This window comes from Actinomadura madurae (assembly GCF_047130825.1).
GTDB lineage: Bacteria > Actinomycetota > Actinomycetes > Streptosporangiales > Streptosporangiaceae > Spirillospora > Spirillospora madurae.
The window spans coordinates 2,549,634-2,776,284 of the sequence record NZ_CP083237.1 but is presented as its reverse complement, the minus strand read 5'-3'; the positions used below and the strand labels follow the sequence as shown (position 1 = coordinate 2,776,284).

Sequence of the window (226,651 nt, the reverse complement as noted above, 5' to 3'; positions counted from 1 at the left end):
GGCTCTCCGCCCCGGGTACCCGCACGGTCATCAGGTTCTCCGTGGCGGTCATGGTCATCACGGCGCCGTCCTGGTGCCGATCTCCCGGCACGAAGGCCGCGCCGCGGCGGACGGCCTCCCGCAGGTCGCCGGGGTCCAGGGGGTGATCGGCCAGCTCGACCGTGCCGGCGCTGCGCCGCCGGCCGCCGAAGATCGTGGCGCAGACCTCGTCCCGCCCGGACCCGAGGATGCCCGCCACGCCGACGATCTCGCCGGCGTGCACGGTGACGTCGAGGTCGACGATCGATCGGCCCGCAAGGCCGCGTACACGCAGCACCGGCTTCCCGTGTCCGGTGTCCCGGCGCCCCAGGGCGTCGAGGGATCCGCCCGCGACCAGCTCCACCAGTCCCGCATAGTCGACCTCTGCGCGGGGCAGGTTGCCGACGATCCGCCCGTTCCGCAGTGCCAGGACGGTGTCCGCGACGCCCAGCACCTCGTCCAGCCGATGCGAGATGAAGAGCACACCGGCCCCGCGCTCGGCCACCCGGCGGACGACCGCCATCAGCCGGTCGACCTCCGCGCCGTGCAGCGCGGCCGTGGGCTCGTCGAGCACCAGCAGCATGTTCTGGTCCTGGTGCCAGCCGCGCAGGGCGCGGGCGATGGCGACGATCGTCCGTTCCGCCGGTGAAAGCTCCCGGACTTCGGCGTCGACGTCGATGTCGATGCCGAACCGTGCGGTGAGTTCGCGGGCCACCCGTCGCTCGGCCGCCCTGCGCAACGGCAGCCACGGTGCCCGGTCGCGTCCGCCGCCGAGCCCCAGGTTCTCCAGGGTCGACATCGTCTCGACCAGGCCGAGGTCCTGGTGGATGAACCGCAGCTCGGTGGGCGGCCCCGGCTCGCCGTGGGGGTCGATCGTGCCGCTGTCCGCGGTGTGGAAACCGGCCATGATCTTGACCAGCGTGGACTTGCCGGACCCGTTGTGCCCGACCACCGCCAGCACCTCGCCGGCGTGGATCGTCAGGCCCACGCCGTCCAGCGCGCGGGTGGCACCGAAGGACTTGGTCAGCCCCTCGATTCGCAGGAGCACCCGGCTCTGCCCGGCCGTCATGCGAACGACCGGACGACTCGGGCGACCACCGGGTGATCGACCGGCGCGACGCGGGAGTGGGCGGCGGTCAGGCAGGCCGGGCAGAACAGGCGGAAGAAGACGGTCTCGGCGTCGGTGCCGGCCGGCGGATCCATCCATACCGGAGTGCCCGCCTTCTCGACGGGCGCATCCCGGCGGGACTGCGACCAGGTTCCGTCCGCGAACGGCCCGACCATCGCGCCGCAGTGACCGCCGCCGACCGAGGCGCCGGTTGCTGTGCCACTTACATCGGTCACTGGTGTATATGCCATTGGTTCTTCTCCTGTTGCCCTCAGAGCGCCGCTCGCTTTCGGGAGGCGGGAAGCGAGGCGCCGGCCGATCAGGGCGCCTGGGGGCGGGGCCGAGGACGGCACCGGGCGGGTGCCGCCGGCTCCCGGCCAGGCGATGTGCTGGTCGAGACGGACGAGAGTGAGGTCGGCCGGAAGCGTTCCGGCCACTGTCACGGCAGGTCGAGCACGGCGAGGGGTGCGCCGAGCCCGGTCACGGCCCGCCATGGGTTCTTCTGTATGTAGCGTTCGCTACATTACCCGGCGGAGTGACCGCTGTCACTAGTGGATCCGTCGCGGATTTGGCCACGATGAAGCTCACAGGCCTGACCGTCGGCTTTGGGCTCAGCCGGGGAAGATGAGCGGACCGCCGCTTGAGGCCGGGTTCCGGCACCTGCGGAACGCTGCGGGGCGCCGCCGCGCTTGCCCTGCCGTCACCACCATGACAACGGCATCCGCCCCCGCTCGCAGGCCGGATGGACCTTGGCCGACAACCCGCCGCGGGAGCCTGCCGGCGCGGGAGCGTCCCGCCGGGCGGTTCGCGCCGCTGGCCGCCATGCTTGCGTGCTCCAGCGGCGTGCTGGTGGGGCCCGCATGATCGTGGAGTCGCTTCAGCCGAGTTTTGGGGTGGTGCGGGCGATGATCGGGGCGAGGTCCAGGCCTGGGGGGAGGGTGCCGAAGGCGGTGCCCCAGTCGCCTGCGAGGCGGGTGGCGCAGAAGGCGTCCGCGACGGCCGGGTGGCCGTGTCGCACCAGCAGGGACCCTTGCAGTGTCAGTGCCAGGCGTTCGACGACGCGGCGGGCGCGGAGTTCGATGGTCGCCAGGTCGCCGAGGGAGGTCTTGACCTCGCGGACGGCGGCGTCCAGCCGTCGGTCGGCGCCCGCGGCGCGCTCGATCTCGTCGAAGAGCGCCTCAACGGTCTGCGGCTCCTTGGCCATCGCCCGCAACACGTCCAGCGCCGCGACGTTGCCGGAGCCCTCCCAGATGGAGTTGAGGGGGCTCTCGCGGAACAGGCGCGGCATGCCGGACTCCTCGACATAGCCGTTGCCGCCCAGACACTCCAAGGCCTCCGCGGCGTGGGCGGGCCAGCGCTTGGTGATCCAGTACTTGCTGATGGCCAGGCCGAGGCGCTTGAGGGCGGTCTCGGCCGCGTCCCCGCGCACTGAGCGGTCAGTGGCGCCCGCGAGGCGCAGCATCGTGATGGTGGCGGCCTCGGACTCGATCGCGAGGTCGGCGAGGACGTTGCGCATCAGCGGCTGGTCGATCAGGTAGCCGCCGAACGCCTTGCGGTGCGCGGCGTGGTGCGCCGCGGACGTGACGCCGTGCCGCATTCCGGACGCCGCGCCGATCACGCAGTCGAGCCGGGTCATGTTGACCATCTCGATGATGGTGCGGACCCCGCGACCCTCGTCGCCGACCCGCCAGGCGACCGCGTTCTCGTACTCCACCTCCGAGGACGCGTTCGACCTGTTGCCGAGCTTGTCCTTCAGGCGCATCAGCCGGAGGGGGTTCAGCGTGCCGTCCGGCAGGACGCGGGGGACGAGGAAGCACGTCAGGCCGCCGGGCGCCTGCGCGAGCGTGAGGAACACGTCGCACATCGGGGCGCTGGTGAACCATTTGTGGCCGACGAGCCGATAGGTTCCGTCCGGCTGCGGGGCGGCATGCGTGGTGTTGGCGCGGACGTCGGAGCCGCCCTGCTTCTCGGTCATGGACATGCCGGCCAGCAGCGCGTTCTTGGTGAGCGGGGCGCGGAGCCCGAAGTCGTACTCCGGCTTGACCAGGAGCGGTTCGTACTGCGCGGCGAGCTCGGGGGACTGCCGCAGGGCGGGGACGGCCGCGTACGTCATCGAGATGGGGCAGCCGTGCCCGGCGTCCACCCGCCAGGTGTAGAACTTCGCGGCGCGGGCGACGTGCGCGCCCTCGCGGGAGTCGGCCCAGGCGGAGCCGTGCAGGCCGTGCGTCACCGCCACGGCCATCAGCTCGTGCCACGCCGGGTGGAACTCGACCTCGTCGATCCGGTGCCCGTAGCGGTCATGGGTGCGCAGGACGGGCGGGTGCTCGTTCGCGAGCCGCCCCCGTTCCTGCGCCCGCTCGGTGCCCGCCAGCCGGCCGAGCGCCCGCACCTCGGCCTCGGCCCAGCCGCCGCCCTCGCGCGCCAGGCCGTCCAGCAGGACCGCGTCGTCGGCCACGTCGTGCCCGGCGAGCGGCGGAACCTGGTTGAAGACCTCGTGCGTCACCCTGCCGCTCCCTGTCACCCGACGTTCAACCGCAGGATACAGAACCGTGTTCGGGCAAGAAACGATCATGCCTCCGGGGAGGTCGGGAGGTCCATCCTCCTCAAGGGGTGGGGCGATCTCGTTCCCGCGGCGGATTGTCCGGCGGCGCCAGGGGCATACCTTCGGAACCATGAGTCAGTCCAGTCCGCACCCCGAGCGGCCCTGCCCGAGCCGCCCGCTGGACCGGCGGCAGGACGCTCCCGAGCCCTCCGAGCACCTGGACGCCACCGGCGCGCCCGGTGCCGCGCCCGACGCGATCCGCGCGTCCGACGCCGAGCGGGAGGCCGTCGTGGAGCGGCTGCGGATCGCCTCCGTCGAGGGACGGCTCACCTTCGAGGAACTGACCGAGCGCAGCGAGGCCGCCTACGCGGCCGTCACCCGCGGCGAGCTGGAGCACATCACCGCCGACCTGCCCGGCCTGGGGGCGCCCGGCGCCTGCCCCGCGCCCGTCCAGGTCAAGCGCCGCTTCAGCGCCGTCATGGGCGACTGCAAGGAGCGCATCGTCGGCCGCATCGACGGCCCGCTGGAGGCGGTGTCGGTGATGGGCGACGTCGAGCTCGACCTGCGCGGCGCCCAGGTCCCGAGCGGCGAGGTGCACATCTCCGCGACCGCCGTGATGGGCGACGTGAAGATCATCGTCCCGGACGGCGTCAGCGTCGAGCTCAGCGGCCACAACTTCCTGGGCGACCGCAAGGTGGCCGTCCGGGAGCCGCACCCCGGCGCCCGCGTCCCGGTCGTCAAGGTCACCGCGCACGCCGTGATGGGCGATGTCAAGATCGTCGACGACGAGCACCACGCCCCGCTGCGGCGCGCCATCACCACCTGGTGGAAGGACCGCCACTAGCCCGGCGATCGGCGGGAGTCGTCGTGTCGCTCGGCCTTGCGCACGCCCTCCTCGTCCGGCGGGAGGGTGTCGGGGTGCTCGGTCTCCACGCCCGGCGTACCGGTGCCGCTGGTCTCCTCCCCGTCCGGGACGGTGCGGCCGCGGGCGTCGGAGCGCCGGTTCACGGGGGCGAACTCGCGGTCGTGCGTCTCGCCGGGCTCGTGGCCGGGATCATCGCGTTCCATGGCACCCCGCATACCCGGGCATGCGGGGCCCGAACGTCTCAGACGGCCATGGCGGCGCGGACGGCCCGCAATGCCTCGGCGTAGCGGTGCACGACGAGATCGGCGACCTCGGGGGCCGCGCCGAGCACGGGGGAGACCACGTCCGCGCCGGCGGTCAGGGTCTCCTCGCGGACCTTGTCGGCGAAGAAGCCCGGCGCCAGGAAGTAGGACGCCACGGCCACCCGCGGCGCGCCCGCGTCGCGCAGCGCCGCGACCGCCTCGCCCGGCTTCGGGCCGGCCGCCGACGCGTACGCGGGCACCACGTCGCGCCACCCGCGCGCCCGCCAGCCGCGGGCCAGGCCCGCGATCGTGGCGTTGGCGGACGCGTCGCTGGAGCCCGCCGAGACGAGCACGACGGCCGTGTCCGGATCGCCGGGCTCGACGCCGGCGTCGCGCAGGCGGCGCTCCAGGGCGTCCATCAGCAGCGGGTGGGGGCCGAGGGTGCCGGCCGTCCGCAGGCGCAGCCTCGGATGCAGGCCGCGCACCCGGTTCAGCACGCCCGGGATGTCGGTCTTGCTGTGGTAGGCGGCGGTGAGGAGCAGCGGCAGCACGACCGCGCCGGGCGCGCCGTCCCGGGCCAGGCCGTCCAGCACCCGGTCGGGCGCGGGCGGCGCGTGGTCCAGGAACGAGGCGTGCACGGGCACGTCCGGGCGGCGCGCCCGGACGGCGCCGAGCAGCTCGGTGACGGTGGCGGCGGCGCGGGGATCCCTGCTCCCGTGCGCCACCGCGACCATGGGGACGCTCACAGGTGGATGCCGCACTCGGTCTTGCCCAGCCCGGCCCAGCGGCCGCTGCGCGGGTCCTCGCCGGGCGCCACCGGCAGGGTGCACGGCTCGCAGCCGATCGAGGGGTACCCGTCGTAGTGCAGCGGGTTGATGATGACCCCGTTGTCCTCGATGTAGTTGTCCATGTCCTCCTGGGACCAGTCCAGGATCGGGTTCACCTTCACCATGCCGCGCTTGCGGTCCCACTCGACCACCCTGCGGTCGCGGCGGCTCGCGGTCTCGTCCCGGCGGATGCCGCTGAACCAGGCCATGTAGCCCTCCAGCGCGCGGCCGAGCGGCTCCACCTTCCGCAGGTGGCAGCACAGGTCCGGGTTGCGGCCGAACAGCCGGGGGCCGAGCGCGGCCTCCTGCTCCTCGACCGTGCGGGACGGGGCGACGTTGATGACGTTCACCGGGTACACGGCCTCGACCGCGTCCCGGGTCCCGATCGTCTCGGCGAAGTGGTAGCCGGTGTCGACGAACAGCACGTCGATGCCGGGCTTGACCTTCGACACCAGGTGGATCAGCGCCGCGTCCGACATGGACGAGGTGAGGCAGATACGGTCGCCGAACGTGGCGGCGGCCCAGCGGATGACCTCCAGCGTGGGCGCGCCCTCCAGCGCGGCGGCGGCCGACTCGACGATGTCTTCGAGGTCAAGGGTAGGTCTGTCGGTCTCCAGCAGGGTCACCGAGGGATCTCCTTGCTCGCGGTGCGGGGAGCCCCGACACCGAGGAATTTCAGCGTGAAAGAGCGGAGGCAGTCGGGGCAGAACCAGGAGCCGTGCTCCTCGCGGGGCTCCAGGTTCTCCTCGCCGCAGTAAGGGCAGTAGAACGGCGCCATGCGCTCGCTCATCGGTCTCCGCCCGCCCTTACTTGAGGTCGGCGTCGTCGGCGCGGTGCACCCATTCGGCGAACGTCTCGCCGTCGGTGCGCTGCGCGTCGAACTTGCGGACGACCCGTTCGACGTAGTCGGTGAGCCCGGCCGAGGTGGTCTTCAGCCCGCGGACCTTCTTGCCGAACGACGCGCCGAGCTGCCCGCCGAGATGGATCTGGAAGCCCTCGACCTGGTCGCCGTTCTCGTCCACGACCAGCTGGCCCTTCAGCCCGATGTCGGCGACCTGGATGCGGGCGCAGGCGTTCGGGCAGCCGTTGACGTTGATCGTCAGCGGCTGGTCGAAGTCGGGGAGCCGCTTCTCCAGCTCGTCGATCAGGTCCATCGCGCGCTGCTTGGTGTCGACGATCGCGAGCTTGCAGTACTCGATGCCCGTGCACGCCATCGTCTGGCGGCGGAACGTGGACGGCCGCACCTGCAGGTCGTGCTTCGCCAGCTCGTCGGCGAGCGCCTCGGTGTTCTCCTCCGGGACGTCCAGGATGACCATCTTCTGCTCGATGGTCGTCCGGACCCGGCCCGAGCCGTAGCGCTCGGCGAGGTCGCCGATGACGCCGAGCAGCTCGCCGTTCACCCGGCCCACGCGCGGGGCGAACCCGACGTAGAAGTTCCCGTCCTTCTGCGGGCGGATGCCGACGTGGTCGCGGCGGGCGAGCGGCGCGGCCGGCTCGGGGCCGTCCGGCAGCGCGAACCCGAGGTACTCCTTCTCCAGCACCTCGCGGAACTTCTCCGCGCCCCAGTCCTTCATCAGGAACTTCAGCCGCGCGCGACTGCGCAGCCGCCGGTAGCCGTAGTCGCGGAAGATCGACGTGACGCCGTGCCACACCACGCTGGTCTGCTCCGGCTTCACGAACACGCCGAGGCTCTGCGCGAACATCGGGTTGGTCGACAGCCCCCCGCCGACGTACAGCGCGTAGCCGGTCTCGCCCGCCTCGTTCACCACGCCCACGAACGCGATGTCGTTGATCTCGTGGACGGTGCAGTGCGCGGTGCATCCCGACAGCGCCGTCTTGTACTTGCGCGGCAGGTTGGAGAACTCGGGCGAGCCGATGTACTTGTCGTGGATCTCGCGCAGGTCGGTGGTCGCGTCGATCACCTCGTCGGCGGCGATCCCCGCGAGCGGGCAGCCGATGATGGTGCGCGGGACGTCGCCGCACGCCTCCATCGTGTGCAGCCCGACCGTCTCCAGGGCCTCCCAGATCGCCGGGACGTCCTCGATCCGCACCCAGTGCAGCTGGACGTTCTGCCGGTCGGTGATGTCGGCGCTGCCGCGGGCGTACCGCGTGGAGATGTCGGCGATCGTGCGAAGCTGCGGGCCGCTCAGCTGGCCGCCGTCGATCCGCACCCGCATCATGAAGTAGCGGTCCTCGAGGTCCTCGTCCTCCAGCGCGCCGGTCTTGCCGCCGTCGATGCCGGGCTTGCGCTGGGTGTACAGGCCCATCCAGCGGAAACGGCCGCGCAGGTCGGCCGGGTCGATCGAGTCGAAGCCGGTCTTGGAGTAGATGTCGATGATGCGGCGGCGGACGTTCAGGCCGTCGTCGTTCTTCTTGTTCTCTTCGTTCTTGTTGAGCGGTTCCCGGTAACCGAGGGCCCACTGGCCCTCGGCCTTCTTGCGCTTGATCGCGGGTGGCACGGCGCGCGTCCTCGTCTGTGATCGTGAGGGACGCGTAGCGCACCGGCGCTCTGAGGCAGCCGGCTCGACGCTGAGCAGGATGAAGTCAAAGGTGACGCCGATGCGCCACGCGCCCGGCTGAGCTGGGGCGTGGTCGGGGCGTCAGCGACAGATCGCGCTGCGGACGCGGAGGAAGTCGACGTGCCGGCGCTTGGCCAGCAGCGGGTCCGCGGCAGTCATACTCGAACTCTGACATGACGTCTCGCGGGCTGTCCAGCCGCGTCCGGCATGCGGACGGGTGAGATTCGTCATCCCTGCCGCCTCCAGTTCACCGGAGGCTCGCCGTCCCGGCCGGTCGCGGGCCCGTCGTCGCGGCGCTCGTCGCCGGGCGTCGCGGGCTCCGGGCGATGCTGGCAGTCGCACCAGGACCCGCCACGGCACTCCTCGTGGCGGTGCTCTCGGCACGACGGGCAGATCATGTCTCCCATTGTCACCCATAGAGGCAAATGCCCGGATCATCCGGTGGCCGGACGAGGACGATCATGATCCGGATGACGTTCCGCGGCGTCAAAGCGGGTATGGGCAGGGAGACGTGCAGAGGCCGGGCGGCGGGACTGCGGATCGGCGGGACGGGGGAGGCGATCGGCGCGCCACGCGCGAAGCGGACCAGTGAAATGGGCGAGGCGGCATGTTCCGGGCGCGTAACGCTCTACGGTGGGGTGGTGTGACCACCGTCTCCGACGCCGCCGGCGTCCCACCCGCCGGGGACTCGGGCGCCGAGGAGGGCCGCGACGGCCCCGATCCGGGCGTGCGCGCGGAGCCCGGCGTGCGCGAAGAGCCGGACGTGCGCGCAGAGCCGGACGTGGACGCACGCGAAAAGCCGGACACGCGGGAAGAGCCGGACGCACCCGAAGAGCCGAGCCTGGGCGAACGGGCGCTCGCGCGTTCCCGCGCGGCCGCGCGGGCGGCACCCGGGGTCGCGTGGACCCTGACCAAGGGCACCGCCGTCGGCGCGTTCCGCTACCGGGTGACCGGCCTGGCCGCCGAGGCGGCGTTCTTCGCGCTGCTGTCCCTGCCGCCCCTCGTCATCGGGCTTATCGGCACGATGGGCCACCTGCGCGGCCTGTTCGACAGGGAGACCGTGGCGGACATCCGCAACTGGGTGATCGAGCAGGCGCAGACCGTGCTGACCGGGCCGGCCGTCGACTCGGTCGTCGAACCGCTGATCGACGACGTGATCAAGGGCGGGAGTCCCGACATCGTGTCGGTCAGCTTCCTGATCTCGCTGTGGGCGGGGTCGCGGGCGACGAACGTCTACGTCGACACGATCACGATCGCCTACGGGCTGTCCGGCGTGCGCGGGGTGATCCGCACCCGGCTGCGCGCGTTCTTCCTCTACCTGGTCGGCCTGCTCGTCATGCTGATCGTCATCCCGCTGCTGGTGGCCGGCCCCACGCTGGTGCGGCAGGTGCTCCCGGAGAGCGCCGCCGCGGTCCAGTTGCTGTACTGGCCGGTGGTGGTGAGCCTGTCGATCATCTTCCTCTCGCTGCTGTACCACGTGAGCATCCCGGTGCGGACGTCCTGGTGGCGCCAGGTGCCCGGCGGCGTGCTGGCGCTGCTGATCTGGATCGTCGGCAGCTTCAGCCTGCGGCTCTACCTGGCCGGGTCGCTGAGCGGGGTGTCGGTGTACGGCCCGCTGGCCGCCTCGATCGCGGTCCTCGCCTGGCTGTACGTCGCCGCGCTCGCGGTGCTGATCGGGGCCGCGCTGAACGCCGAGATCGACCGGCTGTGGCCGAGCGGCGACACCGCCCGGGTGCGCGCCCTCCGTGACGCGGAGGACGCGCCGGAATCCCCTGACCAGGGGCCCGCGGGTAAAAACAGCCTCGATTGAGGTCCTGAAAAGGGCAAACATGTCGTACCCTCGCGTGGCATGACCCCCCGTGAGGACACCGGCCGGCTCCGGACCGTGACCGGCACGATCGCGACGTCCGACATCACCGGGCCGGTGCTCTCGCACGAGCACCTGCAGATGGACCTGCGCTGGCCGGCGCGCCCGCAACTCGCGGCGTCCGACCCGGGCCGGTGGCTGGACGAGGAGAAGGCCGTCCAGCGGGAGCTGTCCGGGCTGCGCAAGGAGCACGGCCTCGGCCTCGTCGTCGACCTGACGTGCTCGGGCATGGGACGCAACGCCGCCGCGCTCGCCCGGATCAGCGCGGGCGCCAGGGTCGCCGTGGTCGCCGGGACGGGCGTGTTCACCGAGCCGTTCCACCCCGAGTTCGTCCGCGAGACCCTCGCCGCCGCCACGGCGGTTCATTCTGGGGGGACGACCCCCCAGAATGAGCATTGGGGCCCTTCCGCCGTCGACCGCCTCGCCGAGCGGCTGCTCGCCGAGGTCGGCTTCGGCATGGACGGCACCAACTCGCTGCCGGGCGTCATCGGCGAGATCGGCACCTGGGGCGAGGCGCCCACCGAGACCGAGGAGCTGTGCCTGCGCGCCGCCGCGCAGGCCGCCCGCTACTCGGGCCTGTCCGTCGCGACGTACGGGCGGGCGGGCCTCGCCCAGCTGGAGATCCTCACCGGCGCCGGGCTCGCCCCGGAGCGCGTCGCGGTCGGCCAGCAGGACCGGGTGGACGACCCCGGCCAGCACCGCAAGATCGCCGAGACGGGCGGCTACGTCTCGTTCGGGACGCTCGGCCTCGCCGGCGACGGCAGCGCCTCCGTCGGCGCCCGCGTCCGCTGCGTGCTGGACCTGCTGGAGGCGGGGCACGCCGACCGGGTGCTGCTCAGTACCGGCGTCTCGCGCATGGCGCAGGTCACCCGCTACGGCGGCTCCGGGTACGGGTACCTCTTCGACACGTTCCTGCCCGCCCTGCGGGCGGCCGGCGCCGACGACGCCACACTGCGCACGATCCTGCGAGACAACCCGCTGCGGTGGCTCACCGCTTCCTGAGTGGGTAGGGATCACCCCGGAAGGGGGTGAGCCGATGTCCTGGGACAAGACAGCACCCGGAGACTTCCAGCAGGCGCAGACCGTCCGGCTCCCCTACGCCGACCGCGCCGAGGCGGGCCGCGTGCTCGCCGAGCGCCTCGCCCCGATGGGGCTGGACGGCGCCGCGGTCCTCGCGCTGCCGCGCGGGGGCGTGCCCGTCGGTTACGAGATCGCCCGGCGCCTCGGGTCCCCGCTGGAGGTGCTGGTGACCCGCAAGATCGGGTATCCGCCGCAGCCGGAGCTCGGGGTCGGCGCGATCGCCGAGGGCGGCGCCCCGGTGTTCGACGCCGAGCTGCTGGCCCGGCTCGGGCTCCGCGAGGAGGACCTGGCCCGCACGGTGGAGGCCGAGCGCGCCGAGCTGGCGCGCCGCGTGGCCGCCTACCGGCACGGCCGCCCGCTGCCGGAGACCGCCGGACGCCCGGTGGTCGTCGTGGACGACGGGCTGGCCACCGGCGGCACCGCCCGCGCTGCCGTGCGGGCGATGCGCGAGCGCGGCCCGTCGCGGCTGGTCCTCGCGGTGCCGGTGGGGGCCGCCGAGACGGTCCGGAGCCTGCAGCCGGAGGTGGACGACCTGGTGGTGCCCGCGGCGCCGTGGGAGTTCCGGGCGGTGGGCCAGTGGTACCGCGACTTCGACCAGCTCACCGACGACGACGTGATCGCGTGGCTGGACCGCGGCCGGCGGCCGGCCGGAGGGGCGCCGGGGACGGCCTGAACCGCGGGCGCGAGAGGGCGTCCCGAGGCCGTCCCGAGGGCCTGCCGGGGGGTCCCGGGGGCGGGCCGTCCCGGCGGCGGACGCCGGGTCCGGGCCGAATGGTGTCCGCGCGAATTCCCGAAAATTGGCCACGGCGCGATGCCCGATGCGGTAAAAGGCGGCCGCGCGGTATGTCGTGGCACGATGTGTCAAGCCGTAACGCACATGTGACGAACGGGCCGGGCCCGGCCGGGAGGGACCGGGCCCGGGCAACGCAAACGGCCCCGCGGGGCGGGGCCGTGACGTTTCAGGTGGCGTGCCGGGGATCGCGATGGGAGCGTTCTGGCGGCCTGCGTTCTCGGTTAGGCGGCGTTGGCGCGGCGCATCCGGCGACGGCGCTCGGACGCGCGCTCGTCCTCGTTCAGGCCGCCCCAGGTGCCGTACTTCTCGGGCCTGGACACCGCGTAGTCCAGGCACTCCGTGCGAACGGGGCAGCCCATGCAGATCTGCTTGGCCTTGCGCTCGCGGATCTCGCGCTCGGGCTGGCGTTCGCCATCGGGACCGAAGAAGAGGACGAGGTCTTCCCCCCGGCACGCCGCGGCGTCCTGCCAGCCCCAGCTGGGACGAGGGAGGTTTGCCTGCCGACGTACCTGAGCCATGGAACACCCACCTTGATTGGTTTCGAACAAATTCGGGACATGGACGCTCGACGTACTTCAGATGACATGAGTCAGAAGCGCCGAAAGTTCCAACGTCTGGAGTTGCCGCTCTGTTCCCCGCCCGGTTACTCCGGAAACGTGGGGACGTGCGACAGGGAGACCCTCGAATGGGGCCTCCAGGAGATTACACGAGGGCGGCCTCGTTGAGAAGGGTGAGTTCCCTAACAACGTAGGTTCTCTGGTTCTCCCCGCAGCCCGTGCCGCACGGGTCCGGCTGCTGGACGGCCTCCATGATCACCCGGTAACGGCTCTGCCGGGCGACAACGACCGCTTCGTACGGAGATGTCCCAATGACGGATTCCACCGCCACCTCGTCCAGGCCGAGGCACCCGGTGTGCTCCCGGACGAAGTGCTCGGCCGCCTGCGCCGGCTCGGGCGTCCCGGCCCGTCCGCGCAGCCTTTCGAGGACCACCTCGCCCCGCAGGTAGGCGTCCACCGCCGTGGTCGCCTCCGCTTCGCCGAGGTCGCCGTACGAGAGGCCGTGGGGAAGACATACCAAATTCGCCGCAAATCGGTCACCGCCGACGTGGGTGGTTTCCCAGATGAGGCGATCGAAACGTGTGGCCAGCGCGCGGGCCAGCGGCGCCCCGGTGCGGGCGCAGCACGCGTTGTGGCGCCCGTGCGTGCAGACCAGCAGGACCGGCTCCGCCACCCGGTCGCCGAGGCCCGGTGACCGGCCCGCGGCGAGCGCGCGCAGGTCGAGCAGCGCGAGTTCGCCCGGGTCGGCGAGCTCGCGTCCCTCGATCCAGGCCTCGCCCCCGCGCGCGCTCCCCGCGTAGACCTGCAGTGGCGGGGTGGGGCGGCGGCGGCCGGGCCGGCGGATCAGCTGCGGCCGGACGCCCGCCTTCTTCGCGGCCCGGACGACCTCGGCGACCGGGGCCGGGCCGGAGAGGTCCTCGACGTGCTCGGGCCAGGGGCCGGGGTGCTCGACGAGCAGCCAGGCGCCGGCCTTCACGGTGGCGGTCGCCAGGCACGGCCGCTCGCCCGTGTGGCTCCCCGGGCAGTGCCCGCAGCCCTTGGTGCCCGTCACCCCTGGTCCCCCCCGTTGATCTTGGATGCGATTAGGTAAGGTTAACCTAATAAACCGCGTCCAAACCATGAAAGGTGAGACCCGAGGGGTGACGGAGGTCTCAGTGATGTGCCGCCCGGGACACGAGCGCCTCCGCCGCCGGCAGCGCGGCCTCCCGGTCTGAGGCGACGAGACCGATCCTCGTGCGCCGGTCAAGCAGGTCGTCCGCGTCGAGGGCGCCCTCGTGCAGGACGGCCCACGCGAGCTCCGCCCCCGTCACCGGCAGTCCCGGCACGACCGGCTCCGGGAGCGCCGGGTCCTCCGCGGCGAGCGCGGTCAGCAGCGGCGCCTCGGTCCCGTACCGCTGGACCAGGCGGGAGGGCGCGTCCAGCGCGTCCAGCCGGGCGCGGGGGGCGGCGCCGACGAGGGGGAGGCGCGCGGTCCGGCTCGGCCCGGCGGGCAGCCCGCGGGCGCGCACGACCGCGTCGACGGCGTCCTGCGCCATGCGCCGGTAGGTGGTCAGCTTGCCCCCGACGATCGTGACGACGCCGTCCGGTGAGGTCAGGACCGCGTGCCGGCGGGAGATGTCGGCGGTGTCGCCGCCGTCCCCCTTGTCCAGGAGGGGGCGCAGGCCGGCGAACGCGCCGATCACGTCGGAGCGGCGCACCGGGACGTCCACCGCCGAGTCCAGGACGTCCAGCAGGAAGCCGATCTCGGCCTCCGTCGGCTCCGGGACGTCCGGGATGGCCCCGTCCGCGGGCTCGTCGGTGAGGCCCACGTAGACGCGGCCGTCGCCCTGCGGGATCACCAGCAGGTACCGGCTGCTCGCGCCGGGGACCGGGACGTGCATCGCGGCGGTGAGCCCGCGCAGCGTCTCGGCCCGGATCACCAGGTGGGTGCCGCGCGACGGGCGCAGCCGCACCCCGTCCACCAGGCCGCCCGCCCACACGCCCGCCGCGTTCACCACCGAGCGGGCCCGCACCGCGAACTCCCGGCCGGTCAGCTCGTCCCGGACGAGCGCGCCGTCCCCGGCCAGCCCGATCGCGCGGCACCGGGTCAGCACCCGGGCGCCGTGCCCGGCGGCGGTCCGCGCGATCGCCGTGACGAGCCGGGCGTCGTCGGCGAGCTGCCCGTCCCACGACAGCAGCCCGCCGCGCAGCCCGTGGGGGCGCAGCGCGGGCGCGAGCCGGAGCGTCTCGACCGCCGACAGCCGGCGCGGGCCCGGCAGCACCGAGCGCGGGGTGCGGGCGGCGAACCGCAGCAGGTCCCCGGCCCGCATCCCGCCGCCCGCGAGCAGCGCCTGGGAGCGCGGCACGAGCGGGGTCAGCGGCAGCACGAACGGCAGCGCGCGCACCAGGTGCGGGGCCGTGTGCCGCATCAGCGCGCCGCGCTCGACGGCGCTCTCGTGCGCGACGTCCACCTGCCCCTGCGCGAGGTACCGCAGGCCGCCGTGGATCAGCTTGGAGCTCCACCGGGACGTGCCGAACGCCAGGTCGCGGGCGTCGATCGCGGCGACCGACAGCCCCCGCGAGGCGGCGTCCAGCGCGGCGCCCGCCCCCGTCGCGCCGAGGCCGACGACCAGCACGTCCACCACCTCGCCGGGGAGGGCGGCGAGGTCGCGCTCCCGGCGCGCCGCGTTGAGCGAGGTCCGCGGGTCGGGTCCGGTGGTGTTCATGGCGCGAGCGTCCTCTCCAGGATGTGGCGCAGTTCGGCGTCGAGCGCGTCGGCGTCCAAGGCGGGGTCGTCCGCGTCGATCATGATCGGCGCGGACAGCGCGAAGGACTGGACGACGAGCAGCAGCGCGCGGGCCTGCCGGCCGGGGTGGCCGGGGCGGATCGTCCCGTCCCGGTGGCCGGCGGCGATGGCCTCCTCGAACCACGCCAGGAAGGCCTCCTGGCTGGCGCCGCGGCGGTCCAGCAGGTAGGGCAGCAGCAGCTCCGGGTCCACCTCGATGATCTTGCGGAGCAGCGGGTGCTCCCGGAGCGTCCGGACGCCGGTGACCAGGCCGTCCACCATCCTCGGCCGGACCGGGCGGCCGTCGTCGGGCGGCTGCAGTGCCGCGCCGATGCCGGTCCACTCGCGGGTCATGAGGTCGGCGACGATCGTGCGGACGTCCGGCCACCGGCGGTACAGGGTCATCCGGGACACCCCGGCCCGGCGCGCGATGTCGGTCAGCGTCGTGCGGCGCATCCCGACGGCCAGCACGCAGTCGCGCGCCGCGTCGAGCACGGCGTCGTCGTCGGTCCGCCCGCCGTTCCTGTTGTGACGATTCGACGTCATGTGTCACAGTGTAAGCACACGGACGGGAGGCCCGGTGACCGGAGACAGGGTGCAGGCGCGGGACATGCTGTGGAGCGGCTGGGGCGACCCCTCCAGGGCGGCGCCGCTGCCCGAGCCGATGGTCGGGCTGCTGCGCGACCTGCTCGGCGTGCGGCCCGCCGAGGCGCCGCCGGTCGCGCTGGCGGACGTCGCGGTCGCCGAGCCCCGGCTGTCCGGGGACGACCTGACCGCGCTCGCCGGCATCGTCGGGGACGGCGGCGTCCGGGCCGACGCCGAGACGCGCGTCCGGCACACGCGCGGCAAGTCGACGCCCGACCTGCTGCGCATCCGCGCCGGGGACACCTCCGACACCCCGGACGCGATCGTGCTGCCGGGCTCCCACGAGGAGGTCCTCGCCGTGCTGAAGGCGTGCGCCGAGCGCCGTGTCGCGGTCGTCCCCTTCGGCGGCGGCACCTCGGTCGTCGGCGGCCTCGCGCCCCGGCTCACCGGACGCGGCGCGCGCGCCTTCATCGCCCTCGACCTGCGGCGCATGGACCGGCTGGTCTCGCTCGACGAGGTCTCGCGCACGGCCGTGCTCCAGCCGGGGCTGCGCGGCCCGGCCGCGGAGGCGCTGCTCAACGAGCGCGGCTACACCCTCGGCCACTTCCCGCAGTCGTACGAGTGGGCGACGGTCGGCGGCTTCGCGGCGGCCCGGTCGAGCGGGCAGGCGTCCGCCGGATACGGCCGGTTCGACGACATGGTGGCCGGCCTCACCGTCGCCACCCCCGAGGGGTCCCTGGACCTCGGCCGGGCGCCCAGGTCGGCCGCCGGGCCGGATCTGCGGCAGCTCGTCCTCGGCTCCGAGGGCGCCCTCGGAGTGATCACCTCCGTGCGGGTCAGGGTCCATCCGGTCCCGGAGGCCCGGGAGTACGAGGGCTGGCGGTTCGCCTCGTTCGCCGAGGGCGCCGCCGCGCTCCGGCGGCTCGCGCAGGACGGCCCGGTGCCCGCCGTGCTCCGGCTGTCCGACGAGGCCGAGACGATGGTCGGGCTGGCCGACCCGGCGGCGATCGGCGGCGGGTCGTCGGCCGCCGGGTGCCTGGCCGTGCTCGGGTTCGAGGGCACTCCGGCGCAGGTCGCCGCGCGCGGGTCGGCGGCCGCCGACGCCCTCCGCGACGCGGGCGGCGAACCCCTCGGCACCGGGCCGTGGGAGAAGTGGCGGCACGGCCGCTTCGACGCCCCCTACCTGCGCGACTCCCTCCTCGACGTGGGCGCGTTCGTCGAGACGCTGGAGACCGCGGCGTTCTGGTCGGGCGTCCCCGCGCTGTACGAGGCGGTCCGCAACGCCCTGATCGGGACGCTGTCCGGGGCGGGTACGCCACCGCTCGTGATGTGCCATATCTCGCACGTGTACCCGTCCGGGGCGTCCCTCTACTTCACCGTCGTGTCCGCGCAGGGCAAGGATCCCGTCGAGCACTGGGACCGGGCCAAGCGCGCGGCCAACGACGCGATCGCCGGGGCGGGCGGGACGATCAGCCACCACCACGGGGTGGGCACCGACCACCGCGACTGGTACGCCCGGGAGATCGGGCCGCTGGGCGCCGCGGTGCTCCGCGCCGTCAAGGACCGGGTCGATCCGGCCGGGATCCTCAACCCGGGCGTCCTCGTCCCGCCGGCCCCGGAGGAGTAGCCGCCATGCGCGCCTTCACGGCGATCGTCAACCCGGCGGCGGGCGGCTCCGCGGCCGCCTCCCGCGTGATCCCGCTGGGCCGGCTGCTGCGCGACGCGGGCGCCGAGGTCGACGTCGAGTACAGCCGCGGCATGGAGCACGCCGCGTCCGCCGCGCGGGCCGCGGCGGAGGCCGGGCGGGTGGTCCTCGGCGTCGGCGGGGACGGCATGGTCGGCTGCGTCGGCGGGGCCCTGGCCGAGATGGACGCGGGCGCGGACGCACTGTTCGGCATCGTGCCCGCCGGCCGGGGCAACGACTTCGCCCGTCAGCTCGGCGTCCCGTCCGGCCCGGACGAGCTCGCGCGGCTGCTGCTGGAGGGCGAGCCGCGGGCCGTGGACGCCATCGACGCCAACGGGACGGCCGTCCTCGGCAGCGTCTACGCGGGCGTGGACGCCGTGGCCAACGACAACGCCAACCGGACGCGTCTGCTGCGCGGGTCCGCCGCCTACTACGTGGGGGCGCTGCGCGCGATCGTCTCGTGGCGGCACGCCGACTACCTGATCACCGTGGACGGCGAGGAGCACCGCCGCGAGGGCTACACCGTCGTCGCCGCCAACTCCGGCTACTACGGCTTCGGCCGGCACATCGCCCCCGACGCCCGCGTCGACGACGGGCTGCTCGACGTGGTGCTCATCCGGAAGGCGCCGAAGACCTTGTTCTTCTCCGTCATGCGCGAGCTGGAGAGCGGCGCGCACGTCCGGCGGCCCGAGGTGGAGGTCATGCGCGGCCGGGAGGTCCGGATCGAGCTGGCCGGCCCCGCCGGCCGGACGCTCCCGTACGGCGCGGACGGGGAGCTGCCGGGCGTGCTGCCGGTCACGGCGCGGGTCCTCCCGGGGGCCCTGCGGGTCCTGGCCCCCTGATCCCCGGATCCCGCCGAGGTTTTGGTCCCGCGTTTGGGCCGGTTTACGCCCCCATTACGGCCACCCGGATAGCGTCGTTTACGTCCCGCTTTCGGGACCAAGGGGCCGTCTGTGGAGTCATCATGGGAAGGCGACCACGAGCTCGCCGTTCTGGGGGGACTCATGATGACCGCGGGCGCCCGGATCGTGGTGGCGCCGGCGTCTCTGGGGGTGGCGCCGGTGGCCACCACGTGTAGCTGAATCCCGCTCCATCACCCGGTATCGGGCCGTGCGCCGCGCGGCCCGATCGTCCTGTCCGCCGGCCTTCCGCCCGCTTTCCGCCCGCCGCCGTGTTCGCTTGACGTCGCGGGCGCCTCCGTACAGGCTGTGCGCATCCCCTCACCCCCTGGCCGGAGGCGTTCTGTGTGTGCCGAGGTTTCCCCCGAACCCGACAACTCGCGGACCTCGGAGGCGGGCGCCGGATGGGTCTGCCAGAAGCCCGGCACCTTCAACGACCTGCTGCCCGAGCGCGTCCCCGACTTCTCCTGGCGCCGGCCGTCGGTGCTGTGGCGGTCCCGCAACGACGTGGTCGCGCGCCTGTTCGGCGACCCGTCGAACACGATCCGCCGCCGCTGCGTGGCCGCGCTGCGCGAGCGGGGCACGCCGGCCGCCTTCACCGTCCACCGCTCGGCGCCGGAGTTCTCGTTCGCGCTGCTCGGCGACACCGGCGAGGGCGACCGGTCGCAGTACGCGGTGGTGCCGCCGCTGCTGCACGCCGCCGCCGGCACCGACTTCATGATCATCGCCAGTGATGTGATCTACCCCGCCGGGGACGCGGGGGAGTACCCGGAGAAGCTCTTCCGCCCCTACAAGGACTACCCGGCCCCCATCTTCGCCGTGCCCGGCAACCACGACTGGTACGACGGCCTGCGCGGCTTCCTGCACGTCTTCTGCGACCTGGACGCGGACTGCTCGCCCCCGCCCTGGCGCGGTCCCCTCTCGTTCATCCCGCGCCTGCTGTGGCGGCACTCCGGGGCGGTCGACCCCGACGCGCTGGCCGAGGCCCGCCGGACGTACCGGGGCGCGGCGGGCCAGCAGGGCGTCCAGCCGGGACCGTACTGGGCGATCGACACGCCCTCGCTGCGCGTCGTCGGCATCGACACCGGGATCACCGGCGCCCTGGACCGCGAGCAGGCCCGCTGGCTGCGGGAGGTGTCCGGTGGGCCGAAACCCAAGCTGCTCGTGACCGGAAAACCGCTGTACGTGGACGACGAACGCCGTCCGGGGCGGATCGAGGGCGGCGGGACGGTCGACGAGATCGTCCGGGACCCGGCGCACAACTACGTGGCCGCGATCGGCGGGGACATCCACAACTACCAGCGCTACCCGGTGCGGACCGCCGACGGCCGGACGATCCAGTACATCGTCGCGGGCGGCGGCGGCGCCTTCATGCACGCGACCCACACGATCCCGCGCACGCGCGTGGTGGAGGAGAACGAGTTCCGCTGCTACCCGCTGCGCGGCGACTCCCTCTCGCGCTACAGCAAGCTGTACGGCCGGTGGCTGCGGCTCCCGAAGCTCTTCGATCTCACCCCCGAGGAGGCCACGGCCGCCGTCCGGCACCGGCTCGGCATCCGGCCCGGCCGCGGGTACAAGGGGCCCGACCCGTCCCGCCGCGCGCGCTTCGTCGCGGCCGTGCTCGGCGTTCCGCGCGACGGCCGCCGCCGTCCCCGGTTCCTGCGGCTGCCCGTGCACAAGCTGCCGCAGCGGTTCCGCTCGGAACTGGCCGACTGGGACGCGCCGCCCTTCTTCAAGAGCTTCCTGCGCCTGGACGTCACCGAGTCGCATCTCCGCATCCGCTGCTACGCGGCGACCGGTTGCGGCGACCAGGAGACGGCGCCGCCGTGCGAGGACGAGGTGACGATCGCGCTGCGATAGCGGGTGGTTTGGAGGATCGGCCAGGAATGCCGGGAAAGTCGGTGATCTTGGCTCGCGACGTGCTCGAATACCGTTACAGTCGTGGCTCACCACACGGGTGAACGGTAACGGACGGTCGGCCGGAAAACGACCGCGTCCTTCAGGAGCTTCTCAATGAGTTACCCCCAGCAGGGTCAGGGCCAGCAGCACCCTCAGCAGCAACAGCAGGCCTACCAGGGCGGCTACGCGCCCGCCCCCGCGCAGCAGCAGGCGCCCACCGCCCGCGGCGCCGGCCAGAACATGAAGCGCCGCAACCCGATCGGCGCCTGGCTCGGCCTGCCGATCATCACCTTCGGCATCTACGGCCTCGTCTGGTTCTTCAAGGTCCACAACGAGCTGCACGAGTACGACCGCCGCATCGACAACGCCGCCGTCAACGCGCTGCTGTCCCTGCTGTTCGGCAGCATCACCCTCGGCATCTGGCCCCTGATCATGTGGGTCAAGCTCGCCGGGCGCATCGCCCAGGCCCAGCGCGCCGCCGGCCTCCAGCCCAGCTGCAGCGGCGGCATGGGCTTCCTGCTCGGCATCCTCGGCTTCGGCGTCCTGTACTACCAGCTCCAGCTCAACAAGGTCACCGACCGCTACGGCGACACCCCCGCGGGCCAGCAGGTCTCCCTGGTCGCGTAGTTTGTTTGCGTTCCTCTCCTCCTTCGGCCCTGGCGGGCCTCCATCGTCGAGAAACGCGCGCGATCGCTGGCATCGCTCCGGCTCGCCTTGCGGCTCGCTGCGCGATCAGGTTCTCGCTTCGCTTGAACCTGCCTTCGGACGCGATCGCAGCGGCTGAGGTCGTCGGTGGTCGAGGTTCAGACGCTCTGAGCAGCGGGCCGCGGCCCTGGCCTGCTGAACCGGTTCGTGGAAGGCCCCTTCGGTTACCCCCGGAGGGGCCTTCTGCGTGCCCGGTTCTGTCGGTGGTCGGGAGGACAATGGGTTCGTGAGGATGGCGGTGGCCGCTGGGCCCGGGGGCGGTGGCGCGCTGCGGGCACTCAGTGAGGACGGGGCGCCCGCCGGTGCTGTTCAGCGCGTCCCGGATCTGGTCGCCGCGATCGCGGAGCGGGAGCGGGGGGAGGCGCCGCGGTGGGTGTGGGGGGCCACGGCGCGGCTCTACCCGCGGCTGCTGGACGCCGGGGTGCGGGTGGGGCGCTGCCACGACCTCGAACTGGTCGAGAGCCTGCTGCTCGGGCACGCCGGGCGGTACGGGGAGCCGCGCTCCGTCCGGGCGGCCTGGGCGCGGCTGCGCGGCGAGCCGGTGCCGGCCGACCGCCCGCCGCGCGAGGAGCCCGCGCAGGCGTCGCTGTTCGACGACGCCGCACGCGACGAGCCCGCCGACGACCTGGAGCAGATCGTCGCGGTGCACGCCGAGCAGCAGCGCGCCATCGCCGGGCTCGGCGGGTTCGCGCTGCTCGCGGCGGCGGAGTCGGCCGGGTCGCTGGTCGCGGCGGAGATGGCGCGCGATGGGCTGCCCTGGTCGGCCGAGGAGCACGACGCGCTGCTCACCGAACTGCTCGGGCCGCGCCCCTCGGGCGGCCTGCGCCCCCGCAGGCTGCAGGACCTCGCCGACAGGATCAACGCCGCGTTCGGCCCTCGGGCGCACGTCAACCCCGACTCCCCGGCGCAGATCCTCAAGGCGTTCGCGTCGGCGGGCCTGCCGATCCCGTCCACCCGCGCGCACGTCCTCAAGCGGCTCGACCATCCGGCCGTCCCGCTGCTGCTGGAGTACAAGGAGCTCTCCCGCCTGCACACCGCGCACGGGTGGGCGTGGCTCGACACGTGGGTGAGCGGTGGCCGGTTCCGGCCCGAGTACGTGGTCGGCGGCGTGGTGTCCGGGCGCTGGGCGACGAGCGGCGGCGGCGCCCTGCAGATCCCGCGCGTCCTGCGCAGGGCCGTGGTCGCCGATCCCGGCTGGTCGCTGGTCGTGGCGGACGCCGCGCAGCTCGAACCGCGGGTGCTGGCGGCGCTGGCCGGCGACCGGGCCTTCGCCGACGCCGCCGCGCACGGCGACCTCTACGCGGCGCTCTCCGACGCCTTCCACGACGACGGCGACGGCGGCCTGAGCGCCCGCGCCAAGGCCAAGCTCGCCCTGCTGTCCGCCATGTACGGGGGCGGGACGGGGGAGGCGGTGCAGCTCCTCGCCGTCCTGAAGAACAGGTTCCCCGACGCCTTCGAGTACGTGGAGGCCGCCGCGCGGGCGGGGGAGCGGGGTCGGCTCGTCCGGTCCCGGCTCGGCCGCACGTGCCCGCCGCCGTCCGCCGGATGGCGCGAGCTGACCGCGGCGGGCGACGACGACGCGGCCGGCCCCCGCCAGGGGCAGGCGGCGCAGGCGCTGCGCGGCCGGGGCCGCTTCACCCGCAACTTCGTCGTGCAGGCGACGGCCGCCGACTGGGCGCTGGCCCTGCTCGGCTCGCTGCGCCGCCGCCTCACCGCGCTCGGCCGCCCCCGGCTGGTGTTCTTCCAGCACGACGAGGTCATCGTGCACACCCCCGTCGAGCTGGCCGCCGACGTCACCGCCGCGGTGCGCGCCTCGGCGGACGAGGCCCGCCGCCTCCTGTTCGGCGACACCCCGGTCGTGTTCCCCATGGACATCGCCGTGGTGGACCGCTACGGCGACGCCAAGTGAGCCGCCAGGGCGCGGATCGTGTTGGCGGCGGCGAACGCGTGCCCGCGGGCGTTGAGATGCAGCTGGTCGCCGCTGTAGATGCCCGGGTCGGCCGCGACGGGATGCCCGTGCGGGTTGTCGACGTGGCAGGCGCCGTGCTCCGCGGCGACCTCGGCGGTCAGGGCGGCCAGCCGCTTCGTCCGCGCCGACATCACCTCCCGGTAACGGGACATGCCGAGGCCGGCGGCCGTGATGTCCAGCAGGCCGATCGTGACCACGTCGGCCCCGGCCGCGCGGAACGCCGCGACCATCGAGGACAGCTCCCGCCGCACCCCGGCGGCGTCGAAGCGCGGGCGGAGCATGTCGTTGCCGCCGGCCACCACGAACGCCAGGTCGGGGCCGAACTCCAGCGCCGGCCGGAGCTGCCCGGCCGCCACCTCGGCGGCGACGAGGTCGCGGCGGCCGAGGTTCAGCGCCGTGAACCCGGGCGCCACCGCGCCGAGCGCCTCTTCGACGCGGTCGGTCCACGACAGGTCGCGGTACCCCGGGACCGGCTCCCGGATCCCCTCGGCGACGCTGTCGCCGATCGTCACCATCCTCGTCCAGGGCGCGTCGGCGAGCAGTGCCGCGGCCTCCGCGGCGGGGAGCACGGACGGGTCCGTCCACTCCGACAGGGTCGTCTCGATCATCGTCTCTCCTCTCAGGACCTCGCGGGACGGACGGCGAGGAGCATCCCCGCGGCGGCCGTGCCCGCGGCGGCGAGCGTGCAGAACAGATAGACGGCGGTGTAGTCGCCGTGCGCCGCGCGGCCCGGCAGGAGCGCGGCGAGGACGGCGATGCCGAGGGCGCCGCCGAGCTGGCGGGCCGTCGTGTTGAGCCCGGTCGCGCCGGCGAACCGCAGCGGGCCGGCCGACAGCGCGGCGGCCGAGGCGGTGCCCGTGGTCACCATCCCCATCCCCGTCCCGACCAGCAGGCCCACCGGCAGCCAGAACGTGAGGAAGTGCGGCTCCGCGGGCAGCGAGACGACCGCCCACACCCCCGACACGATCATGATCAGCGCGCCGCCCGCCACCGCGGGACGGACGCCGGTGCGGGCGGTGAGGCGGCCCATCACGATCGCCGCCGCGGTGGCGGTGAACGCCCCGGGCGTCGAGGCGAGGCCCGCCTTGAGGATCGAGTAGTGCCACTCCCCGGTCAGGTAGAGCACGCCGAGCAGCAGCCACGCGTACAGGGCCGTCCCGTAGAGGAACGACGCGGCGTTGGCGACGGCGAACTGCCGGTCGCGCCAGAGCGAGATCTCCAGCGCGGGCACCGGATGCCGCACCGACCGCCACAGCGCCAGGGCGACCAGGACGATGCCGCCGAGCAGGAGCGCCAGTGTCCGGGCGTCCGTCCACGCCCAGTCCTGGGACCGGGTCACGCCCAGCGCGACGCCGCCGACGCCGGCGCCGAGCAGGACGGTCCCGGCGAGGTCGGGCAGCCGCCCCGCGGCGCCCTCGGCGCGCGGCAGGCGCAGCCCGCCGAGCAGCATCGCCAGGCCGAACGGCAGGTTGATGACGAACAGCGACCGCCAGCCCAGCTGGTCCACCAGCACCCCGCCCAGGCCGGGGCCGATCGCGGCGGCGAACGCGCCCGCCGCGCTCCACAGCCCGATGCTGCGGGCGCGCCTCTCGGGCGGCGTGTCCTTCAGCAGTAGCGCGAGGGACGCGGGGATCAGCGCGGCCGCGGCGGCGCCCTGCACGCCGCGCGTCACCAGCAGGACCGGCACGTTCGGCGCGACCGCGCAGGCCAGCGAGGCCAGCGTGAACAGCCCGGTGCCCCACAGGTAGAGCGAGCGCCGCCCGACGAGGTCGGCGAGCCGGCCGGCGGGGGCGAGCAGGGCCGCGAACAGCACCGCGTACAGCGTGATCACCCAGGTGAGCCCGGACAGCGAGGTGCCCGGGAAGTCGGCGTGCAGGTCGGCGACGGCCAGGTTGGCGACGGTGGCGTCGAGCATGGCCAGGAACGTCGCCCCGGCCGCCAGCCAGGGCACGTCCCGCCGTGCTCCGGCCGCGCGGGGCGGCGCCGCGGTGGTCTCGGCGGTCATGGGTCTGGGCCTCCAGAAAAATAAACGAACGGTCGTACAATCTTCTATCCGGAGGCCCCGCGTCAAGGGGAGGGGAGGATTGACTTAGAACGAACGGTCGTGCAGATTAAGACCCGTGAGCACTGACGGACGTCTCCTCAAGGGAGCGCAGACGCGCAGGGTGATCCTCTGCCGGGCCGCCGACATCGCCTCTGCGGAGGGCCTGGAGGGGCTCTCGATCGGCCGGCTCGCCACCGAGCTGGGGATCAGCAAGAGCGGCGTGTTCACGCACTTCGGCTCCAAGGAGGAGCTGCAGCTCGCCACCGTCGGCAAGGCGGTCGAGGTGTTCCGCGAGCACGTGGTCGAACCCGCCCTCGCCGCCCCGGCGGGGCTCGGGCGCGTCCGCGCGCTGCTGGACGCCTGGCAGCGCTACCAGCGCGAGCCCGTCTTCCCCGGCGGCTGCTTCTTCCACTCCACGATGGCCGAGTTCGACGCCCGTCCCGGCCGCGTCCGTGACGCGATCGCCGCGTCCCAGCGCGACTGGGGCGCCTTCCTGGAGCGCTGCCTGCGCGAGGCGCGGGACCTCGGGGAGATCGACGCGTCCACCGACGTCCCGCAGCTCGCCTTCGAGCTGGAGGCGGCCTGCCGCACGGGCGCCGCGCACGCGCTCCTGTACGACGACCCGTCCCTGTTCGACCGGGCCACGCGGGCGATGACCACCCGGCTGGAAGCGGTCGTCACCGGCTAGGCCCAGCGCGGCTGGAAGATGGCCGGGGCGGACGGGCGTGGTGCCCCGTCCGCCTCGGTCTCTGTCCGCTGCTCTACTTGTCGCGCGAGGATCCCGACGCGGCGGGCGCCGCGCCCGCCACCGTGGCGCCGCCCCGGACGAGCCGCCCCACCTCGGCCCTGAGCTGGACGAACTCCGGCAGCCCCCGGGTCTCGATCTGGTCGCGAGTGGCCGGCAGCCCGACCGGCAGGTCGGCGTGCACCCGGGCGGGCGAGCGGTTCAGCACGACCACCCGGTCACCGACGTAGACGCTCTCGTCGATGTCGTGGGTGACCAGCAGGATCGTAATCTTCTGGGTCCGGTGCACCTGCAGGACGAGGTCCTCCAGGTCCTCCCGGGTCTGCGCGTCGACGGACCCGAACGGCTCGTCCATCAGCATCAGCGAGGGCCGGTACGCCAGCGCCCGCGCGATCGACACGCGCTGCTGCATGCCGCCCGACAGCTGCCACGGGTACTTGCGGCCCGCGTCCGGCAGGCCCACGGACTCCAGCGCCTCCTGCGCCGCGGCGCGCCGCTCCTGGCGGGACTTGCCGCGCCGGCGCAGCGGCAGCGCCACGTTGTCGCGGACGGTCAGCCAGGGGAACAGCGAGCGGCTGTAGTCCTGGAAGACCACCGCGAGGTCGTCCGGCACGCCGTTGATCGCCGTCCCGTCGAGGGAGAGCTTCCCGCCGGTGGGGGTGATCAGCCCGGCGATGCAGCGCAGCAGCGTGGACTTGCCGCAGCCGGACGGCCCCACGATGCTGACCAGCTGACCGTCCGGGACGGTGAGGTCGAGGCCGTCGAGGGCCAGGTGGCCGTCCGCGTAGGAATGCGTGAGGCCGGATATCTGAAGCATGTCGGCCGCCTTATCTGTGTGTGTGCGTACAAAATCGTTGGTAAGGGGGGTTTCGGTCAACCGGCGAGCCTCCGCGCGCCGGCGTGCCAGGCGAGCAGCCGCCGCTCCAAGAGCAGGAACGCGGCGTTGAACAGGAATCCGAGGATCCCGAGCATCACGATCCCCGCCCACATCCGCGGCAGCTCGAAGGAGCGCTGCGCGCCGATCAGCTCGGAGCCGATGCCCGCGGTGCTGCCGAACAGCTCCGACAGCACCATCAGGATCAGCGCGAACGACAGCGCCACCCGCAGCCCCGCGAAGATCTTGGGCGCCGCCGCCGGGAGCACGATCGTCAGCAGCCGGCGCGCCGGGCCGATGCCGAACACGCGCGCCGTGTCGAGCTGGAGCGGCTCCACCGTGCGGACGCCGTCGGCGGTGTTCAGCAGGACCGGCCACACCACGCCGAACGCGATCGTGACGACCTGCATGGTCGCGCCGAGCTGGAAGACCATGATGAAGAACGGCAGCAGCGTCGGCGGCGGCACCGCCCGCAGGAACTCCAGCACCGGGCTGAACAAATCGTCCAGCACCCGGGACCGGCCGATCGCCGCGCCGATCGCGATGCCGGCGGCGCCCGCCGCGGCCCACCCGATGAACAGGTGGGTCAGGCTCGTGGAGAAGTCGTCCACCGCCTTGTCCGAGAGGAACAGCTGGGACGCGGGGCCGGAGAACCACAGCTCGTGCAGGGCCTTGAGGATCGTCGTGGGCGGCGGGAAGTAGGTCTCGTCCAGCGCCCGGGTGAGCAGCTCCCACAGGACGGCGGCGAGCGCCACGAGCCAGCCGCGCTCGGCGATCGCGCGGGTCGCTCTGAGGCCCCTCATGAGGCCCCCTCCACCTGGGCGCCGTGCCAGCGGAACGCGATCCGCTCCAGCCCGAGCAGGCCCATGTTGGCCAGCAGGCCGAGGACGCCGGCCCAGCACGCTCCGGCCAGCAGCAGGTCGGGGCGCCCGCCGCCGGACTGGGTGTCGCTGAGATAGATCCCGACCCCGTCGACGCCGCCGGCGAACAGCTCCGTGCTGATCACGACGATGAGCGCGACGGAGGCGGCGATCCGGACGCCGGTGGCGATGAACGGCGCGGCGCTCGGCAGCGAGACGCGCCACAGCACCGACAGCGTCCCGAACCCGAAGGCGCGCAGGCTGTCCTTGGCCAGCGGGTCGACGTCGCGGAGCGCGTAGAGGGTGTTGATGAGGATCGGCCACAGGCACGCGTAGAAGATCAGCGACATCTTCATCCGCGTCGGGTCCGCGAACAGGATGATGGCGAGCGGGATGAGCGCGACCGACGGGATGGGGCGCAGCAGCTCGACGAGGGCGCGCGCGGCGGTCCCGAGCAGCGGCACCGAGCCGAGCAGGACGCCGAGCGGGACCGCCACGAGCACCGCGAGCGCGAGCCCGCCGAACCAGGCCCGCAGGGTGGCCCCGACGTCGACGAGGAACTCCTGGTCGGCGGCCAGCCTCCCGGCCTCCCGCAGGATCGTCGACGCCGGGGGGAGCGCGGTCTCGTCGACGAGGCCCGTGCGGCTCAGGACCTCGATGACGGCGGCCACGCCGATCACCCCGGCGGCGCCGAGACCGATGCGGCGAGGGCTCATGAAGTCGACGCGAGGAACGTCTTGACGTCGATCGCCTTGTCCACGTAGCCGAACTCCTTCATGAGGTCGGCGACGCGCTGCAGCTTGGCGGCGTCGATCGAGGTCGGGTACGTCCCGTAGCTCATCGAGCCCGCGACCTTCGCGTCGATCCCCTTGGCGTAGCTGGGCAGGATGGTCTGGACGGCCTTCTGGTCGGCGGCGGCCATCCCCTGCGCCTTCTGGAGCGCGCGCTGGAACGCGGCGACCGTCTTCGGGTTCTCCTCGGCGAACTTCTCGGTGACGGCGTAGCCGGCGATCGGCAGGTCGGCCGCCTGGCCGGTGGACAGGTCGGCGACCATGCGGGCGCCCATCGACGTGCCCATCTGGGTGCCGAACGGCTCGATCGCCTGGACGGCGTCGACGCTCTTGGACTTCAGCGCCTGCTCCATGGCGGGCGGGGCGACCTCCACGAAGTTCTTGTCCTCGTCGAAGGTGACGCCCTGCGGCTGGGCGGCGGCGCGGACCAGCATCGTGCTGACGTTGCGCTTGGTGTTGACGGCGATCTTCTTGCCCGCCAGGTCCTTGATCGTCCGGTACGGGGAGTCGCCCCGCACCATCAGGGTGTGCGTCTTGGACGCGGCCCGGAATCCCTCCGCGACGATCTTCGGCTTGAAGCCGGGGTCCTTGGTCCCGGCGGTGAGCAGCGAGACGTAATTGCCGAAGCTGAAATCGAGCCGGCCGCTCTTGAGCAGCGGGATTCCGGCGGCACCGCCCTGGATGACCTGAGTTCTCACGGTCAGGCCCTCGGCTTTGAACAGCCCCTTGGACAATGCGATCTGGACGGGTGCGGTGTCGGCGACCGTCATGGTGCCGAGCGTGATCTGCGATTCTTCCAGGCCGTTGGCCGACGTCTTCTCGTCGGAACCGCCGCAGGCCGTGGAGAGCGCAACCGTGAGCGCGAGCACGCCGGCGAAGGCGGCTCGGGAGTGGGAAGCAAACATGAGCGACGCTCCATGGACGGGGGAAATCGCTGGGGGTCAACCCTGAACGCGCGGGGAGCGTAGCGCACGAAGGCCACGCTCCGGGAGAGGCGGGAGCTCAGTGCTCACTTACGTGAAGAGGTGTGAACAAATTGTGATATTTCCTCACCGTTTCGAGGGCGGCCGCTTTCGCCGCCAGAAACGGCCCTCGCCTCTCCCCGCGTCCGGTCGGTGCGGTCAGTCCGCCTCCGGCTGGTAGGCGGCGGCGTCGTCCGGAGTGACGCGGACGTCGATGATGAACGGCCCGTCGTGGCCGAGGCCCTCGGCCATCGCGGCGTCCAGCTCCGCGGCCGTCGTGACGGTCCGGCCGGGGCAGCCGAGCCCTCCGGCGACCGCCACGAAGTCGATGCCCGGAAGGTCGGTGCCCGGAACGGTCTCCAGGTCGATCCGGCGGCCGAGGGCCTTGACCGCCCCGTAGCCCTGGTTGTTCAGGACGATCACGGTCATCGGGACCCGGTGCTGCGCGGCGGTCCACAGGCCCTGCACCGAGTACATGATCGAGCCGTCGCCGATGACGCAGACGACGCGCTCGCCCGATCCGGTGAGCGCCCGCCCGACCGCGACCGGCAGCCCCCAGCCGAGCGCCCCGCTCCCGGTGGTCAGGAACCCCCCGGACCGCGTGATCGGCAGCCGAGCGTGGAGCATCTCCCGGTAGCTCGGGACCTCCTCCACGATGACGGCGTCCTCCGGCAGCCGCTCCTTCAGCGTCTCGACGACGAAGGCCGGGTCGATCGGGTCGGCGGCCTGCGGCTTGGCGAGCGCGGCCCGCGGCTCGGGGAGCGGGCGGTCGGCCTTCTCCACGAGGTCGAGCAGCCCGGACACGCCGGCGTCGATCGTGGTGAGGACGCTGGTGCCGACCGGCGCCCACGCGGCCTGCGCGGGGTCGCAGTCCAGGTGGAACAGCCGCGAGCCGTCCGGGATGAAGCGGCCCTCGGAGTGCACGTGGTAGGTGAAGATCGGCGTGCCCAGGGCGAGGATGACGTCGTGGCCCTCCAGCCGCCGCCAGAGCTGCTCCCGGACGGGCGGCAGGAACCCGCGGAACAGCGCGTGGTCCTCGGGGAAGCCGGAGCGCCCCGACAGCGGGCTGATCCACACCGGCGCGCCGATCCGCTCGGCCAGGCTGACCACGCCGGGCAGCGCCCCCTCGTCGTCCACGCCCGCGCCCACGATGACGACCGGGTTCGCGGCCTCGTTGAGCGCGTCGGCCACCTCCCGGAGCACGGCCGGGGACGCGGCGAACGCTGTCCGCAGCTCGCGGTGCGGGACGGGCTCGGCCGGCCGGTCCCAGTCGTCCTCGGGAACGGACAGGAAGACCGGCCCGCGCGGCGGCGTCATCGCCACCCGGTACGCCTCGGCGAGCGCGGCGGGCACGTCCTCGGCGCGCTCTGGCTGCCGGCTCCACTTGACGTACGGGCGGGGGAACTGCGCCGGCTCGTCGGCGCCGAGGAACGGGTGGTGCGGCAGCATGGCGCGGGACTGCTGGCCCGCGATCACGACGACCGGCACCCGGTCGCGGTAGGCGTTGAAGACCGCGCCGAGGGAGTGCCCGACGCCGCCGGCGGAGTGCAGGCTGACCAGGGTCGCGTTGCCGGTGCCGAGCGAGTGGCCCGCGGCCGCCGCGACCGCGACCGTCTCCTGCAGTGCCAGGACGTACTCGAAGTCCGCGGGGAAGTCGCGGAACATCCGCAGCTCGGTCGAGCCCGGGTTGCCGAAGAGGGTGGTCATCCCCACGCTCCGGCAGAAGTCGAAGAAGGCTTCCCGGACGGTGAGCTCGGAGGTCATGCATCCGCCTTTCGTGCACCGCGGTGGCGGGCGAGGACCCGGCGCTCCACGGCGAGGAGAATCGAGTTGAACAGGTAGCCGAGGATCCCGAGCAGCACGATGACCGCCCAGATGGTCGGCAGGTCGGACTGGCTCTGCGCGTTGGTCAGCTCGAAGCCGAGGCCGTCGGAGGTGCCGGGGAGCAGCTCGGAGAAGACCATCAGGATGAGCGACAGGGACAGCGCCAGCCGCACCCCCGCGAAGATCTTCGGCAGCGCGGACGGGAAGATGACGAACCGCATCCGGTCGAACGCGGAGAACCGGAACGACTCGGCCGTCTCCATCTGCATCCGGTCGACGCTGCGCGCCCCGTCCGCGGTGTTCAGCAGGACGGGCCAGATGGCGCTGAAGATGATCGAGGCCACCTGCATCTGGGTGCCGAGCTCGAACAGGACGATGAACACCGGCACCAGGGTGGGCGGCGGGATCACCCGGGCGAACTGGAGCAGCGGCTGCAGGTAGGCCAGCGCCTTCTGCGAGCGGCCGAGCGCCATGCCGACGACCACGCCGACCACGACCGACAGCGCCAGCGCCAGGAACATCCGGCTGAGGCTGGGCACGATGGAGTCGCCCGCCTTCGCGCTGAAGTACAGGTGGTCGGCCGGGCCGGACAGCCACATGTCCCGCATCCGCTGGACGATCTCCGAGGGCGGGGGGAAGAACGGGCTCTGCGAGATCCGCGTCGCCGCCTCCCAGCCGGCGATGAGGAGCGCCAGCGGGAGCAGCCGGTGCAGCGCGCCCCCGGCCAGCCGGCCGGCCAGGCCGGCGCGCCGCCGGGCGGAGCCCGCGGTCAAGGTCGCCGCCGTCACCAGACACCACTTCCTTGGGCCCGGTGCCAGCGGAACAGGCGGTTCTCGCCCTGTCCGAGCACCGTGTCGATGATCAGGCCGAGGCACCCGGCCCACACCGTACCGGCGAGGACGTCGATGTTGCCGTCGGGCACGTTGCCGGCCTGCGCGATGAACATGCCGAGCCCGTCGCCGAAGCCGGACAGGATCTCGGTGCCGACGGCCAGGATCAGCGCGATCGAGGCGGCCAGCCGCACGCCGGTCGCGATGAACGGGGCGGCGCTCGGCAGCGAGACGCGCAGCAGCACCTGCAGCCGGCCGAAGCCGAAGCTGCGCAGCGTCTCCTTCGCCGTCGGGTCGACGTCGTCCAGCCCGTAGATGGTGTTGAACAGGATGGGCCAGCTGGAGGCGTAGACGATGAGCGGCACCTCCATCTTGAGCCCGGAGCCGAGCAGCAGGGCGGCCAGCGGGATCAGCGCGACCGAGGGGATCGGGCGCAGGAACTCCACGATCGCCCGGACCGCGGTGTTGACCGCGGGGACGCTGCCGAACAGCAGCCCGAGCGGGACCGCGATCGCGACGGCGATCAGCAGCCCGAGGGCCCAGGCGGTGATGGTGACGCGGACGTTGAACAGGAAGTCCGGATCTCCGGCGAGTTCGAAGGCGCGCGCGGTGATGATGGACGCGGGGGGCAGATAGGAACGGTCCACGATCCCGGACCTGCCGAGAAGCTCGCTCGCCAGGAAAAGGACCGCCACCCCGGCGGCCCCCCGCACCCAGATGCCTGGGCGCGAGAGGCCGCGGGGCGGCGTCGACTCGTGTGCCATGAGGTGATCAGTGTCCCGCCGTCACGACGTCGGCTGGAAGAGGATGGCGTTCAGGTCCGGCTTCTCCTTGAGCAGGCCGGAGGTCGACATCAGCTCCGAGACCCGCTGCATGCGGGTCTTGCTCAGCGAGGTGGGGAAGCCCGGCAGCGTGATGACCGAGGCGACCTGCGGGTCGATCTTGGCGTAGCTCGGCAGGACCTCCTCGACCTTCTTGCGGTCCTGGGTGGCCATCTTCTGCGCCTTGATGATGGCGCGCTGGAACGCGGCGGCCGTCTTCGGGTTCTTCTTGGACCACTCCTGCGTGGTGACGAAACCGCTGATCGGCAGGTCGGTCACCGGCTCGCTGCCGCCGTCGACGGCGACGCGGGCGCCGAGCTTCTTCTCGGTGTCGGAGAGGAACGGCTCGACCGTGTGGATGGAGTCGACCTGCCCCTTCTGCAACGCGGTGGCCATCTGCGGGAAGGGCACCTGGACGTACTTGACCTTCTTGGGGTCGACGTTGTTCGCCTTGAGGATCGCGTCCAGCGTGAGCGACTGGATGTTGTTCAGGATGTTGACCGCGACCTTCTTGCCCTCCAGGTCCTTGGCCGTCTTGATCTTGGAATCCGGCATGACCAGGACGTTCATCATGTTGGAGGTGAGCGTCGCCGCCTCGGCCAGGATGCTGAGCTTCAGCGTCCCCTTCTCGTTCGCCTGCAGGAACGAGACGTAGTTGGCGCCGGCGATGACGTTCACGTCGCCCTTGGTGAGGGCGGGCAGCGCCTGGATGCTCTGCTGGACCGGCACGATCTTGACGTCCAGGCCCTCGGCCTCGAAGAGCTTGGCCTTCTGGGCCACGTAGAGGGCCGCGCCGTCCACCAGGGGAAGTGACGCCACCTTGATCGTGTCGGTTTCGAGACCCTTGCCGCCGCCGGAGGAATCGGAGTCTCCACAGCCCGCGATGACTGAGGCGACCAGGGCGAACGCGCTGACCAGCGCGGATAGACGTAGGGATTGCCGCATTCGGCACTCCTTAACTCGATGGGGAAGCTGCTTCGGCAGGGCTTGGGGGCCCAAGGCATCCGAGCCAGGGGGTACGACTGTAGCCACGACACCCGCCGCGCCTGAAGATCAGTTGCGTCGGGAGCGTATCGCGGGCTGCCTGGCTTGGACGGTTTCCAACCGAATTGTGTGACTCTCTTGTGTCCTATGCGTCCCGTGCGGCGGATGGCACGCATGGTGACGACGGGGCGTTCTCCCCGGTGGCGGGCCCGCCGCGGGCGCCGCCGGCCCTGCGGGATAAGCGATATCGCGCCGTACAAGACCTTCCGTCCAATGGGATTTCGCCGTTGTTGCAATGGTGTTAAGCCCATTGGTGACGGTCGATCGCCGGACCAATTCGCAGCGTGAGGGTCCGCGGGCCGCCGGGCGCCGCCGCGGGGCGACGTGTTCGTCGGGCGGCGAGGGCAAGCTGGATCTGTTACCCGACGTGTTCGGATGATGACGTTATGCATCGGCACGGAGTGTGACCGTCCGTACTCGTTGAATCGGACATATGGGCATAAAGTCGTGATCCCGGCATTGGCTGATATCGACTCGCCTATGGTCCTTTGCGGCCTATCCGTGGATGTGCTGCAATGTCGTGCGCCGGAGGTGGAGACGATGTTGTATTGACCCTTCGCGGCAGCGAGGTCACGGAGAGTGCGGCATCGTGAGGGAGAGGGTGTAAACGGCGGATGCAACCAAGCGACGAAGGTCGCGACCATCCTCGGCCTGGTGACGTCGAGGTGGGGTCGGACCATTCGACACGGTCGGGCGGCAGACTGAGCCTGCGGAACTGGCGTGTGCCTCAGCGGCTCATCGTGTTGATCCTGGTTCCGACGGTCGCCGCGGTCGTGCTCTCAGGACTGCGCATCTCCGGCTCCGTCAGCGAGGCGGAGTCGTACGGGCGCGTCGAGCGGATGGCGGAGCTCGGGCAGGGGATCACCGGGTTCGTCCAGGAGTTCACCGCCGAACGGGACCGGGCCGTGGAGTACATCGCGGCCGGCCGGCCCGAGGCCCTGCGCCCCGAGCTCGAGGCGCAGCAGCGGCAGACCGACTCCGTGGTCAGGCAGGTGCAGGCGGCGGCCTCCCGCATCAACGGTTCCTACGGGACCGAGGCCGTCCGCGACGCCGCGACGGTCACGAGCCGCATCAGCGGGCTCAGGGCGCTGCGCTCCCTGGTGGTCGGCACCAAGGTCCCGGCCTTCATCGTCCTCGAGAAGTACACCGAGTCGGCCCAGGAGCTCGTCGCCGTCCTCGACGGAATCTCGCAGAACGTGGCCGACGAAACTCTGGCGGAGTCCAGCCGTGCGCTCGGCGCGCTCGCCCGTGCCAAGGAGGCGGTCTCCAGGCAGCGGGCCGTGCTCCTCATCGGCGCGCGGGTGCGGCAGCTGACCCCGCAGGAGCTGAACGAGCTGAGCGCCGCCCGCGCCCAGGAGGACGGCGAGCTCGCGGCCTTCCGCGGCTCGGCGTCCCTGGACCAGGCGCAGCGGTTCGAGGACACCGTCGTCGGCACCAAGGTCGACCAGGGCAAGGACCTGCGGCAGCGGGTGCTCCAGGCGGCGAGCACGAGCGGCGGCCTGCTGCCCCGCTCGCTCGGCACCGCCCGGTCGGCCAACGGGATCCGCGCGGCGATGACCGACATGATCGACAAGATGCGCGCGGTCGAGAAGCAGCTGGCCGACGCGATCAAGGAGCAGAGCGACGACAACGTCTCCGCGGCGCGCACCGACGCGATGATCGACGGCGCCATCGTGACGGCGCTGCTGCTGATCGTCCTGCTGATCACGATCGTGATGGCCCGCTCGCTGGTGCGGCCGCTGCGCCGGCTGCAGTCCGGCGCGCTGGACGTGGCGAGCACCCGGCTGCCGGGCCTGGTGGACCGGCTGCGCGATCCCGAGGCCGCCGCGGGCGGCATCGAGGTCAAGCCGATCGAGATCGACTCCACCGACGAGATCGGCCAGGTCGCGCGCGCCTTCGACGAGGTCCACCGCGAGGCGGTCCGGCTCGCGGCCGACGAGGCGGTCCTGCGCGGCAACATCAACGCGATGTTCGTCAACCTCTCCCGCCGCAGCCAGTCGCTGATCGAGCGCCAGCTCCGCCTGATCGAGGAGCTGGAGCAGAGCGAGCGCGACGAGGAGCAGCTCGGAAACCTCTTCCGGCTGGACCACCTCGCCACCCGCATGCGTCGCAACTGCGAGAACCTCCTCGTCCTCGGCGGCCAGGAGCAGGTGCGCAGGTGGAACCAGGCGGTCCCCCTGATCGACGTCGTCCGCGCCTCGCTGTCCGAGGTTGAGCAGTACGAGCGGGTGGCCCTGCGGGTTCAAGGCGAGATGACCGTCGCCGGCCCCGTCGTCAACGACCTCGTCCACCTGCTCGCCGAGCTGGTGGAGAACGCGACGGTGTTCTCCTCCGAGCACACCAAGGTGACGGTCTCGGGGCAGATGCTCAGCGGCGGCGGCGCCATGCTGCAGATCACCGACAACGGCGTGGGCATGTCGGCCGAGGATCTGGAGCAGGCCAACTGGCGGCTCGCGAACCCGCCCGTCATCGACTTCTCCGCGGCCCGCCGCATGGGCCTGTTCGTGGTCGGCCGCCTGGCGGTCCGGCACGGCATCCGCGTCGAGCTGCGGGCCGCCCAGGGCGGCGGGCTCACCGCGTTCGTGGTGCTGCCCGACGCGGTCATCACGCCGGGCGAGTCCGGCGGCATCGGCACCCGTCCCGGCCTCGCCCCGCGCGAGGCGGGGTCGCACGGCCAGCTCGCCGCGCTGACCACCGCCGCCGAGCCCCCCGCGGGCGGGTTCCGGCAGGACGACTACGGCCCCGCCGCCCCCCTGCCGGGCGGCAGCGGCGGCCACCCGATGGTCGGCGGCACCGGCCCGCTCCGGCCGGTCCGCGGCGGCACCGGGCCGCAGCCCGGCCTCGGCGGCACCGGCCCGCAGCCCGGCCTCGGCGAGACCGGGCCGATCCCGGCCGGCGCCCCGGGCGGGCACGACCCCTACGGCACCGGTTCCCACCCGGTGGTGCCGCCGCCCATCGAGCGGCGCCCGCCCCGGGACCGGCGGCAGCCGGTGGACGACCCGTACGAGACGGGGGAGCGGCAGCAGCCGCGCCGGCCGGGCGAGCTGCCCGTGCGCGAGCCGGGCACGCACCTGCAGGGCCGCCCGTCCGACGGCGGCTCCTCCAACGGCCTCTTCCAGCCGCGCAACGAGCGCCGGCAGGACACCGAGGGCGGCAACGGCACCTACCGGCCCGGCGGGCGGACCGGGCCGCAGCCGGTCGTCCCCGAGGCGCAGCCGATGGTGCCCGACCCCGGCGCCCGGCAGATCCCCTGGGAGACGGGGCCGCTGGAGCAGGTCGGCGACCCGTCGCCGCCCGCCATGTCCGCTCCCCACCCGCCGGAGGGCCTCATTCAGGAACCACCACCCGTCCCCGAACCGGCCGTGCGGGCCGCGGCGCCGGCCGCGCAGGCGGAGCCGGCGGCGCCGCCGAGGCTGCCCGAGCGCTCGCCCATCTTCGACGCGATGCAGTCGGAGTGGTTCCAGCGCAGATCAGGAGGCTCCTCCGGGGAGGACCCGGTGAAGGGCTGGGAGTCCCCGGCGGACGCGGGCTTCCGCGCCGCGGAGGCCGCCCGCGAGCCGGTGGCGACGTCGCGCACCAGCGTCGGGCTGCCGAAGCGGGTGCCCGGCAAGAACCGCATCCCCGGTGCGGTCGGCCGGGCGGCGCAGGACGCGCCGCAGGCCCCGGCGGGACCGCCGCCGGGACCGCCGCCGGGCGGAGGCGCCCCGGGGCAGGCCGCGCCGCCGCGGCCGCCGCAGGACCAGCAGGTGCAGGGCCAGCAGGGTCAGGGTTTCGGCCAGTCGGCCGACGTCGTACGCAACCGCTTCGCGAGCCTGCAGCGCGGTGTCCACCGTGGACGCAACGAGGCACGCGGCGCAGGCACGTCAGGTGAGGCGCCGTCACAGGGTGACGGCGAGACAGGAGGCACCCGGTGAGCGGGCAGGATCTCAACTGGTTGGTGACGAACTTCGCGGACCGTGTCGCGAAGGTCGCACACGCCGTCGTGGTCTCCTCGGACGGACTGCCGATGGCGTACTCGTCGGGCTTCCCGCCCGAGCGGGCGGACCAGCTCTCGGCGATCGCCTCGGGACTGATGAGCCTCACCCAGGGGGCGGCGAAGATCTTCGACGCCGGCGGGGTGAACCAGACCGTCGTGGAGATGGACCGCGGGCTGCTGTTCGTCATGTCGATCACGAACGGATCGGTGTTCGCGGTGCTGGCGGCGCCCGACTGCGACCTCGGGCTGGTCGCCTACGAGATGACGCTGCTGGTGGAGCGGGTGGGTCGGGTGCTGACCCCCGCGCTGCGCGCCCAGGAGCAGCAGCAGCCCCCGTACTCGGGGCCTCCCGTGACCGAGATGGGCGCCGGGCCCGCCCGTTATTGACCGTGACTGACTCTGACGGAGGTCGGCGACATGGATCGAGGCAGTCCCTTCGGAGGCGGTCCCGGAGGACCCGGCGTCCCGGGGGGGCCCGGGCGCTGGCCGGGTGACCAGGGCCGGGTCCCCCCGCCGGGACGCCCCGCACGCGAGGAGAGCGACACCAGCTCGCTGGTGCGCCCCTACGCGGTGACCGGCGGGCGGACCAAGCCGCGCTACGACCTGGCCATCGAGGCCCTGGTCACCGCGGCGCCGTATCCGCCGCGGGACGTCGCCGTGCTGACGCCGGAGTATCGGGCGATCATGGACCTGTGCCGGTCCGCCCGCTCGGTGGCCGAGGTCTCCGCGCTGCTGCGCCTGCCGCTCGGGGTGGCGCGCGTGCTGGTCGCCGACATGGCCGTCGAGGGCCTGCTGCGGCTCCACCAGTCGCAGCCCGCAACCACCGCCGGCGGACAGCCGGACCTCCGCTTGCTAGAAAGGGTGCTCAGTGGCCTTCGGAAGCTCTGACCAGGTCCCGGGGCCGCACGGCGGGGAGGCCGAGCTGACCTCGGTCAAGATCGTCGTCGGCGGTGGCTTCGGTGTCGGCAAGACCACGTTCGTCGGCTCGGTCTCGGAGATCATGCCGCTCACCACCGAGGCGGTGATGACCGCGGCCAGCGCCGACGTGGACGACCTGTCGGCCGTGCCGGACAAGACGACCACCACGGTCGCGATGGACTTCGGGCGCGTGTCGCTCGACAGCGAGCTGATCCTCTACCTGTTCGGCACGCCCGGGCAGCACCGCTTCTGGTTCATGTGGGACGACCTGGTCCGCGGCGCGATCGGCGCCGTCGTGCTGGTCGACACCCGCCGGCTGGAGGACTGCTTCGCCGCGGTGGACTACTTCGAGGAGCTCGGCCTGCCGTTCGTGGTGGGCGTCAACGGGTTCCACGGCGAGTTCCAGTACGCCGTCGAGGACATCCGCGACGCGCTGTCGATCAGCTCGCACGTGCCCATCGTGCAGTGCGACGCGCGCAGCCGCGAGTCGACCAAGCAGGTGCTGATCATGCTCGTCAAGCACGCGATGACGGTGCACTCGGGCGGGCAGCACGCCGCCGCGCCCGCGCAGCCGCCCGGTGCCCCCGGCGGCCAGCTCGGCACCACGTCGCCGAGCTGGACGTAGCCGGGGCGGAGGCCGCCCCGCCCGCGGCCCGCCGGGCTACGGTCGCGTAGCTTGTGTGCACGATGCATGATTGATTCGCTTTTCGACCATGAATCGTGCAAGGGGTAGCGATGCGGGAAATGGAGCAGATCCGGACGTACGTGGCCATCGGCGACAGCTTCACCGAGGGCCTCAACGATCCCTACCCCGGTGAGGACGACGTCTTCCGCGGCTGGGCGGACCGGCTCGCCGAGCACATCGCCGAGGTGAACCCGGGCCTGCGCTACGCCAACCTCGCCGTCCGGGGCAAGCTCGTCCGGCAGATCGTGGACGACCAGGTGCCGCCGGCCCTGGAACTCGACCCCGACCTGGTCACGCTCTGCGCGGGCGGCAACGACATGATCCGTCCGGGCGCCGACCCCGACGCCGCCGCGGTGGTGTTCGACGACGCGGTCCGCCGGCTGCGCGGCACCGGCGCCCGCGTCGTGGTCTTCACCGGGTTCGACCCGCGCGGGCTGCGCAGCGGCGCCCGCATCCGGGGCCGCGCCGCGACCTACAACATGCACCTGCGCGCGATCGCCGACCGGCGCGGCTGCACCGTGGTGGACCTGTGGTCGCTGCGGATCTTCGACGACCCGCGCGCCTGGTTCGAGGACCGCCTGCACCTGTCGCCCGAGGGGCACCGGCGCATGGCGCTGTTCGTGGCCGAGGCCCTCGGCGTCCCCGTCGAGGGCGACTGGCGCGAGCCCTGGCCGCCGACGGACCGCACCGACTGGATCACCCTGCGGCGCGAGGACGTCCACTGGGCGAGGACGTACCTGCTCCCGTGGATCGGCCGCCGGGCCACCGGCCGCTCGTCGGGCGACGGCCGGGGCCCCAAGCGGCCCACCGCGCTGCCGCTCTAGGCGGGGTCCGGCTGGGCCAGGGCGTCCTCCAGGGTCTCGGTGACGGGGATGCGGCGGTGCAGGCCGGTGATCTCCAGGGCGCGGCGGACGATGGGCCGCGGCGCCGCGAGGACGAGGCTGCCGCCCGCCGCGGTCACCGCCTTGTAGCAGGCCACGATCACCGAGAGCCCGCCGGAGTCCATGAACTCCAGGGCGGCCAGGTCCAGGACGAGGTGCTCGCCGTGCTCGCGGCGGGCCTCGTTCAGGTACCCGCGCAGGTCGTCCGCGCAGGCGATATCGAGTTCTCCGCACACCCGGACGACGGCGCGCCCGCCGTCCGGCCGCGTGGTGACTTCCAAAGGCGACACGGGGGGTTCCCCTCTTGTGGGTGAAGGCACCGGCGAACGGCCGTCCGCCGGACACTTTCCGTCCGACAACTATCGCTGACGGCGGGCCACCTGCCAACCCGAGGCGCAACAAGGGTGTGCCTGATCGTGCCGGGTCGTAGGGTGCTTGTCGGATGTGATTGCCTCGATCCGCTGTGTAGGAGACGACCCCAGGTGAGTTCCCCCCGGCTGCCGGACCATCTCGAAGTGCTGCTCACCGAGGAGCCCGTGCTCGACGTGTACGCGTACGGCCCCTGGCGCGTGCCCGACGGTCTGTACGAGGAGATGCGCGAACGGGCGGTGGCCTACAACACCGACCAGCGCGCCGTCGTGCTGACGAGGCAGCTCAGCGACTTCTACGGGAGCGACACCAGCGCCGCCGGGGCGGAGCAGTGGTCGCTGCTGACCTTCCTGCTGGGCGCCTCCGCGGTCCGGGGGGGCTCGCGGGGCGATGTGGACTACGAACTGCTGTCGGACTTCCTGGCGACGCCCGAGTCCGCGGTCCGGGACCCGGCGGCGTGGTTCACCCAGGGCGGGCGGTGGCGCCCGCCGGGCCTGTGGCTCCCCGAGCCCGCCGGAGACGACCGCGAGCGGCGCGCCGTGATGTTCGAGCTGGCACGGGACGGCCTGGACGTCTTCGAGGGGCTGGAGCCGATCGAGCGCCGCCGCCGCGCGCTGATGGACCTGTTCGACCGGCGCGCCGCCGACCCGGAGCTGCGCGAGATCGACATGACCGTCCCCAACCGCCGGCTGGAGGACGCCTGGGTCTCCGGCCTGACCGACGAGGAGCTGGCCGTCCTGCCCGAGCTCTCCGGCCCGGTGGGCTACCTGGGGTGGGCGGTCGGCGGCCTGGACACCGCGCACGAGCGCCTGGCCGGGACGGTCGCCGACGGCGACGAGCCGGACACGGCGCTCGCCCGGCTGCTGCTCGCCGCCGAGGCGCCGGTCGTCCCGGCCGAGCTCGCGGTGGTGCTCGGGACGGCGCGCTACGAGAACGTGGAGGAGCGGTTCCGCGCGGCGCGCGAGGGCTTCTCGGCCGAGGCGTGGCAGTACGAGGTGCGCGCCTGGCTCGCCCGGGGCCTGGTCGCGGGGGAGGCGGACGCCGCCCGCGCCTGGCTGGACATGGCGGTGCGCGTCACCGGCGCGGTGCAGGGCCTGCCGGACGCGCCGGTCAGCCCGCGCTGCCGCGTTCCGGTGCGCCCGTTCCAGGCCGACCTGCGGCGCCTGTTCACGGTCCGCCGGGTCTTCAACACGCTGGCGTTCGGGTCCGGCGGGGCCGCCGGCGGTGACGCGAAGGAGAGCCCGGCGCGGCCCGAGGCGGACGGGAGGCCGCTCGTCGGGCAGCCGGAGCTGTCCCGCCTGCTGCTGGACGCGGTGTCCGCCCGGCTCGACGGCGTCCGGGCCGTCCGGCTGCTGGTCGCCGGCCCGGAGGGCACCGGGAAGGGTACCGCCGCCGAGATCGCCGAGAGCCTGCTGGCCAAGGGCGGCGCCGTCCGCGAGTCGCTGTGGATCTCCGACCAGGTCTTCGCGTCGCTGGGCGTGAGCGACGCCGTGCTCTGGCTGCAGGCCCGCGTCCGCGACTGCCTGGAGGGGCGGATGCTCCTGGTCGTGGACGACCTGGAGAAGCTCGCCGCCCACGAGCGCTGCGGCGCCGCCGCCGCCGAGGAGCTGCGGCGGCTCATGGCGCGGTCGCCGTCCCTGAACGTCATCGCGCTGTGCCGTCCCGGCGGCGACCGGCGGCTGTTCGAGGCCAACCCGGCGCTCGTCCGGGCGTTCGACGTCGCCCGCACCCGCGACTTCGCCGAGGACGACCTCGCCGAGCTGTTCACGCTGGCCGTCGACCGGCGCGGCGGGAAGGCCGCGCCCGAGGTCGCGGCGACCGCCGCGGGCATCCTGCGCCGCACCCCGCCGCTGCTGAACCTGCGCGGGGCGAGGCTCGTGGAGCAGATGGCGGGCCAGGCCCTCGCCGCGGCCGAACGCCGGGCGGCGGCCCCGGGGGACGAGGCCCCCGAATCCGGCGAGGTTCTCGAATCCGGCGAGGCCCCCGGCGAGGAGACCGAGGCGCAGCGACCCCGCGGCCCGGTGGAGGTCACCGCCGCCGACCTCCCGCAGCGGCTCATCGCGGGCCGGCCCGCCGAGGCCGACCCGCTCGCCGAGCTGGCCGCCTGCGTCGGCATCGAGCCCGTCAAGCGCGAGGTCGAGGCGCTGGTCGCCGAGGCCAAGGCGGTGCGGCTGCGCCGCGAGGCGGGCATGCCGGCCACCTGGCGGCCCCGCCACCTGGTGTTCGCCGGCAATCCCGGGACGGGCAAGAGCACCGTCGCCGGCATCATCGGGCGGATCTACGCCGACCTCGGCGTGCTGGCGACCGGGCACCTGGTCGAGGTGGAGCGCGCGGACCTGCTCGGCGACTACGCCGGCGAGAGCGTCCAGCGGGTCCGCCGGACGGTGGAGCAGGCGCACGGCGGGGTCCTCGTCGTCCGGGACGCGCACACGCTGGTCTCGGCGGCGCCCGACCTGGTGCGCGGGCGCGAGGCGCTCGACGTGCTGCTCAGCACCGTCCAGGCGCACCCCGAGGACCTCGTGGTGGTGCTGACCGGCCCGGAGGCGGAGCTCAACGGGCTGCTGAAGTCGCATCCCGACCTGGCCGCGTACTTCCCGCGCACCGTACGGTTCCCCGACCTCACGCCCGACGAGATGGCGGAGGTGTTCGCGGGCAAGGCCGAGGACGCCGGGTTCGCGCTCGCCCCGGGCGTGCTGGACAAGGTCCGCTCGCTCGCCCAGTCGGCGCCGCGCGAGCACGGCGCCGGCAACGCCCGCGCGATGGTCGCCCTGCTCGACCGCGCGGTGGCGCTGCAGGGCCGCCGCGTCCTCGCCGACGGGATCGTCGACGAGACCGAGTCGCTGGACGAGATCCTGCTGGCGGACGTCCCGGACACGCTCACCCGCGGCGCCGGCGACGTGCCGGGCGACCCGCTCGCCGAGATCGAGCGGCTGGTCGGCCTCGCGGAGATCAAGCAGGAGGTGGCGCGGCTGGCCGCCGAGGCCCGCGCCGACCGGCTGCGCCGCGACGCCGACATCGTGCCCGCCGCCCCGGCGCGGCACATGGTGTTCATGGGCAACCCCGGCACGGCCAAGACGACGATCGCCCGGCTGATCGCCGCCGTGTACGCGCGGCTGGGGCTGCTGTCGTCCGGGCATCTGGTCGAGGTCACCCGCGCCGACCTCGTGGCCGAGTTCGTCGGCCAGACCGCGCCCCGGGTCAGGGCGGTGGTGGAGCGGGCGCTCGGCGGCGTGCTGTTCCTGGACGAGGCGTACGCGCTGACGACAGCGGGCGGGGATCGCCGCGACTTCGGCCACGAGGCGATCTCCGAACTCCTGCGGCTGATGGAGGAGCACCGCGGCGACCTGGTCGTCATCGTCGCCGGCTACGACGCCGAGATGGAGGACTTCCTCAAGGCGAACCCGGGCCTGCGGGGCCGCTTCCCGAAGGTGCTGCGCTTCCCGGACTACTCCGACGACGAGCTCGTCACCATCTTCGAGGTGATGGCCGCGGACGCCGGGTTCACCCTGGCCGAGGGCGTCGTGGAGGCGCTCCGCGGGCTGGTCGCCTCGCACCGGCGGGACGCCTCGTTCGGCAACGCCCGGCTCGTCCGCAACCTGCTGGAGGCGGCGATCTCCCGGCAGGCGCTGCGCATCACCTCCGGAGGGGAGGTCGACGTCGCCGAGGTGCGGCTGCTGCGCCCCGCCGACCTGCCGGACGCCCCGCCCCGCGAGCCCTCGATCGGCTTCGGCGCCTACATCTAGCCGGCGTCTAGCCGGAGGTGCCCGCCCCGTACGCCGCCGCCTGGAGCGAGTACAGGTCGGCGTAGAGGCCGCCGCGCGCCATCAGCGAGGCGTGGTCGCCCTCCTCGGTCACCTCGCCGTGCTCCAGCACGTAGATCCGGTCGGCATGGCGGACGCTGGCGAGCCGGTGCGTGATCAGCAGGACGGTCCGGCCGTCGGCGTGCGTGCGGATCCGCTCGAACAGCTGGTGCTCGGCGCGCGCGTCGAGCGCGGCGGTGGGCTCGTCGCAGATGAGCAGCGGCGCGTCCCGGTAGAAGCCGCGGGCGACGGCGAGCCGCTGCCACTGCCCGCCCGACAGCTCGGCGCCGCCCTTGAAGCGGCGGTCCAGCAGCGTGCCGTACCGGTGGGCGAGCTCCCCGACGACCTCGTCGGCCCCGGCGGCGCGGGCGGCGGCGAGCATTCCGGGGTCCTCGGCGTCGCCGTCGACGTGCTCGCGCCCGCGGCCCATGGTGATGTTCTGCCGCGCGGTCATCGGCCAGTGCGTGTACTCCTGCGCGATGACGGCGATGTTCTCCCACACCTCCTGCGGCGGCACCGCCGACAGCGGCACCGCGTCCCACCGGACCTCGCCGCGGTCCGGGTCGTAGAGGCCCGCCATGATCTTGGCGAGGGTCGTCTTGCCGGACCCGTTCTCGCCGACGAGCGCGACCACCTCGCCCTTGCGCAGGTCCAGGGAGACGCCTCTGAGGGACGGCGCGTCCGAGCCGGGGTAGGTGAAGGTCACGTCCCGGACGCGGATGCACGCGAAGTCGTCCGGGAGCCGCTCGCGCTTCTCCAGGGGCGCGGGCGGCAGGGCACGGCGCGGGACCCGCTTCTCGGCCGCGGCGCAGAACTCGATGTAGTCGTTGAAGTAGAGGCCCTCCTCGTAGCACCGGTTGACGGCGTAGACGAGGTTGACGAGGGAGGTCTGCCCCGACCGGATCGCCAGCACCGCCGTGCCCGCGACCGCCAGCGGCACGGTGCCCTTCCACAGCATGAACCCGAGCGCGATGTAGACGAGCGCGGTCGCGACGCCCTTCATCGCGTCACCGGTGATCTTCACGAGGGTCTGCCGGCGGGCCACGTCCAGCTCGACCCTCCGCTGGTAGGAGGCGGACCGGTCGTACTGGTCCAGCAGGAACCGCCGCATGGTGAACGACCGCACCTCGGCGGCGTGCCGCCGGTCGACCATCAGGTCGGAGAGGATCCACTTGCGCCGGGTCACCCCGACCAGTGACAGCACCATGCGGTACCGCATCCGCGCGGCGCGGACGGACGCCCACCCCTCGGGCACGGCGGTGAGGAGGAGCAGCGGCAGCAGGATCGGGTGCAGCACGCCGAGGGTCCCGGCGGCGGCGATCATGCCGATGGCGCCGGTGAGGACGTCCACGGCGTGCTGGACGACCATGGGCGCCGCCATCATGCCCCGTCCCTGGGCGCGCTTCAGGTCGTCCAGGAAGTCGGAGTCGTCGAGCGCGGTCAGGTCCACCGCGGTCGTCGTCTCGTAGAGCCGCAGCTCGACCAGCCGCTCGACCTGCGGGTCCAGCCGCGCCTGCGCCCAGCCCGCGGCCGCCTGCAGCCCGGCCCGCAGGGTGACCGCCGCCGCGACGAGCGCCAGCGCCGGCAGCGCCTCGCGGACCCGGGCGGGCGTCGGCGCGGAGCTGAACAGCGCGGTCAGCACGCTGGTCGTCGCCAGCAGCCAGAACGCGGTGAAGAACCCGGCGGCGAGGTTGAGGGAGATGGTCGCGACCGTGTCGGCCCGGCTCGCCCGCCAGGCCAGCCCCGCCGCCTGCGCGATCGTGGCCGGCAGCCGCCGCGCCATGGTGACCATGCCCGTCTCGGTCAGCTCCTCGTTCCTGGCGTGCCAGGAGAGAATCACCTCGGGCAACCCGGGGTCGGGCGGTGCCTGCTCCCTGCCGCCGCGGCGGCGGTCCGTCCTGCGTTGTGCGAGTCGCCTGGCGAAACGCCGTCCTGCTCCCATGCGCCGCCCTCCGCGCGTCCTGTCCGGCCAGGGGCAGTGTGCGCCTTGAGAGGGAGAGTGTCCGCTTCATGTGTCACATAGCGCGGTGATTTGTGGCTGTGGACAATCATGCGCCGGTCGGACGCGGCGGACCCCGTGACTTGTCTAAGGTCTACGCATGACCGACGGCTGGCCGGAGGGCTGGACACGCAAGGAGGGCGACCGCGTGGGGCGCAGCAGGGACCACTCCGTACGGGCGGAGCACCACCAGGCCGCCTACGGGCGGGACACGCACGGGGATCCCTACGACCCCTACGACGATCCGTACGCCGGCGACCAGCTCGCCGGGGGCGGGATGGACCGGGGCGGCCCCGGCGACCGGGCCCCCTACCGGAGGCGCCGCCGGCGGCGCTGGCCGCGGGTGCTCGCCGTCGTCGTGGTCGTGCTCCTGATCGTCCCGATCGCGGGCTACTTCTACCTCGACTCGCGGCTGAAGCGGGAGTCGGTCCTGGTGGACTACCCCGGCCGGGTCGCCGACACCCCGGGGACGAACTGGCTGATCGTCGGGTCCGACAGCCGCGAGGGCCTGTCGAAGTCCGACCAGAAGCGGCTCGCCACCGGGTTCGCCGGGGGCCGCCGGACCGACTCGATGATGCTGCTGCACTACGGCTCGGGCGGGACGTCCCTGATCAGCCTGCCGCGCGACTCCTACCTCCCGATCCCGGGGAAGGGGTCGAACAAGCTGAACGCGGCGTTCGCCTTCGGCGGGCCCAAGCTGCTCGTCCAGACCGTGGAGAAGGCCACCGGCCTGCGCATCGACCACTACGCCGAGATCGGGTTCGGCGGCTTCGTGGGCGTGGTGGACGCGGTCGGCGGCGTCGACATCTGCGTCAAGGACGACATCAAGGACCCCAAGGCGGGCCTCGACCTGAAGGCGGGCTGCCAGACGCTCACCGGCGGCGAGGCGCTCGGCTACGTCCGGACCCGCAAGTTCGCCCGCGCCGACCTCGAACGCGTCGAGCACCAGCGGCAGTTCTTCGGCGCGCTGATGAAGAAGGCGACGAGCCCGGGGACGATGTTCAACCCGTTCCGCAGCGTTCCGCTGGCGATGAACGCGACCAGCAACTTCCTCGTGGACGACGACGACCACCTGTACGACCTCGTCCGCATGATGTGGGCGATGAAGGGCGTGAGCGGCGGCAGCGGCGTGACGACCACCGTCCCGATCGGCGGCAGCGGGAGCTCGGCGTCCGCGGGCGCGTACATCACGTGGGACAGGTCGAAGTCGGCCAAGCTCTTCGGCGCGCTGAAGAGCGACCAGCCGATCCCGCAGGACGTCGTCACGAAGTGACCAACGGCTGCGTCACGAAGTGACCAACGGCTTCGACATGAAGTGACCGGTGACTCCGTCGCGAAGTGACCGGTCACGTCGTCAGGACGTGACCGGCCGGGGGCTCGATTACAGTCGGACCATGTCCGATGTGACGCCCGAGGGCGCGGAGCTGGACGAGCTGTCGTCCAAGGAACTGCACGACCGCGCGATGAGCCTCGCCAGGGAGCGGCGTGACGTCGGCTTCCTGTGGGACCTGCTGCGCGCGATCCCGGCCGCCGCCGCTGCCAGGGGGGAGGTCGACCGCGCGCAGTTCGATCTCCTCCACGGTCTGTCGCTGCTGGAGGAGTTCACGCACGCGGGGGAGGGCGACCTCGCCGACGCTCTGCGGCCCTTCTACATCGAGTACCTCTCCGAGCACGCCAAGGGGACCTGACCCGCTCTTTGCCTCCCCTTGCTCTCCCTTCCACCGCCCAGGGGAACTACACTGCGTAGGCAACTGACTTCAGAGGGTGGTGGAAGTGAACAAGAAGCATATGAAGATCGCAGGCATCGCCTTCGTGGCGTGGTACGTCATCAGCAGGCCCCAGGGGGCGGCGACCCTCGTCAACAACGCGCTGAGCGGGCTCGGCAACGCCGCCGAGTCGTTGTCGCAGTTCATGAGCGCGATCCCGAACTGACGGTCGGCTCCCTGGCCCCGTACCCCCGCCGGTACGGGGCTTCCTGGCGTCCGCGGCGTGATCGGGGCCACCAAGCGGTTGCCGCCGCGTCACAGTAAAATCGCGCTTTGCGGACAGACGCGGCTGGGCACAATTGGATCGGGTCATTTGTGTCGCGCGCTACAACCGAGGGACGGGCGCAGGATGAACAAGAAGAACCTCCGCTATGTGGCGATCGCCTTCGTCATCTTCTACTTGCTGAGCTCTCCGACGGCCGCGGCGGGCGTGGTCAACAACGCCATCAGCGAGCTGGGCAACGCCGGCAACCAGCTCGCCGCCTTCGTGGACGCCCTGGGCACGTGAACCGCCGCCGGCGGCGGGGCCTCCCGTCCGGCGCCGGCCGAGCAGGAGCGAGGGCAGGGACGAGGACCCGGCCGGTCATCGGGAGTGATCTCCTAGGATCGGCCTCATGTCTGTCTTCGACGTAGAGATCGACGGTCTGCGGGGCGGATCCGCGGACCTCGGGCAGTATCAGGGCAAGGCCGTGCTCATCGTCAACGTCGCCTCCAAGTGCGGCCTCACCCCCCAGTACTCCGGCCTGGAGCGGCTGCAGGAGAGGTACGGCGGGCGCGGCTTCACCGTCCTCGGCGTCCCCTGCAACCAGTTCATGGGCCAGGAGCCCGGCACCGCGGACGAGATCGCCGAGTTCTGCTCGGCGACGTACGGCGTCACGTTCCCGATGACCGAGAAGATCGAGGTCAACGGGGACGGCCGGCACCCGCTGTACCGGGGGCTCGTCGGCACCCCGGACGCCGAGGGCCACACCGGCGACATCCGGTGGAACTTCGAGAAGTTCCTGGTCGCGCGGGACGGCACGGTCGCGGCCCGGTTCGCGCCGCAGACCGAGCCGGAGGCGGCCGAGGTCGTCGCCGCCATCGAGAAGCACCTCCCCGCCTGAGCGGAGCGGCGCGCCCGCTCCGCCGAGGCGGGCGCGCCCCCGCTGTGAATCGCGCCACATCGCGGATCCGTTGCCGCTATTCGAGCACCCGTCTAACTTGTGAGACTCGCGATATGACGTGGAGGTGCCCCATGGGCGGATGGACGGCCGGCGACATCCCCGATCTGCGCGGCCGGCGGGCGATCGTCACCGGCGCCAACAGCGGCATCGGCTACCACACGGCCCTCCAGCTGGCGAAGCACGGCGCCTCCGTGGTGCTGGCGTGCCGGAGCGCCGAGCGCGGCCAGGCCGCCTTCGACCGGGTGAAGGTCGCCGTCCCGGGCGCCGACGTCGCCCTCGGCTCCCTGGACCTCGCCGACCTGTCGTCGGTCCGGACGTTCGCGGCCCGGCACGGCGACGCGCCCCTGGACATCCTGGTCAACAACGCGGGCGTGATGGCCATCCCGCGCCGCTCCACCGCCGACGGGTTCGAGATGCAGTTCGGCACCAACCACCTCGGCCACTTCGCGCTCACCGGCCTGCTGCTGTCCGCGCTGCGCGCCGCGCCGTCCGCCCGCGTCGTCACGGTGACCTCGGCGTTCGCCTGGTCGGGGCGGCTCCGCTTCGACGACCTGCAGGGCGAGCGCGGCTACCGCAAATGGTCCGCCTACAGCCAGGCCAAGCTCGCCAACCTCGTCTTCGCCAAGGAGCTGGACCGCCGGGTCCCGGAGGTGACCAGCGTCGCGGCCCACCCCGGCTACGCCGCGACCAACCTGCAGCAGACCGGGCCGAGGATGCAGGGCAACTCCCTGATGGAGAAGGTCACCGGCGTGGGCAACGCGCTGATGGCGCAGTCCGCGGCCGCCGGCGCCCTCCCGTCGCTGTACGCCGCGACGGCGCCGGACGCCAAGGGCGGCGGCTGCTACGGCCCGCGCCTGCTCCAGTACCGCGGCTCCCCGACCGAGGTGGTCACGCCCCCGCAGGCGGACCGGCCGGGCCTGGGCGACCGCCTCTGGGAGGTCTCCGAGACCCTCACCGGCGTCACCTACGCGCAGGAGCCCGCCTGACCCAGGCCCCCGGTCGCCTGGGCGAGCGCCGCGGCGACGACGGTCCCGGCGGCGGCCGGGTCGCGCTGCGCGACGCGGGCGGCGGCGTCGACGAGCCCCTGGATCAGCTCGGCGCGCAGGGCCGGCTCGGGCACGCCGCCGGCGTCCAGGGCGGCGGCGAGCGGGCGCAGTAGCTGCGCGTGCCCGACCCGGATGCGTTCGAGCGCCGGCTCGGCGAGGGCGTGCTCGACGAGCGCGACGGCGGCGGCGTGCCGCCCGTCGGTCATGACCTCCAGCTGTGCCCTGATGTAGGCCTCGACCTTGCCGTCCAGGGTCTGCGCCCCGGCCAGCGCCCGCTCGACGTGCTCCGCCCAGCGCGGCAGCTCCTGCTCCAGGACGGCCGCGACCAGGTCGTCCTTCGACCGGAAGTACTCGTACAGGCTCGGCCGCGACAGCCCCACCCGGCGGGCCAGCGCCGCGAGCGAGAGCGCCTCGATGCCCTCCTCGGCCACCAGCGCCCGCGCGGCGTCCAGCAGGGTGCGCAGCTGCCGCGCCCGATGCTCCGCGACGGTCGCCTCACTGATCTTCGGCACCCGCCCATTCTAGGTTTTCCGACTTCCCGTCGGTAAACGTCACGGTGCGCGGGTGATGTCCCAGTCGAGGGTGGCGGGGAGGGCGCCCTCCAGGGTGAGGAGCCAGCGCTTGACCTCGACGCCGGAGCCGCCGCTGTAGCCGCCGAGGCCGTTCGAGGCGACGACCCGGTGGCAGGGGACGATCAGCGGGATCGGGTTGCTCCCCATCACCTGGCCGATGACCTGCGCGTGCACGCCGGTGCCGCTGCGGTCGCCCAGCTCCCCGTAGGTGACGACCTTCCCGTACGGGACGGACGCGTAGAGCGTCGAGAGCACCTGCCGCTGGACGTCCGACGTGAGCCGCCAGTCGACCGGGGTCTCGAAGTGCTTCAGATCGCCGGCGAAGTAGTCGCGCAGTGCGGACAGGACGGGTTCCGTCCGGCCGGGGGCCTCCACCACCGGCAGCCCGGCGGCCTTGGCGACGCGGGCGCGGTGGGCGGGGGTGTCGCGGAAGTGCAGCGAGATCACCCCCGTCTCCGTCTCGCCGACGAGCAGGCGGCCGAGCACGGTGTCGACCGTGCCGAACGCGAGTGTCTCGGTCATCGTCCAGCGCTCCTTCCGGCGGATCTCAGCGTCCCATACGGGACCGACACTCCTGGCAACACCGGGACGCCCGCTCAGGTTGCGAGGGCCCGGTCGAGCCGCTCGGCCTCCTTCACGAGCCGGCTGGAGCCGCCGCGGTCCGCCACCGCCCGGACCTCGGGGATCGGGCCCCTCGCCCCGGTGCTCTCGGCCATGCGGGTGCCGAGGGCGATGAGGTCGGGCACCCCGGTGGCGGCGCGCTCGCCCGGGGCCGGGAGCGCGTCCGGGAGGGCGGCCCTGATGATCGTCCAGACGTCGGCGTGGGCGCCCGCGTCGGCGGCGGCCGTGAGCGCCTTCACGGCGCGCGAGGGGGTGACGCGCTTCAGCGCGGCCAGCCTCCCGAGGGCCGCGCCGGTCTCGGCCGCCGGGAGGGCGCCCTGCGCGCTGAAGGCGAGGACCGCCTCGACGACGCTCGTCCGCTCGTCCGGGCGCGGGTTGCCGAGCGCGAAGGCCAGCAGCGTCCCGGTGGCCGCGCCGGTGGGCCCGTCCGCCTCGGCCAGGTCGAGCAGGAGGGCGCCCTGGCCCCATCCCTCGTCGCCCAGGTAGGGGACGAGATGCGCGGCGGCCACCTCGCGGTGGGACGGCAGGACGGACGGCCAGAAGGCCGTGGACAGGCCGTAGGCGTCCGTCCCGACGCCCGTCCAGCCCTCCTCGGGGAAGGCGCACAGGTGGGCGATGTCGGAGTCGCCGGGCACGTCCACCGTGGACAGGACCCGGGACGGCAGGCGCCGCACCCGGCCGCCGACCGTCGCGACCGGCTCGTCGAGCAGCTCGCACGTGACGGCGGGGTCGGCGAGGCCGCCCTGGGCGAGCCATGCCGCGACGGCCTGCCCGGCCTCGGACGCCAGCCCCTTCGCGCGCGCCGCGGCGGCCGGGTCGATCTCGCGGGGGACGCGGAGCATCGCCTGCGCGAGCTCGGCACGGCCGGGCTCGATGCCCGCCTCCTCCAGCCGTTCGAGCCGTCCGACCAGGACGTCGGGGTCGACGTGGCCGCCGCCCTCCGTCGGCGTCGCGAGCAGGACGGGCACCGTCCCGACCGCCGACGCGATCTCGTGCCTCCGCAGGGTGAGGAAACGCTCCAGTTGCGGGGCGGAGTCCGCCGCACGGGTCCGGCCCTTGATGAGGGCGGCGAGGGTGCGGTACATGCGGGGCGGCGTCGCCGGGCGGAGCAGGGTCTGCACGGGGAACTGGGCCCACCTCTCCCGGGTGGCCCCGTGCATGTACGTGTAGGCGTCGGGGTTGGTGATCCATGGCGCGTTCTCGTCGGCCGGCGTCCTCAGCGCCTCGCGCGTCCCCTCCGGGTCGCGGTGGGCGAAGCCGATGAGGGCGGCCAGGAACCGTTCGGCCGCGCGCCAGTCCTCCTCCATGCCGCGCAGAAGGCCGGCGAACTCCTCCGCCAGTTCCGTGAGGGACCCGATCGGCGCGGGCGCCTCGCGCGGGACGAACGGCGGCGGCGCCATGGGCGGCTCGGGCTCGGCCCCCGCGTCGACCTCGCCGAACGCCTGCGCGATCTGGTCGCGCGGGACGGGCGGGAGGTCGCCCGCGGCGCCGCGGACCTCCTCGCGGACGGCCTCGCCCGCGTGGCCGGCGTGCCGGACCGCGATCTTGACGGCGCGCTCCCGGAGGTCGAGCGCGTCGGAGGTGAAGACGGCGGCGACGGCCCGGAGCGTCACATCGACCCGGCCGCGCTTGCGCGCCGACCTGTCGAGCCAGCCCAGCGTGTTCCGGACGAGCTTCTTCTCCGTCCGGAACAGCGCGGCGTCCGCCGCCTCCTCGAACAGGGCGCCGTCGAGGCGTCCGAGCTCGTCGGCCCGCCGCACCTGGCGCAGGGCGAGGTCGGCGACGGTCGAGGGTGCGGCGGGCAGCAGCCGGACGTAGTCGCGCACGCGCTCGACCACTTCGTCCTCGGTGGGTTCCAGGGCGTCGTGCAGCCGGACGAACCAGCGCAGGTTATGGGGAGTGCCGCCGCGCAGGAAACGCCTCACGCAGCCGTCGAGGAGGAGCGCGCGGTCGAGCCGCCCGGTGTGCGCGAGAGCGGCGATGGCCGCGGCCCAGGTGCTCATCCGGGTCTTGTCCCACTTCAGTCTGGCCTCGTCGTCGGCGAGAGCGGCTCCCACGCCCTCCGCCTCGAACAGCCTCGGGACGAGCGCGTCCAGGAACGGGTCGTCGGCGAGCCGCTGCGGGACGGTCTCGGTCACCCACCCGACGACGAACCCGTCCGACTCCGGGGGAGCGGCACCCGCCGACCGGGTGAACGCCGCCGCGATGTACCAGAACGCCCACTCGCCGTCCGAGGCGCGGATGCGGTCGGCGACGCGCCGGGCGACCTCCGCGCGCCACTCGGCGGGACGGTGCGACGTGACGGCGTCGAGGGCCGCGCAGAGCCGCGCGTAGCGGTCCGCGCTCCACCACAGCCGCATCTCCCTACGGCACAGCCACGTGGCCACACCCGCCGGGCCGCCGATCGTTCCCGCGCCCGCGACCATCAGCGGCTCCAGGACCCCGCGGTCGAGGAACCCGTACTCCGACGCCGCGCGCATCGCCTTCAGCCGTCCGGGCAGATCCTTGGCGATCTCGCGGCGCCCGTCCTCGCCGAGCCCGGCGACCAGGCGCGCGGTCCGGTCGACATCATGGTCGTCGATGGCCTTCTGGACGTCGTCCCAGGTGCTCATCGCGCCGCCTCCACGGCCGTCTCGCGGCGGACCGTCCGGGCGGCGAGGACGTGCTTGCACGGTCCGCGCTCGCCCCGATGGTCGAACCACCACGGACAGGTGCACGTGACGCGGTCGCCCTCGAAACGGACCTGACGCTCTCCGCCGTTGCTCACCACGACGGCGGCGTCCTCGCCCGTGAACCGGACCGCACCGTCCTGAACGAGCTTGCGCGCGGACCGCAGCCGGGGGTTGAGGTCGGCCACCCGCGCCGGGTCGTAGGGCAGCTCCCGGTGGAAGAACGCGGCCTCGGCCGCGTCGAACCCGACGCGTCCGGACGTCCCGAGCTGGACCAGCGCCGCCTTCGTCCGCTCCAGCGTGAGGCCAGATCGCTCCGCCAGAAGGTCCGGCTCCACCCGCGGCTCGAACGACAGCAGGGCGCCCACCAGATCGGCGTCCCCTGCTGCCTCGTCGGTCGAGAGGGCGTCCAGCACCGCCCCCTCGCCGGAGAAGCCGCGCGAATGCTGAGGGGACAGCGTCAGCACGTACCGCATGCCGGGCATCTCCAGCTCCCACACGCTCGACACGGGCCCGCCGCCATCGGCGGCGGACGGTCCGTAAACGCGCAGGGCCCGCGCGAAGCGGAGCAGCGGCAGCATCGTCCGCAGCCGGTCCGGCCCGGCCAGGCACACCGCCCCGGCGGCCGGACGGGACGCGACCCGGAGCGTCCGCCCGGCGGGCACCGCCCACAGCGGCCCGCGCGAGCCGCGCGGCAGGGACCGCAGGAAGCGCACCGCGTCGGGCCCTTTCAGCTCGCCCCGCAGATCGAACCCCGCCGTGATGACCTGGACCTCGGCGAACCCCCGGAGCCACCGGTCGGGCAGCGGCACCTTCTTCTCCACCACGGCGCCGTCCATCGTGGTCACCGCCAGCTCGTCGGCGCCGACCGCCAGATGCAGCGGGTCCGACCCGCCCACGCGGGCGAGCGCCTCCCGCAGGGGCCCGTTGACGTCCACGTTCGTCGTGCCGCGCTCGTGCACCTCGCCGTCCAGGGCGGGCTCCAGGACGTCCAGCCGCGCGTAGACGCCGCCGCACGCCGAGAACGACTCCATCCGGATCCGGTCGCCGTTGCACGTGACGACCGGATCCCGGAACGACGTCGGCCGCGGCTGGAAGTACCGCGTCTGGGCGACGTCGGCCAGGGCCAGCAGGGACGCCGCGGCCGGCGCCGCCTGCGTCAGCACGCCGCTGAAGAAGTACGGGTGCGCCTGCGGCCCGCTGCCGGTCGTCCCACCGGACGTGGAAAGGTCCAGCAGGCCCTCGCCCAGCCCGGACGGCCGTGTGTACGTGTACGCCTGTGCGGTCCCTGCCGCCACGCTGCTCGCCATGCCCGGCAACGTAAGGGCAACCCGTGACAGTTTCGGGTGATCTAGTGGAGTTGGTCTGGGAAGAGGAGGGTGCGCGGCCGCCGCGACGGGCGGGGTCGCGGTCGCGGTACGGTGGACCGCGGGTAGGCTCGGGGACGTGCGACGGTTCCTCACCCCAGGCTGGCTCGGGCTGCACGCGCTCGCGATCGTGCTGTGCGGCGCGTTCCTCGGTTTCGGCTGGTGGCAGTTCGACCGCGCCCAGTCCGGCAACGACCGCAGCTGGGCGTACACGTTCGAGTGGCCGATCTTCGCGATCTTCGTCGTGGTGATGTGGGTCAAGATGATCCGCGACGAGCGGGCCGGCGTGCAGCCGGCCCCGAAGGTGATCGAGGAGCCCGCGGAGGCCGAGGTGAAGAAGGAGATCATCCGGCAGCAGGAGGAAGAGGACCCCGCACTCGCGGCCTACAACCGCTACCTCGCGCGGCTCAACGCGCAGAGCCGCGGGCGCGGCTGACCCCGCCCTCGCCGCTTCGTCCGGACGAAAGGTGTGACTCCTGTGGAAGGCGCGGTGACCAGGTACCGCATCCTGGCGCTCGTGGTCGGCACGCTGCTGGTGCTGCTGACGATCGGCATGGTCCTCAAGTACGGCCCCACCGACATGCCGGCGCTCGCGGGCATCGTCGCGCCCGTCCACGGGTTCCTCTACATGGTGTACCTGGTGGCCGCCTACGACCTGTGGCGGCGGACGGGCTGGCCGCTCGGCCGGATGGTGATGATCGTGCTCGGCGGCATCGTCCCGCTGATGACCTTCTTCGTCGAGCGCAGGATCGTGCACGACGCGCGGGCGCTGCCGCCCGCCAAAGCGGAGGCGAAGGCCTGATCCCTCCCGGGACTGGTGTCCCGCCGTGTTGATCCCCTAATGTTTGACCGAGTCAAACGTTGGGAGGCGGTCATGGCGGTGACCCCGGAGGACGTCGGCACGGTCCGCGCGTTCAACCGCTTCTACACCGGCGTCATCGGCGTGCTCGGCGAGGGCCTCGTCCGGTCGCCGTACTCGCTCACCGAGGCGCGGGTGATCTTCGAGCTGGCGCAGCGGGAGGACTCCGAGGTCCTCGCCCTGCGCCGCGCGCTCGGCCTTGACGCGGGCTACCTCAGCCGGATGCTGGCCCGCTTCGAGGCCGACGGCCTGGTCGTCCGCGAGCGCGCGGCGGGTGACGCGCGTCGCCAGGTCGTCCGGCTGACCCCGCGGGGCCGCGAGGTCTTCGCCATGCTGGACGAGCGCTCCGTCGCCGAGATCCGCGATTTACTGGACGGGCTGGACCCCGCCGGCCGCCGCCGTCTCGTCTCGGCGATGCGCTCCATCCAGGAGATCCTCGGGGACCGCACGCGCGGCGACGGGTTCACGTTGCGCGCGCTGCGTCCCGGCGACCTCGGCTGGGTGGTGGAGCGCAACGGCGCCCTCTACGACGAGGAATGCGGCTGGGACCGCACCTACGAGGCCCTCGTCGCCTCCGTCGTCGCCGACTACGTGCGCGGCCACGACCCGGAGCGGGAGGACGCGTGGATCGCCGAGTCCGGCGGCGTCCGGCTGGGCGCGGTGTTCTGCGTGCGGCGCGAGGACGACGTGGCGCAGCTCCGGCTGCTGCACGTGGAGCCCGACGCCCGCGGGACGGGGGTCGGGGCCGCGCTGGTCGCCGAGTGCGTCCGGTTCGCGACCGAGGCGGGCTACGCCGAGATGATGCTGTGGACCACGGCGCTCCAGCGTCCCGCGCACCGCCTCTACGAGCGGGCCGGGTTCGTCCTCACCGAGGAGGAGCCGCCGGTGGAGCGGTTCGGGGACGTCGTGCACGGGCAGGTCTGGCGCCTGAAGCTGTGAACCGGGGCCCGTGGAGGGTGTCGCTCCTCCACGGGCCGGTTCCGCAGCGATCCCTTACTGCGTCGGCGGCCGGGACGGGGGTCGGACGAAGTGCCGGCCGCCTGTGTTCACCGGCGCGGCGCCGGTTCTTCTCGGGGCTGGCTCCCACCTCCCTCCCGTCGTGTGCCGGGCGCGGGCGATCGCCCGGCGATCTGGAGAGGGCGCCACGACGGCGCCCGGATGCCCGGGGCCGGACCGGCGGCAGGGTCCGGTGCCGCCGGCCGCCGGTCCGGCCGTGGGGACGCCGGTGCCGCGGGGGCGGGCGGCACCGGGCCCTGGGGAGGACGTCGGCGCGGCACCGGTCCGGTACGGCCGAGGACCCGAGGTGTGTCGCCGCGCGCCGGGCCCGCGGCACCCGCTGGGGGGCGGGTCCGGCCGCGGTGCGGCGCGCGGTGAACGCCCTCGGCCGTACGGACCGGCCCACGCGGGGGAGGGGACGGGGAGGCGGACCGCATCTCACTCTCCGTGCGGATCATCCGCCGCCTCCCGTCTCTCGACCTGGGGCTTTTGCCACCCCGAGGATCATTCGTTCACTGTGTGTCACTATCTCGTTGCGTTAAGTACCCGCACGTCATGCGCGTGTAAACCGGCCCCGGCGCAAAGAATCAAGATCGCGAAGCGTCCTTTACCCCGGCATTGCCGGAACGGAGGGCCGGGGCCTCCCGGGGCCGTCCGGGCAGCGCGGCGGTGCCGGCCAGGATCACCGCCGCGGCGGCGGCGCCGAACCAGGCCACGCCGTGGTATCCGGCCGCGGGCGGGCCGCCGGCGGCGTGCTGGACGATCAGCGCGACGACCGCGATGCCGGCCGAGGCGCCGAGCTGGTTCAGCATGTAGAGCACCGAGCTGCCCTGCGGGACGAGCGCGGGCGGCAGCGTCCGGTACAGCGCGCCCATCGTCGGCGCCCCGACGCAGCCGAGCCCGAGGCCGACGGCGAACGCGGCGAGGGATGTCCAGACCTCGCCGGCGTCGGCCGTCACCCGCGTGAAGGCCAGCATGCCGAGCAGTGCCAGCGCCGCGCCGCCCTGGGCGAGGGCCCGGGACCCGGCGCGGTCGGACAGCCGTCCCGCCACCGGCATGGCGAGGGCGCCGCCGAGCCCGACGGGCGTGACCAGCAGGCCGGCCGCGAGCGCGCCGTGCCCGTGGGCCTGCTGGTAGTACAGCGGCAGCATGAAGAGGGCGGCGAAGGTGCCGAGCCCGGTCAGCGTCATGACGGCGACGGAGGCGGTGAAGGACGCGCGGGCGAACAGCCGGACGTCGATGAGCGGCGGCGTCCGGCGGACCCGCAGCGCGTGCACGGCGTAGGCGGCGAGGAGGACGGCGGCGGCCGCCAAAGGGACGAGCGGCTGCCAGGCGGGCTGCCCCACCGCCCTGGACAGGGCGAGGACACCGGCGGCGAACCCGGGCCCCAGAAGCGCGAGCCCGGTGACGTCGAGCGGGGTGCGCGGCGCGTCCGGATCCCGGGGGCCGGCCGCCAGGACGCGCCGCGCCAGCAGCAGGGCCGCCGCGCCGACCGGCAGGTTGATGAGGAACATCCACCGCCAGCCGAGCGCGTCGAGCACGATCCCGCCCACGATGGGACCGGCGACCGGGCCGAGGGACAGGATGAGGCCCATCAGCCCCATGACGCGTCCCGCGCGGGCGGGTCCGGCGGCGCGGGCGAGCAGGACCAGCACCAGCGGGTCGATGATCCCGGCACCGAGCCCCTGCAGGACGCGGAAGGCGATCAGGCTTCCCACGTCCCACGCCAGCGCCGAGGCGAGCGAGCCGGCGAGGAAGACCGTCAGCCCGCCGAGCCACAGCCGCCGCGCGCCGACCCGGTCCACCGCCCAGGAGGTGACCGGGATCGCGATGGTCAGGGCCAGCAGGTAGGCGGTGGAGACCCAGCCGACCGCGCCCAGCGAGGTGCCGAACCCGGCGACGAGGGTGTCCGCCGCGACGGCGACCATCGTCCCGTCCAGGATGCCCATGATCCCGCCGAGCAGGACCGCCGCGATCAGCCACCGCAGCGCGGGGTCGAACCGGCCGGTGTCGGTTCCATTCATGCGTCGCCTCCAAATTAGACTCATCAGTCTGGAAAAGAAGACTAGACATACTTGTCTTTGTCAGTCCACTGGACCAGACTCATGAGTCCAATCCGGGCTAGACTCGTGAGCATGAGCGCAGCGGGAGCAACGGATCTCACCGGGTCGCGGGGGCGCATCGACAAGAGGCAGGCCATCCTCGACGCGGCGTTCGCCGTCTTCGCCCGGGAGGGGTACGTCCAGGCCGGGGTGGACGCGATCGCCGCCGAGGCGGGCGTCGCCAAGGCCACCGTGTACAACCACTTCGGCGACAAGGAGACCGTGCTCCGCCAGACGGTCGCGCTCCTGGCCGAGCAGGCGCTCGCGCAGAACCTGGCCGCCGTCGAGCGCCTGACCGACACCGGCGGCGACCTGCGCGAGCTCCTGGAGGACGTCGGCCTCAGCCTCGCCCACTGCTACTGCGACGAGCGCTCCTGGACGCTGCGCCGCCTGCTGCTCGCCGAGTTCGGCCGCTTCCCCGACCTGATCGGCGTCGTCTACGGGCAGGTGAACGACCGGGTGATCGAGGCCTTGGCCGACCGCCTGGCGCGGCTGGCCCTCGCCGGCCGCCTGCGCGTCACCGACCCGGTCGCCGCCGCCGAGCAGTTCGCGGCCCTGCTGGGGGCGCCGCTCGACAAGCGCACCCAGCTGGGCACCAGGGACATCGCCGACGAGGAGGTCCGCGCCGTCGCCCTGGGGGCCGTCGACACGTTCCTCAAGGCCTTCGCGGCGCCCTGAGCGGCCGGTCGCGGGCCGGGTCGGCCTGCCCGCCGGCCCGCACCGCCACGGCGGTGCGGCGGTGGAGGACGTGGCGGGCCAGGGCCAGGCCGGCCAGGACGGCGACCAGCGCGCAGAGGCCCGTCCACCCGGACCGGGTGTAGGCGGTGGCGCCGAGCCACGAGCCGGTGCTGCCGCCCAGGAACGCGCAGGTCATGTAGGCGGTGTTGACGCGGCTGCGGGCGTCCGGGCGCAGCGCGAGGATCCGGGCCTGGTTGGCGACCATGCCGGACTGCATCGCCACGTCCAGCAGCAGCGTCCCGGCGCCGAGCGCGACGAGCCCGGCCGCGCCGCCCAGCGCGCCGAGCGCGAGCACCGCGGCGGCGGCGATGGTCCCGAGGATCGCGGCGAGGTTCACCGGGTCGGACCCCGCGCGGTCGACCAGCCGTCCCGCGACGGGCATCGCGACCATGGTGCCCGCGCTGACCAGCGCGAGGACGCCGACCGCCTGCGCGCCGAGGCCGTACGCCGGGCCGGTGAGGAACAGCGCGACGCCCGTCCACACGGCCTGGAAGCCGCCGAAGATCGTCGCCTGGTAGAAGCACGAGCGGCGCAGTTCCGGCTCCCGGCGCAGCAGCCGGAGCGGCGCGGCCAGCAGCGCCGGGTACCGCTGCCGCGACGGCGGGGCGGTCGCCGGCAGGGCGAACGCCAGGGCCGCGGCGATCGCCAGCGCGACGACGGCGGCGATCAGGTACGGCGCCCGCCAGCCGAGCCGCTCGCCGGCCAGGCCGCCGAACGTCCGGGCGAGCAGGATGCCGCCGATCGACCCGGCCAGCAGGGTCCCCATCACCGCGCCGCGCCGGTCGTCCGGCACCAGCCCGGCCGCCATCGGCGCGATCACCTGCGCGACCACGGTCGTGACCCCGACGAGCGCGCTCGCCCCGACGAGCCCCGGCAGCCCGGGCGCGCCGGCGGCACCGAGCAGGCCCGCGCCGGTCACGCCGAGCATGACGACGATCAGCGTGCGATGGGGGAAGCGGTCCCCGAGCGGCACGAGCAGGAAGTTCCCGGCCGCGTACCCGAACTGCGCGGCGGTCACCACCAGCGCGGCCGAGTCCGGCGAGACGCCCAGGCCGTCCGCCACCAGCGGGCTGACCGCCTGCGGAAAGTAGATGTTCCCCACGGCGACGCCGCAGGTCAACGCCAGAATGAAGATCACCCAGCGGCCGGGGAAGGCCGCCGGCTGTACAGAAGACGACACGGATGCTCCATGTGGTTCGACACCGGCGCACGCTTCGCGCAGGCAGGTCCGGCGGGACGATCCCCGCGTGGGACTCGCCTCGGCGTCGTGGAGCGTGGTGCCGGCTAGGCCGCCGCGCGCTCCACCGCCGAGCAGCCGGTTGTCGTGGCGGTGACGGTGTACACGGGCAGCCTCCTGAACCGCATCCGGAACATCGCGCCGACTCTCACACAGGGCCCCGCCCCGCGCAAGGGGATTCCCGGCCACCGCTAAGTCAAGAAAACTAGACATCATGTCTGCCCTGCTTTACATTGCGAGATGTCAGGTTTGCTTTACCAGGAGGTGCGATGGCGCTGAAGGAGAAGCGCGCGTGGATCATGCTGACGGTCTCGGTCTGCGCGTACGCCGCCTATCTGATCGCCGTCCTCGGGCGGACCGGGTTCGGCTCGCTCGCCGACGAGCCGTACGCGGCGACGCTGCTCTGGAGCGTCGGCGCGGCGGTCGCGGTGTCGATCGCGCTGAACATCGCCGTCGCGATCCCCGCCGCCGACCGGGCGAAGGACCAGCGCGACCGGGAGATCAACCGGGTCGGCGAGCACATCGGCCAGTCGTTCCTCGTGATCGGCGCGCTCGCCGCGCTCGTCCTGGCCCTCGCCGAGGCGGACCACTTCTGGATCGCCAACGTGATCTACCTGGCGTTCGCGCTCTCCGCGGTGCTCGGCTCGGTGGCCAAGATCTTCGCCTACCGCCGGGGCTTCCAGTCATGGTGAAGCCCACCCGGGTCACCAACACGATCCGCGCCCTGCGGTTCGCGAACGGCCAGATGACGCAGGCGGAACTGGCCGAACGCATCGGCATGACCAGGCAGACGGTCATCGCCATCGAGCAGGGCCGCTACTCGCCCTCCCTGGAGACCGCGTTCCAGATAGCGCAGGTGTTCGGCGTGCGGCTGGACGAGGTCTTCCAATACCCCGGCGACCCCTCGGACAGCTGAAGCACAAGGAGACCCGATGCGAGCCATCGTCCACGACAAGTACGGCCCACCCGACACCCTGGAACTCAGAGACATCGGCAAGGCGGCGCCCTTAGACGGCGAGGTCCTCGTCCGGGTCCACGCGGCCGGCCTGCACGTGGGCGACAGCTTCGCCCTCCGAGGTAAACCGCTTCCGATCCGGCTGACGACCGGCCTGCTCAAGCCGAAGCACGGTGTCCCGGGCTTCGACGTGGCCGGCCGCGTCGAAGCGGTCGGCCGCGCCGTGACGCGCTTCCGGCCGGGAGACGAGGTCTTCGGCACCTGCAAGGGCGCCTGCGCCGAATACGTCGCCACCGCGGCGGACCACCTCGTTCCCAAGCCCGCCCGGCTCACCTTCGACGAGGCCGCGGCCGTGCCGACCTCCGCCCTCGCCGCCCTCCACGCCCTCCGCGACACCGCGCGGCTGGAGCCGGGACGGCGAGTACTGATCAACGGCGCCTCGGGCGGCCTCGGCACCTTCGCCGTCCAGCTCGCCGTCTCCTTCGGAGCCGAGGTGACCGGCGTGTGCGGCACCGCGAACGTGGACACCGTCCGTTCGATCGGCGCCCACCACGTGATCGACTACACCCGGCAGGACTTCGCCTCCGGGGACCACCGTTACGACGTCATCCTCGACAACATCGAGAACCGTTCGCCCGCCGAGTGCAGGCGCGCCCTGACCCCCGACGGCACGCTCATCCTCAACAGCGGCACCAGAGCAGGCGGGCTCGGCGGAATGGTCCGGCTCGTCCGGCCGCTCCTCCTGTCACCGTTCATCCGCCAGAACCTGCGCCGCTATGTCTCCACCCCCAAGAGCCGAGACCTCGCCTACCTGGCCGACCTCCTCGAATCCGGCGAGCTGTCCCCGGTGGTCGGCAAGACCTACCCACTCTCCGAAACCGCGTCCGCACTCCACCACGTAGAAACAGGTCACGCCCGAGGCAAGACCGTCATCACCCTCGACGTCCCCGACCCCGGTGGGGCGGAGGAGTGATCGCTGAGAGCGAACGTTGCTGCGGAAACAAAATGTTGCTCCGTTTTCTTGAGTGTGTATGACTCAACTTGAGGTTGGGTCGACCTACGGACTTGGAGCTGAGCATGAGCGAGACCCTGACGCTGCCGGTGCTGCCCCTGGAGGACGGGGTCGTTCTGCCCGGCATGGTGGTGCCGCTGGACCTGTCCGAGAGCGGTGAGGTCCGGGCCGCCATCGAGGCCGCGCGGGCGGTGGCGCAGTCCAAGGGGCCGGGCATCCGGTCGGCGGCCAAGCCGCGGGTGCTGCTGGTGCCCCGGCTGAACGGCCAGTACGCGGCCGTCGGCACGCTCGGCGTGATCGAGCAGGAGGGGCGGCTGCCCGGCGGTGAGCCGGGCGCGGTCGTCCGCGGCGTGCAGCGGGTGCGGATCGGCACCGGGACGACCGGGCCGGGCGCGGCGCTGTGGGTCGAGGGGACCCTGATCGAGACGCCGCCGGCGTCCGGGCGCGCCCAGGAGCTGGCGAAGGAGTACAAGGGCCTGGTCAGCGCGATCCTGCAGAAGCGGGGCGCCTGGCAGGTCGTGGACGTGGTCCAGCAGATCGACGACCCGTCGACGCTGGCCGACAACGCCGGGTACGCGCCGTACCTGAGCGACGAGCAGAAGATCGAGGTCCTGGAGACCGTCGATCTGGTGGAGCGGCTCACCCTGGTCATCGGGTGGACCCGCGACCACCTCGCCGAGCTGGACGTGGCGGAGACGATCCGCAAGGACGTCCAGGAGGGCATGGAGAAGACGCAGCGGGAGTTCCTGCTCCGGCAGCAGCAGGAGGCCATCCGCAAGGAGCTGGCCGAGCTGAACGGCGACCCCGCCGACGAGGAGGACGACTACCGGGCCCGGATCGAGGCCGCGAACCTCCCGGAGAAGGTGCGCGAGGCGGCGCTGAAGGAGGTCGACAAGCTGGAGCGGTCGTCCGACGCCTCGCCGGAGGGCGGCTGGATCCGCACCTGGCTGGACACCGTCCTCGACATCCCGTGGAACGAGCGGACCGAGGACGCCTACGACATCGCGGGCGCCCGGGAGATCCTGGACGCCGACCACGCCGGCCTCGACGACGTCAAGGAGCGCATCGTCGAGTACCTCGCCGTGCGCAAGCGGCGTGAGGAACGCGGCCTTGGAGTCGTGGGCGGACGCAGGAGCGGTGCCGTCCTGGCGCTGACCGGTCCTCCCGGTGTCGGCAAGACCTCGCTCGGCGAGTCGGTGGCGCGGGCCATGGGGCGCAAGTTCGTGCGTGTCGCCTTGGGGGGCGTCCGGGACGAGGCAGAGATCCGCGGCCACCGCCGTACGTACGTGGGCGCCCTTCCCGGACGGATCGTCCGGGCGATCCGCGAGGCCGGCTCGATGAACCCGGTCGTCCTGCTGGACGAGGTCGACAAGGTCGGCGCCGACTACCGGGGCGACCCGACGGCGGCGCTGCTGGAGGTCCTCGACCCCGAGCAGAACCACACCTTCCGGGACCACTATCTGGAGGTGGAGCTCGACCTGAGCGACGTGCTGTTCCTCGCCACCGCGAACGTGGTCGAGGCCATCCCCGGGCCGCTGCTCGACCGGATGGAGCTGGTGGAGCTGGACGGCTACACCGAGCACGAGAAGGTCACGATCGCCCGCGACCACCTGCTGCCGCGCCAGCTCGACAAGGCGGGGCTGGAGGCGTCCGAGGTGGAGTTCGGCGACGACGCGCTGCGGCTGCTCGCCGCCGAGTACACCCGCGAGGCCGGAGTCCGCTCCCTGGACCGCTCGATCGCGCGGGTGCTGCGGAAGGTCGCCGCGAACGTCGCGCTGGAGAAGGCGACGCTGCCGACCCGGATCGGCGCGGACGACCTGAAGGCCTACCTGGGCCGGCCGAGGTTCACCCCCGAGGTGGAGCTGAGCAGGAACGAGCGCCGCACCGGCGTGCCGGGCGTGGCGACGGGCCTGGCGGTGACCGGCGCGGGCGGCGACGTGCTCTACATCGAGGCGTCGCTGGCCGACCGGGAGACCGGCGACACCGGCGTGACGCTCACCGGGCAGCTCGGCGACGTCATGAAGGAGTCCGCCCGGATCGCGCTGAGCTACCTGCGCTCGCGCGGCGCGGAGCTGGAGCTGCCGGTCGGCGACCTGAAGGACCGCGGCGTGCACGTCCACGTGCCCGCGGGCGCGATCCCGAAGGACGGCCCGAGCGCCGGCATCACGATGACGACGGCCCTGGCGTCGCTGCTGTCGGGGCGGCCGGTCCGCGCGGACGTGGCGATGACCGGCGAGGTGTCGCTGACCGGGCGGGTGCTGCCGATCGGCGGCCTGAAGCAGAAGCTGCTGGCGGCCTCCCGGCTCGGCATCACCACCGCGATCGTGCCGAAGCGGAACGAGCCGGACCTGGAGGACGTGCCGGCCGAGGTGCTGGAGAACATGACGGTGTTCACCGTCAGCGACGTCCGCGAGGTGCTGGACCTGGCGCTGGAGCCGGCCACCACCGTGGTCGCCGCCTGACCCGCGCGAACGCCCGCACCGGATTCATTCCGGTGCGGGCGTTTTGCCGTCAACCGGGGATTCGGTCGTTCCGAATCGCGTCCTCCCGCATGGGGCGGGCAGGGCGGGGGACACCGCGCCGGGTGTTGGTGGCAATGTGGCAGCCTGCGGCATCGGGCGAACGGGTTCCTTGGTACATCATCCTTCTGCGCGCCGTGGTCGTGGTCGTCGCGCTGGGCTTTCTGGGGGTCTTCTTCTACTTCGCCTTCAGGCTCACCCTGACGCCCGTCCACGACAACGGGCAGGCGGGCGGCAACACCGACCCCGGCCGCTCGCTCCGCTTCTACATGGACCGTCCCACGAAGGAGGCGCTCCTCCAGGTCGGCGGCAACCTGGCGCTGCTCGCCCCGCTGGGCGTCCTGCTGCCCCTCGTCTGGACGTCCCTGCGCGGTCCGGTGAGGCTGGCCCTGCTGACCGGCCTGCTCTCCCTGGCCATCGAGGGGGTCCAGGGAACCGTCGTGGTGGGGCGGGCCTTCGACATCGACGACGTCATCCTCAACGTCGCCGGCGTGGTCGTCGCGTACCTGCTCCTCGGCCGCCGCCTGTCGAGAACCCTGCGCGGGACTAGCGGGGCGTGAGGCGGAAGACCCGCAGCTGGCGGTCCGTCCGCTCCACGTACCGGTCGTAGACGGGCCAGACGGCGGTGAGGCGGGGCCAGATCTCCTTGCGTTCCGCGTCGTCCAGGAGATGGGCGGTGACGGGGACGGACCGTCCCTGGAAGCCGACCACGGCGTCGGGGTTCTTGAGGAGGTTGCCCGTCCAGGCGGGGTGCTTCTCGCGTCCGAAATTCGAGCCGACCACGTACCAGCCGCCGTCGGGCGCCGGCAGGCAGGCGAGCGGGGTCTTCCGGGGGAGGCCGCTGACGGCTCCGGTGGTCGTCAGGACGAGGCTCGGGACGAGGAGCTGCCCGAGCATGAGCCGGCCTCCGCTGAGGCCGTGCAGCGTCCGGTCGACGGGCGGGACGACCTTCGGCCCCACCTTGGAGAACCACTCCGAGCCCGAGACCCGGTGGAACACCGGGCCGAGCGTGCGCTGCACGAGGGTCGGCGCCTCCCCGGCGGCGGTCCTCTCGGGGGCGAGCCGCCCGGCCCGCCGCGGGCTGAGATGGCCGGTCTCGGCCAGCCAGCGCAGGCTGTCGGCGAGCGTCTCCTCCACCGGGCGCAGGGTGAGGTCAAGCGCCTCCAGGATGGGGCGGTCGTCGGTCGGCACGAGCGTGACCATGAACTCGGCGGCGTCGCGGGTGAGCGGGTAGTCGAAGGGGTGGACGCGCTTGGCCGCGTCCAGCAGGGAGCCCAGCCCGAGCATGAGGCGGCTGGGGACGCGGACGCGGCGGCACTTCACGCCGGTCAGGCGGTCGCAGAGGTCGGCGCACTCCGGCCAGGTCAGGTAGTGGCCGCCGAGCACCCAGCGGCTCGGCCCCTGCCGCGCCTCGACCGACCGGGCCAGCGCCTCGCCCAGGTCGCGGACGTCGATCACCGAGACGCCGCCGCCCGGGAGCGGCCACACCTTGCCGAGCGCGGCGGTGAGCCCCTCCAGCAGGGCGTCCAGCGACGGCTGGTCCGGGCCGCACACCCCGCCCGGGTAGACGATCGTGACCGGCGCGCCGTCGGCCTGGAGGCTCCGCGCGTAGCGCTCGGCGGCCAGCTTGGACCTGCCGTAGTCGGTGCGGGGGCTCGCGAGGGCGTCCCCGGCGGTGATGACCTGGCCGGCGGGCGGGACGAACACGCCGACCGTCGACACGTGGACCACCGGGGCGAGGCCCTGCTCGACCGCGCCGCCGACCACGTTGCGCGTGCCCCGCACGTTGACATCGACCAGGTCGCCCGCGGCGCCGGTCACCCCGATCGCGGCGGCGGCGTGGATCGCGGCGTCGCAGCCGGCGAGCGCCTCGGACACCGCGTCCGCGTCCAGCATGTCGCCGCGGACGAGCTCCACGTCCTCGGGGTCGACGCCGATCGCGCGCAGGACCTTCGCCGCCTTGCCCGGGTCGCGCACGAGCGCCCGCGGGCGGTGCCCGGCGGCGAGGAGCGCGCGGACGGTGAAGGACCCGACGAACCCCGAGGCGCCGGTGACGAAGATCCGCATGGTGACAAACTAGCGCTTGGTAAGACTCCGGTGGCGGCCGCGGCCCAGAGTAACCGCCGCGATTTCGGACACCTCCATTACCGGGTAGGCGGACAGCCTGTCGTTGACGGTACTGGAACGCTCCATCACACTCGTGAGTCACCTGACCGCCGACCGGGAGGGGATCGATGAGGATCGGACTGGCCGGCGCGGGGCGCATCGGTGCGCGCCACGCCGCCGCCCTGTGTGAACTGCCCGACGTGGACGCGCTGGTCATCGCCGACGCGGACCCCGGCCGCGCGCGCGACCTCGCCGGCCGGCTGCCGCCGGGACGCGGCGCCACCGCCCTGGACGGCGTCGAGGCGCTCTTCTCCGCCGGCCTGGACGGGCTGGTCGTCGCCGCCGCCACGGACGCGCACGCCGGCCTGGTGGAGCGGGCCCTGGCCGCCGGAAATCCCGTGTTCTGCGAGAAGCCGCTCGCGTCGGATCTTGATGGAACGTTCCAAATCGTGCGAGCCGCGGCCGCCGCGGGCGTGCCGGTGCAGGTCGGCTTCCAGCGCCGGTTCGACGTCGGGAACGCGGCGGCGCGCGAGGCGCTCGCGTCCGGGCGGCTCGGCTGGCTGCACACCGTCCGGTCCTGCAGCTTCGACCCGGCGCCGCCGCCTCCGGGGTACGTCCCGTCGTCCGGCGGGCTGTTCCGGGACTGCGTCATCCACGACCTGGACCTCATCCGGTTCGTGACGGGACGCGAGGTCGTCCGCGTGATGGCGGCGGGCGCCAACCGCGGGGACGACTTCTTCCGCGAGTACGGCGACGTCGACACCGGTTCCGCCCTGCTCGTCCTGGACGACGGGACGCTCGGCCAGGTCTCGGCCACCCGCTTCAACGCCGCCGGGTACGACGCCCGGCTCGAACTGTTCGGGTCCAAGGACAGCATCGTCACCGGGTTGGACGGCCGCACGCCCGTGACCGCCCTGCCCGAGCGGGGAGAGGAACCGGAGCCCGCCTACAGCGGGTTCATGGACCGGTTCTCCGACGCCTACGACGCCGAGCTGCGGGCCTTCGTGGACGTCGTGGCCGGCCGCCGCGCCAACCCGTGCCCGCCGGAGGACGCGCTGGAGGCGTTCTACCTGGCCGAGGCGTGCGAGCTGTCCATGCGCCAAGGGCGGATCGTCGGCACCGAGGAGGTGCGGCGATGAAGGTCGCGGGCGCGCCGATCTCGTGGGGCGTGTGCGAGGTGCCGGGCTGGGGCCACCAGATGAAGCCCGCACGGGTGCTCGCCGAGATGCGCGACGCCGGCCTCGCCGCGACCGAGCTGGGCCCCGAGGGGTTCCTTCCGGGTGACGCGCAGGAGCGGGACGATCTGCTGGCGTCCCACGGGCTGGGTCTCGTCGGGGCGTTCGTGCCGCTCGTCCTGCACGATCCCTCGCACGACCCCCTGCCGGCGATAGACCGGGCCCTGGCCGGCGTCGACGGCGTGCTCGTGCTGGCCGCCGCCACCGGGCTGGACGGGTACGACGAGCGTCCCGTCCTGGACACCAAGGCGTGGTCGACCCTGCTGGCCAACCTGGACGCGATCACCGCGCGGGCCGCCGCCCGCGGCCGGCTCGCCACGCTTCATCCGCACGTCGGGACGGTCGTGGAGCAGCGTGCGGAGGTGGAGCGCGTGCTCGGCGGATGCAGCGTCCCGCTGTGCCTCGACACGGGACATCTGCTGGTCGGCGGCACCGATCCGGTGTGGCTGGCGCGGTTCGCGGCGGCGCGCATAGCGCACGTCCACCTGAAGGACGTGGACGTGGCGCTCGCCCAGCGGGTGCTCGACGGCGACGTCACGTACACGAACGCGGTCCGGGACGGTCTGTACCGGCCGCTCGGGGACGGCGACATTGACATTCCCGCCATCATCCGCACTCTGGAGGGCGCCGGTTACGAAGGCTGGTGGGTGATGGAACAGGACACCGTTCTGGCCGAGGAGCCCGCGGAGGGCGGCGGCCCGTTCGACGACGTACGCCGGAGCCTGGACTTCCTCGCCGGGGTGGCCCGATGACGTTCGACCTCATCACGATGGGACGGGTCAGCGTCGACGTCTACCCGGACCAGGTGGGCGTTCCGCTGGAGGACGTCGAGTCGTTCGGGAAGTACCTCGGAGGCAGCCCGACCAACGTCGCCGTGGCCGCGGCCAAGTACGGGCGCCGCGCCGCGGTCATCACCCGTACCGGAGACGACCCGTTCGGACGGTTCGTCCACAAGACGCTCCAGGGTTACGGCGTGGACGACCGGTTCGTCACGGCCGTGCCGGGCCTTCCGACGCCACTGGCGTTCTGCGAGATCTTCCCGCCGGACGACTTCCCGCTGTACTTCTACCGCTATCCCAAGGCGCCCGATCTGGAGATCCGTCCGGACGAGCTGGATCTGGACGCGATCCGTGCGGCGCGCATCGTCTGGGCGACGGTCACGGGTCTCTCCCAGGAGCCCAGCCGCGAGGCGACCCTGACCGCGCTGGCCGAGCATCCTGGCCGGACCGTCATCGATCTGGACTACAGGCCGATGCTCTGGCACGACCCGAGCGAGGCGCCGCACTGGGCCGGTCTCGCGCTGGAACGGGCCTCGGTGGCGGTGGGCAACCTGGACGAGTGCGAGGTCGCCGTGGGGGAGCGGGAGCCGCGTGCCGCCGCCCGCGCGATCCTCGCCCGCGGCCCGGAGCTCGCCATCGTGAAGAGGGGGCCGGAGGGGGTCCTCGCCGCGACGGCGGACGAGGTGGTCGAGGTGCCGCCGGTCAAGGTCGACGTCGTCAACGGGCTCGGTGCCGGCGACGCGTTCGGCGGCGCGCTCTGCCACGGCCTGCTCGCCGGATGGGGGCTGCGGCGGCTCGTCGACTTCGCGGGCGCCGCCGGGGCGATCGTCGCGTCCCGCATCGCCTGCTCCGACGCGATGCCCGGCGAGGACGAGGTCGACCGGCTTCTGGAGGAGGGCCGATGAAGTACCACCTGCCCGCCGGAACGGCCGCCGGGGAGCCGTACGGCCTGGTCGTCACGCCGGAGTCGGCCGGATGGACGTACTCGTCGCTGCGCGTCCTCGACCTGCCGGACGGCGGTGCGCACGAGTTCGCCACGGGCGCCTTCGAGACGATCGTCCTGCCGCTGGCCGGGTCGTGCGCGGTCGACTGCGAGGGCGAGCGGTTCGAGCTGCGGGGGCGGGACGACGTCTTCAGCCGGGTCACCGACTTCGCGTACGTGCCGCGCGACGCGCGGGTGACGCTCCAGGGCCGCGGGCGGTTCGCGCTGGCGGGCGCCCGCTGCGAGAGCCGGCGCGGGCCCCGCTACGGGCCCGCCGAGGACGTTCCGGTGGAACTGCGGGGCGCGGGCGCGGCGAGCCGCCAGGTCAACAACTTCGGGACGCCGGAGGGGTTCCCGTTCGCCGAGAAGCTGATCGCGTGCGAGGTGCTGACGCCGGGCGGCTGCTGGTCGTCGTTCCCCCCGCACAAGCACGACGAGGAGACGCCGGACGAGGCCGTGCTGGAGGAGATCTACTACTTCGAGGTCGCCCGGGACGGCATGGCCTACCAGCGGGTCTACGGTTCTCCGGGACGCCCGATCGACGTGCTGGCGGAGGTTCGCGGCGGTGACGCCGTCCTGATCCCGCACGGCTGGCACGGCCCGTCGATGGCCCCGCCGGGGCACGACCTGTACTACCTGAACGTGATGGCCGGGCCCTCGCCGGAGCGGGCTTGGCGGATCTGCGACGACCCGGCGCACGCGTGGGTCCGAGACACCTGGGCGGACCAGCCGGTCGATCCCCGGCTCCCGCTGACATCGGCGGAGGGACGGTCATGAGGCTCACCGTGGGACAGGCGGTCATCCGCTTCCTGGCGGCGCAGTACAGCGAGCGGGACGGGGAGCGGCGGCGCTTCTTCGCAGGCTGTTTCGGCATCTTCGGTCATGGCAACGTCGCCGGTCTCGGGCAGGCCCTCCTGGAACAGAGCCTCTTGGAGGGCGCCGACGACCTCCCCTACTACATGGCGCGCAACGAGCAGGCGATGGTGCATACGGCGTCCGGCTACGCCCGGATGAACGACCGGCTGTCCACGTTCGCCTGCACGACGTCCATCGGGCCTGGCGCGACGAACATGGTGACCGGGGCGGCGCTCGCGACCGTCAACCGGTTGCCCGTTCTGCTGCTGCCCGGCGACATCTTCGCGTCCCGTACCGCCAACCCGGTTCTGCAGGAGCTCGAAGACGCTCGCTCCTACGACGTCTCCGTCAACGACTGCTTCAAGCCGGTGTCGAAGTACTGGGACCGCGTCAACCGTCCGGAGCAGCTTCCCAGCGCGCTGCTGGCGGCGATGCGGGTGCTCACCGATCCGGCGGAGACGGGCGCGGTCACCCTGGCGCTCCCGCAGGACGTCCAGGCCGAGGCGTACGACTGGCCGGACGAACTGTTCGACCGCCGGGTGTGGCGCATAGGCCGTCCGGTGCCGGAGCCCGCCGCGCTCGACGAGGCGTCCGCCCTCCTGAACGCCGCGGAACGCCCGCTCATCGTTGCGGGCGGCGGCGCCATCTACTCGGGCGCGACCGGCGACCTCCGCGCGTGCGCCGAACGCACCGGCATCCCCGTGGCGGAGACGCAGGCGGGCAAGGGCACGCTGCCCTGGGATCACGAATGCTCGGTCGGCGCCATCGGCGCGACGGGCACCACCGCCGCCAACGCCCTCGCGCGCCGCGCGGACGTGGTGCTCGGGATCGGCACCCGCTACAGCGACTTCACCACCGCGTCCCACAGTCTGTTCGCCAACCCGGACGTCCGCTTCGTCAACGTCAACGTGGCCCGGTCCGACGCGGTGAAGCTCGCAGGCACGGCCGTGGTTGCCGACGCCAGGGAAGCCGTCCGCGGCCTCGATGCCGCCCTCGCGGGCTACCGCGTCTCCGAGGCCTACCGTGACGAGGCCAGAACGCTGACGGCCGAATGGAACGCCACGGTCGACCGCGCATTTGAACCGCAGAACCGTGAGCTGCTCACTCAGGCGGAGGTCATCGGCGCGGTCAACGATGCCAGTGAGCCGCAGGACGTCGTGGTCTGCGCGGCCGGTTCGATGCCAGGGGACCTGCACAAGCTCTGGCGGACGCGCGACCCGAAGGGCTACCACGTCGAGTACGGGTACTCCTGCATGGGCTACGAGATCGCGGGCGGCCTCGGCGTGAAGATGGCCGCCCCCGACCGAGAGGTGTTCGTCCTCGTCGGGGACGGCTCGTACCTGATGATGGCCCAGGAACTGACGACGGCCGTCGCCGAGGGCGTCAAGCTCGTCGTCGTCCTCGTCCAGAACCACGGGTTCGCCTCGATCGGCGGCCTGTCGGAGTCGGTCGGCGTGCAGCGGTTCGGCACCGGCCACCGCGCCCGCACCCCGACCGGCCTGGACGGCGCCACGCTTCCCGTCGACCTCGCCGCCAACGCCGCCAGCCTCGGCGCGGACGTGATCCGCGCGGCCGCCGTCGGCGATCTGCGGGACGCGCTCGCCGCCGCCCGCAAGTCCGCCCGGACCACGCTCGTCCACGTCGAGACGGACCCCTTGGCGGCCGCCCCCGGCAGCGCGGCATGGTGGGACGTCCCGGTCGCGGAGGTGTCGGCGCTGGACTCCACCCGGAAGGCTCGTGCCCGCTATGAGCAGGATCGGCGCATACGCCGCTACCATCTGTGATCCACTTCTCTGATCGGCCACTCGGGGAGAAACGGAGAGCATCCGATGAGAGGCGTTTTCGCGCGGGGATCGTCCAAGGGCCTCGCGGTGCTGGCCGCCGCGGGACTGCTGGCGCTGAGCGCCTGCAGCAGCGAGGGCGGCAAGAAGTCCGAGGAGACGCCCGAGGGCGCCGGTCCGCGGCTGAAGATCGCCATGGTCACGCACTCGGGCGCCGGCGACACCTTCTGGGACATCGTGCAGAAGGGCGCCAAGGCCGCCGCCGCCAAGGACAACGTCGAGTTCCTGTACTCGGCCGACCCGGACGGCGGCAAGCAGGCCCAGCTCGTCCAGGCCGCCATCGACCAGAAGGTCGACGGCATCATCGTCACGCTCGCCAAGCCGGAGGCGATGAAGGACGTGCTCGCCCGCGCCACCGCCGCGAAGATCCCGGTCGTGTCGATCAACTCCGGCGCGGCGGAGTCGGCGAAGCTCGGCGCGATCGCGCACTTCGGGCAGGACGAGTCGATCGCCGGTGAGGCGGCCGGCACCGAGCTGGCGGAGATCGGCGCGAAGAAGGCGCTCTGCGTCATCCACGAGCAGGGCAACGTCGGCCTGGAGGACCGCTGCGCCGGCGCGAAGAAGACGTTCGGCGGCGACCTGCAGAACCTCTTCGTGCAGGGCACCAACATGCCGGAGGTGAAGTCGTCCATCACCGCCAAGCTGCAGGCCGACAAGAGCATCGACGGGATCCTGACGCTCGGCGCGCCGTTCGCCGCGACCGCCGTCGACTCGGTGAAGGAGACCGGCAGCAAGGCCAAGATCGGCACGTTCGACCTGAACAAGGACCTGATCTCCTCGATCACCTCCGGCGCCATCCAGTTCGCCGTCGACCAGCAGCCCTACCTGCAGGGCTACGAGGCCGTCGACGAGCTGTGGCTGCTGAAGAACAACGGCAACGTGCTCGGCGGCGGGCGCCCGGTGCTGACCGGTCCCGCGATCGTCACCAAGGAGAACGCCGCGCAGCTGGAGGCGTTCGCCAACCGGGGGACGCGATGACCCAGGCCGTGGCCGGGCCGCCGGTGGCCGGCCCGGACGAGCGCCTGGCCCGGCGGTCGCCGCTGCGGCGGCTGCTGGGCCGCCCGGAGCTCGGGGCGCTGCTCGGCGCGGTCGCGCTCTTCGTCTTCTTCTCGGTCGTCGCGGACGCGTTCCTGCAGACCAGCTCGTTCTCCACCGTCCTGTACGCCAGCTCGACGTTCGGGATCATGGCGGTGGGGGTGTCGCTGCTGATGATCGGCGGCGAGTTCGACCTGTCCGCCGGGGTGATGGTGACGTCCGCGGCGCTGATCGCGGCGCTGACCGCCTACCAGCTCACGCTCAACGTGTGGGCGGGCGTGGTCATCTCGCTCGTCCTCACGCTGGCGCTCGGCATGGTGAACGGGGTCCTGTACGTCCGGACGAAGCTGCCGAGCTTCATCATCACGCTCGCCACGTTCTTCATGCTCGCGGGCCTGAACCTCGGCGTGACGAAGGCGCTCACCGGCAACGTCGCCAGCGACTCAGTCCGCGACATGGACGGGTTCGACAGCGCCCGCGCGGTCTTCGCGTCCGACATCGACATCCTCGGCGTCAACGTGAAGATCACGGTGTTCTGGTGGCTGCTGTTCGTCGCCATCGCGACCTGGATCCTGCTGCGCACCCGCACCGGCAACTGGATCTTCGCGGCGGGCGGCGCCGCCGGCAGCGCCCGCGCGGTCGGCGTCCCGGTCGCCCGCGTGAAGATCGGCCTGTTCATGGCCGTCGCGTTCTGCGCCTGGTTCTCCGGGATGCACCTGGTGTTCGCGTTCGCGGCCGTCCAGTCGGGGGAGGGCGTCGGCAACGAGTTCCTGTACATCATCTGCGCGGTCATCGGCGGCTGCCTGCTGACCGGCGGCTACGGGTCGGCGATCGGCGCGGCGATCGGCGCGTTCATCTTCGGCATGACGAACAAGGGCATCGTGTACGCCGAGTGGAACCCCGACTGGTTCCGGTTCTTCCTCGGCGCGATGCTGCTGATCGCGACCGTGGTCAACCTGATCGTGCGGCGCAGAGTGGAGCGGTCGTCATGACGGACGCGAAGAAGCCCGCGAAGCCCGCGGACGACCCCGAAAAGCCCGCGAGCGAGCCCGTGCCGGGGACGCCGCTGATCAGGCTGGCCCGCGTCGGCAAGAGCTACGGCAACGTCATCGCGCTGCGGGACGTGACCCTGGAGGCGTCCGCCGGCGAGGTCACCTGCGTGCTCGGCGACAACGGGGCGGGCAAGTCCACGCTCATCAAGGTCGTCGCCGGGCTGCACCGCCACGACGCCGGCACCTACGAGGTCGAGGGCCGGGCGGTGGCGTTCGGCTCGCCCCGGGACGCCCTCGACCTCGGCATCGCGACCGTCTACCAGGACCTCGCGGTCGTCCCGCTGATGCCGGTCTGGCGCAACTTCTTCCTCGGCTCGGAGAAGCGCAAGGGCCTCGGCCGCCTGGACGTGGAGTTCATGCGGTCCACCACCCACGCCGAGATGGCCGCGATGGGCATCGACCTGCGCGACGTCAACCAGCCCATCGGCACCCTGTCGGGCGGCGAGCGGCAGTGCGTGGCGATCGCCCGCGCCGTCTACTTCGGCGCCAGGGCCCTCGTCCTGGACGAGCCCACCGCCGCCCTCGGCGTCAAGCAGGCCGGGGTGGTGCTGCGCTACATCGTCCAGGCGCGGGAACGGGGCCTCGCCGTCGTGTTCATCACCCACAACCCGCACCACGCCTACCCGGTCGGCGACCGCTTCCTGATCCTCAACCGGGGCCGGAGCATCGGCTACCACACCAAGGACGAGATCACCCGCGAGGAGCTGACCGGCCTGATGGCGGGCGGCGGCGAGCTGGAGGAACTGGCCCACGAACTGGACGCGGCGGGCTCCCGGGCCGCCGCCGGCCGCCTCGCCGAGGAGGCCGAGCACCTGGGGCTGACCGACGGTTGATCACTCCCGGCGGCGGTGCGCGGGCCGGGGCCCATGTCCTCTTACAGGAAAGGGATCTAGGGTTGGATCCTCGCAACCAGGGAGTACGCCCATGAGCCTCGCGGGCCGCCGATGAGCACGACCGAGTCGGCGCGGGCGGGCGAGGCGGCGGCCCGCCCCCGCGTCGGCGACCTCACCGGGTACGCGGCCGGGTCGCTCGGGATGGGGGTGTGGGTCACCGTCCCGGGGCTGCTGCTCCTCTACTTCATGACGCACACGCTCGGCGTTTCCCCGGCGCTCGCCGGTCTCACCCTGCTGCTGCCGAAGATCCTCGACGCCGTCGTCCACCCGCTCTTCGGGACGCTGTCCGACCGGCGGGCGCGCCGTGCCGGGCACCGCCGCGGCATGCTGCGCTGGGGGCTGCTCCTCCCGCTCGCCTGGATCGGGCTGTTCGCCGTCCCGTCCGGCGTGTCGGGCTGGTCGGCGGCGCTGTGGATCGGCGCCTTCTACATCGCGGGGAACATGCTGTACGCGTGCTTCCAGGTGCCGTACCTGACGACGCCGTCCGACCTGCGGATCGGCTACCACGAGCGCACCCGGGTGTTCATGTACCGGATGCTGCTGCTGACGGTGGGCCTGCTCGGCGCGGGTGTCGCGGCGCCCGCGCTGGTGTCCGAGGGCGGGCGCGACGACTACGCCCGGATGGCCGTCCTGCTGGCCGGCGTGCTGGTCGCCACCGGGCTGGTCGCCCTGGTGTACGTCCGGCGGCTGACCGAGCGATGCGGATTCCGGATCCCGGACGGGCACGCCCACTCCGTCCTCGACGACCTCCGGATCGCCTGGCGGGACCGCGAATTCCGGACGCTGGTCCTGTCGTACCTGTTCACGAGCATCACCGCGCACCTGTTCCTCGCGGCGGTGCCCTTCTACACCGAGCACGTCATGGACGACGAGGGGCTGACGGCGGTGTTCATGGGCGCGTTCCTGGTGCCCGCGGCGATCGCCGGCCCGGTCTGGGCGAAGGTGTCGCGGCGGACCGGCAAGCAGCGCGCCCTCCTGCTGTGCCAGCTCACGTTCGTGGTGGGGCCGCTCGCCCTGTGGCCCGGCCAGGCGATGGGAGTGCTCCCGACCGTCGCGGTGATCGCCGTGCTGGGCACCGCCTTCGGCGGCCTCCAGCTCTTCGCCTTCTCGCTGATCCCCGACGTGGTCGCCGCCGCCGAGGAGCGCGGGACGGCCCGCGCGGGCGCCTACACCGGCGTGTGGACCGCGACGGACGCGACCGGCACGGCCATCGGCCCGTACGTGTACTCCGCCGCCCTCGCCGTAGGCGGTTTCGTGTCCACCACCGAGGGCCGCAGCATCGCCCAGTCGGACTCCGCGCTGCTGGCGCTGCTCATCGGCGTCACGCTCATCCCCGCCGCCCTGATGGCCGTCGCCATCGCGTTCCAGAGCCGGTTCACCCTCGACCGGCGGGCCCTCGACGCGCGGATCCCGGCCTGACGGTCACTCGCCCGCGGTGAGCATCCCGCGGGCCGTGAACACGACGTCCTGGTCGGCGTGGGCGCGGAGGGCGCGCAGCAGGGCGCGCCACTCCTCGGGCCACCCCGCCCGCGGGGCGTGCGCGGCGGTGAGGGCGCAGGCGAACAGGCCGCCGGCGAGGTCGCCGCGCGCCGCGAGCCGGGCGGCGTGCGGGCGCACGTCCGCCGGGTCGGGGGCCGTCCACAGCGCGGCCGGGGACGGGCCGGCGGCGAGCGCCTCCGCGACGAGCCGCGCCCTCAGGACGCCGCCGCCCCGGCACCGGTCGGCCAGGGCGTCGACGGCGTCCGCCGCTCCGGGATCGTCCCAGCGGAGGGTCGCCGCCGCGAGTTCGCTCGCCAGCGGCTCGGGCAGCCGGTCCTCCACCGCCCGGACGGCGCGTTCACCGAGCGCCCGGTTGCGGGCGGTGAACTCCCGGACGGTCCCGAGCAGCGCGGTCAGCCGCTGGGACGCGGGGAGGTCGCGTTCCGGGCCGGCGTCGGGCTCGTCCGGCCCGGCGGCCAGGGCGGCGACGGCGGCGCCGAGTTCGGCGGCGCCGGTCCCCATGGTGACGCAGCGGACGAGGGCGTACAGCGCCGGCCGCCACGCGCTCGTCTCGCCGAGATCGCCGGCGAGGCGCGCCAGGAGCGCGGGCGCGTCCGGTGCCCAGCGCGCCCAGAGGGGCACGCTGGACAGCGCCGCGTCGCGGGCCTCCGGATCGGGGGAGCGCACCACGCGCATCACCAGCGCGGCGTAGTCGCCCCGGAACCGCTCCTCCACGAGCGCGGGCGGCGTGCCGAGCACCTGCCGGGCCAGGTCGCGCGGACCCTCCGCCGCCTCGGCCAGGATGCGGCGGGCGACCGGGTCGTCCAGCCGGGCGCGGACGGCCGAGGCGATCGCGGCGCGCACGTCACGGTGCTGGCCCGGGTCGTCCCAGGCCGCCGCGATGATCGCCAGGGCGTCCGGGACCCGGTTGTCCAGCAGGATCCGCACGGCCTCCTTCCTGGCGGTGATCTTGCCGTCGCGCAGGACGGGGCCGAGCGCCGCGGCCAGTGCCGACGGCGGGACGAACCGCGCCGCGCGGGCCGCCGCGTAGACGGCGACGTGCGCGTCGTCGGAGCCCGCGTGGGCGAGCAGGTCCGGCAGGACGTCCTGCGGGGAGGCGGTCCACGGGAGCGCGGTGAGCGCCCTCCTGCGCAGGTGGGGATCGCCGGAGGCGAGATGGGGGCGGAGCCGGGCCGCGTCGATGCCGGGGACCTCCGCCATGGTGGACACGGCACCGCCCCGCTGGGTGCTCGGCGCCTCCTCGTCCGCCGCGGCCCGTTCCAGGAGGTCCAGGTAGGCGTCGCGCTGCCGGGCCGTCCAGCGGCGCATCCAGGACCGGCGCATCCGCGGCACGTACACGACGTCGGCGCGGTGGAACCGTCCGGGCGGGGTGTCGCGGGTCAGGACGAGGTGGAGCAGGTCGGTGCGCTCGCGGGCGACGGCGGCGAGGACCGCGGGGACGGCGACCGCCGACGGATCCCGGGCCACGACCCGGCCGACCCGCTCGGCGCGGGTCCCGGGCGGGGCGAGCCACAGCCTGATCGCCTCGCGGATCACGGCGTCCTCGCGGGCGTCCAGGGCCGCCTCCAGGCCGTCCTGCAGGATCGGGACGCGGTGGGCGCGGCGGCCGAGGGCCCGGACGAGCATCAGCGCGAGCCGGTGGTCGTCGCGGCGCGCCGCCGCCGCCAGGCGGGGCGCCAGCAGCTCGGCCAGCCGGTGCTCCCGCCCGCGCCGCAGCGCGCGGTCGAGCCGGCCGAGGTGGACCGTCCCGGTGCCGCCGGCCAGCCGCTCGATCAACTCCAGCCCCGACTCCAGCAGGGCGGCGTCGTCGCGGACGGCGCCCTGGCGGCAGAGGGCGGAGGCGAGCCGGGCCAGCTCGTAGCGGGTCATGGTGGAGGAGTCGCGGGCGCCGAGCGCGTCCTCGGCGAGCCGTGCGATCGCCGCGCCGTGCTCGGCGCGCAGCAGGCCCTCCGGGACGGACGCCAGCGCGTCCAGCGCGCTCAGGCGGACGGGGTCCTGCTCGTTGCGGAGCCGCCCGGACGACTCCAGCGCCGCGGCCAGCGCGGCGGGCGTGCGCTCGCGCCCGGCGCACCGGATCAGGAGCGCGTACCCGGTGGCGCGCTCGTCGGCGTCCGGCCTGCGGGTCAGCTCCTCCAGGACGGGCCGCGCCTCCTCGAAGGGCAGGAACGCCGTCACGCTCCGCACGCGTTCGGGGGAGGCGGCGACCCTGCGCAGCCCGAGCATCCGGCGGGCCTCGCGCGTCCGGACCTCGCGCGGCAGGACGTCCAGCAGCGGCTCCCCGAGCTCGGCGGTGCCCAGGTCGACGCCGCGCATCGCCGCGTCGAACACCGCCGCGCGGCGGCCCGGCGGGAACGCCTTCAGCAGCAGGCACAGCGCGTGGTCGTCCTCGCGGACGGCGCGCGCGACGGCGGTCAGGTCGCCGTCGCCGAACCTCGCCAGCCGGTCGCGGAAGGACCTGCGGTTCAGCAGGGCGCGCAGGTCGGCCCGGTGCGCCTCGGCGAGCAGGAGGCGGAGCATGCGCTCAGGCTCGGCGTCCATCAGCGCCCCGGCGGCGGGGTACAGCCCGTGCGGGAGGGAGGCGGCCGCGCAGTGGCGCTCCAGCAGCCCGACGACCCGGCCGGGATCGTGGCGCACCGCCGCCGCGACACCGGGCTCGTGCCGGAACCACCAGGTGCTCCACATGCCGTCGGGCAGCGCGGCCAGGGCGCGCTCCGCGTGGTCGAGGACGGCCCGCGGGTGGGCGTGCCCGAGCGACGCCCAGTTCCCGACGGCGTGGGCGAGCGCGTCGATCCTCCCGGCGACGGTCTCCGGTGCGCAGGCGGACAGCAGTGCCGCCGCCTCCTGGTCGCCCCACCGCTCCGCGACCCTGCCGATGAGCGCGTCGGCGAGCCCGGCGGGCCGCCACCTGCGGACGGCGTCGTACAGCGCCCTGCGGACCCCTTCGGGGGCGTCGTCCAGCCCGTCGAGGAACGGCCGCGGAGCCGCGCCGTACCGGACGGCGAGCGTGATCGCCCGGCAGGCCAGCTCGGTGTCCGGATCGCCGATGGCGCCCGCGAGGTGCGCCACCGACGCCTCGTCGCGGACGGCGGAGGCGACGAACAGCGCCACCGACCGCTCGTAGTGGCCGCGCCCGCCCAGCTCGTCCAGCAGGGCGGCCAGGGCCGGGTCGCCGGCGTGGCGCCGCAGGTCCGCCAGCCGTCGGCAGCGGTCCCTGAACGCCAGCGGCTCGATCTCGGTCAGCAGATCATCCGCGCGCATGGCGGGCATCCTGCCGGAATCAGGATCCGCTTTCATCCGGTTTGCCGGGGGCGGGCTCCGGGCGCGCGGCCGTGACCTGCTCGGCGAGCTTGCGGACGCGGGCCTCGTGCTCGTCGTAGCCGACCACGACCGGCGGCTCGTTGTACGGCATCGTGTCGGACGAGCGGCGCAGCTTCACGTACTGGCCGCACGCGTCGATCGCGTACGGCTCCATGTCGTCCTGCAGGGCGCCGATGACGGTGATGCCGTGCGTCTCGCCGATCTTGCGGAACAGCGCGACGGCCTCCTTGCGGTGCTCCTTGCCGAGGTTGCGGCCCAGCTCGTCCAGGACGAGGCAGAGCCGCCCCCCGCCGGAGCTGGCGAGCGCCGCCGCGCACACCAGCTTGACCGCCTTCTCGTCCATGAGCGCCGTGTTCGCGCGCCGGTTGTACGGGACGTAGCGCTGTCCGTCCGAGCGCCGCCACTTCGGCGTGACGCGCCAGCGCCACTCCTGCTCCGGATCGCCCGGCTGCTCCGGTGTGGGGAACTCCAGCGTCGCGCCGTAGCCGCCGTACGTCACGTCCAGCTTCTCGAACTCCTCCGACACGCGCTGCAGCCGGCTGCGGATCGCGGCCGTCAGCGCCGTCCGGTGCGCCTCCGCGGCGCCCGCCGCCTCCGTCGCGCCCTTCTGCGCCTTCTCCAGGTCCGCGCGGCGGGCCGACAGCTGCACCTCGATCTGCCGCCGCTGGTGCCTCTCGTAGTCCTCCTGCTGCCGCAGGTAGCCCTCCATCGCCTTGACCAGCCGGGGGAACGTCGCCTGCTCCCGGTCGGTGCGGCGTCCCTCGCCCTCGGCGCGCTGCCGCAGCAGAAAGCGCACCTCCTCGGGCATGTCCTCGTCGGCTGTGCCGTCCGGGAAGACGCGGCGCAGCGCCTCCGACAGGTGCTTCTCGGCGGTGTGCCACCACTCGGCGGGCGTCCACGTGGCCTCGTCGTCGTCCAGGCCGGACAGCCATTCGGCGGCGCCCTCGCGGGACCCGCCCCACTCCTGCTCCAGCTCGCCGATCCCGAGCGCGGCACGCTTGTCCGCCAGCTCCGACGAGGTGCGGCGGATCGCGTCCCGCTCGCGCTCGTGCGCCTCCCGCCTCCCGCGCAGCCGGTCGGTCTCCAGCGCCCGCGTGTCGGCCTTCGCCTGCAGGCGCCGCAGCGCCTGCTCCGCCGACCCGAGGCGCGGGCCGAGCCGGGACTCGCTGCCCGCCAGCTCCTCCAGGCCCTCGCGCAGCTCCGTCATCGCCGCGCGGACCTCGTCCAGCTCGGCGGCGGCCTGCGCGCCCGCGAGCCGCCGCGCGGCGAGCGCCACCTCGGCGGCGGTGTCGGACGTGGCCCGCCGGGCGTTCTCCAGCGCCTCCCGGGCGGCCTCCACCGCGGCCCTCGCCGCCTGGACGCGGGCCACCCGCCCGGTGACGGGCTCCCTGAAGCCGCCGACGATGACGACGCCCGCGCCGTCGCCGCCGAGGGCGCCGAAGAACCGGCCGAGCGGCCGCTCGCACCCGACGCCCTCGGGAAGGCCGCCGTCGCCGTCCGCCGGGACGATCATCGATCCGGGCAGGTCCTTGAGCGCGGCGACCGCGGCGTCGAGATCGTCCGTCCCGACGACGACGGCCTCCCGGTACGGCCAGAGCGCGGCCTCCCAGCGCTCCCGGACGTCCTCGGTGAGCTCCACGGCGTCCAGCAGGCCGACCGCGGCGATCCCCTCGGCCGCCAGGGCGCGGATCTGCGCGGGGGCGCTGCTCTCGCCCGCCTCCGCCTCGGCCAGGGACCGCTCCGCCCGCGCGACGGCGCCCCTGGCCATCCCGTACTCCTGCTGCGCCTCGTCCCGGCGGGCCTCGGCCTCGGCCAGCTCGGCGCGCGCTTTCCCGGCGTCCCGTCCGTCCGCCTCCCGCCGGCGGTCCTCCAGCGCCGACACCCGCCGGCGCAGCTCGTCCAGGCGGTCGCGGGCGACGGCCTTGTCCGCGCCGAGCTGGGCCGCCTGCCCCTTCAGCTCGGCGAGCACCGCGCCCGCCTCCTGCAGCTGCTCGTCCAGGGCACCGCCGGTCAGCTGGTCGATCTCGCGCTCGGCGGCCTTCGCGGCCGCGGCGAGCTCCTCGCCCTCCCGGTGCAGCCGCTCCTGCTCGGCGGCGTGCGCGGCGTCCGCCTCGGCCGCGTCCACCAGCAGGCGGGCCTGCCGCGTCCGCCAGTGCCGCAGGGCCGCCGCCACCTCGTCGCGGGCCCGGTCGCGCCGGTCGAACGTCTTGAGCAGCACCGCCGCCTCGCGCTCCCACTCGGCGAGCCGCTCGGCGGCCTCCGCCGCCTTGGCGCGCTCCCGGTGCTCCTCGGCGCGGGACGTGCGCTCGGCCTCCAGCTCCCGGTCCAGCCCGGTCAGCGCCGCGATCGCGCTGAAGATCCGCTCGGGGCTGATCTCGTTCAGCGGCTGGGACAGCAGGTTCGTCGCGACCTTCGACCGCACCGACGTGGACAGGAACGACACGCACCTGACCTGCCCGCCGTACAGGACGCGGGACAGATCCTTCGCGACGAGGTCGCGGCGCCCCGCACTGCGGGGGAGGCTCGCCCAGAGCCGGTCGGCGAGCGACACCCGATCGGCCTCGGACGGCGCCGACGCCAGGTAGACGCCCTGCCGCCACCGGATCTCCAGATGCGGCGCGTCCGCGTTCACCCGGAGCCAGACGGTGACGGCCGTCTCGCCGTCCTCCTCCACCGGCTCGGCGTAGTCGAAGACGCCCACGATGTAGCCGTGGTCGGCGCTCGCCCACTGGCTGTCGCCCTGCGCGGCCAGCTCCGCGTTGAACAGCAGCTCCGCCACGGCCCGCGCACCCGACGCGAACCGCCACTGCTCGTCGCCCAGCAGCGCGGTGATGGCCGCGATGAACGACGACTTGCCCGCGCCGTTGGAGTCCTTCGGACCCTGCCCGGCCACCACGATGAGCGTGCCGGGGACGGTCGGCACCGGATGCGTCGACAGCCGCGAGATGTTCACCGCCTGCACGGCCACCAGCGTCCGGTCGCCGACGACGTTCTCGGTGTCGCGCGCGGTCACCATCGGTTCGAGGACGGCCGTCACGTGTTCTCCCCCTGCTCGCGCTCCCGGCCCCTGCGCCGTGCCCGGATCGCCGCGGCGAGCGGCGAGTCCGGCCCGGCGGCCAGGATCAGCTCCTCTTGCAGCCGCCTCCGGGCGGCATCGGTCAGCCGGTGGAACTGCGGCCCGGGGACGAAGCCCCCGGCGTCGTCCGCGCCCGCCTTGACCTGCGACACGAGCCCGGCCAGCCGCAGCCGCCGCAGCGACGCCTCCAGCTCCCCGACGGGCAGCTGGGTGCGGCGGCGCAGCTCGTCCACCGGTGTCGGGTGCGGCGACAGCCACGAGTCGTCCGCGAGCAGCCCCGCCGCCCTCGGGATCGCCACCGAGTGGATCAGCACCAGCGTCAGCACGGCCCGCTCCCGCGCCGGCGGCACGCACCCGGGTTCCTTCGCCAGCTCCGCCGCGACGTCGTCCCGGTATCCGGAGATCCAGTGCTTCCGCTCCGACCGGACGAGGGTCCGCCCGTTGAGCGCGAGCATCGCCTCGACCGTCCTGCGCAGCGCCGGCTCCCGCAGGGCCGCGAACCGCACCTCCGAGACCGGCTCGGCCGCGTGCTCCACCGCCATGTAGGCCGCGACGAGCTCCGCCCGCCGCCGCTCGTCATAGGACCGCAGCAGCGGCTCGAACAGCTCACTCACCGGGCCCCTCCCGAGACGGGTCGGGTGAGTTATCCACAGGTTCGGAATCGGCGGCGGGGTCCCCGGCCGCCTCGGCAGAGTTGCTCTCGACGTCGGAGCCGGGATCTGCGGGAGGCAGCGATGACGGGACAGGTTCGCTCGGTTCGGCCGGTGCGGGGTCCGGGCGCGGGGGCTCGGGGAGGCGGTGGAGAAGGTCCCGCAGGGACGCCAGCGATCCTTCCGGCCAGAGGGCGACGCGGGGGCCGGGGCGGACCGTGCCTTCGGCCTCGTCCAGGAGCAGCCAGCCGGTGTCGGACAGGCGGCGGAGTTCCCCGGTGGCCCAGCGGCGCGCCAGGTCCGAATCGCCGCGCGACATGTTCGCGTAGACCTCCAGGACGTCCGCGACGGTGGACGCAGATCCCGGCCAGGGGGCGTCGTCCAGACGCGTCCAGCAGCAGCGCAGGGCGGCGGCGAGGACGCGGCGGGCCTGGCCCGCACGGTCCAGGGGCATGGGCGCGGTCTCGTACTCCTCCAGCAGCGCGGGCGTCGCACCGTCCGGCCATTCGGGCAGCAGCCAGACGCGGGTGCCGTCCGTGGCCGCCGCCAGGCCCGGCGGGACGGGATCGGACGCGGAGACGGACGGCCCGCCCAACACGCGTGCGCGTGCGCGGGCCAGCACGTGCGGGTCGACGGTCACGCGCCCGTCCTCTCGAACCAGCCCGGCGACACCCACGTCGGGGTGCCCTCGGGGCGCACGGTCAGGCCGTCCGACCACGTGAGGCGATAGGGGAGCTCCGGGTGCAGATGCACAGACGACAGGTCGGCCAGCACGCGGCGGGCGGTCGTCCAGTCCTGGGCGAGAACGTCCTCGACCGCGACCCGGTCCGCGCCGCGGAGGATCTGCTCGGCGATGCCGCGGAGCCGTTCGACCGCCGCCGTGTCCGAGCCGGTGTCGCCCGACAGGCCGGGGTCGGGCACGGACGGGCGCGGCGGGGCCGGGCGGGGCGGCGTGGCGCGCGGGCCGTCCTCCACGGCGGTGACCACCGCGGACGGCTCGTGCCAGGGCGCCGCCGCGTCGAAGACGAACCCGTCCAGCACGGCGGCGAGGTCCTCGCGGGACGCGGTCCGGGTGAAGGTCCGCCAGGTCTCCGGCGGCAGGAGGGTCAGGTTCCGGGTGGTGCCCGCCGAGTCCGACAGCCGCGCCGCGGCCCGCCTGGACGCGTCGCCGTAGGCGTAGATCGCGGCGCGCAGGTCGGTGCAGGTGCGGTCGAGCTGCGGCCAGCGGCGCAGGATCGCGCCGTGCAGCCGTTCGGCGCGCAGCAGGATCTCCTCGGTGCCCCACAGCTTCGGCGCCTGCTCGCGGAGTTCCTCGATGGTCCCGTTCGTCAGCGTGACCAGCTCGACGCTCCACAGCCGGAACGCGCGGGCGAGACCGTCCGCGCCGTCCCGGGCCTGCTCGGGCGTCATGCGCGGGTCGGCCACGTTGAGCTGCTCCAGCGCGAGCAGCCGGTGCATCTCGCTCTGGCCGCCGTCCAGCATCATCCGGCGGACGAACATCAACCCGACCACGCTGGTGAACGACGCCCGGTAGCGCAGCTGGTTCGGCTTGGGGAACACCTCGCGGACGGCGCCGAGCCCCTTCAGCACCCGCAGCCGGTTCTCGAACACCTCGGCCGGGTAGCGGCGGCACACGTACCGCATCTGCTCACGGCTCAGCCCGTCCTCGCCCGCGTCGGCGAAGGCGGCGAGCAGCGTCTCGGCGACGTCCACCAGCTCCGGGTCGTCGACCACGGCACCGCTGTCGCGGGCCAGCGCGGCGAACATCTGCCGGTACACGCCCAGCACGGCCTCGCCGACCAGGACGTCGTCGAGACTGGCGGGTGCGTTCTCGGAGGTGGGGGACACGGCGCACTACGGTACGGCCCCCGCGCCCCCAACGTGGAATCGACCACGACCCCTCACCCCGCCACCGCGGCACCACACACCACCCCAAGCGAGGCCGGGTACCGCCACGCCGTCCCAGGGACCAGGGCCATCGCCGCTGGGCCGTCTCAGTGGAGGGCTCGGTGAGGATGAGGGCTGTCGCCGGTGAGTCGTTCCTGGCAAGGGCTGGGAGACGTGCCGCTGAGGGTGAGGTCGGTATTGGGCGTGCCGTCCCATCTAGGAGGTGGGACGGCACGACGACGGTACTCAGGTCGGCTGGCGCCGGGTCGCCGGAGCCGCCGACATCACCGCGCCGCGCAGCGGCGGCTAAACGGCACAACCAAGTAGCCGCGCCAGCTCACCGCCTTCTCCGACGGCATCCAGCACGCCGCGGCGACCAAGCATCCGAGTGGCCGCAGGGGAGCTGGAGGCCCGGGTGCGCGCAGCCGCCACGCCCATGGCCGCCCGCCAGATCCGCGACGTCGTGCTGGTGCCGCCGGACTGGCGCGTGGGGCGGGCGCGTGCCGTTTATGGGTAGGCCGACCGGGTCAGTTGGTGGGGGCCGGGTGGGGGATGGACTTGTGCTCCAGGTAGGCGTGGAGGCCCTCGGGGCCGAGTTCGCGGCCCAGACCGCTGTTCTTGTAGCCGCCGAACGGGGTGTTCGGGTCGAGGGTGTACATGTTGACGCCGCAGCTTCCGGTGCGGATCCGCCGGGCGACGTCGACGCCGTGGTCGACGTCGGACGTCCAGACCGAGCCGCCGAGGCCGTAGTCGCTGTCGTTGGCGATCCTGACGGCGTCGTCCTCGTCCTCGTAGGGGATGAGGACCAGCACCGGGCCGAAGATCTCCTCGCGGGCGATGCGCATGTCGTTGCCGACGCCGCCGAACACGGTCGGGGCCACGTACCAGCCGCGGTCACGCGGCCGGTCCAGGCCGCCGGTGATCAGCTTGGCGCCCTCGTCCTGGCCGATCCGGATGTAGTTCTCCACGCGTTCCTGCTGGCGCTGGGCGACCAGCGGGCCGATCTCGGTGCCGTAGTCGGCGGGGTCGCCGACGTTCAGGCCGCCGACCATGGTCGCGAGCGCGTCGGCGACCTCGTCGTAGCGGCGCCGGGAGGCGAGGATGCGGGTCTGCGCGGCGCACGCCTCGCCGTTGTTCATCAGCGACGCCAGCTTGAACCCCTCGACGGCCGAGCCCAGGTCGGCGTCGTCCAGGATGATTGCGGCCGACTTGCCGCCGAGCTCCAGCGTCACCCGCTTGAGCTGCTCGCCGCAGACCGCGCCGATCTTGCGGCCGGCCGCGGTGGAGCCGGTGAACGACACCTTGTCGACGTCGGGGTGCGCGACCAGGTAGGCGCCGACCTCCCGCCCGGCCGGGACGATGTTGACGACGCCCTCCGGGAGCCCGGCCTCGCGGATCCACTCGGCGAGCAGGTAGGAGTCGAGCGGCGTCTCCGGAGACGGCTTGGCGACCACCGTGCACCCGGCGATGAGGGCGGGCGCGAGCTTGAGCATCAGCGTGAACTGGGGCACGTTCCACGGGACGATCGCCGCGACGACGCCGACGGGCTCCTGCGTGACCGTGACGGGCCCCAGCATGCCCTGCCGCTCGTCCTCCCACGCGTAGGTGCCGGCGAGGTCGACGTAGTACTGCAGCACCATCTGCGGGATCGCGGCCTGCCCGAACACCGAGAACATGATCGGCGAGCCCATCTCGGCGGTGACGAGGTCGGCCATCTCCTGCTGCCGCTCGGCGTAGATCGCCGACAGCCGCCCGACGATCTCGGCGCGCTCCGCGGGCGACATCCGCGGCCAGGGCCCCTCGTCGAACGCGCGCCGCGCCGCCGCGACCGCGGCGTCGATGTCGCCCTCGGTCCCCTCGGGCACCCGTCCGATGACCTCCTCGGTGTGCGGGGAGATGACGTCGATGGTGCCGGTGCCGGCCGGAGCGGTCCACTCGCCGCCGATGAACAGCCGATCGTGCTCGCGCATGCTGCCGTGCCTCCCGCTGACCGAATGCTTGCTTGGGCACAGCATCGCATGCCGTCCCGGGGCGTTGGCAAGAGCAATGAGACTCGCGTCTCATCCAATTCCGATATAACCCGGAACATGGCCCAGATCGCCGATTTCTGGTTCGACCCGTCCTGCCCGTACACCTGGATCACGTCCCGATGGCTCCTGGAGGCGGCGAAGGTCCGGCCGATCGAACCGCGCTGGCACCTGCTGAGCCTGGCCGCCCTCAACGAGGACCGGGACGACGACCCGGAGGACGACCCCGGCGGCTACCTCTGGCTGCCGGCCCGCGTCTGCGCCGCCGTGGCCGCGACGGCGGGGCAGGAGGCGCTAGGGCGCTTCTACACGGCCTTCGGAACCCGCGTCCACGAGCGGGGCGAGATGGGACCGCGGACGTTCCAGGACGCGCTCGCCGAGGCCGGCCTGCCCGAGAGCCTCGCCGCGGCAGCCGACACGCCGAACCACGACGACGCGATCCGCGCGTCAACGACCGAGGGCGTCGACAAGGTGGGCCCGCACATCGGCACCCCCGTGATCGAGGTCGGCGACCGAGCATTCTTCGGCCCGGTCATCTCGCAAATCCCACACGGCGAAGAGGCAGGACGCCTATGGGACGGAACCCTCCTCGTCACAAAAACCCCCGGCTTCCACGAACTCAAGGGCCCACCACACACAACTCCCAACGTCACCTAACGCCAGCTCAAGGAGCTGCGCGTTCAAGCGGCTATGTGGCGGCCTACTCCTCGTTGTGAGCCACCCGGCTTCCATGAACTCAAGGGCCGCCGCCACCGCGCCCCCCAACTGCTGCTGACGCCAGCTCAAGGAGTTGCGCGTTCAAGCAGCTTGGTGACGGCCCACTCCTCGTTGTGAGCCACCCGGCTTCCACGAGCTCAAGGGCCGCCGCCACCGCGCCCCCCAACTGCTGCTGACGCCAGCTCAAGGAGTTGCGCGTTCAAGCGGCTATGTGGCGGCCTGCTCCTCGTTGTGAGCCACCCGGCTTCCACGAGCTCAATGGCCACCTCCACGCGGCGCCCGCCTTCGGTCTGGTGCTCTCGCGGGTTTCGCGCGGGGAGGAGGCGGGATGGCTGTGTGGAACGGGACGCTTCCTGTTGTGGGGACGTTCGGCTTCCAGGAATTGGAGGGGCGACCGCACGCGGTGCCCGGTTTCGGTCCGGTGTTCTTGTGGATTCCGCCTGGCGAGGAGGCGGGAGGCTTTGAGACGGACTCTTCTCGTTGCGGGAGGTTCCCGGCTTTTACGAGTTAAGGGGTTGTTGCGTGCGGGGGTTAGAGGAGGTGGGTGTTTGGGTGGCGGGCGCGGTTGGCCAGGTCGGGGAGTTCGACCAGCTCTATGCCCGCCGCCGCTAGGATTTCGGCGCCGGCGCCCTCGGCGAACAGGACCGGCTCGCGCCAGGCGAAGACGACGCGGCGGGCGCCCGAGGCCACGATCAGCTCGGCGCAGGTGCGCGGGCGGGACGCGCGGTGGCCGCACGGTTCGAGTGAGCTGTAGACGGTGGCGCCTTCGAGGCGGACGGGGGCCTTGGCCAGGGCGGCCTCCTCGGCGTGGTCGTGCGGGTCCTTCTCCCGCGAGAAGCCGCGCGCGATCTCCCGCCCGCCCTCGCCGACGATGACCGCCCCGACGGAGAACGCCGTGCTGGACGGCGGGCACAGTTCCGCCAGGTCGCACGCCAGCGCCAGCCAGCCGAGGTCATCCACGCGCGGCCCCGATCAGGTAGCGGAGCAGCGCGAGGTCGCCGATGCGGGTCACCTCGTCCAGGCGCATCGGCCGCTCCGGCGACTGCGGGAACACCCCGGACCGGACGAACCGGGGCGCGGAGGGGTCGCCGATGAAGAACGGGGCCACGACGAGCTGGATCTCGTCCACCACGTCGGCCGTGAGGAACAGCGTGTGCACGCCGCCGCCGCCCTCGACCATCAGCCGACGGACGCCGCGTGCCGCGAGGTCGCCGAGCACCGTGGGCAGGTCGAGCGGGTCGCCCGCGTCGATGACCTCGGCGACGCCGGTCAGCCGAGGGGCGAGCTCGACGGCCGTGGTGGACGGCGCGTACACGAGCTTCGGCGCCTCGCCGGTGGTGAAGAACCGGGCGCCCGGGTCCAGGTCGCCGCTCCAGGTCAGCGTCACCTTGGTCAGGTCGGCGGGCAGGCCCCGCGCCGCCCGCCGTTCCCGCCGCACCGCCGACCGGATCAGCAGCCGGGGGTCGTCGGCGCGCAGCGTCCCGGCGCCGGCGAGGATCGCGTCGCAGCTCGCCCGCACCGCGTCGACCCGGTCCCAGTCCGCCGCGCTGGACAGCCGGAGCCGCTCCGGGGTCGCGTCGTCGATATAGCCGTCGGCGGACATCGCGCAGCTCAGCAGCACGTAGGGACGCTCGCTCACGTCGCAACCCTACGGGAGCGCGCGAGCCGGCGATCTCCCGATCCCGGAAGATCGTCTGGGGCGCCCCGGCGTTTCTGCGCGGGATGTGTCGGAGGGGGTGCCTATGGTTGCTGCGACATGCGACTCCTGCACACCTCCGACTGGCATCTCGGCAGATCCTTCCACCGCGAGGACCTGCTGGCCGCGCAGGCGGCGTTCGTCGACCACCTGGTCGAGACGGTCGCGGCGGAGCGGGTCGAGTGCGTGCTCGTCTCCGGGGACGTCTACGACCGGGCGCTGCCCGCGGTGGACGCCGTCCGGCTGTGCGACGAGGCGCTGCGGCGGCTGGCCGAACGCACCCGGGTGGTGCTCATCGCCGGCAACCACGACTCGACGCGCCGCCTCGGGTTCGGGTCGGCGCTGATGGACGCCGCCGGCGTGCACGTCCGCACCGACTTCGCGAGTGTGGGGGAGCCCGTCGTCATCGGGGACGCCGCGTTCTACGGCATCCCGTACCTGGAGCCCGAACTCGTCCGGCACCCGTGGAACCTGGACGAGCGCAGCCACGCCGCCGCACTCACCGAGGCGATGCGGCGCGTCCGGGAGGACGCGGCCACCCGGCCGGAGCACTCGGTCGTGCTGGCACACGCGTTCGTCACGGGCGGCGAGTCGAGCGAGAGCGAACGCGACATCTCGGTCGGCGGGTCGTCGCAGGTGTCGGCATCGGTCTTCGAGGGCGTCGACTACGCCGCGCTCGGCCACCTGCACGGCGCCTGGCCCGTCACCGACCGGGTCCGCTACTCGGGCTCGCCGCTGGCGTACTCGTTCTCGGAGGAGCGGCACGTCAAGGGGTCCTGGCTCATCGACCTGCACGCGGACGGCGTGTCGGCGGAGTTCGTGGAGGCCCCCGTCCCGCGCCGCCTCGCCCGTGTCCGCGGCCGCCTCGACGACCTGCTCACCGGCGCGGCCTACGAGAAGTACGAGGACCGCTGGCTCCAGATCACGCTGACCGACGAACGCCGCCCGTCCGCCGCGATGGAACGACTGCGCCGCCGGTTCCCGCACACGCTCGTCCTCGGCTACGACCCCGAAGGCGGCGGGACCGACAACACCCGCACCTGGACCGACCGCGTCCGCGAGCGCAGCGCCCTCGACATCGCGGGCGACTTCGTGGCCGAGGTCACCGACGCCCCCGCCACCGACGCCGAGCGCGCCCTCCTCCACGAGGCGTTCGAGGCCTGCCGCCAGAAGGAGGCCCTGGCGTGAGGTTGCATCGGTTGGAGGTTGCGGCGTTCGGGCCGTTCTCCGGGGTGGAGGTCGTCGACTTCGACGCGTTGTCGGAGGCGGGGCTGTTCCTCATCCAGGGGCGGACGGGCGCGGGTAAGACGAGCATCCTCGATGCGGTGTGCTTCGCGCTCTACGGCCAGGTGCCCGGTGCCCGGAACGCGGTGAAGGGGCTGCGCAGTGACCATGCGCCGCCCGGGGCCGGGCCGCGTGTGGTGTTGGAGACGACGATCCGGGGCCGCCGGTTCCGCATCACGCGGTCGCCGGCCTGGGAGCGGCCGAAGCTGCGCGGGTCCGGGACGACGACCGAGCATGCGAAGGTCGTCCTGGAGGAGTGCGAGCACGGGGAGTGGGTCGGTCTCACCACGCGGCTGGACGAGGCCGGCGATCTGGTGTCGCGGATGCTCGGGATGAACGCGGTCCAGTTCTGCCAGGTGGCGATGCTGCCGCAGGGCGAGTTCGCCGGGTTCCTGCGCGCCGGGGCGGACGAGCGCCGCAAGGTGCTGGAGCGGCTCTTCGCGGCCGAGGTGTTCACGCAGGTCGAGAAGTGGCTCGCCGACCGGCGCGCGGCGACCGGGCGGGAGGCCGCCGAGCTGGGCGCCCGGACGTTCTCGATCGCGGACCGGATCGCCGAGACGACCGGTGCCGCGACGCCGCGCGAGGCGCCCTCACTGGTTCCCGCGCCGCGCCGCGGGGAGCCGGTCGTGGAGCCGTTCGGCGACGTGGCGGTGCTGCCCGCGTGGGCCGCCGAGCTGGCGGGCGGGCACGAGGACGTCCGTGCGGTCGTGGAGGAGCTGGCGGCGGATGTCGGCGAGACGCTGCGCGGGGTGCGCGCGGCGCTGGAAGAGGCGAAGGGGCTCGCCGAGCGGCGGCGCCGCCACGCCGCCGCCGTCGCCAGGCGGGACGCGCTGGCGGAGCGGGCCGAGGAGAAGTCGCGGCTCGCGTCCCGGCTCGACGCCGCCGCCCGCGCCGACCGGGTCGCCCCGCTGGTGCGGGACGTCGAGGTCAGGCACGGGGAGGCGGTGCGGGCGCGCCGCTGGGCCGAGGAGACCCGGTCCCGGGTGGCGGCGCTGCTGCCGCCGAAGGCGCCGGAGGACGTGATCGCCAAGGCCGAGCGCGACCGCCGGAACGAGGCCGCGGCGCTGGAGGGCAGGCGCGGCACCGCCGCCAGGCTCCGGCAGATCGGGCGCGACCGGGAGAGGCTGGCGGACGACCTGCGGCGGCTGGAGCCGGAGGAGGCGCGGCTCGCGGCGGCGCTCGCGGACCTGCCGGGAGTGGTGGACGCCCGCCGCGCCGAGCTGGAGGAGGCCAACCTCGCGGCGGCGGCGCGGTCGGGGGCGGAGGCCGCGGTCAACGAGGCCGGGCGCCGGCTCGACGCGGCACTGCGCCGCGACCAGGTGGTGGAGCGGCTCGCCGGCGCGGAGGCGGAGTACCGCGCGGCGGTCGATGCGGCCCAGGACGCGCGGCAGCGCGTCCTCGACCTCCGGCAGGCGCGCCTGGACGGGATGGCGGCCGTGCTCGCCGAGGAGCTGGAGGACGGCGAGCCGTGCCGGGTGTGCGGCTCCACCGAGCATCCGGCGCCGGTCACGTCGCTCGCCCTGATCCCGACCGAGGAGCAGGTGGACGGGGCGCAGCACGAGGCCGACGCGGCCCAGGACGTCCGCGAGCGGGCCGGGACGCTCGTCGGGGAGCTGCGCACCGAGCGCGACAAGCTCCTGGAGATCGCCGGGGAGACGGCCGCCGGTGTCCTCGCGGCGGAACTCGCCGACGCCGAGCGCGAGTGGGAGGCGGCGAAGGCCCGCGCCGCGGAGGCCGAACGCCTGGAGGCGGCCCTTCACCGGCACGAGCGGGAACTCGACCAGGTCCGCTCCGAGCACGAGCGGGTGTCGCGCGACCTCACCGCGAACCGCGTCCAGGACGGGGAGCTGGCCGCCGAGCAGAACCGGCTGGCCGCGGAGCTGGACGAGGCGCGCGGCGACGACCCGACGCTCGAAGCGCGCATCGCCCGGCTGGGCGGGGAGGCCGACGCGCTCGCCGAGGCCGTCGAGGCGCTGCGCGTGTACGCGCGGGCCGACGGGGAGCTGGCCGCCGCGCGGGCGAAGGCAAGGCAAGGGGGCGAGGAGCAGGGGTTCCGCACCCCCGAGGAGGTCCTCGCCGCCGTGCTCCCGGACGAGGACCAGGGCGACCTGCGCGACAGGATCCGGCGGCTCGACGACGAGGAGGCCGAGGTCCGCGCCCTGCTGGGCGACCCGGCGCTGAAGGCGGCCGCCGCCGAGCCCGCCCCCGACCTGCCGGGCCTGGAGGCGACGGTGGCGGCGGCGGAGGCCGCGCGCACCGAGGCCGCGAACGCCGCCGCCCGTGCCCGGCGCCGCTGCGACCGGCTCGCCGAGCTGCGCGCCGAGCTGGACGGGGCCGTCCGCGCGTGGCGTCCGGCCGCGCGGCGGTACGAGGTGGCGGAGCGGCTGGCCGGACTGGCGTCGGGCAAGCACGCGGCGAACCGGCGCGCGATGGCGCTGTCGGCGTACGTGCTGGCGGCCCGCCTCGAACAGGTGGTCGCCGCCGCGAACGAGCGGCTGCGCCGGATGTCGGGGGGCCGGTACGCGCTCGTCCACACGACCGAGAAGGCGGCGGGCGACCGCACCAAGGGCGCCGGCGGGCTCGGCCTGCGGGTCGCCGACGCCTGGACGGGCCTGGAACGCGACCCGGTGACGCTGTCGGGCGGCGAGTCGTTCATCACCTCGCTGTCCCTCGCCCTCGGCCTCGCCGACGTGGTCACCGCCGAGGCGGGCGGGACCGAGATCGGCACCCTGTTCGTCGACGAGGGCTTCGGCACGCTCGACGAGGAGACGCTCGACGAGGTCATGGACGTCCTGGACGGCCTGCGCGACGGCGGCCGGACGGTCGGCATCGTCAGCCACGTCGCGGAACTGCGCGCCCGCGTCCCCGCGCAGCTCCGCGTCACCAAGGACCGCGCCGGCTCCACCACCACGGTCGTCGCCTGACCCGCGGCGGGGTCAGCCCGAGATGTACTGCAGGATCACGTTGTGCACGTGGTGGCTCTTGTCGGCGCCGCGGAACTCGACCTCGTAGGTGTGCGTGCCGACGTTGATCGCGATCGACCCGGTGGAGAAGTAGGACCCGGCCCATGACTTGTTGCTGACCACGCTGACCGAGGTGATCTTGGAGTAGGGCACGCTGGTGATGGCGTACCGCTTGCCGGCGAAGCTCTTGTCCTGGACGATCACGCGGCGGTCGGTGAGGCCGATGAACCCGGTGCCGGCGCCGATGGCGTCGTAGACGGCGATGATCTGCTCGCCGGGCAGCAGCCCGCTCTCGATCTGCTTGAGCTGGCCCGACCTGTCGTGTTCGATCCGGTCGCCCATGGTTCCTCCCGATTGTCGGTTCCCCGGGGAGTGTCTCAGCCTCCGGGGGCGGACCGCGCGGCTTCCAGGAAGCCGACGCACCGGCCCAGCAGCTCGATCAGCGTCTCCCGCTCGGCGTCGGTGAACTCGGCGGCGAGCCCCCGCTCGACCCGGACCGCCCGGTCGTCGGCGGCCCGCAGCACCGCCTCGCCCTCGGCGGTGAGCCGGGTCTCCAGGATGTTGCGGTGCCACTCGTGCGGGGTGCGCTCGATCAGCCCGCGCTCCTGGAGGTTCTTGAGGACGGTGTTCATCGTCGGTGGGGTGACCGCGCACGCCCGCGCCAGGGCGGCGGCCGACATGCCCGGGTGGTCGGACAGGTGCAGCAGCGCCGCGTACTGCGGCACGGTCAGCCCGCTCGGCTTCAGCGCGGCGTGCTTGGCCCCGTTGAGCGCCTGCTCCGCGCGCTTGAGGTGGGAGCCGATCCGCTCCGGGACGGGCATCGAGGTCATTCCCGCATGGTATCGAGCCGTCGAGAAGGAAGGACATTGACGAGCATTAGAGTTCTAACTATCGTGTGGACGCGTTCTAAGAAGAGACCTCGAACGGAGACGTCCATGTCGCGCATCCAGCGCTCCACCGCGGCGGTGGCCGCCGCCATCGCCGCGTCCGTGTCCCTGGCTTCGCCGGCGGCCGCGCACGGGCACCGGCCGTCGATCTCCACGGCGTACGTGCTGCCGGGCGACCGCGTGTACCCCGAGGGCATCGCCGCCGATCCCCGCGGCGGCGCCATGTACGCCGGGTCGTTCCAGGACGGCACCGTCTACCGGATGCGTCCCGGCCGCCGCGTGGCCGAGGTGTTCCTCCCGCCGGGCGCGGACGGCCGCCACACCGCCAACGGGATGAAGGTCGACCGGGCGGGACGGCTGTGGGTGACCGACTCCACGTCCGGCGTCGCGGTCTACGACACGCGGAGCCGCCGCCTGCTGGCGCGGTTCACCGTCCCCGGTGACGGGGCCCGGTTCGTCAACGACCTCGCCATCGCCCCGGACGGCACCGCCTACCTGACCGACACGTCCCGCGCGGTGGTCTACCAGGTCACGCCCCAGGACCTGGCGGACGCCCGGGGAGGACACGCCACGTTGACCACCCGGTTCGACCTGGACGGCGTCCTCGAACCGCACGAGCCCGGCGATTTCACGCTGAACGGCATCGTCGCCGACCCCACGGGCCGGTTCCTGCTCACCGACGACATGCGCGGCGGCGACCTCTACCGGCTGGACATCGGGACCGGGGCCGTCCGCAAGGTCGCCCTGTACGGCGGCGACATGCACAACACCGATGGGCTCGAACTCCAGCACGGGCGGCTCTGGACGGCCGACAACCTCGACAACGAGGTCACCCGCTGGCGTGTCGCCGCCGACGGAACCCGGGCCCGCCTGGAGCGCACGCTGGCGGGCCCGTCCCTCCAGGTCCCGACGACGCTCGTCCGCCGCGGCGGAACCCTCTACGTCGTCCGCTCGCAGTTCGACAGGGGCGGCCCGCTGGGCGAGGGCACCCCCGAGATCCCCTTCACCATCGCCGCCGTCCGGGGGCTCTGAAAGGCGGGAGCGACCCGGGCGTCCCCCGCGGGCGGCTCTGGCCGGTCAGGACGGAGGGTGGTAGGCGGGGAGCACCGAGCGCGGTATCGGCCCCTTGTTGCGCTGCCCGCTCTGGGTCTCCTCCCAGGCGTGCGCGAGGATCCCGATGCTGCGGCTCAGCACGAAGAGGCCGCGGGCCAGGGGAGCCGGGAAGCCGAGTTCGGCGTAGATGATGGCGGTGGCGCCGTCGATGTTCATCGGCACCGGCCTCTCGCGGCCCTTCGCCAGGTGGGCTTCCACCGCCAGGCCGGCGCGCAGGTGGCCGCCCGGGACGACCCCGTCCCGGACGGCCGCCTCCACCAGCGACAGCAGCGGGTCGCGGCGGGGGTCCACCGGGTGGAACCGGTGGCCGAACCCCGGCAGGTAGCGGGGCCAGGCCGCGATGACCTCCGCCGCCGCGACGTCCAGGTCCACCCCCTCCGCCTCCCGGACGAGGATCTCCTCCAGCAGCCGGACGCACTGCTCCCCGGCCCCGCCGTGGACGTCGCCGAGGGTGTTCACCGCGCTCGCGACGGCGCCGTTGAGGCCGACGCCGCAGGTCGCCGCCATCCGGGCGATGGCGATCGACGGTGCCTGCGGGCCGTGGTCCACGGCCGCGACGAGGGCCGCTTCGAGCAGCGCGGCCTGCCGCGGGCCGGGCAGGTCGCCGCGCAGCATCAGCCAGATCATCGACGTGAGGCCGGTGGTGCCGATGAGCTCCTGGACGGGGCGCCCGCGCAGTTCGATGACGCCGGGCTCCATGCGGGTGATGCCGGTGGCCCACCACTCGCCGACGGCACCCGTCGGGTCGGTGCCGCTCATGTCGGTGCCGCTCACGGGGCCTCCCGCCGGGTGCTGTTCATGACGGTGTCGTCGTCATGGCCGTTCCAGCGGGCCATGAGGCTCGCGCGTTCGTCGTTCTGCTGGCCGAGCGTCGGGGGAGGGGCGGTCGGCGTCAGCGCCTCGCCGTCGTGCAGGATCCCGCTGCCGGCGACGCGTAGGACGCGCCCGGAGCCGTCCGGGAACGGGAGGTCGGTGAAGAAGCCGCGGTGGTCGAGCTGGTCGAGCCGGACGGCCTGCGGGACGTCGGTGACCCGGGCGGCGGGCACGCCGGCGGCGCAGAGGAGCTCCTCCCATTCGGCCGCGGTCCGGTTCCGCAGCGCGAGGTTCAGCTCGTCCGTCAGCTCGTCGCGGTGCAGCTTGCGCGCCTCGCGGTCGGCGAACCGGGGGTCGTCGAGGAGGTCGGGACGGTCGAGCAGGTCGCAGAGCGTCTCGAACTGCCGCTGCCGGTTGGCGGCGATGTTCAGCGGCCCGTCGGCGGCCTCGAACGTGCCGGACGGCGCGGCGGTGGCGTTCTGGGTGCCCATCGGCTCGGGCGCGACCCCGCTGACCAGGTAGTTGGAGACCGCCCAGCCCATCGCCGAGACGGCCGCCTCCAGCATGGACACGTCCAGGAACGTCCCCCGGCCGGTGCGGGACCGGCCGGCGAGGGCCGCGGCGATGTGCAGGGCGGCGGCGAGGCCGCCGATGGTGTCGCAGACGGGGAAGCCGACCCGCAGCGGCGCGGTCTCCTTCGTCCCGGTGATGCTCATCATCCCGGACAGCCCCTGGATGATCTGGTCGTAGGCGGGCGCCTGGCTCATCGGGCCGGTCTGCCCGAACCCGGAGATGGCGCAGTAGACGAGCCGCGGGTTCAGCTCCCGCAGCCGGGGCCACCCGAAGCCGAGCCGGTCGAGCACGCCGGCCCGGAAGTTCTCCAGCAGGACGTCCGCGCCGCGGACCATGGACGCGAAGTCGGCGCGGTCGGCGGGGTCCTTCAGGTCGAGCTCGACGGACTTCTTCCCCGCGTTCTGGGCGAGGAACGAGGCGCCGAGGCCGCCGCGGTTCAGCTCGGGGTCCGGGCCGAGGTGCCGGGCGAGGTCGCCCTGGCCGGGGACCTCGATCTTGACGACCTCGGCCCCCAGCAGCATCAGCTGGTAGCTGCAGTACGGCCCGGCCAGAACGTTGGTCAGGTCGAGGACCCGGATGCCGCTGAGCGGTCGCTCCTGCATGCGCGTGCTCCTTCTGCCCCGCCGCGCGGACGGCCGGGCGCGTGGTCAGTGCGTGGGGCTGAGCGGGTGGTCGAAGCCGCGTTCGGACATCTCCCGGGCCACCTGCCGCAGGTCGTCGGCGTACTCCCGGACGGTGTCGTCGGGGAACCGGACGGTGGGGCCGCTGAGCGACAGCGCCGCGACGACCGTGCCCGACCGGCCGAGGACGGGCACGGCGACGGCGGACAGGCCGTCCTCACGTTCCCCGTGGCTGACCGCCCAGCCCTGATGGGCGGCCTCGTCGATCCACTCCTTGAGCCTCTTGACGTGGCCTTCTCCGTAGGGGGAGCTGAGGGCGACGCGCCGCAGCAGCGCGTCGGGGGCGTCCCGCAGCAGGGCCTTGGACGACGCGCCGGCCCAGAGGGGAAGCTCGTCCCCGACGTGCACGACGTGGCGGAGCGGCTGCGGGCTCTCCTGCTGGGCGACGCAGACGCGGTAGATGTCGCGGAGCATGTAGAGGTTCACCGTCTCCCGGCGCCGCGCGCCGAGGTCGCGCATGGCCTTGCGGGTCTCGGGCGGCAGCTCCCAGCTGCTGCGCGCCAGGTGCGCCCAGCGCCACAGGCCGGGGCCCGGCAGGTAGCCGTTGGGCGCGGCCCACAGCAGGCCGTTCTGCTCCAGGGTCTGGACGAGCCGGATGACGGTCGTCTTCGCCAGGCCGGTCGCCTCGACGATGTCCCGGATGGAGACGACGGGACGTTCCTCGCTCAGCAGTGACATGATCTCGATGGCGCGCTGAACACTGCGAACGCCCTGGCCGTCGCCGGACGGCGGGGTGCCGGGGGTCTCGGTCTCCGGTCGCTTCGCTGGACTCACTGGTTCTCGCTCTCGTGCTCGGGCGGCTGCGGTCCGTACGTTACACGCAGTCCACACAGTGGTCTAGTTGGACCGTCAGTCGGTCTGTCGCCCTCATCGGCCGGAAAATCGCCCGTCTGCCCTTCCCCTGGTGAGCGAGGTCACCTATAACTAACTCACTGGTTCGAACATTAGGAGCGGAGGCGGATCGGTGGAGGTGACGGGCGTCCGCGGCGGGCGCGCCGCCGGATCGATCGAAACTTTTCCGGCCGCGGCCCCTTGTCAGCGTCCCGGACCGCCCCGTACGTTGACTCGCAGTCCACATGACGGAACATAAAGACCGCTGAGTGGTCCTGGAGGAGCTTGATGCTGGACGCCTTGCTCGCATCCGCAGCCGAGGTCAGACCGGTTGATGCGGCGGCGCTCATCGGTGGCCGATGGGTTACGGATGGTCCGCAGAGTGAACGGATCGGACCATATTTGGGTCGTCCGGTGAGCCGGGCGCCGGCCGCGTCCCCGGACGACATCGCCGCCGTCAGGGCCTATGCGCGCACGTCGGCGCGGGTGGTCGGGCGGCTGGCCCCGGCGGTCCGGGCGGACGTGCTGGAGCGCGCCTCGGCCGCCGCGTCCGAGAACCGCGAGGACCTGGCCCGCCTGCTCGCTTTGGAACTGGGCAAGCCCGTCAAGGACGGGCGCGGGGAGATCGACCGGGTCGCCGACACCTTCGCCATCTGCGCGGCCGAGGCACGGCAGATCGGCGGCGAGACGCTACCCGTCGCCGGATGGGCCCGGGGCGCCGGCGACACCGCCTTCACCTACCGCGCCCCGGCGGGCGTCGCGCTGGCCATCACGCCCTTCAACGCGCCGGCCAACCTGCTCGCCCACAAGCTGGGCGCCTCGTTCGCGGCCGGCAACACCACGATCGTCAAGGCGCCGCCGCAGGCACCCGCCGTCTCCACCGCCGTCGTGGCACTGCTGGTCGACGCCGGGATGCCGGTCGAGGCCGTCCAGCTGCTGCACGGGGACGGCTCCGTCGGCGCGGCCCTGTGCGCGGCCGAGGAGGTCGCGGTCATCAGCTTCACCGGCGGCGCCGCCACCGGGGCCGCGGTGGCCCGCGCCGCCGGCGCGAAGCGGCTGGTCCTGGAGCTCGGCGGCAACGCCGCCACGATCGTGTGCGAGGACGCCGACATCGCCGAGGCGGCCCGCGTCTGCGCCCGCACCGGGTACAGCAACTCCGGCCAGAGCTGCATCTCCGTCCAGCGCGTCTACGTCCAGCGCTCCAGGTACTCCGAGTTCCTGGACCTGTTCGCCGGGCAGGTCGCGGCGCTCACCGTCGGCGACCCGCTCGACCCGGCGACGGACGTCGGCTCGATGGTCGACGAGGAGGCCGCCGAGCGGGTCGTGCGCTGGAGCGCGGAGGCCGCGGCGGGGGGCGGGCGCGTCCTGCTCGGCGGGAAGCGGGACGGCGCCACGGCCGCGCCGACCATCGTGGCCGACGCGCCCCGGGACGCCTCGGTCGTCATAGAGGAGATCTTCGGGGCGCTGGTCGCGGTGCTGCCGTTCGACGACCTCTCCGAGGTGATCGAGCACTGCAACGAGGGCCGGTACGGCCTGCAGGCCGGTCTGTTCACCCGCGACCTCGACCGGATCATCACCGCCTGGCGGGACCTGGACGTCGGCGGGCTCATCGTCAACGGCTCCTCCAACTACCGTCTCGACCACGTCCCGTTCGGCGGGATGAAGGACTCCGGCTTCGGCCGGGAGTCGCCGCGCTGCATGATCGACGACTTCACGGTCGTGAAGACGATGCTGCTGCGCGGCACCCCGCTCTGGGGAGCGCGCGGATGAGGGCCGTCACGCTCGTCTCGCCGGACACCGTGGCGGTCGTGGACGACTGGCCCGAGCCGTCGTGCGGGCCGGGCGACGTCATCGTCGAGGTGCACGGGGTCGGGCTGTGCGGCTCCGACCTCGCGGTGGTCTCCGGCCGCCGCAAGGTCCCGGCGCTGCCCTGGGTGCTCGGGCACGAGGCGTTCGGCATCGTCCTCGCCGTCGGCGCCGGCGTCACCGACCGCACGCCCGGCCAGCGGGTCGTCGTCGAGCCGAACTACGCGTGCCTGGCCTGCGGCCCCTGCCGCACCGGCGCCACGGCGGGCTGCCGCAACCGTCGGGTCGTCGGGATCTCCGAGCCCGGCCTGCTGACGGAGCGGGCCGCGGTGCCGGCCCGCTTCACCTGGCCCGTCCCCGAACTGTGGGAGGACGCCGACGTCGTCTGCGTCGAGCCGTTCACCGTCGCGCTCAACGCGGTCCGCATGAGCGGGCTGGCCCCCGGGGACCACTGCCTCGTCGTGGGCGCGGGCTCGCAGGGCCTCCTTGTTTCCCTGGCCGTTCTGCACGCCGGCGGGGTGCCGTTCGTGACCGAGCCGCAGGCCGGCCGCAGGACGCTCGCCCTCCGGATGGGGGCGCAGGACGCCTCGGCGCTCCCGGACGGGACCACCTTCCCGGTCGTGATCGAGACCTCGGGCGTGCCCGAGGCGTTCGAGCGCGCCGTGGAACGCACCGCCGACGGCGGCACCCTGATCGCCGTCGGCCAGAACACCCGCCCCGCCCGCCTGCCCACCTTCGCGCTCGTGCAGCGGCGGCTGACCCTGCGCGGATGCCTCATCTACGACCACCCCGCGGGCTTCGCCCACACGATCGCGACGCTCCGCGAGCACGACCTGCGGCCCGGCCGGGTGCTGCGCGAGCGCTTCGAGCTCGACCAGGCGCCGAGCGCGTTCGCCCGCGCCGCCGACATCGCCGGGAAGACCTGGATCAGCCTGCCCCGAGCAGAGGAGATGGCCTCATGACCGTGGACGCCCAGCCCCGCACCGACCAGGCGCCGGACGGGGCCGCGCCGGTGCCGGCCGCCGAGGCGCTCGTCCGCCGGCTGGAGTCCTTCGGCGTCGAGTACGTGTTCGGCACCTGCGGGCACACCAACATCGCGCTGCTGGACGCGCTCGGCCGCAGCCCCATCGAGTTCGTCATCGCCCGGCACGAGCAGGCCGCAGCGCACGCCGCCGACGGCTACGCCCGCGCGTCCGGCAGGCCCGGCGTCCTGCTGCTGCACGTCGGGCCCGGGATGATGAACGCCGTGACCGGCGTGGCCACGGCCGCGATGGACTCGGTCCCGCTCGTCGCGATCTCCGGCGACGTGCCGTCCTACTACCACGGCCGCCACCCGCACCAGGAGGTCAACCTCCACGCGGACGCGGACCAGACCGCCATCTACCGACCGTTCGTCAAGCGCGCCTGGCACGTGCACCGCGCCGAGGACCTGTCCCGGTTCACCGAACGGGCCTTCTGGACCGCCACGTCGGGACGTCCCGGAGCGGTCCTCCTCAACGTCCCGATGGACCTGTTCTCCCGCACGGTCGCGCCGGACGACCATCCGCTGCCGGCGAGCACGGCGCCGCCCGATCTCCCGGCGCCGGTCGCCGGTCGCATCGCCCGCATGCTCGCCGAGGCCGAGCGGCCGCTGATCTACCTCGGCGGCGGGCTCCGCGAGGGGCCGGGACGCGACGCGCTGCTCTCCCTGGCGGAGCACCTGGACATCCCGATCGTGCACTCGCTGATGGGCAAGGGCGCCGTCCCCGACGACCATCCGCTGCTGCTCGGGATGCCGGGTTTCTGGGGGCTGGAAGCCACCAACGACTACGCCCGCCACGCCGACGTCGTCCTCGCGCTGGCGACCCGGTTCGCCGAGACCGACGCCAGCTCGTGGGACGAGCGGTACACCTGGAACCTCGGCGGCGGCCCCTCGTCCGGCCGGCTGATCCAGATCGACATCGACGCGGCCGAGATCGGGCGAAACTACCCGGTGGAGATCGGCGCAGTCGCCGACGTGACGCTCGCCGTGCGGGCCATCGCCACGCAGGTGCGGGCCGCTCCGCCGGCCGACCGTCCCGCCCTCCGCGAGCGCATCCGCGCCGCCCGCACCGGCCTGTTCGCCGAGAGCCGCGAACGGGGCCGCGGCGACGACTTCCCGCTCCGGCCGGAGCGCATCCTCGCCGACCTGCGCGACGCCCTCCCGGCCGACGCGGTGCTGGTCACCGACGTCGGCTGGAACAAGAACGGCGTCGCCCGGTGCTACGAGCTGCCCGCCGAGGGCCGCTTCATCACCCCCGGCGGAGCCTCGACGATGGGCTTCGGGCCGGCCGCCGCGGTCGGCGTCCAGATCGCGCAGCCGGACCGCGTCGTCGTCGCGCTCGTCGGCGACGGCGGTATGAGCGCCCAGCTCCCGGCCGTCCCGATGGCCGTCGAGCGCGGCCTGCCGGTGATCTTCGTGGTGATGAACAACCGGGCCCACGGCACGATCGCCGACCTGCAGGCGGCCAACTTCGGCGCGAGCTACGGATGCGAGTTCCGGGACCCCGCCGGACGCCCCTACAGCCCGGACTTCGCCGCCCTCGCCAGGGCGTGCGGAGCCGACGGATACGACGTCCCGGCGCCGGCGGACCTGCTGCCGGCGCTGCGGTCGGCGGCGGCCAGGCGGCGACCCGCCGTGCTGGACGTGCCCATGGTCAATGAGCCGGTGCCGACACCCGGGCACTGGAACATCAACGACATCTACCAGGGTGTCTTCCCGGAACAGGGGACGCGATGACCCGCGCGCCCCGCCCTCTCCGACACCGCCCACCCCGTTGTTCCACCCCCCGAGGTGACATCATGCGAAACCGTTCCAGACTCCGCCTGTCCGCGCTCGCCGCCGGCGCGCTCGCCGCCGGCCTCGCCGCGGGCTGCGCCGCCCCCGGCGAGTCGGAGGACTCCGGCTCCGGCGGCACCGGCCCGATCAAGATCGCCCTGGTCGACGCGCAGAGCGGCCAGCTCAGCTCGCTCGGCAAGTGGGAGCACAAGGGCGCCAAGCTCGCCGTGGATGAGTGGAACAAGGCCGGCGGGATCGGCGGCCGGACGGTCCAGCTCGACGTGTTCGACGATCAGGGCGACCCGACGGTCGGGACCAACATCGCGCGCAAGATCGACAGCCAGAACTACATCGCGATGCTGGGCACGGCGGAGAGCGCCGTCACGATCGCGATGGCGCCCACGCTCCGCACGGCCGAGATCCCCAACATCGCCTCCGGGCAGTCGCCGGGGATGGTGGCGCTGAAGAGCCCGTTCCTGTTCCTCAACGGGCCGACCAGCACCACCTACGACGAGACGCTCGCCAAGTACGTGGTGGACGACGAGAAGCTGACCAAGGTCGCGATGATCACCAACAACGGCGCGTACGGGAAGGGCGAGCACGACGCCTTCCTCAAGGCGCTGTCGGACCGGGGCGTCAAGCCGGTCGCCGACCAGGTCGTCACCACCGACCAGAAGGACTTCAGCGCCCAGCTGACCAAGATCCGGCAGAAGTCGCCGCAGGTGGTCTTCCTCGGCGCCGAGGAGGTCGAGTCCGGGCTGATCGTCAAGCAGGCCCGCGACCTCGGCATCGACGCGCCGTTCGCCGGCGCCGCGCCCCAGGGCACCCCGGTCTACCTGGACACCGCCGGGGCGCAGAACGCCGAGGGCACCATCGTCAGCTCGCCCTACCTCGGCAACGACATCAGCGAGGCGTCCAAGAAGTTCGCCGCCGCGTACAAGGCCGCCTACGGCGAGGAGGCCGAGATGCACGGCGCCAAGGCCTACGACGGCGCGCAGATCCTGCTCACCGCGCTGAAGAACAGCAATGTCGCGAAGGGGAGGAAGCTGGCCGACGCGATCCGGGCGGTGCGGTACCAGGGGCTGCTCGGGAACTTCGCCTACGACGAGACGGGGGTCGGCATCAAGACCACCTCCATCGGCATCATCAAGAACGGGAAGCTCGTCAAGGCCGGCGGCTGACCGGGGAAGCGGAACGATGCAGGTCTTCCTTCAGACGCTGATAGGCGGGCTGAGCCTCGGTGCCATCTACGCGCTGGTCGCGATGGGGTTCAGCCTGGTCTACCGCACCATGGGGCTGGTCAACTTCGCGCACGCCGACGTGCTCATGATCGGCGCCTATGCCGCGTCCACCTTCTACATGTCCACCAAGCTGCCGTTCGCCCTGGCGATGGCGCTGGCCATCGCGGTGACCGGGCTCATCGGCCTGTTCATCGAGCGGGTGCTGCGCCCGCTGGAGAACAAGGACTTCACGCTGATGCTGATCGGCACGATCGGCTTCGGGATGGTCCTGCAGGCGGTCGCCGTGCTGATCTGGGGCGCGACCGGACGCGCCGTGTCGTCCCCGGTGGGCGGCGCGCCGCTGGAGTTCGCCGGGCTGCGGGTCCGCACCTACGACCTGGTCGTGCTCCTGATCGCGGCCGTCGCGGTCGTGCTGCTGGTCGGGTTCCTGCAGCGCACCAAGATGGGCGCCGCGATGCAGGCGGTCGCGATGGACCACGAGGCGGCCACCGCCGTTGGCATCCACGTCGGCCGCAGCAACGCCATCGCGTTCGCCATCGGCGCGGGTCTCGCCGCGCTGGCGGGCGGGCTGGTCGGCCCGCTGCTGTACGTGAACCCGACGATGGGCGGGACGATCGGGATCAAGGGGTTCGCGGCCGCCATGCTCGGCGGCTGCGGCAACATCCCCGGCGCCATCGCCGGCGGCTTCGCCATCGGGGTCCTGGACTCCTTCGCCGCCGGGCACTTCCAGGGCTACTCCGAGCTGGTCGTGTTCCTGGTGTTCACGGTGGCGATCATGATCCGGCCCACCGGGCTGTTCGGCGAGATGACGGTGAGCCGCGCATGACGGACCTGCTCAAACATCCCCGTACCCCGCGGCTCGGCGGGATCGCGGTGCTCGTGGTCGCGGCCTGGATCCTGCCGTACCAGGTCGGGAGCTACGCGATCCACGTCGTCAACATCGCGCTGGTGTTCGCGCTGCTGGCGATCGGGATGGGCCTGGCCATGGGCATCGCGGGCCAGATCAACCTCGCGCAGGTCGCCTTCTTCGGGGTGAGCGCCTACGCGACCGCGATCCTCACCACGCACAACGGGCTCGGGTTCTGGCCGGCCGCCGCGCTGGCGATGCTGGCGTCCGCGGTGATCGGGCTGCTGGTCGGCATCCCGGCACTGCGGATGCAGTCGCACTACCTCGGCATCGTCACGCTCGGGCTCGCGCTCGGGTTCATCAACTGGACGACCAACGCCGAGATCGCCGGCGGCGCGGAGGGCATCTCGGCCATCCCCGTCCCGCCGATGTTCGGCATCGACCTGTCCAGCGAGTACCTGTACTACTACCTCGAAGTGGTGGTGTTCGCGCTCGCGCTGCTGTTCGGGCAGTTCGTCGTCCGGACCGGCCTCGGCCGCCGGATGATGGCGATGCGGGACGACCCGCTGGCCGCGGGCGCGGTCGGCGCGGAGATCCCGCTGCTGCGGATGACGGCGTTCATGCTGTCCAGCGTGTTCGGCGGCCTCGCCGGCGTGCTGTACGTGGGGCTGATCCGCTACATCGCGCCGGACACCTTCAACATCGCCAACATGTTCCTGCTGCTGGCGATGGTCGTGATCGGCGGCCGGCAGAGCCTGACCGGCTGCGTCGTCGGCGCGGTCGGCCTCACGCTGATCCGCGAGCAGCTGGTGGACTACCCCACCTACGCGCAGCTCGGGTTCGGCGTGGTCGTGGTGCTCATGGTGGTCTTCGCGCCGACCGGCCTCGCGGGCGTCCCCGCCAGGGTGAAGGCCGTCGTCGACCGGCGCCGCGGCAGGTCCGTGGACCGCGCCGTGCTGCGGCCGTTCCAGCCGTACGAGCCCGGCGGGGACGCGGGGACGAAGGCGGACGGGCGGCCGATGCTGGAGATCGAGAGCGTCTCCAAGCAGTTCCGCGGCCTGAAGGCCCTGAAGGAGGTCTCCCTCACCGTGGAGCGCGGTGAGATCCGGGGCATCGTCGGGCCGAACGGCTCGGGCAAGACGACGCTGTTCAACGTCATCAGCGGCTTCTACAAGGCGTCCGGCGGGCGGGTGCTGATGGACGGCCGGGTCGTCTCGGGCGGACGGCCCTACCGGCTGTCCATGCTCGGCCTGGCCCGCACGTTCCAGAACCTGCGCCTGTTCGGGGAGCTGTCGGTCCGGGACAACCTGCTCGTCGCGCTCGACCGGTCGCGCACGTACGCCATCTGGCGGTACGTGCTGTGGCCGGTCGGGATCTGGCGGCAGGAGCGCCGGCTGCACGTCCGGGCGGACGAGCTGCTCGACCGGTTCGGGCTCGGCGAGTTCGCCGGGGCGCCGCCGGGCTCGCTGCCCTACGGCATCCAGCGCCGCATCGAGATCGCCCGCGCCATGGCGGGCTCGCCGCGGGTGCTGCTGCTGGACGAGCCCGCGGCGGGGCTGAACGGCGAGGAGGTCCGGCAGCTGTCGGAGATCGTCCGGTCCATCCGCGACAGCGGGGTCACCGTGGTGCTCATCGAGCACAACATGGGCCTCGTGATGTCGCTGTGCGAGCGGGTGACGGTCCTGGCGGGCGGCGAGGTGATCGCGGAGGGCACGCCCGCCGAGGTGGCCGGCGACCACGCGGTGATCGAGGCCTACCTCGGCGACTCGGCCATGGCGGACATGCCGCTGCCGGACACCACGGAGGTGAGCTGATGAAGGCGGAAACCCTCACGGTGGAGGACCTCTCCGTCCACTACGGGGGCGTCTGCGCGGTCCGGTCGATCGGGTTCACGGTGGCGCCGGGGCAGTCGGTGGGCATCATCGGCGCCAACGGGGCCGGCAAGACGTCCACGCTCAAGGCGCTGATGGGCCTCGTGCCCCGCAGCGGCGGCCGGGTCCGGTTCGGCGACACCGACCTCACCAGGGTCAAGGCGCGCGACGTGGTGCGGCACGGGATCGGCTACGTCCCCGAGGGGCGGCACGTCTTCCCCGGCCTCACCGTCGAGAAGAACCTGATGCTCGGCGCCTACGCCCGGTCGTGGCGCGGCGCCGAGACGGGGGAGGCGCTCGCCGAGGTGTACGAGCTGTTCCCGGTGCTGAAGGAGATGCGGTCCCGGCTCGCCGGGGCGCTGTCCGGCGGGCAGCAGCAGATGCTGGCCGTCGGCCGCGCGCTGATGTCGCGGCCCCGCCTGATCCTGCTGGACGAGCCGTCCATGGGGCTCTCGCCCAAGCTCGTCGAGGACATCCTCGCGGTGCTGGTGCGGCTGCGCGAGGAGGGGCTGAGCCTGCTCCTCGTGGAGCAGAACGCCAAGCTGACGTTCGAGGCCACGAGCGACTGCGTGGTCATGGAGAACGGCGAGGTCGCGATGACCGGCACCTCCCGGGCGCTGCGCGAGGACGTCCAGGTCCGGCGCATCTACCTGGGGCTGTAGCGGGCGTGGCCCGCGATCGGAACCACCGTCACCGGCAGAAGGGCTTCTTGCCCATGGCCGACTCGATGCCGTTCAGCAGCAGGCTCCGGAACCGCGGGGCGCCGGCGAAGTTCGTCCCGTCGTCGGTGAAGGCCTTGGCGTCATGACCGAGCGTGGTGAGCCAGGCCCGTCCCCCGTCGTAGTACTGGCACCAGGCGACGGGATGGAAGGACCCGTGGCCCGGGTGCCCCTGCCCGCCCTCGGCGCCCTCCGCCAGGGACTTCTCGTCCACGGTCGCGAGGAAGCGCACCTTGGACGGGAACGGGACGAGGTTGTACCACTCGTCGCTGAACGTCCAGCGGTTCGGCAGGCCGGCGGTGGAGACGTCCTTGTGGTCCACGGTCTGGACGGTCCCGGTCTGCGCGTGCCCGTGGTCGTAGTAGTTCGCGCCGCCGAGGAGCCCCTCGTACCACGGCCAGTTGTACTCGGTGCCGAACGCGTTGTGCACGCCCACGAACCCGCCGCCGCCCCGGACGTACTGGCGCAGCGACGTCTGGGCCGCGTCGTCCAGGGTGTCGCGCGTGCTGCTCATGAAGATCACGGCGTTGTACCGGAACAGCTTCCCGGGGCTGGACAACTGGGTGACGTCCTCGGTCCAGTCGACCCCGAACCCGTTGTCCTCGCCCATCTTGACCAGGGCCTTCTGGGCGACGTTCGCGTCGGCGAGCGGCGGGTTCAGCCCGGCGGCGAGGGCGGGACCGAGGTTGGCGTGCCGCGGCCCCGCGGTCCGGCTGTAGACCAGCACCCGGTAGCCCTGGGCGGGGTCGAAGTTGCCCCAGTCGTGGTAGCAGCGCGGGTCGGTACCCCGGCAGACGCCGTACTCCGGGTCGCCGAGCTGCTGCGCGCCGCGGTTCGCCGGCTTGGCGTGGGTGCCGCCGGCCGAGGCGGGCAGGCCGGTGAGCAGCGTGGCGGCGACCAGCGCGGCGGCGGTCCCGGTCGCCGCCGTCACCGCGGTCACCAGGTGGGACGAGGGTCTTCTCATGGGGGTTCCTCCCTGACATGCTCGCGCTGTGGTCCATCTAGCGGTCCAGATGTACCGCGCAGAGGTTTTAGGACGATCTCACGAGGACGACGAAGCGGCAATACCCTTGTCAATTCCGCTGCCGCGGCTTACCGTGTCGTCCGTTACTCGGACCAACGCGTCCATCTAGCGGACCACGAGTTGGGAGCAGCATGAAACGTCGGAACTTCCTGACCGGTGCCGCCGTCATCAGCGGAACGGCCGCCTTCACCCCGCTCCGCGCGCCGGAGGCCGAGGCGGCGGCCCGCCCCCGGCTCGCCCTCCCGGTGCCCGAGCAGCCGCGCCGCCTCGGCCGGGCAGCCCGGAACTTCCCCAAGGTCGGCGGGGACTACGGCAACCAGAACCACTCGGCGCTGCACACGATCACGCGCGGCAACGTCCGGCACCTCGGCGGCGCGTGGCACGTCAACCTGGAGGGCGGCAGCACCCAAGGGCGTTCCCAGCAGAGCACGATCGTCGCCCAGGACGGCGTGCTGTACGTCCAGACGGTCCAGCAGAACGTCTTCGCCGTGGACGGGCGAACCGGCGAGGTCAAGTGGAAGACCAACGTCGGCTCCGAGCAGACCAACATGCGCGGCGTCGGGCTCGGTGAGGGGCTCGTCTTCACCACGTCCGGCGCGAACATCGTCTACGCGCTCGACCAGCGGACGGGCGCCGTCGTCTGGCAGCGGGAACTGCTCATCGCGGGTGAGGGCGACCCCGACTGCGACCCGCAGACCGGGCAGTGCGGAGGCAACCGCGGCGGGCTCGCCGGCGCCGTCGTCTACTGGGACGGCCTGATCTACGTCGGCACCGAGGGCAGCACCGCGGGGGCGCGCGGCCGGGGGTACGCGCTCAACGCGCGGACCGGCGAGGTCGCCTGGACCTTCTGGGGCCCGCCCGGCCCCGGCGAGTTCGGCAACGACACCTGGGAGGGCGACACCTGGAAGACGGGCGGCGCCGTCTGCTGGATCCACCCCGCGATCGACCCCGAGCTCGGCCTCGTCTACTGGACGTTCGGCAACCCCTACCCGCGCACCAACGGCTCCACCCGCGGCGGGACCAACCTGTTCTCCAACTGCCTGGTCGCCATCGACGCCAAGACCGGGAAGCGGCGCTGGCACTTCCAGTCGGTGCACCACGACATCTGGGACTTCGACAACGTGATGGCGCCCGTCCTGTGCGACCTGCGGATCGGGCACCGCAGGCGCAAGGTCGTCGTGTACGGCAGCAAGACCGGGATGTACTACATCCTCGACCGGGAGAACGGGAAGCCCGTCCACGGCATGACCGAGCGGCCCGTCCCGCAGGAGCCGCGGCAGAAGACGTGGCCCACCCAGCCGTTCCCGGGCGGCGAGCCGTTCGTCCACCAGTCGCCGAGCTACCGCGACACCACCAGGCCCGTCCCGTACTACCCGACCGGCGAGATCTACACGCCGTTCTGGGACGACGCGACGATCCTCTTCCCCGGCGCGGGCGGCGGCGCGGACTGGTCGTACCTGTCCTTCAGCCCGCACACCGGGTTCGTCTACGTCGGGTACGGGCTCGTCAACTCGGCCTACTCCAACACCAACGGCGGACGGGTCAACACCGCGCGCCCTCTCGGCGAGTACTTCTCCGGCGGCATCGTCGCCGTGGACCCGCGCACCAACAAGCCCGCGTGGCGCAGGGAGGGCGAATGGTCCCTGGCGCACGGCAACGGGATCCTGACCACGGCCGGGCGGGTCATGTTCCAGGGACGCCCGGACGGCGTGCTCGTCGCGATGGACGACACCGACGGCCGCGAGCTGTGGACGTGGCAGTGCGGCGCCGGCGTGCACACCAGCCCGATCACCTACGAGATCGACGGCGAGCAGTACGTCGCGGTCCTCGCCGGCGGCAGCTGGCTGCCCTACCCCGACATCCCCAAGGGCGACCACCTGTGGGCGTTCAAGCTGCACGGCAAGGTCGGGCCCGCGCCCGCGCCCAAGCCGCCGTCCAAGCGCAACCAGATCCGCGCGGCGGCGGTCACGGGCGCCACCGCGGACAACACCGTCACCCTCGGCCGGATCTGGGACGCCTCGAAGAACGCCCCGGGAGAGGAGGAGAACTTCGTCTCCCAGAACGCCATGTCGCCGCAGAACATGACGATTCCGGCCGGCACCGAGGTGACGTTCGTCAACCCGTCCGGAAACGAGCACTCGCACGGCGCCGCGTCGTTCTTCGAGCACGAGTTCAACACCGGGCGGCTGAAGCCCGGCGAGTCGTTCCGGCACACCTTCACCACGAAGGGCGAGTTCTTCTACAACGACCCGGTCTTCCCGCAGAGCACCGGAAAGATCGTCGTTCAGTGAGTTTCCGGTGAGCAAGCGGCACCGGATCGTTCCGCAACAAGGGAAAGGAGCACGCATGGCCGCGTCGCAGGAGCAGGCGACCCACTGGGTGAAGCCCGACTACGAGATCATCGAGACCTCCCTGGAGGTCACCGCCTATTACCGCGCCGAGGACTGAGAAGGGCGCGCATGCGGTTGCGGATTCTCGGCACCGCGGCGGGCGGCGGCGTTCCCCAGTGGAACTGCGATTGCACCGGGTGCGCCGCCGCCCGTGCCCGCCCGGGGCTGCGCCGCCGGCACGCCTCGATCGCCGTCGAGGCCGGTGGCCGGTGGCTCGTCGTGAACGCGACACCGGACATCGCCGAGCAGATCGAGGCGAGCCCGGAGCTGCGCGCGGGGCCGGGCGCGCGGCGGAGCCCGCCGGCCGGCGTGGTCCTCACCGACGCGGAACTCGACCACGTCCTCGGGCTGCCGCGGCTGCGGGAGGCGCCGAGCCTGCACGTCCTCGCGACCGCCACGGTGCGGCGGGCGCTCGCCGACGGCCTGCGCCTCGACGCCGTCCTCGCCCCCTACGCGGCCCTGACCTGGACGGAACTGCCGGAGAAGGAGCCCGCGGTGTTCGGTGAGCTGGAGGTCCGCACCGTCCGGGTCTCGGGGAAGCGCCCCCGCTACGCCGCCGGCCTCGGCGGCCACGGTGACGCCTGGTCCGTGGCGCTGCGCGTCACCGACCGCCGCGACGGCAGGACGGCCGTCTACGCTCCCTGCCTGGCCGGATGGCCCGCCGAGCTGGACGACGCGCTCGGCGGCGCCGCCTGCGTGTTCCTCGACGGCACGTTCTGGGACGACGAGGAACCCCGCCGCTCCGGCTGCTCCGAGCGGACGGCGACGCAGATGGGCCACCTGCCGATCACCGGCGCGAACGGCACGTCCGAGAGGTTCGCCGCGCTGCCCGCCGCGCGGCGCCTGTACACCCACCTGAACAACACTAACCCCCTGGTCGACCCCGACGCGGACGGGCACCGCGCGCTGGCCGCCCTGGGGATCGAGGTCGCCCCGGAGGGCGCGGTGATCGAACTGTGAACCTGGAAGACCGGCTCCGCGTGCTCGCGGCCGACCGCTACCACCACCGCCACCCGTTCAACGCGCGCATGCACGAGGGGCTGCTGTCCCCGGAGGAGCTGCGCCGCTGGGTGCTCAACCGGTTCCACTACCAGCGGCACATCCCGGTCAAGGACGCCTACATCCTCGCCAAGCTCGGCAGCCGCGAACTGCGGCAGAGCTGGATCCGGCGCATCCACGACCATGACGGCCGGCCCGGAGAGGACGGCGGCATCGAGCGGTGGCTCCGCCTGGGCGAGGCCGTCGGCCTGGACCGGACGCTTCTCCTGTCCGGTGAGGGCGTCCTCCCCGGGGTGCGGTTCGCCGTGGACGGCTACGTGAACTTCTGCCGGGACGGCTCGCGCCTTGAGGCCGTGGCGTCCTCGCTCACCGAACTGTTCGCCCCCGACCTGATGGTCACCCGGATCGGCTCCTGGGAGCGTCACTACCCGTGGATAGAGCCGGAAGGGCTGCGCTACTTCCAGGTCCGGGTGTCGCAGGGACGCCGGGACGCCGCCGAGGCGCTGGCCCTCGTCCGTGAATGGGCGCGCACCCCGGAGGACGAGGACCGGGCGCTGGCCGCCTTCACCTTCAAGTGCGACGTCCTCTGGTCGCTGCTGGACGCGGTCGAGCACGCGTCCCGTACCGAGGAGGCCGTCCATGCCCGCTGACCGGCCGGAAGGGGAGTGGCGCCCGGCCCTCGCGCGCTCCATCGTGCTGCGGCACGACACGGTACGCGGCGCCGACCTGCTGCTCATGCCCGAGCGTGCGGTGCGGCTCAGCGAGACCGGAGGCGGCATCCTGCGCCTCTGCGACGGCAGCCGGACGGTCGGCGACATCATCGCCGAGCTGGGCGCGGCCTACCCGGGCGCGCCGCTGGCCGACGACGTGCCAGGGTTCCTCGACCGGATCCGGGCGGAAGGATGGCTGCGATGACGGACGTGCCCGCGCCGTGGGCCCTGCTCGCGGAGGTCACCCACGCCTGCCCGCTGCACTGCCCCTACTGCTCCAACCCACTCGAACTCATCCGGCGGGACGCCGAGCTGGACACCGCCGCGTGGGCACGCGTGTTCGCCGAGGCGGCCGGTCTCGGGGTCGTCCAGGCGCACGTGTCCGGCGGCGAGCCGCTGCTGCGCCGCGACATCGTGCGGATCGTCGAGTCCGCGCACGAGGCCGGCGTCTACACCCAGCTCGTCACGAGCGGGCTCGGGCTGACCGCGCGCCGCCTGGACGATCTGGTCGAGGCGGGGCTGGAGAGCGTGCAGCTCTCGGTTCAGGACGCCCGCCCGGAGTCCTCGGACCTCATCGCCGGCCGGACGTCCTTCCGGGCGAAGGAACGCGCCGCCGGGGTCATCACCGCGGCCGGGCTCCCGTTCGGGCTGAACGTCGTGCTGCACCGGCACAACCTCGGCCACCTGGACGAGATCCTCGACCTCGGCGCCCGCTGGGGCGCCGACCGGATCGAGCTGGCGAACACCCAGTTCCACGGGTGGGCACTGCGCAACCGCGCCGCCCTGCTGCCCGCGCGGGAGCACCTCGACCGAGCGAGGGAGACCGTGGCCGCGTGGCGGGAGCGGCCGGGACCGAAGCCCGAGATCGTGTGGGTGATGCCCGACTACCACGAGGGCGTGCCGAAGCCCTGCATGGGCGGATGGGGGGCCCGCTCCATCACGGTCGGCCCGGACGGCACCGCGCTTCCGTGCCCCGCCGCGTACGCGATGCCGGACCTGTCGCCCCCGAACGTCCGCGACCACTCCCTCGCCTGGATCTGGGCGGAGTCGCCCGCCTTCAACGCCTACCGGGGAACCGGCTGGATGACCGGCCCGTGCCGGGAGTGCCCCCGGCGGGAGACGGACTTCGGCGGCTGCCGCTGCCAGGCGTACGCCCTCACCGGGGACGCCGCGCGCACCGATCCCGCCTGCGGCCTCTCACCCGACCACCACCTGGTGCGTGAGCCCGCGATCGCCGCCGGCCGCGAGGCCGGGGCCGCGTTCGACTACCGGCGCCCGCCGCCGGTCAGGTAGGCGACGACCATCTCGCCGATCATCTCGCGGTGCCTGGCCCGGTGCTCGGGCGCGATCATGTTCCGGCCGAACAGCGCGCCGAACGTGTGCTGGTTGGCGATGCGGAAGAAGCAGAACGCGCTGATCATCATGTGCATGTCGATGGCGTCGACGTCCACGACGAAGTCGCCGTTGGCGCGGCCGGCGGCGAGGATCTGGGAGATCAGGTCCGACACCGGCCCGCCGAGGTTCACCAGCAGCTCCGACTTGCGCAGGTGCTCGGCCTGGTGGATGTTCTCGATGCTGACGAGCTTGATGAAGTCCTGGTGCGCCTCGTGGTGGTCGAAGGTCAGCTCGGCCAGCGTCCGGATGGCCTCGACCGGTGCCAGATGGTGCACGTCGATGGTCGACTCCAGCGCCCTGACCTCGCCGTAGGCCTTTTCCAGAACGGCGATGTACAGCTTTTCCTTGCCGCCGAAGTAGTAATAGATCATTCGTTTGGTGGTGCGCATGAGCGCGGCCATCTCGTCCACCCTGGCGCCGGCGAATCCGTGCCGCGCGAACTCGCGCTGCGCGACGTCCAGGATCTCCGCCCGGGTCCTGTCGGCGTCACGCTGACGTTCTCCGGCGGCGGGTGTGGCGGGCTGCGACGACATGTGACTCCACGGAGGCGATCAGCGAAGGGGAACTCATCTTATGGCGACGGCGCGCGATGGGCGCGCGCGTGCTGGGCGGCGAGCCGGACCGGCGCGTTGACGGCGCCGTATCCGCGGTAATCGCCGATCCGCTGCACGATTTCGACGAACATCCGCCCGGTGGTGGCGGTATAGAAATGGAGGAATTCGCCGTTCTCGTCCCGGTCGTAGAGGAGGTCGAGCTCGCGCAGCAGCCGGTGCCGTTCCGCGCCCAGGTCGTGCCAGGCCTCCAGATCGTCGTAGTAGTTCGCCGGAATGGCCAGCGGGGTGAGCCCGGCGGCGCGCAGCCGGCGGGCGCTGGCCACGATGTCGCGGCTCGCGAGCGCCACGTGCTGCCACGCCACGCCGGGGACGCCGTCGTGCGCTCCGACATAGGCGACGTTCAGGGCGACCCGGACGGCGCCGTCCTCCGTGGACACGGCCCGGCTGCGCATCAGGCCGTACGGGTCGGGCAGCTCAAGGCTCTCGTGCGGGCGCAGCCCGAGGACGCTGCGGTAGAACAGGGACGCCTCGTCGAAGTGATGCCACGGCTGGGTGAGCGCCACGTGGTCGATGTGGGTGATCTCGCCGGTGCCCGCGGGCGCCCGCCGCCCGATGGAGAAGTCGTCCGTCCAGCTCGTGTGGTCGGGATGTCCCGTCCGGCAGAAGAACAGCTCGGTCCCGTCGGGGGCGGCCACGGCGTCCAGCGGCGCGTCGTGCGGGCCCCGCAGCCGCGGCAGGACGGGGGACCGCAGCGCCTCGGCCCGCTTCACGGACGCGGAGGGGTCCGGGGACTCCAGCCCGATCGCGCCGAGGGCGGGGCCGTCCTGGCTCTCCGCGCTCCCGCGGTTCAGCAGGATCCGCGCCCGCCCCTGCTCCCAGAGTTCGACCGGCTTGCCGGAATGCGTCCCGGTGCGGGTGAAGCCGAGGCCCTCCAGCAGCCGTCCCAGCGGGCCGGTGTCGGGGGTGGCGAGCTCGGCGAAGGCGAACCCGCTCGGCACCACCGGCCGCGGCGGGAGGGTGAGCGCCGCCGCCCGGCCGGAGCCGCCGAGCCGCGCGCCGGCCTGCTCCTCCAGGGCGATGAGGGAGCGCATGGCGTCCTGCGCGGTGCGCATGGCCGCGGCCTGCCGGAAGATGTCGTTGAACACCTCCAGCGAGAGCGGCCCGTCGTAACCGGTCCGCAGGACGCTCGCGACCAGCCCCGCCACGTCGAGGTCGCCCTGCCCCGGGAAGCACCGGTAGTGCCGGCTCCAGTACAGGACGTCCATCGGCAGCGCCGGGGCGTCGGCGAGCTGCAGGAAGAAGATCTTCTCGCCGGGGATGGTCTCGATGGCGTAGGGGTCGGTGTCGCGCGCGAGGATGTGGAAGCTGTCCAGGCACAGCCCGAGGTTCGGGTGGCCGGCCTCACGCACGATGCGCCACGCGTGGTGGTAGTCGCTGACGTGCGTGCCCCACGCGAGCGCCTCGTAGGCGATCCGGATCCCGTGCTCGGCCGCGCGCTCGGCCAGGAGGCGGAGCTGCTCGGCGGCGAGGGCGTCGTCGTCGACGGCGGCCGGGGAGACGTTCGAGCAGACGAGCAGCAGCGTGACGCCGAGCCGTTCCATGAGGGCGAACTTGTGCTCCGCGCGGCGCAGGCTCCCGGCGAGGACGGCGGGCGGCACCGCCTCGAAGTCGCGGAACGGCTGGTAGAGGTCGATGGCGAGGCCGAGGTCGGCGGCGCGGCGGCGCACGTCCTCGGGGGTGAGGTCGGCGGCGACCAGATCGTTCTCGAAGATCTCGACCCCGTCGAACCCGGCGCCGCCGGCGGCGGTCAGCTTGTCGCCCAGCGAGCCGCTGAGCGACACCGTGGCGATCGACCTGCGCATGTCGCGGCACGCCCTTCCTCGGTATGGACGAACTAGTACGTTAGCCTAGCGGCCGCGACGGGGCCTCGTCCACGGTGAGGGGGTCGGCGGCCGGCGGGGCCGCGGGTCCGGCACCGCCGGGGGCGACCGGGAACCACAGGACGAAGGTGGCGCCGGCGTCCGGTGCGGAGAACAGCCGGACGTGCCCGTTGTGCGCCTCGACGATGCTCCGCACGATCGCCAGCCCGAGGCCCGTGCGGCGGTCCCGGGAGCGGCGCGACTCCGTCCCGCGCCAGAACCGGTCGAACACGCGGTCCTGCTCCTCGGCGCGGATGCCGGGGCCGGCGTCCCGGACGGCGATCCACTGCCACCCGCCGGACCGGTCGGCGGCGACCGTGATCGCGGTGCCGGCGGGCGCCAGCCGCACCGCGTTGGACAGCAGGTTGCCCACCGCGCGGCGCAGCGCGTCGTGGTCGCCGATCATCGGCAGCCCGTCCCGCAGCCGACGCTCGATCGTCAGCCCGCGCGCCGCGGCGAGCGGGTCGAACTCCTCGGCCGCCTCGCGCGCCGCGAGCCCGAGGTCGACGTCGGCGTCGTCGAGGGCGGGCGCCGAGCGGCGCGCGGTGGCCAGCAGGTCCTCCACCAGCCGCGTCATCCGGGTGGTGGCGCGGTCGACCACCTGCACGGCGCGGCGGCGGTCCTCGGCGCCGGCGTCGGGCTCGCTGAGCACGGTGTCCACGTTCGCCCGGATGATCGCCAGCGGGCTGCGCAGCTCGTGCGAGGCGTCGTCGATCAGCCGGCGCTGGGCGCGGAACGCCGAGTCGAGCCGGTCCAGCATGGAGTCGATGGTGTCGGCGAGGTAGCGCAGCTCGTCCCGCGGGCCCGCCAGCCGGATCCGGCGGGACAGGTCGGTCGCCTGGATCTCCTCGGCGGCGCGGGCGATCGCGCCGACCGGTTTCAGCGCCCGCCCCGACAGCACCCAGCCGATGCCGAGGCTCGCCACGAACAGCCCGCCCAGCATGATGAGCGAGTAGTGCTTGATGGTCTGCCGCGTCTCGTAGTTGACGGCCTGCTCGACGTGCTGCACCTTGACGACCTCGACCTGGCCGAGGCTCTGCTGGGTGCCGTCCGGCATCTGGACGATCTTCTCGGCGTTGAACGTCTTTGTGATCGGCTGGGCGCCGGTGCTGCGCGCCACGGCCAGGTAGACGCCGCCCAGCATGACGGCCGCGAGGACGAACAGCAGCGTCGAGTACATGACCGTCAGCCGGAACCGGATCGAGTGGACGCTCACGCCGGCCCCCGGTCCCCGGCCGCCGCCGCGACCGCGCCGTTCTCGCGGAGGCGGTAGCCGTGGCGGACGACCGTCTCGATGACCTGCTCCTCGTCCGGCGCGGCGAGCTTGCGGCGCAGCGTCCCCACGGTGACCCGGACGGTGTTGGTGAACGGATCGGCGTTCTCGTCCCAGACGTGCTCCAGCAGCTCCTCCGCGGACACGACCTGGCCTGGGCGGCTCATCAGGTAGCGCAGCACGGCGTACTCCTTGGGCGTGAGCCGCAGCAGCCGGTCCCCGCGGAAGGCCTCCCGCCGCCCGGTGTCGAGCCGCAGGTCGCCGACCGTCCACACCGCCGAGCCGCCGCCGCTGTCGCGCCGCAGCAGCGCCCGGACGCGGGCCAGCAGCTCGGGGAACGCGAACGGCTTGACCAGGTAGTCGTCGGCGCCCTCGTCCAGGCCGCGGACCCGGTCGGCGAGGCGGTCCCGCGCGGTCAGCATCAGGATGCGCAGGTCCGGGCCGCTCTCGCCGGCCAGGCGACCGCGGCGGACGGCGCGGCACAGGTCGAAGCCGTCGCCGTCGGGGAGGCTGAGGTCGAGGATCATCAGGTCGTAGGCGGAGGCGTAGAGCTTCTGCGTGGCCTCCTCCAGGTCGCCCGCGGAGTCGACCGCGTAGTCGGCGCGGGCGAGCCCGTACCGCAGCGCCTCGACAAGGTCCTCCTCGTCCTCGACCACCAGCACCCGCATCCGGACCGCCCCCTTTCCTGGCAGTGCGGGCCCGAAGGCCCTCGCTACGACCGTACGCGGGCCGGCGGCCTCAGCGGGCGAGCCGCTGGGCCCCCTGCCGCGCCCTGTCCGCGGGGATCGCGAACCCGATGCCGATGGAGCCGCCGCCCCCGCCGCGCATCAGCGTCGCGATCGCCGTGTTCACGCCGACGACCTCGCCGCGCGCGTTGACCAGCGGCCCGCCGGAGTTGCCGGGGTTGATCGACGCGTCGGTCTGCAGCGCCGTGCTCGCCCCGCCGTCGCCGATGCGCACCTCGCGGTTCAGCGCGCTGACGATGCCGCCGGTGACCGTCCCCTGCAGGCCGAGCGGGGAGCCGAGCGCGAGGACCGGGTCGCCGACCCGGACGTCGGAGAACCGGCCGAACGTCAGCGGCGCCGGGCTCTGCCCGGCCGGGATCGACAGCACCGCCAGGTCGAGGGCGGGGTCGGAGCCCGTCACCTGCGCCGGGATGCGGCGCCGGTCCGCCAGCGTCACGGTGACCTGGCCGCCGTCCTCGACGACGTGCGCGTTGGTCAGCACGTGCCCCTGCCGGTCGATGACGAACCCCGAGCCGGTGCCGCGCCCGTTCCCCGACCGCACCTCGATCGACACCACGCTCGCCTGGACCCGCGCCGCCACCTCGCTGAGGTCGCCGGTCCCGCCGTTCACCGGGCCGGCGCCGGACTGCGAGAGCGCGGTGGACGCCGGGTCGCCGGCGGTCACGCGCCCGGCGACGCCGCCGGCCAGGCCCCCGGCCAGCAGCGCGGCGATCACGGCCGCGACCACCGCGCGGCCGGAGCGGCCGCCGCGGTCGCGGCGGTCCTCGCCGTAGTCGGGGGTCGCCCACGGGTCGCGCGGCGCCGGGCGCGTGAACGCCTCGTCCGGCGGCCACGTACGAGGGGGCGGGGGAGACCGGAAGTCGGGGCCGCGCGGCTCGCCCAGCCCGAACCGGGCGTCGTCGGCGAGGTCGTACCGAAGGGTGTCGTGCCTGCCGCCGTACCGGGGGTCGGCTTGCGGTGGATAACTCATGGGGCTCTCCTCCACGCTCTCTCTCACCGTTCAGTACTCCGCCGCCCTGTGGTTCGTTCACGGGAGCCGCGAAAACCACAGCAGCGATCCCGCGGCGACCGCGCACGAGAGGAGCAGACCCGCGGCGACGAACCAGGTCCAGATCTCCCGCTGCTCGACGCGGTAGCCGATACTGCTGCCGATGTCCTCGTAGACGCCGCGCAGCTCGTCGCCGGACGCGGCCTGGTAGTGGCGCCCGCCGGCGTCCCGCGCCAGCCGCTCCAGCGCCGGTCCGTCGACCGGCACCGGGATCGCCTGCCCGTTCTGGTGCATGACGCCCTCCGGGGTGCCGTAGGCGATCGTCGACACCGGCACGCGGGCCTGCGTGGCGCGCTGGACGGCCTCTTCGGGACTCCGCCCGGCGGTGTTCGTCCCGTCCGAGAGCAGGACGACGTGCGCCGGCGGCGCCTCCTCGCCGAACTGCGCCCCGAACCCGGCGATCGAGTCCAGGGAGGCGAGCACGCCCTCGCCGATCGCGGTGCGCGGCCCGAGGCGCAGCCCGTCGATGCCGGTGCGCATGGCCTGGCGGTCGGTGGTCGGCGCGACGATGACCGACGCCGACCCCGAGAACGACACGAGGCCGACGTTGAAGCGGTCCGGCACCTGGTCCAGGAACGTGCGGGCGGCCTGCTTGGCCCCCTCCAGCCTGGTCGGCTCGACGTCCGTGGCCTGCATGGAGTGGGAGACGTCGAGGGCCAGCACGATCGTCGCCTGCTCGCGCGGCACCCGCACGTCCGCGGTGGGACGCGCGAAGCCGGTGACGAACAGGCCCAGCATCAGCAGGAACGCCGCCGCCGGGACGTGGCGGCGCCACCCGGGCCGGGTGGGCGCGACCTTGTCGAGCAGCGCCAGGTTGGTGAACCGCGCCGCGTACCTGCCGCGCCGCACCTGCATCACCACGTACGCGGCGATGAGGACGGGCAGCGCCAGCAGCAGCAACAGGCGGACCGGATCGAGGAAGCTCATGCCGCGCCTCCGGCGGGGGGAGGCGGGGGAGCGGGCGCGGCCAGGGCGACCCGCCGCTGCGCCAGGACGTGCCGCACCAGGTCGCGCACCCAGTCGCCGTCGGTCCGCAGCCGCAGGTGCGCCGCGCCCGCCCGGCGCAGCCCGGCCGCGATCTCCTCGCGCTGCCGCGCCGCGGCGCCGGCGTACCGCTCGCGCAGGCGGCGGCTCGCCGTCGGCACCTCGCGCCGGCGCCCGGTCTCGGGGTCGACGAGGGTGAGCATGCCGACGTCCGGGAGCGTCAGCTCCCGCGGGTCGACGACCTCGACGGCGAGGAGCTGGTGGCGCGCGCCGAGCAACCGCAGCGGGCGCTCCCACTCGCGCACCCCCTCCAGGAAGTCGGAGACGACGACGATCAGCCCGCGCCGCCGGGGCCCGGTGCGCCGCAGCAGGTCGGCGCCCGCGCCGAGGGACGGCGCGGCGCGGCCGGTCGCGCCGCGCGGCTCCGCCAGCAGCGTGCCGAGCAGGGCGAGCAGGTGCGCCCGCCCGGTCCGCGCCGGGACGTGGCGGGTGCCGCCGTCGCGGACGATCCGGGCGCCCAGGCGGTTGCCCGTCCGCTCGGTCAGGAACCCGGCGGCGGCGACGGCGAACACCGCGAGGTCGCGCTTCTCCAGCTGCCCGGTCCCGAAGTCCATGCTCGCCGTGGCGTCCACCAGCACCCAGGTCTCCAGCTCCCGGTCGGCGACCCGGTCGCGGACGTGCGGCGTGGTCATGCGGGCGGTGAGGTTCCAGTCCATGGCGCGCACGTCGTCGCCGGCGACGTACTCGCGCCCTTCCGCGGGCTCCCAGCCCGGCCCGGGGAGCAGGCCCAGGTGGTCGCCCTGCAGCAGGCCGTCCAGGCGCCTCGTGACGGTCAGTTCCAGGCGGCGCAGCGCCTGTTCCGGCGCCAGGTCGCGCAGGCCGGGGCCGTTCACGCGGCCCTGCCCTCGCCGCCGTCGGGGCGCGCCGGGACGTCCCCGCCGTCGAGGTCCCCGCCGCCGTCCCCGTCGAGGGCCTCGGCGGGCGCGATCCGCGGCGCGGGCACCGCGGCGACGATCGCGTCGACCATCGGCCGCACGCCGACGCCGTCGGCGAGCGCGTCGAACGACGGCACCAGGCGATGGGCGATCACGTCACCGGCCAGGTCCCGCACGTCGCCCGGCAGCACGTACTCCCGCCCGCGCAGCAGCGCCAGCGCGCGCCCGGCCGCGACCAGCCCGAGCGTCGCGCGCGGCCCCGCGCCGTAGGCCAGCATGCCGGCGAGCTTCGGAACGCCGTGGCCGGCGGGGTCGCGGGTGGCCGCCACGAGGCGGACCGCGTACCGCGCCACCTCGTCGTGCACGAACACGTCCGCCGCCGCCTCCCGCAGCGCCTCCACCTCGGCGGTGCCGAGGATCGGGCTCGCGGTCGGCGGGCGCGTCCCCATGCGGTAGACGATCGCCAGCTCCTGCGCCTCGGTCGGGTACCCCACGTCGATCTTCAGCAGGAACCGGTCGCGCTGCGCCTCGGGCAGCTGGTACACCCCCTCGGACTCGATCGGGTTCTGGGTGGCCAGCACCAGGAACGGCGAGGGCACCGGGAACGTCCGCCCGGCGATGCTGACCTGCCGCTCGCCCATCACCTCCAGCAGCGCCGACTGGACCTTGGCCGGCGCGCGGTTGATCTCGTCCACCAGCACCACGTTGGCCATCACCGGGCCGGGCTCGATGTCGAAGCTCTCGGTGGACGGGCGGTAGATGCGGGTGCCGACGATGTCGGCGGGCACCAGGTCCGGGGTGAACTGGAGCCGGGCGAACGAGCCGCCCGCGACCGTGGCGAGCGTCTGCGCGGCGAGCGTCTTGGCGACGCCCGGCACCCCTTCCAGCAGGCAGTGGCCCCCGGCCAGGACCGCCACGAGCATCCGCTCCAGCATGTGGTCCTGGCCGACGATGACCCGCTTGACCTCGAACAGGGCCCGCTCGGCCAGGGTGCTCGCCGCGGGCCGGACGTGGGCGGCGTCGAGGCCGCCGCTCACCGCGTCCCCTCGGCCGCGCTCCGGGCCGTCTTGTCCGGGCAGTCGGTGCCGGGGGCGCCGGCGGTCCCGTGCGCCTGGTGCTCGACGATCTGGAACTGGGTGCGGACCGGCTCCGGCCCGGGATCGGCCATCGCGGCGCCGCCGGCGGCCACCGTGCCGGCCCCGGCGAGTCCCACCGCCATGGTGAGCAGCTTCGTGCGTCGGCGGAGCGCCATGCTCCCTCCCCCTTCGTCGTCCGGCCGCCCGCCATGGGGACGGCACGCGACGATCACAACAGGCGAGGGCGAAAGCGGACTTAAAGGTGACCCGCGACGGTCTTCGCCAGGCCCGGGAACTCCCCGGGCATCAGCCGGCCAGGCGCGTGCCGCCGGCCGTGAGGGCGACGGGGGCGCCGGATTCCGCGGACAGGCCGGCGGAGATGCCGATCATCACGCTCGCGACGCCCGCGCGGTGACCCGCCTGGCGGGCGAGCGGGTCGTCCGCCGGGCCGCGGAACACGTCGTCGAGCAGCAGGGCGTCGCCGCCGCCGTGCGCGCCCGCGCCGCCCTCGATGGGGATCTCCTCCGGCTCCCGCCAGTGCCGGTGCAGGACCAGCCGCTCGGACGCGCCGGCGGCGTGCTCCTTGCCGGCCGCGGTCGGGTCGATCGCGGCGTGCGGCGGCGTCCACGCCCGCTCGACGACCTCCAGCTCCAGCCGCCCGGCGGTGCCGTTGAAGACCGCGTGGTAGCCCTCCGCGGGCGCGTGGGCGTTGAGGGAGTAGGTGAGCAGCGCGCCCCGCTCGTAGCGGACGAGGACCGCCATGTTGTCGTCGATGGTCACGCCCTCGCCGAACACGTCCTGGTCGCGGAAATAGCCGTCCTCGTGCTCGGCGTCGAGGTAGAGGCGCTTCAGCCGGGGGTCGGCGGACAGGTCCAGCAGGAACGGGTCCGTGCCGAGGTCCGGCGCGTGCCGCGCGCGGGCGGGACGGTCGGTGAGCCCGCGGGCGCGGGCGTTGGCGGCGCCGTAGAAGCGCAGGGAGGTCTGGGCGTAGACCGAGGCGGCGGCGTCGTCGATCCACCAGTTGACCAGGTCGAAGTGGTGGGCGGCCTTGTGCACCAGCAGCCCGCCCGAGTTCGCCCTGTCCCGGTGCCAGCGGCGGAAGTAGTCGGCGCCGTGGATGGTGTCGAGCGCCCACGAGAAGTGCACCGAGGTGACGTCGCCGATCGCGCCGTCCGCGATCAGCCGGCGGACGGCGCTGTTGCGCGGCGAGTAGCGGTAGTTGAACGTGACGACGAGCCGGCCGGCGCCGCGCTCCGCCGCCGCGAGGATCGCCGCGCAGTCCTCGGCCGTGGTGCACAGCGGCTTCTCCACGACGACGTCCTTGCCCGCGTCGAGGGCGGCGAGGACGTAGCCGGCGTGGGCGGCGTCGACGGTGGTGACGACGACGGCGTCGGCGAGGTCGAGCGCCTTGCCGAACTCCTCGGGCGCGAAGCAGGGCACGGCGCGGCCGATCCGGTCGAGGTGGTAGCCGAGGCGCGTCCGGTTGGGGTCGCAGAGCGCGACGATCTCACCGGTGTCGCGCCACGCTCCGAGCAGCGCGTCGACGTACATCTGCGCCCGGTGGCCGAGCCCGACGAAGGCGTATCGCATGGTGCGGGACTCCAGGGTGGTGGGGGTGCCGTGCGGCCCGGCCGCCTAGGGGGCCGCACGGCACGTCACGAACTCACTGGGACAGGGTGTTGTTGGCCTCGGTGATGAAGGCCTTGGCCGCCGCGTCGGGCGTGGCCTTCTTGAACAGCACCGAGTCGGTGGCGCGCTTGAGGATGTCCTCCATCTCCGTCGCGCCCTTCGGCGGGACGACCACCGGGCTGAGATCGTTCTTGATCGATTCCATGAAGGCCAGCACCTTCTGGTCGGCCGGGGTCAGCTTGTCCTTGATCGCGGCGATGACCGTGCCGTTGGTCGGCAGGCCGCGGTCGCTGAGCAGGATGGCGCCCGCGTCCGGGTCGTTGACCAGGAAGTCGACGAACTTCTGGGCGGCGGCGGTCTTCTCGGTCCGGGCCGAGATCGTGTAGTACATCGCCGGCTGCAGGAACATGCCGGAGGTGGCGGCGCCCGGGATCCTCGGCATGCGCAGCAGGTCGAGCTCCTCGCCGGAGCCCTTGGTCAGCGCGTCGAGCTGGTTGCTCCACCAGCTCCCGAAAGCGCTTTCCTTGGTGACGAGCAGCGCCTGGTCGGGCTTGGTGCCGGTCTCCAGCATCTTGGCGGCGCCCGGGCCCGCCTTGGTGTCGATGATCTTCTGCAGCAGCGCCCACCAGTCCTTGACGGTCTGCTCCGAGACGCCGAGCTTGCCGTCCTTGTAGAACGGCTCGCCCCGCTGGGCGGCGTAGATCTGGAGGAAGGCCGGGTTCTCGTTGTACTCGGTGCCCCAGGGCTTGCCGCCGTTCCTCTCGGTGATCTTCTGGGAGAGGGCGATGTAGTCGTCCCAGGTCCAGGTCTTGTCGTCGGGGACCTTCTGGCCGGCCTTCGCGACGGCCTTCTTGTTGACGATCATCGGGAAGGCGTTGACACCGGTGGGGATCGCGTACTGCTTGCCGTCGACCTGGCCCGCCTTGAGGACGCTCTGGTCGAGGTCGGTGGTGTTGATCTTGCCGGTCAGGTCGGTGATGGTGCCCCGGCCGGAGTACTCCGCCAGCGCGCGGATCTCGATGGAGATGACGTCCGGCGCGTCCCCGGCCGCGGTCTTGGTGGCGAGCTTCTCGTAGTAGCTGTCGAAGTCGGAGAAGTCGCCCTCGACCTTGATCGACGGGTTCTTCTCCTCGAACTTGGCGATGGCGGCCTCGGTCAGCTTCTGCCGGGAGTCGCTGCCCCAGTAGGAGAAGACGATCTGGTTCTCGTCGCCGGAATCGCCGTCGCCGCTTCCGCAGGCGGTGGCCGACACCGCGAGCAGGGTGACGGCCGCGGCCGCCAGGATGCGTTTCATGTGCTGTACCTCCGGGGGACGGGGGTGGAGAGGCGCTATTTGAGGCCGGTCGTCGACATGCCTCGGACGAGGTATTTCTGGCCGGCCAGGAAGAAACCGAAGATCGGCCCCAGCGAGACGATCGACATCGCGAACATCGGCCCCCAGGACGACTCGCCGCTCGAATCGAGGAAATGGCGCAGCGCGACCGGGGCCGTGAGCCGGTCGGAATTGGTCAGGTAGAGGTTCTGGGTGAAGAAGTCGTTCCACGTCCAGATGAACGTGAAGATCGCCGTGGTGGCCAGCGCGGGGACGCACAGCGGCATCACGACCTGCAGGAACGTGCGCCAGTGGCCCGCGCCGTCGATCGCCGCCGCCTCGTCCAGCTCGCGGGGGAGGGTGCGGATGAACTGCACCATCAGGAAGATGAAGAACGCGTCGGTGGCCAGGAACTTCGGCACCACGATCGGCCAGATCGTGTTGATCCAGTCGACCTTGTTGAACATGATGTACTGCGGCACGACCGTCACATGGTGCGGCAGCATGATCGAGCCCAGCATGATGGCGAACCAGAGCTTCTTGAACGGGAACTCCAGCCGCGCGAACGCGTACGCCGCCAGCGAGCAGGCGACCAGGTTGCCGACCACCGCCAGGCCGGTGATGACCGCGGAGTTCCACAGGTAGTAGCCGAAGGAGTGCTTGAGCGCGTCCCAGCCGCCGGTGTAGTTCTCGCCGGTCACCTCCGAGGGGACCAGGCCGGGCTCCCGGAAGATCAGTTCCTCGGGCTTGACCGAGCTGGAGACCATCCACAGCAGCGGGTAGAGCATGAACAGCCCGAACGCGATCAGCAGGACGTGCCTGGTCAGCCGCGAGGCGGGCCGGAACAGGACCGGCACGCGCTTACTTGTCGTCGCCATAGAAGACCCAGAATCGAGACATGAGGAAGTTGACGGCGGTCAGAGCCCCGATGATGAGCAGGAGCACCCACGCCATGGCGGCCGCGTATCCCATCTCGTAGTTCTTGAAGCCCTTGATGTAGAGGTAGAGCGTGTAGAAGAGGGTCGAGTCGACCGGTCCGCCGTTGCCGCCGCTGACGACGAACGCCTGCGTGAACGACTGGAAGGACTTGATCACCTCCAGCACGGCGTTGAAGAAGATGATCGGCGTGAGCAGCGGCAGCGTGATCGAGCGGAACTGCCGGATCCGTCCGGCCCCGTCGACCCGGGCCGCCTCGTACAGGGTCTGCGGGATCTGCCGGAGCCCCGCCAGGAAGATGACCATCGGGGCGCCGAACGTCCAGACATGCAGAATGATCAGCGTCCACAGCGCGGTGTCGGGGCTGGTGACCCACCCCTGCCCCTCGTAGCCGAACCAGCCGAGGAACGTGTTGACGATCCCGTCGACCCCGAAGATCTTCCGCCACAGGATCGAGATCGCCACGCTGCCGCCGAGCAGTGAGGGCAGGTAGAAGACCGACCGGTAGAACGACAGCCCGCGCAGCCCCTTGTCCAGCGCGATGGCCAGCCCGAGGGCGAAGGCGAGCTGCAGCGGGACCGAGACGACGACGTAGGTGGTCGTCACCGTGAGCGAGTTCATGTACCGGTCGTCGGCCGTGAACATCTCGTCGTAGTTGTCCAGGCCCACCCAGTGGGCCTCGGACAGCAGGCTGTAGTCGGTGAAGGACAGGTACAGCGAGGCGATCATCGGGCCGAGCGTGACGGCGAACAGGCCGATGAACCAGGGGGCCAGGAACAGGTAGGCGGCCCACGCCTGCGAGCGGGCGCGGGAGCTCTTGCGGCGGCGGGGGCGGCGCCCGCCCCTCCGCCCGGACGACGTGACCGGGGTCCCGGCCGCCTCCGTCTCCGGGACGGCCGCCGCGGGCCTCAGCGTCATCACTGGCCCTTCGGTGAGTGGGGTGAGTGAGATAGCGCTTTCTTATAGCGGCCGCGGCGATGACGTCAACCCTTTGCAGTGAGATTCCTCACGATCACCCTCGCAGCGCCATCATATAAGCCCAGCTAGATACCGATCCTGCTCTGCGGTTCCGTGGTCAGACGCGTCCGGCCGTACGTCCATTACTACAACCGATTGCATTATTCGGCATGCGGAGGCGGTCGGTGGCGACCGACGGCTCGTGCGCTCTCATGGGGATCCTGCCGGGGGAGCGGTGGACTCGCGGACCACCAGGTGGGTCTCCAGGACGGTGGCCGCGCTCATCGGCTTGATGAGCAGGTCGACGGCCAGCCGCCCGGCGTCGGCCGTGGGCATCGCGACCGTGGTGAGCTTGGGCCGGTGCATGCGCCCGGTGATGCTGTCGTCGATGCCGATCACGCTGACGTCGCCGGGCACCGCGACGCCCCGCTCCTCCAGGCCGGCGACGAGGCCGATCGCGACGAGGTCGTTGTAGGCCAGAACGCCGGTCACCCCCGCCTCGGCCACCTGCGCCGCGACGGCGAGCCCGCCCTCCTCGGTCGGCGCGTTCGGGCCGATGACGAGCGTCTCCAGGCCGGGCGCGCCGGTGACGGCCCGGCGCAGCTCGCCGCTGGTCCAGGAGCCGGCGGGCCCGGCCGCGAGTGCCACCCGGCGGTGGCCGAGCCCGGCGAGGTGCCCCATCGCGGCGCGGGCGCCGCTGGCGACGTCCATGACGACCGTCGGCACCCCGCGCATCCGCCGGTTGACCAGGACGAACGGGATCGTCTCGGCGAGCTTGCCGAGCGCCTTGTTCGACAGCCGGGGGCTGCACAGCACGATGCCGTCGACCTGCTTGGAGAAGGCCATGACGAGGTCCTGCTCCTCGGCCGGGTCCTCGTCGGTGTCGGCGACGAACAGGTGGTAGTCCTGGCCGCGGGCGGTGGCCTGGGCGGCCTTGATCAGCGGGGGGAAGAACGGGTTCGCGAGGTCGGCCACGATCAGCCCGAGGTTGCCGGTCCGGCCCGTGGTGAGCGACCGGGCCGCCCGGTTGGGCCGGTAGCCGAGCCGCTCCGCCACGCCGAGGACCCGCGTCCGCGTCTCGGCGTTCACCATGTGCGGCGCGGAGAAGGTCCGCGAGACCGTCGAGACGTGGACGCCGGACGCGGACGCGACGTCCCGGATAGTCACTGCCATGGCAGGCATGCTAACGCAACCGTTTGCAAGACATAGAGCACTGCAAGTGGTGTTTTAGCTGGTCGAGCAAGTTTGCTTGACGAACACCACCGGCGGGCCGATTGTTTTACTGCAACTGATTGCAGCAAGCTGAGGAGTTCGCGCGTGAGCAGAGTGCTCGTCACCGGAAGCGCGGGGCGGCTCGGCCGCAGCGTCGTCGCCATGCTGGCCGCCGCCGGGCACGAGGTGATCGGCGTCGACCCCGCTCCCGGCACCCCCCGGGACGCCGCCGACACCCTACCGGCCGACCTCACCGATCCCGGCGAGGCCTACTCGGTGGTCGCCCGCTTCCGGCCCGGCGCGGTCGTGCACCTCGCCGCCATCGCCGTCCCGTTCGGCCGGACGGACGCCACGACGTTCCGGGTGAACACCCAGCTCGCCTTCAACGTCTGCGCGGCGGCGGTGGCGTTCGACGTGCCGAAGCTGGTCGTCGCCAGCAGCCCGACCGTGCTGGGCTACGGCGCGCCCGGCTGGACCCCGTCCTACCTGCCGCTGGACGAGGAGCACCCGACCCTGCCCTGGAACGCCTACGGCCTCTCGAAGGTCGTCGCCGAGGAGACCGTGCGGACGTTCGCCCGCGCGGGCGGCGGCACGAGGACGGCCGCGTTCCGGCCGTGCTTCGTCGTCGCACCCGAGGAGTGGGAGGGCGCGCCGACCCAGTCGGGGCACACGCTCCGCGAGCGGCTCGACCGGCCCGAGATCGGCGCCACCTCGCTGTTCAACTACATCGACGCCCGGGACGCCGGCGAGTTCGTCGGCGCGCTCCTCGCCCGGCTGCCGGAGCTGGAGCGCGACGGCGAGGTGTTCCTCGCCGGGGCCGGTGACGCGCTGGCGCGCGAACCGCTGGCGGAGCTGCTGCCCCGCTTCGTCCCGCAGGCCCGGGAACTCGCCGCCTCGCTCACCGGCACCGCCCCCGCCTTCTCCTCCGCCAAGGCCGGGCGGCTGCTCGGCTGGACCGCCAAGCGCAGCTGGCGCACCGAACTCGCCTGAAGGGCCTCCCCATGATCAAAGACGTGTCGGTCGAGGCGCGGTCGGTGCCCCTGGCCCGGCCGTGGGGCCCGGACGTGCCCTGCAACCACGTCCTGTTCGTCGCGCTCACGCTGGACGACGGGCGGACGGGAACCGGGATCTGCTGGACGCCCCAGATCGGGGCGCACGCGGTCAGGGCGCTGCTGGAGCACGACGTCCGCGACGCCGTGATCGGGCTTCCGGCGCACCCCGGCGTCGTGTGGGACAGGCTGTCGGCCCATCTCGCGGAGGCGGGCCGGTCCGGCATCGTCCCGATCGCGATGGCCGGGGTGGATCTCGCGCTGTGGGACCTGGAGTGCGGCGGGCGCTCCCTGGTGGAGGTCCTCGGGGCGAGGCGCGAGAGCGTCCCGGTGTACGGCAGCGGCGTGAACCTCCACTACACGCTCGACGAGCTGACCGCCCAGGCCGCGCGGTGGGCGGACGCCGGGCACCCCGCCGTCAAGATCAAGGTCGGCCGGCCCGCGCTCGCCGAGGACGTCGAGCGCGTCGCCGCCGTCCGCGAGGTCATCGGTCCCGAGGTGGCGCTGATGGTCGACGCGAACCAGCGGTGGGACCTGCACCGGGCCCGGACCGCGCTGCGGGCGCTGGAGCCGTTCGACCTGTTCTGGATCGAGGAGCCGCTGCCGGCCGACGACCTCGCCGCCCACGCGGAGCTGCGCCGGAGCGTCGGCACGCCGGTCGCGGTCGGCGAGAACGTCGCCACCGCGCACGGCTTCCGCGACCTGCTGGCGTCCGGTGCCTGCGACGTGGTCCAGCCGAACCTCGTGCGGGTCGGCGGCGTCACCCCGTTCCTGCGCATCGCCGAGATCGCCCGCGTCTTCGACGTGCCGGTCTACCCGCACCTGCTCACCGAGCTCTCGGGGCAGCTGGCCCTCGCCCTGCACCATCCGGCGATGGTGGAGCTGGTGGAGGACGCCTCGCTCACCGGCCTCGGGCTGCTCGCCGAGCCGTCCCCGGTGGAGATCGCCGGCGCCGAGCTTCGGGCGACGGGCGCGCCGACGCGATGGGCGCGGGGGCCGCGGTGAGGCCGGTGCGGGTGGTCGTCGCCGGGGTCAACGGCTACGGGCGCCACCATCTGGAGAACGTCCGGCGCCTGGCCGCGGCGGGCCGGGCCGAGCCGGCGGGGGTGTGCGACCTCCGGCCGCCGGCGGGGCTCGGCGTGCCGGTCTCGGCGGACCTCCCCGCGCTGATCCGGGAGACCGGCGCCGAGATCGCGGTGATCGCCACGCCGATCCACACCCATGCCCCGCTGGCGGTGGCCGCGCTCCGGGCCGGCGCGCACGTGCTGCTGGAGAAGCCGCCCGCGCCGTCGGCCGCGGAGTTCGAGGAGATCTCCGCCGCGGTGGCCGAGACGGGGCTCGCCTGCCAGGTCGGCTTCCAGTCGCTCGGCTCGGAGGCGGTCCGGGCCGCCCGGGACGTGCTCGGCGAGCCGCTCCGCGGCATCGGGGTGGCCGGGGCGTGGACGCGGCCGTTCGGCTACTACACCCGCTCGGCCTGGGCGGGCCGCCGGAGGCTGGACGGCGTCGACGTCATGGACGGCGCCCTCACGAACCCCTTCGCCCACGCGGTCGCCTCCGCGCTGGCCGTCGCCGGGGCGGACACGATGGACTCGGTCGCCGGCATCGAGCTGGAGCTCCACCGCGCCAACGCGATCGAGTCCGACGACACCTCCAGCGCCCGGATCCGGCTGGCCGGCGGCGTGGTCGTCGCCGTCACCGTCTCGCTGTGCGCGGACCGGCGCACCGAGCCCTACCTCCACCTCCACGGCGCGACCCGGTCGGCCCGGCTGTTCTACACCGTCGACGAGATCGAGATGGACGGGGTCAGGACCGGCTTCGGCCGGGCCGACCTGCTCGAAAACCTCGTCACGCACGTCCGGGAGGGCACCGGCCTCCTGGTGCCGCTCGCGCGCACGGGCGGCTTCACCCGGCTGCTCGACGCGATCCGGCTCGCCCCCGACCCGCGGCCGGTCGAGGGGCGGTTCGTCCGGACCGAGCCCGCGCGGCTGGTCCTGCCCGGCATCGAGGACCTGGCGGTCCGCGCGGCGCGGGAGCTGGCGACCCTCGGCGAACTGGGCTTCCCCGGCAGCCTCGGGTCGCTGTCCGAGCCGTGGCCCGAGACGGTGCTGAGGGTCGGCGGGCAGGAGGTCGCCACGTACGTCCAGCGCGGGGACCTGCAGGCCACCGACGCGCCGCGGCCCCACCTGCACCCGGTCCGCACCCTCGGCGGGACGGTCGTCACCGAGGTCCAGCCGGACGACCACGTGCACCACTTCGGCGCCGGCATCGCGATCGCCGACGTCGACGGGGTGAACTTCTGGGGCGGCTCCACCTACGTCCGCGGCGAGGGGCCGGCGATGCTCCGCGACCACGGGCGGCAGCGGCGGCGCACGCTCCGGCCGGCCGGCGGCGGCTACGAGGAGACCCTCGACTGGGTCGGCCCTGACGGCACCGTTCTCGCCGCCGAGCAGCGGACCCTCTCCGCGCGGCCCGTGACCGGCGCGTGGGCGCTCGACGTCGCGTTCACGCTGACCGGCCGGACCGGGCGGCCGCTCGTCCTGCAGAGCTCGGCGTGCAAGGGCCGGACCGGGGCGGGCTACGGCGGCTTCTTCTGGCGGGCGCCCAAGGACTCGGCCGGCCTGGAGGCCTTCACCGGCGAGGCGTCCGGCGAAGAGGCCGTGCACGGCAGCGTCACCCGGTGGCTGGCGCTGGCCTCGGACGCCTGGACCCTGGTGTTCGTCCAGACCGCCGGGCTCGACCCGTGGTTCGTGCGGGTCGCGCAGTACCCCGGCGTCGGCCCCGCCCTGGCGTGGGAGGAGCCGCTGACCGTCCCCGGGCGCCTGGACCGGGCGATCACCGTCGTCGTCGCCGACGGGCGGCTCACCCCGGACCGGGCCCGCGGCCTCGCCGGAGAGGCCGCCCCGTGACGTGCCGCGCCGGTCAGCCCCTCTCGTCCGGGCCGACGGCCGGGCCGTGGTCGCCGCGGCGGCGGGGACCCGGCAGGCCGCTGCGGACGAACGGGGCCGGGCTCTCGGTGGTGAGCACCGCGCCGAGCGCGGCGCCGACCTCGTTGCGCAGCCGGGGCAGCTCGGCGTAGAGGGCGTCGCCGGGGCACTGGGTGGCGACGTAGTCGCGGTGCCCCACGATGGCGGCATGGGGGTCGAGGCCGTAGACGTCGCACAGCCAGGCGAGCGTCTGGACGAGCGACGTCCACAGGGCCGCCGTGGGAAGCGCCGTGATGTAGGTGCCCTCGTTCTCGATGCCGAGGGTGTGGCCGTTGTGGTTCGCGGTCTGCGCGCCCATCACGTTGGCGCCCTGGCCGACGGCTTCGAGCGAGCGGTTGCGGCCTTCCATGACGTGGCCGCCGCGGCTGATGGTGAGCTGCTGGCCCGTGTCGGCCCACCCGTTGGTGTCCATGTGGAGGTCCTGGCAGTCGCGGGACAGCTGGAAGGCGTGGGCGAGGGAGTAGTCGGTGGAGTTCGGGAAGGCCATGTGGTGGACGACGAGGTGGTCGGGCGCGGCGATGATCTGCGCGGTGGACGACGGCGGCCTGGCGCTCCACTCCGCCCGCGTGTAGACGCGCGGCGCGGCGAGGCCGCGGGCGGCGCGCGGGCGGGCGAGATCGGCCGTCCCGAGCAGGACGGCGCCGCCCGCGACGGCGCCCGCTCTGGTCAGGAAGGCGCGGCGGGCGAGGGGCGAGAGCTCGGACATGGCGGGGGGCTCCTCGGGTCGAACCGTGTTCTGCCGACCATGCCTAGTTGAGGAGCACCCGGGGGAACAGGTGAAAAGTGAGCAACCCGGGCGGCGTCCCGTTGGCACCTCGCAGGATCCGCGCTGCTCATCCGGGGGGCGCCGGGGCCGGAGCCCCGGCCGCGGTCAGAGGTACAGGCCGGTGCCGTGCTCGGGACGTTCGCTGGCGATCGCGTGCAGGTCGCGCTCGCGCATGATGAGGTAATTCTCGCCCTGGATCTCCACCTCGTACTGGTCGCCGGGGTGGAACAGCACGCGGTCGCCGGGCTTGACGATCCGGACGTGGTGGCCGACCCCGCACACCTCGCCCCACACGAGGCGGTTCTCCTGCTCGACCGTCGCGGGGATGACGATCCCGCCCGTGCTGCGGCGCTCGCCGCTGTCCTTCTCTGTCTTGATCATGACCCGGTCGTGCAGCATCTGGACTTCGAACTTCGGCTCGGACACGCGGGCGAGTTTATCCGCCTGCGCGGACCAGGGCGTTCCACGCACCGGCGATGATCTCCGGCAGGGCGGAGCGGTCCGGCCGCCAGCCGAGGCCGGCCCGGATCGCGGTGGCGTCGCAGACCAGCACCGGCGCCTCGGGCCGGGCGGGCCGGCGGCGGGTGGGCACCGGCCGCCCGGTGACCTCCTCGACGGCGGCGACGACCTCGCGCACGGCCGCCCCGGCGCCGCTGCCGACGTTGTAGACGCGGTCCTCGCCCGGCGCGACGGCCTCCACCGCCCGCACGTAGGCGGCGGCGAGATCGTCGACGTGCAGGTACTCGCGGACCGCCAGCCCGTCGCCGTTGACATCCAGGTGCGGGGCGCGGCCGGCGGCCACCGCGAGCGCCTTCGGGATCAGCCGGGTCTCGTCGGGGTCGACGCGCCCGTCCACCGAGCCGGCGACGTTGAAGGTGCGCAGCACGACCGCGCCGATCGCGCCGGTCCGGGCGTGGAACCGGACGGCCTGCTCGGCGGCCAGCTTCGAGGCCCCGTACGGGCTGGCCGGAGCCGCGGGCTCGCTCTCGGGGATCGGCTGCCGCTCCGGGGTCCCGTACACGGCGGCGGTCGAGCCGAGCACGACCCGGTCCGTGTCCACGGCCTCCAGCAGGTTCACGGTCCCCTGGACGTTAGCGGTGAAATACCGCAGGGGCGCGTCGAACGACTCGCGGACGCGGGTGAGCGCCGCGAGGTGGCAGATCCCGTCATAGGGGCCGCGCGGCAGCCCGTCCGGGACGAGGAGATCGCCGTGGACGGGCCGGACCCCGTCCGGCACGCCGGCGGCCCGGCGCACCAGCCCGTCCACGTCGTGCCCGGCCGCGACCAGCCGCCGCCCCACCGCGTACCCGATGTATCCCGCCGCCCCCGTCACCAGCACCCGCATGGGGCCAGCATCCGGCCCCGGGCGCGGCGGGGCAAGGGCCGGTCAGGGCAGGGAGCCGAGCCGCGCGTAGACGCCGGGGTAGCCGGGCTCGCCGCAGCCGTAGCCCCAGGAGACCAGCCCGACGACGCGTCCGCGCGCGACCAGCGGGCCGCCGCTGTCGAACTGGCAGGAGTCGGCGGTGTCCGATCCGGCGCACAGCATGTCGGACGGGTCGAACGCGTCGCCGTAGGCGCGCTCGCACGCCCGGTCGCCGGGGAGCGGCACGCGGGCCTCGCGCAGACGGGTGTTGAACAGGTCGTTCTCGGAGGTGAAGCCCCAGCCGGCGATCCGTCCCGTCCGGGCGTTCCCGGGCGCGCCGAGGGCGGCGACCGGACGGTCCACGCGCCGCGCCAGCGTGAGGACGGCGAGATCGTGGTGGCCCACGGTCTCGCCCTTGAACGAGGTCTCCCGGTACTCGGGGTGCACGCGGACGGACGTCACCCCGACCGTCTCCCCGTCGGCGCCGACCAGGTCGTCCCGTCCGAAGGTGGCCGTCAGGACCCCCGGCACGGAGCGGAACATCGACACGCAGTGCCCCGCGGTGAGCAGCTTGTCGGGCTCGATCAGCACGCCGCCGCAGAACTGCCCGGACGGCCGGACGAGGAAGATCGGCGACCCGACCGCGGCCAGCCACGGGTACGCGGCGGTGCGCGCCGGGGTGCCGCCGACGACGGCGTGCGCGGAAGGCGCGGCGAGCATCGGGAGCAGCAGCGCGGCGGCGAGCAGGGCCGCACCGACGAGCCGGCGGGGGGTGACGGTCATTGCGGCAATCTAAACGATCAGCGGAGGGCCCGCACGCCCTTCCCCGGGGGAGGCGGCACGGCCGCCGGGTGCGGCTCCTCGTACCGGGGGAACAGCACCAGGGCGGCCAGCGCGAGCACGAAGCCGCCCGTCCGCAGCGCGAACGGCTCGGTCTCCTGCGGCCACCGCTCGCCGAACAGCACGGTGCTGCTGACGATCAGGTACGTCCGTCCGATGACGGTCAGCACCACCGCGACGATCGCGACGCGGCAGCGCTGCAGCGCGATCTGCAGCTGCCCCAGCGCGATGGCGGCGAGGCCGAGCGTCAGGTACGGGTAGGGGGACTCCAAGACCGTCCGGACGCTCCCGGTCTCCTGGTAGACGATCGAGATGCCGCGGATGCCGGCCTCGGCGAGCCCGGCGCAGGCCCCAGCGCCGATCCCGTAGGCGACGCCGGCGAGCTTGCGGGCGTGCCGGCCGCCCGCGCGGCGGTCGCCGACCAGCCACACCAGCGCCGCGACGACCACCGCGGGGGCGCAGACGGCGATCATCGTCCACGGCCGGGCCAGCGTCCCGGCGAGGGTCGCGTCCGCGTGCGGCTCGCCCTCCTCGGTGGCCGACAGCCCGATCAGCACCGTCGCGAGGACGAACAGCGCGACGCTCGCCCACTCCCGGGCGCTGAGCCGCTCGCCGAGGAAGCGCACGGCGAACGCGACGAGGAACACCAGGCTCACGGCGAAGATCGGCTGCGCGACGGCGAGGGGCACCGCGGAGAAGGCCACGACCTCGTGGCCGAGGCCGAGGAACAGCAGCAGGCCGCCGCCCAGCCAGACCGGGTTCGTCAGCATGAGGCGGGCGACGCGGAACGGGCGGCTGCCGCGCAGCGGCTCCATGCGGCGCGCGGAGATCCGGAAGACGAGGAAGGCGATGTAGTAGACGGTGGTGGCGAGCAGGGCGAGGGCGGCGTGACCCAGGTCGTGACCCATCGGGAAAGACCTCTCGGCGGACGGGGGCTGGGGTGGAGGCCGTTCGGCGCGCCATCGAACCGGCCCTGCCACCCTGCCCTGTCATCCCGCCCGTGACAAGACCGTGACCCTTGACCGAGTGATCAGTCGTATTTACGGCCGGTAGTGGACGACAGCCGCGTCACCAGGCCGCGGGGCAGGAGGCGGCCGACGCCGACGATGGCCTTGTACTGCGGGCTCGGGACGCTGACCTGGACGCCGCGGCGCAGGTCGCGCAGCGCGGCGTTCACGACGTCGTCCTTGTCCAGCCACATGAACTTCGGGACGTCCGACATGTCCATCTGGGCGCGGTCGTGGAACTCGGTGCGCACGAAACCGGGGCACAGCGCCATCACCCGGACCCCGCCCCGCGACCGCGCGCCGATGTCGGCCGCGACGCCCTGGCTGAAGCTCACCACCCAGGCCTTGGACGCCCCGTAGGTGCCCCGCGTCGCGAACGCCGCGGCGGAGGAGACGTTGATGACGCCGCCGCGGCCCCGCTCCAGCATCCCCGGCAGGACGGCGTGCGTGAGCCGCAGCACGGCCTCGCAGTGCACCTTGAGCATGGTCAGCTCGTCCGACACGGGGACGTCGAGGAACACGCCCTTGTTGCCGAAGCCGGCGTTGTTGACGAGGAGGTCGACGCCGTCGCGGACGCGTTTCTCCGCCGCCGCGAGGCCGTCCTCGGCGGACAGGTCGGCGGGCAATGCCTCGGTGCGGACGGCGTACTTCTCGCGCAGGTCCGCGGCGGTGCGCTCCAGGCGCTCCGCGTCGCGGGCCAGCAGGACCAGGTCGAACCCGTCGGAGGCGAGGCGGCGGGCGAAGGCGGCACCGATCCCCGCGGTCGCGCCGGTGATGAAGGCGGTCGGCATGGCACAGAGCCTAGGCCGCCGCTCTACCGGGAGGAGGCCCGGCGCGCGCGGAAGTGCCGCGGGTCGGGCCGCCGGGTCGCGTTGCGGTAGGCGAAGGTGTGGCCGGGCCAGTTGTTCACGACCTTGCCGTCGGCGGTCATGTACCAGCTCCGGCAGCCTTCCTGCCACACGGTCGAGCGCATCCGCTCCTGCATCTCGCGGGTGAACGCGTCCTGCACGTCCGGCCTGACGTCGATCCAGTCGAGGCGGGCGCGGCGCAGCGCGTCCACGCAGCCGAGGACGTAGCGGATCTGCGACTCCAGCATGTAGATGATCGAGTTGTGGCCGAGGTTGGTGTACGGGCCGTAGAGCAGGAACAGGTTCGGGAAGCCGCTGACCGTGATGCCGAGGTGGGCCTGCGCGCCGTCCCGCCACGCCTCGTTCAGCTCCCGCCCGTCCCGCCCGACGATCTTCATGGGGGAGAGGAACTCGGTGGAGCGGAACCCGGTCGCGTACACGATGGCGTCCACCTCGTACGCGCGGTCCGCCGTCTCGATCCCGGACGGCGTGACGCGCTCGATCGGGGCCGTGACGAGGTCGACGTGCGGCATGGACAGCGCCGGGTAGTAGTCGCCGGACAGCAGGATCCGCTTGCAGCCCATCCGGTAGCCGGGGACGAGCTCGGCGCGCAGCCCGGGGTCGCCGACCTGCTCCTCCAGATGCCGGCGGAAGGCGCGCTCCATGAGCCCCATCAGCTGCGGGTACCGGATGAAGCCGAGGGCCCGCGCCTCCAGCAGCGCGTAGATCCGGGCGCGGCTCAGCTCGTACAGCCCCGGCACCGTCCGCAGGACGGCGCGCTCCCAGGCCCGGTACGGCTTGTCCGGCTTGTCGATCACGTACGGCGCGGAGCGCTGGAACAGCCGCAGTTCCGCCGCCTCCGCCGCGATCTCCGGGACGATCTGGATCGCGCTCGCCCCCGTCCCGACCACCGCGACCCGCTTGCCGCGCAGGTCGACGCCGTGGTCCCAGCGCGAGGAGTGGAAGGCGGGGCCGGTGAACGAGTCGCGCCCCTCGATCGGCGGCAGCTCGGGCCGGTTGAGCTGCCCGCACGCCGAGACCAGGACCCGGGCGTCCAGGGTGCCGGACGTCGTGGAGATCCGCCACAGCGCCGCGTCCTCGTCGAACCGCGCCTCGGTGACCTCGGTGCGGAACCGGATCTTGTCCAGCACGCGGTACTTGCGGGCGCAGTGCCAGAGGTACTCCAGGATCTCCGGCTGCGGCGGGAACCGGCGCGACCAGTCGGTCTTGCGCTCGAACGAGAACGAGTACAGGTGGGAGGGGACGTCGCAGGCCGCGCCCGGGTAGGTGTTGTCCCGCCAGGTGCCGCCGAGCCCGCCGGCCTTCTCCAGGATCACCACGTCGTGGACGCCGGCCTCCCGCAGCCGGATCGCCATCCCGATGCCGCCGAAACCGCTTCCGATGATCACCACGCTGTGCGTCATGGCCCGTCCCGAATGTGATTCTGTAACGGTTCTCCCCGAGCGTAGGTGACCATGAGGTCACTGAACAGATGCCGGAATCGCAGGTTTTTGTCGGTCGCTCCTGCCAGCATCCCGGCCATGTCCTACGACACGCTCGCCGCCGAGGCACGCGAGAACGACGGCCTGGACGGCGTCCGCCTGGCCGCCCTCGGCCGCGCCCGCCCGCTGCTCGACCTCCTCGACGGCCGGCCGCGGACCGCCACGGAGATCCGCCGGTGGCTCGAAGGGCGTCCGGAGGACGACGCCAGGGCCGCGGTCCTCGCCCTCATGCTGGCCGGCGGCCCCGAGTACGTGGGCTCCTGGCCCCATCGGCCGGTGCTGCTGGACCTCATAGCGGGGACGGGCGGCTGGACGCCGGGCGAGGCGGGCGTGATGCTCCGGCGGGCCTGCCGTTTCGCGGAAGACGGCTACATGTTCGCCGATGCGCTCGGCGTCGCGCTCGCCGTTGTGGAGAGGCTCGACGCCGACGGCGTCCGCGCGCTCGCCGCCCGGCTGAAACGCGTCAACGCCGGGTTCGCGAGGGCCGACGTGGCGATCGGGTACCGCGCTCCGATCGTCAGGCGCCTGCAGAAACTGCTGGGAACCGCGGACGAGGCGCACGTCCCGGTCGGCCTGCTGCCCGCGCGCGACGCGTGGGCCGCACCGCTGCGCGACCTCGTGACGACGGCCCCGACCGTCGCGCGGGCCCGGTTCGTCCGGCACCTGGCGAGCCTGTCCGCGCCGCGCCCGTCCCAGAAGTGGCGGCGCGCGTGCGCCGCCCTCGCGGACGAGGCGGCCGCCCGTGACGCCGTGGCCGGATGCCTGCGCGCGCTCGTCGGGGGCGAACCGCTGAACTCGGCGGAGCACGGCCCGCACGCCGACTGGGTCCCCGACACCTACCACTACCGGTACCTCGTCCACCAGGACCACGGCGACGTCGCGCGCGGCATCGTCTGGGCGGCGGCGCTGACCGGCGGTCCCGGGGCGACCCGGCCGCTCGCCGCGCTCGCCCTGCGCGCCGGAGCGCCCGGCCACGACCTCGCCGAGGACCTCAAGCTCGCGGGCGCGGCGATCAACGCCCTCGGCGCGATCGACGACCCCGGCGGGCTGGAGGCGCTGCGGGACCTGCACGCGAGGATCAGGAACCGGGCGCTGCGCAAGCAGATCGACACCGCGCTGCGGTCCGCCGCCGAGCGGCAGGGCATCACGCCGGAGCAACTGGTCGAACGCACCGTCCCGGCCCACGGCCTGCGCCCGGACGGCTCGGTCGAGCGGACGCTCGGCGAGCACACGGCCCGCGTCTCGATCGTGGACGCCGCGACCGTCCGGCTCACCTTCACCGGAGCGGACGGCCGCGCCTCCAAGACGGCCCCGGCGGCGGTCAAGGACGGCTTCCCCGACGAGCTGAAAGAGCTGAAGGCGCTCGCCAAGGAGGTCCGGGGGACGCTGTCGAGCGAGCGGGCGCGCATCGAGGGGCTGATGTCGGAAGACCGCGTCTGGCCCTATGACGAATGGTGCGAGTACTACCGCGACCATCCGGTCACCGGGGCGATCGTCCGCGTCCTAGTCTGGGAGTTCCAGGATGAGGACGGCGCGTGGCACGCGTCCATGACGGGCACCGGCGGCCCCGCGCGCGTGCGGCTCTGGCACCCCATCCGCGCGGCGGCGGACGACGTCCGGGCCTGGCGGGAGCGCGTGATGGACGAGCAGATCCGGCAGCCGTTCAAGCAGGCGTTCCGCGAGATCTACCTCCTCACGCCCGCGGAGGAGGAGACGAGCGCCTACTCCAACCGGTTCGCCGCGCACATCGTCCGCTACCGGCGGCTGTACGCGCTGTTCAAGGAGCGCGGCTGGCAGGCGAACTTCCTCGGCCGGTACGACGGCGGCTACAACGGCGAGGCGCGCCGCGAACTCGGCGGCGAGTGGCGCGCGTGCTTCTACCACGAACCGGTGGACGTCGCCGACTGGGGACCCGAGCACGCCACGACCGATCAGGTCCGGTTCGAGCGCAAGGACGGCCGGCGCTGGCGGGAGACGCCCGTCGCCGACGTCCCGCCGGTCGTGTTCAGCGAGGCCATGCGGGACGTGGACCTGTTCGTCGCCGTCACCTCCATCGCCGCCGACCCCGAGTGGGCCGACCGCGGCGAGGACCGGTACACCGCCTACTGGAGGGAGACGACGTTCGGCGCCCTGACGGCGAGCGCGGAGGTCCGCCGGGCGGCGCTGGAGCGCGTCCTGCCCCGCACGAAGATCGCGGACCGCTGCTCCCTCGACGGCCGCTACCTGGTCGTCCGCGGCCGGCTGCGCACCTACCGGATCCATCTCGGCTCGGCCAACGTCCTGATGGACAACGACGGCTCCTACCTGTGCATCGTGCAGGCCCGGGGCCGGAAGGGCCCGGGGAGGCTGTACCTCCCGTTCGAGGACGAGCGGCTCTCCCTCATCCTCAGCAAGGCGTTCCTCCTCGCCGCCGACCACACGATCACCGACGCGACGATCCTGACCCAGATCAAGCGCTGATCAGCCGAACCGTCCCGGCGCCGACGGTGCCTTCTGGAAAGATCACCTCATGTCCGACGACCTCCGGGCGCATCAGGACGCGCCCAACGCACCGTGCCGCGGCAGCACGCCGGCGCAGCCGGCCGAGGACCCGCCGGCGCAGCCGGCCGAGGGCGGCGTACCCGCGCACGGCCTCGGCCGGGACGGCACGCTCGTCCGCGACGTCGGCGGCTACCAGGCGGTCATCGCCATCACCGACCCGCTGACCGTCCGGCTCGCCTTCATCGGCGCCGACGGGCACCCGCTGCCGACCGTGCCGGGCGCGCTCAAGGTGCCGTTCGCCGCGCAGGTCAAGGAGCTGAAGACGCTGGCGCGGCAGATCCGGGCGACGCTCGCCGCCGAGCGCGGCCGGGTCGAGGCGCTGATGGCGGTCGAGCGCACCTGGCCGTACGCGCGGTGGTGCCGGCACCACCGCGACCATCCGGTCACCGGCATGGTCGCGCGCGGCCTGGTCTGGGAGTTCGAGACGCCGGACGGGCTCTGGCGGGCCGCCACCCCCGGCGAGGACGTGCTGGTGACCGTGGACGGCCGCGCGCTGCCCGTCCCGGCCGCCGGGGCGCGGGTCCGGCTGTGGCATCCGGTGCGCGCGTTCCGCGGCGCGGTCCGGGCCTGGCGCGACTTCGTGACCGGCAACCGGATGACGCAGTCGTTTCCGCAGGCCTTCCGCGAGACCTACCGGACCGGCGCCCCGGGAGCCGGCGCGGAGCCGCGCGGCGCCGGCCCCCTCGACGGCGAGATCCGCCGCGTCCTCGCCGAGGGCGGGTGGCGGGTCGGCCGCCACCCCGGGCACGGCGGCGTGCGGTTCGAGCGGCGGGCCGCCGGCCGCTGGACGGAGACGGCGCCGGCGGACGTGCCGCCGCTGGTGTTCAGCGAGGGGATGCGGGAGGCCGACCTGTTCCTGCGCGTGGCTCCGGACACCGGGCACGAGCCGTTCGGCGGGCTTCCGGCGAGCGCCGAGATCCGCGCCGACGTACTGCGCCGGGTCCTGCCCGGCACGCGGATCGCCGGCCGCTGCGCGGTCGACGGCCGGTTCCTCGTGGTCCGCGGCGGGCTGCGCACCTACCGGATCCACCTCGCGTCCGGGAGCGTGCTGATGGAGCCCGGCAACGACCGGCTGCGCGTCGAACCGGTCCGCCGGCCGCGGCGGAAGGGCCTGTTCCTGCCGGTCGACGACGAACTGCTGACGCGGATCCTCGGCACCGCGTTCCTGCTGGCCGCCGACCACAAGATCACTGACGAGGCCGTCCTGCGGCAGATCAAGATGGGGGCCTGATGGACCTGACCGCTCGGCTCCTGCGCGCCATGACCGACCCGGCGCCGGAGGACGAGGAGTTCCGCGCCTGGTTCCCGGGCCTGGACCGGCTCTCCGACGAGGACCTCGGCACGCTGATGCCGGCCGCCTACGCGGTCGGCCGCGGGAAGCCGTTCGTGTCGACCTCGGTCCGGTTCCGGGTCGAGGACGAGGGCAAGCAGCGCCAGCCGCGCTACACGCCGGAGGCGTGCGAGCGGATGTTCGCCGCCCTCGTCGCGGGACTGGAAACGCGCAAGTGGGCCGACCTGACCCTGGGCGCGGGCTCCCTGCTGCGCTGCACCGGCCCGTGGCCGGACGTCTCGGCCCCGGCCCGCACGCTGGTCGGGTTCCGCCTGGACACCGACCGCACCGACCAGCCGTTCGCGCTCCTGGCGGTCGCCGGGCTCGCGGGCGAGGACGTCCTGCGCACGACGGCCGGACGGCTCCGCGACCGCAGATCGGGCCCGATCGCCCTGGACGAACTCGACGTCGTCGTCGGGCTCGGCGCGCGGGAGCGGGTGCTCCTCACCGAACTCGACCGCGCCAACTCCTACACCTCCCCGCCGCCGCTCCCGGACGTGTGGGAGCGCGTCGCGCCGATCTCCGCCTACGACGCGTTCGCCCGCCGCGCCCTGGAGGCCGCCGCGGACCGGGCCCGCGCGATCCAGGCCGGCGAGGTGCCCTTCCGCGCGGACAAGGCGTTCACGCCCGACGAGGTGGCGACCCTCGGCCGGGCCGCGCGCCTGATGCTGCTGCGGGACGAGCCGTGGCTGCCCGCCTTCTTCGACCGTCTCCTTCCCGGCGTCTCCGTCGCGCCGACCGAGGCGAAGTCGCTGCCGTCGCAGGGCCTGCTGTACGAGATCGCGCGGGCGGCGCAGGACTTCCCGACGCCGGAGCTGGTCACCGCGTTCCGGACCGTCCGCGGGTCCGTGCGGCACAAGGGCGTGCCCAAGCAGCTCGACAAGATGCTGAAGAGGATCGAGGCGGCGCTCGCGGAGCGCACCGAGGTCGCGCTGCGGCTCCCCGGCCTCGGCTTCGACGCCGACGGCGTGCTGCGCCGCGAGCTGTCCGGCTACACGGCCGTCGTCACCGCGGCCGGCAAGGCGGGGCTGAGCTTCGAGAAGGACGGCAGGACGCTGAAGAGCGTCCCCGCGGCCGTCCGCCGCGACCACAAGGACGAGGTCAAGGAGCTCCGCGACCTGGTCAAACGCGTCGACGCCCAGCTCGCCACGCTCGCGCGGGCGCTGGAGGGCGGCTTCACCGTCGACGCGGCCCACCCGTTCGGCGAGTGGCGCGACACGCTGGTCCGGCACCCGATCGCCGGACCCGTGGTGCGCGCCCTGATCTGGCGGATCGAGGTCGCCCCCGGCGACCTGCGGGACGTTCTCCCGGCCGCCGGCGACCTGCCGGACGCCGCCGACGACGCCCCCGTCCGGCTGTGGCACCCGATCGGGGCCTCGCCGGACGAGGTGCGGGCCTGGCGCGACCTCCTCGTCGAGCGGCGGATCCGGCAGCCGTTCAAGCAGGCGTTCCGCGAGATCTACCTGCTCACCCCGGCGGAGGAGGAGACCCGGACCTACTCCAACCGCTTCGCCGCGCACCTCGTCCACTACCGGCGGATGTTCGCGCTGTTCCGGGCCCGCGGCTGGACCAGCCGCCTGCTCGGCCCGTGGGACGGCGGCGGCTCGGACGAGGCGACGCGGACGCTCGCGGCGGGGGAGTGGCGGGTGCGCTTCTCGCACGTTCTCGCCGACTGGGCCGGCGAGCAGGAGATCGCCGGGACGAACCGGGTCATGTTCGACCGCCGCGCCGGCGGCGCCTGGCGGGAGGCGCCGCTCGCGGACGTCCCCCCGCGGGTCCTGAGCGAGGCGATGCGCGACGTCGACCTGTTCGTCGGCGTCACCTCGATCGCGGCCGACCCCATGTGGGAGGACGGCGAGGCGCACGACTACTGGGTGCGCGAGTGGCACGCGGACCTCACCGAGTCCACGCGGACGCGCAGGGACGCCCTGGAGCGCATCCTGCCCAAGACCAAGATCGCCGACCGCTGCGTCATCGACGGGCGCCACCTGGTCGTCAAGGGCGAGCTGCGCACCTACAAGATCCACCTCGGCTCGGCGAACATCGTGATGGAGCCGGACGACGCGTTCCTGTGCATCGTCCCCGAGCGCCGCACGCCCGCCGCCAAGGTGTTCCTGCCGTTCGAGGACGAGCGGCTCTCCCTGATCCTGAGCAAGGCGTTCCTGCTCGCCGCCGACGACAGGATCGGCGACGAGTCCATCCTGTCGCAGATCAAGCGAGGTGCGTGATGGCCGAGGTGACGTTCCGGGACGAGACGGCGACCGGCGCGCCCGTCGCCGAGTTCCAAGTGGCGGGGCTGCCGGCGCGGATGACGGCCCGGGAGCTGATCCGGCTCCGGGTCCGCGAGGAGGTCGCCCGGCACAACGCGCGGCCGTCCGACCGGTTCCACGGCCTCGTCCGCCCCGACGACGCCGAGGCGGAGCTGAACGGCTACCGGCTGCGCGAGCCCCGCCGCATCGACTGGGAGCGGCAGGCCGACATCGCCGAGCGCGCGTTCCTGCGCAACGGGTTCTTCATGCTCGCCGGCGACCGCCAGGTGGAGGACCTCGACGAGGAGATCGACCTCGGCGCGGACCCCGACCTGGTCTTCGTCAAGCTGGTCCCGCTGGCCGGCGGCTGACTCCCGGCTGTTCGGGCCGCCAGCGGATCGGGCCGTCAGCCGATCAGGCCGTACTCCTTGGCGCGCAGGCCCGCCTGGAAGCGGGAGCCGGCGTCCAGCAGGGTGAGGATCTCCGCGACGCGGCGCCGGTAGGTGCGCAGTGACATGCCGAGCCGCCGCGCCGCGGCCTCGTCCTTCAGCCCGCCGCCGAGCAGCCGCAGGATCGCCCGGCTCTCCTCGCTCAGCGCGGGCGGCCGGTCGCGCCGGTGGTCGGCGAGGTCGGCCGCCTTCTCCCACGTCGCCCAGAACAGCGACACGACGCCCCTCACGACGCTCGGCGACCGGACGACCGTGTACTCGCGGACGCCGCCCTCGGGCGGTCCCGCGAGGATCGCCACCCGCCGGTCCACGATGATCGTCTCGTGCGGGAGCGGCGCCGTGCAGATCCGCACCCGGACCCCGCCGCGCGCCAGCTCCAGCAGGTGCCGCTCGGACTCCTCGTCCGCGAGCGCCGCCGGGTTGTAGAGCTTGTAGGCGTCCGGTCCGGGCCGGAGCCTGCGCCGCTCGGCGACGATCCGCTCCCGGAACCCCGGCAGGGCCCAGGTGTTCAGGTCCGTCGCGGCGCAGGCGAACTCCTCGCTCGCGAAGAACAGCCGACCGGCGCGCTCGGCCAGCTCCGCCTCGCCGCGCAGCACGACATTCCGGTCCAGATCGACGCTCATCACCCTTCAGTCTGCCACGCGCCCGCAGGGGCGCCGCGCTGGCATCAACCTGCCAGCCGCTCGTCCCGAACCGGGCGCCGCAGCACAGTGGGGCACATGACACAGCATTTCGATCTCGGCGGCGACCTGCGGATCAACCGGATGGGCTTCGGCGCGATGCGGCTGCCCGTGAGCGGTCTGGACGTGCCGCCGAACGACCGCGAGACGGGCCTGAAGATCCTGCACAGGGCGGTCGAGCTGGGCGTGGACCACATCGACACCGCCGCGTTCTACTACCACCCGGACGGCCCGGCGGCGAACGAGATGATCCGCGCGGCGCTCGCCCCCTACCCGCGCGGCCTCGTCATCGCCACGAAGGTGGGCCCGTACCGGGGGCCGGGCGACCCGTACCCGTCGGGGCAGCTCGAGAAGTCCCGGCTGCGCTCGGAGGTGGAGCGGAACCTGACCGAGCTGGGACTCGACCGGCTCGACCTCGTCTACCTGCGTCCGGGCGGCCTGGAGCCGCCGGCGGACGAGCCGATCGGCGAGCGCTTCGAGGTCCTCGCCGGGCTGCGGGAGGAGGGGCTCATCCGGCACCTCGGGCTGAGCCACGTGACCGGGACGCAACTCGACGAGGCCCGGAGGATCGCCCCCGTCGCCGCCGTCCAGAACCGGTTCGACGTGACGCAGCCCCAGGACACCGCGCTCCTCGCGGTGTGCGAGCGCGAGCACATCGCCTACGCGCCCTACTTCCCGCTCGGCGGCTTCGGCATTCCCGACGACGCGCGCGTCCGCGCGATCGCCGACCGGCACGGCGCGACCGTCCCGCAGGTCCTCCTCGCGGGCCTGCTCGCCCTCTCGCCGGTGATGCTGGCGATCCCCGGCACCGGCTCCCCGGACCACCTGGAGGAGAACACCGCCGCCGCGGGACTGGCCCTCACCTCCGAGGATCTCGCGAGCCTGAAACGCTGAGGACCGCGCCGCGCGCGGGCCGGACCCTCTACCCTGAACAGGTTTGCGATCAGGGGGCGAGGATGTCGACGACGCGGCTGCTGGTGCTCGGCGGAGTGCGGCGGTTCGGGCGGGCCCACGGGTACGAGGTCCGCAGGGAGCTCATCTCGTGGGGCTCGGACGAGTGGGCCCACGTGAACCCGGGCTCGATCTACCACGCGCTCAGGCAGCTGGCCAAGGAGGGCCTGCTGCGGGCGCACGACGTGGAGGAGAGCGAGGCCGGGCCGCCGCACACCGACTACGAGATCACCGACGCCGGCCGGGCCGAGTTCTTCCGGCTGCTGCGCTGCGCGATCTCCGCGGTCGACGTCCGGCACCCGGAGATGCTCACGGCCGGGCTCGGGTTCCTCACCGAGCTGCCGCGCGCCGAGGCGGTCGCGCTGCTGCGCGAGCGGCTGGACGGCCTCGCCCGCTGGCGCGCGTCCATCGCCCCGCTCCAGGACGAGCAGGACCCGGCGGACCACCTGCGCGAGCTGCTCGGCTGGTGGGTGCACTCCGCCGACTCCGCCGCGGTCTGGACGCGCGGCCTGATCGAGCGGCTGGAGGCGGGCGCCTACGTGATGGCGGACGAGGCCCCGCCGCGGCCCTGAGCCCGGTCAGGTGTCGGTGAACGTGCGCGGGACGATCACCCGCAGCGCGTTGCCGCGCAGCTTGATCGAGACCGGGGTGCGGCCGCGGATCTCGCCGTCCACGTCCACCCGCAGCGGCGGGTCGGTCTCGATCTCGACCTCCCCGGTGGTGAGGAACGCGTCCTCGGCGAGGCTCCGCCACTGCCCGGTGAGGACGTGCCGGGCCGTCGCCGACGCCAGCCGCAGCCGCCGCTCGTCGCCCAGCCGGTAGACGGCCAGCAGCCGGTCGTCGGGGCTGGCGTCGCGGGCGATCCGCTGCCCGCTGTGGTGCGCGCCGTTGGCGATGTTCAGCTGGTGCGTGGCGAGCTCGCGGACCTCGCCGCCGATCCGGATGCGGGCGGTGAACGCCTCGTGCCGGGGCAGCAGCCGCGCCGCCGTCAGCGCGTACGCCGGCCGGCCGAGGAACCGCTTGAGCGTGTGCGGGACGTGCCCGGCGACCTCGACCGACAGGCCGAGGCTCACCATGTTCGCGAAGATGTGCTCGCGCTCGGCGCCGGGCCCCTCGCCCAGCGGGTCGCCGGTGGACTCGAACCAGCCGACGTCCACGTCCGCGACCTTACCGCCGTCCGCGCGGCCGAGAGCGAGCGTCGCGACCGCGCCGGGCAGGTCCAGCGGCAGCTCCAGGCTGCGGGCGAAGTTGTTGGTGGTGCCGAGCGGCAGCACGCCGAGCGCGATGTCGCGATGCGCCAGGTGCCCGACCGCCTCGGCGATCGTGCCGTCCCCGCCGCCGACCACGACCAGGTCGGGCTCCAGCGCCAGGATGTCGGCGAACAGCTCGCGCAGCCGGCTCGGGTCGGTCACCGGGAAGACGTGCGGGAACTCCAGCCCCGCCTCGCGCAGCAGGCGGCGGGCCGTGCCGTAGCGCCGGCGGCCCCGGCGCGAGCGGGAGTTGATCACCAGGACGGCGCGGCCGCCGCCCGCGATCGCGGACTCCAGCTCCGCCTTGCTCCGCATCCCGACGCTCCGCATCCGACTGGTCGCCTCCTCCACGGCATGACGGTCCATGGTGGACCGGAAACCCCGGCCCGGCACTTTATAAACCGATTACACAGCGTTGAAACATGGCCGCCGGCGGGAACCCTTACACCAGGAGAACATCTGAACGACCGGGGCGTGGACATGCGGCTGCGGGGCTGGGCGGGAGCGGGACTCATCGTGGCGGTCGCCGGGCTGACGGCGTCCATCGCCGCGGGCGGGACGGCCCCGCCCGGTGCCCCCGCCGACGACGGCGCGGCCGTGGTCGGCGAGCGCCGCCCCCGCCGCCGCGTGCTCGACCTGGCGATCCGCTCGCCCGTCCTGGAGGGCGTCGTGCACGTCCGCCTCCTGCTGCCCCCCGGCTGGTCGCGGGACGCCTCCCGCACCTGGCCGGTGCTCTGGCTCCTGCACGGCGCCGGCGCCGGGCGGGACGGCCACACCGTGTGGACCGACCACAGCGACATCGAGGAGCTCACCGAGGACGCCGACGTGATCGTCGTCATGCCGGAGGGCGGCCCGTGCGGCAACTACACCGACTGGTGGAACCGCGGCGACGGCGGCGCGCCCAAGTGGGAGACCTTCCACCTCGCCGAGCTCCGGCAGATCCTCGAACGGGGATACCGCGCCGGGCCGGACCGCGCCGTCGCCGGGAACGCGATGGGCGGCCTCGGCGCCCTGGCGTACGCGGCGCGGCACCGCGGCTTCTTCCGGGCGGCGGCGTCGTTCAGCGGGCCGGTCCATACGCTGCACCGCGACCCGTCCGGGCTCGACGTCGCCGACCTCGTCGAGCTGGGCGTCGCGATCGGCGCGCCGTCCCTCGACTGGACCGACGTCTGGGGCGACCCCGACCGGCAGCGCGTCGTGTGGCGGCAGCACAACCCGTTCGACCTCGCGGGCCGGCTCGCCGGCGTCCGGGTGCACGTGAGCGCCGGCGACGGCACGCCCGGCCCCTACGACCCGCGCCCCGCGACGGGCACCGACATCCTGGAGGTGCTCGCCCACACCGTCTCCCTGGAGTTCGCCGGCAAGCTGAAGAAGCTCGGCATCCCGGTCACCACGCACTTCTACCGCGGCACGCACAGCTGGCCCTACTGGCGGCGCGAGCTGCGCGCGACTCTGCCCGCCCTGCTCGCCGAGATCACCTGAGCTCCGGCTAGGGTCGAGGCGTGACCGAACCCCGTTCTGATTCCGACGTCCCCGCGTTCTGGTGGGCGCTCGGGCTGCCCGGCATCATCGACGTCCACGTCCACTTCATGCCGCCGCGGCTGATGAGCGCCGTCTGGGGGTACTTCGACGAGGCGGGCCCGCTGATCGGCACCGAGTGGCCGATCCGCTACCGGGACTCGGAGGAGGAGCGGCTGGCGTTCCTGCGCGGCCTCGGCGTCCGCGCCTTCACCTCGCTGACCTACCCGCACCGGCCGGGGATGGCCGAGTCGCTGAACGACTGGACCGCCCAGTTCGCCGCCCGCGTCCCCGAATGCATCCAGACCGCGACCTTCTACCCCGAGCCGGGCGTCGAGGACTACGTGCGCCGCGCCCTGGAGTCGGGTGCCCGCGTCGTCAAGGTCCACCTCCAGGTCGGCGGGTTCGACCCGCGCCTCAAGGAGCTGGACGCGGTGTGGGGGATGCTCGCCGAGGCCGGCGTACCGGCCCTGGTCCACGCCGGATCGGGCCCGGTCGCCAACGGCTACACCGGCCCCGGCCCGTTCGGCGAGGTGCTGGCCCGCCACCCGCGGCTGACCGCGATCGTCGCCCACCTGGGCGCGCCGGAGTTCGAGGGCTTCCTCGCCCTCGCCGACGGGTACGAGGGCGTCCACCTCGACACGACGATGGTCTTCACCCGGTTCGCGGCGCTCGCCGAGTTCCCGGCCGCGCTCCTTCCCCGGCTGCGCGAGCTGGGGCTGGACGGGCGCGTCCTGCTCGGCACCGACTTCCCCAACATCCCCTACGAGTACGCGCACCAGCTGGAGTCGCTGGCGGCCCTGGACCTCGGCGACGACTGGCTGCGCTCGGTCTGCTGGCACGGCCCCGCCCGGCTCTTCGGCCTGTCGTAGGGACAGGGCGGGCCGTTTCACGGGTTTTCACGCGGGTTGCCTGGTCGCCGCGGGGCCGGGGCCGCCCTCCTTGACACACGGCGTCGGCGCCGCGACTTTGGGAGCGCTCCCACCAGAGAAGAGGACCCCGCATGAGAACCGTCACGGTCCGTCCCGGAAGAGGAGAGCGCGCATGACCGCGACACTGCGGCGCGGCCGCATCCTTCTGTTCGTCCTGGCCGCCCTGCTGGCGCTGGTGTCCGTCCCGGCGGCGCCGGAGACGGCGCGCGCCGCCGCGGGCACCGGATACTGGCACACCAGCGGCCGGCAGCTGCTCGACGCGGAGGGCCGGCCGGTGCGGATGACGGGCATCAACTGGTTCGGCGCCGAGACGTCCAACTACACCCCGCACGGCCTCTGGTCGCGCGGCTACACGGACATGCTCGACCAGATCAAGGGCCTGGGCTACAACACGCTCCGGCTGCCGTACAGCAGCCAGCTGTTCGATCCGGGCAGCACGCCGAACAGCATCGACTACACCAAGAACCCGGACCTGCGAGGGCTGGACGGGCTGGCGATCCTCGACAAGATCGTCGACTACGCGGGGCGGATCGGGCTGAAGGTCGTCCTCGACCGGCACCGCCCGGACTCCGGCGGGCAGTCCGCGCTCTGGTACACCGCCGCCTACCCCGAGTCGCGCTGGATCTCCGACTGGACGATGCTCGCCCGGCACTACGCGGGCGACACCACGGTCATCGGCGCCGACCTGCACAACGAGCCGCACTCCCCGGCCTGCTGGGGCTGCGGCGACCAGGCCCGGGACTGGCGGCTCGCCGCCGAGCGGGCCGGCAACGCCATCCTGGCCGCCAACCCGAACTGGCTGATCATCGTCGAGGGCGTCAACGACCACGAGGGCGACAACTACTGGTGGGGCGGCAACCTCCAGGGCGCCGCCCGGGACCCGGTGCGGCTGGACGTCCCGAACCGGCTCGTCTACTCCGCGCACGACTACGCCACGTCGGTCTATCCGCAGCCGTGGTTCGACGACCCGTCCTTCCCGTCCAACATGGCCGGTATCTGGGACAAGAACTGGGGCCACCTCTACAAGAACGACGTCGCGCCCGTCCTGCTGGGCGAGTTCGGGACGACGCTGAGGGACCCGCGCGACCAGACCTGGCTGCGCACCCTGATGGCCTATCTCGGCGAGGGAACGGGCGGGATCTCGTTCACCTACTGGTCGTGGAACCCGAACTCCGGTGACACCGGCGGCATCCTCAACGACGACTGGACGACGGTCAACACGGCGAAACAGGCCTACCTCGCCCCGTACCTGCTCGGCGCCGGCGACCCCGAGGGCGTCCCGGCCGCGGCCGGGAACCGCCTCGCCGGCCGCGCCGCGGCGGCGTGACGGCGCCCCCTAGTGATCGCAGGGCGCGCTGCCCGCGTGCTCGTGCGGCTCCCCGCCCTCCGCCACGTGGCGGGGGCCGTGCGGGTCGTCGCAGTGCCCGTGCGGGCCGCCGTCGGGCACGTCCACGTGGTCGACCTCCAGCGTCGTGTGCGTGATCCCGTACGAGGCGCGCAGCAGCTCCTGCAGGTCGCGGCGGACGGCGTGGCAGTCGCCCTGGACGTCGACCAGCACGTGCGCGGACAGCGCCGGGTAGCCGGAGCTGACCTCCCACACGTGCAGGTCGTGGACCTCCTCGACGCACGGGCGCTCCGCGAGCCGGGCCCCCACCTCGGACGGGTCCATCCCGGCGGGCGCGGCCTCCATGAGCACCCGGCCCGCGTCCCGCAGCAGCCGGTATCCGGCCTTCAGCATCAGCGCCGCCACCACCAGCGAGGCGACCGCGTCGGCGCGGGCGAGGCCGGTCGTCCACACGACCAGGCCGGCGACCGCGGTCGCGATGAACGCGAACAGGTCGTTCAGGATGTGCTGGAACGCGCCCTCGACGTTCAGGCTCCGCCGGTCGGCCCTGCTGATCAGCACGGTCGCCGCGACGTTGACGGCGATGCCCGCGAGGGCCGTCCAGAAGACGAACTGGCCCTCCACCGCGGGCGGTTCGACCAGCCGCCGGACGCCCTCGTAGACGAAGAAGACCGCGAGCAGGATCAGCGTCAGCCCGTTCAGCTGCGCGGACAGGATCTCCGCGCGGCGCAGGCCGAAGGTGTAGCCGCCCTTCGGCGGGCGCGCGGCGATCCGCATCGCGACCAGCGCCAGCGCGATCGCGAACGCGTCCGTCATCATGTGCGCCGCGTCGGTGATCAGCGCCAGCGAGGAGGCGACGAAGCCGATGACGACCTCGCCGGACATGTAGGCGAGGATCAGCACCAGCGCGGCGGTCAGCAGCCGCCGGTCGGCGCTCGCCGAGACGGCGTGCCCGTGGCCGTGGCCGTGCCCGTCCGGCGCGGGGTCCCGGTCGGCGGTCATGGGGCCTCCTCCCCGTGGCCGACGTGCGTGAGGGCGAGGTCGAGCAGCATCCGGACGTGCGAGTCGTCCAGCCGGTAGTAGGCCATCCGGCCGGCCCGGCGGACCCGGACGACGCGGTTGGCGCGCAGCAGGCGCAGCGCGTGCGAGACCGCCGACTCCGAGTGCCCGCAGGCCGCCGCGATGTCGCACACGCACATCTCGCCCCCTTCGAGGAGCGCGGTGATCACCCGCAGCCGCCCGGGGTCGGACAGCAGCCCGAACACCTGCGCCACCTCGGTGATCGTCTCCGCGGCCGGCAGGGACGCGGAGACGACGGCGACCTTCTCGGCGTCGACCACGCGGACGGCGCAGGCGTCGGCCGGCGCCGCCGCGGACGTCCCGGCGGGTGTCCGCGCGGGCGCCTGGGCGGGCACCGCGGCGGCCGCAACATCTGAAGCACTGCTCATATGAGCAATCTATCGCACGGCCCGCTCAGGTGACGGTGGGGGTGGGCTCTTCCTCCGCCGGCGGCAGCGAGATCGGAGCCTGCGGCACGTCCACGGGCGATTCCAGCCCACCGGTCTGCGTACCCGGGTCGTCCGTCGGCACTCCCGGCTCCCCGGTCGCGGGCTCGGTGCCGGGAGTCCCGGGATCCGAGGTCTCCGGGCCGGGCGTCCCGGTGCCGGGCGACTCGAGCCCCGGGGACTCGGTGCCCGGCGACGGCGTCCCGGACGACTCCAGGCCGGAGTCCTCCGGCGCGGGCGAGTCACCGGTCGGCACCTCGGTCTCGGTGGGCGGCAGCTCGGCCGGCGGCCCGTCCGCCGGTCCGGCGGTGGCGCGGGGCCGCTCGAACCCCATCGTCCCCTCCGGGTCGACGAGGACGTAGGTCTCGATCGTCCCCTTCTGGGCGTCCCGCGGGCGGATCCGGGTCACATTCCGCTTCTCGAATCCCGGCCAGGATCGGCCACTGTAGGACGCGTTCCGCGGGGAGATCTTTTTCTCCGGCCGGGTCAGCGGATTCCCGCAATTGCACTTCACCGCGGGCACCCCGTAACCATTGACCAGAACGCCCATTCCGGCCTGCAGGACGGCGGGGCCGCTCGTCGCCTTCCCGTTGTCGTAGCCGTGGTTGGTGACGAGGGTGTCGGTGCGCAGCAGCACCGGGGTCAGCCGCGACACGTACCGCGGGATGTCGCTCACCGGGATGCCCTGCACCTTCGCCCACGCCCGCGCCTTGTCCGGGTTGGCCTGCAGGAACGCGATCAGCTTCTGCTGGTCGCAGGTCGCCGCCCGGCGCGTCCCGCCGTACAGGCCGGGGGAGTCGCCGTCCTGCGTTCCGCCCGCCCGCGGCCGCTTCTTCACCTTCATCTCGTCGGTGTTGGACGCCAGCGTGTACGGATCGGGGCCCGGCGACCCCACCGTCAGCCGCGTGATGGTCGCACCCGCGTCCCCGCATCCCGACAGCGTCCCGGCCGCCAGCGCGAGGGCCGCGAGGGCGCCCGCGATCGGCCGCGCCGCGCCCCCGCGCCGGGCAATTAGCGAATGGATCTCCAGCATGCGTCTCTCCCGCTCCGGGTTCGCCGAACCTATACTCTTTGATGCCGGGCGGGGCGGATTTGTGCCCGGCGGAATGCTCGAATTTTTCGCGGGGGTACGAATGGCGGGCACGGTTCCCCTGACGGCCGCCGATCCCACCCGGCTCGGCGGCTGGGAGCTGCTCGGCCGGATCGGGACCGGCGGCCAGGGCGTGGTGTATCTCGGTCGCCCGCTGGGGGAGGGGGCCGGGCCGTCGCGCGTGGCGGTCAAGCTGCTGCACGCCCAGCTCCTCGGCGACGCGAACGCGCGGGAGCGGTTCGTCCGTGAGCTGGCGCTGCTGGAGCGGGTCGCCGGGTTCTGCACCGCGCAGATGCTCGCCGCCGACATGGCGGGCGACCGGCCGTACATCGTCAGCGAGTACGTCCCCGGCCCGTCGCTGCGCACGCTCGTCCTGGAGGAGGGCCCGCGCACCGGCGCCGGCCTGGAGCGGCTGGCGATCAGCTCGGTGACCGCGCTGTCGGCGATCCACCGGGCGAACATCGTGCACCGCGACTTCAAGCCGCAGAACGTCCTGATGGGCCCGGACGGGCCGCGCGTGATCGACTTCGGCATCGCCCGCGCCTTCGACGCGGGCGCCACGCTGACCAGCCAGGTCGTCGGCACCCCCGCCTACATGGCGCCCGAGCAGTTCTCCGGGCGGGTCGGCCCGGCCACCGACCTGTTCGCCTGGGCGGGCACCCTGCTGTTCGCCGCCACCGGGCGCGACCCGTTCGCGGGCGGCCCGCTGCCCACCGTGATGTACCGGATCATGCACGAGACGCCCGACCTGAGCGCCCTGCCGGGCCCGCTCGCCGAGGTCGCCGCCGCCTGCCTCGCCAAGGACCCGAAGGCCCGGCCCGCCTCCGAGGACGTCCTGCTCTGGCTCCTCGGCGAGCGCGAGAAGCACGCCCGGCTGGAGATCCCGACCGAGCGCCTCGCCGCCCCGACCGCCCCCGCCCCGACCGCCTTCACCTCGGAGGCCCCGGCCCCGACCGCCCCGGCCCCGACCGCCCCGGCCCCGCCCCCCGCGCCGCGGCCCACGGTCGACATCACCGGCGACGGCGGTCCGCACACCGTGCCGGAGACGAGGCAGGCGCCGCCCGGCCCCGCCGCCGGACCCGCGGGTCCGCCCTGGCCGGAGCCCGTCCCGGCCGCGCCCCGCCGGACGCTGCGGCGCGGCCCCGCGGTGGCGACCGGCCTGCTGCTCGCCGGGTTCCTCGCCGCGCTGGACGTCGCCGCCCTCGCCATCCTGATCGCCCGGCCGTCCCTGACCGAGGGGCACCGCGGCGGCCTGCTGCCCGTCGTCGCCTCCTCGTTCGCCGTCGTCGCGATCGTCACGCTCGTCGCGGTGATCCTCGCGTGGCGCGGCAGCCGTCCCGCCGCCTGGACCGTCATGGCCGCGCGGGTCGTCCGCGTCGCGATGTGGGGCGCGTGGGGCGCCCTGGTCGAGGTCCAGGCGTCCGCGCTCGCCGGGCACGCCGCGCTGACCGCGCTCGTGGTCGTCCTGCTCGCCCGCGGCCTGTCCAGGCCGCCCGGCTGACGCGCCGTCAGCCGGACGCCGCGTCGCGCTCGGCCCACTCCCGCAGGTCGCGGCGCTCGATCGCGGCGGCCATCAGCCCCGGGAACGCGTCCGGCGTGCACGCGAACGCCGGGACGCCCATCGCCGCCAGCGCCGCGGCGTTGTCGTGGTCGTAGGCGGGCGCGCCCTCGTCCGACAGCGCGAGCAGCACCACGACCTGCACGCCCGCCGCCGTCAGCGCCGCGACCCGCTGCAGCATCTCGTCCCGGATCCCGCCCTCGTACAGGTCGCTGACCAGTACGAGGATCGTGTCGGCCGGCCGCGCCACGAGCCCCTGGCAGTACGCGATCGCCCGGTTGATGTCGGTGCCGCCGCCGAGCTGCGTGCCGAACAGCACCTCGACCGGGTCGTGCAGCTGGTCGGTCAGGTCCACCACGTTCGTGTCGAACACGACCAGGGACGTCCGCAGCGACCGCAGCGACGCCAGCACCGCCCCGAACACGCTCGCGTACACCACCGACGCCGCCATCGAGCCGCTCTGGTCGATCGCGAGGACGACGTCCCGCTTGACGGCCTGCTGCCGCCGCCCGTACCCGATCAGCCGCTCCGGCACGAGCGTCCCCTGCTCGGGCAGGTAGTGCCGCAGGTTCGCGCGGATCGTCCGGTCCCAGTCGACGTCCGCGAGCCGCCTCGGCCGCAGCACCCGCGCGGACCGGTCGAGGGCGCCGCCGACGGCCGACCGCGTCTTCTGCGCGAGCCGCCGCTCCAGCTCCAGGACGACCTTCCGCACGACCGCCCGCGCCGACTCCCTGGCCCTGTCGGGCATCACCCGGTTCAGCGACAGCAGCGTCCCGACCAGGTGCACGTCCGGCTCGACGGCGTCCAGCATCTCCGGTTCCAGCAGCAGCCGGGTCAGGTCGAGCCGCTCGATCGCGTCCTTCTGCATCACCTGCACCACGCTGGACGGGAAGTACGCGCGGATGTCGCCGAGCCACCGCGCCACCGACGGCGCGGAGTCGCCGAGCCCGGCACCGCGCCGCCCGGGCCGGGACCGGCCCTCGTCCCCGCCGGCCCCGTAGAGCTTCTCCAGCGCCCCGTCCATGCGCGCGTCGTCGCCGGCCAGCGTGACCCCGGTCCCGTCGGCCTGCTCGCCGCCGAGCACCAGCCGCCACCGCCGCAGCCGGTCGCCGCCGTCCTCGGTGCTCTCACCGTTCACCGTCGCGCCTCCGTCTCATGCGTGCGTCCAGCCGAGGATTCGCAGTGCGGTCTCCGCGGCCGGGGCCGCGCGGGTCTCGTCGATGTCGTCATCCCCGTGCGGGGAGGCGCCGGCGGCGGGCTCGCCGCGGCGGCGGAGCCGCTCGCCTATCGCCCGCCGCTCGGCCGCGGGATAGGCGCCGAAGGTGCGGCGCAGGAGGGGGAGGACGTCGGTGAACGAGTCGCCGGGCAGGCCGGCGATCCACTCGTCGACGAGGTCCAGCAGGGCCGCGTCGTGCATCAGGATGAGGCCGCCACCGGACAGGAAGCCCTCGACCCAGGCGGCGGCGCGGTCCGGCGCGGCTCCGACGGACACGGCCCGCGCCATCCGGGCGGGGACGTCGGGCAGGCGCCCGGCGTCGAGGAGAAGGCGGGTGAGGCGGCCCTCGATCAGGCCGTGCAGCGTGTCCGGGCGGGTGAGGACGCCTTCGAGGGTGCGGCGCCACCGCTCGATGTGCCCCTCGTCGGCGAGCAGGGCGAGGGCGCCGTGGACGGCGTCGACATGGGCGAGGAACTCGCGGGCGGCGTCGTCGTCCAGGCCGGTGACGGCCGGCGGGAGGCCCACGCACACGCGGACGACGAGGCCGTCGACGACCGTCCGGAGCGGGCCGGTGGACGTGCCGCGGACGTCGCCGTACCGCAGCGCCCGCACGATCGCCGGCATCGCGGACATCAGGTGCGCGACGTCGGTGTCGACGGCGGCGCGGTCGGCGAGGGCCCGCATGACGGCGGGGAGCGCGTCGCCGAGGTCGGCCAGCAGGCACCGCTCGGCCACCGACGTCAGGTCGGCGAGGGTGCCGGCGCCCGCGGCCAGCGCCCGCGCGCGGGCGGCGCTCGCGCCGCGGACGGTGGTGCCCCACGCCCCGGCCTCGATCAGCTCGACGTCGAACTCGGGGCGCCAGGCCAGCGTCCAGGTCTCGCGGAACGTCCCCTTGGAGCGGCTCTCGGACGGGACGCCCCAGTCGACGTCCAGCAGGCGGAGGCGGTGCAGCAGGCGGCTGCGCTCCAGGTCGGTGGCCTTGCGCAGGTCGAGGTCCTGCTCCTTGCCGAGCGCGGACGGCTTCAGCCGCAGCCGCCGCTGCTCGGCCTGCAGGTCGCGCTGGAGCGGCACCATCGGGGTCCGCTCCGGGACCTCGCCGAGCCGCTCGCCGACCACCATGCGCTTCTGGATCAGCTCCACGGGGAGGTCGGCGCCCTCGCACAGGACGGCCCGGGTCGCCTCGGTGACCTCGTCCAGCCCGGCGAGGGGGCGCCCGCGCAGCGCGGCCAGGGCCTCGGCGAGCCGGACGGCCTCGATCACGTGCGCGGAGGAGACGTGCAGGTCCTCCTCGCGCAGGACGCGGGCGGCGCCCGTGAGCCAGCGCTCGATCGGCCGGTCGCGCGCCGTGAACAGGTGGTGGTACCAGCCGGGGGAGCGGACCCCCGCGCCGTAGCCGGAGCGCCCGGCGAGCCGCCCGTGCGTCCACGGCACCCAGGTCATCGCGACCTTCGTCTTCGGCAGCCCGCGCAGCGTCCGGTCGTCGCGGGTCGCCGGGACCTTCGCCCGCAGCGCCGGGACGTGCCAGGCCCCGCACACCACGGCGACCCGCTCGTGGCCCTCCTTGAGCGTGCGGCGCAGCGTCCGGCGCATGTGCGCCTCCCGCTGCTCCTCGCGCCGCAGGTGGCCGGCCGGCAGCCCGGCGGACCCGGCCTCCTCCGGCAGCGCGGCCAGCTGGGCGCGCAGCTCCGCCATCGCCTCCGCGATGGCGGGGAACGGGGAGGGGCCGTCGCCGCGGTGCTCGACGACGTCGTCCCACCACCGCTCGGCGTCGTCGTAGCCGGCCGCCTTCGCCAGCCAGCCCAGCGGGTCGAGCCGGATGCCCTCCACGGGCGCGGGCGCCCCGGACTCCGCGGGCGCCCCGGCGTCGGCGGGCGGCGGTTCGGCCTCCCCGGCCGGTTCGGGCCCGGCGGCCGCTTCGTCGCCCGCTTCGTCGCCCGCTTCGTCGCCCGGTTCGCCGTCCGCCGGGACGAGCTGGTTCGCCGCCGGCAGGTCGCAGAACCGGATCTGCGCCCCCGTCGACAGCGCGTACCGGATCGCCTGCCATTCGGGGCTGAACTCGGCGAACGGCCAGAACGCGGCCCGGCGGTCGCCGTCCTCCGGAGCGGGGGAGTAGGCGAGCAGCGCCACCGGCGGCACCATCCCGGGGTCGCCGGCCAGCGCCACGATGGGGTCGGCCTCGGGCGGCCCCTCGATCAGCACCGCGTCGGGCTTGAAGTCCTCCAGCGCGCCGCGCAGCGCACGCGCCGACCCCGGCCCGTGGTGCCGGACGCCGAAGACCTCTACCTGGCTCAAGAGACCTCCCGGCAGGCGCGGTAGAAGTCCCGCCACTCGGGACGGTCGCGGACGACCGCCTCCAGGTACTCCTGCCACACGACGCGGTCGGAGACCGGGTCCTGGACGACCGCGCCGACGATCCCGCCCGCGACGTCGGCGGCGCGCAGCACCCCGTCGCCGAAGTGCGCGGCCAGCGCCAGCCCGTTGGTGATCACGGAGATGGCCTCGGCGGTGCTGAGCGTCGCGCTCGGCGACTTGAGCTTGGTGCGGCCATCCGCCGTGACCCCGGACCGCAGCTCCCGGAACACCGTGACCACGCGGCGGATCTCCTCCAGCCCCGCCGGCGTCTCGGGCAGCTCCAGCCCGGCGCCGATCTGGTCGACGCGGCGGGCGACGATGCCGATCTCGTCCTCGACGCTCTCCGGGAGCGGCAGCACGACCGTGTTGAAGCGGCGGCGCAGCGCGCTGGACAGCTCGTTCACGCCCCGGTCGCGGTCGTTGGCGGTCGCGATGACCGTGAACCCCTTGCGGGCCTGGACCTCGGTGCTCAGCTCGGGCACCGGCAGCGTCTTCTCCGACAGCACGGTGATCAGCGTGTCCTGGACGTCGGACGGCATCCGGGTCAGCTCCTCGATGCGGGCGACGGCGCCGCGCCGCATCGCGCGCATCAGCGGGCTCTCCACCAGCGCCTTCTCCGACGGCCCCTCGGCGAGCAGCCGCGCGTAGTTCCACCCGTAGCGGATCGCCTCCTCCGCCGTGCCCGCCGTCCCCTGCACGAGCAGCGTGGAGTCGCCGCTGACCGCGGCGGCGAGATGCTCCGACACCCACGTCTTCGCCGTGCCGGGGACGCCGAGCAGCAGCAGCGCGCGGTCGGTGGCCAGCGTCGCGACCGCCACCTCCATCAGCCGCCGCGGCCCCACGTACTTCGGGCTGATCGCCGTCCCGTCCGGCAGCTCGCCGCCGAGCAGGTACGTGGTGACCGCCCACGGCGACAGCCGCCAGCCGGGCGGCCGGGGCCGGTCGTCGTGCTCGGCCAGCCGGGCCAGCTCACCGGCGTACTGCTGCTCGGCGTGCGGCCGCAGGACGGCGCCGTTCTCCGCGTCGGGACGGCCTCCCAGGCCCTCCGATGCAGGCTTGTCTGTCACGGGGTGAGCTCCTTCAGCATCTCGTCGCGGAACCGCAGGGTCGCGATCAGGTCGGTGACGGCGCGCGGGGCGGCCGGCTCCAGCTCCTCCAGCCGGGCCGCGGCGGCGGGGTCGAGCCGCTGGTCGGCCAGCCGGCACAGCTGGGTGACCAGATGCTCGTCGCGCCGGGTGGGGCGCTCGGCGGACAGGGAGAGCGTCGCGACCACCGCCGCCGCGAGCGGCCCCGTCCACGGCCCCGGGACCCGTTCGAGCACCCGCAGGAGGTCGGGCCGCCCCTCGACCCAGCGGATCAGGTCGGCCGCCGCCGCGTCGCGCTCGTCCGCGGGCAGGACCGAGAGCAGGTCGGCGAGCGCCTCCGGCTCGTCCACCATGACGCCGCCCTTCAGCAGCGCCCGCGCCCAGGCGGTGTCGTGCTGGCCGAGCGCGGCCCTCGCCCACCCGATGTGGACGTCCCGCCCGTCCGAGTCCGACCCGGGCTCGTGCTGAGGGGACGACCCCCCGGAGCCCCCGGCGGCTCCGCCGAAGGGCAGGCAGACGATCTCCATGGGCGGCAGCCCGAACAGGTCCGTCCAGGTGGACAGCGGGGTGCGGGCGAGGATCTCGCGGAGCCACGCCGCCCGCGTCCCGACCGGCGAGCCCCCGCCCCGCGGCGCGAACGACCCGCTGGGATGGAAGGGGACGCCGTCGCGCGCCAGGTCCTCGCCGTGGGCCTGCGGCGGTTCCACCTGGATCCACGTCTGCGTCCGGCCGCGCACGGTGCCGGTCCGCGGGATCAGGCAGGCCCGCGCACGCGCCGCCATCCGCCCCCCGTAGGCCGATCCCGGCATGCGGGCCAGCAGGTCGGACGCGAGCTGCCGGACGTCCTTGCCCCGGTCCTCCAGGGCGTCCTCGAGGAAGCCCTCGTCGTCGGGCGAGAGGCCGTGCTCGAACGTGGCGAGGAAGGCCGCGCGGTCGGGCGCGGGCTCCCTGGCCCACGTCTCGCGCAGCAGCTCCCGCGCCCGCTCCGGCTCGGTGCGGCGCAGCCTGGTCAGGTAGGCCACGCGGCGGTTGCGGGTGCCGGTCTCCCAGACCTCGGGGCCGCCGCCGGGGTCGTCCCCCGAGCCGACCAGGTAGGCCCAGTCGGTGTTCTGCAGGGCCAGCCAGACGCCGCGCCTCCCGGACGCCCGCGCGATCGGCGCCCGCAGCACCCGGTCGCCGCGGCCCCGCTCCAGCAGGTCGGGAAGCGTCTGCGCGGGCACCCGGAAGCCCCGCGCCGCCGCCGCGTCCAGCCACTCGGGCAGCACCCGGATCTGCTCCCCGCCGAGGATCCGCCGCAGCCGGGCCGCCGCGGCCCTCGGCACGACCGGCGCGTCCTCCACCGGGGCGAGCGCCACCGGCTCGGGCGCGACCGCCGCGGGCGCGCGCCCCGCCCTCCGCCGCACGGCCAGCAGCGCCGCCTGGTCGAGCAGCCGCCCCGCCCGGTCGCCGGGATCGGCGGGCGCCTCCGCCAGGACGGGCGGGTCACGGCGCTCGGTGCCGAGCAGCGCCGCGGTGACGTGCTCGTTCCACGCGCTCACAGGATCACCGTCCCCTCGTCCTCGTGCCATGCCGTCAGCGGGCGCAGGCCGCGCGGGCTCCACTCGCCGGCCATCGTCACCGGCCCGCCGCCCGACAGCGCGAGCAGCCGCCACGGATCGCCCATCCGGAGCGGCAGCGCGTCACCGGCGTCGTCGACCACGTACAGCTCCCCTCCCGCGCGGGCCAGGCGGACGTTCGCCAGCGTCGCGGGCCACCGGTCCAGCCAGGGGTCCCGCGCGAGGGCCGCCGCGTGCTCGTCCAGGAACGCCCGGACGGAGGCCCCGCGCGGCGCGGCCGCCATGGCCGTCCCCTGGCGTTCGGCGACCAGCGCCCGCAGCGGCTGCGAACCCGGATAGAAGGCCAGCTCCGCGTCGACCTCCGTACCCACGACGAGCGAGGTGTCCAGAGACGTGCCCGGCGCGGCGAAGGACAGCACGAGCGCGGGACGCCCCGCCCGCCCCTGGAGCCACACCCGCCGCGTGGTCAGCAGGTCCTGCGCGGTGTCGTGCGCCCCCGTCACCGTCCACCGGTCCCGGACGCGCTCCCCGCCGGTCAGCACGTCGTCCTGCGAGACGGTGAACCCCACCCGCGAGCGGACGGTCTCGCGCAGCCCGGCGGGCAGCTCGTCACGCCGCCGGTAGGCCTGGACGAGCAGCCGCAGCAGCGCGTACTCCTCCAGCAGGCGGTCCGGCCACCCGGGCCGCCGCGGGACCGCCGCGAGCCCCTTGACCTGCCCGGCGAGGGCGCTCGCCTGCGCGTCGACGAGCCGCCGCGCCACGTCGTCCCACAGCCGGTAGGGGGCCTTGTCCGCCTGGGCGAGGCCGTGCGCGACCTGGTCGCGCAGCCACTGGTCGAGCTCGGCCAGCCCGTCGTCGACGCGCCGTGCCCGCCGCTCCGCCGTCTTCGGATCCCGCGCCCTGGACGCCGACGCCGCCCGCCGCTCGGCGGCCTTCCCGGCGCGTTCGCGCCGGTCCTCCACCCATTCGGCGACCCACCCCGGCCGCGGCCCGTCCTCCACCACGGCGTCCGCCCACAGGAGCAGCAGCCCCAGGCCGTGCTTGCACGGGAACTTCCGGCTCGGGCAGGTGCACCGGAAGGCGGGTCCGGCCAGGTCGGCGCACGTCCGGTAGACGGACTTCCCGCTGCCCTGGCACTCGCCCCAGACGGCCTCGTCGTCGCAGCCCGTACGGCCCCACTTGGCGGGCTTGGCGATGCCGCCCGCCGCTTTGGCGGACGCCGCATCAGGCGCGAGTCCGACCACCTGCTCCCGAGACCACCGTTCGCTCACACCACCGAAACTATCGGCGGCCACGGACAATCAGCGGTCCGGACGATCGGCGGCGTCCGGCGGACCGGGCCTCAGCCCGTCCCGCCGAAGCCGGGCGGGGCGGGCAGGTCGGGGACGGAGACGTCCGGGACGAGGAGGGCGCCGCCGGTCAGCAGGGCGAGCAGGGCCGTCGCGCCGAACAGCGCCACCCAGGCGAGGCCGGGGACGCCGGTGAGGTGCGCGAGCTGGTCGGCGTCGGAGCTCGGCGCCATGTGCCGGGCGCGCATCCGCTGCAGCTCGATCACCGGGCGGGTGGCGGCCAGCAGCAGGAACCAGGCGGCCAGGTAGGCGAACCCGGCCTGCACCTCGGCGCTGCCCAGCCACGACACCCCGAAGATGATCGCGCCCGTGGCGATCACCGACAGCGCGCCGTAGGCGTTGCGGATCATCACGAGCATCGCGGCGAGCAGCGCGAGCGAGAACCACAGCATGAGCGTGATCCGCCCGGCCGCCAGCAGCAGCGCGAAGAACAGCCCGAGCAGCGGGGGAGTGAGGTAGCCGGCCATCGCCGTGAAGATCATCCCGGGGCCGTGCGGCTTGCCGCGCGACACGGTCACGCCCGAGGTGTCGGAGTGCAGCTTGATGCCGTCCAGCTTGCGGCCGGTGACCAGCGCGATGAGCGCGTGCCCGCCCTCGTGCGCGATCGTGACGGTGTTGCGCGCGACCCGCCAGGTGGGGCCGTGGAGCACCGAGCCGAGCGCCACGAGGCCGACGAGCGCGACCAGCCAGAGCGGGGGGTCGGGCTGCGTTCCCGTCACGCGGTCCCACAGGTCGGCGATGCTCACTTGAGCCTCCGAAGGATGTCGCCGGTCTGAAACCGGGAAGGAACTCGGATCCGGTCTTGACCGGCCCGCCGGAGCCGGGACGCGCCTGGACCAGAACTCGCCGACACGTTCCCACATCGTTTACATCGCGCCATGGTGAAGTTGAAAGCTCCGTGTTCGTGAGGAGGGCGTACAAGTGTCGGGCCTATCCGGATCCCGGGCAGGCCGCGGTGCTGAACCGCACGTTCGGGTGCGCGCGCAAGGTGTGGAATGAGGTGTTGGACTGGCGCACCAGGCGCTACAGAATCGACCGGACCAGGACCGGTTACGCCGAGTCCGACAGGTACTTGACCCAACTCAAGAAGGCGGAGGGGTTGGCGTACCTCAATGAGGTGTCGTCGGTTCCGTTGCAGCAGACGCTGCGCCACCAATCCACGGCGTTCGCCAACTTCTTCGCCGGGCGTGCCCGCTATCCCCGCTACAAATCCCGCAAGGGCAGGCAGTCGGCCACCTACACGCGTTCGGCCTTCCGGTTCCGGGACGGTGAGCTGTACCTCGCCAAGACGCTCCAACCCCTGAAGTTCGTATGGTCGTGGGACGATGTCGCTCCGACCACCCTCAATCCGACCACGGTGACGGTGAGCCGGGACGCCGACGGCATGTGGCACGTTTCCTTCGCCGTCGACACCGTTCTCCCCGAGCCCTTGGAGGCCGGCGGCGAACACGTCGGCATCGACTTGGGCATCAAAGACTTCGCTGTGACCTCCGACGGCGAGCGTCTTGCAAATCCCCGGCATCTTGCCGCCAAGCAGCGGAACCTGGCTCGGTACGAGCGACGCAAGGCTCGCAAACAGAGGGACAGTGCCAACCGGAAGAAGGCGGCGCGGAAGGTTGCGGCGGCGCATGGCAAAGTCCGCCGCGCGCGGCAGGACTTCCTGCACAAGGCGTCGACCGAGTTGGTGCGCCGCTATGACCTCATCGTTGTTGAGGACCTCAACGTGTCCGGCATGACCCGCAACCACACGCTGGCTCAGCACGTCGGCGATTGCGGCTGGAGCACCTTCCGCGCCATGCTCGCGTACAAGACACTTCAGTGGGGCAGGCGGCTGGTGGTGATCGACCGCTGGTTCCCCAGTTCGAAAACCTGCTCGGCGTGCGGGCACCTGCTCGCGCGGCTCAGCCTCTCGACCCGGCACTGGACGTGCCGGGCCTGCGGCACCCGGCATGACCGGGACGTCAACGCCGCCAAGAACATTCTGGCCGAAGGACTTTCGGTGTCGGCCTGTGGAGCTGATGTGAGACGAACGGGGGCATCCCGGACGCGGTCGGCGACGAAGCAGGAACCCCTCCGGAGCGATCCGGGTCGCGCGAGCGGCGGACGGCCCTAGGCCGTTCGGGAGTCCCCGGGTTTCGGCCGGGGGCGAAGTCAAGTTGTCCACGTCCACCTCGGAGTCGTCGTCGCGATGCCCAACATTAGGACGCCGGGGACGACGTTCGCGTTCGGTTCTCCAGGGTGGATGTCCGGTGACCGTGCCAGATGTGATCAATATCATGACGGGTCGCCCGTAACCCGCCGTGCCATAGGGCCTCCGCGGGGCCGAACTTCGCAATCCCGTTCCGGTCTGACCCGCATAACCGTTATCGTGCCGTTCGCGCCCGGGGCGGTGAGCTCCCGTTTCCGGCGCGACGAGAGGGTGAGCGGGGATTGAACGGGGACCGATCCTCCGCGCGTGCCGCGGGCGCGCGCGGGCTTTTACACCATTTCCGGCGTGACCGGCTGACCGGCCAGATCGCGATCGGGCTGGTCGGCGTGCTCTGCGTGAGCGCGCTCGTCTACGGGGTGGGCACCGCCAGTGCGCGGTACAAACTCTCGGACGTGGGGGCCTGGCTGAGCGCGAGCGCCAAGGGTCTCGTCGTGCACGCCAACGGGCTGGCCGGCAAGGTCGACGGCAAGGCCGCGGTGGTCCCGCAGATGCGCGGCCACCGTATCAAGATCGTCCAGGACGGCACGACCGTGCTGCTCGTAGACGAGGACACCGGCGTCGTCAGCCGCATCGACCCGTCCCAGCTCAAGATCACCACGAGCCGGCAGGTCGGCGGCCCGGGCATGCAGGTGCTCTCCGGCGCCGGGGCCGCCTACACGATCGACCTGGTCAAGGGCACCGTCCAGCAGATCGACCCGCTGCGGCTGACGCCGGTCGGGGCGCCCGCGACGCTGACCGCGCCGCTCGGGCAGGCCGGCATCGACGCCAACGGGGCCCTGTGGGTGCCCGTCCCGCAGACGGGGCAGGTCGTGCCGTTCCAGCAGGGCCGCCAGGGCGAGCCCGTCGCGGCCGGGAAGGCCGGCGACCGCCTCGCCCTGACGATCGCCGCCGGCACGCCGGTGATCGTCGACAGCACGTCCGCGACGGCGCTGATCGTCCGGCCCGAGGGGACGCAGCGGATCAACCTGCCCGCGCCGGTCACGGAGGCGAGGAACGGGGTCAAGGTCCCGGCGGTCGCCGACGGGCAGGTCGTCCCGATGCTCGGTGCGGGCGGCGCGCTGTACCTGCTGAACACCGGGGTCGGCCGCGTCGACTCGGTCGCGCTGCGCATGCCGAACCATGCCTTCGAGCCGCCGCACGTCCTCGGCCCGCGCGTCTACCTCCCGGACCGGACGTCCGGGCGGCTCCTGGTCTTCAACACCGAGCGCAACGCCTGGGAGAGGCCGATCGCGGCCACCCGGCCCGGCGGGACGATCGAGGTCATCGTCCGCGACCACATGCTGTGGGTGAACGACCCGCTCGGCCCGACGGCGCTCGCGTTCGGCCCGGACGGCCGGGTCAGGCGCATCAAGAAGTACGAGGACAAGATCCCGGGCAGCGCGCGGCGCCCGCTGCCCGTCCAGGCGAACCCGGGCAACGGGCAGGGCAACCGCAACGGCGGCGGGGGAGGCCACGGCGGGTCCAACGGGGTCCCGCCCCCGGGCCGTCCCGCGCAGCCGCCGCCGAAGAAGGACCCGACCGCGCCCGACCCGCCGACGCCCGCCGCGTCCGGCGACAACGGCAGGATCAGGGTCCGGTTCACCGCGCCCGCGCAGCCGCAGGGCGTCTACCCGGTGACCCGGTTCGTCCTCCTCGGCCAGGACGGCAGGCCGGTCGCCGGCGCGAGCCCTGCGCAGTTCGCCGGGAACAGCCAGGGCGGGACGTTCACCGTCGGCGGCCTCACCTGCGACACGACGACCCACATCTACAAGGTCGCCGCCGAGTACAAGGGCAGGAACGGCAGGAGGGCCTACAGCGAGTCCGGCGAGGTCGGCGCCACCGCCTGCACCGCTCCCGGCCCGCCGACCGCCCTGACCGCGGAGCCCGTCGACCACGGGGCGGATCTCACGTGGGGGCGTTCCTCCGGTTATGACGTCACCTACGTGGTGACCTCGCCCAGCGGGACGGCCACGACCACGGGGACGACGAAGATGATCAGCGGACTGGCGAACGCGCAGACCCACACGGTGACCGTCCGGGCCCGCAACGGCGCCGGCGACTCCACCGAGGTGTCGACGACCGTGAACCTCGCCTATCCCACCCGGCAGATCCGGAACCAGAACAACGGCCAGACCAACACGATCATCCGGTCAGAACCGAACACGACCGGACCGGCCGCCGGCAAGATCCCACAGGGCCAGATCATCACGATGACCGTGGTGTGCCAGGTGCGCGGCCATAACTACCACGACGACGAAAGCAACACGTCGAGCAACGTCTGGAACAGGGTTCAGACGCAGTACGGCAACGGCTACCTCAACGACACGCTGGTGGCCACGTCCAAGAACGGATACCCCTCGGACGGCCTCTATGAATGCCAGATGTGAGCGGCCGGAGCCGACCGCGGGCGAACGATCCATGTCGAGCACGCGGGGGTGCGGACGATGACCGAGAATCCAGGAGCGGACGCGGACGCGCTGGTGGGGCGGTTCGCGCAGATGTTCGCGGCGCTGGCCGGGAACATCGAGCGGGTCGTGCGCGGTAAGCGGGAGAAGGTCGAGCTGGCGCTGATCTGCCTGCTGTCCGAGGGGCACCTGCTGGTCGAGGACGTCCCGGGCGTCGGCAAGACGACCCTGGCGCGGGCGATGTCGGCGTCGGTCGAGGCCAAGTGGGCGCGGATCCAGTTCACGCCCGACCTGCTGCCCAGCGACATCACCGGCGTCTCCATCTTCAACCAGGGGACGAGCGCGTTCGAGTTCCACCCCGGCCCGATCTTCGCGAACCTGGTCGTCGCGGACGAGATCAACCGCGGCTCGCCCAAGACGCAGTCGGCGCTGCTGGAGGTCATGGAGGAGCGCCGGGTGACGGTCGAGGGCACCCCGCACCCGGTGCCGCGCCCGTTCATGGTGATCGCCACGCAGAACCCGGTCGACATGGACGGCACGTACCCGCTGCCGGAGGCGCAGCTCGACCGGTTCCTGATGCGGATCTCCATGGGCTACCCCGACCACCAGGCCGAGGTGGCGCTGCTCGCGGGCGCCCCGACCGGGGCGATGCTCGACCAGATGCCGCCGGTGATGACCCGCGAGGACCTATCCCGGATGATCGACTTCGCGCAGCGGCTGCACGTTGCGGCGCCGCTGTACGACTACCTGGTCCGGGTCGTCGCGGCCACCCGCGAGCACCCCGACCTGCGGCTCGGCGCGAGCCCGCGGGCCAGCATCGCGCTGCTGCGCGCGGCGCGGGTGCGGGCGGCGGCGGCCGGCCGCTCCTACATCGTCCCGGAGGACGTGAAGGCGCTCGCGGTCCCCGTCATCGCGCACCGGCTGATCGTCACGCCGGAGGCCGAGCTGCGCGGGCGCACCGGCGCCGACGTGGTCGCCGAGGCCCTGCAGAACGTCCCGACACCGCAGGCCGCCGGGGTGTGACGTGCTGACGCCGCTCGGATGGGGGACGGCGGCCGTCTCGGCGCCGCTGTACGCGGCGGGCTGGTGGCTCGGCTATCCGGAGCCCGCGATGCTCGCCGTCGCGGGCCTGATGGCGGTTGCGGGCGCCGCGCTGTGGACGCTCCCGCGCCCGAAGCTGGACGTCCGCCGGGAGATCGCGCCGCTGAAGGTCGAGCGCGGCGAACCGGCCGTCGGTGTCCTGCACGTGACCAACCAGGGTCGTGGCGCCCGGGGCATGAGCGCCCAGGAACCATTCTTCACCGGGGGGCCTGGGGGGTCGTCCCCCCGGGGAAGAAGGGCCGGGGCGACGTCGGTCGCCGTCGACATCCCGCGCCTGCGGGCCGGCGGGAAGCGCTCGGTGACGTACCGGCTGCCGACGGACCGGCGCGGCGAGATCCCGGTCGGGCCGCTGCGGCTGGTCCGCGCCGACCCGCTCCGGCTGGCCCGCCGGGTCCGGGAGTACGGGGCGCCGCAGACGCTGCTCGTCCGGCCGAAGACGGTGCGGCTGGCGCTGCTGCCGTCCGGTCGCGCCCACCACCTGGAGGGCCCGACCAGCGACCGGTCCCCGGCCGGGACGGCGACGTTCCACGCGCTGCGCGAGTACGTGATCGGGGACGAGCTGCGCCACATCCACTGGAAGTCGTCCGCTCGCACCGGGACGCTGATGGTCCGCCAGCTGGTGGACGCCAGCCTGCCGACCACGACGGTAGTGCTGGAAGCGCGGCCCGGATCGTGGCCGGAGCCCGACGACTTCGAGCTGGCCGTGGACGCGGCGGCGTCGGTCGCGGTCGGCGCGGCGTCGGCGAGCTTCCCCGTCCGGATCCTCACCGGCGACGGCCCGCTGGCCGACACGCGGGGCGGGCCCGGTGACGTGGAGGTCCTCCTCGACCGGCTGACCGCCGTCCAGCCGCGGGAGGGGCCGCGGTCGGTCGTGGACGCGGTGCGCCGCGTGCCCGCGGGCGGGTCCCTCGTCGTCGTGGCGAACGGGGACGCGGAGCTGGGGCGGATCGCGTCCGTGCGGAGCCGCTTCGACCGGGTCGTGGTGCTGCGGGTCCGGCCGCCGGAGCCGGCGTCGGCGCCGCCCGGCGTCCAGGTCGTCGACGTCGCCGACCTCGACGGCCTGGCGGAGGCGTGGCGGCGGCTGGGGAGCGTCCGGTGACCCGGTACGTCTCGCTCGCCGTGACGGCCTGCCTGGTCGCGGTCTCCGGCCTCGCGTTCCAGCGGGTCTTCGGGATGGGGCCGGTCGTCCCCGTCGTGGCCGTCGCCGCGGCGGTCCCGACCCTGCTGTGCGGGCTGCTGTCGGGCCCGCGCAAGGACAGGGGGCCGTGGCCGCTGTGGATCTCGCTCGTGCTCACGGTCGTCGCCTGGGCGGGGACGGTCTCGGTCACCGTCCTGCGGCCGGCCCTCGGCGACGGGACGCTGCCGCAGACGCTCCGCGAGGGCGTGCTCGGCTCGTGGAAGTCGATCCTGACGACGCTGCTGCCCGCGCCCGCGAAGCCCGAGTTCCTCGTGCTGGTCAACGTGGTGGTGTGGCTCGCCGCGTTCGCGTCGGCGGAGCTGGCGCTGCGGACCTCGCTGCGCGCCGCCCCGGGCGTCCCGGCCCTCGCCGTGTGGGCGGTCGCGCTGCTGCTCGGCGTGGACGGCCCCGGGACGAACCTCCCGCTCGCCGCCGCGACCGTCGTGCTCATCGCCGTGCTCGTCCTGGTCCGCGCGGACGGTCCCGGCACCGGCATCGCGTGGCGGCCCCTGGTCATCGGGGTGCCGGCCGCCGGCGTCCTCGGCGGGCTGGCGTTCGCCGCCGGGCCCGTCGTCCCGGTCAGCGCCGAGCCCTACAACCCGCGCGAGCAGGTCGAGGCCCCGCCGCCGCGGCAGCGCGACAGCGTCAGCCCGCTCGACCGCGTCGGCGGCTGGCTGCTGAGCCCCGACCAGGTCATGTTCACCGTCGAGGCGAAGCGGAACGAGATCGAGCGGCTCGCCGTCCTGGACAGGTTCGACGGCGTGACGTGGTCGTCCACGGCCCGGTTCGTCCCGACCGGGAGCCGCGTGCCGGAGGGGCCGGCCCCGGACAGGAAGCACGAGGTCGCGCAGCGCATCACGATCCGCGACCTGCCCGGCGTGTGGGTGCCGGCCGCCGACCGGCCCCGGCAGGTCGACGGCCTCCCGGTCGTCGTCGACCCCGGCAGCGGCGCGCTCGCCGCCGCCGAGCCGCTCCGCTCGGGCCAGACGTACCGGGTCGACTCCGTCGTGCCCGAATGGACGGCCGACGATCTCGCGGACGCGGCCGTCGCGAACGACGCCGAGGCCAGGGCCGCGCGGGAGCTGCCGTGGGGGCCCGGCGCCAAGGAGCCGCCCGTCCAGCTCGCCGAGTTCCGCAGGTTCGCGGAGGCCGCGACCCAGGGCGCCGTGTCGCCCATCCAGAAGGCCGCGATGCTCGCCGAGTACCTCAAGCGCTACGCCAGGTACGACGTGACCGCGCCCCCCGGGCACAGCTACCGGCAGCTCGACTACTTCCTCGGCGAGGGCAGGCGCGGCACGCCCGAGCACTTCGCGACCGCCTACGCCCTGCTGGCCCGGTCGCTGGGGCTCCCCTCCCGGGTCGTCGTCGGCTTCGACGGGGGGAACCGCGTGGGCGGCGCCGTCCAGGTCCGCTCGGGGGACGTGATGGTGTGGCCCGAGATCAAGTTCGACGAGCTCGGCTGGATCCGCTTCAACCCCCTCCCCGACAGCGCCCGCAGGTCCAAGAAGAACGACGCCGTCGCGGCGGGGGAGACCGAGCAGAAACTGGAGCAGGCGCAGAAGAACGCGGCCTCCCAGCAGCGCGGCCAGGGGCCCGGGAACACGACGCAGAAGGGCCCGCAGAAGGCGCCCGCCGCCGAGGCGGCGCCCACGCCGTGGTGGGTGTTCGCCGCGATCGGGGCGGGCGTGCTCGTCCTCGGCTACCTGCTCGCCGTCCTCCTCGCGCCCGCCCTGCGGACACGGCGCCGGAGGGCCGGGACGCCCGCCGCCCGCATCGCCGGCGCCTGGCACGAGGCGCTCGACCACCTCTCGGACGTCGGCCTGTCCACGGCCCGGACGCTGACCGCGCACGAGGTCGCGCGGTTCGGCGCGTCCGCCGTCGGCGAGGAGGCGCACGGGCACCTCGGCCCGCTCGCCGACCTCGTCAACCGCAGCCGCTTCGCCGCGTCCCGCCCGGACCCGGGCGCCGCCGACCAGGCCTGGCACCACACCGACCGGCTGGGGCGTCTCGTCACCACGCGGGCCGGGCGGCTGCGCCGGTTCCGCCGCCGCCTGCACCCGCGGTCGCTGCGGGACCGCCGGGCCGGCGCGGACGTCACGACGGGGGAAGGCTGACCGCGATCTCGCCGCCGAGGACGGCGCCGGCCTCCAGCTCCAGGTCGTCCCCGCTCCAGAACCGGCCCGGGTCGAACCAGTTCGGCCGGCGGCCCTTCGGCAGCAGCCCCATCGACTGGTACGTCACCGCGACGATCTCCGCGCAGAACGCGGTCTCCAAGTTCGCGTCCCGCTCCGCCGGCCGCCGGATCGGCACCCGCCCGCGCACCCACCGCGTCGCCAGCTTCGACGTGGACGGGAACGGCGTGCCGTCCAGCCGCGCCACCGCGCGCAGCGCCGCGTCCTCCGTCTCCCGGGACGGCGGCGGATCGAGCTGCCGCAGCCAGGCCCGCTGCCCGTAGCGGTTCCCCCACGCCAGGACGGCGTCACGCAGGTCGTGCAGCTGCGCACCGCGGTGGTGCCCGCCGGTCCACATGTCCCGCAGCGAGCGGCCGAGCTCGGCGTGCCACATCAGCGGCGGCAGGTCGTCGATGACCACCGACATGCCGACGTGGTTGACGGGGCTGTTCGTCGTCATCTGGATGGCGCGGTCCGCGACCGTCCGGCCGCGGAACAGCCACACGTCCCCGGTGCGGGTCAGCTCGGCGGCCTCGTCAAGGGAGATGCTCGTACCCGGCATGATCGCTACGGTAGCCGCATGCGCGCGTTGAGAACGTCAGGTCTCTGGAAGGCACCGGGTCTCTGGAGAACACCGGGTCTCTGGAAGACACTGGGCATCGCCGGGTTCATCGGCGTCGCCGCGACCGGTGCCGTGATCGTGCGGTCCGAGCGCCGGCGGCGTGCCTACACGCCGGACGAGATCCGGCAGCGCCTCCACGAGCGGCTGGACGAGTCGTCCGGGGAGCGGGCGTGACCGTCCGCCCCGTCCGTCCGCCGGACCTGGACGACCTGGAGCGCGCCTGGCGGGCCGTCTCCGCCGTACTCGGACCCACGCCGCTGATCCCGTCCGGTCTGGCGCCCGGGGCGTTGCTGAAGCTGGAGACCTTCCAGCCGACCGGCGCGTTCAAGGTGCGCGGCGCCCTCGCGGCGGTCGCCGCCCTCCCGGAGGGGGAGCCCGTCGTCACCGCGAGCGCCGGGAACCACGGCCTCGGCATGGGGTACGCCGCCGCGCGGTCCGGCGCCGACGTCGCCGTCGTCGTGTCGACCAGGGCCTCCCAGGTCAAGGTCGACCGGATCGGCGCGTTCCCGGTGCGGCTCGTCCGGCACGGGACGACCTACGACGAGGCCGAGGCGCACGCGATGACGCTCCCCGGCCACTACGTCTCGCCCTACAACGACCCGGCGGTCATCGCCGGGCAGGGCACCATCGGGCGGGAGCTGGACGAGCAGGCGGACGGGCCGCTGACGGTGATCGCGCCGGTCGGCGGGGGCGGCCTCCTCGCCGGCCTCTGCCTGTGGGCCCGCGAGCGCGGGAACGTCCGGGTGCTCGGCGTGGAGTCGGCGGTGTCGCGCGGCGTGTCCGCCTCGCTGGCGGCCGGGCGGGTCGTCGGCGTCGAGGTCGGCGACACCTTCGCCGACGGCCTGCCCGGCAACCTCGAACCGGGCTGCGTCACCCCGGAGGTGATCGGGGACACCGCGGAGATGACGTCGGTCACCGATGACCAGATCCGGACGGCGCTGCGCTGGCTGTTCCACGAGCACGGCCTGGTCGCCGAGGGGGCGGGCGCCGCGGGCGTCGCCGCCGTCCTCGCCGGGAAGGCCGAGGTGACCGGCCGCCCCGTGGTGATCCTTTCCGGGCGGAACATCACCGTCCCGACGTTCACCGACGCCATTCACGAAAGCTGACTTTGTCCCTTTCTCCCCAGAACACGCCCCTATGGCGGTCGGGTTTCACTACGGTGTCCGGTGCGACGGGGTAGGTGATTCGGGACGTGGCGGGCCTGGTGGGGATGCTGTTCCGGCGCGACCGGCTGACGGGCCAGGTCGCGGTCGGGCTCGTCGGCGTGCTCGTCATCGCCGCCGGCGTCTACGGGGTCGGCGTCGCGAGCGCCAAGTACCGGATCGCCGACGTCGGCGCCTGGCTGACCGCGCGCGGCAAGGGCCTCGCCGTGCACGTCAACGGCCCGGCCGGCAAGGTGGACGGCCGGGCGGCCGTGGTCCCGCAGATGCGCGGCCACAACATCAAGATCGTCCAGGACGGCTCCACGGTGCTGATCGTCGACCTGGACACCGGTGTGGTCAGCCGGCTCGACCCGGCGCAGCTGAACATCGGCACGAGCCGCCCGCTCGGCGCGGGCCTCCAGGTCCTCGCGGGCGCGGGGAAGGCGTACACGGTCGACTCCGTCAAGGGCGTCGTCCAGCAGATCGACCCGGTGTCCCTGGCCCCGGTCGGCGCGTCCGCCACGCTGCCGCCGGTCCTCGGGCAGGCGGGCATCGACGCGCGGGGCACCCTGTGGGTGCCGGTGGCGCGGGACGGGCAGGTCTCGCCGTTCGCGGACGGCCGTCTCGGGCCGCCCGTCCGGGTCGGCGGGCCCGGCGACGCCCTGGCGCTCACCATCGCGGCCGGGGAGCCGGTCGTCACGAACGCCACCGCCGCCACGGCCACCGCCGTCAAGTCGTCCGGGGGACGGCTCACGGTGAGCCTGCCGACGACCGTCCGGCAGGCGGGACGCGGCGGCGTGCTCGCCCCGCCCGCCACCGAGGGCCGGACCGTCCCGCTGCTGGTGCCCGGAACCGGTTCGCTCATCACCGTCGACACCGGCACCGGGCGCTACTCCAGCGCCCGCCTCGCCGTGCCGCGGCACCGCTACCGGGCGCCGCAGATGCTCGGCCCGAAGGTCTACATCCCGGACGAGACGGCCGGCGCCCTGCTCGTGTACGACGCCGCGGCCAACCGGTTCGAGGAGCCGGTCCGGGTCACCGGGCGGCCCGCCACGCTGGACGTCTTCGTCCGGGACGGGATGCTGTGGGCGCACGACCCGTCCGGCCCGCGCGCCGTCGTGGTCGACGAGCGGGGCGGCCGCAAGAACGTCGACAAGTACAAGGACCGGGTGGCGGGCGGGCCGAACCGGCGCGCGATCCCCCTCCCCGGCGGGGGAGACGCCCCGCCGCCGGATGCCGGCCGTCCGCCGCGGACGCCCGCCCCGCCGCGTCCCGGGCAGCCGCCGGCGCCGCCGGGCAACGTGGCCGTCACGCCGGGGGCGGGCACGATGCGGATCGACTTCCAGCCCTCCCAGGGCGAGGGGATCATCGGGTACGTGCTCAAGGACGTCCCGTCCGGGCTGGCGGCGAGCCCGGCGGCGATCCCCCAGGGCGCCGGCCCGCTCACCTTCACGGTCAGGGGCGGCGACTGCGGGCGCGAGTACCGGTTCCGCGTCGCCGTCCGCTACCGGGACTCCCGGGGCCGGACGCGGGAGCGGGTCTCGGCGGCGAGCGACCCCGTCCGGCCGTGCGTGACACCGGGCGCGCCGACCGGCCTCGGCGCGCGGGCCACCGCGTCCGGGGCCAGGGTCTCGTGGACCGCCCCGGCCGGCGCCTCCGCCTACCGGCTCAGCTGGGACGGTCCAGTGAGCGGCAGCCGGACGGTCTCCGCGACGTCCGCGACGCTCGGCGACGTCTCGACCAACGGGTCCTACACCTTCACGGTCGCGGCCGTGAACGGCGCCGGCACCGGGACGACGGCGTCCGCGAAGGCGACGCTGACCGGCCCGACCAACCGGTACCCGGTGGAACGCAACGGCCAGTCCAACGCCTACATCAGGTCCACGCCGGACGCGAACAACGGCTCCACCGTCGCCTCCATGAACGACAACAACGGTGAGATGGTGACCGTCCACTGCCAGGTGAAAGGCGCCTACTACAACAGGAACGCCGACCTCGCCGGCGACATGTACGTCCGGCTCACCTGGCAGGGAAAGACCGGTTACCTGATCGGTTACCTTGTCGACACGCCGGGGGAGTGGACGAGCTTCGCCGGGCCGCCGGTGTGGAAGTGCGGTTAGCTCTTCGTTTTCGTCTTCGTTTTCGTCTTCGCCGGGCGGATGCAGGCCGGCTCCGACCATGACACGTCGGGCGCCTGGCCCTGGTTGAGGCGCAGCACCGCGCCGACCTTGAAGCAGTAGGCGACCCTGGGCCGCAGGCCCGGGATGGTCGCCGACCGCGAGCCGGCCTGGACGGACACGATCGGCTTCGACCCGGCCGGCTGCTGCTGGACGAGCAGCGGCAGCTCCCGCGCGGCGGGCGGCAGCGTCCACAGGAGCGCCGCCGTCCGCCCGACCGGCCGGGCGACCACCTTGCGCGGGCGGGTCGCCGCGAGCTGCGCGGGCGTGATCGGCTGCGGCGCGCCCGTGACCTGCCCCTGCGGGGCGGCCTGGGTCGCCGGCTCCGGGTCGGCGGGCTGCCCGCCCTCCCTGGAGCCGCCGTCCCCGGCGAGCGCGAGCGCCCCGATGCCGAGCGCGAGCCCGCCGGTGAGCGCGACACCCGCCGCGACGATCAGGCCGCGACGGGGACCGTCGTGCGGCCGGTCCTGGGTGATCTGGTCCGGGGCGCCGTGCGGCGTCGTGCGGGAGCCCGTGGGGGAGCCCGCGGTGCGGGCGCCGCTCGCCCGGGGGTCGCCCGCTTCCGGCGCCTGCGGCCAGGCGGGCCCGGGTGCCGGGCGCGGGCCGTCCTGCGGGAGGAGCGCGTCCGGCGTCTGCGGCGGGAGGGCGCCCGGCGCCCACGGGGACTGCGGCCGCTCCGGCGGCGCGACGGGCGCCGGGGGCGGCGCCGCGGCGGCCGGCGCGGCCGGTGGCCGGGCGGTGGGCGCCCACTCCGGCACGCGCGGCGGCCCCGAGGTGTCGGGGGAGGAGGGGCGCGGACCGGCGTCGGGCGCCGGCAGGGCGGACCCGCCGCTGTGCGGCACGTCCGTGACCGGCAGCCCCAGCTCGGCCTGCACCCGCTGGAGCGCCTGCGCGAACTCGACGGCGGTCGCGAACCGCTGCTCCGGCGTCTTCGCCATCGAGCGCGCGATGACGTCGGCGACCTGCCGGGGGACGTCCGGGCGCGGGATCGGCGGCGGCGCGTCGTTGAGGATCCGCAGCATCAGCAGCGCGATGCCCTCGCTGGGCGGGCCCTTGAACGCGGGCTGCCCGGCCAGGAGCTGGTACAGGGTCGAGCCGAGCGAGTAGATGTCGGCGCCGACGCCCGGCGGGCGGCCCTCCAGCACCTCGGGCGCGGCGTGGTGCGGGGTGAACGCCTGGGTGTGGGTCGCGTCGAACGAGTCGACCAGGCGGGCGATGCCGAAGTCGGCGAGCGCGGGCTCCCCGTACCGCGACAGCAGCACGTTCTGCGGCTTGACGTCCCGGTGCAGCACGTCGGTCTCGTGGGTCGCGGCGAGCGCGCCCGCCATCTTCACCCCGATCCGCAGCACCTCGGCGAACGGCAGCGGCCCCTCCCGCGCGAGCCGGTCGGTGAGCGCGCCGTGCTCGAAGTACTCCATCGCGATGTAGGGGCGGCCGGAGCGGGTGGTGCCGGTGTCCAGCACGGTCACGATGTTGGGGTGCCCGGAGAGCCGCCCGGTGATCTTCGATTCGCGCTGGAAGCGCCGCATCGCCGCGTCGTCGACCGCGCTGACCGACAGGACCTTCAGGGCGACCATCCGGTCGAGGCGCTCCTGGTGCGCGCGGTAGACGATGCTGAAGCCGCCCTCGCCGACCTGCTCCAGCACCCGGTAGCCCGGGACGTCCTCGGTCATGGGTCGGGGGATCCCTCTCCGTTGCTCGTCTCGTCCGGGTCGCGGCGGGGGCGCGATCATTCGATGTCCTGCGGCCCGGGGAGGTTCCCCCGGAGGTCAACAGCGTAGTACGGGGACGAATCAGGCGCGGCTGGTCTCGGCGGATGGTCCCGCGCCGTCGTGCCCCGGCGGATAGCACGGAAATGAGATGACATTTCCATCGGCCTCGGTAATCATTGCGCCAATTCCGTTCCGGTGGCCGCTTTCCACGCCCTAACCTCGGGGTTCGCGACGAAGGAACGGCCCAGAGGGAGTGGCTCGCCGTGACGGACGATGTCATGACGAATCCGCGGACGGAAATGCCGCCGACGAAATCGGCATATGGCGACCTTGTCCGAATGGCTTATTTCGTTCTGCCGGGACGGGGCAAGCGCGTCTACCGGCTGGCGATCGCCCGCCGGATCGTGGACTCCACCGCCCGCGGCCCCCGCGACCGCTCCCCCTCCGGGCACGCGCGGCGCCGCACCCGCGTCCTGCGCCGGGCGATGCGCCCCTCCCGCCGGTTCCAGATCGGTCTCGGGCCGTGGCTGCGCGCGCTCCCCACCCGGCTGCCCGACCCCGCGCTGACCGCGGCCCTGTCCAAGCTCGAACCGCACGTCCGCGTCGCCTACGTCCTGCGGTACGTGGAGGGGCTGCCCCGCTACGCCGTCCACGACCAGCTCGTCGAGCTCCGGGTGCGCGAACCGTGGCCGGTGATCCGCGCCGCCGAGGCCGCCACCGTGCCCGCCCCCCGGCGCGGCGAGGAGTTCGAGCCTTCGCTGCTGCGTCCCGTCCGCAACCGCTCGCTGCTGCCCGTCGCCACGGCCGCCGTCCTCACCGTCGCGCTCGCCGGCGCGCTGGTCATGACCGAGCGCCCAGTGCCCCGGGAGACGCCGGGCGCGCCGCGCCTCGTCACGGCGGCACCCGACGCCTGGACGCGCGGCGCGCGCACCCTCGACGTCTGGCCCGCCCGCGGCGACCTCACCGGCGACGCGGCCTTCACCCGGCGCGCCGCCGCGGCGTGGGCCGCCGCCCCCGCGGACCGCCGCCCCGTCGGCGGCACCGCCCAGCTCCTCTTCGCCGGCCACCTCGGCGGCGCGTCCCTCGCCGTGCTGCGCAGTGGCGTCCGGCTGGCCCGCTACACCGCCGGCCGCGTCGACGTCGTCACCGCCGGCACCGGCGCGTCCGCCCCGATCGCCCTCGGCGGCGGCCACTACCTCCTCGCCCCCTGGGACACCGTGCCCGAGAGCCTCACCGGACGGCGCCTCGCGGTGTCCGGCGGCGTGACCGGCCCCGTCCGCCCGGACACCGGGTGCGGCCGCGGCCCCCTCTTCCACCTCGGCTCCCGGACGTTCGGCGACCTCGGCGGTCCGCGCGCCGCCGTGCTGACCTACCACTCGCCCGCCCACCGTCCCGGCGGACCCGACCGCCCGGCGCGCCTCGGCCCCGCGGCCCGCGACCTGTGGGACCGCGTGGCCTGCGCGACGCCCCGCCAGGAACGGCCCGTCTCCGAGGCCATGGCGTTCGAGTTCTGGTCGGGGAGGCTGCCGCACGGCGGGAAGTCCGCGAGCTGGGCCTGCACCCGGCTGACGTATGCGGACGAGGGCACGGCGGCCGCCGCGACGCTCCTCGCGGCCGAGGACCGGGCCACCGGTCCCTGCGACGCGGGCCGCCCGGTGAGCGGGACGTGGTGGCGCGCCCCGTCCGGCCGCTCGTACTACGTGGCCGCGGCCGGGCGGGGCCTCGTCCCGCACGCCGACGGCGTCCGCCGCTCGACGACGCGGAAGCGGCTGCTCGTCGCCAAGGGCACTCCCGGCACGCGCGTCACCCTGACCGCTCGCTAGCGGCGCCCCGGATCAGCGCCCGCTTACCCTGATCGGGCACACTGGTGGGGACCGAACGAGATTCAGGGAGTCGCAGATGGGCAAGGGGCCGCTCTCCGGAGTACGGGTGATCGAGCTGGCCGGGATCGGCCCGGGGCCGTTCGCGGCGATGCTGCTGGCCGACCTCGGCGCCGACGTGATCCGGGTGGACCGCGCCTCCACCGTCCGGGACGGTGAGACCGCCGGCGGGACCGACTTCACCAACCGCGGCAAGCGGTCGATCGCCATCGACCTCAAGAACGAGCGCGGCAGGGAGGTCGTGCTCCGCCTGGCCGAGAAGTCCGACATCCTCCTCGAAGGGTTCCGCCCGGGCGTCACCGAACGCCTCGGCATCGGCCCGGACGCCTGCCTCGCCCGCAACCCGCGCCTCGTCTACGGGCGGATGACCGGGTGGGGCCAGGAGGGCCCGCTGTCGCACACCGCCGGCCACGACGTCGGCTACATCGCGGTCACCGGCGCCCTGCACGCCATCGGCCGCGCCGGCGGCCCGCCGCAGGTCCCGATGAACCTGCTCGGCGACTTCGCGGGCGGCAGCATGTACCTGGTGGTCGGCGTCCTGTCGGCCCTGCTGGAGGCGCGGGCGAGCGGCCGCGGCCAGGTCGTCGACGCCGCCATCGTGGACGGCACCGCGCACCTGTCCACCTTCATCCACGGCTTCCTCGCGGGCGGCCTCTGGGAGGACCGCCGCGGCGTCAACATGCTCGACACCGGCGCCCCCTGGTACGACGTCTACGAGACCGCCGACGGCCTCCACATGGCCGTCGGCGCCATCGAGCCCCAGTTCTACGCCGAGTTCCTCCGCCTGATCGGCCTCGACGGCGAGGACCTGCCCGCCCAGCACGACCGGTCCGGCTGGCCCGCGCTGCGCGAGCGCTTCGCCGCCGTCTTCAAGACCAGGACCCGCGACGAGTGGACGGAGATCTTCGTCCCGAGCGACGCCTGCGTGGCCCCCGTCCTGTCCATGGCCGAGGCCGCCGCGCACCCCTACAACACGTCCCGCGACGTCTTCCCCGACCTGGCCGGCCACCGCCAGCCCGCCCCGGCCCCGCGCTTCTCCCGCACCCCCGCCGAGACCGACGGCGTCCCCGTCCTGCCCGGCGGCCAGACGAGGGCCGTCCTGGACGACCTAGGCTTCGAGGACGTCGACGCCCTCCTCAAGGAAGGCGCCGTCGCCCAGGCCTGACCCGGGCCCGGCGGTGGTGGCCTTGCGGCGGGGGAGGGTGAGGGCGGCGGCGGTCGCGAGGAGGAACAGGCCCGCGGAGACCGTGAGCGCCAGGGCGTAGCCGCCGTTCAGCGCGGACGCGGTGGCGGCGTCGCCGGTATGGCGGGCGGCGAGGGTCGCCAGGGCGGCCAGGCCGACGCAGCCGCCGAGCTGGCGGGAGCTGTTCAGCAGGCCCGAGGCCATGCCCGCCTCGCTCGCCGCGACGCCGGTGGTGGCGGCGACGGCCACCGGGGCGAGGACGAGGCCGGTGCCGACGCTGCAGACCAGCGACGGGCCGAGGACGTCGGTGAGGAAGCCGCCGTCCGGGCTGATGAGCGCGAACCAGCCGAGGCCCGCGGCGGCGAGCAGGCCGCCGGGGATCAGGGCGGCGCGGGGCGAGCGGGCCGAGGTGACGCGCACCGCCGCCAGGGAGCCGGCCACCATCCCGGCGGAGAAGGGCAGGAACGCCGCGCCCGTCTCGGCCGCGCTCATGTGGAGAACCCCCTGCATGTACAGCGAGACGAAGTAGAAGGCGGCGAACTGGCCCGCGGCGGCGAGGAACACGATGACGTTCGCGCCGGCCACCCAGCGGCTCCGCAGGAGCCCGAGGCGGACGAGCGGCGCCGGGGTCCTGGACTCGGTGACCACGAAGGCCGCCAACAGGACGGCGGCCGCGGCGAGCGTGGCGAGGGTCGCCGGGGACGTCCAGCCGTGGACGTCGGTGCGCACGACGCCGAAGACCAGCAGGCCGATGCCCGCGGTGGCCAGCACCGCGCCGAGGGCGTCCATCCGGTCCCGCGCGGCGGCGCGGACCTGCGCGGGAACGCCCGCCGGGACGAGCGCGAGGGCGATCGCGACGATCGGCAGGTTGACGAGCATCACCCAGCGCCAGCCCGCGTACTCGGTGAGGAGGCCGCCGGCGAGGACGCCGAGCGCGCCGCCCGCCGCGTTCACCGCGCTCCAGACGCCGAGGGCGCGGACGCGGGCGCGGCCTTCGAACGTGGTGGTCAGCAGGGCGAGCGCGGCCGGGGCGACCGCGGCGGCGCCGAGGCCCTGGCCGGCACGGGCGGCGACGAGCTGCCAGGGCGCCTGGGCGAGGCCGCCGGCGAGGGAGCACAGGCCGAAGACCGCCAGGCCGAGGACGAACAGCCGGCTCCGTCCGTACAGGTCGCAGGCCCGGCCGCCGAGCAGCAGGAACCCGCCGAAGGTGAGCGCGTAGACGTGCACGACCCAGGACAGGTCGACCGGCGCGAAGCCGAGCGACGCGCGGATCGCGGGGAGCGCGACGTTGACCACCGCCATGTCCAGGGCGACGACGAACTGGGCGACGGACGCGGCCGCCAGCACCACCCCGGGGCGTCCGGAAGAATTTTTGTACATGTATAGAAAGTATCCGGAGGGACCCCGCCGTGTCGAACCCGCGATGATGGGCGGCATGCCGCGACAGTCCGCCCAGCGGGGCCGGCCGCCCCGCTTCTCCCGCGAGGAGATCGTCGACGCCGCCCGCCGGATCGTGGCGGAGGAGGGCGTCGGCCGGCTCACCATGCGGAGGCTGGCCGGGGAGGTCGGCAGCACCCCGATGGCGCTCTACCACCACGTGCGCGACAAGGAGGAGCTGCTCCTGCTGCTGGTGGACGACTACGCCGCGCGGAGGCTGCGCCGGCCCGAGCTTCCCGGTGACCCGCGCGAGCGGGTGGTCGCCGTCGCGGCGGCGATCCACGAGTCGCTCGCCGAGATCCCGTGGATCGCCGAGGTCCTCACCGCCGACGACCTGATGTCGCGGTCGGCGCTGTGGTTCGTCGAGCAGATCCTGGACGGTCTCGCCGAGTGCGGGCTCGCCCCCGAGCGGGCCGTGCACGCCTACCGGGCCATCTGGTACTACACCGCTGGGGAGATCATCGTCCGGGCGGCGGCGGCCCGCCGGCGGGCCCGGGACGACCGCCCGACCTACCGTGACCAGGTCTTCGCCGAGCTGGACGGGACGGAACTGCCGCGGCTCGCGGAGGTCGCCCCGGACTGGGCGCCGCTGACCGCGCAGGACACCTACCTGGACGGGCTCCGCGCCCTCGTCGACGGCCTCACCCGCGAATGACCGCCTCATGAGCGGCGCGAACCGGTAGGTATGCGGCGTTCCGACGAAAACGCAGGTCGGATGACGTGCGCGCCGGGCCGGTTGTGAATCGGCTGACAATTCCCCCGAGGTAACCGGCGGCCGGTCCACAAGACCGCGCCGGAAAGCGGCCGTACGTTGTGGGCACTCCACCCCGACCGTCACGACAAGCAGAAATGGCCGGACATCCGGCGATTTCGTCGTGCCCGCATCAAGGGAGATGCCCATGCGTTTCAGACGGCTCCGCTCATGGGCGGTCATGGCCGCCGCGATGGCCGCCGCCTTCGCCGCGCCGGCACCCGCCGCGCACGCGGAGACCAGCCCGGAGGGGGCGAACGACTGGAACTGCAAACCCTCGTTCCTGCACCCCCGCCCGGTGGTGCTGGTGCACGGCACCTTCGAGAACATGGCGTTCAACTGGCAGAAGCTCTCGCCCGCGCTGAAGAAGGCCGGATACTGCGTCTACGCCCTCAATTACGGCGGCCCGAAGGACGGCCCCATCCAGGGAATCTACGACATTCCCGCCTCGGCCGGTGAACTGTCGGCGTTCGTCGACAGGGTGCTCGCGTCGACCGGGGCGCCGAAGGTCGACATCGTCGGCCATTCACAGGGCGGCATGATGCCGCGCTATTACATGAAGTTCCTCGGCGGGGCCGCGAAGGTGAACAGGCTCGTCGGGATCGTCCCGTCCAACCACGGCACCAACATGTCGGGCCTGGTCGAGCTGGGCAGCCTGCTCGGCATCACGCAGGCGGTCGTCAGGGCCGCGCCGGCGGCGGGCCAGCAGATCGTCGGATCCGACTTCCTGAAGAAGCTGAACGAGGGCGGCGACACCGAGCCCGGCCCGACGTACATCGTGCTGGCCACCAAGTACGACGAGGTCGTCACGCCCTACACGTCGGAGTTCCTGAACGGGTCGAACGCCCAGAACGTGCTGCTCCAGGACAAGTGCCCGAACGACACCAACGCGCACGTCGGCATCGCCTTCGACCCGGTGATGATCAAGTTCGTGCTCAACTCGCTCGACGTCTGGGGCCCGTACTGGCCCATCGACTGCGCGAGGCCGCTCGGCTGACGCGCCCGGATGCCGCGGCGCCCGGTGGCCTCGCCCTTTCACCACCGGGCGCCGCGCCTCCTCCCCGGAAACGCCCGTGCCCCGGGTCGCGTCAGCCGGTCGCGTCCGCCACGGCGTGCGACCAGATGCCGAGCGCGTCGTCGACCTGCTCCTCGTCGACGATCAGCGGCGGGATCATCCGGACGACGTTGCCGTACGCGCCGCAGGTGAGCAGCAGCAGCCCGCGCTCGGCGGCGGCCTTGTGCGCCCGCGTCGCGGCGGCGGCGTCGGGCTCGCCGTCCCCGGTGGTGAACTCGCTGGCCTGCATCAGCCCGAGCCCGCGCACGTCCCCGATCTCCGGGTGGTCGGCGGCGACCTTGCGGAGCCCGTCGTTCAGCCGCGCGCCCTGCCGGGCCGCGTTGCCGACGAGGTCCTCGTCGGCGATGACCTGGAGCGTGGCGAGCGCGGCGGCGCACGCGACCGCGTTGCCCCCGTACGTCCCACCCTGGGACCCCGGACGCGCCTTCTCCATCAGCGCCGCCGGCGCCGCGATCGCCGACAGCGGGAACCCGCTGGCCAGCCCCTTCGCCGTGATCAGGACGTCCGGGCGTGCCGCGGAGTGCTCGTGCCCCCAGAACCGGCCGGTCCGCCCGAACCCGGTCTGCACCTCGTCCATGATCAGCAGGATGCCGTGCCGGTCGGCGCGCTCGCGCAGCCCCTCCAGGAACGCGGGCGGCGCCGGGATGTAGCCGCCCTCGCCGAGCACGGGCTCGACGACGAACGCGGCGGTGTCGGCCGCGGGGCTGGCGGTGACGAGCAGGTAGTCCAGCTCGCGCAGCGCGAAGCGGGTGGCCTCCTCCTCCGGCCAGCCGTACCGGTAGGCCTGCGGGAACGGCGCGATGGCGGCGCCCGGCATCAGCGGGCCGATCCCGGCGCGGAACTTGGTGCCCGCCGTGGTGAGCGCGGCGGCACCCATCGTCCGGCCGTGGAAGGAGCCGTGGAAGACCACGATGTTCTGCCGCCCGGTGGCGTGCCGGGCCAGCCGGATGGACGCCTCGACGGCCTCGCTGCCGCTGTTGAGGAAGAACAGCGAGTCCAGGCCGTCCGGCAGGACGTCGCCGAGGGCCTCGGTCAGCCGGAGCAGCGGCTGGTGCATCACCGTCGTGTACTGCCCGTGGATCAGCGTCCCGACCTGCTTCTGCGCGGCCTCGACCACGCGCGGGTGGCAGTGGCCGGTGTTGGTGACGCCGATGCCCGCGGTGAAGTCGAGGTGCCGGCGGCCGTCGGTGTCGTACAGGTACACGCCCTCGCCGCGCTCGGCAAGAACAGGGGTGGCCTGCTTGAGCAGGGGTGAGAGCGTAGCCATGCGTCCCTCCGGTAGATTGTCGACAATCTGCAATGTAGGCACCCCGCGGTCCGGATGTCCAGGGCCGGGGGCGGGCCGGGCGTCAGGTGACGCGGAGCCGTTCGATCGAGTCGGTCATGTGCTCCTCGATGAGGGTCAGCAGCCGCTCCTCCTCGCCGTCGCCGATCGCGTCGACGAGCCGCCGGTGCTCCTCGACCAGCTCGGTCGGCTCGGGGTAGGTGTCCTGCAGCGCGTTCAGGCACATCCGCGTCTCCACCAGCAGCGTGTGCGCCATCCGCTCCAGCCGGGGGCTGCCGGACGAGCTGACCAGCACCTCGTGGAACGCCTGGTCGGCGTCGCTCATCGCGACGCGGTCGCGCTGGCTCGCGGCGTCGACCAGCGCGTCCAGGGCGTCGGTGAGCCGGGCCACCGCCTCGCCCCGGTTCCGCTCCATGATGAGCTGGCATGCCTCGCGCTCGATCGCGAGCCGGGCGAGGTAGACGTCCTCGACGTCCCCCTCGTCGAGGGTGATCACGAACAGCCCGCGGTGCGGCTCGCTGACGAGCAGGCCCTCCTGGACGAGCCGCTGCATCGCCTCGCGCAGCGGGCCGCGGCTGATGCCGAGGCGCCCGGCGAGCTCGGCCTCGCCGAGTTGCGCGCCGGGTTCCAGCGACCCGTACATGATCGCCGAGCGCAGCTCGTCGGAGACGATCTCGACGGTCGACTTGCGGGGGACAGGTTCCAGCTCACCCAACCGGCCCATGGGCGGGCCCCTTTCGTCAAGGCTTCCAGGTATCTCGTCCCGCGGCGGGGACGGTGGCGGGCGCGGCGAACAGCCGGCCCAGCCCGGTGCGCGGCGGGAGTCCTTCGGGGCCGGACGCGAGCCGCAGCCCCTCCCACACGCTCACCTGGTTGGCGGTCAGCACCGGCTTGCCGACCCGCTCCTCCAGTTCGTCGAGCCAGGCCACGGTGTGCAGCGCTGTGTCGGGGACCAGCACCGCCTCGGCGTCCGGATGGTCGTTGGCCGCGACGAACGCGAGCACCTCGTCGCGGCCGAGGGTGCCGACCTCGGCGGCGGTGACGATGCCCCGGCAGGACAGCGCCACCACCTCGATGCCGGCGTGCGCGAGGAACGCCACGAACCGCTCGGCGACGTCGGCCGGGTAGGTCGCGGCCACCGCGACCCTCGTCACGCCGAGGGCCTGCGCCGCGTTCACGAACGCGAACGAGGTGCTGGACGCGGGCACGCCCGCCGCCTCCCGCACGCCCGCGACCTGCCGCGCGGCGCCGTCCCAGCCGAACACGAAACTGCCGCTGGTGCACGCCCACACCGCGGCCCGCACGCCCATGTCGCGCAGCGTCCGGGCGCCTTCGCCGAGGACGTCGGCGCCGCCGATGTCGAGCAGCGCGTCGACGCGGTGGGCGTCCTCGCGCATCAGCGTGTGCACGACCGGCAGGCTGACGCCGCCCGCTCCCGATTCCCGCAGGGCGCGCTCGATGACCGGATAGTCGTCCTCGGCGCTGTAGCCGGGGTAGAGGAATCCGGCGGTCAACCCGTTGTGCCCCATGTTGTCGACAATCCTAACCTCGCGGATCATTGGCGATCAGGCCGCCGTGGACGGGGCGAGCTGTACCAGCGACTGCCCGGGACCGGCCGCCGAGCGGCCCATCGCGCGCAGCGCCGAGCACATCGTCACCTGGTTGGCGGTCAGCACCGGCTTGCCGATCATCTGCTCCAGCGGCGCGATGATGTCGTAGGTCGGGACGTTCGTGCAGCTGATGAAGACGGCCTCGGCCTCGGGGCCGTCCACCGTCGACACCGCGGACACGATCTCGCCGTACCCGACCTTCCAGATGTGGCTGAGCAGCCCCATCCCGACCGACGACACCACCTCGATGCCGTACTCGCCGAGGAACGACACGAGCCGCTCGGTGACGGCGTCGATGTAGGGCGTGACCACCGCGATGCGGCGGACGTTCAGCAGCCGGAGCGACTCCACCAGCGCGCCCGACGTCGTCGTCGACACCGGCGCGCCGGCCGCCGTCATCGACTGGTGCAGCTGCAGCTCACCAGCCTTGCCGCGGATGAAGCTGCCGGACGCGCAGGCGTAGGCGACCGCGAGCGGCTCGGGGGCGAGCACGTCGCGGGTCGCCTGCCGGACGATCGACTGGTCGGACAGCGCGGAGGCCATCTCGACGGTGACCGGCACCGGTACATACGGGAGCCGGGTCATGTACAGCGAGACGTCGTCTGGGGTCCAGCGCCACAGTTCGCGGTCGAGCGCGAAGTCGAAGGGCGCGACCACGCCGATGCCGTGCTGCGCGAGCAGCTCGGGGCCGACGACCAGCGTGGGGTCGAATGTCATCTGGGTGCCCACCGCTCTAGGACTCGGCGCGGGCGTAGACGAGGCGCTCGCCGACCCCGCCGGATCGCCAGACGTCGTTGCACGCCTCCGCCATCCGGTCGAGGCCGTCGACGATCGTCGCGTACACGTTGCCGGGCACCCACCCGACGTCGCCGTTGAGCAGCAGGTTGTTGCGGCCGTAGAAGATCGCGAGGTCGATGACGCCGGGCAGCGCGTGGATGTTCTTCTCCTCCTTGAACTTCCGGTCGAGCATCCCGCCGGGAAAGGAGAAGTAGACGACGTCGCCCGGGATGGGGGTGACGGTGGGGTTCTCCAGGCCGACCTCGTCCTCGGAGAACCGCTCGACCATCGTGTACACCTCGTTGCGGGCGTACTTGGCGTGGTACGCGTCGCCTCCGAGGGGCAGGGAGCGCCACACGGCCTCGCAGGTCCGCGGCGCGTCCTTCTCCAGCAGCTCCGCGACGCACGAGACGCCACGACGCTCCAGAGTGATGGTCATGAGCTTGGGCATGCCGGACCTCCCCGTGAAGTGGGGTTGGCGAGATCGTCGCCACCCGAAAGGACTCTCCATGGTCGTGGGGGGTGACCCCCACACCCCCCGGAGGGGGCTTGAGTTAGAGCGCTCTGGGATCCGTCCTGGCCAGGCTTCGGTTGCGACGGTCTTGCAGCACAGGGGTCAGTGCGGTGACCAGGGCCGTGGTGCACCGCGCTGATTGTTGACAATCCTACGAACGCTTCCTAGCGTGTCAATGCCTCCACGAGTTGCCTTCTCGTAAACTCCGCACACCTCGGAAGTGACGCCGATGGACCCTGTTCAGCACGCCTCCGGCGGCCCGCCCGACGTGGTGGTGCTGGTCGGGGACGTCGAGCCGCGCGGCATGGCGGAGGCCGAGCGCCTCGCGCGGGTCCGTTACGTGCGCGAAACAGAGCTCGCCGAGGCGCTTCCGGGCGCCGACGTCCTCTTCATGTGGGACTTCCTTTCCGACGCCCTCGCGGGGGCCTGGCCGGCGTCCGGCGGGCCCGGGTGGGTGCACATCGCGAGCGCCGGCGTCGACCGGCTGATGTTCCCGGCCCTCATCGAGAGTGAGACTAAAGTCACCAATTCGCGAGGTGTGTTCGACGAGCCGATCGCCGAGTACGTCCTCGGGCTGGTGCTGGCCTTCGCCAAGGACCTGCCGGGCACGCTGCGCCTTCAGGGCGAGCGTCGCTGGCGGCACCGCGAGACCGAGCGCGTCACCGGGTCCCGCGCGCTCGTCGTCGGCACCGGCCCGATCGGCCGCGCCATCGGCCGCCGGCTGTCCGCGGCGGGCCTGGCCGTCACCGGCGCCGGCCGCACCGCCCGCGACGCCGATCCCGACCTCGGCCTCGTCCATCCGATGGAGCGGCTGGACGAGGCGCTCGCCGAGGCCGACTACGTGGTGCTCGCCGCCCCTCTCACCCCGCAGACCCGCGGCATGATCGACGCCGCCGCGCTGGACCGGATGCGGCCGTCCGCGCGGCTGATCAACGTGGGCCGGGGCGCGCTGGTGGCCGAACCCGACCTCGTCAAGGCGCTGCGGGCCGGCCGGATAGCGGGCGCCGCGCTCGACGTCTTCGAGGACGAGCCGCTGCCGCCGTCCTCGCCCCTGTGGGACATGCCGAACGTCATCGTGTCCCCGCACATGTCCGGCGACGTGATCGGCTGGCGGGACGAGCTGGTCCGGCTGTTCGCCGCCAATCTCGGCCGCTACGTGTCCGGCCGCCCGCTCCGCAACGTCGTGGACAAGCGGCTCGGCTATGTGGGTTCGAACCAGAGGGGGTAGCCATGGCCGACGCGGCCGATCTGACCGCGACCGAACTGGTGGAGGCGTACGCGGCCGGGACGCTCTCCCCGGTCGAGGCCGCCGAGGCCGTCCTCGCCCGGATACGGCGGGACGACCCGGAGCTCAACGCGTTCTGCCTGGTCGACGAGGAGACCACGCTCGACATGGCCCGTGAGGCGGCCGGGCGGTGGCGGCGGGGCGCGACCCTCGGGCCGCTGGACGGCGTGCCCGTCTCCATCAAGGACGTCCTGCTCACCCGGGGCTGGCCGACGCTGCGCGGCTCGACGACGATCGACCCGGCGGGCCCGTGGGACGAGGACGCCCCGTCGGTGGCCCGCCTGCGCGAGCAGGGCGCGGTGTTCGTCGGGAAGACGACGACGCCCGAGTTCGCCTGGAAGGGCGTGACCGACAACCCGCTGACCGGCGTCACCCGCAACCCGCGGGACCCGTCCCGCACGCCGGGCGGGTCGTCCGGCGGCGCGGCGGCGGCCGTCGCGGCGGGGATGGCGCCGCTCGCGCTCGGCACCGACGGCGGCGGCTCGGTGCGCATCCCGGCCGCGTTCACCGGCACGTTCACCATCAAGCCGACGTACGGCCGCGTCCCGCACTACCCGGCGAGCCCGTTCGGGACGCTCGCGCACACCGGCCCGATGACCACCACCGTGGCCGACGCCGCCCTGCTCCTGGACGTGATCTGCGGCGCCGACGGCCGCGACTGGTCGTCGCTGCCGCCGCCGGAGGTCCCGTTCACCGAGGCGGGCCCGGACGACCTGACCGGCCTGCGGATCGCCTTCAGCCCCGACCTCGGGTTCGCGCGGGTCGACCCGGAGGTCGCGGCGTCCGTCGCCGCCGCCGCCGAGGTCTTCACCGAGCTGGGCGCGAAGGTGGAGCAGGCCGATCCCGGCTTCGGCGACCCCGTCGAGGAGTTCGAGGTCCTGTGGTTCGCGGGCGCGGCCAAGGTGGTCGAGCACCTTCCGCCGGAGGCGTTCGCGCGCCTGGACCCGGGCCTGCGGGAGATCTGCGAGCAGGGCGCGCGGTACTCGGCCGTCGAGTACCTCACCGCCACCGCCCGCCGGATGGAGCTGGGCCGGCTGATGGGCCTGTTCCACGAGCGGTACGACCTGCTGCTCACCCCGACGATGCCGATCGCCGCGTTCGAGGCCGGGCGGGAGGTCCCGCCGGGCTCGCCGTCCCCGCGCTGGACGAGCTGGACCCCGTTCACCTACCCGTTCAACATGACGCAGCAGCCGGCCGCGAGCCTGCCGTGCGGCCTCACCTCCGGCGGCCTGCCGGTCGGCCTCCAGGTCGTCGGCGCCCGGCACGCCGACGCCCTGGTCATGGCCGCGTGCGCCGCCTACGAGAAGGCGCGGCCGTGGCGGGGACGGCGGCCGTAGCGGAGCGTCGGCGGAGTGGAGGTCGCCGGCTCCGCACCGCGGGGGTTCCGGGGGTCCCCCCCAGGAAGGGCACGTTCACGCGAAGGTGATGACGGCGCGGCCCCGGTGGGTGCCCTCGTCCATCGCGGCGAGGACGCGCGGGGCGTCGTCCAGGGTGACGGGCGTCACCTCGGGGACGATGCCGTGCGCCTTCGCGAAGGCGAGCGTGTCGCGCAGGTCGTGCGGTGAGCCGGACGGCACGCCCATCACCCGCAGCCGGTTCGAGACGAGCGCCGCCGGCGGCACGCTGACGTTCTCGGCGCCCATGCCGAGGTAGAGCAGGGTGCCGTCGGGGCGCAGGCCGCCGAAGGCGGCGAGGCCGGTCCCGGTGTCGGGCGCGGTGTTGGCGACCACGTCGGCGCCGCCCCATGCCCGCAGCGCCTCCGCCGGGTCCTGCTCCCGCGTCGCGACGAACACCTCGGCGCCGGCGTCCAGCGCCTCCTTCTCGGCGCGCCGCGACCGGGACACCACGGCGACGCGGGCGCCCATGGCGGCGGCGAACCGGAGCGCCATCGTCCCGACGCCGCCGGTGCCGAGCACGGCGACCTTCGACCCGGCGGCGGTGCCGGCGTGGCGGAGCCCGTTGAACGCGGTGATCCCGGCGCACATCAGCGGCGCGCCGGCGACCGGGTCGAGGCCGTCCGGGAGCGGGGTGACGAACCCGGCGCGGCCCACGAAGTACTCGGCGTAGCCGCCGTCGGTGTTCACGCCGGTGACCCGCTTCGGCGCCCCGGTGCACAGGATCTGGTCACCGCGGACGCACTGGTCGCAGGTTCCGCACGACCCGTGGATCCATCCGGTGCCGACCGGCGTACCGACCTCGGGCCACGTGACGCCGTCGCCCAGCGCGGCGACGACGCCGCTGATCTCGTGCCCGGGGACGGCGGGGAACGTCCCGAACGGGTAGTGGCCCCGCAGGTGGTTGACCTCGGAGAAGCACATCCCGCAGGCGGTGACCCTCACCAGGATCTCGCCGGGGCCCGGCTCGGGCACCTCCCGCTCGACGATCTCCAGCGGCTTGCCCGGCCCGGAAAGCACGGCGCTGCGCATGGCCGCGCCCCCTCTCGTGTCTCGTGACGGCCGTCCGACCGTCTATAGCGTTGGTACGAGAAGGACTATAGTCGCGCTACACGAGTTGTGCATAGCGATGTTCGGAAATTTTCTGTAGCATCGTTGTTGTGACTGCTCGGAAGGACCTCGCCACCCGGGACCGGATCGTCCACGCGGCGGCCCGGCTGCTCACCGAGGCGAACGGCGAGCCCGTCTCGACGCGGGCCGTGTGCACCGCCGCCGGCGTCGGGGCGCCGACGCTCTACCACCACTTCGGCGACAAGCAGGGCCTGTTCGACGCCGTCGCGGCGTACGGGTTCGACGAGTACCTGGCGAGCAAGCGCGCGCAGGGCACCACCGGCGACCCGGTCGACGACCTGCGCCGGGGCTGGGACCTGCACGTCGAGTACGGCGTCACCCACCCGGCGTTCTACACGCTGATGTACGGGACGTCCCGGACCCCCGCCGCGGCGAAGGAGGCGGACGCCATCCTGCTGGGCCTGATCGAGGCCGTCGCGCGGGCGGGCCGCCTCCGCGTCCCCGTGGAGACCGCCGCGCGCGTCATCCACGCCGCGGGGGTCGGGGTCACGCTCACGCTGATCGCGGCACCCGCCGGGGAGGAGGGCGACCGGGAGACGTCGGTCCGGACGCGCGAGGCCGTTCTCGCCGCCGTCACCGTCCCGCCCGACGCGGCCCCCCTCGCCGACGCCGTGGCCCTGAAGGCCGCCGCCCTGAAGGCGGCCCTGGCCGCCGCCCCGCCGCCCGCCCTGAGCGCCTCGGAGACGGCACTGCTCAACGAGTGGCTCGACCGCCTCGCCGGCTGACCCGCTCCGCGTCAGGCGGCGCGGCGCCTACTCGCTTCCGAGCTCCTTCTTCTGCTGCTTCTTCTTCTGCCGGCTGGACTTGCGGCGCTTCACGCCGACGCCGCCCCAGAACGCCAGGCCCTTCACCACCACCGTGGGCGAGCCGGGGACGCCCGGGCCGCTCGCCCGCTGGTCGAAGCCGCCCATGATGCCGAGGCCCTTGACGTGCACGGTGATGTCGTCCGGCACGATGATCTCGAACCCGCCCATGATCGCCAGCGCCCGGATCGTGACCGTGCCCTCGTCGAACCGGGCCTCGCGCAGGTCGATCTTGCCGCCGCCCCAGAACGCGAACGCGCTGAACTTGCGGGGGACGTTCCACACGCCCGAGCGCTGGAACCCGCTCATGACCCCGATGCCGCTCTTCCAGGACGGCGCGCCCTCCACCGGCCGCCAGTCCGCGCCGGACACCGGCGCCGGCGGCGCGGCCGTGCCCGGCGCCGGCAGGTCGCGGGTGAGCGGCTCCAGGTCCGCGTACGTCTTCGCCGCGTACACCGCGTCCAGCCGCTCGTCCAGCTCGGCGAGCGTCAGCCGCCCGTCGCCGGCCGCGTCGCGCAGCACGTGCGCGACGCGCTCGCGGTCGGCGTCGCCGGCCCGCATCTCCGGCGCTCCGGGCGTCCCGGCATGCTCGGGGAGGTTCGTCATGCCCGCAGCCTAAACCAGCGTCCGCGGCGGGACTACATCACCGCGAGGACGCGGGCTCCAGGCGGATGACGACCGATTTGGAGGTGGGCGTGTTGCTGACCTCGGCGGTGCTGTCGAGGGGGACGAGGACGTTGGTCTCCGGGAAGTACGCCGCCGCGCACCCCGGCGCCGTCGGGTAGGCGACGGCGCGGAACGCGGGTGCGCGGCGCTCGGTGCCGTCCGACCACTCCGACACGAGGTCGACGAGCGCGCCGTCGGCGAGGCCCAGACCGGAGAGGTCGGCGGGGTTGACGAACACGACGCGGCGCCCGGCCTTGACGCCGCGGTAGCGGTCGTCCAGCCCGTAGATCGTGGTGTTGTACTGGTCGTGGCTGCGGACGGTCTGGAGCAGCAGCCGCCCCTCCGGGATCCGGAGGACCTCCAGCTCGTTCACCGTCAGGTTGGCCTTGCCGGTCGCGGTCGGGAACCGCCGCTCGTCGCGGGGCGCGTGGGGGAGCGTGAACCCGCCCGCCTCGCGGATGCGGGCGTTGTAGTCCTCGAACCCGGGGACGACCCGGGAGACGTGGTCGCGGATCACGTCGTAGTCGCGCTCCATCGCGTCCCAGCCGATGCCCGATCCGGGGAGGACGGCCTGGGCGAGCCGGCAGACGATGGACACCTCCGACAGCAGCCGGTCCGACGCCGGGGCGAGGCGGCCGCGCGAGGCGTGCACCATGCCCATCGAGTCCTCGACCGAGACGAACTGCGGCCCCGACCCCTGCTCGTCGCGCTCGGTGCGGCCGAGCGTGGGCAGGATCAGCGCCACCTCGCCGGCCACCGCGTGCGACCGGTTGAGCTTGGTGGACACCTGGGCGGTCAGCCGGCAGCTCCGCAGCGCGGCCTCGGTCACGGCGGAGTCGGGGGTGGCGCGGACGAAGTTGCCGCCCATGCCGAGGAAGACCTTCGCCCTGCCGTCCCGCATGGCGCGGATCGCGTCCACCGTGTCGACGCCGTGCTCGCGCGGCGGCTCGAACCCGAACTCGGCGGCCAGGGCGTCCAGGAAGGCGGGCTTCGGCTTCTCCCAGATGCCCATCGTCCGGTCGCCCTGCACGTTGGAGTGGCCGCGCACCGGGCAGACGCCCGCGCCGGGCCGCCCGATGTTGCCGCGCAGCAGCAGGAAGTTGACGATCTCGCGGATCGTCGGCACCGAGTTGCGGTGCTGGGTGAGGCCCATCGCCCAGCAGACGATGATCCGCTTCGCGGCGAGGACGTCGCCGAGCGTCGCGGCGATCTCCCCGCGGGTCAGGCCGGTCGCCTCCAGCACGTCGTCCCAGTCCAGGCCGAGGACGTGCTCGCGGAACGCGTCCACGCCGTGGGCGTGGGCGTCGAGGAACCCGTGGTCGACGGCGTCGGGCGCGTCCGACTCCAGCAGCATCCGGTTGAGCGCCTGGAACAGGGCCAGGTCGCCGTTCAGCCTGATCTGCAGGAACCGGTCGGCGAGCACCGTGCCCTGGCCCGTCACCCCGGACGGCCGCTGCGGGTTCTTGAACCGCATCAGCCCCGCCTCGGGCAGCGGGTTGACGGCGATGATCCGCGCGCCCTCCTTCTTGGCCCGCTCCAGCGCCGACAGCATGCGCGGATGGTTCGTGCCCGGGTTCTGCCCGACGACGAAGATGAGATCGGCCCGGTAGAGGTCGTCCAGCAGCACCGAGCCCTTGCCGATGCCGAGGGTCTCGCTCAGCGCGGACCCCGACGACTCGTGGCACATGTTGCTGCAGTCCGGAAGGTTGTTCGTGCCGAACGCGCGGGCGAAGAGCTGGTAGGCGAACGCGGCCTCGTTGCTCGTCCGGCCGGAGGTGTAGAAGACCGCCTCGTCCGGCGACTCCAGCGCGGTCAGCTCGGCCGCCAGCAGCCGGAACGCCTCGTCCCACGACACCGGCTCGTAGTGCTCGGACCCGGCCCGCTTCACCATCGGCTCGGTCAGCCGCCCCTGCTGCCCGAGCCAGTGGTCGGACCGCTCGGCCAGCTCCCCGACGGTGTGCGCGGCGAAGAACTCCCGGGTGATCCGCCGCGTCGTCGCCTCCTCGGCGACCGCCTTCGCGCCGTTCTCGCAGAACTCGGCGACGTGCCGGTGGTCGCCCTCCGGCCACGCGCAGCCGGGGCAGTCGAACCCCTGCTTCTGGTTGACGCGCAGCAGGGTCAGCGCCGTCCGGCGGACGCCCATCTGCTCGTACGACCGGCGCAGCGCGGCCGTCACCCCGGGCACGCCCGCCGCCCACGCCTTCGGTTTGGAGACCTCCAGACCCGAGTCGTCGAAGTCACCGGCGGGCGCCTTGCGCGTCATAGGGCCACATCCTCATGGTCGTCCGACCGTTCTACTGTCGCACGATAACCAGTCCTACTGCGGCGGGCCTTCCGCCAGGCGGAGGGTCGTCCCCGACCGGCCGCCGTCGCGCGTCGTCCATTCGATGCGGACGACCTCCCCCGGGTGGTGGGACAGCATCAGGGCGGTGAGCGCGGCGGGCGTGTCGACCGCGCTCTCGCCGAGGGTGACGATCGCGGCGCCGACGGGGATCCCCGCCGTCGCGGCGGGCGAGCCGGGCACCAGCTCGGTGACCAGCGCGCCCGGCGAGCCGCCGTTGGAGCGGACCTTGACGCCGAGCATGGCGGTCCTGCCGATGTGCACGGTCGAGGACGCCTCGCCGCGCTGGATCTGCCGGGCGATCTCCAGCGCCCGGTCGGACGGGATGGCGTACCCGCGGTGGTCCTTCTTCCGCTCCGCGCCCTTCACCGAGAACCCGGCGGACGCGGCGGTGTTGATCCCGATGACCTTGCCGGTGGAGTCCAGCAGCGGGCCGCCGGAGTCGCCCGGCTTGATCGGGGCGCTGGTCTCGATCAGGCCGGTCAGTCGCTCGGAGGTCCCGTTGCTGTCGTCGCGCGCGGTGACGGACTGGTCCAGGGCGGTGACCTCGCCGGTGACGACGGTCGGTGTGCCGCCCTTGCCGCCCGCGTTCCCGACGGCGGTCACCGCGTCGCCGACGTGCACCGACGACGCGGAGGCGAACCGGGCGGCCTTCAGCCGGGTCGCGCCGGTCAGGCTGATCACGGCGATGTCGCCCGTCCGGTCGTAGCCGACGACCTGCGCGGTGTAGGTGCGGCGGTTGTCGGTGTCGGTGCCCTTGATCGCGGTGGCGCCCTGGATCACGTGGTTGTTGGTGAGGACGAGGCCGGCCGGGGTGAGCACGATGCCCGTCCCGGCGGCGCGGGTGCCGTTGAGGGTCTGCTCGGTCTCGATGTTGACGACGCCGGGGCGCCGGCCGCTGGGCTTGGCGGGCTTGGTCCTGCTGGGGCCCGCGTCGACGGGCGGCGCGACGTCGTCGGTGCCCTCCTCCATCACCCGGCAGCCCGGGGCGAGGAGGGCCAGCAGCGTGACGAGGAGGATCGGCAGCAGGCCGCGGGCACCGCGCCGCACGGGTCCCTCGCTCACCATGGGCCTCCTCCCGTGCAGGTTCCTCCCATGATTCCCGATTTCGAGGGAATAGTCGCCGGGCCGATCCCCGGGACGCGCGGAGCGTCAGCGGGTGAAGTACCGCCTCGGGTTGCCGACCAGCATCTGGTCGATCTGCGCGTCGGTGACGCCCGCCTCGCGCAGCGCGGGCAGGACGTCGTCGCTGATGTGCCGGTAGTTCCAGTTCGGCTGCATCGCCGGCACCGTCGCCGGGTCCGGGCCGAACCAGTCGATGAAGCAGCTCGCGTCGTGGCTGAGGACGATCCGGTCGGCGTATCCGCGCTCGCACAGCGCCGCGATGGTGGCGACCCGGTCGGCGGTCGGGTTGATGATGTCGAGGCCGAACCGGTCCATGCCGAGGATCGCGCCGGTGTCGGCCAGCTCCATGAGGTAGTCGAGGTCGTTGCTGTCGCCCGCGTGCCCGATCACGAGCCTGGTGAGGTCGACGCCCTCCTTGCCGAGCAGGTCCACGACCGTCCGGCCCGCGTGGACCGAGCTCTCGGTGTGGACGGTGAGCGGCGCGCCCGTCTCGCGGTGCGCCCCGGCGACGGCGCGCAAAATGCGCTCGACACCCGGCGTGAGGCCGGGGTGGTCCACGGCGCACTTGAGGAAGGCGGCCTTGACCCCGGTCCCGCCGATGCCCTCGGTGAGGTCGCGGATGAAGAGGCCGGTCATCGGGTCCGGGCCCTCGTCCAGCATCGTGCCGGGGCCCCGGTGGTGGAACTGGAAGGGGACGTCGTTGTAGGTGTAGATGCCCGTGGCCACGATGATGCCGAGTTCGGGGACCCGCTCGTTGATGCGCTGGATCCGGGGGATGTAGCGGCCGAGCCCCCACACGGTGGGGTCGGCGATGGTGCCGATGCCCCGCTCCACCAGCTCGCGGAGCTTGCCGACGGCGTCGGCGACCTTCTCCTCCTCGTCCCACCAGTCGCCGGCGCCGTAGTTGTGGACGTGCTCGCTCCCGAGGACGAAGACGTGCTCGTGCATCAGCGTGGGTCCGAGGCCGGCGACGTCGACGGGGCCGCGGACGGTCTCAACTGCGGGCATCGGCTTTCCCTCTCCCTGCATACCGACTGGTCGGTTTCTGGCAAGCTATGCGCAGGACACATCCGAGTCAACGCCCGCGCGCACCAGGGAGGTGCCCAGGTGACGGAGACGGAACCGACGCCGGTCCCCGAGCCGGCGCCGCCCGAGTCGACCCTGTCCGAGTCCACGGTGCCCGAGTCCACGGTCCCGGTCAGGCAGAGCGCGGTCGAGCGGCGGATCCTGGACGCCGCGCTCCGGCTGTTCGCCGAGCGCGGCTTCGACGGCACGTCCGTCCAGGGCATCGTGGAGGCCGCCGAGGTCACCAAGGGCGCCCTCTACCACTACTTCGACTCCAAGGACGATCTCCTCTACGAGATCTACCACTCGCTGATCGCCCGGCAGCTCGCCGACCTCGGCGCCGTGCTGGCGGAGGGGCCGCCGCCCCGCGAGGCACTGCACGCGGTGCTGACCGGGCTGGTCCGCAGCACCGCCGAGCACATCGACGAGGCCAAGGTGTTCTCCCGCGAGATGCACCGGCTGGACAGCGCCCGGATGCGGTCGATCCGCGCCGACCGGCGCCGCTACCACGTGACGTTCCGCGGCATCGTCGAGCAAGGCCAGCGGGACGGCGTGTTCGGCACCGCGACGCCCGCCGAGACCGTCACGATCGTCGCGCTCGGCATGGTCAACCAGATGCCCTCCTGGTACCGCGCCGACGGCCCGAAGACCGCCGACCGGCTCGCAGGCGAGGTCGCGGGCTTCGTCCTGGACGCCCTGGACCGGGGCGCCGCCCCCGGCGCGGACGCTCAGCGCCGCGTCTGAAGGGGCAGCGCGGCGTCGCGGACGTCGGCCAGCTCGGCGTCCCAGCCGGCGGGCGGCGCCAGCGGCGTCAGCACGAACTTCGACAGGCCCGCCTCGACGAGCCGCTTCAGGTGCGCCTGCACCCCGTCCAGGTCGGGGACGAGATCGCCCGCCGGCGCCGGACCGGCGACCCGCCGGACGCGCGCCAGCCGCTCCTCGGCCTCCGCCAGCAGCGGCCCGCGCCGGTAGGGGACGATCGCGCCGAAGTGCTCCTCCTCGATCTCGCGTCCCGCGCCCGCCGCCGCCTCCTGGACGATCCGCCGGCCGCGCTCGGCCTCCGCCGGGGTGGTGAACGCGGCGAGCCACCCGTCCGAGAGCCGCCCGGTGCGGCGCAGTTCCGCGTCGGACGTCCCGCCCATCCACACGTCGAAGCCGCGCGCGGCCGGTTTCGGCAGCACGCGCAGCCGCTCGTAGTGGAACCGCGGGCCGTCGTGGGTGACCTCGTCCTCGGCCCAGAACCGGCGCAGCAGCGGCAGCGCCTCCTCGAAGATCGCGGCGCGCTCCTCCCGCCGCACCCCGAACGCCTGCTGCTCGCCCGCGTGCCGCTGCCCGAGCCCGAACGCGGGCAGCAGCCGCCCGCCCGAGACCACGTCCAGCGAGGCCAGCTCCTTGGCGAGGACCGCGGGGGAGCGCCCCGGCAGCGCCATCACGGCGGTGCCGAACTTGATCCGGGACGTCAGCGCCGCCGCGTAGGTCATCGTCACCACGGGGTCCAGCACGGGCCCGGTGACCCGCTCGGTCACCCAGAGGGAGTCGAACCCCTCGCGTTCGAGGCCGCGCGCGAGGGCGGCCAGCGCGTCCGGCCCGAGCGTGGACGCGGCGGGGGCCATGCCGATGCGAATGATCACATCTCGACCGTACGCGGCGTCAGTTCTGTGACACAACCCTGTAGGTGTCTAGAACGGGAAGCGCTCCGCCGCGGCGACGACCGCGCCGGTCACCGTGGCGATGGTGAGGACCGACACCCCCGCGAGGACGGCCCACCGCCCGGCCTGGTAGCCGACGGGCACGCGGCCCGAGCCGCGGCCGCGCACCGGCCAGGGGGCGCGCAGCGGCGCCGTCCCCGGCAGCTCCTGCGGGGCGTCGGTGAGCGGCCGGTCGCCGTTGGACGCCCCGGCCGCGGGCAGCCCGGTCACCCAGCCGAGCAGGTCGGCGACGCCGGCGGGCTCGGTGCCGAGGCCGGACGCGAAGTACCGCACCTGGGCGGCGACCTGGTCGAGGGCGCGGACGGTGTTGCCGAGCCCGACGCGCCCGAGCCATTCGCGCAGGTCGGTGTCGTCCAGGCCGCGGCCGATCTCGGTGCGGGTCAGCAGGTCGGTCTTGGTGACGATCACGGCGACGCGCTTCTGCCGCCCCTGGTCGGGGCGGGAGCGGAGCTCGTTCAGCACCCGCTGCAGGGTGTCGGCGGGGTCCTCCTCCGACGACGCGGCGGCCTCGTCGACGAACGCGCACTCGTCCCCGGTCAGCGTCCGGCGCAGCTGGGGGAGCGCGAGCGGGTCGACGATGAACAGCAGCGCCTCGCTGTGGTCCAGGTAGCGCAGCGACCTGACCTCCGTGGCGCCGGTGTAGTGCTCCCCGGCGGGGTCGAACAGGTAGAGGATCCGCCGGGCCCGCCCCGGCAGCTCCACGTCCACCATGGTCGCGAGGGGGAGCTCCGGCCCGGTCTTGGCGAGCCGCCCGCCGCGCTCGAACTCGCGGATCGCGCCCGCGTACGCCTGCGCGTGCCGCTGCTCGACGAACGCCAGGCGCCCGTGCACGGCGCGGGCCCGCGCGTGCAGGGCGCGGATGCCGAGGACCATGAACGTCGTCTTCCCCGCGGCCGGGCCGCCGACGAACGGCAGCGGCTCCACGCGGACGCGCCCGATCCGCTCGGGCAGGCGACCGCCGCAGTGCGGGCAGTACGCGGCCAGCCGGAAGCGCCCGAGCGGGACGGTCGTGGGCAGCCGCGCGCCGCAGCGGCACACGTGCCGGAAGGCGCCCCCCGCTCCGGGCGCGAGATGCGGGTGCCGGGCCCCGCAGCCGGGGCACTCGTACTCGGGCAGGCCGATGCGCTCGTAGCAGAAGGGGTGCGGGCACGTCTGCAGGATGCGTCCGTACATCATGAAGCCGCGCTCCACCGCCGCGAGGACGAGCACGCACCCGAGCCACACGGCGAGGCCGAGCGCGGCGACCAGCCCGTACAGGACGGTCAGCGCCAGCACGAACACCGAGGCGGGCACGGCCGCCGCGGCGATGCCCGCGCACAGCGCCAGCCAGGCGGGGAAGACGAAGAAGCCCCACGGGCCGCCGAGCAGCGTCCGCGTCAGCTTCAGCACGACGCCCCTGGCCGTCCGGTACACCTGCGGGACGACGGTGCGGCTGATCGTCCACCAGTCGCGCCAGACCTGGCCGAGCAGGTAGTGCCGGTAGGCGATGTCGGGGGCGGCGACCGGGGACGGGCCGTCCAGCGTGGACGGTGCGAGCGTCCGGCACGCGTGCAGGTAGTAGAGGCCGAGCGCGGCCGCCCCGGCGACGACCAGCGTCGCGGCGAACAGAATGGGGAACAGGTACATGAACCCCAGCCACATGGCGGCCAGCCACACGACGATCAGCAGCAGCACGATCACGGGGTGCACGCGCTCACGCCCCCTCTGCCCGCAGGGTGCGCAGCTCCTCGCGCAGGCCGGGCGAGCCCGCGAGATGGGAGTCGATCTGCCGGGCCGCCAGCCACCCGGCGGACGCCGCGGCGGCCCACCGCTCCAGGCCCGGCTCGCGGGCGCCGCCGCGCCGCATCCGCAGCACGACCTCGACCAGGTCGTTGCGCTCCGCGACCTCGGAGGGGCGCAGCGGGCTGCGTCCCGCGCGGGCCCGTTCGCCCAGGCCGGTGATCCAGCGTTCCCCCACGCGGGCGCGGGCGGCCTCGGGGAGGGCGGCGAGGAGGGCGGACCGGAAATGCGGCGGGCGTGCGGTCAGGCTCCGCACGGCGCCGGCGAACGCGCCGTCCGCCACCCGGGCGGTCGCCTCTCCCGGGTCGGCGAGGACGGCGAGCGCCCGCGCGGCCTGCTCGCCCCGCCCGGCCGCGAGCGCCTCCGCGTACGCCTGGACCACCGCCGCGTCCCGCGCGGCGGCGCCGTCCGGGAGCAGTTCCCGCACCCGGGCGGCGAGGCGGAGCGCGGGGAGCTCGCCGAGCTCGGTGCCGGGGTGGTGGGCGAGCTCCCCGAACGTCCGGGACGGGAGGCCGGCGAGCGCCCGGGACGAGGCGAACTCCGCCGCATGGGCTTCGAGGAGACGCAGGCATTCACCCGCCGTGGGCGGTCCTGCCCACACCTCCGCGAGCGCGGGTTCGATCCTGGAGGGCGGCGCTCCGGCGGTCAGCAGCGCGCGGGTGACCGCGATCCGGCGGTCCGGACGCCGCCGCCCGACCGAGGCGAGGACGGGGATCGCGACGTCCGGTTCGGATCCGAGTCCCCCGGCGTGGTCGTACAGCAGGTCGCAGACGTCCGGGTCATGGAGGTCGCCGGGGCCGTCGGCGGCGGCCCGGCGCGCGAGGCCGGTGACCACCCCCTCCATCAGCGGGCCCCGCAGCGCCCCCGGGCAGGCGTCGATCGCGGTCTTCAGCTCGGGGCCCGCGCAGGGCACGGCGTTCGCCGCGGCGCGGGTCACCTCGGCGGGGGCGACGCGGACGCCGGTCAGCGCGGCGACCGCCGCCACGCCCGCGATCTCGGGCAGCGTGCCGGCCGCCGCGAGCGCGGACGTCACGGGCGACTCCTCGCCGGGCGTCTCGCCCGCGACCTCCACGAGGTCGTCCGGCAGCAGGTGGCGCAGCGCCGGCTCTCTCAGGGCCAGCTCCGTGAAACGCCATGCGCACCGCCGCGCGAGGAGTACGTCCCGGGTGCGCCGCGCCCGGTCGTGGAAGGCCAGCAGCAGGGACATCCGCAGGCCCGGGACACTGGGGGCCAGCTCCTCCCACAGCCACTCCGGGACGTCGTCCGGGCGCCGGGACAGCAGCACCGCCGCGGCGTCCTCCTCGGCGGCCGTGAGCCCCTCGTACCGGCGGCCGAGCGCCACCAGGGCCGCGGCCCGCTCCAGCGCCGCCGGCCCGCCCTCGTCCGGGTCGAGAAGGGCCAGTTCGCCCAGGCAGTCGAGGCCCGCGAAGTCGGCGCGCCGCCAGCAGGCGGCGACGATGCGGCCGAAGAGGGACGGCTCCGTACCGAACTCGCCGAAGCCGTACTCGACATTGACGGCGGACGTGTCCCTGGCCTGGGTGCGCGTGGCGGACCAGACCCCGGTGGTCGTGCCCACCAGGCTCTGCGCCGCGGCGTCCGGGTCGGCGGAGTAGGTGGTGAAGGTCAGCCGCGCCGCCGTGTCCACCGGCAGCGAATAGGTGATCAGCGCGATCCAGCGGGCGATCGTCTCGACATGGTCCGCGATGAGGACGAGGCGGCCGTGCCCCTGCTCCAGGACCTTCACGGCGGCGTCGATGAGAAGGGCGAGCGTGCGGTGCGGAGCGTCCAGGCCGGACGAGGCGAGCCAGCGGGCCAGCGCCTCGGGGGACAGCGTGTCGTCCGGAGTCAGCTCCTCCAGCTCCGCGAGCCGGTCGTCCTGCGCGGGCCCGGGCGCCCACAGCGGGGCGTGCCAGAGCTCGGCGGGCCGCAGGCCCTCCAGCTCGGCGGGCTCGGCGACGACCGCGTGGGCGAAGAAGTTGCCGTAGCGGCCCGAGTAGTCGCGGCCCAGGTAGCGGCAGCGCAGCAGCAGCGGCCGGCCGTCCACCCGGTCGTACAGGAACGCGACGGGGAACCTGTCGAGCTCGGCGTCGCGGGGGGCCGGCGGCGCGTCCGGCGGCGGGCGGTACGACAGATGGGGCGTCACCCCGGCCCGCACCCCGTCCGGCAGGCCGGGCGTCTCGGCGACGAACTGGAACCCGGCCCGCCCCGTCGGTCCCCGCCGGGCGGAGGTGTAGTGCAGCTGCCACGCCACGGCTACCCGCCTCCGGGACGGACGCCGTCGAGCATCCCGAACCGGTGCAGGAGCCACAGCAGCGGATCCTCGGCCCGGTACGGGCGGACGCCGCCCGCGCCGACCCGTCCCTCCTCCGGGACGCCGCCGAGCGCCGACAGCCCGAACAGCGCGTGGTCGGCGTACTGCTGCCCGAGGTAGGTGTCCAACTGCCCGGCCTGCCAGTCGTGCAGCAGCGCGCGGACCTGCTCGTGCACCGCGTCCCTGTCGTCCAGGTCGAGGACGCCCTGCCCGGACCGCGACCGGTGCAGCGCCGACTGCGCCAGCAGCGCCGGCCGCAGCACGTCGATCTTGGTGAGCGCGACCGCCACCGGGACGGGCAGCGGCTCGCCCGGCCGGGTGCCGTGCCGCTGCCGGAGCGTCTCGGTGACGCGGGCGATGATGTTCAGCGGCTCGCTGCCCGGGTCCTCGCCGGCCGCGGGCGGCCCGGGGACGGTGTCGCGGACCTGCGTCCGCGCGCCCGGCAGCTCCAGCGGGTCGACCAGGAAGATGATCGCGTCGGCGGCCTCCAGGTACCGCAGGTGCAGGTCGGTGGCCTCCCGGCTGCGCAGGTCCTCGCCCGCGGTGTCGAACAGCACGAGCGCCAGCGAGTCGTTGCGCGGGCGGGAGAAGCGCCCCCGCCGCGTCCTGGTGAGCAGGTACACCAGCGGCTCGCGCGGCCCGGTCGCGGCGCTCGCCGTCGTCGGCAGCAGCCGCCGCTCCTCCAGCAGCGGCCGGGCGAAGTCGCGCTTGTACCGCTCGATCGTCCGGTCGTCGCACGCGACGAGCGAGGCGTCCAGCTCCGTCCCGACCCGGTTCATCAGCTCGTGCAGCAGGACGGCGATGTAGGTGCTCTTGCCGGCGTTCTTCGCGCCGACGAGCGCGACGATCCGGCCGGGGGAGTCGCAGTACGCGGCCGGGAGCGGGTTGTGGCATTCCGGGCAGGCCCGGTTCCCCGTCGGCACCCCGCACTCCGGGCAGCCGGCCCGGCCCTTGCGCCCGGACGCGGCGAACACCGGCGGCAGCGACGCGCCCGCGGTGGACCCGGTGTACTCGGCCAGCTTCTCGTCGAGGACGGGCGCGCACCCCTGCCGCCGCCCGGCCCGCCCGCGGCACCGGAACAGGATGCGCTGCGGCGCGACCGACGCGAAGCAGTACGGGCAGGTGATGCCCTGCCTGGACGGCACGCCGGGGATCCCCGCCCGGGCCAGCGGTCCCGCCATCATCGGACCCGCAGCCGGCGGACGGGCGGATCGCTCAGCTCGACGACGTCGTCGTCGGCGAAGCAGCGCAGCCAGTAGGGGGCGCGCGCGTCCGGCGCGTCCAGCGACAGCTCGCCCGGCACGGGCACCTGCTCCCACACGCCGAGCGTCTCGCCGTCGGCGGCGCGGTGCGGCATCACCTTCCCGGTGCGCAGGACCAGCGACAGCCGCGCCACCCGCAGCGGGTGGGGCGAGGTGAGCCGGACCGTCAGGGTCTTCCGCCATGGCGGCCCCGACCGCAGCACGTCGTACCGGACGATGGTGCGCGCGGCGACCTCCGCCATCACCGGCGGGCCGGTCACCCGGGCGCCGCCCACGGTCCCGGCCGCCGCGACCGACAGCTCGACCGGCTCGTCCTCGGGCACCGCGAGCCGCACCCCGCCCTGGGTGTCGTAGGCGGCGCGGGTCACGGCCTCGCTGGAGGGCGGACCCGCGCCGTGCCGGGGCCCGCCGCCGATCCGGTAGACGACGTCGACCTCGGCGACGTCGGGCGGCCAGTCGAACCCGACGTGCACGTAGGCGCCGCGCCGCTCGGCGACCAGCCGGCGCGGCGGCGGCAGGTTCACGTGCCGGTGGTGGGCGCCGATGGCGGCGGTGCCCTCCGCCACGGTCACCGCGAGCAGCCACCCGCCCCTCCCGGGCCGGACCGCCAGTCCGCCGGATGCCGGCGTGCCCGCGAGCCGCCGCGTCTCCCGCCGCACCTCCTCCAGGGGGACGAGCGCGCTGCGCGGCCACGGCGGCGGGCCGTCCGACAGCACCAGCTCGACCGTCCCGTGGCCGGGCGGGTCGAAGCGGGCCCGCACCAGTCCGGGGTCGGAGGGATCGGTCTCGGCGCTCAGCTCGTACACGGGCTCGGGCGGCGCGCTGGGGGTGGCCGACGCCCGCACGCCGTCCGTCGTGACCTCCCGCCCGGACGGGTCGAGGTAGACGGCGCAGATCCGGTAGTGGTGGGTCCGCCCGTTCGGGACGCGCTCCCGGAACCCGTCCCGGCCGGCCGCGACGGCCTGCCCATCGCGGACGACGACGACCCGCGCCGCCTCCGCCGGGCACCGCCAGCGCCCCGTCACCTGCCCGTCCCCGGGCAGCAGCTCGACCTCGGCGGGCTCCGGCCGCACGGTCAGCGGCCCGGCCACGGCGGGAGGGGCGGCGGCGTCTCCGCGCATCGCGAACACCGCGTAGTACACGGGCGCGTTCACCGGCGGCCGCTCGTCGAGCGCCCCGCCGATCGCGTCCCCGTCCCGGACGTCGCGCGGGGCCCGCCCCGTCCGCCGCACGACGTGGTAGAGCACCTCGCCCGCGGTGGACGGCGACCGCTCCCACGACAGCCGCACCGACGCGCGGCCGTCACCGCCCGTGCCGGGGTCGATGTCGGCGTGCAGGGCGGGGACGGGACGTGGCGGGAGGCGGCGCCGGTGCGCCTCGGCACCGGGAAGGTCGCGGACGAGGCGGAGCGCGTCGGACAGGAGGCGGAACGCGCGGTCGGGGTCGGCCTCGGCGGTGGCGGCCTCGCGGAGGCGCAGCGCGGTGTCGAGGCGGTGCCGGGCCTCGGCGGCGAGGACCTCCTCCTCCGGGGGCTCGGTGCCGGGTGCCGGATGCGGCACCTGCGCGGCGTCGGCCAGCTCGGACGCGGCGTACACGTCGCCGGCGTCCAGCAGGGCGCGGAGCCGTCCCGCGAGGCCGCCGCCCGGCCCGGTCTCGCGGACGACGGCGAACACCAGGCGGCGCGCGTCGCCCTGCTCGACGCCGAGGTCCTCGACCGCGTACTGGAGCAGGGCGCGCTCGGACGCCCGCTGCCGCAGCCGCTCGCGGAGCCGGTCGGCCACGTCGAACAGCAGCAGGTCCGCCGGCTCGGCCCCCGACCGCAGCGCCGCCAGGATCGTGTCGGCGTGCGTGGTGCTGGTGTCGCGGCTGCGGCGCGCCCACTCGGCGCCGGCCGCCGCCACCGCGTCCTTGTCCAGGCGCAGGGTCCCGCCGGGCTCGGCGAAGCCGTCCAGCAGCCGGATCGGGCCGGTCAGCCGCGTCCCGAACACGAAGTCGGCGAGGTGCCGCCTGCCGAGGACGTCGAGCGACTCCTGCACCTTGCGGAACGCCGGGTAGGGCGCGGCGGTCGGCAGCGGGTCCGGGTCGCGGATCTCGATGCGGTCGGCGGCGGCCAGCTCGGCCAGCTCGGCGCGGGTGACGCCCGCGGTGCGGGCGATGGCCTCCAGCTCGGCGGGCGCCGCCATCCGCAGCGCCCCGGCCGCGTCGGCGAGCCGGGCGCGGGCCCGGCCGCGGCGCCGCTCGCCGCGCTCCCGGCCGCCGCGCAGCCGCGCCTCCAGCGGCCGCAGGTCGCCGCGCTCGGCGGCGGAGAACAGCGGGGCCAGCTCGCGGTGCTCGGCCTCCAGCCGGTCGATCAGCTTGCGGTACTTCAGCTGCCCGCGCGCCCGCCGCCAGCACTGCCGGACCTGCTTCACCCGCGCCGCGACGTCTTCCCCGGTGAGCTCGTGGAGCGCGTAGCGGACGCGCAGGTCCTCGGGGGGCTGGTCGCCCGCGGCCCGCGCGGGCTCCAGCACCTCCCGCCGGTAGTCGTCGTCGAACGCCACGGGCGCCTCCAGGGGTCGGCGGGCCGCTAGCTGACCTGGACCCGGGACAGGGCCTTGCGGGATCGCTCGACCTCCTCCTCGGACATGCCGCCGACGTCCACCTTCAGCTCCAGCCGCTCGCCGGTCTCCTTCTCCACGGCCATGACGTTCAGCAGTCCGGAGGAGTCCAGCGCGAACGTGACCCCGATCGGCCAGCCCGCCTTCTTGCCCGGCGGGACGCGGATCTCCCCGGTCGCGATCTCGGTGTTGTCGATCAGGTCGGTGGACTCCACCACCCCCGCCTGCTCCATCACCCGGATGTCGGCGGACGTCTGGTCGTCGTAGACGGTGAAGAAGTCCTCGGTCTTCGCGGCGGGCAGCTCGTCGTTGGCGTGCACCAGGTGCGCGACGTTCTCGGCGCCGGTCTCCCGGTCGACGACGACGATCCCGAACGCGTGCGAGGCGACGGTCTTGATCTGCCGCCCGGCGATCTGCCGCTGCTGCTCGGCCGACAGCCCGGCCCGGGTCGCCATCTCCTCGGCGCGCTCGGCGGCGCCCTCCCGGACGAGCCGCCGGTAGGTCTCCTCGAACGCGTACAGCGCCGCGCCCTTCGCGACCGCGAGGTCGGGGTCCTGCAGGCGGGGCGCGAGGCCGAGCTCGGTCTCCAGCCGGGCCGCGACGACCGGCATCTTGGTCGACCCGCCGACCAGGACGAGGTCGTCGTAGTCCTCCACGCCCTTGTCCGCCGCCGTGGACAGCGTCCGGCCGGTGATCTCGACGGTGCGGTCGAGGAGGTCCTTGGTCAGTTCCTCCAGCTTCTCCCGCGTCACCTCGACGGCCGCGACCCGCCCGCCGTGCATCACCCGGACGGTGTGCGCGGTGCGGGTGGTGAGCGCCTTCTTGGCGTCCTCGGCGTCGCGGCGGAGCTGCTGCTCGGTCTGCTTGTCGTCGAGCGGGTCGCCCGCGTCCGGGTGCTCGGCGCGGAACCGCTCGGCCAGGTGCTCGACGAGCCGCGCGTCCCAGTCGGCGCCTCCGAGCTCGTGGTCGCCGTCGGTGCACACGACCTCGATGTGGCCGTCGCGCAGCGCGATGACGGTGGTGTCGAACGTCCCGCCGCCGAGGTCGTAGACCAGGATCGTGCGGTCCTGCTCGGGGTTGAGGACGCCGTAGGTGATCGCGGCGGCGATCGGCTCGGACACGATGTCGATGACGTTCAGCCCGGCGATCCGCCCGGCCTTGCGGGTGGCGTCCCGCTCGGCCGCGCCGAAGTAGGCGGGGACGGTGATGACGACGTCCCGGGCGTCCTCGCCCGTGGTGGTGCGCGCGTCCGTCGCGAGCTTCAGCAGGATGAACGCCGACACCTCCTCGGGGGTGAAGTCGATCCCGTGGATGGGGCGCGTCACGTCCCGGCCCATGTCCCGCTTGATCAGGCTGACGACGTTGTCGGGCTCCAGGACCGCGGTGTCCTTGGCGGTCGCGCCGACGATGACGTTCTCGCCGCTCTCGAAGAACACGACGGACGGCGTGGTGTCGGTGCCCTCCAGGTTCCGCAGGACCGCCGGACGCCCCACGTCGTCGATGGAGGCGATGCAGGAGTACGTGGTTCCCAGGTCGATCCCGTAGACGGCCATGTCCCTCACCCGCTGTTCGTCGTCTGTCCGGTGTTCACCGTGCCGCCCGCCCCGCCGCCGGCGCGGCCCGTCGCGGCGGCGGCGCCGGACCCGTTCCCCCCGGCCGCCTTCCCGTCCTCGCCGTCCGGTCTCCCGCCGAGGCGCCCGACGCTGACCGCCGCCTTGCGCAGCACCTTCCCGCCCTGCTCGAACCCGTCCGCCCGGACGCCGGTGACCGTGCCGTCGCGCAGCGGGTCGTCGACGGGCGTGACCGCGACCGGGCGGTGCCGGGACGCGTCGTAGGGGGCGCCCGGCTCGACCGTGAAGCGGTCCACGCCGAGGCGCGCGAGCGCGTCGGCGACGTCGTCGGCGACGGCGGCCAGCAGCAGCGCCGTCTGCCGCGGGTCGGGCGGATCGGTCCGCTCGGGCGCGCGGAGCCGGTCGGACTCCCGGCGCGCCTGGTCGTGCAGCCGGTACAGCGCGGAGCGGACCGGCTCCAGCATCGCCTCCAGTTCCCCGCGGCGGAGCCGCTGGTTCTCCTCGTGCAGCCGGTCGATGACGGCCTCCCGGTGCGCCGCGCGCTCGTGCTCGCGGTCGAGCCGCGCCGCCAGCCCGGCGAGCGCCTCCCGCACCTCGGCGCGGAAGTCCGCGCCGGCACCGCCCGCGGGCGCCGGTCCAGCGCCGCCCTCGGGCGCCGGTCCCGGCTCGGCTCGGGAGTCCTCGTTGACTGGGGGTTCCCCGTCCCTCGACACGTGCAGTTACCTTAATGCTGGACGGCAGGAGGCGACAGGCCATTCGATGACCTTCACCGGACTCTAGTTTGACCTGTACCCGCCATTCCAGCACCGACCTCCCGTGCCGTTTTCTCAGGACGAGACCTCGCGGTAACACGGTGGAAACGCCCGTCGCGGAGGCTGGGGGCCTGGCACGGAGACTGGAGGTGGCGATGCTGCTGCGGATACGGGTGCGCCTGCCGGACCGTCCCGGATCGCTCGGTCAGGTCGCCCGGACGCTGGGCGCGGCGGGCGCGGACGTCGTCCAGATGGCGGTGCTGGAACGTGACAACGGCCGGGCGATGGACGACTTCACCGTCGTGTGGCCCGCCGGCGCGGCGACCGACCGGCTCGCCGAGGGGCTCGGCTCGGTGCCCGGTGTGGAGGTCGTCGGCATCTGGCCGACCGTCGAGCCGCAGGGCGCCTTCCCCGACGGGGCCGTGATCGGGCAGGTCGCGGCGGTCCCGGAGCACGGCGCGCGGATCCTCGCCGACGCCGTCCCGGCGATCCTGAGCGCGGACTGGGCGGGGCTCGCCGAGCTGGAAGGGGAGGGCGGGGCGGTGCTGGTGCACGTCAGCGCCGGCGGCGTCCCCGGCATCGGCCTGCCGGGGCTGCTGCCGCTGCGTCCGCGCGCGTTCACCGCGCCGGACGGCACGCGGTACGCGCTGTGCCCGCTCGCCAAGGGCAGCCTCGCGCTGGTCGTCGCCCGGACGGGCGCCCCGCCGTTCCACCGGACGGAGGTGTTCCGGCTGGAGCAGCTCGCCGGCGCGGCGGACGCGGTCCTCTACGCGGACCGGCCGCTCTTCTGACCTGGTGGTCACGACGGTCCCGATCTAGAGTCGCATCCTGGGCGTTGTCGCGTTCCTGGAGGTGGCCGATGGCCGTTCTGCTCGCCCCGTACGCCGAAGCCAGGCCGGACGAACCCGCGATCACCGACGAGCGCGGGGCCACGTCATGGCGGGAGCTGGACGCGAGGACCGACCGGCTGGCGGGCGCGCTGCGCGGCCTGGGCCTCGGCACCGGCGACGCGATCGCGATCCACTCCGGCAACCGGCGCGAGTACTTCGAGCTGATGTGCGCGGCGACGCACGTCGGGCTCCGGTACGTCATGGTCAACTGGCACTGGACGGCCGACGAGCTGCGCTACGTCCTGGAGGACGCGGGCGCGCGGGTGCTGTTCACCGAGGACGCGTTCGGAGACGTGGCACGGGAGGCGTCCGAGGGGCTCGGCCTCGCCGGGCGTGTCGCGTTCGGCGGCGCGGTCGAGGGCTTCACCCCGTACGAGGAGTTCCTCGGGGCGGGTGCGCGGGAAGAGATCACCGACCCGGTCATGGGCTTCCCGATGTTCTACACCTCGGGCACCACCGGCCGGCCGAAGGGCGTCAGCCGCAAGATGCTGGGCGTCGGCGCCCCGATCGAGACGGCGGCGCTGATCGGCGACGTGTTCGCCGATGTGCTGGGGATCCCGCCGGACGGCAGGTCGCTGCTCGTCGGGCCCGTGTACCACTCGGCGCAGTGGCTGTGGTCGTTCATGTTCCTGCTGCGGGGACGGTCGGTGGTGATCCGGCGGAGCTTCGACCCGGCCGAGACGCTCGCGCTCATCGACGGGCACGCCGTCACGAACGTCCATCTGGTCCCGACGCAGTTCGTCCGGCTGCTGCGCCTGGACGAGGAGACCCGCGCCGCCTTCAACGGCTCCAGCCTGGCGGTCGTCTGGCACGGCGCCGCGCCCTGCCCGCCCGAGGTCAAGCGGCAGATGATCGACTGGTTCGGCCCGATCGTCTCGGAGTACTACGGCTCCACCGAGGCGTCGGTGAACAGCGTCATCACGGCGCGGGAGTGGCTGGAGAAGCCCGGCAGCGTCGGCCGCCCGCTGCCCACGACCGAGGTGCACGTCCTGCGGGAGGACGGCGAGCCCGCCGCGCCGGGGGAGCGCGGCCAGATCTACTTCCGCTACACCAGCGGCGACGACGTCGAGTACTGGGGGGACGAGGAGAAGACCCGCTCGGTGCACCGCGAGGACGGGCTGTTCACCACCGGCGACGTCGGCTACCTGGACGAGGACGGCTACCTCTTCCTGTCCGACCGCGTCATCGACATGATCATCAGCGGCGGGGTGAACATCTACCCGGCGGAGATCGAGGGCGTGCTGATCACTCATCCGGCCGTCCGTGACGTGGCGGTGTTCGGCGTCCCGGACGAGGAGTTCGGCGAGCAGGTGAAGGCGGCCGTCGAGCCCGGCGACGGCGCCGCCCCCTCGGACGGGCTCGCCGCCGAGCTGATCGCGCACGTCCGCGCCTCGCTGGCCGGGTACAAGGCCCCGCGCTCGATCGACTTCGTCGACCGGATGCCGAGGACGCCGACCGGCAAGCTCTACAAGCGGCTCCTGCGCGATCCCTACTGGAAGGACGAGAAGCAGAAGATCTAGCTCAGCAGGGCGAGGACCGCGTCCAGGTCGGTGAGGCACGCGTCCGAGCCGAGGCCCTGGGCGACGGTCGCCGCCGCCGCGGTGCCCCAGCGCGCCGACTCCAGGACGTCCCTGCCGTGCGTGAGGCCGGTGATGAACCCGGCGCAGTACGCGTCGCCGCACCCGGTGGTGTCGACGACCTCCACGGGCAGGACGGGCAGCCGGTGCACGCCCTCGGCGGTGGCGACGAGGCTCCCGTCCGCGCCGAGCGTGACGACGACCGTGCTCGGCCCCTGCCCGAGGAGCGCGGCCGCGGCCTTCTCCGGGTCGTCCTCGCCCGTCAGCGCCGCCGCCTGCTCCTCGTTGGGCAGGACGTGGTCGACGTACGGGAGGAACGCGGCGGCGCCGGTCAGCAGGTCGGGCATGTTGGACAGCAGGTCCATCGTCACGACGGTGCCGGACTCGCGGGCGGCGGCGAGCATGTCGAAGAACGCCGGGTCGTTGAGGCCGAACGTGACGTCGGGACCGCCGAGGTGCACCACGTCCGCCGCGCCGAGCAGGCCCGGCCCGACCGCGCCGGGGGTGAGGGTCAGGTTCGCGCCGGGGACGTGGAAGCTCGGCCGCCCGCCGTCCGGCCGGATCGGCAGCACGGACGCGCTGGTCTGGTCGGCCGTCCGCCGGACGAGCCCGGACACGTCCACGCCGTCGCGCCGCATGATCGTGACCAGCAGGTCGCCGAGGTCGTCGTCGCCGATGGCGCCGACCGAGATCACCTCGTTGCCGAGCCGGGCGAGGGCGACGGCGGTCCCGGCGGCGGCGCCCGCGGCGGTCACCCGGATCTGGTCCACCACGACGGTGTCCTGCCCGTCCGGGATGCCCTGCACGGGACGGGCGAGGACGTCCAGGATGTGCGCGCCCAGAGTGACAACGGTCATGACCGGCCCCTTCGTGATCGTCAGGGCCGTAGCGTACGCGGTGGGAACCGTGAGATGTGAGAGGTATTCGCATGCTGCTGGAGGACGAGCGGGCCGAGCTGTGCGCGATCGGCCGCAGGCTGGCCGATACCGGTCTGGTGACGGGCGCGTCGGGCAACATCAGCGTCCGCTCGGGGGACCTGGTCGCCGTCACGCCGGGCGGGATGATGCTCGACCGGATGGAGCCCGCGGACTGCCCGGTGGTGACCCTGGAGTCGCGGCTCGCGGAGGGGGAGCGGGCGCCGTCGTCGGAGACCCCCATGCACCTCGCGCTCTACGCGGCGACGCCGGCCGCCGCGATCGTGCACACGCACTCGACCTATGGCGCCGTCGTGGCGACGACGATGTCCGAGCTGCCGCCGATCCACTACAACACGCTGCTGCTCGGCGGCGTGGTGAAGGTCGCTGAGTACGCCACCTACGGGACACCCGAGCTGGCGGAGAACGTCCGGGCGGCCATGGCGGGCGGCAAGCGCGCCGCGCTGATGGCCAACCACGGCGGCGTCACGATCGGCCGCGACCTCGACGAGGCCTTCGAGAACGCGCGCCTGCTGGAGTGGCTCTGCGGCGTGTACGTCCGGGCCAGGACGATCGGCGAGCCGCGCGTCCTGACCGAGGAGGAGCTGGCGAGGGTGGTCGAGCGTGGGCTCGCGCCGCCGGACTTCCCGCGCGTGTAACCTAGCGCTTGCTAGGTGACCTTGGGAGGCCCCGCAGTGCCCTTCGTCCTGATCGACAAGCCGCGGCCGGACGTCACGCTCATCACCCTCAACCGGCCCGAGCGCATGAACGCCATGGCGTTCGACGTCATGGTCCCGTTCCGCGAGGCGCTGGAGGAGGTCGGCCGCGACAACGGGACCCGCGTCGTCGTCATCACCGGCGCGGGGCGCGGGTTCTGCTCCGGGGCGGACCTGGAGAACCCCGGTCACATCCCCGGCATCGACGGGCTGACGCTCCCGACCATCGCGCTCCGCTCCATGGAGCTGCTGGACGACGTGATCCGCGCGATGCGCCGCGTCCACCAGCCGGTGATCGCGGCGGTCAACGGCCCGGCGATCGGCGGCGGCCTGTGCCTGTCCCTGGCCGCCGACATCCGGCTCGGCTCGGACACCGCGCTGTTCCGCGCCGCCGGGATCAACAACGGGCTGACCGCGAGCGAGCTCGGCCTCAGCTACCTGCTGCCGCGCGCCATCGGCGCCTCCCGCGCGTTCGAGATGATGCTGTCCGGGCGGGACGTCGACGCCGCCGAGGCCGAGCGCGTCGGGCTGCTGTCGCGCGTCGTCCCCGGCGACAAGCTCCTCGACGCGAGCTACGAGCTGGCCGAGCGGATCGCCGGGTTCAGCCGTCCCGGCACCGAGCTGACGAAGCGGATGCTGTGGTCGAGCCTGGACGCCGCGAGCCTGGACGCCCACATGGGCCAGGAGGGCCTGGCCCAGCTGTACGTCCGGCTCACCACCCACAACTTCGAGGAGGCGATCAAGGCCCGGAAGGAGCACCGGCAGCCGGACTTCCAGGACTGACGCACCGCGGGCGGGTGCGGCGCTGGTACGACCACGCCGCGACGCCCAGCGCCGTCCCGTAGACGGCGAACGCGACGATCCCGCACGCCGCGACCGTCCAGCCGGACCAGCCGTGCAGGAGTTGGTCGTCGGGGAGGTCGCCCAGCCCGACGACGGGCGGCAGCAGGTACCCGACCGTCCCCACGACGCCGTACGGGCCGAGCGTGAGGGCGCCGAGCCAGGCCGGCGCGAGCGGCAGCCAGCGCGGCACCCCGCGTCCAGCGAACGGCGTCCACCGGGGGAAGACCTGCCCCCACCCATGCGTGAGCCCGAACAGGAGGACTATCCCCAGCGCCGCCGAGAGCGTGGTGAAGTCCAGCCCGTACTTCTCCAGCGTCAGGACCAGCCCGGACGCGCCGTTGCGCTCGAACTCGGCGACGACCCGTTCACCCTCGATCCCGGCGAACGAGCCCCCGAACGCCCACGTCGTCTTCATCACGACGTAGGGGACGAAGGCGAGCGTCCCGGCGTAGGCCGCCCACCGCACTCCGCGCGGCGGGGCCGACACGGGCGCGGGCCTCCGTACCGTGCCCGTGTCTGCATGGACCCGGCCGCAGCGCGCGCACGCCCCCGCCGTCCGCCGCTGGTAGGCCAGGGCCGCGCCCGCCAGCAGCGCCGCGCCCGCCGCGCAGAGGATCTCGACGCCGAACTCCGGCCAGTCGTCGACCGTCCCCGTGAAGGCGAGCTGCAGCGCGTTCATGACGAACCCGAAGGTCCCGGCCCCCGCCACGGCGAACGCGCCCCAGAGCCCGGCGAGCGGCCACCAGCGCGGCATGTGCCGCCCGACGTCCCGGACGGTCGACACCGCCATGATCCCGCCGGCCCCCAGGCACGCGGCGATCGCCCACGCCGCCGGCCGCGCACCGTCCAGCGGGTTCCCGGCCTCCCCGCCGCACGCCCAGTAGAGGGCCACCGCCACCGCGCCCGTCGACCACGCGCCCGCCGCGTAGCCGGCCCAGCGCGGCCAGTGCCTGACGATCGACTCCATGGGACGACCCTCGCCGAGACCCGCCCCGCCCGGCCTCCCGCCAGGGGGTGATCCGCGTACTCCTGCCGGGGGAGCGGGCATGGCAGGCTGAGGGTGTGCCGAAGCTTGCGCCGGACGAGGCGCGCCGCCTGCTGACGACGGTTCCCGTCGTCCGGCTGGCGACCGTGGGGGAGGACGCGCGGCCGCACCTCGTCCCCGTGACGTTCGCCGTCCACCGGGGCGCCGTCTACACGGCCGTCGACCACAAGCCCAAGAGCACGCGGGATCTGCGGCGGCTCGCGAACATCCGCGCCAACCCCCGCGTCGCGCTGCTGGCCGACCACTACGAGGACGACTGGGAGCGGCTCTGGTGGGTCCGCGTCGACGGCCACGCCCACATCGTCGAGGACGGCGCGGGAATGGCCGGGCCCGTCCGGCTCCTGGCGGACCGCTACGCCCAGTACCGCGAGCGCCCGCCCGAGGGCCCGGTCATAGCGATCACGATCGACGCCTGGACGGGCTGGTCGGCGTCCTAGAGGTTCTTCTGGAAGGCCGTGACGGCGTCGGCGACCTTCTCGGGGTACTCGACGTGCGGGTGGTGCCCGGCTCCGTCCAGCAGGACGACCTCGCCGTTCAGCCTGCGCGCGACCCAGCGGGCCTCGGCGGCCGGGTCGGGCCAGTCGATGTCGCCCGTCCCCATGATGACGAGCACGGGCGCCTGGACCCGGTCGAGCCGCGCCTCGGACTCGGCGTGCGACATGCTCAGGTAGCCGGCGATGACCTTGCCGCGGCCCGGCTCCTTGAAGTTGGCCCTCAGCTTCGCCGCGTGCTCGGCGAAGTCGGCCGGCGGCTTCGGCTCCCACTTCGGGTAGTAGGACATGTAGAGCGGCACGGCCAGCCCGGGAATCCGCGCGAGCGCTATCGTCAGCTTCTGCGTGAACCCGGCCTTGCCGTCCCGGACGAACGGGGCCGCCAGCACGAGCCCGCCGACCAGTTCCGGCGCCTCGGCCGCGACCCACACGCCTGCCGCGGCGCCGTTCGAGCACCCGTAGACCAGCGCCGGCCCGGCGTCCAGGTGCCGCAGCAGCGCCATGAGGTCGTGGGCCAGCGGCGTGCTGCCGTACTCGGGCCACGTCGCGCTCGTCTCGCCCATCCCGCGCTGGTCGACGGTCACGACCCGGTACCCCGCCTGCAGTAGCAGCGGGCGGAGGAACCGGTACTGCGACCGGAGGTCGAGCATCGACGGCAGGCAGACGACCAGGGGGCCGTCGCCGGTGTCGTCGTAGGCGAGACGCCCACCGGGCAGGTCGAGGAACCGGGTCTCGCTCATCGCACGCTCCTAAATCTTTGGTAGCCCTATGGCTAATGAGGTTAGCCATAGGGTGCGGTGCCGTCAAGAGCGGTGCTCTCGCGAGGTCAGTCCCAGGCCGCGCCGATCGCGGCGAGCCGGTCGGCGTACTCGATGCGGGCGGACCATTCGGCGGGCCAGGCGTCCATGCCGAGGTGCGCCCCCGCGAACGCGCCGGCCAGGCAGGCGATCGAGTCGGAGTCGCCGGAGCTGGCGGCGCCGCGCCAGATCGCCTCGACCGGCTCGTCCGGGAACAGCAGGAAGCACAGCAGGCCGGTGGCGAGCGCCTCCTCGGCGATCCAGCCACCGCCGGTGATCTCGCAGGGGTCGGACGTCCGGTCGCCCCGCGCCAGGGCCTCGTCGAGCCGGTCGAGGACGGCGAGGCACTCGTCCCAGCCGCGCGAGACGAAGGTCTCCGGGGCGTCCGTGCCCGGCCGCTGCCAGAGAGTGCCGAGCCAGCGCCCGTGGTAGGTCGTGCGCTGGTCGTGGCAGCGGGCGCGGAGCGCCTCCGGCAGGTCGGACGGGTCCATCCCGTCGGCCAGCCACCGGACGGCGAACGCGGTCAGCTCGCTGGCCGCGAGCCCGGTCGGGTGCCCGTGGGTGAGGGCGGCCTGCAACTGCGCCGCCCCCGCCCGCGTCTCGTCCGTCAGGCCGGGCGCGAGCCCGACCGGCGCGACGCGCATGTTGGCCCCGCAGCCCTTGGAGCCCGCCACGGTGGCCTTCACCCAGGGCAGTCCGGCTTCGAGGCCCTGGCACGCCCGGATGCAGGTGTGGCCGGGTGCCCGGGTATTGTCCGGGTCGTTCAGCCAGTCGACGAAGCGCCGCCGCCACATCGGCGTGATCAGATCCGGGGTGAACGGAGGGTTGGCCAGGGCGTCCAGGAGGCCCAGCCCCACCGCGAGGGTCATCTGCGTGTCGTCGGTGACGAGCGCGGGATCGCCGTTGAGCTGCGTCGGCCCGTGGTCGCCGAACCGCTTGTGGATCTGCTTCATCGACAGGAACTCGGTGGGCGCCCCCAGCGAGTCCCCGTACGCCAGCCCGAACATCGCCCCGCTCGCCCGTTTCATACCGGGCATTCTCCCTCAGCCCGCACTCTGGAAGCGGCCCGGCGTCATGCCGTAGCAGCGCACGAACCAGCGCGTCAGATGGCTCTGGTCGGCGAAGCCCGTGCGGGCGGCCACGTCCCCGATGGCCTCGCCGGCGGCGAGCAGACGGCGCGCGGCACGGAGGCGGAGCTGCCGCTGGTAGTCGCTCGGCCCCATCCCGTACGCCTGCCGGAACCCCCGGTAGAGCGCGAACCGGCTGCACCCCGCCGCCTCCGCCAGTTCGTCGGCGCCGATGTCGTCCAGGTACGACTCTTCGAGCCGCCGCCGGGCCCGCTCGACGAACCCGCCGGACACCGAAACGCGCACCCGCCGGGTGGCGGCGCGGTCGACCATCGCCCCGACGGTCGCGGCCAGCAGCTCGTCCCGCCGCAGGGCAGGCGCGGCCCCGAGCAGGGCTTGATGCAGGCCGCGCAGGTTCTTCGCCAGGACCGGATCCGGGACGACGGGCGAGTCGAACAGGGGCGGCCCGGCCGGGCCGTCCGCGATGTCGGCCAGGACGGCGGAGACCAGCTCCGGGCCGATGTGCACCATCCGGTACGTGAAGCCCAGCTCGTCGGCGGCATGACCGTCGTGCGGATCGTCCGGGTTGAACGCGATGACCATCCCCGCCGCGCTGGTGTGGGCGTCGCCCCGGCACCGGAACGCCTGATAGCCGTCCTCGGTCACACCGAACGAGTACGTCTCGTGGCTGTGCCGGTGATAGACGTGCCGCTCGAAATGGGCGTGCATCGCCTCCAGGGGGCGGTCGGGCGACCGCCAGTACCTGCTCCAGTCCACGTGACCAGTCTGGCGCACGAGCGTTCAAGACGGCGCGCCTCTCATGAGGCACCTTGGACGGCATGCGTTTCGACACCAAGATCGGGATCGTGGTCCGGGACGACCTGGCCGCCTGGCAGCGGCTCAACGTCACCGCGTTCCTGGCCAGCGCCGTCGCGGGCGGCGTCCCCGGCGTCATCGGCGAACCGTACGAGGACGCGTCCGGCAACCGGTACCTGGCGATGTTCCGGCAGCCCGTGCTGGTCTACGAGGCCGACGCCGGGGCGATCCTGAAGGCCCACGGCCGCGCCCTCGCCCGCGAGATGGACATCGCCGTCTACATCGAGGACATGTTCAAGACCGGCCACGACGAGGCCAACCGGGAGACCGTCCGCGCGGTCACCGCCGAGGACATGCCCCTCGTCGGTTTCGCGGTCCACGGCCCGAAGAACGGCGTGGACAAGGTCCTCAAGGGGCTGCGGCTGCACCCGTGATCCCGGCGAGCGCGGCGAGCCGCTCCCGGTGGCGGTCCGGCGCCCCGAACAGCTGCCGCGACCCCTGCGCCCGCTTGAAGTACAGGTGCGCGTCGTGCTCCCAGGTGAACCCGATGCCGCCGTGGAGCTGGATCGCCTCGCCGGCGGTGTGGAAGTAGGCGTCCGAGCAGTACGCCTTGGCCAGCGCGGCGGCGGCCGGCAGCTCCCCGGGGCCCTCGTCGGCGGCGGCCGCCGCGTTCAGCACCGCCGACCGCGCCGACTCCACGAGCACGAACATGTCGGCGCACCGGTGCTTGATCGCCTGGAAGGACCCGATCGGCCGCCCGAACTGCCGCCGCACCTTCACGTACTCGACGGTCATGTCGAGCGCCTTCTGGGCCCCGCCGAGCTCCTCGGCCGCCAGCACGACGGCCGCCACGTCGAGCGCCCGCAGCAGCGCGTCCCGCCCGCCGACCTTGCGCGCCGGGACCCCGTCCATCCCGACCCGCGCCAGCTTCCGCGTCTGGTCGAGCGTGGGCAGAACCTCCCTGGAAAGGGCGGCCACATCCTCGACGGCATAAATCCCCACGCCGCCATCGCCCTTGGCAGCCACCAGAACAAGATCAGCGATGTGGCCGTCCAAAACGAAGTTCTTCGCGCCCCACAACTTCCCGTCCTCGAACGTGGTCTCCACATCCCCGGGATCCCACGATCCGCCGTCCTCGGCCACGGCCAGCGTCGCGATGACCGACCCGTCCGCGATCCCGGGCAGCAGGTCGTGCCCGCCGTCCCCGGCCTCCAGCGCCGCCCCGGCCGTGATCGTCGCCAGGAACGGCGCGCACACCGCGGCCCGTCCCATCTCCTCGAACACCACGGCCAGCTCGCGCACCCCGAACCCGGCGCCGCCGTGCTCCTCGGCGATCGCGAGGCCCTGCAGGCCGAGCTGCTCGGCCATCTGCGCCCACACCTTGGGGTCGTAGCCCTCGGCCGTCTCCATCAGCCGCCGCACCTCGGCGGCGGGGGAGCGGTCGGCGAAGAACCGCCGCAGCGCGTCCCGCAGCTCCCGCTGCTCCTCGGTGACGACGAGCCTCATCGGGCGGCCTCCCCCACGTGTCCGGCGCTCACCGGGTCATCGTGCCGCGGGCCCGGCGCCCGCCTCACACGCGTTCCCATCCACCGGGACGATCAGGGCGCCCAGTCGTGCGGACCGAGCACGTACCCCTTGCTCGTCGAGTGGAGGTGGTTGATCGACACCAGATGCCCGAGCGCGGCCCACAGATCCTCCTCGGGCGCCTCGACGAGCGCCCCGATCGTCTCGAAGTCGGCCGCGCCCCGCTCCTTGTCGATCTCCGCCACGGTCTCGTACACGGTCAGCTCGAAGTCACTGAGCTCCTGAACGTCCCCGCGCCTGGCATCTCGCTCATCCATAGACAAACCGTGCCCACTCGCGCCCGTTCTATCTGCCCCACCCGACGCCAAGCGGGGTACGTACGAGGCCGCCAGCCCGAAACTACGATCTGTATGAGATCGGTGACGGATTGCTCCCTTCCTCGCTCACGAGGAAGGGAGCAGGGCATGCCTGCGATGGTTCATGAGCCTCTGTCGGAGGGGGGCGCCGGAGCTCTCCTGGAAGGTTTCCACGCTCTCGACACCCCGGAGGGCTTCCGAGCCGAGCTGATCGACGGAGAGATCGTCGTGTCCCCGCCCCCCATAGGCATGCACGAGTCGTGCCTTGCAAAGATCAACTTTCAGGTGCTGCGGAACTCCCCGCGCGAGTTTCACTGGTCGGGCAACAAGGGCCTGCTCGTACCGAGCATGGACCGCAGGGAACAGAGGGTGAGCCTGTTCAGCGGCCCGGAGGGGGGTGATTACCGCAGAGTCGAGTGGGTGCCGTTCGGCAAGACCCACCCTCTCCCGGAACCCATCGACATCGAACTGGACACGTCCAGATTCGCCTGAGCGGCCTACCTGGGGGGCGCGCCGACCCAGCGGTGGTAGGCGTCCAGGTCGACGTTGCTGCCGCACACGATGGTGACGACGTGCCGGCCAGCGAAGCGGTCGCGGTCTTCGAGGATCGCCGCGATACCGAGCGCGGCCGACGGTTCGACGACGAGTCCCGCGTGGCCGAGGAGCATCCGCATCCCGGCGATGATCGACGCCTCCTCGACCAGGACGGCGTCGTCGGCGACCACCAGTAGGTCGTCCAGCACGGCCTGGATCGGAAACCGGCCGGCGACGCCGTCGGCGATGGTGTCGGTCGAGTCGGTCGTGACGACGCGCCGCTGCCGCCAGGAATGCGTCATCGCCGGTGCCCCCAGAGGCTGGACGCAGATCACCTCGACATCGGGCGCGAGGGCCTTCACCACATGCCCCACACCGGTGGCCAGCGCACCGCCGCCGAGCGCGATCAGGACGGTGTCGAACGACGGCGCGGTGTCCACCAGCTCCAGGCCGATGGTGGCCGCACCCTCGCAGGTCTCGATGTCGAGGCTGTCCTCGACCAGCCGGATGCCGTCGTGCCGCGCGATGGCCGCCGCCCGCTCGCGAGCCATGTCGAAATCGCCGTCCACCAGCTCCAGATGGGCGTCCAGCGCGCGGATGCGGTCGAGCTTGGCCGCGGGCGCGAAGCGGGAGGCCACGACGGCGACGTCGAGCCCCCGGCCGCGACCGGACCAGGCGAGGGCCTGGCCGAGGTTGCCCGCACTGGCGCACACCGCGGCACGCGAGCCGCCGCCTGCAAGCCGGCTCGCGACGACCTCGGTGCCGCGCCCCTTGAAACTGCGGACCGGGTTCGCCGTTTCGAGCTTGACGCTCACCGCGCACCCGAGGTCGCGCCCCAGCGCCTCGCAGTCGTACAGCGGAGTATCGAGAAAAACGGGGTCGATCACCTGGCGAGCAGCCTGAATCCGAGCTGTATCAAGGCGTGTCTCCTGCACGGCAAAGCAGCCTAGACCGCCGACGTCGCCCCCGGCGCCCCACTTTTCCGAGGGCCGGCGCCGGGGGAGCGCCTGGGCGCCCAGGGTCGGGATCGTCGTGAAGCTCGTCCCTAATATCGGCCGGGGTAGTGAAGCGCCGAGCCGAAGTTGTTTCGCTGCTCAGATTGTGATGACGGGCTCGGCTCAGGGGGCCTCGGGAAGATTTCCCGTGGAGCTCAAGAAGGTGATGGCGGCCACGAGTAGAAGGGTGAACACTGACACGAGCAGTATCGCGAGCAGCGTGCTATGGCGCTTGTCCCACGGGACCGGGCCGGGATACATCCTGCCGAATTTGGCCCAGCTGAGGGCATGGTCGGGGCCGCTGCAAGGCAGCCCGAGCGCGTCCACGAACCGGTCGAGGTCACCGGTTTCGAAGCCATCGCCGTCCACCTTGATGAGCGCGTTGCCGTGCGCGTCGAGTATGAACAGGACCTCGGCGGACGCCTGTGGCACGACGCCCTTTCTCCACCAGCAGGACGGCCGTCACCGCCCACACCACGAGGGAAACCAGGATGGCCGCCCGCACGGACAGGGGCGCAAGGGTCAAACCCAGGCCCGCCGCGGCCGCGGTCAAGGCGGCCAGCTTCTCCCACACCGCCCAGCGGTGCTTTCGCAGTACGAGATCACTTTGCGCATACCGCATGGCACCCGTT

The 226,651-nt window shown here is 73.6% G+C and carries 200 protein-coding genes (1 of these 200 running past the window's edge); 93 read left to right on the top strand and 107 right to left on the bottom strand.

What is annotated here, in order from left to right; translation table 11 throughout:
- From K8Z49_RS12495 to K8Z49_RS12485, 3 genes are all read right to left on the bottom strand, one after another.
- Positions 1-1,087, bottom strand: the 5' portion of a protein-coding gene (locus tag K8Z49_RS12495; RefSeq protein WP_021593129.1) for a sugar ABC transporter ATP-binding protein. It extends 401 nt beyond the left edge of the window; the window shows 1,087 of its 1,488 coding nt (coding positions 1-1,087); it begins with the start codon at positions 1,085-1,087; its stop codon lies off the left edge, out of view.
- Positions 1,084-1,362 (bottom strand): hypothetical protein, encoded by a 279-nt coding sequence (locus tag K8Z49_RS12490; RefSeq protein WP_412518855.1) that lies wholly within the window; start codon positions 1,360-1,362, stop codon positions 1,084-1,086. The genes K8Z49_RS12495 and K8Z49_RS12490 overlap by 4 nt, the downstream gene beginning before the upstream one ends.
- Positions 1,363-2,003: 641 nt before the next feature.
- A complete protein-coding gene (locus K8Z49_RS12485; RefSeq protein WP_412518853.1) occupies positions 2,004-3,629 on the bottom strand; it encodes an acyl-CoA dehydrogenase family protein in 1,626 nt (541 codons plus the stop codon).
- A gap of 169 nt (positions 3,630-3,798) precedes the next feature.
- On the opposite strand from K8Z49_RS12485, the gene K8Z49_RS12480 reads away from it, so the two are divergent.
- Positions 3,799-4,512, top strand: coding sequence for a DUF1707 SHOCT-like domain-containing protein (locus K8Z49_RS12480; RefSeq protein WP_021595441.1), 714 nt, complete (start codon positions 3,799-3,801; stop codon positions 4,510-4,512).
- Here the strand turns inward: K8Z49_RS12480 and K8Z49_RS12475 are convergent.
- The 6 genes from K8Z49_RS12475 to K8Z49_RS12450 form a co-directional block, all read right to left on the bottom strand.
- Complete coding sequence (locus K8Z49_RS12475; protein ID WP_021595442.1) at positions 4,509-4,736, bottom strand: hypothetical protein; 228 nt, start codon at positions 4,734-4,736, stop codon at positions 4,509-4,511. The two genes, K8Z49_RS12480 and K8Z49_RS12475, sit on opposite strands and share 4 nt — an antisense overlap.
- A 38-nt stretch (positions 4,737-4,774) precedes the next feature.
- A complete protein-coding gene (locus K8Z49_RS12470; protein ID WP_412521043.1) occupies positions 4,775-5,509 on the bottom strand; it encodes a sirohydrochlorin chelatase in 735 nt (244 codons plus the stop codon).
- A gap of 8 nt (positions 5,510-5,517) precedes the next feature.
- Positions 5,518-6,228 carry a phosphoadenylyl-sulfate reductase gene (locus K8Z49_RS12465; protein ID WP_021599343.1) on the bottom strand — a complete coding sequence of 237 codons (711 nt, stop codon included), beginning with the start codon at positions 6,226-6,228 and terminating at the stop codon, positions 5,518-5,520.
- The gene (locus K8Z49_RS12460) at positions 6,225-6,392 is read right to left on the bottom strand and encodes a hypothetical protein (RefSeq protein WP_021599342.1); all 168 of its coding nucleotides are present in this window, start codon (positions 6,390-6,392) and stop codon (positions 6,225-6,227) included. The genes K8Z49_RS12465 and K8Z49_RS12460 overlap by 4 nt, the downstream gene beginning before the upstream one ends.
- Positions 6,393-6,408: 16 nt before the next feature.
- Positions 6,409-8,061, bottom strand: a complete 1,653-nt coding sequence (locus K8Z49_RS12455) for a nitrite/sulfite reductase (RefSeq protein WP_075020345.1) — start codon at positions 8,059-8,061, stop codon at positions 6,409-6,411.
- Between the two features lie 287 nt (positions 8,062-8,348).
- Complete coding sequence (locus tag K8Z49_RS12450; protein ID WP_161791054.1) at positions 8,349-8,519, bottom strand: hypothetical protein; 171 nt, start codon at positions 8,517-8,519, stop codon at positions 8,349-8,351.
- 245 nt (positions 8,520-8,764) lie between these two features.
- Here K8Z49_RS12450 and K8Z49_RS12445 point away from each other — a divergent pair, with 245 nt between their 5' ends.
- From K8Z49_RS12445 to K8Z49_RS12435, 3 genes are read left to right on the top strand one after another with little or no spacing between them, the layout of a single operon-like run.
- Positions 8,765-9,931 carry a YihY/virulence factor BrkB family protein gene (locus K8Z49_RS12445; RefSeq protein ID WP_412518849.1) on the top strand — a complete coding sequence of 389 codons (1,167 nt, stop codon included), beginning with the start codon at positions 8,765-8,767 and terminating at the stop codon, positions 9,929-9,931.
- 39 nt (positions 9,932-9,970) lie between these two features.
- On the top strand, positions 9,971-10,990 hold the full coding sequence (locus K8Z49_RS12440) for a phosphotriesterase (protein ID WP_412518847.1): 1,020 nt from the start codon (positions 9,971-9,973) through the stop codon (positions 10,988-10,990).
- Positions 10,991-11,024: 34 nt separating this feature from the next.
- The gene (locus K8Z49_RS12435; protein WP_075020348.1) at positions 11,025-11,741 is read left to right on the top strand and encodes a phosphoribosyltransferase; all 717 of its coding nucleotides are present in this window, start codon (positions 11,025-11,027) and stop codon (positions 11,739-11,741) included.
- 341 nt (positions 11,742-12,082) lie between these two features.
- On the opposite strand, the gene K8Z49_RS12430 is transcribed toward K8Z49_RS12435, so the two are convergent.
- The 4 genes from K8Z49_RS12430 to K8Z49_RS12415 all read right to left on the bottom strand — a co-directional run bounded on the left by K8Z49_RS12430 (position 12,083) and on the right by K8Z49_RS12415 (position 15,728).
- On the bottom strand, positions 12,083-12,379 hold the full coding sequence (locus tag K8Z49_RS12430) for a WhiB family transcriptional regulator (protein ID WP_021600082.1): 297 nt from the start codon (positions 12,377-12,379) through the stop codon (positions 12,083-12,085).
- A gap of 184 nt (positions 12,380-12,563) precedes the next feature.
- A complete protein-coding gene (locus tag K8Z49_RS12425) occupies positions 12,564-13,469 on the bottom strand; it encodes a sucrase ferredoxin (protein ID WP_412518844.1) in 906 nt (301 codons plus the stop codon).
- Between the two features lie 100 nt (positions 13,470-13,569).
- Positions 13,570-15,123 carry a glycerol-3-phosphate dehydrogenase/oxidase gene (locus K8Z49_RS12420; protein ID WP_412518842.1) on the bottom strand — a complete coding sequence of 518 codons (1,554 nt, stop codon included), beginning with the start codon at positions 15,121-15,123 and terminating at the stop codon, positions 13,570-13,572.
- The gene (locus tag K8Z49_RS12415; protein WP_412518840.1) at positions 15,120-15,728 is read right to left on the bottom strand and encodes a TetR/AcrR family transcriptional regulator; all 609 of its coding nucleotides are present in this window, start codon (positions 15,726-15,728) and stop codon (positions 15,120-15,122) included. Before K8Z49_RS12415 ends, K8Z49_RS12420 begins: the two co-directional genes overlap by 4 nt.
- Positions 15,729-15,792: 64 nt before the next feature.
- On the opposite strand from K8Z49_RS12415, the gene K8Z49_RS12410 reads away from it, so the two are divergent.
- The 5 genes from K8Z49_RS12410 to K8Z49_RS12390 all read left to right on the top strand — a co-directional run bounded on the left by K8Z49_RS12410 (position 15,793) and on the right by K8Z49_RS12390 (position 22,863).
- Entirely contained in the window at positions 15,793-17,394 is a 1,602-nt protein-coding gene (locus K8Z49_RS12410; RefSeq protein WP_412521042.1) for an FAD-binding oxidoreductase, read from the top strand.
- Between the two features lie 5 nt (positions 17,395-17,399).
- Complete coding sequence (locus K8Z49_RS12405; RefSeq protein WP_021599001.1) at positions 17,400-18,293, top strand: diacylglycerol/lipid kinase family protein; 894 nt, start codon at positions 17,400-17,402, stop codon at positions 18,291-18,293.
- Positions 18,294-18,695: 402 nt separating this feature from the next.
- Positions 18,696-20,210, top strand: coding sequence for a metallophosphoesterase family protein (locus tag K8Z49_RS12400; RefSeq protein WP_412518838.1), 1,515 nt, complete (start codon positions 18,696-18,698; stop codon positions 20,208-20,210).
- A gap of 153 nt (positions 20,211-20,363) precedes the next feature.
- Entirely contained in the window at positions 20,364-20,876 is a 513-nt protein-coding gene (locus tag K8Z49_RS12395; RefSeq protein WP_021598998.1) for a DUF4234 domain-containing protein, read from the top strand.
- Between the two features lie 310 nt (positions 20,877-21,186).
- A complete protein-coding gene (locus K8Z49_RS12390; protein ID WP_412521040.1) occupies positions 21,187-22,863 on the top strand; it encodes a bifunctional 3'-5' exonuclease/DNA polymerase in 1,677 nt (558 codons plus the stop codon).
- Here the strand turns inward: K8Z49_RS12390 and K8Z49_RS12385 are convergent.
- Together K8Z49_RS12385 and K8Z49_RS12380 are read right to left on the bottom strand one after the other, a co-directional pair.
- A complete protein-coding gene (locus K8Z49_RS12385; RefSeq protein WP_412518835.1) occupies positions 22,845-23,531 on the bottom strand; it encodes an SGNH/GDSL hydrolase family protein in 687 nt (228 codons plus the stop codon). The two genes, K8Z49_RS12390 and K8Z49_RS12385, sit on opposite strands and share 19 nt — an antisense overlap.
- An 11-nt stretch (positions 23,532-23,542) precedes the next feature.
- Positions 23,543-24,928, bottom strand: a complete 1,386-nt coding sequence (locus tag K8Z49_RS12380) for an MFS transporter (protein ID WP_021597303.1) — start codon at positions 24,926-24,928, stop codon at positions 23,543-23,545.
- Positions 24,929-25,043: 115 nt separating this feature from the next.
- Here K8Z49_RS12380 and K8Z49_RS12375 point away from each other — a divergent pair, with 115 nt between their 5' ends.
- On the top strand, positions 25,044-25,655 hold the full coding sequence (locus tag K8Z49_RS12375) for a TetR/AcrR family transcriptional regulator (RefSeq protein WP_075020354.1): 612 nt from the start codon (positions 25,044-25,046) through the stop codon (positions 25,653-25,655).
- Positions 25,656-25,728: 73 nt separating this feature from the next.
- On the opposite strand, the gene K8Z49_RS12370 is transcribed toward K8Z49_RS12375, so the two are convergent.
- The 8 genes from K8Z49_RS12370 to K8Z49_RS12335 all read right to left on the bottom strand — a co-directional run bounded on the left by K8Z49_RS12370 (position 25,729) and on the right by K8Z49_RS12335 (position 33,619).
- Entirely contained in the window at positions 25,729-26,529 is an 801-nt protein-coding gene (locus K8Z49_RS12370; protein ID WP_075020355.1) for an ABC transporter ATP-binding protein, read from the bottom strand.
- 56 nt (positions 26,530-26,585) lie between these two features.
- On the bottom strand, positions 26,586-27,389 hold the full coding sequence (locus K8Z49_RS12365; protein WP_021597306.1) for an ABC transporter permease: 804 nt from the start codon (positions 27,387-27,389) through the stop codon (positions 26,586-26,588).
- Positions 27,386-28,162 (bottom strand): ABC transporter permease, encoded by a 777-nt coding sequence (locus tag K8Z49_RS12360; RefSeq protein ID WP_075020356.1) that lies wholly within the window; start codon positions 28,160-28,162, stop codon positions 27,386-27,388. Before K8Z49_RS12360 ends, K8Z49_RS12365 begins: the two co-directional genes overlap by 4 nt.
- Positions 28,159-29,142 carry an ABC transporter substrate-binding protein gene (locus tag K8Z49_RS12355; protein ID WP_021597308.1) on the bottom strand — a complete coding sequence of 328 codons (984 nt, stop codon included), beginning with the start codon at positions 29,140-29,142 and terminating at the stop codon, positions 28,159-28,161. The genes K8Z49_RS12360 and K8Z49_RS12355 overlap by 4 nt, the downstream gene beginning before the upstream one ends.
- A gap of 216 nt (positions 29,143-29,358) precedes the next feature.
- Entirely contained in the window at positions 29,359-30,963 is a 1,605-nt protein-coding gene (gene mdlC / locus K8Z49_RS12350) for a benzoylformate decarboxylase (protein WP_021597309.1), read from the bottom strand.
- Positions 30,960-31,811 (bottom strand): ABC transporter permease, encoded by an 852-nt coding sequence (locus tag K8Z49_RS12345; protein WP_021597310.1) that lies wholly within the window; start codon positions 31,809-31,811, stop codon positions 30,960-30,962. The genes mdlC and K8Z49_RS12345 overlap by 4 nt, the downstream gene beginning before the upstream one ends.
- Positions 31,808-32,617, bottom strand: a complete 810-nt coding sequence (locus K8Z49_RS12340) for an ABC transporter permease (protein WP_412518830.1) — start codon at positions 32,615-32,617, stop codon at positions 31,808-31,810. Before K8Z49_RS12340 ends, K8Z49_RS12345 begins: the two co-directional genes overlap by 4 nt.
- 21 nt (positions 32,618-32,638) lie before the next feature.
- Positions 32,639-33,619 (bottom strand): ABC transporter substrate-binding protein, encoded by a 981-nt coding sequence (locus K8Z49_RS12335; protein ID WP_021597312.1) that lies wholly within the window; start codon positions 33,617-33,619, stop codon positions 32,639-32,641.
- An 839-nt stretch (positions 33,620-34,458) separates the two neighbouring features.
- Between K8Z49_RS12335 and K8Z49_RS12330 the strand changes: the two genes are divergently transcribed.
- The 5 genes from K8Z49_RS12330 (at position 34,459) to K8Z49_RS12310 (ending at position 40,121) form a co-directional block, all read left to right on the top strand.
- Positions 34,459-37,632 carry a nitrate- and nitrite sensing domain-containing protein gene (locus K8Z49_RS12330; protein ID WP_412518828.1) on the top strand — a complete coding sequence of 1,058 codons (3,174 nt, stop codon included), beginning with the start codon at positions 34,459-34,461 and terminating at the stop codon, positions 37,630-37,632.
- The gene (locus tag K8Z49_RS12325; protein WP_021597692.1) at positions 37,629-38,081 is read left to right on the top strand and encodes a roadblock/LC7 domain-containing protein; all 453 of its coding nucleotides are present in this window, start codon (positions 37,629-37,631) and stop codon (positions 38,079-38,081) included. Before K8Z49_RS12330 ends, K8Z49_RS12325 begins: the two co-directional genes overlap by 4 nt.
- 30 nt (positions 38,082-38,111) lie before the next feature.
- Positions 38,112-38,582, top strand: coding sequence for a DUF742 domain-containing protein (locus K8Z49_RS12320; protein WP_033333087.1), 471 nt, complete (start codon positions 38,112-38,114; stop codon positions 38,580-38,582).
- Positions 38,583-38,616: 34 nt separating this feature from the next.
- The gene (locus tag K8Z49_RS12315) at positions 38,617-39,237 is read left to right on the top strand and encodes a GTP-binding protein (RefSeq protein WP_024936053.1); all 621 of its coding nucleotides are present in this window, start codon (positions 38,617-38,619) and stop codon (positions 39,235-39,237) included.
- 110 nt (positions 39,238-39,347) lie between these two features.
- Entirely contained in the window at positions 39,348-40,121 is a 774-nt protein-coding gene (locus K8Z49_RS12310) for an SGNH/GDSL hydrolase family protein (protein WP_412518825.1), read from the top strand.
- Here the strand turns inward: K8Z49_RS12310 and K8Z49_RS12305 are convergent.
- Entirely contained in the window at positions 40,118-40,468 is a 351-nt protein-coding gene (locus K8Z49_RS12305) for an STAS domain-containing protein (protein ID WP_033333085.1), read from the bottom strand. The two genes, K8Z49_RS12310 and K8Z49_RS12305, sit on opposite strands and share 4 nt — an antisense overlap.
- Before the next feature lie 192 nt (positions 40,469-40,660).
- On the opposite strand from K8Z49_RS12305, the gene K8Z49_RS12300 reads away from it, so the two are divergent.
- Complete coding sequence (locus K8Z49_RS12300; RefSeq protein WP_021597687.1) at positions 40,661-44,290, top strand: AAA family ATPase; 3,630 nt, start codon at positions 40,661-40,663, stop codon at positions 44,288-44,290.
- Positions 44,291-44,297: 7 nt separating this feature from the next.
- On the opposite strand, the gene K8Z49_RS12295 is transcribed toward K8Z49_RS12300, so the two are convergent.
- On the bottom strand, positions 44,298-46,289 hold the full coding sequence (locus tag K8Z49_RS12295) for an ABC transporter ATP-binding protein (RefSeq protein ID WP_412518822.1): 1,992 nt from the start codon (positions 46,287-46,289) through the stop codon (positions 44,298-44,300).
- 157 nt (positions 46,290-46,446) lie between these two features.
- Between K8Z49_RS12295 and K8Z49_RS12290 the strand changes: the two genes are divergently transcribed.
- The 6 genes from K8Z49_RS12290 (at position 46,447) to K8Z49_RS12265 (ending at position 50,261) form a co-directional block, all read left to right on the top strand.
- Positions 46,447-47,619, top strand: a complete 1,173-nt coding sequence (locus K8Z49_RS12290) for an LCP family protein (protein WP_111831172.1) — start codon at positions 46,447-46,449, stop codon at positions 47,617-47,619.
- Positions 47,620-47,740: 121 nt separating this feature from the next.
- Entirely contained in the window at positions 47,741-48,034 is a 294-nt protein-coding gene (locus K8Z49_RS12285) for a hypothetical protein (protein ID WP_021597683.1), read from the top strand.
- A gap of 85 nt (positions 48,035-48,119) precedes the next feature.
- On the top strand, positions 48,120-48,278 hold the full coding sequence (locus tag K8Z49_RS12280; RefSeq protein WP_177287643.1) for a hypothetical protein: 159 nt from the start codon (positions 48,120-48,122) through the stop codon (positions 48,276-48,278).
- A gap of 183 nt (positions 48,279-48,461) precedes the next feature.
- On the top strand, positions 48,462-48,620 hold the full coding sequence (locus K8Z49_RS12275; protein WP_021597681.1) for a hypothetical protein: 159 nt from the start codon (positions 48,462-48,464) through the stop codon (positions 48,618-48,620).
- A 106-nt stretch (positions 48,621-48,726) separates the two neighbouring features.
- Complete coding sequence (locus K8Z49_RS12270; RefSeq protein WP_021597680.1) at positions 48,727-49,215, top strand: glutathione peroxidase; 489 nt, start codon at positions 48,727-48,729, stop codon at positions 49,213-49,215.
- Between the two features lie 131 nt (positions 49,216-49,346).
- A complete protein-coding gene (locus tag K8Z49_RS12265; RefSeq protein ID WP_024936052.1) occupies positions 49,347-50,261 on the top strand; it encodes an oxidoreductase in 915 nt (304 codons plus the stop codon).
- On the opposite strand, the gene K8Z49_RS12260 is transcribed toward K8Z49_RS12265, so the two are convergent.
- The 4 genes from K8Z49_RS12260 to K8Z49_RS12245 all read right to left on the bottom strand — a co-directional run bounded on the left by K8Z49_RS12260 (position 50,240) and on the right by K8Z49_RS12245 (position 55,493).
- Entirely contained in the window at positions 50,240-50,833 is a 594-nt protein-coding gene (locus tag K8Z49_RS12260; RefSeq protein WP_024936051.1) for a TetR/AcrR family transcriptional regulator, read from the bottom strand. The two genes, K8Z49_RS12265 and K8Z49_RS12260, sit on opposite strands and share 22 nt — an antisense overlap.
- Positions 50,834-50,872: 39 nt before the next feature.
- On the bottom strand, positions 50,873-51,415 hold the full coding sequence (locus K8Z49_RS12255) for a methylated-DNA--[protein]-cysteine S-methyltransferase (RefSeq protein ID WP_021600305.1): 543 nt from the start codon (positions 51,413-51,415) through the stop codon (positions 50,873-50,875).
- Positions 51,416-51,489: 74 nt separating this feature from the next.
- Positions 51,490-54,126 carry a DUF6493 family protein gene (locus K8Z49_RS12250; RefSeq protein ID WP_412518818.1) on the bottom strand — a complete coding sequence of 879 codons (2,637 nt, stop codon included), beginning with the start codon at positions 54,124-54,126 and terminating at the stop codon, positions 51,490-51,492.
- Positions 54,123-55,493 carry an SWIM zinc finger family protein gene (locus K8Z49_RS12245; RefSeq protein WP_412518816.1) on the bottom strand — a complete coding sequence of 457 codons (1,371 nt, stop codon included), beginning with the start codon at positions 55,491-55,493 and terminating at the stop codon, positions 54,123-54,125. Before K8Z49_RS12245 ends, K8Z49_RS12250 begins: the two co-directional genes overlap by 4 nt.
- 136 nt (positions 55,494-55,629) lie before the next feature.
- Here K8Z49_RS12245 and K8Z49_RS12240 point away from each other — a divergent pair, with 136 nt between their 5' ends.
- From K8Z49_RS12240 to K8Z49_RS12230, 3 genes are all read left to right on the top strand, one after another.
- A complete protein-coding gene (locus K8Z49_RS12240; protein ID WP_021599811.1) occupies positions 55,630-55,986 on the top strand; it encodes a hypothetical protein in 357 nt (118 codons plus the stop codon).
- 54 nt (positions 55,987-56,040) lie between these two features.
- Positions 56,041-56,352 (top strand): DUF3817 domain-containing protein, encoded by a 312-nt coding sequence (locus K8Z49_RS12235; protein WP_235206511.1) that lies wholly within the window; start codon positions 56,041-56,043, stop codon positions 56,350-56,352.
- Positions 56,353-56,424: 72 nt separating this feature from the next.
- The gene (locus K8Z49_RS12230) at positions 56,425-57,348 is read left to right on the top strand and encodes a bifunctional helix-turn-helix transcriptional regulator/GNAT family N-acetyltransferase (protein WP_021599809.1); all 924 of its coding nucleotides are present in this window, start codon (positions 56,425-56,427) and stop codon (positions 57,346-57,348) included.
- 644 nt (positions 57,349-57,992) lie between these two features.
- On the opposite strand, the gene K8Z49_RS12225 is transcribed toward K8Z49_RS12230, so the two are convergent.
- Complete coding sequence (locus K8Z49_RS12225) at positions 57,993-59,429, bottom strand: DHA2 family efflux MFS transporter permease subunit (RefSeq protein WP_111831176.1); 1,437 nt, start codon at positions 59,427-59,429, stop codon at positions 57,993-57,995.
- Between the two features lie 111 nt (positions 59,430-59,540).
- Between K8Z49_RS12225 and K8Z49_RS12220 the strand changes: the two genes are divergently transcribed.
- Positions 59,541-60,185 (top strand): TetR/AcrR family transcriptional regulator, encoded by a 645-nt coding sequence (locus tag K8Z49_RS12220; RefSeq protein ID WP_412518813.1) that lies wholly within the window; start codon positions 59,541-59,543, stop codon positions 60,183-60,185.
- On the opposite strand, the gene K8Z49_RS12215 is transcribed toward K8Z49_RS12220, so the two are convergent.
- Positions 60,163-61,425: an MFS transporter gene (locus tag K8Z49_RS12215; RefSeq protein WP_412518811.1), complete on the bottom strand. Its 1,263-nt coding sequence runs from the start codon at positions 61,423-61,425 to the stop codon at positions 60,163-60,165. The genes K8Z49_RS12220 and K8Z49_RS12215 overlap by 23 nt on opposite strands.
- A gap of 326 nt (positions 61,426-61,751) precedes the next feature.
- Here K8Z49_RS12215 and K8Z49_RS12210 point away from each other — a divergent pair, with 326 nt between their 5' ends.
- The 5 genes from K8Z49_RS12210 (at position 61,752) to K8Z49_RS12190 (ending at position 66,528) form a co-directional block, all read left to right on the top strand.
- Entirely contained in the window at positions 61,752-62,174 is a 423-nt protein-coding gene (locus K8Z49_RS12210; protein WP_412518809.1) for a hypothetical protein, read from the top strand.
- The gene (locus K8Z49_RS12205; protein ID WP_021596329.1) at positions 62,168-62,398 is read left to right on the top strand and encodes a helix-turn-helix transcriptional regulator; all 231 of its coding nucleotides are present in this window, start codon (positions 62,168-62,170) and stop codon (positions 62,396-62,398) included. The genes K8Z49_RS12210 and K8Z49_RS12205 overlap by 7 nt, the downstream gene beginning before the upstream one ends.
- A 16-nt stretch (positions 62,399-62,414) precedes the next feature.
- Positions 62,415-63,410, top strand: a complete 996-nt coding sequence (locus tag K8Z49_RS12200; protein ID WP_412518807.1) for an NAD(P)-dependent alcohol dehydrogenase — start codon at positions 62,415-62,417, stop codon at positions 63,408-63,410.
- A gap of 104 nt (positions 63,411-63,514) precedes the next feature.
- Entirely contained in the window at positions 63,515-65,911 is a 2,397-nt protein-coding gene (gene lon, locus K8Z49_RS12195) for an endopeptidase La (protein WP_024936047.1), read from the top strand.
- A gap of 194 nt (positions 65,912-66,105) precedes the next feature.
- Positions 66,106-66,528, top strand: coding sequence for a VanZ family protein (locus tag K8Z49_RS12190; RefSeq protein ID WP_412518804.1), 423 nt, complete (start codon positions 66,106-66,108; stop codon positions 66,526-66,528).
- Here the strand turns inward: K8Z49_RS12190 and K8Z49_RS12185 are convergent.
- The gene (locus K8Z49_RS12185) at positions 66,515-68,035 is read right to left on the bottom strand and encodes a nitroreductase family deazaflavin-dependent oxidoreductase (protein ID WP_412518802.1); all 1,521 of its coding nucleotides are present in this window, start codon (positions 68,033-68,035) and stop codon (positions 66,515-66,517) included. The genes K8Z49_RS12190 and K8Z49_RS12185 overlap by 14 nt on opposite strands.
- A gap of 167 nt (positions 68,036-68,202) precedes the next feature.
- On the opposite strand from K8Z49_RS12185, the gene K8Z49_RS12180 reads away from it, so the two are divergent.
- From K8Z49_RS12180 to K8Z49_RS12140, 9 genes are all read left to right on the top strand, one after another.
- Positions 68,203-69,213 carry a Gfo/Idh/MocA family oxidoreductase gene (locus tag K8Z49_RS12180; RefSeq protein WP_412518800.1) on the top strand — a complete coding sequence of 337 codons (1,011 nt, stop codon included), beginning with the start codon at positions 68,203-68,205 and terminating at the stop codon, positions 69,211-69,213.
- Positions 69,210-70,061 (top strand): TIM barrel protein, encoded by an 852-nt coding sequence (locus tag K8Z49_RS12175; RefSeq protein WP_111831180.1) that lies wholly within the window; start codon positions 69,210-69,212, stop codon positions 70,059-70,061. The genes K8Z49_RS12180 and K8Z49_RS12175 overlap by 4 nt, the downstream gene beginning before the upstream one ends.
- Positions 70,058-70,993: a 5-dehydro-2-deoxygluconokinase gene (gene iolC, locus K8Z49_RS12170; RefSeq protein WP_111831181.1), complete on the top strand. Its 936-nt coding sequence runs from the start codon at positions 70,058-70,060 to the stop codon at positions 70,991-70,993. Before K8Z49_RS12175 ends, iolC begins: the two co-directional genes overlap by 4 nt.
- Positions 70,990-71,847, top strand: coding sequence for a 5-deoxy-glucuronate isomerase (iolB, locus tag K8Z49_RS12165; RefSeq protein ID WP_021596321.1), 858 nt, complete (start codon positions 70,990-70,992; stop codon positions 71,845-71,847). Before iolC ends, iolB begins: the two co-directional genes overlap by 4 nt.
- Complete coding sequence (gene iolD / locus K8Z49_RS12160; protein ID WP_412518797.1) at positions 71,844-73,709, top strand: 3D-(3,5/4)-trihydroxycyclohexane-1,2-dione acylhydrolase (decyclizing); 1,866 nt, start codon at positions 71,844-71,846, stop codon at positions 73,707-73,709. Before iolB ends, iolD begins: the two co-directional genes overlap by 4 nt.
- Positions 73,710-73,754: 45 nt before the next feature.
- Positions 73,755-74,744, top strand: a complete 990-nt coding sequence (locus K8Z49_RS12155; protein ID WP_021596319.1) for a sugar ABC transporter substrate-binding protein — start codon at positions 73,755-73,757, stop codon at positions 74,742-74,744.
- Entirely contained in the window at positions 74,741-75,793 is a 1,053-nt protein-coding gene (locus K8Z49_RS12150) for an ABC transporter permease (protein ID WP_412518795.1), read from the top strand. Before K8Z49_RS12155 ends, K8Z49_RS12150 begins: the two co-directional genes overlap by 4 nt.
- Complete coding sequence (locus K8Z49_RS12145; protein WP_021596317.1) at positions 75,790-76,686, top strand: ATP-binding cassette domain-containing protein; 897 nt, start codon at positions 75,790-75,792, stop codon at positions 76,684-76,686. Before K8Z49_RS12150 ends, K8Z49_RS12145 begins: the two co-directional genes overlap by 4 nt.
- Positions 76,687-76,797: 111 nt before the next feature.
- Entirely contained in the window at positions 76,798-78,165 is a 1,368-nt protein-coding gene (locus K8Z49_RS12140) for an MFS transporter (RefSeq protein WP_021596316.1), read from the top strand.
- A gap of 3 nt (positions 78,166-78,168) precedes the next feature.
- Here the strand turns inward: K8Z49_RS12140 and K8Z49_RS12135 are convergent, their stop codons facing one another.
- From K8Z49_RS12135 to K8Z49_RS12110, 6 genes are all read right to left on the bottom strand, one after another.
- Positions 78,169-81,504 carry a hypothetical protein gene (locus K8Z49_RS12135; RefSeq protein ID WP_412518790.1) on the bottom strand — a complete coding sequence of 1,112 codons (3,336 nt, stop codon included), beginning with the start codon at positions 81,502-81,504 and terminating at the stop codon, positions 78,169-78,171.
- A gap of 19 nt (positions 81,505-81,523) precedes the next feature.
- A complete protein-coding gene (locus K8Z49_RS12130; RefSeq protein WP_412518788.1) occupies positions 81,524-84,601 on the bottom strand; it encodes a chromosome partitioning protein ParA in 3,078 nt (1,025 codons plus the stop codon).
- On the bottom strand, positions 84,598-85,254 hold the full coding sequence (locus K8Z49_RS12125) for a hypothetical protein (protein ID WP_021598095.1): 657 nt from the start codon (positions 85,252-85,254) through the stop codon (positions 84,598-84,600). Before K8Z49_RS12125 ends, K8Z49_RS12130 begins: the two co-directional genes overlap by 4 nt.
- Positions 85,247-85,930: a hypothetical protein gene (locus tag K8Z49_RS12120; RefSeq protein WP_021598094.1), complete on the bottom strand. Its 684-nt coding sequence runs from the start codon at positions 85,928-85,930 to the stop codon at positions 85,247-85,249. The genes K8Z49_RS12125 and K8Z49_RS12120 overlap by 8 nt, the downstream gene beginning before the upstream one ends.
- Positions 85,927-87,138 carry a hypothetical protein gene (locus tag K8Z49_RS12115; protein ID WP_021598093.1) on the bottom strand — a complete coding sequence of 404 codons (1,212 nt, stop codon included), beginning with the start codon at positions 87,136-87,138 and terminating at the stop codon, positions 85,927-85,929. The genes K8Z49_RS12120 and K8Z49_RS12115 overlap by 4 nt, the downstream gene beginning before the upstream one ends.
- A 566-nt stretch (positions 87,139-87,704) precedes the next feature.
- A complete protein-coding gene (locus K8Z49_RS12110) occupies positions 87,705-89,147 on the bottom strand; it encodes an aldehyde dehydrogenase (protein ID WP_021598091.1) in 1,443 nt (480 codons plus the stop codon).
- 117 nt (positions 89,148-89,264) lie between these two features.
- Here K8Z49_RS12110 and K8Z49_RS12105 point away from each other — a divergent pair, with 117 nt between their 5' ends.
- Positions 89,265-89,861 (top strand): disulfide bond formation protein DsbA, encoded by a 597-nt coding sequence (locus K8Z49_RS12105; RefSeq protein WP_412518785.1) that lies wholly within the window; start codon positions 89,265-89,267, stop codon positions 89,859-89,861.
- A gap of 591 nt (positions 89,862-90,452) precedes the next feature.
- On the opposite strand, the gene K8Z49_RS12100 is transcribed toward K8Z49_RS12105, so the two are convergent.
- Both K8Z49_RS12100 and K8Z49_RS12095 read right to left on the bottom strand, forming a co-directional pair.
- Positions 90,453-90,881, bottom strand: a complete 429-nt coding sequence (locus tag K8Z49_RS12100) for a deaminase (RefSeq protein ID WP_412518783.1) — start codon at positions 90,879-90,881, stop codon at positions 90,453-90,455.
- Entirely contained in the window at positions 90,874-91,560 is a 687-nt protein-coding gene (locus K8Z49_RS12095) for a RibD family protein (protein WP_220126651.1), read from the bottom strand. Before K8Z49_RS12095 ends, K8Z49_RS12100 begins: the two co-directional genes overlap by 8 nt.
- A gap of 117 nt (positions 91,561-91,677) precedes the next feature.
- Here K8Z49_RS12095 and K8Z49_RS12090 point away from each other — a divergent pair, with 117 nt between their 5' ends.
- Both K8Z49_RS12090 and K8Z49_RS12085 read left to right on the top strand, forming a co-directional pair.
- Positions 91,678-92,805: an exonuclease SbcCD subunit D gene (locus tag K8Z49_RS12090; protein ID WP_412518781.1), complete on the top strand. Its 1,128-nt coding sequence runs from the start codon at positions 91,678-91,680 to the stop codon at positions 92,803-92,805.
- A complete protein-coding gene (locus K8Z49_RS12085; protein ID WP_412518779.1) occupies positions 92,802-95,825 on the top strand; it encodes an AAA family ATPase in 3,024 nt (1,007 codons plus the stop codon). Before K8Z49_RS12090 ends, K8Z49_RS12085 begins: the two co-directional genes overlap by 4 nt.
- A 12-nt stretch (positions 95,826-95,837) precedes the next feature.
- On the opposite strand, the gene K8Z49_RS12080 is transcribed toward K8Z49_RS12085, so the two are convergent.
- Both K8Z49_RS12080 and K8Z49_RS12075 read right to left on the bottom strand, forming a co-directional pair.
- Entirely contained in the window at positions 95,838-96,206 is a 369-nt protein-coding gene (locus K8Z49_RS12080) for a PH domain-containing protein (protein ID WP_021594816.1), read from the bottom strand.
- A gap of 35 nt (positions 96,207-96,241) precedes the next feature.
- Positions 96,242-96,694 carry a MarR family winged helix-turn-helix transcriptional regulator gene (locus tag K8Z49_RS12075; protein ID WP_021594817.1) on the bottom strand — a complete coding sequence of 151 codons (453 nt, stop codon included), beginning with the start codon at positions 96,692-96,694 and terminating at the stop codon, positions 96,242-96,244.
- Positions 96,695-96,799: 105 nt separating this feature from the next.
- On the opposite strand from K8Z49_RS12075, the gene K8Z49_RS12070 reads away from it, so the two are divergent.
- Entirely contained in the window at positions 96,800-97,783 is a 984-nt protein-coding gene (locus K8Z49_RS12070; RefSeq protein ID WP_412518776.1) for an SMP-30/gluconolactonase/LRE family protein, read from the top strand.
- Between the two features lie 45 nt (positions 97,784-97,828).
- Here K8Z49_RS12070 and K8Z49_RS12065 read toward each other — a convergent pair whose 3' ends face one another.
- Genes K8Z49_RS12065 through K8Z49_RS12055 form a run of 3 tightly spaced genes read right to left on the bottom strand, consistent with a single transcriptional unit; the run spans position 97,829 to position 100,704 of the window.
- Entirely contained in the window at positions 97,829-98,638 is an 810-nt protein-coding gene (locus K8Z49_RS12065) for a citryl-CoA lyase (RefSeq protein WP_021594819.1), read from the bottom strand.
- Positions 98,635-99,852, bottom strand: a complete 1,218-nt coding sequence (locus tag K8Z49_RS12060) for a CaiB/BaiF CoA transferase family protein (RefSeq protein WP_412518774.1) — start codon at positions 99,850-99,852, stop codon at positions 98,635-98,637. Before K8Z49_RS12060 ends, K8Z49_RS12065 begins: the two co-directional genes overlap by 4 nt.
- Before the next feature lie 45 nt (positions 99,853-99,897).
- Positions 99,898-100,704, bottom strand: a complete 807-nt coding sequence (locus tag K8Z49_RS12055) for an IclR family transcriptional regulator (protein WP_075020382.1) — start codon at positions 100,702-100,704, stop codon at positions 99,898-99,900.
- Positions 100,705-101,049: 345 nt separating this feature from the next.
- Here K8Z49_RS12055 and K8Z49_RS12050 point away from each other — a divergent pair, with 345 nt between their 5' ends.
- The 7 genes from K8Z49_RS12050 (at position 101,050) to K8Z49_RS12020 (ending at position 109,985) form a co-directional block, all read left to right on the top strand.
- On the top strand, positions 101,050-102,531 hold the full coding sequence (locus K8Z49_RS12050; RefSeq protein ID WP_412518772.1) for an aldehyde dehydrogenase family protein: 1,482 nt from the start codon (positions 101,050-101,052) through the stop codon (positions 102,529-102,531).
- A complete protein-coding gene (locus K8Z49_RS12045) occupies positions 102,528-103,529 on the top strand; it encodes a zinc-dependent alcohol dehydrogenase (RefSeq protein ID WP_021594823.1) in 1,002 nt (333 codons plus the stop codon). Before K8Z49_RS12050 ends, K8Z49_RS12045 begins: the two co-directional genes overlap by 4 nt.
- Entirely contained in the window at positions 103,526-105,325 is a 1,800-nt protein-coding gene (locus K8Z49_RS12040; RefSeq protein WP_021594824.1) for a thiamine pyrophosphate-binding protein, read from the top strand. The genes K8Z49_RS12045 and K8Z49_RS12040 overlap by 4 nt, the downstream gene beginning before the upstream one ends.
- A 62-nt stretch (positions 105,326-105,387) precedes the next feature.
- Positions 105,388-106,545: an ABC transporter substrate-binding protein gene (locus K8Z49_RS12035; protein ID WP_021594825.1), complete on the top strand. Its 1,158-nt coding sequence runs from the start codon at positions 105,388-105,390 to the stop codon at positions 106,543-106,545.
- A 16-nt stretch (positions 106,546-106,561) separates the two neighbouring features.
- Positions 106,562-107,431: a branched-chain amino acid ABC transporter permease gene (locus K8Z49_RS12030; protein WP_021594826.1), complete on the top strand. Its 870-nt coding sequence runs from the start codon at positions 106,562-106,564 to the stop codon at positions 107,429-107,431.
- Entirely contained in the window at positions 107,428-109,266 is a 1,839-nt protein-coding gene (locus K8Z49_RS12025; RefSeq protein ID WP_021594827.1) for an ABC transporter permease subunit, read from the top strand. The genes K8Z49_RS12030 and K8Z49_RS12025 overlap by 4 nt, the downstream gene beginning before the upstream one ends.
- Entirely contained in the window at positions 109,266-109,985 is a 720-nt protein-coding gene (locus tag K8Z49_RS12020; RefSeq protein ID WP_021594828.1) for an ABC transporter ATP-binding protein, read from the top strand. The genes K8Z49_RS12025 and K8Z49_RS12020 overlap by 1 nt, the downstream gene beginning before the upstream one ends.
- A 28-nt stretch (positions 109,986-110,013) precedes the next feature.
- Here the strand turns inward: K8Z49_RS12020 and K8Z49_RS12015 are convergent, their stop codons facing one another.
- Positions 110,014-111,006: a ThuA domain-containing protein gene (locus K8Z49_RS12015; protein WP_052357918.1), complete on the bottom strand. Its 993-nt coding sequence runs from the start codon at positions 111,004-111,006 to the stop codon at positions 110,014-110,016.
- 191 nt (positions 111,007-111,197) lie between these two features.
- Here K8Z49_RS12015 and K8Z49_RS12010 point away from each other — a divergent pair, with 191 nt between their 5' ends.
- Genes K8Z49_RS12010 through pqqE form a run of 6 tightly spaced genes read left to right on the top strand, consistent with a single transcriptional unit; the run spans position 111,198 to position 116,458 of the window.
- Positions 111,198-113,357 carry a PQQ-binding-like beta-propeller repeat protein gene (locus tag K8Z49_RS12010; RefSeq protein WP_412518767.1) on the top strand — a complete coding sequence of 720 codons (2,160 nt, stop codon included), beginning with the start codon at positions 111,198-111,200 and terminating at the stop codon, positions 113,355-113,357.
- Between the two features lie 55 nt (positions 113,358-113,412).
- The gene (gene pqqA, locus K8Z49_RS12005; protein ID WP_021594832.1) at positions 113,413-113,514 is read left to right on the top strand and encodes a pyrroloquinoline quinone precursor peptide PqqA; all 102 of its coding nucleotides are present in this window, start codon (positions 113,413-113,415) and stop codon (positions 113,512-113,514) included.
- Between the two features lie 11 nt (positions 113,515-113,525).
- Positions 113,526-114,416, top strand: a complete 891-nt coding sequence (gene pqqB / locus K8Z49_RS12000) for a pyrroloquinoline quinone biosynthesis protein PqqB (protein WP_412518765.1) — start codon at positions 113,526-113,528, stop codon at positions 114,414-114,416.
- Positions 114,413-115,105, top strand: coding sequence for a pyrroloquinoline-quinone synthase PqqC (pqqC, locus tag K8Z49_RS11995; RefSeq protein ID WP_021594834.1), 693 nt, complete (start codon positions 114,413-114,415; stop codon positions 115,103-115,105). Before pqqB ends, pqqC begins: the two co-directional genes overlap by 4 nt.
- Entirely contained in the window at positions 115,095-115,370 is a 276-nt protein-coding gene (gene pqqD / locus K8Z49_RS11990) for a pyrroloquinoline quinone biosynthesis peptide chaperone PqqD (RefSeq protein ID WP_412518762.1), read from the top strand. Before pqqC ends, pqqD begins: the two co-directional genes overlap by 11 nt.
- Positions 115,367-116,458, top strand: coding sequence for a pyrroloquinoline quinone biosynthesis protein PqqE (gene pqqE / locus K8Z49_RS11985; protein WP_412518760.1), 1,092 nt, complete (start codon positions 115,367-115,369; stop codon positions 116,456-116,458). Before pqqD ends, pqqE begins: the two co-directional genes overlap by 4 nt.
- On the opposite strand, the gene K8Z49_RS11980 is transcribed toward pqqE, so the two are convergent.
- The 14 genes from K8Z49_RS11980 to K8Z49_RS11915 all read right to left on the bottom strand — a co-directional run bounded on the left by K8Z49_RS11980 (position 116,431) and on the right by K8Z49_RS11915 (position 131,102).
- Positions 116,431-117,093: a TetR family transcriptional regulator gene (locus tag K8Z49_RS11980; protein ID WP_021594837.1), complete on the bottom strand. Its 663-nt coding sequence runs from the start codon at positions 117,091-117,093 to the stop codon at positions 116,431-116,433. The two genes, pqqE and K8Z49_RS11980, sit on opposite strands and share 28 nt — an antisense overlap.
- A gap of 38 nt (positions 117,094-117,131) precedes the next feature.
- Positions 117,132-118,976, bottom strand: coding sequence for a TIM barrel protein (locus K8Z49_RS11975; protein ID WP_412518758.1), 1,845 nt, complete (start codon positions 118,974-118,976; stop codon positions 117,132-117,134).
- Positions 118,977-119,016: 40 nt separating this feature from the next.
- Positions 119,017-120,249 carry a sensor histidine kinase gene (locus K8Z49_RS11970; protein ID WP_021594839.1) on the bottom strand — a complete coding sequence of 411 codons (1,233 nt, stop codon included), beginning with the start codon at positions 120,247-120,249 and terminating at the stop codon, positions 119,017-119,019.
- A complete protein-coding gene (locus K8Z49_RS11965; protein WP_111831192.1) occupies positions 120,246-120,974 on the bottom strand; it encodes a response regulator transcription factor in 729 nt (242 codons plus the stop codon). Before K8Z49_RS11965 ends, K8Z49_RS11970 begins: the two co-directional genes overlap by 4 nt.
- A gap of 70 nt (positions 120,975-121,044) precedes the next feature.
- Entirely contained in the window at positions 121,045-122,022 is a 978-nt protein-coding gene (locus tag K8Z49_RS11960) for a S1C family serine protease (protein ID WP_412518755.1), read from the bottom strand.
- A 57-nt stretch (positions 122,023-122,079) separates the two neighbouring features.
- On the bottom strand, positions 122,080-123,027 hold the full coding sequence (locus K8Z49_RS11955) for a VWA domain-containing protein (protein WP_412518753.1): 948 nt from the start codon (positions 123,025-123,027) through the stop codon (positions 122,080-122,082).
- Positions 123,024-123,977 carry a DUF58 domain-containing protein gene (locus tag K8Z49_RS11950; RefSeq protein ID WP_024936333.1) on the bottom strand — a complete coding sequence of 318 codons (954 nt, stop codon included), beginning with the start codon at positions 123,975-123,977 and terminating at the stop codon, positions 123,024-123,026. Before K8Z49_RS11950 ends, K8Z49_RS11955 begins: the two co-directional genes overlap by 4 nt.
- A complete protein-coding gene (locus K8Z49_RS11945) occupies positions 123,974-125,056 on the bottom strand; it encodes an AAA family ATPase (RefSeq protein WP_244938577.1) in 1,083 nt (360 codons plus the stop codon). The genes K8Z49_RS11950 and K8Z49_RS11945 overlap by 4 nt, the downstream gene beginning before the upstream one ends.
- Positions 125,053-125,271 carry a hypothetical protein gene (locus K8Z49_RS11940; protein WP_021597299.1) on the bottom strand — a complete coding sequence of 73 codons (219 nt, stop codon included), beginning with the start codon at positions 125,269-125,271 and terminating at the stop codon, positions 125,053-125,055. The genes K8Z49_RS11945 and K8Z49_RS11940 overlap by 4 nt, the downstream gene beginning before the upstream one ends.
- Before the next feature lie 130 nt (positions 125,272-125,401).
- The gene (locus K8Z49_RS11935; protein ID WP_075020393.1) at positions 125,402-126,685 is read right to left on the bottom strand and encodes a Gfo/Idh/MocA family protein; all 1,284 of its coding nucleotides are present in this window, start codon (positions 126,683-126,685) and stop codon (positions 125,402-125,404) included.
- Positions 126,686-126,758: 73 nt separating this feature from the next.
- The gene (locus K8Z49_RS11930; protein ID WP_412518750.1) at positions 126,759-128,018 is read right to left on the bottom strand and encodes an ABC transporter substrate-binding protein; all 1,260 of its coding nucleotides are present in this window, start codon (positions 128,016-128,018) and stop codon (positions 126,759-126,761) included.
- Between the two features lie 35 nt (positions 128,019-128,053).
- Complete coding sequence (locus tag K8Z49_RS11925) at positions 128,054-128,914, bottom strand: carbohydrate ABC transporter permease (protein WP_024936332.1); 861 nt, start codon at positions 128,912-128,914, stop codon at positions 128,054-128,056.
- Positions 128,898-129,890: a carbohydrate ABC transporter permease gene (locus K8Z49_RS11920; RefSeq protein WP_075020395.1), complete on the bottom strand. Its 993-nt coding sequence runs from the start codon at positions 129,888-129,890 to the stop codon at positions 128,898-128,900. The genes K8Z49_RS11925 and K8Z49_RS11920 overlap by 17 nt, the downstream gene beginning before the upstream one ends.
- A 249-nt stretch (positions 129,891-130,139) precedes the next feature.
- Entirely contained in the window at positions 130,140-131,102 is a 963-nt protein-coding gene (locus K8Z49_RS11915) for a LacI family DNA-binding transcriptional regulator (RefSeq protein ID WP_075020396.1), read from the bottom strand.
- A 144-nt stretch (positions 131,103-131,246) separates the two neighbouring features.
- Between K8Z49_RS11915 and K8Z49_RS11910 the strand changes: the two genes are divergently transcribed.
- The 3 genes from K8Z49_RS11910 to K8Z49_RS11900 are packed head-to-tail and all read left to right on the top strand — an operon-like array spanning position 131,247 to position 135,096.
- Positions 131,247-132,131 (top strand): NAD-dependent epimerase/dehydratase family protein, encoded by an 885-nt coding sequence (locus K8Z49_RS11910; protein ID WP_024936330.1) that lies wholly within the window; start codon positions 131,247-131,249, stop codon positions 132,129-132,131.
- An 11-nt stretch (positions 132,132-132,142) separates the two neighbouring features.
- On the top strand, positions 132,143-133,195 hold the full coding sequence (locus tag K8Z49_RS11905; protein WP_075020397.1) for a mandelate racemase/muconate lactonizing enzyme family protein: 1,053 nt from the start codon (positions 132,143-132,145) through the stop codon (positions 133,193-133,195).
- Between the two features lie 5 nt (positions 133,196-133,200).
- A complete protein-coding gene (locus K8Z49_RS11900) occupies positions 133,201-135,096 on the top strand; it encodes a DUF6807 family protein (RefSeq protein ID WP_412518746.1) in 1,896 nt (631 codons plus the stop codon).
- Positions 135,097-135,109: 13 nt separating this feature from the next.
- Here the strand turns inward: K8Z49_RS11900 and K8Z49_RS11895 are convergent, their stop codons facing one another.
- From K8Z49_RS11895 to K8Z49_RS11865, 7 genes are all read right to left on the bottom strand, one after another.
- Positions 135,110-135,880, bottom strand: a complete 771-nt coding sequence (locus K8Z49_RS11895; protein ID WP_021597289.1) for a peptidoglycan recognition protein family protein — start codon at positions 135,878-135,880, stop codon at positions 135,110-135,112.
- Between the two features lie 165 nt (positions 135,881-136,045).
- On the bottom strand, positions 136,046-136,366 hold the full coding sequence (locus K8Z49_RS11890) for a GroES family chaperonin (RefSeq protein ID WP_021597288.1): 321 nt from the start codon (positions 136,364-136,366) through the stop codon (positions 136,046-136,048).
- Between the two features lie 10 nt (positions 136,367-136,376).
- Entirely contained in the window at positions 136,377-137,285 is a 909-nt protein-coding gene (locus tag K8Z49_RS11885) for an NAD-dependent epimerase/dehydratase family protein (RefSeq protein WP_075020400.1), read from the bottom strand.
- Between the two features lie 42 nt (positions 137,286-137,327).
- Positions 137,328-138,086, bottom strand: coding sequence for a serine protease (locus K8Z49_RS11880; protein WP_412518744.1), 759 nt, complete (start codon positions 138,084-138,086; stop codon positions 137,328-137,330).
- Positions 138,087-138,103: 17 nt separating this feature from the next.
- Complete coding sequence (locus K8Z49_RS11875; protein WP_021599077.1) at positions 138,104-139,051, bottom strand: DMT family transporter; 948 nt, start codon at positions 139,049-139,051, stop codon at positions 138,104-138,106.
- Positions 139,052-139,173: 122 nt separating this feature from the next.
- Positions 139,174-139,941, bottom strand: a complete 768-nt coding sequence (locus tag K8Z49_RS11870; RefSeq protein ID WP_021599076.1) for an SDR family NAD(P)-dependent oxidoreductase — start codon at positions 139,939-139,941, stop codon at positions 139,174-139,176.
- A 23-nt stretch (positions 139,942-139,964) separates the two neighbouring features.
- Positions 139,965-141,422 (bottom strand): flavin-containing monooxygenase, encoded by a 1,458-nt coding sequence (locus K8Z49_RS11865; protein WP_412518741.1) that lies wholly within the window; start codon positions 141,420-141,422, stop codon positions 139,965-139,967.
- A 117-nt stretch (positions 141,423-141,539) separates the two neighbouring features.
- Between K8Z49_RS11865 and K8Z49_RS11860 the strand changes: the two genes are divergently transcribed.
- Genes K8Z49_RS11860 through K8Z49_RS11845 form a run of 4 tightly spaced genes read left to right on the top strand, consistent with a single transcriptional unit; the run spans position 141,540 to position 147,991 of the window.
- The gene (locus K8Z49_RS11860) at positions 141,540-143,960 is read left to right on the top strand and encodes a DUF4132 domain-containing protein (protein ID WP_412518739.1); all 2,421 of its coding nucleotides are present in this window, start codon (positions 141,540-141,542) and stop codon (positions 143,958-143,960) included.
- Between the two features lie 49 nt (positions 143,961-144,009).
- Positions 144,010-145,272: a DUF4132 domain-containing protein gene (locus tag K8Z49_RS11855; RefSeq protein WP_412518737.1), complete on the top strand. Its 1,263-nt coding sequence runs from the start codon at positions 144,010-144,012 to the stop codon at positions 145,270-145,272.
- Positions 145,272-147,599 (top strand): DUF4132 domain-containing protein, encoded by a 2,328-nt coding sequence (locus K8Z49_RS11850; RefSeq protein ID WP_412518735.1) that lies wholly within the window; start codon positions 145,272-145,274, stop codon positions 147,597-147,599. The genes K8Z49_RS11855 and K8Z49_RS11850 overlap by 1 nt, the downstream gene beginning before the upstream one ends.
- On the top strand, positions 147,599-147,991 hold the full coding sequence (locus K8Z49_RS11845) for a hypothetical protein (protein ID WP_075020406.1): 393 nt from the start codon (positions 147,599-147,601) through the stop codon (positions 147,989-147,991). Before K8Z49_RS11850 ends, K8Z49_RS11845 begins: the two co-directional genes overlap by 1 nt.
- 35 nt (positions 147,992-148,026) lie before the next feature.
- On the opposite strand, the gene K8Z49_RS11840 is transcribed toward K8Z49_RS11845, so the two are convergent.
- Positions 148,027-148,692: a DNA-binding response regulator gene (locus tag K8Z49_RS11840; RefSeq protein WP_412518733.1), complete on the bottom strand. Its 666-nt coding sequence runs from the start codon at positions 148,690-148,692 to the stop codon at positions 148,027-148,029.
- Between the two features lie 96 nt (positions 148,693-148,788).
- On the opposite strand from K8Z49_RS11840, the gene K8Z49_RS11835 reads away from it, so the two are divergent.
- Together K8Z49_RS11835 and K8Z49_RS11830 are read left to right on the top strand one after the other, a co-directional pair.
- Entirely contained in the window at positions 148,789-149,643 is an 855-nt protein-coding gene (locus K8Z49_RS11835; protein WP_021597578.1) for an aldo/keto reductase, read from the top strand.
- A 62-nt stretch (positions 149,644-149,705) separates the two neighbouring features.
- Entirely contained in the window at positions 149,706-150,272 is a 567-nt protein-coding gene (locus K8Z49_RS11830; protein WP_021597579.1) for a PadR family transcriptional regulator, read from the top strand.
- 6 nt (positions 150,273-150,278) lie between these two features.
- On the opposite strand, the gene K8Z49_RS11825 is transcribed toward K8Z49_RS11830, so the two are convergent.
- The gene (locus K8Z49_RS11825) at positions 150,279-151,265 is read right to left on the bottom strand and encodes a diacylglycerol/lipid kinase family protein (RefSeq protein ID WP_024936327.1); all 987 of its coding nucleotides are present in this window, start codon (positions 151,263-151,265) and stop codon (positions 150,279-150,281) included.
- Positions 151,266-151,430: 165 nt separating this feature from the next.
- Here K8Z49_RS11825 and K8Z49_RS11820 point away from each other — a divergent pair, with 165 nt between their 5' ends.
- The 3 genes from K8Z49_RS11820 to K8Z49_RS11810 all read left to right on the top strand — a co-directional run bounded on the left by K8Z49_RS11820 (position 151,431) and on the right by K8Z49_RS11810 (position 154,727).
- Positions 151,431-152,432, top strand: coding sequence for an alpha/beta hydrolase (locus K8Z49_RS11820; RefSeq protein WP_075020611.1), 1,002 nt, complete (start codon positions 151,431-151,433; stop codon positions 152,430-152,432).
- 20 nt (positions 152,433-152,452) lie between these two features.
- On the top strand, positions 152,453-153,340 hold the full coding sequence (locus K8Z49_RS11815) for an amidohydrolase family protein (protein WP_412518730.1): 888 nt from the start codon (positions 152,453-152,455) through the stop codon (positions 153,338-153,340).
- Between the two features lie 172 nt (positions 153,341-153,512).
- Positions 153,513-154,727, top strand: a complete 1,215-nt coding sequence (locus K8Z49_RS11810; protein WP_412518728.1) for a glycoside hydrolase family 5 protein — start codon at positions 153,513-153,515, stop codon at positions 154,725-154,727.
- A 9-nt stretch (positions 154,728-154,736) separates the two neighbouring features.
- Here K8Z49_RS11810 and K8Z49_RS11805 read toward each other — a convergent pair whose 3' ends face one another.
- Genes K8Z49_RS11805 through K8Z49_RS11795 form a run of 3 tightly spaced genes read right to left on the bottom strand, consistent with a single transcriptional unit; the run spans position 154,737 to position 157,283 of the window.
- Positions 154,737-155,747, bottom strand: coding sequence for a cation diffusion facilitator family transporter (locus K8Z49_RS11805; RefSeq protein WP_021597584.1), 1,011 nt, complete (start codon positions 155,745-155,747; stop codon positions 154,737-154,739).
- Complete coding sequence (locus tag K8Z49_RS11800) at positions 155,744-156,193, bottom strand: ArsR/SmtB family transcription factor (RefSeq protein ID WP_081842875.1); 450 nt, start codon at positions 156,191-156,193, stop codon at positions 155,744-155,746. Before K8Z49_RS11800 ends, K8Z49_RS11805 begins: the two co-directional genes overlap by 4 nt.
- A gap of 25 nt (positions 156,194-156,218) precedes the next feature.
- Positions 156,219-157,283 carry a DUF6777 domain-containing protein gene (locus K8Z49_RS11795; RefSeq protein ID WP_111831202.1) on the bottom strand — a complete coding sequence of 355 codons (1,065 nt, stop codon included), beginning with the start codon at positions 157,281-157,283 and terminating at the stop codon, positions 156,219-156,221.
- 100 nt (positions 157,284-157,383) lie between these two features.
- On the opposite strand from K8Z49_RS11795, the gene K8Z49_RS11790 reads away from it, so the two are divergent.
- Positions 157,384-158,841: a serine/threonine-protein kinase gene (locus K8Z49_RS11790; protein WP_412518725.1), complete on the top strand. Its 1,458-nt coding sequence runs from the start codon at positions 157,384-157,386 to the stop codon at positions 158,839-158,841.
- A 7-nt stretch (positions 158,842-158,848) separates the two neighbouring features.
- Here the strand turns inward: K8Z49_RS11790 and K8Z49_RS11785 are convergent, their stop codons facing one another.
- From K8Z49_RS11785 to K8Z49_RS11760, 6 genes are all read right to left on the bottom strand, one after another.
- Complete coding sequence (locus K8Z49_RS11785) at positions 158,849-160,036, bottom strand: VWA domain-containing protein (RefSeq protein WP_256255264.1); 1,188 nt, start codon at positions 160,034-160,036, stop codon at positions 158,849-158,851.
- A 15-nt stretch (positions 160,037-160,051) separates the two neighbouring features.
- A complete protein-coding gene (locus tag K8Z49_RS11780; RefSeq protein WP_412518723.1) occupies positions 160,052-162,406 on the bottom strand; it encodes a DUF5682 family protein in 2,355 nt (784 codons plus the stop codon).
- Positions 162,403-163,533 (bottom strand): ATP-binding protein, encoded by a 1,131-nt coding sequence (locus K8Z49_RS11775; protein ID WP_021600187.1) that lies wholly within the window; start codon positions 163,531-163,533, stop codon positions 162,403-162,405. Before K8Z49_RS11775 ends, K8Z49_RS11780 begins: the two co-directional genes overlap by 4 nt.
- Complete coding sequence (locus K8Z49_RS11770) at positions 163,530-165,089, bottom strand: DUF5691 domain-containing protein (RefSeq protein ID WP_412518721.1); 1,560 nt, start codon at positions 165,087-165,089, stop codon at positions 163,530-163,532. The genes K8Z49_RS11775 and K8Z49_RS11770 overlap by 4 nt, the downstream gene beginning before the upstream one ends.
- Positions 165,086-166,378, bottom strand: a complete 1,293-nt coding sequence (locus tag K8Z49_RS11765) for an SWIM zinc finger family protein (protein WP_033333602.1) — start codon at positions 166,376-166,378, stop codon at positions 165,086-165,088. The genes K8Z49_RS11770 and K8Z49_RS11765 overlap by 4 nt, the downstream gene beginning before the upstream one ends.
- 71 nt (positions 166,379-166,449) lie before the next feature.
- The gene (locus tag K8Z49_RS11760; protein ID WP_021599405.1) at positions 166,450-167,202 is read right to left on the bottom strand and encodes a M50 family metallopeptidase; all 753 of its coding nucleotides are present in this window, start codon (positions 167,200-167,202) and stop codon (positions 166,450-166,452) included.
- A 158-nt stretch (positions 167,203-167,360) separates the two neighbouring features.
- Here K8Z49_RS11760 and K8Z49_RS11755 point away from each other — a divergent pair, with 158 nt between their 5' ends.
- From K8Z49_RS11755 to K8Z49_RS11735, 5 genes are all read left to right on the top strand, one after another.
- Positions 167,361-168,569 carry an RNA-guided endonuclease InsQ/TnpB family protein gene (locus K8Z49_RS11755; RefSeq protein ID WP_412518718.1) on the top strand — a complete coding sequence of 403 codons (1,209 nt, stop codon included), beginning with the start codon at positions 167,361-167,363 and terminating at the stop codon, positions 168,567-168,569.
- 317 nt (positions 168,570-168,886) lie between these two features.
- Positions 168,887-171,031 carry a hypothetical protein gene (locus K8Z49_RS11750; RefSeq protein ID WP_412518716.1) on the top strand — a complete coding sequence of 715 codons (2,145 nt, stop codon included), beginning with the start codon at positions 168,887-168,889 and terminating at the stop codon, positions 171,029-171,031.
- 57 nt (positions 171,032-171,088) lie between these two features.
- Positions 171,089-172,072, top strand: coding sequence for an AAA family ATPase (locus K8Z49_RS11745; RefSeq protein WP_412518714.1), 984 nt, complete (start codon positions 171,089-171,091; stop codon positions 172,070-172,072).
- Position 172,073: 1 nt separating this feature from the next.
- Positions 172,074-173,249, top strand: a complete 1,176-nt coding sequence (locus K8Z49_RS11740) for a DUF58 domain-containing protein (RefSeq protein WP_412518712.1) — start codon at positions 172,074-172,076, stop codon at positions 173,247-173,249.
- The gene (locus K8Z49_RS11735) at positions 173,246-175,441 is read left to right on the top strand and encodes a DUF3488 and transglutaminase-like domain-containing protein (protein ID WP_412518710.1); all 2,196 of its coding nucleotides are present in this window, start codon (positions 173,246-173,248) and stop codon (positions 175,439-175,441) included. Before K8Z49_RS11740 ends, K8Z49_RS11735 begins: the two co-directional genes overlap by 4 nt.
- Here K8Z49_RS11735 and K8Z49_RS11730 read toward each other — a convergent pair.
- Positions 175,422-176,060 carry a hypothetical protein gene (locus K8Z49_RS11730; RefSeq protein ID WP_021600119.1) on the bottom strand — a complete coding sequence of 213 codons (639 nt, stop codon included), beginning with the start codon at positions 176,058-176,060 and terminating at the stop codon, positions 175,422-175,424. The two genes, K8Z49_RS11735 and K8Z49_RS11730, sit on opposite strands and share 20 nt — an antisense overlap.
- 18 nt (positions 176,061-176,078) lie before the next feature.
- Between K8Z49_RS11730 and K8Z49_RS11725 the strand changes: the two genes are divergently transcribed.
- From K8Z49_RS11725 to K8Z49_RS11715, 3 genes are all read left to right on the top strand, one after another.
- Complete coding sequence (locus K8Z49_RS11725) at positions 176,079-176,294, top strand: hypothetical protein (RefSeq protein ID WP_021600118.1); 216 nt, start codon at positions 176,079-176,081, stop codon at positions 176,292-176,294.
- Positions 176,291-177,226, top strand: coding sequence for a threonine ammonia-lyase (locus K8Z49_RS11720; protein ID WP_021600117.1), 936 nt, complete (start codon positions 176,291-176,293; stop codon positions 177,224-177,226). The genes K8Z49_RS11725 and K8Z49_RS11720 overlap by 4 nt, the downstream gene beginning before the upstream one ends.
- Before the next feature lie 86 nt (positions 177,227-177,312).
- On the top strand, positions 177,313-179,382 hold the full coding sequence (locus K8Z49_RS11715) for a fibronectin type III domain-containing protein (RefSeq protein ID WP_412518707.1): 2,070 nt from the start codon (positions 177,313-177,315) through the stop codon (positions 179,380-179,382).
- Here the strand turns inward: K8Z49_RS11715 and K8Z49_RS11710 are convergent.
- Positions 179,379-181,112 carry a protein kinase domain-containing protein gene (locus K8Z49_RS11710; protein WP_412518705.1) on the bottom strand — a complete coding sequence of 578 codons (1,734 nt, stop codon included), beginning with the start codon at positions 181,110-181,112 and terminating at the stop codon, positions 179,379-179,381. The two genes, K8Z49_RS11715 and K8Z49_RS11710, sit on opposite strands and share 4 nt — an antisense overlap.
- Before the next feature lie 377 nt (positions 181,113-181,489).
- On the opposite strand from K8Z49_RS11710, the gene K8Z49_RS11705 reads away from it, so the two are divergent.
- Together K8Z49_RS11705 and K8Z49_RS11700 are read left to right on the top strand one after the other, a co-directional pair.
- Entirely contained in the window at positions 181,490-182,974 is a 1,485-nt protein-coding gene (locus K8Z49_RS11705) for a hypothetical protein (protein WP_021599648.1), read from the top strand.
- Positions 182,975-183,050: 76 nt separating this feature from the next.
- Positions 183,051-184,196: a CaiB/BaiF CoA transferase family protein gene (locus K8Z49_RS11700; RefSeq protein WP_021599649.1), complete on the top strand. Its 1,146-nt coding sequence runs from the start codon at positions 183,051-183,053 to the stop codon at positions 184,194-184,196.
- Here K8Z49_RS11700 and K8Z49_RS11695 read toward each other — a convergent pair.
- Positions 184,140-185,594, bottom strand: a complete 1,455-nt coding sequence (locus K8Z49_RS11695) for an MFS transporter (RefSeq protein ID WP_412518702.1) — start codon at positions 185,592-185,594, stop codon at positions 184,140-184,142. The genes K8Z49_RS11700 and K8Z49_RS11695 overlap by 57 nt on opposite strands.
- A 55-nt stretch (positions 185,595-185,649) precedes the next feature.
- Between K8Z49_RS11695 and K8Z49_RS11690 the strand changes: the two genes are divergently transcribed.
- Entirely contained in the window at positions 185,650-186,306 is a 657-nt protein-coding gene (locus tag K8Z49_RS11690) for a TetR/AcrR family transcriptional regulator (RefSeq protein ID WP_412518700.1), read from the top strand.
- Positions 186,307-186,550: 244 nt separating this feature from the next.
- Complete coding sequence (locus K8Z49_RS11685; protein WP_021596195.1) at positions 186,551-187,399, top strand: esterase/lipase family protein; 849 nt, start codon at positions 186,551-186,553, stop codon at positions 187,397-187,399.
- 91 nt (positions 187,400-187,490) lie between these two features.
- On the opposite strand, the gene K8Z49_RS11680 is transcribed toward K8Z49_RS11685, so the two are convergent.
- From K8Z49_RS11680 to K8Z49_RS11660, 5 genes are all read right to left on the bottom strand, one after another.
- Positions 187,491-188,744: an aspartate aminotransferase family protein gene (locus K8Z49_RS11680; RefSeq protein ID WP_024936289.1), complete on the bottom strand. Its 1,254-nt coding sequence runs from the start codon at positions 188,742-188,744 to the stop codon at positions 187,491-187,493.
- A gap of 82 nt (positions 188,745-188,826) precedes the next feature.
- A complete protein-coding gene (locus tag K8Z49_RS11675) occupies positions 188,827-189,486 on the bottom strand; it encodes a GntR family transcriptional regulator (protein WP_021596193.1) in 660 nt (219 codons plus the stop codon).
- 16 nt (positions 189,487-189,502) lie between these two features.
- The gene (locus K8Z49_RS11670; RefSeq protein ID WP_021596192.1) at positions 189,503-190,291 is read right to left on the bottom strand and encodes a maleate cis-trans isomerase family protein; all 789 of its coding nucleotides are present in this window, start codon (positions 190,289-190,291) and stop codon (positions 189,503-189,505) included.
- Positions 190,292-190,327: 36 nt separating this feature from the next.
- Entirely contained in the window at positions 190,328-191,089 is a 762-nt protein-coding gene (locus K8Z49_RS11665; protein WP_021596191.1) for a maleate cis-trans isomerase family protein, read from the bottom strand.
- Positions 191,090-191,105: 16 nt separating this feature from the next.
- On the bottom strand, positions 191,106-191,588 hold the full coding sequence (locus K8Z49_RS11660) for a DUF3830 family protein (RefSeq protein ID WP_177287656.1): 483 nt from the start codon (positions 191,586-191,588) through the stop codon (positions 191,106-191,108).
- A 304-nt stretch (positions 191,589-191,892) separates the two neighbouring features.
- Here K8Z49_RS11660 and K8Z49_RS11655 point away from each other — a divergent pair, with 304 nt between their 5' ends.
- Both K8Z49_RS11655 and K8Z49_RS11650 read left to right on the top strand, forming a co-directional pair.
- The gene (locus tag K8Z49_RS11655; protein WP_033333599.1) at positions 191,893-192,891 is read left to right on the top strand and encodes a D-2-hydroxyacid dehydrogenase; all 999 of its coding nucleotides are present in this window, start codon (positions 191,893-191,895) and stop codon (positions 192,889-192,891) included.
- Between the two features lie 2 nt (positions 192,892-192,893).
- Entirely contained in the window at positions 192,894-194,285 is a 1,392-nt protein-coding gene (locus tag K8Z49_RS11650) for an amidase (protein WP_111831215.1), read from the top strand.
- A gap of 75 nt (positions 194,286-194,360) precedes the next feature.
- On the opposite strand, the gene K8Z49_RS11645 is transcribed toward K8Z49_RS11650, so the two are convergent.
- Positions 194,361-195,374, bottom strand: a complete 1,014-nt coding sequence (locus K8Z49_RS11645) for an alcohol dehydrogenase catalytic domain-containing protein (protein WP_075020426.1) — start codon at positions 195,372-195,374, stop codon at positions 194,361-194,363.
- 128 nt (positions 195,375-195,502) lie between these two features.
- Here K8Z49_RS11645 and K8Z49_RS11640 point away from each other — a divergent pair, with 128 nt between their 5' ends.
- Positions 195,503-196,198 carry a TetR/AcrR family transcriptional regulator gene (locus tag K8Z49_RS11640; protein WP_021596186.1) on the top strand — a complete coding sequence of 232 codons (696 nt, stop codon included), beginning with the start codon at positions 195,503-195,505 and terminating at the stop codon, positions 196,196-196,198.
- Positions 196,199-196,225: 27 nt separating this feature from the next.
- Here the strand turns inward: K8Z49_RS11640 and K8Z49_RS11635 are convergent, their stop codons facing one another.
- The 4 genes from K8Z49_RS11635 to K8Z49_RS11620 form a co-directional block, all read right to left on the bottom strand.
- On the bottom strand, positions 196,226-196,882 hold the full coding sequence (locus K8Z49_RS11635; RefSeq protein WP_412518695.1) for a DUF1707 domain-containing protein: 657 nt from the start codon (positions 196,880-196,882) through the stop codon (positions 196,226-196,228).
- 37 nt (positions 196,883-196,919) lie between these two features.
- Positions 196,920-199,205: an FdhF/YdeP family oxidoreductase gene (locus K8Z49_RS11630; protein ID WP_412518693.1), complete on the bottom strand. Its 2,286-nt coding sequence runs from the start codon at positions 199,203-199,205 to the stop codon at positions 196,920-196,922.
- Positions 199,206-199,259: 54 nt separating this feature from the next.
- Positions 199,260-200,351 (bottom strand): S1C family serine protease, encoded by a 1,092-nt coding sequence (locus K8Z49_RS11625; RefSeq protein WP_412518691.1) that lies wholly within the window; start codon positions 200,349-200,351, stop codon positions 199,260-199,262.
- An 84-nt stretch (positions 200,352-200,435) separates the two neighbouring features.
- A complete protein-coding gene (locus K8Z49_RS11620; RefSeq protein WP_111831217.1) occupies positions 200,436-201,416 on the bottom strand; it encodes a phosphotriesterase family protein in 981 nt (326 codons plus the stop codon).
- A 99-nt stretch (positions 201,417-201,515) separates the two neighbouring features.
- Here K8Z49_RS11620 and K8Z49_RS11615 point away from each other — a divergent pair, with 99 nt between their 5' ends.
- A complete protein-coding gene (locus K8Z49_RS11615; RefSeq protein WP_244938581.1) occupies positions 201,516-202,217 on the top strand; it encodes a TetR/AcrR family transcriptional regulator in 702 nt (233 codons plus the stop codon).
- Here the strand turns inward: K8Z49_RS11615 and K8Z49_RS11610 are convergent.
- From K8Z49_RS11610 to grpE, 7 genes are read right to left on the bottom strand one after another with little or no spacing between them, the layout of a single operon-like run.
- A complete protein-coding gene (locus K8Z49_RS11610) occupies positions 202,202-203,104 on the bottom strand; it encodes an LLM class flavin-dependent oxidoreductase (protein ID WP_412518688.1) in 903 nt (300 codons plus the stop codon). The genes K8Z49_RS11615 and K8Z49_RS11610 overlap by 16 nt on opposite strands.
- A gap of 48 nt (positions 203,105-203,152) precedes the next feature.
- On the bottom strand, positions 203,153-204,871 hold the full coding sequence (locus K8Z49_RS11605) for a TRAFAC clade GTPase domain-containing protein (RefSeq protein ID WP_412518686.1): 1,719 nt from the start codon (positions 204,869-204,871) through the stop codon (positions 203,153-203,155).
- A 4-nt stretch (positions 204,872-204,875) separates the two neighbouring features.
- Positions 204,876-207,212, bottom strand: a complete 2,337-nt coding sequence (locus K8Z49_RS11600; protein ID WP_412518684.1) for a hypothetical protein — start codon at positions 207,210-207,212, stop codon at positions 204,876-204,878.
- 2 nt (positions 207,213-207,214) lie between these two features.
- Positions 207,215-208,417: a TRAFAC clade GTPase domain-containing protein gene (locus K8Z49_RS11595; protein WP_235206544.1), complete on the bottom strand. Its 1,203-nt coding sequence runs from the start codon at positions 208,415-208,417 to the stop codon at positions 207,215-207,217.
- Between the two features lie 35 nt (positions 208,418-208,452).
- A complete protein-coding gene (locus tag K8Z49_RS11590; RefSeq protein ID WP_111831219.1) occupies positions 208,453-211,074 on the bottom strand; it encodes a hypothetical protein in 2,622 nt (873 codons plus the stop codon).
- 26 nt (positions 211,075-211,100) lie between these two features.
- Positions 211,101-212,684: an Hsp70 family protein gene (locus tag K8Z49_RS11585; protein WP_021600389.1), complete on the bottom strand. Its 1,584-nt coding sequence runs from the start codon at positions 212,682-212,684 to the stop codon at positions 211,101-211,103.
- 5 nt (positions 212,685-212,689) lie between these two features.
- Positions 212,690-213,415 (bottom strand): nucleotide exchange factor GrpE, encoded by a 726-nt coding sequence (gene grpE / locus K8Z49_RS11580; protein ID WP_024934719.1) that lies wholly within the window; start codon positions 213,413-213,415, stop codon positions 212,690-212,692.
- Between the two features lie 194 nt (positions 213,416-213,609).
- Here grpE and K8Z49_RS11575 point away from each other — a divergent pair, with 194 nt between their 5' ends.
- Complete coding sequence (locus K8Z49_RS11575; RefSeq protein ID WP_412521037.1) at positions 213,610-214,245, top strand: ACT domain-containing protein; 636 nt, start codon at positions 213,610-213,612, stop codon at positions 214,243-214,245.
- A gap of 68 nt (positions 214,246-214,313) precedes the next feature.
- Entirely contained in the window at positions 214,314-215,864 is a 1,551-nt protein-coding gene (locus K8Z49_RS11570; protein WP_412518680.1) for an AMP-binding protein, read from the top strand.
- On the opposite strand, the gene K8Z49_RS11565 is transcribed toward K8Z49_RS11570, so the two are convergent.
- Positions 215,861-216,778 carry a carbohydrate kinase family protein gene (locus K8Z49_RS11565; RefSeq protein ID WP_412518678.1) on the bottom strand — a complete coding sequence of 306 codons (918 nt, stop codon included), beginning with the start codon at positions 216,776-216,778 and terminating at the stop codon, positions 215,861-215,863. The genes K8Z49_RS11570 and K8Z49_RS11565 overlap by 4 nt on opposite strands.
- A gap of 71 nt (positions 216,779-216,849) precedes the next feature.
- Between K8Z49_RS11565 and K8Z49_RS11560 the strand changes: the two genes are divergently transcribed.
- Both K8Z49_RS11560 and K8Z49_RS11555 read left to right on the top strand, forming a co-directional pair.
- A complete protein-coding gene (locus tag K8Z49_RS11560; protein WP_021592591.1) occupies positions 216,850-217,494 on the top strand; it encodes a class II aldolase/adducin family protein in 645 nt (214 codons plus the stop codon).
- Between the two features lie 36 nt (positions 217,495-217,530).
- A complete protein-coding gene (locus tag K8Z49_RS11555) occupies positions 217,531-218,334 on the top strand; it encodes an enoyl-CoA hydratase (protein ID WP_412518675.1) in 804 nt (267 codons plus the stop codon).
- Here the strand turns inward: K8Z49_RS11555 and K8Z49_RS11550 are convergent.
- The gene (locus tag K8Z49_RS11550; RefSeq protein WP_412518673.1) at positions 218,291-219,361 is read right to left on the bottom strand and encodes a hypothetical protein; all 1,071 of its coding nucleotides are present in this window, start codon (positions 219,359-219,361) and stop codon (positions 218,291-218,293) included. The genes K8Z49_RS11555 and K8Z49_RS11550 overlap by 44 nt on opposite strands.
- A gap of 95 nt (positions 219,362-219,456) precedes the next feature.
- Between K8Z49_RS11550 and K8Z49_RS11545 the strand changes: the two genes are divergently transcribed.
- Positions 219,457-219,876 (top strand): TIGR03668 family PPOX class F420-dependent oxidoreductase, encoded by a 420-nt coding sequence (locus K8Z49_RS11545; protein ID WP_021592594.1) that lies wholly within the window; start codon positions 219,457-219,459, stop codon positions 219,874-219,876.
- On the opposite strand, the gene K8Z49_RS11540 is transcribed toward K8Z49_RS11545, so the two are convergent.
- The 3 genes from K8Z49_RS11540 to K8Z49_RS11530 form a co-directional block, all read right to left on the bottom strand.
- A complete protein-coding gene (locus K8Z49_RS11540; RefSeq protein WP_021592595.1) occupies positions 219,873-220,670 on the bottom strand; it encodes an alpha/beta fold hydrolase in 798 nt (265 codons plus the stop codon). The genes K8Z49_RS11545 and K8Z49_RS11540 overlap by 4 nt on opposite strands.
- A gap of 86 nt (positions 220,671-220,756) precedes the next feature.
- A complete protein-coding gene (locus tag K8Z49_RS11535) occupies positions 220,757-221,755 on the bottom strand; it encodes an ADP-ribosylglycohydrolase family protein (protein ID WP_412518671.1) in 999 nt (332 codons plus the stop codon).
- Positions 221,756-221,770: 15 nt separating this feature from the next.
- Positions 221,771-222,571 carry an AraC family transcriptional regulator gene (locus K8Z49_RS11530; protein WP_021592597.1) on the bottom strand — a complete coding sequence of 267 codons (801 nt, stop codon included), beginning with the start codon at positions 222,569-222,571 and terminating at the stop codon, positions 221,771-221,773.
- Positions 222,572-222,633: 62 nt separating this feature from the next.
- Between K8Z49_RS11530 and K8Z49_RS11525 the strand changes: the two genes are divergently transcribed.
- Positions 222,634-223,044, top strand: coding sequence for a DUF2000 domain-containing protein (locus K8Z49_RS11525; RefSeq protein ID WP_021592598.1), 411 nt, complete (start codon positions 222,634-222,636; stop codon positions 223,042-223,044).
- On the opposite strand, the gene K8Z49_RS11520 is transcribed toward K8Z49_RS11525, so the two are convergent.
- Positions 223,019-224,116, bottom strand: a complete 1,098-nt coding sequence (locus tag K8Z49_RS11520) for an acyl-CoA dehydrogenase family protein (protein WP_412518668.1) — start codon at positions 224,114-224,116, stop codon at positions 223,019-223,021. The genes K8Z49_RS11525 and K8Z49_RS11520 overlap by 26 nt on opposite strands.
- A gap of 92 nt (positions 224,117-224,208) precedes the next feature.
- On the bottom strand, positions 224,209-224,451 hold the full coding sequence (locus tag K8Z49_RS11515; protein ID WP_021592600.1) for a hypothetical protein: 243 nt from the start codon (positions 224,449-224,451) through the stop codon (positions 224,209-224,211).
- Between the two features lie 147 nt (positions 224,452-224,598).
- On the opposite strand from K8Z49_RS11515, the gene K8Z49_RS11510 reads away from it, so the two are divergent.
- Entirely contained in the window at positions 224,599-224,982 is a 384-nt protein-coding gene (locus K8Z49_RS11510; RefSeq protein ID WP_412518666.1) for a hypothetical protein, read from the top strand.
- A gap of 5 nt (positions 224,983-224,987) precedes the next feature.
- On the opposite strand, the gene K8Z49_RS11505 is transcribed toward K8Z49_RS11510, so the two are convergent.
- Both K8Z49_RS11505 and K8Z49_RS11500 read right to left on the bottom strand, forming a co-directional pair.
- Positions 224,988-225,911: a threonine/serine dehydratase gene (locus tag K8Z49_RS11505; RefSeq protein ID WP_412518664.1), complete on the bottom strand. Its 924-nt coding sequence runs from the start codon at positions 225,909-225,911 to the stop codon at positions 224,988-224,990.
- A gap of 231 nt (positions 225,912-226,142) precedes the next feature.
- Positions 226,143-226,451 (bottom strand): hypothetical protein, encoded by a 309-nt coding sequence (locus K8Z49_RS11500; protein ID WP_412518662.1) that lies wholly within the window; start codon positions 226,449-226,451, stop codon positions 226,143-226,145.
- Positions 226,452-226,651 lie beyond the last annotated feature (200 nt).

What these genes read in the sequence shown, in the direction of transcription:
- K8Z49_RS12480 (WP_021595441.1), top strand. Translation starts at nt 3,799, where the DNA reads ATGAGTCAGTCCAGTCCGCACCCCGAGCGGCCCTGCCCGAGCCGCCCG.
- K8Z49_RS12475 (WP_021595442.1), bottom strand. Translation starts at nt 4,736, where the DNA reads ATGGAACGCGATGATCCCGGCCACGAGCCCGGCGAGACGCACGACCGC.
- K8Z49_RS12470 (WP_412521043.1), bottom strand. Translation starts at nt 5,509, where the DNA reads ATGGTCGCGGTGGCGCACGGGAGCAGGGATCCCCGCGCCGCCGCCACC.
- K8Z49_RS12460 (WP_021599342.1), bottom strand. Translation starts at nt 6,392, where the DNA reads ATGAGCGAGCGCATGGCGCCGTTCTACTGCCCTTACTGCGGCGAGGAG.
- K8Z49_RS12450 (WP_161791054.1), bottom strand. Translation starts at nt 8,519, where the DNA reads ATGATCTGCCCGTCGTGCCGAGAGCACCGCCACGAGGAGTGCCGTGGC.
- K8Z49_RS12440 (WP_412518847.1), top strand. Translation starts at nt 9,971, where the DNA reads ATGACCCCCCGTGAGGACACCGGCCGGCTCCGGACCGTGACCGGCACG.
- K8Z49_RS12435 (WP_075020348.1), top strand. Translation starts at nt 11,025, where the DNA reads ATGTCCTGGGACAAGACAGCACCCGGAGACTTCCAGCAGGCGCAGACC.
- K8Z49_RS12430 (WP_021600082.1), bottom strand. Translation starts at nt 12,379, where the DNA reads ATGGCTCAGGTACGTCGGCAGGCAAACCTCCCTCGTCCCAGCTGGGGC.
- K8Z49_RS12420 (WP_412518842.1), bottom strand. Translation starts at nt 15,123, where the DNA reads ATGAACACCACCGGACCCGACCCGCGGACCTCGCTCAACGCGGCGCGC.
- K8Z49_RS12415 (WP_412518840.1), bottom strand. Translation starts at nt 15,728, where the DNA reads ATGACGTCGAATCGTCACAACAGGAACGGCGGGCGGACCGACGACGAC.
- K8Z49_RS12410 (WP_412521042.1), top strand. Translation starts at nt 15,793, where the DNA reads ATGCTGTGGAGCGGCTGGGGCGACCCCTCCAGGGCGGCGCCGCTGCCC.
- K8Z49_RS12405 (WP_021599001.1), top strand. Translation starts at nt 17,400, where the DNA reads ATGCGCGCCTTCACGGCGATCGTCAACCCGGCGGCGGGCGGCTCCGCG.
- K8Z49_RS12395 (WP_021598998.1), top strand. Translation starts at nt 20,364, where the DNA reads ATGAGTTACCCCCAGCAGGGTCAGGGCCAGCAGCACCCTCAGCAGCAA.
- K8Z49_RS12390 (WP_412521040.1), top strand. Translation starts at nt 21,187, where the DNA reads ATGGCGGTGGCCGCTGGGCCCGGGGGCGGTGGCGCGCTGCGGGCACTC.
- K8Z49_RS12385 (WP_412518835.1), bottom strand. Translation starts at nt 23,531, where the DNA reads ATGATCGAGACGACCCTGTCGGAGTGGACGGACCCGTCCGTGCTCCCC.
- K8Z49_RS12380 (WP_021597303.1), bottom strand. Translation starts at nt 24,928, where the DNA reads ATGACCGCCGAGACCACCGCGGCGCCGCCCCGCGCGGCCGGAGCACGG.
- K8Z49_RS12370 (WP_075020355.1), bottom strand. Translation starts at nt 26,529, where the DNA reads ATGCTTCAGATATCCGGCCTCACGCATTCCTACGCGGACGGCCACCTG.
- K8Z49_RS12365 (WP_021597306.1), bottom strand. Translation starts at nt 27,389, where the DNA reads ATGAGGGGCCTCAGAGCGACCCGCGCGATCGCCGAGCGCGGCTGGCTC.
- K8Z49_RS12360 (WP_075020356.1), bottom strand. Translation starts at nt 28,162, where the DNA reads ATGAGCCCTCGCCGCATCGGTCTCGGCGCCGCCGGGGTGATCGGCGTG.
- K8Z49_RS12355 (WP_021597308.1), bottom strand. Translation starts at nt 29,142, where the DNA reads ATGTTTGCTTCCCACTCCCGAGCCGCCTTCGCCGGCGTGCTCGCGCTC.
- mdlC (WP_021597309.1), bottom strand. Translation starts at nt 30,963, where the DNA reads ATGACCTCCGAGCTCACCGTCCGGGAAGCCTTCTTCGACTTCTGCCGG.
- K8Z49_RS12340 (WP_412518830.1), bottom strand. Translation starts at nt 32,617, where the DNA reads ATGGCACACGAGTCGACGCCGCCCCGCGGCCTCTCGCGCCCAGGCATC.
- K8Z49_RS12335 (WP_021597312.1), bottom strand. Translation starts at nt 33,619, where the DNA reads ATGCGGCAATCCCTACGTCTATCCGCGCTGGTCAGCGCGTTCGCCCTG.
- K8Z49_RS12320 (WP_033333087.1), top strand. Translation starts at nt 38,112, where the DNA reads ATGGATCGAGGCAGTCCCTTCGGAGGCGGTCCCGGAGGACCCGGCGTC.
- K8Z49_RS12310 (WP_412518825.1), top strand. Translation starts at nt 39,348, where the DNA reads ATGCGGGAAATGGAGCAGATCCGGACGTACGTGGCCATCGGCGACAGC.
- K8Z49_RS12295 (WP_412518822.1), bottom strand. Translation starts at nt 46,289, where the DNA reads ATGGGAGCAGGACGGCGTTTCGCCAGGCGACTCGCACAACGCAGGACG.
- K8Z49_RS12290 (WP_111831172.1), top strand. Translation starts at nt 46,447, where the DNA reads ATGACCGACGGCTGGCCGGAGGGCTGGACACGCAAGGAGGGCGACCGC.
- K8Z49_RS12285 (WP_021597683.1), top strand. Translation starts at nt 47,741, where the DNA reads ATGTCCGATGTGACGCCCGAGGGCGCGGAGCTGGACGAGCTGTCGTCC.
- K8Z49_RS12275 (WP_021597681.1), top strand. Translation starts at nt 48,462, where the DNA reads ATGAACAAGAAGAACCTCCGCTATGTGGCGATCGCCTTCGTCATCTTC.
- K8Z49_RS12270 (WP_021597680.1), top strand. Translation starts at nt 48,727, where the DNA reads ATGTCTGTCTTCGACGTAGAGATCGACGGTCTGCGGGGCGGATCCGCG.
- K8Z49_RS12265 (WP_024936052.1), top strand. Translation starts at nt 49,347, where the DNA reads ATGGGCGGATGGACGGCCGGCGACATCCCCGATCTGCGCGGCCGGCGG.
- K8Z49_RS12255 (WP_021600305.1), bottom strand. Translation starts at nt 51,415, where the DNA reads ATGACCGAGACACTCGCGTTCGGCACGGTCGACACCGTGCTCGGCCGC.
- K8Z49_RS12250 (WP_412518818.1), bottom strand. Translation starts at nt 54,126, where the DNA reads ATGAGCACCTGGGACGACGTCCAGAAGGCCATCGACGACCATGATGTC.
- K8Z49_RS12245 (WP_412518816.1), bottom strand. Translation starts at nt 55,493, where the DNA reads ATGGCGAGCAGCGTGGCGGCAGGGACCGCACAGGCGTACACGTACACA.
- K8Z49_RS12230 (WP_021599809.1), top strand. Translation starts at nt 56,425, where the DNA reads ATGGCGGTGACCCCGGAGGACGTCGGCACGGTCCGCGCGTTCAACCGC.
- K8Z49_RS12225 (WP_111831176.1), bottom strand. Translation starts at nt 59,429, where the DNA reads ATGAATGGAACCGACACCGGCCGGTTCGACCCCGCGCTGCGGTGGCTG.
- K8Z49_RS12220 (WP_412518813.1), top strand. Translation starts at nt 59,541, where the DNA reads ATGAGCGCAGCGGGAGCAACGGATCTCACCGGGTCGCGGGGGCGCATC.
- K8Z49_RS12210 (WP_412518809.1), top strand. Translation starts at nt 61,752, where the DNA reads ATGGCGCTGAAGGAGAAGCGCGCGTGGATCATGCTGACGGTCTCGGTC.
- K8Z49_RS12205 (WP_021596329.1), top strand. Translation starts at nt 62,168, where the DNA reads ATGGTGAAGCCCACCCGGGTCACCAACACGATCCGCGCCCTGCGGTTC.
- K8Z49_RS12200 (WP_412518807.1), top strand. Translation starts at nt 62,415, where the DNA reads ATGCGAGCCATCGTCCACGACAAGTACGGCCCACCCGACACCCTGGAA.
- lon (WP_024936047.1), top strand. Translation starts at nt 63,515, where the DNA reads ATGAGCGAGACCCTGACGCTGCCGGTGCTGCCCCTGGAGGACGGGGTC.
- K8Z49_RS12185 (WP_412518802.1), bottom strand. Translation starts at nt 68,035, where the DNA reads ATGCGGATCTTCGTCACCGGCGCCTCGGGGTTCGTCGGGTCCTTCACC.
- K8Z49_RS12180 (WP_412518800.1), top strand. Translation starts at nt 68,203, where the DNA reads ATGAGGATCGGACTGGCCGGCGCGGGGCGCATCGGTGCGCGCCACGCC.
- K8Z49_RS12175 (WP_111831180.1), top strand. Translation starts at nt 69,210, where the DNA reads ATGAAGGTCGCGGGCGCGCCGATCTCGTGGGGCGTGTGCGAGGTGCCG.
- iolC (WP_111831181.1), top strand. Translation starts at nt 70,058, where the DNA reads ATGACGTTCGACCTCATCACGATGGGACGGGTCAGCGTCGACGTCTAC.
- iolB (WP_021596321.1), top strand. Translation starts at nt 70,990, where the DNA reads ATGAAGTACCACCTGCCCGCCGGAACGGCCGCCGGGGAGCCGTACGGC.
- iolD (WP_412518797.1), top strand. Translation starts at nt 71,844, where the DNA reads ATGAGGCTCACCGTGGGACAGGCGGTCATCCGCTTCCTGGCGGCGCAG.
- K8Z49_RS12155 (WP_021596319.1), top strand. Translation starts at nt 73,755, where the DNA reads ATGAGAGGCGTTTTCGCGCGGGGATCGTCCAAGGGCCTCGCGGTGCTG.
- K8Z49_RS12150 (WP_412518795.1), top strand. Translation starts at nt 74,741, where the DNA reads ATGACCCAGGCCGTGGCCGGGCCGCCGGTGGCCGGCCCGGACGAGCGC.
- K8Z49_RS12145 (WP_021596317.1), top strand. Translation starts at nt 75,790, where the DNA reads ATGACGGACGCGAAGAAGCCCGCGAAGCCCGCGGACGACCCCGAAAAG.
- K8Z49_RS12140 (WP_021596316.1), top strand. Translation starts at nt 76,798, where the DNA reads ATGAGCACGACCGAGTCGGCGCGGGCGGGCGAGGCGGCGGCCCGCCCC.
- K8Z49_RS12135 (WP_412518790.1), bottom strand. Translation starts at nt 81,504, where the DNA reads ATGCGCGCGGATGATCTGCTGACCGAGATCGAGCCGCTGGCGTTCAGG.
- K8Z49_RS12110 (WP_021598091.1), bottom strand. Translation starts at nt 89,147, where the DNA reads ATGCGCGAGCACGATCGGCTGTTCATCGGCGGCGAGTGGACCGCTCCG.
- K8Z49_RS12105 (WP_412518785.1), top strand. Translation starts at nt 89,265, where the DNA reads ATGGCCCAGATCGCCGATTTCTGGTTCGACCCGTCCTGCCCGTACACC.
- K8Z49_RS12090 (WP_412518781.1), top strand. Translation starts at nt 91,678, where the DNA reads ATGCGACTCCTGCACACCTCCGACTGGCATCTCGGCAGATCCTTCCAC.
- K8Z49_RS12080 (WP_021594816.1), bottom strand. Translation starts at nt 96,206, where the DNA reads ATGGGCGACCGGATCGAACACGACAGGTCGGGCCAGCTCAAGCAGATC.
- K8Z49_RS12075 (WP_021594817.1), bottom strand. Translation starts at nt 96,694, where the DNA reads ATGACCTCGATGCCCGTCCCGGAGCGGATCGGCTCCCACCTCAAGCGC.
- K8Z49_RS12070 (WP_412518776.1), top strand. Translation starts at nt 96,800, where the DNA reads ATGTCGCGCATCCAGCGCTCCACCGCGGCGGTGGCCGCCGCCATCGCC.
- K8Z49_RS12060 (WP_412518774.1), bottom strand. Translation starts at nt 99,852, where the DNA reads ATGCAGGAGCGACCGCTCAGCGGCATCCGGGTCCTCGACCTGACCAAC.
- K8Z49_RS12050 (WP_412518772.1), top strand. Translation starts at nt 101,050, where the DNA reads ATGCTGGACGCCTTGCTCGCATCCGCAGCCGAGGTCAGACCGGTTGAT.
- K8Z49_RS12045 (WP_021594823.1), top strand. Translation starts at nt 102,528, where the DNA reads ATGAGGGCCGTCACGCTCGTCTCGCCGGACACCGTGGCGGTCGTGGAC.
- K8Z49_RS12040 (WP_021594824.1), top strand. Translation starts at nt 103,526, where the DNA reads ATGACCGTGGACGCCCAGCCCCGCACCGACCAGGCGCCGGACGGGGCC.
- K8Z49_RS12035 (WP_021594825.1), top strand. Translation starts at nt 105,388, where the DNA reads ATGCGAAACCGTTCCAGACTCCGCCTGTCCGCGCTCGCCGCCGGCGCG.
- K8Z49_RS12030 (WP_021594826.1), top strand. Translation starts at nt 106,562, where the DNA reads ATGCAGGTCTTCCTTCAGACGCTGATAGGCGGGCTGAGCCTCGGTGCC.
- K8Z49_RS12025 (WP_021594827.1), top strand. Translation starts at nt 107,428, where the DNA reads ATGACGGACCTGCTCAAACATCCCCGTACCCCGCGGCTCGGCGGGATC.
- K8Z49_RS12020 (WP_021594828.1), top strand. Translation starts at nt 109,266, where the DNA reads ATGAAGGCGGAAACCCTCACGGTGGAGGACCTCTCCGTCCACTACGGG.
- K8Z49_RS12015 (WP_052357918.1), bottom strand. Translation starts at nt 111,006, where the DNA reads ATGAGAAGACCCTCGTCCCACCTGGTGACCGCGGTGACGGCGGCGACC.
- K8Z49_RS12010 (WP_412518767.1), top strand. Translation starts at nt 111,198, where the DNA reads ATGAAACGTCGGAACTTCCTGACCGGTGCCGCCGTCATCAGCGGAACG.
- pqqA (WP_021594832.1), top strand. Translation starts at nt 113,413, where the DNA reads ATGGCCGCGTCGCAGGAGCAGGCGACCCACTGGGTGAAGCCCGACTAC.
- pqqB (WP_412518765.1), top strand. Translation starts at nt 113,526, where the DNA reads ATGCGGTTGCGGATTCTCGGCACCGCGGCGGGCGGCGGCGTTCCCCAG.
- pqqD (WP_412518762.1), top strand. Translation starts at nt 115,095, where the DNA reads ATGCCCGCTGACCGGCCGGAAGGGGAGTGGCGCCCGGCCCTCGCGCGC.
- pqqE (WP_412518760.1), top strand. Translation starts at nt 115,367, where the DNA reads ATGACGGACGTGCCCGCGCCGTGGGCCCTGCTCGCGGAGGTCACCCAC.
- K8Z49_RS11980 (WP_021594837.1), bottom strand. Translation starts at nt 117,093, where the DNA reads ATGTCGTCGCAGCCCGCCACACCCGCCGCCGGAGAACGTCAGCGTGAC.
- K8Z49_RS11975 (WP_412518758.1), bottom strand. Translation starts at nt 118,976, where the DNA reads ATGCGCAGGTCGATCGCCACGGTGTCGCTCAGCGGCTCGCTGGGCGAC.
- K8Z49_RS11965 (WP_111831192.1), bottom strand. Translation starts at nt 120,974, where the DNA reads ATGCGGGTGCTGGTGGTCGAGGACGAGGAGGACCTTGTCGAGGCGCTG.
- K8Z49_RS11960 (WP_412518755.1), bottom strand. Translation starts at nt 122,022, where the DNA reads ATGAGTTATCCACCGCAAGCCGACCCCCGGTACGGCGGCAGGCACGAC.
- K8Z49_RS11955 (WP_412518753.1), bottom strand. Translation starts at nt 123,027, where the DNA reads ATGAGCTTCCTCGATCCGGTCCGCCTGTTGCTGCTGCTGGCGCTGCCC.
- K8Z49_RS11940 (WP_021597299.1), bottom strand. Translation starts at nt 125,271, where the DNA reads ATGGCGCTCCGCCGACGCACGAAGCTGCTCACCATGGCGGTGGGACTC.
- K8Z49_RS11935 (WP_075020393.1), bottom strand. Translation starts at nt 126,685, where the DNA reads ATGCGATACGCCTTCGTCGGGCTCGGCCACCGGGCGCAGATGTACGTC.
- K8Z49_RS11930 (WP_412518750.1), bottom strand. Translation starts at nt 128,018, where the DNA reads ATGAAACGCATCCTGGCGGCCGCGGCCGTCACCCTGCTCGCGGTGTCG.
- K8Z49_RS11925 (WP_024936332.1), bottom strand. Translation starts at nt 128,914, where the DNA reads ATGGCGACGACAAGTAAGCGCGTGCCGGTCCTGTTCCGGCCCGCCTCG.
- K8Z49_RS11920 (WP_075020395.1), bottom strand. Translation starts at nt 129,890, where the DNA reads ATGACGCTGAGGCCCGCGGCGGCCGTCCCGGAGACGGAGGCGGCCGGG.
- K8Z49_RS11915 (WP_075020396.1), bottom strand. Translation starts at nt 131,102, where the DNA reads ATGGCAGTGACTATCCGGGACGTCGCGTCCGCGTCCGGCGTCCACGTC.
- K8Z49_RS11905 (WP_075020397.1), top strand. Translation starts at nt 132,143, where the DNA reads ATGATCAAAGACGTGTCGGTCGAGGCGCGGTCGGTGCCCCTGGCCCGG.
- K8Z49_RS11895 (WP_021597289.1), bottom strand. Translation starts at nt 135,880, where the DNA reads ATGTCCGAGCTCTCGCCCCTCGCCCGCCGCGCCTTCCTGACCAGAGCG.
- K8Z49_RS11885 (WP_075020400.1), bottom strand. Translation starts at nt 137,285, where the DNA reads ATGCGGGTGCTGGTGACGGGGGCGGCGGGATACATCGGGTACGCGGTG.
- K8Z49_RS11880 (WP_412518744.1), bottom strand. Translation starts at nt 138,086, where the DNA reads ATGACCGTCACCCCCCGCCGGCTCGTCGGTGCGGCCCTGCTCGCCGCC.
- K8Z49_RS11875 (WP_021599077.1), bottom strand. Translation starts at nt 139,051, where the DNA reads ATGGGTCACGACCTGGGTCACGCCGCCCTCGCCCTGCTCGCCACCACC.
- K8Z49_RS11870 (WP_021599076.1), bottom strand. Translation starts at nt 139,941, where the DNA reads ATGCCGACCGCCTTCATCACCGGCGCGACCGCGGGGATCGGTGCCGCC.
- K8Z49_RS11865 (WP_412518741.1), bottom strand. Translation starts at nt 141,422, where the DNA reads ATGACGCACAGCGTGGTGATCATCGGAAGCGGTTTCGGCGGCATCGGG.
- K8Z49_RS11860 (WP_412518739.1), top strand. Translation starts at nt 141,540, where the DNA reads ATGTCCTACGACACGCTCGCCGCCGAGGCACGCGAGAACGACGGCCTG.
- K8Z49_RS11855 (WP_412518737.1), top strand. Translation starts at nt 144,010, where the DNA reads ATGTCCGACGACCTCCGGGCGCATCAGGACGCGCCCAACGCACCGTGC.
- K8Z49_RS11850 (WP_412518735.1), top strand. Translation starts at nt 145,272, where the DNA reads ATGGACCTGACCGCTCGGCTCCTGCGCGCCATGACCGACCCGGCGCCG.
- K8Z49_RS11845 (WP_075020406.1), top strand. Translation starts at nt 147,599, where the DNA reads ATGGCCGAGGTGACGTTCCGGGACGAGACGGCGACCGGCGCGCCCGTC.
- K8Z49_RS11840 (WP_412518733.1), bottom strand. Translation starts at nt 148,692, where the DNA reads ATGAGCGTCGATCTGGACCGGAATGTCGTGCTGCGCGGCGAGGCGGAG.
- K8Z49_RS11835 (WP_021597578.1), top strand. Translation starts at nt 148,789, where the DNA reads ATGACACAGCATTTCGATCTCGGCGGCGACCTGCGGATCAACCGGATG.
- K8Z49_RS11830 (WP_021597579.1), top strand. Translation starts at nt 149,706, where the DNA reads ATGTCGACGACGCGGCTGCTGGTGCTCGGCGGAGTGCGGCGGTTCGGG.
- K8Z49_RS11825 (WP_024936327.1), bottom strand. Translation starts at nt 151,265, where the DNA reads ATGCGGAGCAAGGCGGAGCTGGAGTCCGCGATCGCGGGCGGCGGCCGC.
- K8Z49_RS11820 (WP_075020611.1), top strand. Translation starts at nt 151,431, where the DNA reads ATGCGGCTGCGGGGCTGGGCGGGAGCGGGACTCATCGTGGCGGTCGCC.
- K8Z49_RS11810 (WP_412518728.1), top strand. Translation starts at nt 153,513, where the DNA reads ATGACCGCGACACTGCGGCGCGGCCGCATCCTTCTGTTCGTCCTGGCC.
- K8Z49_RS11805 (WP_021597584.1), bottom strand. Translation starts at nt 155,747, where the DNA reads ATGACCGCCGACCGGGACCCCGCGCCGGACGGGCACGGCCACGGCCAC.
- K8Z49_RS11800 (WP_081842875.1), bottom strand. Translation starts at nt 156,193, where the DNA reads ATGAGCAGTGCTTCAGATGTTGCGGCCGCCGCGGTGCCCGCCCAGGCG.
- K8Z49_RS11795 (WP_111831202.1), bottom strand. Translation starts at nt 157,283, where the DNA reads ATGCTGGAGATCCATTCGCTAATTGCCCGGCGCGGGGGCGCGGCGCGG.
- K8Z49_RS11790 (WP_412518725.1), top strand. Translation starts at nt 157,384, where the DNA reads ATGGCGGGCACGGTTCCCCTGACGGCCGCCGATCCCACCCGGCTCGGC.
- K8Z49_RS11745 (WP_412518714.1), top strand. Translation starts at nt 171,089, where the DNA reads ATGACCGAGAATCCAGGAGCGGACGCGGACGCGCTGGTGGGGCGGTTC.
- K8Z49_RS11730 (WP_021600119.1), bottom strand. Translation starts at nt 176,060, where the DNA reads ATGCCGGGTACGAGCATCTCCCTTGACGAGGCCGCCGAGCTGACCCGC.
- K8Z49_RS11725 (WP_021600118.1), top strand. Translation starts at nt 176,079, where the DNA reads ATGCGCGCGTTGAGAACGTCAGGTCTCTGGAAGGCACCGGGTCTCTGG.
- K8Z49_RS11710 (WP_412518705.1), bottom strand. Translation starts at nt 181,112, where the DNA reads ATGACCGAGGACGTCCCGGGCTACCGGGTGCTGGAGCAGGTCGGCGAG.
- K8Z49_RS11705 (WP_021599648.1), top strand. Translation starts at nt 181,490, where the DNA reads ATGGCTTATTTCGTTCTGCCGGGACGGGGCAAGCGCGTCTACCGGCTG.
- K8Z49_RS11700 (WP_021599649.1), top strand. Translation starts at nt 183,051, where the DNA reads ATGGGCAAGGGGCCGCTCTCCGGAGTACGGGTGATCGAGCTGGCCGGG.
- K8Z49_RS11695 (WP_412518702.1), bottom strand. Translation starts at nt 185,594, where the DNA reads ATGTACAAAAATTCTTCCGGACGCCCCGGGGTGGTGCTGGCGGCCGCG.
- K8Z49_RS11690 (WP_412518700.1), top strand. Translation starts at nt 185,650, where the DNA reads ATGCCGCGACAGTCCGCCCAGCGGGGCCGGCCGCCCCGCTTCTCCCGC.
- K8Z49_RS11685 (WP_021596195.1), top strand. Translation starts at nt 186,551, where the DNA reads ATGCGTTTCAGACGGCTCCGCTCATGGGCGGTCATGGCCGCCGCGATG.
- K8Z49_RS11680 (WP_024936289.1), bottom strand. Translation starts at nt 188,744, where the DNA reads ATGGCTACGCTCTCACCCCTGCTCAAGCAGGCCACCCCTGTTCTTGCC.
- K8Z49_RS11675 (WP_021596193.1), bottom strand. Translation starts at nt 189,486, where the DNA reads ATGGGCCGGTTGGGTGAGCTGGAACCTGTCCCCCGCAAGTCGACCGTC.
- K8Z49_RS11670 (WP_021596192.1), bottom strand. Translation starts at nt 190,291, where the DNA reads ATGGGGCACAACGGGTTGACCGCCGGATTCCTCTACCCCGGCTACAGC.
- K8Z49_RS11665 (WP_021596191.1), bottom strand. Translation starts at nt 191,089, where the DNA reads ATGACATTCGACCCCACGCTGGTCGTCGGCCCCGAGCTGCTCGCGCAG.
- K8Z49_RS11660 (WP_177287656.1), bottom strand. Translation starts at nt 191,588, where the DNA reads ATGACCATCACTCTGGAGCGTCGTGGCGTCTCGTGCGTCGCGGAGCTG.
- K8Z49_RS11655 (WP_033333599.1), top strand. Translation starts at nt 191,893, where the DNA reads ATGGACCCTGTTCAGCACGCCTCCGGCGGCCCGCCCGACGTGGTGGTG.
- K8Z49_RS11650 (WP_111831215.1), top strand. Translation starts at nt 192,894, where the DNA reads ATGGCCGACGCGGCCGATCTGACCGCGACCGAACTGGTGGAGGCGTAC.
- K8Z49_RS11645 (WP_075020426.1), bottom strand. Translation starts at nt 195,374, where the DNA reads ATGCGCAGCGCCGTGCTTTCCGGGCCGGGCAAGCCGCTGGAGATCGTC.
- K8Z49_RS11635 (WP_412518695.1), bottom strand. Translation starts at nt 196,882, where the DNA reads ATGACGAACCTCCCCGAGCATGCCGGGACGCCCGGAGCGCCGGAGATG.
- K8Z49_RS11630 (WP_412518693.1), bottom strand. Translation starts at nt 199,205, where the DNA reads ATGACGCGCAAGGCGCCCGCCGGTGACTTCGACGACTCGGGTCTGGAG.
- K8Z49_RS11625 (WP_412518691.1), bottom strand. Translation starts at nt 200,351, where the DNA reads ATGGTGAGCGAGGGACCCGTGCGGCGCGGTGCCCGCGGCCTGCTGCCG.
- K8Z49_RS11620 (WP_111831217.1), bottom strand. Translation starts at nt 201,416, where the DNA reads ATGCCCGCAGTTGAGACCGTCCGCGGCCCCGTCGACGTCGCCGGCCTC.
- K8Z49_RS11585 (WP_021600389.1), bottom strand. Translation starts at nt 212,684, where the DNA reads ATGGCCGTCTACGGGATCGACCTGGGAACCACGTACTCCTGCATCGCC.
- K8Z49_RS11575 (WP_412521037.1), top strand. Translation starts at nt 213,610, where the DNA reads ATGCTGCTGCGGATACGGGTGCGCCTGCCGGACCGTCCCGGATCGCTC.
- K8Z49_RS11570 (WP_412518680.1), top strand. Translation starts at nt 214,314, where the DNA reads ATGGCCGTTCTGCTCGCCCCGTACGCCGAAGCCAGGCCGGACGAACCC.
- K8Z49_RS11565 (WP_412518678.1), bottom strand. Translation starts at nt 216,778, where the DNA reads ATGACCGTTGTCACTCTGGGCGCGCACATCCTGGACGTCCTCGCCCGT.
- K8Z49_RS11560 (WP_021592591.1), top strand. Translation starts at nt 216,850, where the DNA reads ATGCTGCTGGAGGACGAGCGGGCCGAGCTGTGCGCGATCGGCCGCAGG.
- K8Z49_RS11550 (WP_412518673.1), bottom strand. Translation starts at nt 219,361, where the DNA reads ATGGAGTCGATCGTCAGGCACTGGCCGCGCTGGGCCGGCTACGCGGCG.
- K8Z49_RS11540 (WP_021592595.1), bottom strand. Translation starts at nt 220,670, where the DNA reads ATGAGCGAGACCCGGTTCCTCGACCTGCCCGGTGGGCGTCTCGCCTAC.
- K8Z49_RS11535 (WP_412518671.1), bottom strand. Translation starts at nt 221,755, where the DNA reads ATGAAACGGGCGAGCGGGGCGATGTTCGGGCTGGCGTACGGGGACTCG.
- K8Z49_RS11525 (WP_021592598.1), top strand. Translation starts at nt 222,634, where the DNA reads ATGCGTTTCGACACCAAGATCGGGATCGTGGTCCGGGACGACCTGGCC.
- K8Z49_RS11520 (WP_412518668.1), bottom strand. Translation starts at nt 224,116, where the DNA reads ATGAGGCTCGTCGTCACCGAGGAGCAGCGGGAGCTGCGGGACGCGCTG.
- K8Z49_RS11515 (WP_021592600.1), bottom strand. Translation starts at nt 224,451, where the DNA reads ATGGATGAGCGAGATGCCAGGCGCGGGGACGTTCAGGAGCTCAGTGAC.
- K8Z49_RS11510 (WP_412518666.1), top strand. Translation starts at nt 224,599, where the DNA reads ATGCCTGCGATGGTTCATGAGCCTCTGTCGGAGGGGGGCGCCGGAGCT.